The 230686-nt window shown below is 41.8% G+C and carries 145 protein-coding genes, 5 tRNA genes and 6 pseudogenes (2 of these 156 only partly in view); 91 read left to right on the forward strand and 65 right to left on the reverse strand.

Annotated elements, in window-relative coordinates; translation table 11 throughout:
* The 3 genes from cmk to PMEL_RS08235 all read left to right on the forward strand — a co-directional run.
* On the forward strand, positions 1-597 hold the 3' portion of the coding sequence (gene cmk, locus PMEL_RS08225) for a (d)CMP kinase (RefSeq protein WP_120174877.1). 96 nt of this gene lie to the left of the window's left edge; only the last 597 of its 693 coding nucleotides appear in the window; its start codon lies off the left edge, out of view; its stop codon occupies positions 595-597.
* A 599-nt stretch (positions 598-1196) separates the two neighbouring features.
* Positions 1197-1904 carry a glycoside hydrolase family 25 protein gene (locus tag PMEL_RS08230; RefSeq protein ID WP_120174878.1) on the forward strand — a complete coding sequence of 236 codons (708 nt, stop codon included), beginning with the start codon at positions 1197-1199 and terminating at the stop codon, positions 1902-1904.
* Between the two features lie 63 nt (positions 1905-1967).
* On the forward strand, positions 1968-3377 hold the full coding sequence (locus tag PMEL_RS08235; RefSeq protein ID WP_120174879.1) for a zinc ribbon domain-containing protein: 1410 nt from the start codon (positions 1968-1970) through the stop codon (positions 3375-3377).
* A gap of 421 nt (positions 3378-3798) precedes the next feature.
* Here PMEL_RS08235 and PMEL_RS08240 read toward each other — a convergent pair whose 3' ends face one another.
* From PMEL_RS08240 to PMEL_RS08270, 7 genes are all read right to left on the reverse strand, one after another.
* Positions 3799-4182, reverse strand: a complete 384-nt coding sequence (locus PMEL_RS08240) for a hypothetical protein (protein WP_120174880.1) — start codon at positions 4180-4182, stop codon at positions 3799-3801.
* A gap of 41 nt (positions 4183-4223) precedes the next feature.
* Complete coding sequence (locus PMEL_RS08245) at positions 4224-4706, reverse strand: hypothetical protein (RefSeq protein ID WP_120174881.1); 483 nt, start codon at positions 4704-4706, stop codon at positions 4224-4226.
* Between the two features lie 318 nt (positions 4707-5024).
* Positions 5025-5540 (reverse strand): MarR family winged helix-turn-helix transcriptional regulator, encoded by a 516-nt coding sequence (locus tag PMEL_RS08250; RefSeq protein ID WP_120174882.1) that lies wholly within the window; start codon positions 5538-5540, stop codon positions 5025-5027.
* 252 nt (positions 5541-5792) lie between these two features.
* Positions 5793-6257: a MaoC family dehydratase gene (locus PMEL_RS08255; RefSeq protein WP_120174883.1), complete on the reverse strand. Its 465-nt coding sequence runs from the start codon at positions 6255-6257 to the stop codon at positions 5793-5795.
* Positions 6258-6410: 153 nt separating this feature from the next.
* On the reverse strand, positions 6411-7772 hold the full coding sequence (locus PMEL_RS08260) for a hypothetical protein (RefSeq protein ID WP_120174884.1): 1362 nt from the start codon (positions 7770-7772) through the stop codon (positions 6411-6413).
* A 720-nt stretch (positions 7773-8492) separates the two neighbouring features.
* Positions 8493-8565: transfer RNA gene (locus PMEL_RS08265), tRNA-Met, on the reverse strand.
* A 154-nt stretch (positions 8566-8719) separates the two neighbouring features.
* Entirely contained in the window at positions 8720-9610 is an 891-nt protein-coding gene (locus tag PMEL_RS08270; protein ID WP_231999450.1) for an HAD-IA family hydrolase, read from the reverse strand.
* A gap of 185 nt (positions 9611-9795) precedes the next feature.
* Between PMEL_RS08270 and PMEL_RS08275 the strand changes: the two genes are divergently transcribed.
* From PMEL_RS08275 to PMEL_RS08290, 4 genes are all read left to right on the forward strand, one after another.
* Positions 9796-10860, forward strand: a complete 1065-nt coding sequence (locus PMEL_RS08275) for a substrate-binding domain-containing protein (RefSeq protein WP_120174885.1) — start codon at positions 9796-9798, stop codon at positions 10858-10860.
* 350 nt (positions 10861-11210) lie between these two features.
* A complete protein-coding gene (locus PMEL_RS08280) occupies positions 11211-12494 on the forward strand; it encodes a Na+/H+ antiporter NhaC family protein (protein WP_120174886.1) in 1284 nt (427 codons plus the stop codon).
* A 68-nt stretch (positions 12495-12562) separates the two neighbouring features.
* A complete protein-coding gene (locus PMEL_RS08285) occupies positions 12563-13378 on the forward strand; it encodes a hypothetical protein (protein ID WP_120174887.1) in 816 nt (271 codons plus the stop codon).
* Positions 13379-13565: 187 nt separating this feature from the next.
* Positions 13566-15176, forward strand: coding sequence for a beta-N-acetylhexosaminidase (locus tag PMEL_RS08290; RefSeq protein ID WP_120174888.1), 1611 nt, complete (start codon positions 13566-13568; stop codon positions 15174-15176).
* Between the two features lie 755 nt (positions 15177-15931).
* Here PMEL_RS08290 and PMEL_RS08295 read toward each other — a convergent pair.
* Positions 15932-17662, reverse strand: a complete 1731-nt coding sequence (locus PMEL_RS08295) for a GH25 family lysozyme (RefSeq protein WP_120174889.1) — start codon at positions 17660-17662, stop codon at positions 15932-15934.
* Between the two features lie 61 nt (positions 17663-17723).
* Here PMEL_RS08295 and PMEL_RS08300 point away from each other — a divergent pair, with 61 nt between their 5' ends.
* From PMEL_RS08300 to PMEL_RS08310, 3 genes are all read left to right on the forward strand, one after another.
* Positions 17724-18104: a hypothetical protein gene (locus PMEL_RS08300; protein ID WP_231999451.1), complete on the forward strand. Its 381-nt coding sequence runs from the start codon at positions 17724-17726 to the stop codon at positions 18102-18104.
* A gap of 157 nt (positions 18105-18261) precedes the next feature.
* Positions 18262-20310: a TonB-dependent receptor plug domain-containing protein gene (locus PMEL_RS08305; protein WP_120174890.1), complete on the forward strand. Its 2049-nt coding sequence runs from the start codon at positions 18262-18264 to the stop codon at positions 20308-20310.
* A gap of 95 nt (positions 20311-20405) precedes the next feature.
* Positions 20406-20735 carry a heavy-metal-associated domain-containing protein gene (locus PMEL_RS08310; RefSeq protein ID WP_120174891.1) on the forward strand — a complete coding sequence of 110 codons (330 nt, stop codon included), beginning with the start codon at positions 20406-20408 and terminating at the stop codon, positions 20733-20735.
* A gap of 277 nt (positions 20736-21012) precedes the next feature.
* Here PMEL_RS08310 and PMEL_RS08315 read toward each other — a convergent pair whose 3' ends face one another.
* Both PMEL_RS08315 and PMEL_RS08320 read right to left on the reverse strand, forming a co-directional pair.
* Positions 21013-21840 carry a CPBP family intramembrane glutamic endopeptidase gene (locus PMEL_RS08315; RefSeq protein ID WP_120174892.1) on the reverse strand — a complete coding sequence of 276 codons (828 nt, stop codon included), beginning with the start codon at positions 21838-21840 and terminating at the stop codon, positions 21013-21015.
* Positions 21841-21851: 11 nt separating this feature from the next.
* Positions 21852-22823, reverse strand: coding sequence for a bifunctional riboflavin kinase/FAD synthetase (locus tag PMEL_RS08320; RefSeq protein WP_120174893.1), 972 nt, complete (start codon positions 22821-22823; stop codon positions 21852-21854).
* 251 nt (positions 22824-23074) lie between these two features.
* Between PMEL_RS08320 and PMEL_RS08325 the strand changes: the two genes are divergently transcribed.
* From PMEL_RS08325 to PMEL_RS08445, 24 genes and pseudogenes are all read left to right on the forward strand, one after another.
* A tRNA-Ile gene (locus PMEL_RS08325) sits at positions 23075-23148 on the forward strand.
* Between the two features lie 308 nt (positions 23149-23456).
* Positions 23457-23606 (forward strand): annotated as a pseudogene (locus PMEL_RS08330) (site-specific integrase); the annotation flags it as partial.
* A gap of 43 nt (positions 23607-23649) precedes the next feature.
* Positions 23650-24384: pseudogene (locus PMEL_RS12370) on the forward strand (DUF6377 domain-containing protein).
* 498 nt (positions 24385-24882) lie between these two features.
* Positions 24883-27120, forward strand: coding sequence for a TonB-dependent receptor family protein (locus PMEL_RS08345; protein ID WP_120174896.1), 2238 nt, complete (start codon positions 24883-24885; stop codon positions 27118-27120).
* Positions 27121-27187: 67 nt separating this feature from the next.
* A complete protein-coding gene (locus PMEL_RS08350) occupies positions 27188-27964 on the forward strand; it encodes a class I SAM-dependent methyltransferase (RefSeq protein ID WP_120174897.1) in 777 nt (258 codons plus the stop codon).
* Between the two features lie 21 nt (positions 27965-27985).
* Positions 27986-28594, forward strand: a complete 609-nt coding sequence (locus PMEL_RS08355; protein WP_120174898.1) for a hypothetical protein — start codon at positions 27986-27988, stop codon at positions 28592-28594.
* A 138-nt stretch (positions 28595-28732) separates the two neighbouring features.
* Entirely contained in the window at positions 28733-29251 is a 519-nt protein-coding gene (locus PMEL_RS08360) for a hypothetical protein (RefSeq protein ID WP_231999452.1), read from the forward strand.
* A gap of 78 nt (positions 29252-29329) precedes the next feature.
* A complete protein-coding gene (locus tag PMEL_RS08365) occupies positions 29330-30379 on the forward strand; it encodes a hypothetical protein (RefSeq protein WP_120174900.1) in 1050 nt (349 codons plus the stop codon).
* A complete protein-coding gene (locus PMEL_RS08370) occupies positions 30376-30969 on the forward strand; it encodes a hypothetical protein (RefSeq protein WP_120174901.1) in 594 nt (197 codons plus the stop codon). The genes PMEL_RS08365 and PMEL_RS08370 overlap by 4 nt, the downstream gene beginning before the upstream one ends.
* A gap of 5 nt (positions 30970-30974) precedes the next feature.
* Complete coding sequence (locus PMEL_RS08375) at positions 30975-33416, forward strand: TonB-dependent hemoglobin/transferrin/lactoferrin family receptor (protein WP_231999453.1); 2442 nt, start codon at positions 30975-30977, stop codon at positions 33414-33416.
* Positions 33417-33432: 16 nt separating this feature from the next.
* The gene (locus PMEL_RS08380) at positions 33433-34629 is read left to right on the forward strand and encodes a hypothetical protein (protein WP_120175509.1); all 1197 of its coding nucleotides are present in this window, start codon (positions 33433-33435) and stop codon (positions 34627-34629) included.
* Positions 34630-34651: 22 nt separating this feature from the next.
* Complete coding sequence (locus PMEL_RS08385) at positions 34652-36346, forward strand: hypothetical protein (protein ID WP_120175510.1); 1695 nt, start codon at positions 34652-34654, stop codon at positions 36344-36346.
* 40 nt (positions 36347-36386) lie between these two features.
* Positions 36387-37127, forward strand: coding sequence for a hypothetical protein (locus tag PMEL_RS08390; RefSeq protein WP_120174903.1), 741 nt, complete (start codon positions 36387-36389; stop codon positions 37125-37127).
* Between the two features lie 142 nt (positions 37128-37269).
* Positions 37270-37953 carry a Crp/Fnr family transcriptional regulator gene (locus PMEL_RS08395; protein ID WP_120174904.1) on the forward strand — a complete coding sequence of 228 codons (684 nt, stop codon included), beginning with the start codon at positions 37270-37272 and terminating at the stop codon, positions 37951-37953.
* A 941-nt stretch (positions 37954-38894) separates the two neighbouring features.
* Complete coding sequence (locus PMEL_RS08400) at positions 38895-39068, forward strand: hypothetical protein (protein WP_172586777.1); 174 nt, start codon at positions 38895-38897, stop codon at positions 39066-39068.
* 50 nt (positions 39069-39118) lie between these two features.
* Positions 39119-41971: a hypothetical protein gene (locus PMEL_RS08405; protein WP_120174906.1), complete on the forward strand. Its 2853-nt coding sequence runs from the start codon at positions 39119-39121 to the stop codon at positions 41969-41971.
* 757 nt (positions 41972-42728) lie between these two features.
* A complete protein-coding gene (locus tag PMEL_RS08410; RefSeq protein ID WP_172586778.1) occupies positions 42729-45152 on the forward strand; it encodes a TonB-dependent receptor plug domain-containing protein in 2424 nt (807 codons plus the stop codon).
* A gap of 16 nt (positions 45153-45168) precedes the next feature.
* Positions 45169-46626, forward strand: coding sequence for a hypothetical protein (locus PMEL_RS08415; RefSeq protein ID WP_120174907.1), 1458 nt, complete (start codon positions 45169-45171; stop codon positions 46624-46626).
* Positions 46627-46641: 15 nt separating this feature from the next.
* Positions 46642-48048, forward strand: coding sequence for a hypothetical protein (locus PMEL_RS08420; RefSeq protein WP_120174908.1), 1407 nt, complete (start codon positions 46642-46644; stop codon positions 48046-48048).
* A 132-nt stretch (positions 48049-48180) separates the two neighbouring features.
* Positions 48181-49260, forward strand: coding sequence for a DUF4876 domain-containing protein (locus PMEL_RS08425; protein ID WP_120174909.1), 1080 nt, complete (start codon positions 48181-48183; stop codon positions 49258-49260).
* A gap of 844 nt (positions 49261-50104) precedes the next feature.
* Entirely contained in the window at positions 50105-51631 is a 1527-nt protein-coding gene (locus tag PMEL_RS08430; protein ID WP_120174910.1) for an alpha-L-fucosidase, read from the forward strand.
* A 21-nt stretch (positions 51632-51652) separates the two neighbouring features.
* The gene (locus PMEL_RS08435) at positions 51653-53959 is read left to right on the forward strand and encodes a GEVED domain-containing protein (protein ID WP_120174911.1); all 2307 of its coding nucleotides are present in this window, start codon (positions 51653-51655) and stop codon (positions 53957-53959) included.
* A gap of 1264 nt (positions 53960-55223) precedes the next feature.
* On the forward strand, positions 55224-57725 hold the full coding sequence (locus PMEL_RS08440; protein ID WP_120174912.1) for a TonB-dependent receptor: 2502 nt from the start codon (positions 55224-55226) through the stop codon (positions 57723-57725).
* Positions 57726-57734: 9 nt separating this feature from the next.
* Positions 57735-58805, forward strand: coding sequence for a DUF4249 domain-containing protein (locus PMEL_RS08445; RefSeq protein WP_120174913.1), 1071 nt, complete (start codon positions 57735-57737; stop codon positions 58803-58805).
* Positions 58806-59451: 646 nt separating this feature from the next.
* Here PMEL_RS08445 and PMEL_RS08450 read toward each other — a convergent pair.
* A complete protein-coding gene (locus PMEL_RS08450) occupies positions 59452-60129 on the reverse strand; it encodes an OmpA family protein (protein WP_120174914.1) in 678 nt (225 codons plus the stop codon).
* 376 nt (positions 60130-60505) lie between these two features.
* Between PMEL_RS08450 and proS the strand changes: the two genes are divergently transcribed.
* The 4 genes from proS to PMEL_RS08470 all read left to right on the forward strand — a co-directional run bounded on the left by proS (position 60506) and on the right by PMEL_RS08470 (position 65389).
* Complete coding sequence (proS, locus tag PMEL_RS08455; protein WP_120174915.1) at positions 60506-61987, forward strand: proline--tRNA ligase; 1482 nt, start codon at positions 60506-60508, stop codon at positions 61985-61987.
* Between the two features lie 136 nt (positions 61988-62123).
* Positions 62124-63059, forward strand: a complete 936-nt coding sequence (locus PMEL_RS08460) for a hypothetical protein (protein ID WP_120174916.1) — start codon at positions 62124-62126, stop codon at positions 63057-63059.
* 13 nt (positions 63060-63072) lie between these two features.
* Entirely contained in the window at positions 63073-64014 is a 942-nt protein-coding gene (locus PMEL_RS08465; protein ID WP_120174917.1) for a hypothetical protein, read from the forward strand.
* 502 nt (positions 64015-64516) lie between these two features.
* The gene (locus PMEL_RS08470) at positions 64517-65389 is read left to right on the forward strand and encodes an RNA polymerase sigma factor RpoD/SigA (RefSeq protein ID WP_004352439.1); all 873 of its coding nucleotides are present in this window, start codon (positions 64517-64519) and stop codon (positions 65387-65389) included.
* Positions 65390-65566: 177 nt separating this feature from the next.
* Here the strand turns inward: PMEL_RS08470 and PMEL_RS08475 are convergent, their stop codons facing one another.
* A complete protein-coding gene (locus tag PMEL_RS08475) occupies positions 65567-66823 on the reverse strand; it encodes a S41 family peptidase (RefSeq protein ID WP_120174918.1) in 1257 nt (418 codons plus the stop codon).
* 196 nt (positions 66824-67019) lie between these two features.
* On the opposite strand from PMEL_RS08475, the gene PMEL_RS08480 reads away from it, so the two are divergent.
* Positions 67020-69407 (forward strand): TonB-dependent receptor, encoded by a 2388-nt coding sequence (locus tag PMEL_RS08480; RefSeq protein ID WP_120174919.1) that lies wholly within the window; start codon positions 67020-67022, stop codon positions 69405-69407.
* 612 nt (positions 69408-70019) lie between these two features.
* On the opposite strand, the gene PMEL_RS08485 is transcribed toward PMEL_RS08480, so the two are convergent.
* From PMEL_RS08485 to PMEL_RS08515, 7 genes are all read right to left on the reverse strand, one after another.
* Entirely contained in the window at positions 70020-71579 is a 1560-nt protein-coding gene (locus PMEL_RS08485; protein ID WP_120174920.1) for a sulfatase, read from the reverse strand.
* Between the two features lie 24 nt (positions 71580-71603).
* Positions 71604-73412, reverse strand: a complete 1809-nt coding sequence (locus tag PMEL_RS08490; RefSeq protein WP_120174921.1) for a RagB/SusD family nutrient uptake outer membrane protein — start codon at positions 73410-73412, stop codon at positions 71604-71606.
* Positions 73413-73432: 20 nt separating this feature from the next.
* On the reverse strand, positions 73433-76729 hold the full coding sequence (locus PMEL_RS08495; protein ID WP_172586779.1) for a SusC/RagA family TonB-linked outer membrane protein: 3297 nt from the start codon (positions 76727-76729) through the stop codon (positions 73433-73435).
* 1886 nt (positions 76730-78615) lie between these two features.
* On the reverse strand, positions 78616-80283 hold the full coding sequence (locus tag PMEL_RS08500; protein ID WP_231999454.1) for a fimbrillin family protein: 1668 nt from the start codon (positions 80281-80283) through the stop codon (positions 78616-78618).
* A gap of 110 nt (positions 80284-80393) precedes the next feature.
* Positions 80394-80633, reverse strand: coding sequence for a hypothetical protein (locus tag PMEL_RS08505; RefSeq protein ID WP_120174923.1), 240 nt, complete (start codon positions 80631-80633; stop codon positions 80394-80396).
* A gap of 1677 nt (positions 80634-82310) precedes the next feature.
* Entirely contained in the window at positions 82311-82805 is a 495-nt protein-coding gene (locus PMEL_RS08510) for an S-ribosylhomocysteine lyase (RefSeq protein ID WP_120174924.1), read from the reverse strand.
* Between the two features lie 344 nt (positions 82806-83149).
* Positions 83150-83857 carry a 5'-methylthioadenosine/adenosylhomocysteine nucleosidase gene (locus PMEL_RS08515; RefSeq protein WP_120174925.1) on the reverse strand — a complete coding sequence of 236 codons (708 nt, stop codon included), beginning with the start codon at positions 83855-83857 and terminating at the stop codon, positions 83150-83152.
* A gap of 106 nt (positions 83858-83963) precedes the next feature.
* On the opposite strand from PMEL_RS08515, the gene PMEL_RS08520 reads away from it, so the two are divergent.
* A complete protein-coding gene (locus PMEL_RS08520) occupies positions 83964-86462 on the forward strand; it encodes a YfhO family protein (RefSeq protein ID WP_120174926.1) in 2499 nt (832 codons plus the stop codon).
* A 309-nt stretch (positions 86463-86771) separates the two neighbouring features.
* Positions 86772-88097 (forward strand): Na+/H+ antiporter NhaA, encoded by a 1326-nt coding sequence (nhaA, locus tag PMEL_RS08525; RefSeq protein WP_120174927.1) that lies wholly within the window; start codon positions 86772-86774, stop codon positions 88095-88097.
* A gap of 1389 nt (positions 88098-89486) precedes the next feature.
* Here the strand turns inward: nhaA and ettA are convergent.
* From ettA to PMEL_RS08590, 13 genes are all read right to left on the reverse strand, one after another.
* On the reverse strand, positions 89487-91184 hold the full coding sequence (ettA, locus tag PMEL_RS08530; protein ID WP_013265323.1) for an energy-dependent translational throttle protein EttA: 1698 nt from the start codon (positions 91182-91184) through the stop codon (positions 89487-89489).
* 316 nt (positions 91185-91500) lie between these two features.
* Positions 91501-92256, reverse strand: a complete 756-nt coding sequence (locus tag PMEL_RS08535; RefSeq protein ID WP_120174928.1) for a nuclease-related domain-containing protein — start codon at positions 92254-92256, stop codon at positions 91501-91503.
* A gap of 1484 nt (positions 92257-93740) precedes the next feature.
* Entirely contained in the window at positions 93741-94808 is a 1068-nt protein-coding gene (locus tag PMEL_RS08540) for a BACON domain-containing protein (protein ID WP_120174929.1), read from the reverse strand.
* A 2-nt stretch (positions 94809-94810) separates the two neighbouring features.
* Complete coding sequence (locus PMEL_RS08545; RefSeq protein WP_120174930.1) at positions 94811-96088, reverse strand: DUF4302 domain-containing protein; 1278 nt, start codon at positions 96086-96088, stop codon at positions 94811-94813.
* A 115-nt stretch (positions 96089-96203) separates the two neighbouring features.
* Positions 96204-97091 (reverse strand): putative zinc-binding metallopeptidase, encoded by an 888-nt coding sequence (locus tag PMEL_RS08550; RefSeq protein WP_120174931.1) that lies wholly within the window; start codon positions 97089-97091, stop codon positions 96204-96206.
* An 11-nt stretch (positions 97092-97102) separates the two neighbouring features.
* Complete coding sequence (locus PMEL_RS08555; protein ID WP_120174932.1) at positions 97103-98674, reverse strand: RagB/SusD family nutrient uptake outer membrane protein; 1572 nt, start codon at positions 98672-98674, stop codon at positions 97103-97105.
* Between the two features lie 11 nt (positions 98675-98685).
* Complete coding sequence (locus PMEL_RS08560) at positions 98686-102000, reverse strand: SusC/RagA family TonB-linked outer membrane protein (protein ID WP_120174933.1); 3315 nt, start codon at positions 101998-102000, stop codon at positions 98686-98688.
* 1337 nt (positions 102001-103337) lie between these two features.
* On the reverse strand, positions 103338-103937 hold the full coding sequence (locus PMEL_RS08565; RefSeq protein WP_120174934.1) for a hypothetical protein: 600 nt from the start codon (positions 103935-103937) through the stop codon (positions 103338-103340).
* Between the two features lie 1465 nt (positions 103938-105402).
* Entirely contained in the window at positions 105403-105732 is a 330-nt protein-coding gene (locus PMEL_RS08570; protein WP_120175513.1) for a DMT family transporter, read from the reverse strand.
* A gap of 116 nt (positions 105733-105848) precedes the next feature.
* Entirely contained in the window at positions 105849-106340 is a 492-nt protein-coding gene (locus PMEL_RS08575; protein ID WP_120174935.1) for a hypothetical protein, read from the reverse strand.
* Between the two features lie 269 nt (positions 106341-106609).
* Entirely contained in the window at positions 106610-107119 is a 510-nt protein-coding gene (locus tag PMEL_RS08580) for a hypothetical protein (RefSeq protein ID WP_120174936.1), read from the reverse strand.
* A gap of 302 nt (positions 107120-107421) precedes the next feature.
* Positions 107422-107910 (reverse strand): hypothetical protein, encoded by a 489-nt coding sequence (locus PMEL_RS08585; RefSeq protein ID WP_120174937.1) that lies wholly within the window; start codon positions 107908-107910, stop codon positions 107422-107424.
* Positions 107911-108330: 420 nt separating this feature from the next.
* Positions 108331-108792, reverse strand: a complete 462-nt coding sequence (locus PMEL_RS08590) for a hypothetical protein (protein WP_120174938.1) — start codon at positions 108790-108792, stop codon at positions 108331-108333.
* 998 nt (positions 108793-109790) lie between these two features.
* Here PMEL_RS08590 and PMEL_RS08595 point away from each other — a divergent pair.
* Entirely contained in the window at positions 109791-110417 is a 627-nt protein-coding gene (locus PMEL_RS08595) for a tetratricopeptide repeat protein (protein ID WP_231999455.1), read from the forward strand.
* Between the two features lie 913 nt (positions 110418-111330).
* On the opposite strand, the gene PMEL_RS08600 is transcribed toward PMEL_RS08595, so the two are convergent.
* Positions 111331-113034 carry a glycoside hydrolase family 10 protein gene (locus tag PMEL_RS08600; protein WP_120174940.1) on the reverse strand — a complete coding sequence of 568 codons (1704 nt, stop codon included), beginning with the start codon at positions 113032-113034 and terminating at the stop codon, positions 111331-111333.
* Between the two features lie 1014 nt (positions 113035-114048).
* Between PMEL_RS08600 and PMEL_RS08605 the strand changes: the two genes are divergently transcribed.
* The 13 genes and pseudogenes from PMEL_RS08605 to PMEL_RS08665 all read left to right on the forward strand — a co-directional run bounded on the left by PMEL_RS08605 (position 114049) and on the right by PMEL_RS08665 (position 120775).
* Positions 114049-114318, forward strand: a complete 270-nt coding sequence (locus PMEL_RS08605; protein ID WP_227950369.1) for a peptidase — start codon at positions 114049-114051, stop codon at positions 114316-114318.
* A gap of 55 nt (positions 114319-114373) precedes the next feature.
* Positions 114374-114631, forward strand: a complete 258-nt coding sequence (locus PMEL_RS08610; RefSeq protein WP_120174941.1) for an acyl-phosphate glycerol 3-phosphate acyltransferase — start codon at positions 114374-114376, stop codon at positions 114629-114631.
* A 127-nt stretch (positions 114632-114758) separates the two neighbouring features.
* Positions 114759-114908 (forward strand): annotated as a pseudogene (locus PMEL_RS12545) (IS30 family transposase); the annotation flags it as partial.
* A 138-nt stretch (positions 114909-115046) separates the two neighbouring features.
* On the forward strand, positions 115047-115526 hold the full coding sequence (locus tag PMEL_RS08620; RefSeq protein ID WP_120174942.1) for an outer membrane beta-barrel protein: 480 nt from the start codon (positions 115047-115049) through the stop codon (positions 115524-115526).
* 182 nt (positions 115527-115708) lie between these two features.
* Positions 115709-116317 (forward strand): recombination mediator RecR, encoded by a 609-nt coding sequence (gene recR, locus PMEL_RS08625; protein WP_120174943.1) that lies wholly within the window; start codon positions 115709-115711, stop codon positions 116315-116317.
* An 8-nt stretch (positions 116318-116325) separates the two neighbouring features.
* Positions 116326-116778, forward strand: a complete 453-nt coding sequence (locus PMEL_RS08630; RefSeq protein ID WP_120175514.1) for a hypothetical protein — start codon at positions 116326-116328, stop codon at positions 116776-116778.
* Positions 116779-117981 (forward strand): glycosyltransferase family 2 protein, encoded by a 1203-nt coding sequence (locus PMEL_RS08635; RefSeq protein ID WP_120174944.1) that lies wholly within the window; start codon positions 116779-116781, stop codon positions 117979-117981. It begins immediately after the preceding gene.
* A gap of 3 nt (positions 117982-117984) precedes the next feature.
* Positions 117985-118503 (forward strand): GNAT family N-acetyltransferase, encoded by a 519-nt coding sequence (locus PMEL_RS08640; RefSeq protein WP_120174945.1) that lies wholly within the window; start codon positions 117985-117987, stop codon positions 118501-118503.
* 86 nt (positions 118504-118589) lie between these two features.
* Positions 118590-118663, forward strand: a tRNA-Asp gene (locus tag PMEL_RS08645).
* A 26-nt stretch (positions 118664-118689) separates the two neighbouring features.
* Positions 118690-118763, forward strand: a tRNA-Asp gene (locus PMEL_RS08650).
* 417 nt (positions 118764-119180) lie between these two features.
* The gene (locus tag PMEL_RS08655; RefSeq protein ID WP_120174946.1) at positions 119181-119369 is read left to right on the forward strand and encodes a hypothetical protein; all 189 of its coding nucleotides are present in this window, start codon (positions 119181-119183) and stop codon (positions 119367-119369) included.
* 78 nt (positions 119370-119447) lie between these two features.
* Complete coding sequence (locus PMEL_RS08660) at positions 119448-120278, forward strand: Fic family protein (RefSeq protein WP_120174947.1); 831 nt, start codon at positions 119448-119450, stop codon at positions 120276-120278.
* Positions 120279-120325: 47 nt separating this feature from the next.
* Positions 120326-120775 (forward strand): hypothetical protein, encoded by a 450-nt coding sequence (locus PMEL_RS08665; protein WP_145985362.1) that lies wholly within the window; start codon positions 120326-120328, stop codon positions 120773-120775.
* 599 nt (positions 120776-121374) lie between these two features.
* On the opposite strand, the gene PMEL_RS08670 is transcribed toward PMEL_RS08665, so the two are convergent.
* Both PMEL_RS08670 and PMEL_RS08675 read right to left on the reverse strand, forming a co-directional pair.
* Positions 121375-123171, reverse strand: a complete 1797-nt coding sequence (locus tag PMEL_RS08670) for a M6 family metalloprotease domain-containing protein (protein WP_120174949.1) — start codon at positions 123169-123171, stop codon at positions 121375-121377.
* A 331-nt stretch (positions 123172-123502) separates the two neighbouring features.
* Positions 123503-124441, reverse strand: a complete 939-nt coding sequence (locus PMEL_RS08675; RefSeq protein ID WP_120173978.1) for an IS30 family transposase — start codon at positions 124439-124441, stop codon at positions 123503-123505.
* A 473-nt stretch (positions 124442-124914) separates the two neighbouring features.
* Between PMEL_RS08675 and rbr the strand changes: the two genes are divergently transcribed.
* On the forward strand, positions 124915-125568 hold the full coding sequence (rbr, locus tag PMEL_RS08680) for a rubrerythrin (RefSeq protein WP_120174950.1): 654 nt from the start codon (positions 124915-124917) through the stop codon (positions 125566-125568).
* An 891-nt stretch (positions 125569-126459) separates the two neighbouring features.
* On the opposite strand, the gene PMEL_RS12245 is transcribed toward rbr, so the two are convergent.
* On the reverse strand, positions 126460-126552 hold the full coding sequence (locus PMEL_RS12245) for a smalltalk protein (protein WP_172586781.1): 93 nt from the start codon (positions 126550-126552) through the stop codon (positions 126460-126462).
* A gap of 489 nt (positions 126553-127041) precedes the next feature.
* On the opposite strand from PMEL_RS12245, the gene PMEL_RS08690 reads away from it, so the two are divergent.
* Positions 127042-127980, forward strand: a complete 939-nt coding sequence (locus tag PMEL_RS08690; RefSeq protein WP_120173978.1) for an IS30 family transposase — start codon at positions 127042-127044, stop codon at positions 127978-127980.
* Here the strand turns inward: PMEL_RS08690 and PMEL_RS08695 are convergent.
* Together PMEL_RS08695 and PMEL_RS08700 are read right to left on the reverse strand one after the other, a co-directional pair.
* Positions 127933-128427 carry an HU family DNA-binding protein gene (locus PMEL_RS08695; protein WP_120174951.1) on the reverse strand — a complete coding sequence of 165 codons (495 nt, stop codon included), beginning with the start codon at positions 128425-128427 and terminating at the stop codon, positions 127933-127935. The two genes, PMEL_RS08690 and PMEL_RS08695, sit on opposite strands and share 48 nt — an antisense overlap.
* 463 nt (positions 128428-128890) lie before the next feature.
* Positions 128891-129376, reverse strand: a complete 486-nt coding sequence (locus tag PMEL_RS08700; protein WP_120174952.1) for a D-Ala-D-Ala carboxypeptidase family metallohydrolase — start codon at positions 129374-129376, stop codon at positions 128891-128893.
* A gap of 1017 nt (positions 129377-130393) precedes the next feature.
* Here PMEL_RS08700 and PMEL_RS08705 point away from each other — a divergent pair.
* Positions 130394-130855: a hypothetical protein gene (locus tag PMEL_RS08705; RefSeq protein ID WP_231999456.1), complete on the forward strand. Its 462-nt coding sequence runs from the start codon at positions 130394-130396 to the stop codon at positions 130853-130855.
* An 11-nt stretch (positions 130856-130866) separates the two neighbouring features.
* Positions 130867-131155 (forward strand): annotated as a pseudogene (locus tag PMEL_RS08710) (mobilization protein); the annotation flags it as partial.
* Here PMEL_RS08710 and PMEL_RS08715 read toward each other — a convergent pair.
* The 3 genes from PMEL_RS08715 to PMEL_RS08725 are packed head-to-tail and all read right to left on the reverse strand — an operon-like array spanning position 131145 to position 134406.
* Complete coding sequence (locus PMEL_RS08715; RefSeq protein WP_120174954.1) at positions 131145-131999, reverse strand: hypothetical protein; 855 nt, start codon at positions 131997-131999, stop codon at positions 131145-131147. The pseudogene PMEL_RS08710 and the gene PMEL_RS08715 overlap by 11 nt on opposite strands.
* Entirely contained in the window at positions 131974-133935 is a 1962-nt protein-coding gene (locus PMEL_RS08720; protein WP_120174955.1) for an AAA family ATPase, read from the reverse strand. Before PMEL_RS08720 ends, PMEL_RS08715 begins: the two co-directional genes overlap by 26 nt.
* Before the next feature lie 3 nt (positions 133936-133938).
* Positions 133939-134406, reverse strand: coding sequence for a hypothetical protein (locus PMEL_RS08725; protein WP_197715123.1), 468 nt, complete (start codon positions 134404-134406; stop codon positions 133939-133941).
* A 138-nt stretch (positions 134407-134544) separates the two neighbouring features.
* On the opposite strand from PMEL_RS08725, the pseudogene PMEL_RS08730 reads away from it, so the two are divergent.
* A pseudogene (locus PMEL_RS08730) lies at positions 134545-135995 on the forward strand (transposase).
* A gap of 92 nt (positions 135996-136087) precedes the next feature.
* Here the strand turns inward: PMEL_RS08730 and PMEL_RS08735 are convergent.
* Entirely contained in the window at positions 136088-136852 is a 765-nt protein-coding gene (locus tag PMEL_RS08735) for a hypothetical protein (protein ID WP_120174956.1), read from the reverse strand.
* A 722-nt stretch (positions 136853-137574) separates the two neighbouring features.
* Between PMEL_RS08735 and PMEL_RS08745 the strand changes: the two genes are divergently transcribed.
* Positions 137575-138189 carry a master DNA invertase Mpi family serine-type recombinase gene (locus tag PMEL_RS08745; protein WP_120174958.1) on the forward strand — a complete coding sequence of 205 codons (615 nt, stop codon included), beginning with the start codon at positions 137575-137577 and terminating at the stop codon, positions 138187-138189.
* A gap of 8 nt (positions 138190-138197) precedes the next feature.
* Positions 138198-139115 carry a TaqI-like C-terminal specificity domain-containing protein gene (locus PMEL_RS08750; RefSeq protein WP_120175516.1) on the forward strand — a complete coding sequence of 306 codons (918 nt, stop codon included), beginning with the start codon at positions 138198-138200 and terminating at the stop codon, positions 139113-139115.
* On the opposite strand, the gene PMEL_RS08755 is transcribed toward PMEL_RS08750, so the two are convergent.
* The 8 genes from PMEL_RS08755 to PMEL_RS08790 all read right to left on the reverse strand — a co-directional run bounded on the left by PMEL_RS08755 (position 139108) and on the right by PMEL_RS08790 (position 154091).
* The gene (locus PMEL_RS08755) at positions 139108-142476 is read right to left on the reverse strand and encodes an Eco57I restriction-modification methylase domain-containing protein (protein WP_197715124.1); all 3369 of its coding nucleotides are present in this window, start codon (positions 142474-142476) and stop codon (positions 139108-139110) included. The genes PMEL_RS08750 and PMEL_RS08755 overlap by 8 nt on opposite strands.
* Positions 142477-142486: 10 nt before the next feature.
* Complete coding sequence (locus tag PMEL_RS08760; RefSeq protein WP_120175518.1) at positions 142487-145963, reverse strand: helicase-related protein; 3477 nt, start codon at positions 145961-145963, stop codon at positions 142487-142489.
* A gap of 106 nt (positions 145964-146069) precedes the next feature.
* The gene (locus tag PMEL_RS08765) at positions 146070-148373 is read right to left on the reverse strand and encodes a DUF2357 domain-containing protein (protein ID WP_120174959.1); all 2304 of its coding nucleotides are present in this window, start codon (positions 148371-148373) and stop codon (positions 146070-146072) included.
* 13 nt (positions 148374-148386) lie between these two features.
* The gene (locus PMEL_RS08770) at positions 148387-150393 is read right to left on the reverse strand and encodes an McrB family protein (protein ID WP_120174960.1); all 2007 of its coding nucleotides are present in this window, start codon (positions 150391-150393) and stop codon (positions 148387-148389) included.
* Entirely contained in the window at positions 150380-151504 is a 1125-nt protein-coding gene (locus PMEL_RS08775) for a DNA cytosine methyltransferase (RefSeq protein ID WP_120174961.1), read from the reverse strand. Before PMEL_RS08775 ends, PMEL_RS08770 begins: the two co-directional genes overlap by 14 nt.
* On the reverse strand, positions 151501-153381 hold the full coding sequence (locus PMEL_RS08780; RefSeq protein WP_120174962.1) for an Eco57I restriction-modification methylase domain-containing protein: 1881 nt from the start codon (positions 153379-153381) through the stop codon (positions 151501-151503). Before PMEL_RS08780 ends, PMEL_RS08775 begins: the two co-directional genes overlap by 4 nt.
* A 5-nt stretch (positions 153382-153386) precedes the next feature.
* Positions 153387-153584 carry a helix-turn-helix transcriptional regulator gene (locus tag PMEL_RS08785; RefSeq protein ID WP_120174963.1) on the reverse strand — a complete coding sequence of 66 codons (198 nt, stop codon included), beginning with the start codon at positions 153582-153584 and terminating at the stop codon, positions 153387-153389.
* Between the two features lie 252 nt (positions 153585-153836).
* Positions 153837-154091: a hypothetical protein gene (locus tag PMEL_RS08790; RefSeq protein WP_231999458.1), complete on the reverse strand. Its 255-nt coding sequence runs from the start codon at positions 154089-154091 to the stop codon at positions 153837-153839.
* A gap of 2373 nt (positions 154092-156464) precedes the next feature.
* Between PMEL_RS08790 and PMEL_RS08795 the strand changes: the two genes are divergently transcribed.
* Positions 156465-157349 (forward strand): hypothetical protein, encoded by an 885-nt coding sequence (locus PMEL_RS08795; protein WP_120174964.1) that lies wholly within the window; start codon positions 156465-156467, stop codon positions 157347-157349.
* Between the two features lie 1057 nt (positions 157350-158406).
* A pseudogene (locus tag PMEL_RS12375) lies at positions 158407-158634 on the forward strand (hypothetical protein).
* On the opposite strand, the gene PMEL_RS08810 reads toward PMEL_RS12375, so the two are convergent.
* Positions 158576-159859, reverse strand: a complete 1284-nt coding sequence (locus PMEL_RS08810; protein ID WP_120174966.1) for a hypothetical protein — start codon at positions 159857-159859, stop codon at positions 158576-158578. The pseudogene PMEL_RS12375 and the gene PMEL_RS08810 overlap by 59 nt on opposite strands.
* Before the next feature lie 147 nt (positions 159860-160006).
* Between PMEL_RS08810 and PMEL_RS08820 the strand changes: the two genes are divergently transcribed.
* Positions 160007-160258 carry a hypothetical protein gene (locus tag PMEL_RS08820; protein ID WP_231999459.1) on the forward strand — a complete coding sequence of 84 codons (252 nt, stop codon included), beginning with the start codon at positions 160007-160009 and terminating at the stop codon, positions 160256-160258.
* A 162-nt stretch (positions 160259-160420) separates the two neighbouring features.
* Here PMEL_RS08820 and PMEL_RS08825 read toward each other — a convergent pair whose 3' ends face one another.
* From PMEL_RS08825 to PMEL_RS08835, 3 genes are all read right to left on the reverse strand, one after another.
* A complete protein-coding gene (locus PMEL_RS08825; RefSeq protein ID WP_120174968.1) occupies positions 160421-161953 on the reverse strand; it encodes a T6SS phospholipase effector Tle1-like catalytic domain-containing protein in 1533 nt (510 codons plus the stop codon).
* Between the two features lie 3 nt (positions 161954-161956).
* Positions 161957-163090 (reverse strand): DUF2931 family protein, encoded by a 1134-nt coding sequence (locus tag PMEL_RS08830; protein ID WP_120174969.1) that lies wholly within the window; start codon positions 163088-163090, stop codon positions 161957-161959.
* A gap of 80 nt (positions 163091-163170) precedes the next feature.
* Positions 163171-164292 carry a DUF2931 family protein gene (locus PMEL_RS08835; protein WP_120174970.1) on the reverse strand — a complete coding sequence of 374 codons (1122 nt, stop codon included), beginning with the start codon at positions 164290-164292 and terminating at the stop codon, positions 163171-163173.
* A 157-nt stretch (positions 164293-164449) separates the two neighbouring features.
* On the opposite strand from PMEL_RS08835, the gene PMEL_RS08845 reads away from it, so the two are divergent.
* The 5 genes from PMEL_RS08845 to PMEL_RS08870 all read left to right on the forward strand — a co-directional run bounded on the left by PMEL_RS08845 (position 164450) and on the right by PMEL_RS08870 (position 170597).
* The gene (locus PMEL_RS08845; RefSeq protein WP_231999460.1) at positions 164450-164701 is read left to right on the forward strand and encodes a hypothetical protein; all 252 of its coding nucleotides are present in this window, start codon (positions 164450-164452) and stop codon (positions 164699-164701) included.
* A 2019-nt stretch (positions 164702-166720) separates the two neighbouring features.
* On the forward strand, positions 166721-167410 hold the full coding sequence (locus tag PMEL_RS08855; protein WP_231999461.1) for a hypothetical protein: 690 nt from the start codon (positions 166721-166723) through the stop codon (positions 167408-167410).
* A gap of 582 nt (positions 167411-167992) precedes the next feature.
* A complete protein-coding gene (locus PMEL_RS08860; protein WP_004359131.1) occupies positions 167993-168655 on the forward strand; it encodes a ParA family protein in 663 nt (220 codons plus the stop codon).
* Positions 168656-168897: 242 nt separating this feature from the next.
* Complete coding sequence (locus tag PMEL_RS08865) at positions 168898-169536, forward strand: hypothetical protein (protein WP_172586782.1); 639 nt, start codon at positions 168898-168900, stop codon at positions 169534-169536.
* A gap of 410 nt (positions 169537-169946) precedes the next feature.
* Positions 169947-170597 carry a hypothetical protein gene (locus PMEL_RS08870; RefSeq protein WP_120174973.1) on the forward strand — a complete coding sequence of 217 codons (651 nt, stop codon included), beginning with the start codon at positions 169947-169949 and terminating at the stop codon, positions 170595-170597.
* Positions 170598-171032: 435 nt separating this feature from the next.
* Here PMEL_RS08870 and PMEL_RS08875 read toward each other — a convergent pair whose 3' ends face one another.
* The 5 genes from PMEL_RS08875 to PMEL_RS08895 all read right to left on the reverse strand — a co-directional run bounded on the left by PMEL_RS08875 (position 171033) and on the right by PMEL_RS08895 (position 176136).
* Positions 171033-171485 carry a hypothetical protein gene (locus PMEL_RS08875; RefSeq protein WP_120174974.1) on the reverse strand — a complete coding sequence of 151 codons (453 nt, stop codon included), beginning with the start codon at positions 171483-171485 and terminating at the stop codon, positions 171033-171035.
* 189 nt (positions 171486-171674) lie between these two features.
* The gene (locus tag PMEL_RS08880) at positions 171675-172241 is read right to left on the reverse strand and encodes a hypothetical protein (protein ID WP_120174975.1); all 567 of its coding nucleotides are present in this window, start codon (positions 172239-172241) and stop codon (positions 171675-171677) included.
* 236 nt (positions 172242-172477) lie between these two features.
* Positions 172478-173047, reverse strand: a complete 570-nt coding sequence (locus PMEL_RS08885; protein ID WP_120174976.1) for a hypothetical protein — start codon at positions 173045-173047, stop codon at positions 172478-172480.
* Positions 173048-173674: 627 nt separating this feature from the next.
* Complete coding sequence (locus tag PMEL_RS12380; protein WP_231999462.1) at positions 173675-173962, reverse strand: hypothetical protein; 288 nt, start codon at positions 173960-173962, stop codon at positions 173675-173677.
* Positions 173963-175029: 1067 nt separating this feature from the next.
* Positions 175030-176136 carry a Fic family protein gene (locus PMEL_RS08895; RefSeq protein ID WP_120174977.1) on the reverse strand — a complete coding sequence of 369 codons (1107 nt, stop codon included), beginning with the start codon at positions 176134-176136 and terminating at the stop codon, positions 175030-175032.
* Between the two features lie 1190 nt (positions 176137-177326).
* Here PMEL_RS08895 and PMEL_RS08900 point away from each other — a divergent pair.
* The 13 genes from PMEL_RS08900 (at position 177327) to PMEL_RS08960 (ending at position 209219) form a co-directional block, all read left to right on the forward strand.
* Positions 177327-181121, forward strand: a complete 3795-nt coding sequence (locus tag PMEL_RS08900) for a TIM-barrel domain-containing protein (RefSeq protein ID WP_120174978.1) — start codon at positions 177327-177329, stop codon at positions 181119-181121.
* Between the two features lie 646 nt (positions 181122-181767).
* Complete coding sequence (locus tag PMEL_RS08905) at positions 181768-183264, forward strand: IPT/TIG domain-containing protein (protein ID WP_172586783.1); 1497 nt, start codon at positions 181768-181770, stop codon at positions 183262-183264.
* Between the two features lie 32 nt (positions 183265-183296).
* Positions 183297-186407 (forward strand): SusC/RagA family TonB-linked outer membrane protein, encoded by a 3111-nt coding sequence (locus PMEL_RS08910; RefSeq protein WP_120174979.1) that lies wholly within the window; start codon positions 183297-183299, stop codon positions 186405-186407.
* 29 nt (positions 186408-186436) lie between these two features.
* Complete coding sequence (locus PMEL_RS08915; RefSeq protein WP_120174980.1) at positions 186437-188467, forward strand: RagB/SusD family nutrient uptake outer membrane protein; 2031 nt, start codon at positions 186437-186439, stop codon at positions 188465-188467.
* Positions 188468-188490: 23 nt separating this feature from the next.
* Positions 188491-189549: a DUF1735 domain-containing protein gene (locus PMEL_RS08920; protein ID WP_120174981.1), complete on the forward strand. Its 1059-nt coding sequence runs from the start codon at positions 188491-188493 to the stop codon at positions 189547-189549.
* Positions 189550-189568: 19 nt separating this feature from the next.
* Positions 189569-191374, forward strand: coding sequence for a BACON domain-containing protein (locus PMEL_RS08925; RefSeq protein WP_120174982.1), 1806 nt, complete (start codon positions 189569-189571; stop codon positions 191372-191374).
* A 414-nt stretch (positions 191375-191788) separates the two neighbouring features.
* A complete protein-coding gene (locus PMEL_RS08930) occupies positions 191789-194974 on the forward strand; it encodes a M60 family metallopeptidase (RefSeq protein ID WP_120174983.1) in 3186 nt (1061 codons plus the stop codon).
* 696 nt (positions 194975-195670) lie between these two features.
* The gene (locus PMEL_RS08935; RefSeq protein WP_120174984.1) at positions 195671-196984 is read left to right on the forward strand and encodes a Fic family protein; all 1314 of its coding nucleotides are present in this window, start codon (positions 195671-195673) and stop codon (positions 196982-196984) included.
* Positions 196985-197147: 163 nt separating this feature from the next.
* Complete coding sequence (locus tag PMEL_RS08940) at positions 197148-197813, forward strand: WG repeat-containing protein (protein WP_120174985.1); 666 nt, start codon at positions 197148-197150, stop codon at positions 197811-197813.
* 948 nt (positions 197814-198761) lie between these two features.
* Positions 198762-200060 carry a hypothetical protein gene (locus PMEL_RS08945; protein ID WP_120174986.1) on the forward strand — a complete coding sequence of 433 codons (1299 nt, stop codon included), beginning with the start codon at positions 198762-198764 and terminating at the stop codon, positions 200058-200060.
* Positions 200061-200258: 198 nt separating this feature from the next.
* Positions 200259-203750 carry a glycosyl hydrolase family 95 catalytic domain-containing protein gene (locus PMEL_RS08950; protein ID WP_120174987.1) on the forward strand — a complete coding sequence of 1164 codons (3492 nt, stop codon included), beginning with the start codon at positions 200259-200261 and terminating at the stop codon, positions 203748-203750.
* A gap of 81 nt (positions 203751-203831) precedes the next feature.
* The gene (locus PMEL_RS08955; protein WP_231999463.1) at positions 203832-207650 is read left to right on the forward strand and encodes a glycoside hydrolase family 2 TIM barrel-domain containing protein; all 3819 of its coding nucleotides are present in this window, start codon (positions 203832-203834) and stop codon (positions 207648-207650) included.
* Between the two features lie 351 nt (positions 207651-208001).
* The gene (locus tag PMEL_RS08960; RefSeq protein WP_410524637.1) at positions 208002-209219 is read left to right on the forward strand and encodes an MFS transporter; all 1218 of its coding nucleotides are present in this window, start codon (positions 208002-208004) and stop codon (positions 209217-209219) included.
* 20 nt (positions 209220-209239) lie between these two features.
* Here the strand turns inward: PMEL_RS08960 and PMEL_RS12250 are convergent, their stop codons facing one another.
* Positions 209240-209401 (reverse strand): hypothetical protein, encoded by a 162-nt coding sequence (locus PMEL_RS12250; RefSeq protein WP_172586784.1) that lies wholly within the window; start codon positions 209399-209401, stop codon positions 209240-209242.
* A gap of 809 nt (positions 209402-210210) precedes the next feature.
* On the opposite strand from PMEL_RS12250, the gene PMEL_RS08965 reads away from it, so the two are divergent.
* Together PMEL_RS08965 and PMEL_RS08970 are read left to right on the forward strand one after the other, a co-directional pair.
* On the forward strand, positions 210211-213339 hold the full coding sequence (locus tag PMEL_RS08965; RefSeq protein WP_120174989.1) for a SusC/RagA family TonB-linked outer membrane protein: 3129 nt from the start codon (positions 210211-210213) through the stop codon (positions 213337-213339).
* Between the two features lie 22 nt (positions 213340-213361).
* Positions 213362-214975 carry a RagB/SusD family nutrient uptake outer membrane protein gene (locus PMEL_RS08970; RefSeq protein WP_120174990.1) on the forward strand — a complete coding sequence of 538 codons (1614 nt, stop codon included), beginning with the start codon at positions 213362-213364 and terminating at the stop codon, positions 214973-214975.
* 287 nt (positions 214976-215262) lie between these two features.
* Here the strand turns inward: PMEL_RS08970 and PMEL_RS08975 are convergent, their stop codons facing one another.
* Positions 215263-215952, reverse strand: a complete 690-nt coding sequence (locus PMEL_RS08975; protein WP_120174991.1) for a hypothetical protein — start codon at positions 215950-215952, stop codon at positions 215263-215265.
* 54 nt (positions 215953-216006) lie between these two features.
* Positions 216007-216750, reverse strand: a complete 744-nt coding sequence (locus tag PMEL_RS08980) for a hypothetical protein (RefSeq protein ID WP_120174992.1) — start codon at positions 216748-216750, stop codon at positions 216007-216009.
* A 348-nt stretch (positions 216751-217098) separates the two neighbouring features.
* Here PMEL_RS08980 and PMEL_RS08985 point away from each other — a divergent pair, with 348 nt between their 5' ends.
* From PMEL_RS08985 to PMEL_RS09000, 4 genes are all read left to right on the forward strand, one after another.
* Positions 217099-218313 (forward strand): replication-associated recombination protein A, encoded by a 1215-nt coding sequence (locus PMEL_RS08985; RefSeq protein WP_120174993.1) that lies wholly within the window; start codon positions 217099-217101, stop codon positions 218311-218313.
* Between the two features lie 231 nt (positions 218314-218544).
* Positions 218545-219495 carry a D-2-hydroxyacid dehydrogenase gene (locus PMEL_RS08990; RefSeq protein WP_120174994.1) on the forward strand — a complete coding sequence of 317 codons (951 nt, stop codon included), beginning with the start codon at positions 218545-218547 and terminating at the stop codon, positions 219493-219495.
* Between the two features lie 365 nt (positions 219496-219860).
* Complete coding sequence (locus PMEL_RS08995) at positions 219861-220496, forward strand: trimeric intracellular cation channel family protein (protein ID WP_120174995.1); 636 nt, start codon at positions 219861-219863, stop codon at positions 220494-220496.
* 115 nt (positions 220497-220611) lie between these two features.
* Positions 220612-220685: transfer RNA gene (locus tag PMEL_RS09000), tRNA-Arg, on the forward strand.
* An 841-nt stretch (positions 220686-221526) separates the two neighbouring features.
* Here PMEL_RS09000 and PMEL_RS09005 read toward each other — a convergent pair.
* The 3 genes from PMEL_RS09005 to PMEL_RS09015 form a co-directional block, all read right to left on the reverse strand.
* Complete coding sequence (locus PMEL_RS09005; RefSeq protein ID WP_120174996.1) at positions 221527-221943, reverse strand: hypothetical protein; 417 nt, start codon at positions 221941-221943, stop codon at positions 221527-221529.
* A gap of 372 nt (positions 221944-222315) precedes the next feature.
* Complete coding sequence (locus PMEL_RS09010; RefSeq protein WP_145985363.1) at positions 222316-224316, reverse strand: hypothetical protein; 2001 nt, start codon at positions 224314-224316, stop codon at positions 222316-222318.
* A 22-nt stretch (positions 224317-224338) separates the two neighbouring features.
* A complete protein-coding gene (locus PMEL_RS09015; protein ID WP_120174998.1) occupies positions 224339-224524 on the reverse strand; it encodes a hypothetical protein in 186 nt (61 codons plus the stop codon).
* Positions 224525-225925: 1401 nt separating this feature from the next.
* Here PMEL_RS09015 and PMEL_RS09020 point away from each other — a divergent pair.
* Together PMEL_RS09020 and PMEL_RS09025 are read left to right on the forward strand one after the other, a co-directional pair.
* Positions 225926-229303: a SusC/RagA family TonB-linked outer membrane protein gene (locus PMEL_RS09020; RefSeq protein WP_120174999.1), complete on the forward strand. Its 3378-nt coding sequence runs from the start codon at positions 225926-225928 to the stop codon at positions 229301-229303.
* Positions 229304-229452: 149 nt separating this feature from the next.
* Positions 229453-230686: the 5' portion of a SusD/RagB family nutrient-binding outer membrane lipoprotein gene (locus PMEL_RS09025; protein ID WP_120175000.1), read on the forward strand. Its footprint extends 599 nt past the window's final position; 1234 of the gene's 1833 nt are visible here — the first part of the coding sequence; its start codon is at positions 229453-229455; its stop codon lies off the right edge, out of view.

Here is a 230686-nt window from a genome sequence, read left to right on the forward strand (position 1 = left end):
GATACAGGTGCGATGTATCGTTCTGTAACACTCTATGCCCTGCGTAACAACCTCTTCAATGCTGACGGAAGCATCCGTGAACAGGAGTTGCAGAAGCAGATGAAGAACATCAACATCAGTTTCCAATTCAATAAGGAGACTGGTCGTCCTGACACCTATCTCAATGGTGAGAAAGTTGAAAACGACATCCGTACGATGGAGGTGTCGTCACACGTAAGCCCTATTGCCACACTCGCTTTTGTGCGAAAGGCTCTTGTAGAACAGCAGCAGCGTATGGGTGCAGAGAAAGGTATCGTTATGGACGGACGCGATATTGGTACGGTCGTCTTCCCTGATGCCGAATTAAAGATATTCGTTACCGCATCTGCCGAGGTTCGTGCGCAACGTCGCTACGACGAGTTGAAGGCGAAAGGCATGGAAGCAGACTTTGCCGACATCCTCAAGAACGTACAAGAGCGCGACTATATCGACTCGCATCGTGAGACGTCACCCCTCCGCAAGGCTGATGACGCCCTCGAACTCGACAACAGTCAGCTAACAATTGCCGAGCAAAAGCAGTGGCTTTACGACCAGTATTGTAAGGCTGCTGAGGTATAACGAGCTAATAAAAAGTTATCCTTTTAGGTCCTTTCGTTAAAAGCGGTGTGACAAACGTATACGCAATTAACGAAAGGACCTATCTTTTTTATTCTTCAAAGCAGTCCTAAACACTATCAACAAGCTATCTCGCCTCATCCTTTCACACTGAAAACGACACATTCATAACATCGTTAAAACGACAACAAGGCTTTGAAAAATCATTACATAATTGCGATTAAAACCACGTATAAAAAGGCGAAAAACACCCGGAAAAACTAAGTCTGCAATCATCAGTAAATCAATTAGTTACCAAGTTACACAAGAAAAGGTGCTTAATAAGACTTCAAAAGGGCGTTAGTAAGGGTCTTAAAGGGCATCTTTTGCAAGTCAATTGGGCGTCTTTTAGAAGCTAAAAGAGCATGTATTGATTTCGAAGTGATAGAAAATAATTTACAAATACACGTTAAAAAGCAAGTCGTCATGATAGTAGCAAGCGAGAAAATGAACTAACGCAAGAAGCAATAAATCTATGATTTATGAATTAAGAAATACTAAAATCAACAGAATTATACAGTCTTCGGACCGCTATCTCAACTTAAAATGTTATCTTTGCATCTATGAAGTTTAAAAAGATAATACTGCTCATTGCCTGCATATTCTCTTTTGCAGGCTTAAAGGCACAATATACGATTCAATGTGAAGACACCTGCAGCCACGTTCATGGACTTGATATGAGCCATTATCAGGGTGATGTTTGGTGGGAAACAGTGGCTGAAAACAGCAATCATAAGCTCAATTATGTCTACTTAAAAGCCACTGAAGGCGGATCACGCATTGACCAACGCTACCTTGAGAATATCGAGGCTGCACGACGATGTGGTATGAACGTGGGGTCTTACCACTTCTATCGTCCTGCTGTTCCACAAGAGGAGCAGTTGCGCAACTTCCGCATGCAGTGTCGTCCACAAGACCAAGACCTCATTCCGATGGTAGACATTGAGACTACTGGAGGACTGAGCACGGAGGCATTACGCGATAGTTTAGACAAATTCCTTGTGCTTATGACAAAGGAGTATGGTGTCAAACCATTGGTTTACACCTATACAAACTTCTATAATAAACACCTTAGCGGTGCGCTTGACGGCTATTTGCTCTTCATTGCACAGTATAATGGACGTGAACCAGAACTGAATGATGGAAGAGATATCTTTGCTTGGCAGTACACAGGAAAGGGACGTATCAACGGCGTGAAAGGATATGTTGATAAGTCAAGACTGATGGGCAAACACAGTATGCGTGAACTACGATACCGACGAAGACGTTAGCTTCAACTCAAAGAGACAAGGAATAGATATTTATCCACACTACTATAATCTTACGTTAGACAAATGATTATCAAATGCCCTGAATGTGGCCATCAAGTGAGCGACAAAGCTCCTGTATGCCCAAGCTGCGGTGTAGAGATTGCCGGACATATCGTTAAATGTTCTAATTGCAGTGAATTATACCTCAAAGAGGAATCATCATGTCCGAATTGTCATCATACGGAAAGCCATACAGAGCCTTCCGCAGCTGCTGCTGAGCACCACACTAACGAGGCGACTAACGAAAATAAGATACAGGAACCAGTTGTTCTCATGTCTGTTGACACGGAGGAAACAACGGAGAATGATGATGTTATTATCCCAGTAGAGGAAACAGAGGAACACGTAACGGATAATTACAACGACAAGACACCAGATTCTTTTATTGAACCAGAGATGAAGGAAGAGGCGGTTGATGCCGATTTCATCATGGATGATGATGCTGACGAAGAAGTGATAGCCAATGCCGAAGCAGTAGCTGAGGACGAAGAGGAAAGTACTCCTGATAAAAACAATCATCTTTCATTGGCTGTATCTCTGCTCATCGCTGCTATCACTGCTGCCGTTTTGCTATTCCTCTATAACCAAGGAGTGGGCATCAGCAAGGCAAACAACGAGCAGGAGGCGTTCGCACAAGCAATTAGTAGTAGCGAACCAACTGTACTGACGAATTATCTGAAGGAGAATCCAACTGCTTCTAAGGCACATCGTGATAGTGTATCAGCTCGATTAAAGGAGTTGACAACTGCCACAGAGAGTATGCAACAAGCCAATAACGACTTGTCGGTAGCATTAGCAAGCAACTCAAAGGAAGTGTTACAGCAGTTCATTGCTAAATATCCAGACTCAAAGCATCGTGGTGAGTTTGAGGCTAAGATTGACGAGATGGATTGGGCACAGGCTGTAGCTAAGAATGATGAGAATGCTTATCTTGGCTATAAAGCACAGCACCCTAATGGTGTTCATAGCAAGGAGGCTGATGAGAAACTGAAGAAACTCTTAGCCCCTACAACTGCCGAACCAAAGGAAAAGACTGAGCCAAAACCTGCCCCAGTAGAGCCAAAGGTATCGGAGGGTGAACGCTCAAGAGCTGTCGCTGCCGTACGCCAACTCTTACAAGGTATTAATAGCAAGAGCAGCGACAAGATTGCAGGTGCTGTTGCTCCATCATTGAACTTCCTTGGTGCAGGTGGTTCTACATCAAAGGATATTCGTCGTTACATGACTGACAAACTTTATCAGGCTGATGTAAAGACTCTTAACTGGCACCTTGGTCCACCTGCTGAGGTAAGCAAGAAGAGCAATGATGCTGCAGAGGTTCGTATAAAGATTCCTGCAACACTGGATATCGAACGAAAAGGCGGTAAGTCTAAGCGTAGTTATGTCATCTCTGCAACTGTCAAAGATGGTAGAATAACCCAGATTAATTGGTAAATAGATTCAGGACTTACCCTTTAAGACAAATAAGTCATTAGCACTTAACAAGTTTTGTTTTATTGTCGAACAGATTAATTGCCTTTATTTCTAAGGAGTAATGATTTACTCCAAGACAGAAAGGCTTACAAAATAGCGACAATAAAACAAGACACTTAGGAAACAACGCAAAAACAAGAATTCTTGAAACATTGTGGTCTAATGACCGATTTAGGTTAAAACTTGCTGTCACTCCTGTCACTCATAGCAAGCTGATAAATGCCTACATTTCATTCATTTACACGAAATGTTAAAAGTGACAGCAACTCTTTTATAAAATTATCAAGTGATTTCTCTTAGTCTTTATATGAGAGATGTTAAATAGGACAGCAGCTCATTTTACAAACTATCAACACCCAACATTTAACACCCAACACCCACGTTAATTCTCAATCTGGTCAATTGTAGGCTTCTTAATCTCAGGCACTGGAGCCTTTACAACAGGTTCTGTCTGTCCTTCTGGAACGTTAGGAACAATGACAGGGTTCTCTGGATCAGTCGTTTCCTCCGACTCAGAAGATTCTGTCTTAGGAACTTCAGTCTTCTTATCTTCCTTTACCTCAACTTCCTTCTCCTCTTCCTTTGTCAATACAGGAATCTTCGGACCATTATCAATACCGATAACTTCACCCGACATATCGACCTCATACTTACGAGGAGGAGCCATCTCGCGTGTTTCCATGAGGATGGTAAGTATTACTGCACCCAACACCAGCACAATAGCACAGATGGACACAGGCACTTTATAGGTTGGTTTCTTTTTCATTATCTACGTTTTCTATCCGTTATTTTAATTCCTTTTTAGCCTTACTCCGTAATCTGCACACAATAAGGAAGTGGCTGCTGGAGCGTCAGGAAACTAATCGTTGGCTGATTATCCTTCGTGCAAATTAGCGTACTTTTGTCGCCTTTCACCGCATTACCCATGTCATAACCCATCGCCTTTACCTGCGCTTGCAAGCCCGCAAAGGCTGTACGATTGAAGACATAGATATAAACCGTCTTGCCATCTTGCGCCAAGAGTACCATACTGGAGTTACCACGTCCCATCGCAGTAGGTAGGAAGTCGCTGGTTAAGTTCATATTCTTCACCCAGTTATAATCCTTTCCAAACTCATCAGACGACACACCTTTATAGATATAGCCTTGCTTTTCAAGCACCTGCTTACCAACTTGTAACGTCTTAGCTTGGAAGATCTTAATCGCATCTGCCACTGAAACAATATCTTTTTGCGCACGCACTCCTATTGTAAAGAGTAGAGCAGTGAGTAAAAGTAGTATTTTTCTCATTTGTTTTCGTTCCTTTATACTATGCTTGCAGTTGCTCCCATTGCTTTGACACAACCGCATTATGACACGTTACAAAAGTATGAAAAATATAGAGAATGCGCAAGAAAAGAAAGAAAAAAGACAATTGGCCGTGTCAACAAGTTGACAAGTGAACAAGTTGACAAGTAACCGAGTTAACAAGTTATTTGTATCAATAAACACTGTTAACAATGGTAATCATAATTATGAATTATGAATTATGAATTAACAAAGGTGCACCCTAATAGTCGTCCTATTATTGATACACCTTTGTTACTTTATACTATAAAGCAATTGAAATTACTTTCTATTTCTTTTAGAAGCCAAACGCTCTTCGCGTATCTTAGCCAAAGCTTCCTCCTTCTCCTTAGAACGCTGTCCTGAAAGACGAGCAATGAGACGGTCAAGATCTGTAGCTATCTCCTTGAATTGAACGAACTCATCTTCGTTCTCAAACAGCTTTCCTACCATGCAAGATGGGATATCCTTTGCCTTCTCCTGCAAAGCTTTTCCATGCTCAGTAAGTGACACATAGGTTTCTCTTCCATCTTTCTCACCTTTTACACGTTCAACCAATCCAAGTTGAGCCATACGCTGAACAAGTGGAGTCATGGTGTTTGAGTCAAGATAAAGACGATGAGCAAGTTCCATCACCTTTTGGTTGTCTTCCTCCCAGAGAGCCATCAGTACAAGATACTGAGGATAGGTAATACCTAAATTCTCAAGCAATGGATAATAAGTTTGAGTAACTAGTCGGCTCACTGTGTACAATCTGAAGCAGAGTTGATTCTGCAATTTTAGTTGGTCGTATACCATACTTTTCTTCCTTAAATGTTTTGATTACTTCAAAATTATGAAGCAACTTTGATCTCTTTGTTACCTGAAATAAATCTATTTGTTCTGCAAAGGTACAACAATTTATATTTTTCGTTAATGATATAAGCCTATTTTTAACATTAATTGTATAGTAGAAACCGTGTTTTGATAACATAAATCAATAATAGGCGGTCATAAACGATACAAATCGTCTATGCCCGCCTATGTCTATTTATAAGAGTTTACCTCTACTTATTCGAAGTAATAAAGGAAGGTAGCAACACCCTCAAGTGCTGGCTTACGTTCGCCTTCAATCTCAATCTGGAACTTGATACCAGCCTTACAGATACCACGGATATTCTCAATGCTATCGAGTGTGGCAACAAGACGAATGCGTGAGTTCACGAGGACTGGACGGCCGAATCGCATCTTGTCCATACCATAGTTGACCATCATCTTGATATTATGCACCTCCATAATCTCCTGCCACATGTGTGGGAGTAGTGAAAGTGTCAGATAGCCATGAGCAATTGTACTCTTAAATTGGCTTTCTACAGCTGCACGCTCTGTGTCAACATGAATCCACTGATGGTCGAGGGTAGCATCAGCAAAGAGGTTAATTCTCTCTTGGTCAACGAGTAACCACTCGCTCTCACCAAGCTTCTCACCCAGTCGGGCAGCAAGCTCATCGTAATTGTTTACTGTTAATTTTGCCATAGTTATTGTTTCATGTAATTTCTACATTACTGCGAACGATAGCTTTTCTTTGTCCTCCCTCCCCTTATATATATTAAGGTATGAAGGGATGCACTATCATTCAGTGTACAAAAATACAAAAAACTTTCCAATTGCCCAAATCATCTTACGTTACTAAGATGCTGGGAACTGTACACGCAAAGTTTGTTCCTTACCCGTTACAGCCACCTCGTTTACATAGACAAGCTTATACTTAACATCAAGGAAATTGCCAGATTTCACAGCACTTAACACCTCAACACGTGGATCTAAGAGATAGATATCCATGTATTTTGCCATACCACTACCTGGTACCCATGCTGTAAGAAGATTGTTTCCATTACCTGCTTGTACCTCGTTTGGATATAAAACAATGACTTCACCATCACGATTCAACGACATCTGAACATTCTTAAACCATACTCTTGGGTCAAACGCCTTCACTGCTGCCGAATAATCACCATCTGCCTTGTTTCTAAAATACTTACCGAAGAACTTTCCAACCTCCGCGCTGTTAGCTATATGAAGTTCATTATTCAGTGCAGAAAGAGGCTTAAAACCAGTAACTTCCACTTCAAAGTCGGCCAACTCTGTATCGTGACCATCCTTTGCAACAAGATTGATTGAGAGTCGTAACGAATTAGCACCATTATCTTTGTGCTTTCCCTTGAGATAAGGTACAAACTTATCACTATCAAACTTCAACAAAGAAGTGTAGAAAACATCCGCATGCTCGTACACACCACGCATATACAACTTACTTGCTCGCTCGCTGTTTGTAGTAACCAAAGTAGCGTAATACGTGTTCTTATCAAAAGGAACATTAGGCGAACTATTGCCCGTGTTACCCTTTCTGCCCTTGTAAGTAATCGTAAACGCAATACGTCCTGAATAGCTTCCGCCAATATAGCGCACATCGCTAATCGTCGTATTAGCCCAATCTTCTGGTGTAAAAGTGTAATGCTTATTGCCTTCAACGCTTGAAGAAGACAGGTCTACAAACTGCTGCAAATACGCCGCAGTAAACTTACTATTATCTTTCAGACGATAAAGTGTATCGAAATCAAAGTATTTCAGATAGTTAACGTCTGCTTTCCACGAAGCAACAGCACGTGAAACCATCTCGTAATCAGTAGGTTTCTGAGCGAAACCAGTATATTCTACGTCCTTAGTGAAGGCTTTATCAACACTATTACCGATAACTCTCAACGTAAACGTACCCCTTTCTTCATCTTTATTCAGCACGTTCACAGCGATAACACTCACCAACTTACCGTTGACAGTCTTATTTCCTAAACTTGCCTTTACTTTTTCTAAAGCCTGATAAACATTCAGTTGCTTATCAAGATTGAAATACTCAACGATATCATTCGTCGTTACTTCAGAAACATTCTGCTCAGTAGATGGGGTTGGTAGTATTGGATCCGACGAATTTCCGTCGCTTCCACAAGCGGCAAAAAGTAATGCTATAAATGCCGCAATAATAGCTTTTCTCATTTAATTATCCTCTCTCTAATTTGTAATTGGTATGCCTTACTTCCCACTTTTTAGTCGTTACGATAATGATATAATGGTTTCGTATATTTATAGCATACAAAAAATCGAACACAAAGATACTTTAAAAAGTTGAAATGTCAGTAACGACACATAAAATTAACACAATGATATAGCATAAAACATCCCGCACAATCTATCACCTAACACGCTGACTACAAAGCATGAATCTACATAAGTCTACTCTACTCCCTATTTTCTTGGTCCTAATCACACGCTCCGTCTTTACATGATTCGCTCAATACAAGACAGCCATAATATCCTAACACAAATTATTAAAAACAACAACCCAAGTCTTCCTACTGCATAACTTGTAACAAATTTTCAAACCCTGCAAATCCAACTCATGCTCCTTTGCCTTTCAATTAACGCCCTTTTGGCTTGCAAAAGATGCCCTTTAAGCCTCTTACTAACGCCCTTTTGAACCCTTACTAAGCACCTTTTGAAACCCACTCATGCAAACACTTGACTACAAGACATTTACAAAGATACTTAAATCACTTGTTTTTAACTCTGTTCTAAGCCTTTTTACACAAAAGTTTGTAAGTGTTTTTCAGAAGACTAAACAAGTTTTTTCTCATAGATAGTAAGGTTAAAAAGATCTTCAAACACGAAATAAAAAAAGCTTAGAAAACTTATTACTAAGTATTTCTAAGCTAAAAGTTGCGGGTGCAGGACTCGAACATGCGACCTCCAGGTTATGAGCCTGGCGAGCTACCAACTGCTCCAACCCGCGATATTAATTAAAATCAATTCGTCTATGAACCGAGGTGCATTTCTGAATTGCGAGTGCAAAGGTAGTGGTTTATTACGAAACCGCCAAAGAATTATACATTATTTAACAAACTATCCACTCTGCTCCTGCCGCTTCCAAACTCTCTTTACTACCATTACCGATAGGTAACTCCGCAGGTATGTGTGCCTGCATTTCGTCCCATAAGGATGTCAAATTCAGTATCACCTACCACAAGCGTTTCATGCGCTTCGACGTTGAAATGACTTAAAGTCTTGAGCACTGATTCAGCTGCTGGTTTCTTATCGACAACATCATCGGCAGCAATCAGATAAGTGATATACTTCGAGAGGTCTAATTCGTCCATCAGTTTTGCGAGCGTTCTATGGCTACGACTACTTGCAATAGACATCAGAATGTCTTGCGAAGAAAGTCTTTCCAACGTTTCTACCACACCCGGAAAGGCTTTTACAACACCCGGAACATTCTTCACATTGAATATTTCGCTATACACTTTAGCACACTCCTCAGCCTGCTCATCGCTCATCGGGATGATTGATGAGAAACATTCCTTCAATGGTAAACCAATCGTTCGGGCGCACTCCTCACGACTTCGCTTTGGAAGGTTCAACCTCTCTATCGTTGCAAGCATCGTATCGGTAATCAACTTTTGGGAATCGCCAAGCGTTCCGTCAAAGTCGAAGATGACAAGACGAATACCAGAGAGAATCTCAGGATTAGTAAAAAGGTCGGGACAATAGCGAGGGTTTGTATCGCCATCATCCTTCGCAGCCTCAGCTTTCGCCTGCTTCTTCCGTTTAAAATAGCCCTTCACACGTTTGTAGCCTTCCTTTCCAAGGATAGCAATACCGCCATATTGAAAGCTTTTTGCCAGTCCGAAGAATATGGTAAACAGTACGCCTTTCGTCGTTGTTGACACTGGGAAAAACACTTGAACAAATGAGAGGATATAAAAAGGGATGCACATTAGGAGTACGATAACTCCCGTGCGAAAAGACAGTTGTTGAAGTTTACTTTTAATAGACATATCTGCACGCAGCATTATTTCAGAACGCAAATTTAGTTAAAAACTTCCTATTACACGACATTCTAAACCTAATTAAATGATAAAAAGAAGCATATAGCATAAAATCTAACGCTGTGCTTTCGCACATTCCAACAATTATTAGTAAATTTGCAGCGCAAAAATATTATATTCACTTCCCATAATTTATGGCAGAAAAGATTAGAATCAAAGACATTGCAGAACGTGCAGGCGTAAGCGTTGGAACAGTTGACAGAGTATTGCATAAACGTCCGAACGTGTCGGAGGCTGCTCTAAAACGCGTCGAGAAGGTGTTAAAGGAGATGAATTATCAGCCAAATGTCTACGCAAGTGCACTGGCTTATAACAAGAGTTACACGTTCTATTGTTTAATTCCAAAGCATAGTAGCGAGGCTTATTGGGAAGAGATTGAGATTGGTGCAATGAAGGCTGTAGAGGCACGTAGAGACTTTTATATCGACTTGGAAATCATGTATTACAGCCGATTAGACCCTCACTCTTTTATCGAGACCTACCAGAAATGCCTTAGGAAGAATCCGGATGGCGTTATCCTTGTCCCTACAACATTAGAGGTGACACGCCAGTTTACCGACGAATTGCATGATCGCAACATCCCTTTCATTCTCCTCGACTCTTACATGCCATCGCTGCAACCGCTGTCGTTCTACGGACAAGACTCTATCCAGAGTGGTCGTTTTGCTGCGCGAATGTTGATGCTCATTGCACAAAAAGAGGAAAGCATCATGCTTATGAAGCAGACAAAGGATGGAAAGATGGCGAGTCGTCAGCAAGAGAATCGTGAGGTAGGCTTCCGTCATTATATGGAAGAGAACTTCCCTAACATTAAGATTTTAGAAGTAAACCTGCCATTAGATGAGGAGCGAAAGCGTTACGATCATATCTTAGAAAAGTTCTTCAGCGAGCATCCAGAGGTGCATCATTGTATCACCCTTAACTCAAAAGCACATATCGTGGGTAAGTTCTTGCTGAAAACCCACCGACATAACGTCCAGATTATGGGCTATGACGTGGTGCATAAGAATGCTGACTGTCTGCGAGAAGGGAGTATATCGTTCCTCATCGCACAGCATGCTTACCAACAAGGCTACTTCAGTGTTGACTCTCTCTTCCGTGCTATCGTCCTGAAGAAGAAGGTGGAACCAGTCAATTATATGCCTATCGACTTGCTCACACCAGAGAATATCGACTTCTATCATAGGGCTTGGGGGTAAAGCCCCACCCCGACCCACACGAAAGGAAAGGTTAGAGAGAAAGCCCCACCCCAACCCTCCCCGAAAGGGGAGGGAGGCAAAATTGCTAAAAGAAGATGAAAGAGAGGATGTAAAAGGGGGATAAAATTAGATAATAAGGAGGACAAAATTAGATAAAAGAAGGCGTTGATAAAAATGGTACTGACACTCAACACAAGATGTGCTAACGCTTAACACATAATGTGCGAAGGCTTAACACAAAATGTGCGAAGGCTCAAAATAAGATTTGATAAGTAAGAAGAGGGAATGAACAATAGGTTAATAGAAATCATCAACACTCAACATTTAACACCCAACATCCAACACAACACATGACAGAAAATAAAAAAGGACTCCTCGCGTTGAGTCCACTACTTGTATTCATCGTTCTATATCTGGTCACCTCAATCGTATCGGGCGACTTCTATAAGGTACCGATTACCGTGGCATTCATGGCATCAAGTATCTTTGCTATCGCCATATCAGGAGGCTATCCACTCGCAAAACGAATTCAGATATATAGCAAGGGAGCCAGCACAGAAAACATGATGATGATGCTGTGGATATTCGTACTTGCTGGAGCATTCGCTAACTCGGCTAAGGACATGGGCAGTATTGATGCTACGGTCAACCTAACTCTCTCCATCCTACCAGATAATATGCTGCTACCGGGACTCTTCCTCGCTGCTTGTTTCATTTCAATCAGTATTGGAACGAGCGTCGGAACCATCGTTGCTCTCACCCCTATCGCAGCAGGTATTGCCACTTCTACGGGGAGTTCGCTTCCTTTCGTCGTCGCAGTCGTCGTCGGTGGTTCGTTCTTTGGAGATAACCTTTCGTTCATCAGCGACACAACCGTTGTAGCAACGAGAACACAAGAGTGTAAGATGGCAGATAAGTTTAGGGTAAACTTCTTCATCGTTGCCCCTGCAGCAGTTCTGATTCTGCTTATCTATATCTTCATGGGAAGAGACATACACACAACCGGACAGACCGCAATCGTTGACATCCACAGAGTCATTCCTTACATGGCAGTACTGATTTGCGCGCTCTTTGGCATGAACGTCATGGCTGTATTGACCATTGGAATCGTCCTCACAGGTGCTATTGGCATCATTGATGGTAGCTACGATGTCTATGGTTGGTTTGGAAGTATGGGCGCAGGTATCACTGGTATGGGCGAACTGATTATCATCACGATGATGGCAGGTGGTATGTTGGAGATTATCCGTGAGAATGGTGGTATCGACTATCTCATTAAGATGATTACCCGACACGTCAACAGTAAGCGCGGAGCAGAGCTAACAATAGCCTTCCTCGTCAGTTTGGTGGATATCTGTACAGCCAATAATACGGTGGCAATCCTCACCGTGGGCGGTATTGCAAAGCAGATTGGCGACCGATACGGTGTAGACAAACGTAAGGCAGCCAGCATCCTCGACACCTTCTCATGCTGTGCACAAGGTCTGATTCCATACGGTGCACAGATATTGATGGCAGCAGGATTGGCAAAGGTAAACCCTGTGAGTATCATCCCATTCCTCTACTATCCAATCCTTTTGGGCGTCACAGCCTTCCTCGCTATCCTCTTCCATTATCCACGCCGCTACTCATAACATAGTCATCAACTCCCAACATTCATCACCTAACACCCAACACCATGCAACCAATAGAATCATCTGGAATGGACATCATTCAGCGCAACTTCTTCCGTATCCTATGTTCGGGCGCATTCGGCACACAGTCGAACCTTGAACCGATGTCGCCTTTCAAGTGGCGAAGACTCATACAGATGGTTGACGCACAACAGGTGATGCCCATCTTCATCAATGGTATCGCAAGACACTCGATGGATGAAGGACTTAACCTGCCAGAGAGTATCATCACAGACATCAAAGCAAAGCAGGAAGAACGCAAGACATTAACTGCAAGAATACCCAAGACGGTTAAACTTAGCAATGCGTTACTGAACCGAAGACTAAAGAATCTCATTTACAACGAACTGCACAGTATTGACACTTCGATTGAGGCACTTGACCTATTGAAGTTGATTGTCAACAACTCTGAAACCATGTTTACACGTGGCATGAACTTAGGAGGAATCATCACGATGGGCGAATACCTAAGAACTCGTGGACACAAAGTTGACTTCGTAAAGTTGGAGAACTGGCTCAACACACTGCAACTGCGTGCTATGGCTGAGCTACAAGGCAACGTCCTCATCTCCGTCTTTGGCTTTGAAGAAGACGAAATCCCCTTCGTTAGCAAGAGTGACCCAAATGCCTATCGCCTCACATTACGCAGTATTTCAGACTTAGCTAAGGACACTGCTCACGAATGGCACTTCAAACAAACCTCTACAGGATTCGTACAAAACAATGGAACCGTACTTCGTCGCAACCTCCGTCGAAGCATACGCTACGTTAGATATGCACCCATTGAGACAACGAGCAACTTCTTTAGCAACTTTGTCAAAAGTCTCTCTGAGATTGAAGAGTAAGCCTACTAAAATATAGATAATGCCTTGCCCCACGTGGGTAAGGCATTATTCTTTATTCAATGATAAGTAGTTTTTCTACACTTTTTCCCTCCATTAAGTGTTTAATCACTTTTTTTTCGTATCTTTGCCTTTGGATACTTGAAATCCGTTATTAAAACCTAAATACAAAATATTCATATTAATCAGAATGAAGAAAATCTTACTTTCAGTGGCATTGATGATTGCGAGCATCTCGCTTCATGCCACAGATGCGAACTATCAAGTAGTTCCGCTCCCACAGAGCATTACTGCTGAGAAGGGTGCAGCATTCGTTTTGGATGCTAACACTGTTGTCAACGTAGCAAGCAATGACGAGGCTATGCTCCGTAATGGTGAGTTCTTGAAGCAGTATATCCAAGAGAAAACGGGTATTGTGCTCAATGGTATGAACAAGAAGGGCAATACCATCACCTTGAAACTCAATGCAAAGGTTGAGAATGAGGAGGGCTATGTTATCACCGTAAAGGGTAAGAATATTACAGTTGAGGGCAAGACTCCACGTGGTGTATTCTATGGTGTACAGACTCTTCGCAAGTCATTGCCATTGGAGAAGGCTGAGAATGTAACCTTCCCAGCAACTCGCATCGTAGACTATCCACGCTTCGGCTATCGTGGTACGATGCTCGATTGCGCTCGTCACTACTTCAAGATGAGCTTCATTAAGGAGTTTATTGATATGTTGGCACTTCACAATGTCAACACCTTCCACTGGCACCTCACTGAGGATCAGGGCTGGCGTGCACAGATCGACCGCTATCCTAAGCTTACAGAGGTTGGTTCAAAGCGTGCGCAGACAGTTATCGGTCGTATGACAGACCTCTATGATGAGACTCCATACGGTGGTTACTATACAAAGGATGAGATGCGTGAAGTTGTGAAGTATGCAGCTGATCGTTACATCACCGTTATCCCTGAGATTGATATGCCGGGCCACATGCTCGGCGCATTGGCTGCTTATCCAGAGCTCGGTTGTACTGGTGGTCCTTATAAAGTAGCTGAGACTTGGGGCGTATTCCCAGACATCCTCTGTGCAGGTAACCCTAAGACCTACGAGTTCGTAAACAATGTTCTCGACGAGATTATTGACATCTTCCCATCTAAGTATATCCACCTTGGTGGCGACGAGGCTCCACGTGCTCGTTGGAAGACCTGTCCACGCTGTCAGGCTGAAATCAAACGTCTCGGTTTGAAGGGCTCTAACGGCTTTCCAGCAGAGGCTCAGTTGCAGGCTCACTTCATGAATCAGGCAGCTAAGCACTTGGCAGAAAAGGGTCGTAACATCATCGGTTGGGACGAGATTCTTGAGGGTGATGTAGATAAGGGTACAACTGTCATGAGCTGGCGTGGTGTGAATGGTGGTATCGAGGCAGCTAAGCGTGGCTTGGATGCAATCATGACTCCAGTAAACTACTACTATCTCGACTACTATCAGAGAAAGGATAACACGATGATCCTCATCGGTGGTTTCCTCCCAGTTGAGACCACTTACGGCTACAACCCAGTGCCAGACGACGCTGCACCAGAGTTAAAGAAGCACGTTAAGGGTGTACAGGCAAACCTCTGGACAGAGTATGTTATCGGTCGCGACCTCGCTTTCTTCCAGCTCCTCCCACGTGTTGCTGCAATGGCAGAGACTGGTTGGACAGAGAACGACAAGAAGGACTTCGCTTCTTTCAAGGAGCGTGAGACACGCCTTAACGAGCTCTACAAGCACTTCGGTTGGAAGACTTGCCAGGACCTCTACAAGGAGAAGAAGTAACATCAAAGCGTATTAGCACGGTCTAATACAGGCTTTAAATATATTCAGCTGATAAGGCGTGAGGACTCTCCCCACAACTTATCAGCTGTTTTTCGTCATTCACAATTCGCAATTTCTCATCAGTATGCCATAATTATGGTTACTATCGTAAACTGTGGTTTATTGCTACAAACACCTTGTCAACTTGTTAACTCCTCTACAAAATCATGTTTTTATGTTACTTTGTCTACTATACAAGTAACTTGTTAACTCGTCTACTAAAATTCTGTGCAATCTATGACCTTTAGGTCTCTGAGCGTTTCAGCAAGCAAAAAAGGCTCTGTTCTTTCTGTTTATCTGTGAGTTCTGTGAGAGAATGCACCGCAACTTTAAGATTGAAATTTTGAACCTCTTTCTTTGAAATATTATTACAATTTATTCAAAAAAAAGCAGAGAAAAGGACTAAAAAACAAGCAATTTTAGCATCGCTGTAAGTAACTCGTTATCAAACAGTTGTGAGAGTGCGTTTCAAAAGGTGCTTACTTGGACTTCAAAAGGGCGTTAGTAAGAGGCTTAAAGGGCATCTTTTGCAAGCCAAAAGGGCGTTAATTGAAAGCCAATTAACGCCCTTTTTATTTTCAAGATATGAAGTTTCTTTACAAAACGGAGCAATATTGATAAGAGAAAACTTACTCTTTACCCTTAATTGATTAGTACGCACGACAACCAACAACTACTCATCAAATTTGGGTTTCTTACTTTCCAAACCCCTCCCCTTAGAAGCAATGGCGTTTAAGGAAGTCCTCATACTGATTGCGATAGCCATTGAAGACGTTGATATCGACATCGCCACGGATGCCACGCACCTTGCCATCAGGACTCAACTGCCAGTAAGCCAATTTGAAGTTGGGCTTATATTCGCCATAACGGGCTATCCACACGTGGTAGTTATCGCCCAAATCGGGTGCCAAAGGCATGTAGGTATTGGCAAACATCTGACTGATATAAAGGATTGGACGCTTACCCGTTTGCTTCTGCACACGGCTCATCCACGCACGAATATTGCGGAACATCACCTCTGCTCCACCCATCGCAACAATCTGTGCATCGGTTGGCTCAACGTCTAATACTGGGGGTAGGTCGCCCTTATTAAACTTACTACATTTAAGGAAATACTCCGCCTGCGCTGCTCCTGCTGATGTAGTCGAAAAGAAATGATAGGTACCTGTTCGAATACCATGCGCACGTGCCGCCTTATAATCAGCTTCATAATAAGCATTCAGCACCGTACAACCCTCCGTAGACTTCACGTATGCGAAGGAAACGGGATAGTCCACCTTACCCTTTATAGTCTTCGTACTCAGCGTACCGAGGTCGGTGATGCGCAGTTTATCCCAATAGATGTTATAGACCTTATTGTTCTGCTCATGCTGATGACGTGAGAGGTCGATGCCATAGATGCGGTCAGCGGTGTAGGTAAGGCGTTCACCTTTGAATACATCCGCCTTCCATTCGCCCACTTGAAGATACTCGTGTGGTGCGACATAGATACCAAATCCGTCGCGTTTGCCGTCCTTCCAATGTCCGTCATAGAAACTACCATCGTCGCCATAGAGCTTACCATAACCATTCGGAATGCCCTTCTGGCTCTCACCCTCATATCGTCCACCAGCAATACGAATACCCTTTGCAAGGCTGCCGATAGTTGCCACGTGGGTTTTATAATATGCGTTCAGTGCGTCTATCGCCCCACCCTTTTGCAAACGAGTAATCAAACGAATAGGAGTTCTTTTGCTTTCGGTTTGCAGGAGTACGCAATTATTCTCTTTATCTATCTCCAAGCGGTTGCAATAAGTAGGCTTTCCCTTCTTAGAAGAGGGCTGAATAGCATAGCGATTCTGCTGTCGGATACGCAGCTGAGCAGAAGAAGTTGAAAGCGAATCCAACACCTTTATCATCCGACGAAGCGAATCCATCTGATGCACCACCTCGGTATGATACTCCGCAATCTTATTATATCCGTAATCCTGAACACTGTGTACACGAAGATAATAGCCCATCTCGTTGCGCTTCGTTTGCAGTCCATCCAACTCCGAATCCATCTGAGCAATCGTCTGACGAACAACGTTTTGCACGCCTTTACCCCTTAGATTGACGATTGTAGACGGTTTATAATCCCACCGAATGAGAATACGTCCATGACAAGAAGGCACAACGGGCAATCGATTCACCCAATAACCGCGCTGCGTGATACTGCGTGTATGAATTGAATCCTTATTGACGGAGCCACCCACAAAGGCTGAGTCGGTATAATCGGCAAAGTATGCAAAGGGCTTACCATCAGCCTCTAAGGTGTAATACGCCTCCTGACGAATGGTCACAGCACTCTTATCTACCTCCTCTTGCGAAGGGGGTAGACAACGAAAGACAATATATATGAGTAGAAGGACAAGCAAAATGCCTCCTCCTACATACAGGGTTCGCCTTGAAGGGCGGTAGTTGAACATTAAAATAAATTTAAAATATTTGCAAAGTTACAAATAATTATCTAACTTTGCAGCCAAGTTTATGAGAAAAACGACAGACATATTACTATCCCTTCTATTGTCAACGATGATAGTATGGATTGGTTCGGGCATCATGACAGTGGTGTGCGCACATACTGGCAATGTGTCTGTTGCTAAGATGGAAGATAAAGGTCATTGCAATGATAACGATGTTAAGGATTGCATGAAGATTGAGGTAAAAAGCTTGTCGCCCACAGACATGGCGCACAATGACTTTTATCACATTCAGCCTATACAGCTTTCGCTGCTCCCACAATTCATAAGCAATTGTCAATTATTGCCTTTGCCCGTTCTGACAAAGGCTCCAGAGAGGATGTTGTCGTTGCTCTGGCATAGTCCGCCACGCCAATACCTCCAATTACTTACGACACTTATCATTTGATTTTTTGTTGTTTTCTGTTCCTCATGTTATGGGCTACAGAAGGTTTATCGTACCTGTTACACAAGTGTGTTCGGGTAAAAAAGCGTATCAGTATGTTTCCCATTCTGATACCACACAGGCTTTATAAATTTTAAATAACAACTGAAAATCAAACAAAATGAATAAAATCATATATTTAGCAGGACTGACCTTGCTGTCTGTCCTACCTGCTACCGCACAGGAAACTGCTGTCGACACGACCGCAACCATGAAAGATCAGACATTGGATAACGTGACCGTTACAACACGAAGAGCCTCTGTGCGCTCGTTGGCTGGAGCCATCAACGGCAAAGACATCCTACGTGACGAACTCTTCAAGGCTGCTTGCTGTAACCTTGGTGAGAGCTTTGTCAACAATGCTTCGGTAGATGTAAACTACTCAGATGCGACAACGGGAGCCAAACAAATCAAACTCCTTGGTCTTAGTGGTACGTATGTTCAGATGCTGACCGAGAACCTTCCTAACTTTCGTGGTGCTGCCCTCCCTTACGGTTTAGGCTATGTTCCAGGCAGTTGGATGAAGAGTATGCAGGTGAGTAAGGGTAATACATCCGTCAAGAATGGCTACGAAGCGATGACAGGTCAGATTAATGTAGAATACGTTAAACCTGAAGATCCAACAGGAATGAGTGTCAACCTCTATGGCAGTACGATGGGTAAATTCGAGGCAAATGCGGATGGTAACATTCATATCAATGGCAACAAGAACCTCAGTACGGAAATTCTTGCTCACTTTGAGAACAACTGGCGACACCATGATGGCAATAGCGACGGCTTCCAAGATGCCCCAAAGGTGAGACAATACAACCTGCAGAACCGTTGGTTTTGGAAGCAGGGCGATTATATCTTACATGCTGGTTTGTCGCTGTTGAAGGAAGACCGCGTGAGTGGTCAGACTCCTCATGCTGCTGCAACGAATCCTTATCGCATTGATATCGGCACCGACCGCTACGAGGCTTATATGAAACATGCCTTTGTTCTCAATAAGGAACACGCCACAAACATCGCTTTGATGGGTAATGTATCTATGCACAAGCAGCAGGCGCAATATGGTATTAAGCAGTATGATGTCAACGAGAAGAATGCTTATGCATCACTTATGTTTGAGACAAACTTCACCGATAAGCACAATCTCTCTGCTGGTTTGAGCCTCAACCACGATTATTTGCATCAGAGTCTGACACTCCCAGCAACGGCTGTACCTTCTGATTACGGTAATATCTACCCGCTCACGCGTGGCATTGAGAGTGAGACGACACCGGGCGCATACGTTCAGTACACCTATAATCTGCATAGTCGATTCATCGCTATGGCAGGATTGCGCATCGACCATAGCAACGTCTATGGCACCTTCTTCACTCCTCGCTTCCACTTGAAATGGGTGCCAGCTGACTTCCTGACCCTCCGCCTCTCGGCAGGTAAGGGCTATCGCAGTCCGCACGCATTAGCTGAGAACAACTACCTAATGGCTTCGGGCCGTCGATTCATCATCGACAAGCTCGATCAAGAGGCTGCATGGAACTATGGTGCGAGTCTTAACTTCAACATTCCAATAGGAAGTAAGCTACTGAAAATCAATACTGATTACTATTACACGCACTTCCTTTCACAGATGTTGATTGACTATGATAGCAACCCAGAGGAGCTGCATATCACTAATCTCAATGGTAAAAGCTTCTCGCACACCTTCCAAATCGATGCTTCCTACCCTCTTTTCAAGGGCTTTGAACTGACGGCAGCCTACCGATACAACCTCGTGAAGGCTACTTACGGTGGTCAGCTGAGATGGAAACCATTGCAGAGTCGTTACAAAGGACTCTTAACACTCAGCTATAAAACGCCTTTAGGACTCTGGCAGTTTGATGCTACTGCAGCCTTGAACGGAGGCGGCAGAATGCCTGAAAGCTATGCACTGCCATCGGGCGAACGCTCATGGTCGGGCAGCTATAAGGCTTACGGACAGCTTAGCGGGCAGGTGACACGCTACTTCCGCCACTTCTCTCTTTACATTGGTGGGGAAAACCTTACCAATTACAAGCAGAAGAACCCTATCATCGGCTATCAAAATCCGTGGGCTAACGGCTTCGAACCAACAATGACCTATGGTCCTATTGAGGGCGCAATGGCATACGTTGGTATCCGTCTGAACCTCGGTAAACGACAGTAAACATTGATTCATTCACAACAGAATAACATAAACGACAACACAGAGAGACGTCTTGAAACACGCTTTCGGACGTCTCCCACAAACAAACAACAATTATGAAAAAAGCTATTTTCACAATGCTGATGCTCATGGTAGCCATGATTGCAACAGCCAAAGACATCAAAACAGTTATCTTCACCACTACTCCACAGATGCACTGTGCTAACTGTGAGAACACTATCAAGGGTAACCTTCGCTTTGAAAAGGGTGTGAAGGAGATTAAGACAAGTGTTGAAGAACAGAAGGTATATGTAACCTACGATGCCCAAAAGACCAATGAAGAAAAGCTTCAGAAGGCTTTTGAGAAGTTTGGTTATAAGGCAGAAAAGACTACAAAGGAGGCAAAAATCCCTGTTCATGAGAACGAGGAGTGCGAGAATATGTAATCGCTAACTGTAAAGTCTATAAGTAAGTAATCGACCATTACATGGCTCTCTGTAGCCTATGTGATGGTCGATTCTTCTTTAACCCATATCCTTTACAAAATAAAGAAATGGTATCATAGATTGATACGGAGGTTCCGCACGTTTGGTGCTAAGCGTCCGCACATTTGGTGTTAAGCCTTAGCACGCCTGTAAGAGAGTGTTGAGAGGTGAGAGGATAGGTATTAGCCTCCCTTTTCCTATGCGTTTATACTATTAAACGTCTTTATAGGGAAGCTGCTTATTTCTTCCCCTTTGACATCCTTACCCACAACTGGAACAGTGCAGGAACAAAGATGCAGAGCGAGAAGAACAGACCTCCGTACATCATGCGGTCGTTGCCGTGGAAGAAGTCGATGAGTTTTCCGTCGTTCATCTGTGGCATGAGGTTGAACATAAGATAAGCCACCGTATTATTCACCCAATGAAATACGAAGCCCGGCAGAATACTACCCGTTTTCGAATAGAGCCAACCCAATAGCAGACCTACCAAAAAGGCGTGTAAACCTTGTGCTAAATTGAAATGGATAATACCGAAGATGAGGGCTGAAACGACAATGGCTATCCATCGATTTCGCTCGCCTAATGCGTTTTGTAGTACACGTTGAATAGCTCCACGGAAGACTATCTCTTCGGCTATTGGCACCATGATTCCCAAGGCGACATAACCCCAAGACACCTTCATGATACTTTTAAACATCTCTTCTGTTCCCTCTGGCATCGTTAGGTTAATCTTCTCGGCAAGGAATTCCATAGGGAGTATCGAACCTAAAGCTATGAGGGCTGACCACGTGAGTACTCCCCAAGGACGCGTCTTCAAATAGTTGCCAGATACGGGTGCCCACTTTGTACTGATGAAGAGGATAAAGGTTGCAAGACTACTGATGACTGCTGTTATTGCAAGAATCTCACCATTTTTCGTCAGATAGTCACCATCAGCAGCCCCTACCCCTCCAAGTAGACTTACAAGCTGCTTACCTCCCTCGAAAGAAAGACTTTGTATCAAGATGAAAAGTGAAACAAATAAGATGACATAGAGCGTTGCGCTCAAAGCGTTTTTACTGTTCATTTCTGCAAATCTTAGGGTGTATTAATAATATTCTCTTGTATGTTATAAGCCTCATCAAACAAGCGGTTGATATTGTCCTTGTCTTGCTTCAGCTGTTGCGCTAAGGCTTCTAAAGAATCGAACTTATGCTCGTCTCTTATCTTACTAATGAAGCTTACAAGGAGTTCCTGCCCATAGAGATTGCCTGTGAAATTAAAAAGATTCACCTCCATGGAGGTGGTTGTGCCATTGAAAGTAGGCCGATGCCCAATGTTCATCATCCCTCGCTTCCATCCAACAGAGTCCTTCAAGCGAACCAAAACGGCATAGACGCCAGATGCAGGGAGCAGCTGCTGACAGCTGTTCACATCGAGATTGGCTGTTGGGAAACCCATCTTGCGCCCATTCTGATAGCCGTTGACAATCCGACTCTCAATCGTATAGTCATAGCCCAAAAGTCGATTGGCTGCCTCTATCTTGCCCTCACGCAGATAATTCCTGATAATCGACGAACTCACCTTCTCGTCATTTGGCAGGAAGGCATCGGCACGAATGACCTCAATACCCATCTCCTTGCCATACTGAACATAGTCTTCAAAAGTCTCAGAGCGGTTGTGTCCGAAGCGGTTATCATAACCAATGATGAGTTTCTTTACGTTCAACTGCTTACACAACACCTCTTGCATGAAGTCATGGGCTGAGAGCGCAGCCAGCGAAGCATCAAAATTCAACACGAAACTATTGTCAATACGTGTCTTAGAAAGCAACAGCAGTTTCTCATCAAGTGTTGACAACAGTTGTGGCTGATAGTCAGCCTGCAGCACCTGACGTGGATGTCGGTCGAAGGTAATGACTGCCGACGCCATCCCCGACCGTTCAGCCTCATCAATGACACGACTAATCAAGAACTGATGTCCACGATGCACCCCATCAAAGAACCCGATAGTTGCAACCTGTTCCACCAGTTCATGCGTATCTCCCTGCTTGATATATATTGTATTCAATCCTCTTGTCTTATAGTTCGTTTACTTTCTTGCAAAGGTATTTTCATTTCTCTGCAAAGCGGTATTTACTTCCCTGCAAAGATATGTCACCTCACAACAAGGTAGTGTTTACTTTCTTGCAAAGGTACTCCAAATCACCCACAAACCCACGCTCGTGCAAACAAAATGTGTTAAAACATTAAATTTCCTTACTATCCTTTCTCTTTTCCCAATTTATTTCATTATCTTTGCACCCGAATTTATAAAATTCAGGACTTGTAGCTCAGTTGGTTAGAGCAACAGACTCATAATCTGGAGGTCCCTGGTTCAAGCCCAGGCTGGTCCACAAATAGGTTTCAAAAGGATGTCAAACAATACGTCATTTTAGCCTTCAAAACAAGGATAATCGCTGTAAAATCAAGGTTTTACAGCGATTTTTTGTTTTTATCCATATCCGTTTGACTGCCAAACTATACCTTTTGATAGTCATCATTCGGTCATTTTCTGCTACAGAAATTGCTACACAAAAGCAGAGTCTCAAAAAATGTAGCAATGAATGGAAAATGACTATTAAATTGACGGCATGCAAAACTTTCATTTTCAAGAACTTATGTCGAGCTTTGTAGCCAAAAAGCTACACTAAAATGATGCGTTATGAAAACGACTTTTAAAGTATCCTACTACCTACGTTCCAACTATGAGAACAAAGAAGGAAAATCACCTGTAATGCTCCGAATATATCTCGGTGGCGAAAAGGCAAATCTTGGATTCACTAAAAACACCGCTCTTAGGGTCTTAGGGAGGCTTTTTTTACACTCGAGGAGAGATTAATAAAGCCATTGATTATGTGCAACTCTCGCTCGAAGATGCCAACTTTTACGATACACGTCAGCGCAAAATAGAAATTGGAAACATTCTTCCCATCATCGAACAAGAACACTTAACCATGCTACAACAGCAGCGAAACAGCATGGCTATTGCCGCTTTCGTAGTCATTTGCCTTCTTCTTGGCTTGATATATGGCGTTTGGGTGATTAAAAAGCAAATGAAAAAGCTGCACAAAGCGCAAGAAATTATCGAAGAATAGAATAACAGCTTGGTGCAATCGAATATGAAGTTGAACGAGGCAAACAAGATAAAAGACGAGTATATAGGGTGCTCTTTCTATCTAAATGCAGAGTATATTTCGAAACTCAAAAAGCTTTATAAAGGCATTGAGCGCAAGATTATAAGTAGACAATTCGACTCTTTGCGTCAAAGTGTAAACGAATCGGTGCTCGAAAGCGAGCGAAAGAGTATGTATTCAGACTTCGATGAAACCTTTTTAAAGCTCTTTTCGCACTTTATAGACAGCTATGAGCAACTCTTTGAGCCCACAACTCAACGTCGTTCGATGCTGAATGAGCATCTAACAACAGAGATGCGCATCTTCGCTCTCATTCGTTTAGGCATACAAGACAGCAAAAGAATTGCTAAATTCTTAAACTATTCGGTTCACACCATCAACACTTATAAAACCCGAGTGAAGAACAAGTTGTGGATAGAAAACGATTTGTTTGAACAGAAAATCATGGAGATTTAGTTCTCATTCCAAGCTTTTGCCGTTTCAATTCCTTGGAATAGCTTTCCTCCTTGCCACTATCTTATCCCTTTTTGCTTGCCTGTTGGTGTGCAAAAGGGTAGAGTGTGTGGCCTATTTTTAGAACTTTAAGTAGGTAAAAGCACCGTCCTCATCTATCTTTCTTTCCCCTTTTTCTCTTCAAGTCGTAGCCGTTCCATTGCAATAGATTGGGCATAGCAAAACAATTACATTGCTTTTGCCCTCCAAAAGCAATGCAATTGCACCCTAAAAGCATAACTATTGCAATGTAAAAGCAATGCTTTTATTTTTTAGTTTCATTTAGAACGTATCTCGAAAGCAAAATAACATAGATGCAGTTTCGTATAATCTCTTTGCGTATCTCACAACTATTGGGTATTTGTTTTTATCGGTCGCATTTGTTACCTCAATATCTTTTTCATTTTTTTAATTTTGCATTCGAAATGAATATCAAGGCGTTCATTCTCTCAAATACTATAAATGAAGAATTATCTCTTGAACTTACATAAAGCAATATTTGCCTTTTTAAGTCTTATCTGTTCTTTTGTTGCAGTGCATGCTCAACAAAAAAGCAATTTAAACGACACCGTTATATTATTGGAAGAAGTGTCGGTTAAGCCCAAATTCAGTCTTACTTCACCCGATATGATGCAGGCTTTAGCCTATCAAAGGCGCATTGCAGGCAGCACATCTCTTGTAGAAATACGCCCAGATAATCAGCGAATAGCCACGATAAAAGATGCCTTAAAGATGCAACCAGGCGTTATGATACAAGAATTCTTTGGCTCAAACGATCAGCCCCGCTTAAATATTAGGGGCTCAGGAATACAGAGTAATCCTCAAAGACGAGGTGTTTATCTGCTTCAAGATGGTATTCCTGTGAACTTTTCAGATGGCTCTTATGTGGTAGGTATAATGGATGCGATGACCGCTCGCTATGTAGAAGTATTTAAAGGAGCGAATGCTTTGCGGTTTGGAGCAGGCACATTGGGTGGCGCATTGAACTTTGTTAGTAGAACAGCGCAAACAGATAGCACCACAAGTGTAAAGCTCGAAGGAGGCTCTTACGGCACAATAGGCTTAACATTCACCACAGGAAAGCGTATGGGTGCATGGGATATGTTTGTTGCTTCTACCTATAATGCTCAAAAAGGATACCGTATTTATAACGAAAACAATCGTCTAACCGCTTCTATTAACGTAGGGTGGAAAAACCAAAAGCACACTATCGAGAACCGAACCTTTATGCATTTCACACATCTTTACTTTCAAATGCCAGGTCCATTAACCCTCGATCAGCTTTTAACCAACCCCAAACAAGTGAGCGTAGGCGTTGACCTTCCCTTCTCAATGGGTCCTAATATCTTGAGAGATAAGCCTCATCGCAATGTCGATATGTTTCGAATTTCCAATCAAACAGGTATTGTTCTCAATGCAAAAAGCAATCTTTTAGCATCGGTCTACTATCAATATGCCGACGATAGGTTTGCCTTTCCCATCACCATCTCAATACCTCATTCTTTTAATAACGATCTTGGTGCAACCCTTTATTATAACTATTCCACCTCAAAACTACAGCTTTCGGCAGGCGCTTTAGCCTCTTTAGGTTGGATGAATCGACGCCATTACATCAACAAAGATGGTAAAGAGTCGTTTATGTTTGCATGGGATAAGTTACATTCTGCCAACTTTACCGCCTTTATTGAAGCCGATTATGCCTTGAATAAACAGCTACATGTGGTGTTAGATGTGCATGGAGTGCATAATATTCGCAATAGTAAAGACGTGTTTAGTGATCCAACTCTTCGCCCATGGTACAGCCATATGTCGAGAAAATATCGCTATTTCTATTCAGAAAACAGTACACTAAATCAGCAATTCACTGCCTTTAATCCTCGAATAGGTGTGGTTTACAATCCTATTCAACAAAAAGATATCCAGCTATTTGCCAATATTAGTAATAGTTATGAGCCTCCAACGTTCGACGAATTGGTAGGAACAGAGGTGACATCGAATATCAATACCAGTCCAAAGAAACTCTTTTCTATCGCTTTAAAGAAACAAACAGCCACCACATTTGAGGTTGGTAGCAAGGGACGTTTAACGCAATTGTCTTGGAATGTGGCTTTTTATAATTCGTGGGTAACCAACGAAATACTCGAAATAAAAGACTATGTGCGAGGCTTAAAGCGTACAGAAAACTACCCAAAGACCCTTCATCAGGGCTTAGAAGTAGGGCTTCAGGTGGCAAGTAAGCCCCATGTTTTAGGGCATAATATCGGTAGTTTCACCTTAGGAGCAGTGTATAATTATAGTCGTTTCATCTTTAAAGGTGGCAAATATGATGGAAAGTATCTAGCAGGAGTTCCACAACATTACATCAATAGCTCGCTCGATTATCAACATTCTTGTGGTTTTAATGGTTCTATATCATTAGAACTGAAACCAGGAAACACTCCAATCGACCACACAAACACCATGTTTCAGCCTGCTTATCATGTGTGGAACGCCCGTTTGGGCTATCAGTTCAACTCAAAATGGCATATCTATGTCGAGATGAAAAATATCGCAAATAAACGCTATTCATCAAGTTATGTCATCAGTGATGAGATACATAACCCCGCAATACCATTCCCAAACTTCACCGCAAAGCAACTAACTTTCTTCATTCCAGGGCAACCTCGAAGTGTATTTGCAGGCTTAACGTGGCGTTGGTAGAGGGCAATTTCATAGCAACTAATCAATAAAAACAAGCAACAATAATCGAAACTAAAACGAAAAAACAATGGTAGAGAAACGCATGAACATGGAACAAGGTCACTGGGTACTAGCAAAATTAGGTAAGAAAGTGTTGCGACCAGGTGGCCAAGAGTTAACTCACGAAATGCTAAAAGCAATGAACATCACTTCAAATGATGATGTAATAGAGTTCGCTCCGGGCTTAGGTTACACCGCAAAGCTTGCTCTTTCTCATCAACCTCATAGCTATGTGGCAGTAGAACTTAATGCAGAAGCAGCCAAACGAGTTGAAAATAACGTGCAAAACGATAAAATGCAGATCGTAATAGGAAACGCTTCAGAAACAGGTTTACCTGCAAATAGCGCCTCAAAGGTGTATGGAGAAGCCATGTTAACAATGCAAAGTAAACCACAAAAGCAAGCTATTATAGCCGAAGCAGCACGTTTATTGCGTCCAGGAGGGCTTTATGGCATTCATGAAATAGGTATATATCCCGACAATACATCACAAGAAGTGCGCAAAGAGATAGAGAGTGATCTTGCAAAAGGAATCAAAACCAATGTTCGTCCCTTAACTCTTGTAGAGTGGAAGGACATCTTAGAGGACAATGGTTTCGACATTTCGTATGTCGAAAGCAGACCAATGCACTTGTTAGAGCAGGCTCGTATGATTGCAGATGAAGGCTTTTGGAATTTCATTCGCATTGTATTTAGAATGTTAAAGAATAGCCATGCTCGTAAAAGAGTATTAGAAATGCGACGCATTTTCCGTAAACATGGCAACCACATCAATGCTATTTGCATTGTAGCACGTAAGCGATAGAACCACAAAACAGGCATTATAATGATAAAGAATAACGTTTTTAAGGCAATAACCTCATGGCAGTTAGTAGCAAAAAGCATTTTTATTGGCTTGGTGTTGCTATTGATATCGTGTGAAAAAGAATCGTTTCTATCAGACGATTACGCACGTTATAAAGAGCTATTGCCAAACAAAAAAGAGTATGTTGATGACGATTTAGGCACTCAAGCGTTAGCAAAAGCCATCGAAGGACATTACTCTTCGAAGTTATCTATGATTTATTATGATGCCGAACGCATCAAACCGCTTCTTTATTTCACTGCAGGTAAACATCAAGTGCATTGCACCACTAATGCAAATGGATCGTTACACCTCAGCATAAATAAGTTTCATACCAACTTTATGCCGCTTTATGTGAGTGTAGAAATGGACGTATTATTATCTGAAGGAGTAGGAGATACCATTCGATTGCAAGGTCGTGACGGCATAGTTCGTACGTCGGACGAAGGCAAACAGATTGGACTTGAATTGCCAGAGAGCGATGATGCTGAGCTAGAAGGATATTTCTTGCGTTCTAAAAACGAAGTTTCTGCCCTCATAGATCTTATGTTACCCGTTGCAATGAAGATGCAATGGCAAGGCACTAAGTAATGACTTGAAGACAAATAACATTACAATTAGCATTCAATAACCCCAAAAATAAACCATAACTTAAAGATAAACAATATGTATTTAAAGACAATTCAACAATTAAAAAGTAGCGTTTTATTACTCCTTTTCATGGCTTTTATGGCTGCATCGTGTAGTAATAACAATGAAGAAACAGCCGGTTCGTCTACCGTTGGCGTTGTTACTGGAACCTATCAAGCCACAATAACCCCCACAATGGGCACCAAACAGATGGCTCAAGGACCTCATATCGTTGTTTTAGAAGCCCTTAATAACAATCAACAAGTCCGCTTTCATTTCGAAAAGTTCAATGCTCCTATGTTCGATTCAGATGGAAAATTGAGTGCAACAGCACGCATGCCCTTTGCCGTTTCGGGTGACTTTGTGATGGATGTAAAGCGTCAAAAAGATGGAAGTGTTCAGCTTCAATCAGTAAAAGGCACATTTAAAGCAGAGCCATACGGCGCAAATGAGGTCGATCCTAATAAGATTCCAGAGGGCGTTTTGCCTCCTAATCTAAAAGGATTCGATACAGATAGAGCGCAAGCAAGTGGTGTTTTCAAAGACGGAAAGCTTGACTTAAAGGTGTCACCAAACATCCTTCCTGTTACAATTGTTATCGAAGCCGTTCGCAAGTAAATAGGTATTGAAAGGCGAAAAGTGCAGAATAACAGTGTTTTAACTTAACAACTTATTCAGATTTACTTTATTAATAACATGAATTTTAATATAAAAAGACAACTAAAAAAAACATCTATTGCAACGAATACTATGCTTGTTGCCTTGTGTTTTGTTGCAGTAAGCTGCACAAAAGCAGAGTTAGATGAAAAAGAAAGAGGATTGGTGGCTAAACAAGAATTGGCTGATCGCTTCGACAAACTCTTCTATGAAGGTTTTGAAAACCCTGATGAGACGGAGAAAAAGCTAAGAGAATTTGAACTCAATGATTTGGTTTCAAACGATAAAAACCTGCTGACCGACCAAGATATTCGTGTCGATAAGTCGATGATTGAAATGACTATTCGGTTAAGAAGAATACAAAACACGTTGGAAACTGAGCTTAACAAGGGCACAATCTTCGACGGATTTATTCAGAAAAACAGGGTGTTGCTCAACTGCAAGAGCGTGCTTCAGGAGCTGCCTTATCGTGCAAGGAAGGGCAAAAAGTATGAATATTTGGAAACGAAAGTGGCCGATATAGAACGTCTAATCAATGAAACATTGACCAAGAAAGAAAGAAGTTTAGGGCCAATTCCTAACGAGTTGTTGGGAAAACAATGGAAATGGAAGATAGATTTCGACCCCTATCAGTTCAATTCTGCCGACCTTTATTCGGATATTTTCAAGAAATTGAAAGACTTTAGCTTTGATTTTCATTTCAATAACGACAATACCATCACGGCAAAACGTTTCTTCTTAGCCCCTGTTATCATGGAAGGTTCAGAGAGTTTTGATGCAGCCGGCGACTGGACTCCAGCGTTAATGGGAGATAAAAAGATAGAATGCTATGCATACAATCATAAGCTATTCTTCTATGTTCCGATGATAGACAACGCCGATTTCAATACAGGTCGGGGCAATGTTGCACATGCTTGGTACTATGAATACGATTATAAGGTTGAGGGAAATGAATTGATACTCACGATGAATCGTGTGGGGCTGTACACCATGGTCAATCAGTTTATCACCACAAAGAATGACAATGAAATGGAATATAGTTATGATGCGGCTTTCAAGTCATTCACTTTATCGAGTAATTCGCTATGAATCACGCAGTAAAATCAATGCTATCGTTGTGTGTTTTCATGCTAACGGTTTTTGCAAGTTGCATCAATCGTGAGTTTGATAGTAACGATGAGTTTAAGCATAGCAAATCCATTGCGCTCAATGCAGACAATGATCGGCTGCTCTCTCGCATCTTTATTATCAATGAAAACAAGTCTTATTTGTGGTTTGACCTCAATAATGAGGTGGCAAACTTCTCTAAACCTCAGTTCACTTTGCCTATCATTGAAGGCGGAAAAAATAGTTTTCGCAATTTTCCCTTGCGTGGATTGCTTTATGAATACAAGGCTTCGGAGAATGAACTCACATTTAAGAATGTGCCCGAACAATTCGTTCAGATGGGCAACGACCAACTTTCGTTGACGTTTAAGCTGTCAATGACCGATGGAAAAGAGGTGGTTCTACCCAATAAGAAAGTGGTAGAGACCTCGAAAAAGCAATATCTTCTGACCTTGGTTCGCCTTCAGTTTGCCTCTGATAATGCCACTTTCAATGTGGGAGAGAAGATAAAACGAGGGGGGAGAACCTATGAATTTCTTCCGTTTAAGACCGAACTCACGCTGATAAATTAATGAAAATGAACCATAAACTATATAGATTGATACCATTGTTGTTGTTGATTGGCGTGATTAAAGGTCATGCACAGCAAACACGATTGGACACAACGAAGACGCAACAGATAAAGGAAGTCGTTGTGACGGCCGACAAACACAACAAGAATGTGGGCGAAATCAAACGCACAGCCGAGCAACTTCGGGTGGAGATGCCTGTCGATATGAACGACTTAGTGCGTTATATTCCGTCGGTAGGAGTGTCGGTTTCGAGTTCAAGAGGAGGTATGCGAGGCTTCGCTATACGTGGAGTTGAGGCCAACAGAGTGGCAATTTCCATCGATGGAGTATTGCAACCAGAGATACAAGACAATATAGTTTTTAGCTCGTATGGGCTTTCTAACGCCTCAAGAATAGACTTCGACCCTTATTTTGCATCGTCGGTTGAAATTCAAAAGGGCGCTAACTCGTTTGTAAGTGGAACGGGAGCTTTGGGCGGAACGGTGAACTATTCTACCAAAGAAGCACGTGACTTGATTGAAGGAAACAAGCAATGGGGACTCTTAACTACCATCAATTACAATGGAAAAGAGAACCTTCGAACCTATCTTTTGGGTGGTGCTGTACGCTTAAAGCATTTCGATGCTCTGTTAATGGCGACACATAGAGATGGTAATGAATTGCGAAATTTCTCGCATGGAAAGCTCACTCGCAACATCACTTCTACGCAAATAGACCCTATGGACTTTCATCAGAACACGTGGTTAGGTAAACTTTCCTATGCACCTAACGACAATCATAAGTTTGTTTTGTCGTTTTATGCGATGAATCGCAAGACAAATGCCGATATCTGGACCCTCGAACCGATAGATGCTTTCACTGCCGATGGAAAACCTTATTACTATTCTCATGACCAATCGCTTTGTCGTTCACTCTCGTTTTCCTATCGATACTTGAACGAAAAAGGCTTTGTTCGTAAGCTAATGGCAAAGGCTCATCTGCAAAATTCCTATTTGGATGCTACCACATGGACCGACTTTTATCGTCCAAACTTCGACCTTGTGAACAGTGATATGACTCTCATCTACGAGGGAAAGCACACGAAGTATCGCGGACAAGCTACAAAAGACAAGCTCATTCAATTGAATATAGACAGCAAACGCTTTGATTTGGGCAACTTAGGAAGCCATATTTTTAACCTCTCTACATTGATAATGCAGCGTAACAGCGATGCAAGGAACGTGGATATTGAAACTCCTTTGGCCTCAGATCCAGTCACTGGATACACGGTTAGAATGGGAAAGGTTTATAAATATGGTGAAGCCATGGGGGTGTTTGCTCAAACTTATTCGTTCTTAAACCCCATAACACGATTCAATTGCGGCCTTTCTTTGATGGATGATATAGCGTTTGGTAAGAAGTTCACAATGAAATTGGGTGTGAGATACGACTATTTCTTGACGAAAGACAAGGCAGACGAGGGCGAACAAAACATGGGATATATTCGCTATCTCTTGCAAAACATGCAGGGAGTAGCCATGAATTTCGCCCCCATTCACGACAAAGAATCGGGCTTTTCGTTTTTAACGTCGGTGTCTTATGCCTTCCATCCGCTGCTGAACATATCCTATCGGTTCTCTACAGGCTTTCGAGTTCCGAACACAGAAGAGAAGTATTTCCAATTCTATAGCCTTTGGCCATCGTTTGTTGTGTTATCAAATAGGGGCTTAAAAGCCGAGAAATCTTTCAATCATGAAGTCGAATTAAATGGTCGGGGCAAAGGTTTTGGCTATTTGTTGAGCCTGTATTATAACCAATATTCAGACTTTATAGAGCTGAAACAAGGCACATTGACGATTGAAGAGCCTTTAATGCAGCGGTCAAAAAGCATTTCTTATGCCAAGAATGTCAATCAATCGTCGGCCCATCTGATGGGATTTGATGCCGCCTTGCAGGTATATCCCGGTGAGTGGATAGACAGATTACAAGGCTTTATGCTTTCATCGGCCTTTAGTTATGCCGAAGGAGAGTCGTCATCGGGAATGAGTATGCTTGGCATTCAGCCTTTAACGGGAAACGTCGGCATTGAATATACGTCGCCAAATGGGCGTTGGCAGGCCAATGTTAAAGCCAATTTGTTCTTTGCAAAGCCTGTATCTCAAACTACTTTCTGGGATAAAGACGCCGCAGGAAAAGAGCTTATACGCCGTTATCCGGCTTCATTCATGAGCAATGCCTATACATTTGATGTCTACGGCTATTACAAACTGACACGCAATCTCACGCTAAGGGCAGGCATATATAACCTGTTAAACAATGAGTATCTACGTTGGGATGACTTGCGACAACTAACAAATCCCGCGCTGCTTTCAAACATAAACTACTTCTTTCAGGATGGAAAGAAGTCATTGAGTAGGTTTACTCGTCCTAAGAGATATATCTCTATAGCTCTTGAATACAAACTTTAAACGAAATAAAACAGATATGAAAAGAACATTAATCATTGTCAGTCTGCTCGCAACCCTACTCTTTTCGGCTTGTGATCAGCGCAATACGATAGACGTATATGAAACAAACAGTACGCCAGACCTAAGTAATCCTGTCATACAAAAGCTGACAAATGTCAGTTGGTATAAGGGAGGTAGCTTAGAAAACACAACAGTTTGGACCACCACTAAGTTCAAAGATAAAGCTTCTTCGCCTTTTGAGAGCATGCTTTATTCTATGGCTTGGATAGGAATGGAACTTCATCGGGACGGCACTTCCACGCTATTGTTCCGCCCACCCTTTGGAGAAAGCACTTACATCTTTTGCCAAGGGAAGTGGAAAGTGTCTGAAACCGAGAAGAATACTGTTATCATCGACACGAAGATTCCAGTGGGATATACCAATATTAAGCTTAAAGTGAAGAACATAGAAGCTAAAGATAACGTCAGCATTCTTACCGCTTCATTGGACTTTGGCGACCGAATCTTGATGTTAGACTTTTATAATAACACTTCGATTTATGGCGATGAACCTGATAACTACTATCCCGGTATCGGCAAATCTACAAGTCAAGATTGGTTCTCTACAATGAAAGTGCAGCACGATAAGCTTGCAGAGAGCGACTTTCTCAACACTTCTTGGGAGACCATAGGCTATAAAACAGAGAATAAAGACGAGGTAGATGATAAGTCGGAACTATCTATGCGCACGCTGCATATAGACGATTTGCTGACTAAAACGCCTGCTTTCTTCTTTGGTTTGAAGTTCTCTTTCGCTGAGAATCATAAGGCTTTTATTCAATCTCCAACGCTAATGAAAGACTTATATCATAAGAATTGGAGTGAGATTGAAGAGGAAAAATATCCTGTTGTGACGGCAAATTGGAGAATAGATGGTAGCCGTCTCATCGTTGAAACAGACGAATTGCCTTATACAAGCTTTGGAGAAACGATGTTTAACCTTATCACTGACAAGACACAGGCTGTCTTTTGGCCTTCTAAAACGCCAGATAAGGGAGTGTATTTATGGCGACATTTCTACTATATCTTTGAGGTTATAAAGCATACCGACAAAGGAAACTGGTATCGAATCACGTCACCTGAGGAGACACACTACGTGTTTATGTTGAAGACTTCGATGCCCGATGTCTCTAAATTTGTAGGAGTTAAGAACGCGGTTAGTAAATTAAATTAAGATAATGAAAGGCATATTGAAAATGAAAAAGTATCTATATACGTTGTTGTCCCTATTGTTTGTGGCTACAATTTCATCGTGTGAGAAGGGTGATTTGCTAAACATCATCACGCAAGATATTGACTTAAACGAGAACTCTCAAGAGTATCAACAATATTTAAAGGAGCGAATTGAGTCGTATTTGAAGACTTATCGTTTTGAAGAAGCAAAGAAATTAGTGCCTAAACTCACTGAAGAGGAGGCGCAAAAGCGGTTTTGGGTCTTATATAATAAGTATCATCAAGAAGCTCTAACGCAAGGATGTGGCTATATCTTAGCGTCAGGTGACACGCTGTTTCTAAAGGTAATGAACAAAGACGAGATAGCCCCGAGTCAGTTAAAAGCGTTGACTTCGTTTTATGATTATGTCGAATTGAAGGGCACAAACCAAGAAACAACGCTGTGGGGCTTAGGAAATTATCCTGCATTGGAAACGCTTTCGTTCCCTTCTTGCTTTGTTTCTAAGGTGAAAGATCTTGATAAACTCAAGCAACTTAGAGTCTTTTCGCTCACTGCCGACAAAGAGAAATATGAGTGGTGGTTTACTTCTAAGGCTTTCAAACCTATTGATATGGCGGGTTATGACCTATCAAAGAATGATAAGTTAGATTCACTTCTGTTCGATGGTGTAGACATTTCGAATCTCAAAGTGACTTCAAACACGATGCGGTTATTGTCATTGAAGCACGGCATTTATACTAATGCGAGCCTCAATAACATTCATGTAAGGAACATAGATATAGAGAATTCGGACGCAGCCGATGACGAATTGATTATCAATAACAAGGCCATTCAGCGCCTATCTATTGTGACTAATGCCGACAATAATAAGCCGTTTAAGCTTATAAACGTAGCAAACTCGTCGTTACATAAGCTTTATGTGGTGGAAACTTCAATGGAACAGCGCACACTAAAGAAGGTAATCTTGAACGAAAATATAGATACTTTGACTATCGGTGGCTATATTTCGCGCGGCGATGTGCCACAACAAAGCGTGGAACTCGTTGGACTTTCAAGGCTCAATCGACTCAAACGTTTATCTTACAACCCTGCTTTCAGCCCCATAGCCACTAAGGATATGCCGAAGAACATAGAGGAATTGTATATTGGTGGCTCTGGAAATGTGCCCTATAATGACGGAGATTCGTTTGACTATAGCCACCTTTCAAAGCTTAAAGTCTATTCAAACGGAAAGTTTATTTCGGCAAATATGAAGCTATCTACAGCCATAGATTCGATTTATTTGTTTCCTTCTCAGGTATTTGGTGACTTAAAAGAGCTTGACTTTTCAAGCTTAAAATTCACTAAAGCCGATATTTATATAGGCAGTTTAACGCGAAATGATGTGGAGTTGCCTATGTTTAAGCGCTTCGTTTTCCCTGCAACACTGAAACAACTCAAGTTGAGTAATGCCAAAGCGGAGGTCGTAGATTTGAGTCGTTGCACGCATTTGAAAGACCTTTATGTCCATGATTCAGGTACAGGAGAGAGGGCAATCAAGAAACTGATACTGCCAAAGAATCTCAAGAAGAGTGACTTTAAGCGACAGCATAAGAGCGAGTTTGAAGACGATTATGCCTTTAAGTTGGCGGACATCAATAAGGAAACAGTGATTGAAAATAAACCTTCTTGGTTGGTAAGTGATGGCAATGGCAACTATGTTGTGAGTGAAGATTAAACCCAATTAAACTATAAATTAACATTAAACCATTTTGATTATGAAGAAAATTACATGTAACTTTTTTGTTGTCCTATATCTACTTATAGGCGCAATAAGCATTGTTTCGTGTTCAAAAAACGAAGATTTTCCTGTTGATAAGAAAGAACCTGCAGTGCAGATGACTCTTAATGAGCAGACAAAAACTGCCACTATTAAGGTGAGTGGACTTGCTGCTAAAACCCATTTGCAATTGGTTTATGCCACAGCTCGTGGTCAAGTGTTGGGCGAGGCCTTAGTGAATGCCGACGGAACTCAGCAATTTGAGGTGGATCAGCTTGTGGGATTTGAACAGAATTTGAAGGTGGTTGTGAAAGAGAACGAAACCAAAACGACTTTAAAAGAGTTGAAAGTGCCTGCTGCAACACAAACACTTACACAGCAACAATTGGTGAATATGCTTACAAAACATGCATGGAATTCGGTTGTTCGCACCTCTCGTGTGCTTGTTGCAAATAGCGATAACAAGCCATACGCAATGTTTGTGACTGTGGCACAGAAAACTTTTAAGTTCGAACCCAATAACAAATTCATCTTTACAGTAACCAGTCCACTAAACTATACCTACGAAAATGGCTCATGGACCATCAACAATTCGGTGCTAAACATCAGCACAAGAATACCTATTGGACCATTAGAAATGAAGAATTTGCGTGTTACTAAGATTACAGATAGCGAGCTTTCGCTCTTAGTTGAGATATCAGATGGCTTGTTCTTAATAAGTTTCGAAGCACAAAAATAATCGATAATAAAGGAAGTAGAGAGCGTTTTTCTACTTCCTTTTCTTCTTTTTATACCTCAAAAGGGTAAAAAAATACCTAAAAATAGGTATGGCAAAGAATTGAGAAAGTGTGTATTTTTGCAGACGAAAGTTGGTGGTACACATGAAAAAAACTATTTTTTCGCAACTCGAATCGTCTGCTCTTTTTTCTGGATTAGATGCTAACGACATCGAAAGACACTTGAACACGCTTCGATATAGCGTGAAAAAGGTGCCTGCTAAAACTGTTTTTATATCAGAAAACGACTCTCTTTGCGAAATAATTGTGGTGGTTGAAGGACTTGTTTCAGCTGAAATGAGCACGGCAAAAGGCAAACATTTAATGGTAGATTATTTGAAAGCAGGCACCATGTTGGCTCCTGCTTTTGTGTATTCTGATGAGTGTGAGGTTCCTGTTGAAGTGAAAACGATAGAGAAGAGCGTATTATTTTGTATGTCGAAAGACGACTTTTCACTTCTAATTGGCTTCTGCGAGCCTGTTCGAAACAACTTTATTCATATTCTATCGCATATTAATTTCTTTTTAATTAGCAAGATTCGTATGGTGTATATGAGCTCTATTAAAGAGAAGATTGCCACTTTTTTACTTCGAAAGGCCACCATAATGCATTGCGATTCGGTACCTCTTAGTCTGTCGAGAAGGCAACTTGCCGATGTGTTTGGTATTCAAAAAAGCTCGTTAATACGCACTCTTAACGAACTGGAACACGACAATTTAATTTTTGTTCGAGAGAAAGAGATTGTCATTCTCGACGCACATGGCTTGCAAGAGATATTGAAAGGCTAATCCATCTCATTGCTTTTGCACTCTAATCTCAATGCAATTGCACCCTAAAAGCATAGCTATTGCAATGTAAAAGCAATGCTTTTTTAAGGTTTCTTTTATTTGCTTTGATTACCAACTCATTACAACTCTCACTCTCACCGAAATGTTCTTCTTTATTATAATGTAAGAATGAGGAGGTGAAAAGGAAAAAAATCCGCTCTTAAAAGCAAGGTGGAGGAGGCATGTTGCTCTACATTTTCGTTCAAGCTTCTATCGTAGATCATAAAAAAAGAGGTTCAGTTGAGGCTCTTTTCAATTCTTATTCCCAATAAAATAATTTGCTTTTGGGCTTTTAAACATTCTAAGAATGATATACTATTAGTATAAAATAGATTTATTCTGAAAAACTACTACCCTATAAGCATTCTCCATATAAGTTTGCAATTAATGCCTTGCTGTATCTTTTATAATAATGATTAGGAATTCTTCTTATCATTTACTACTGATGTGTTAATGCTTAGCACGTGTGGTGCTATTGGTAAACACCAATCGTGTTAGGCACTAATAAGATCACAATCTATTACTAAAAGGAAAGTAACATATTGTTAAAAAAAGACTCTTTTACCAAAGGAAATAAATATAAAAGTAATAAAAAGAACCGCTCTTTTTCCTTTACCAAACATCTGAATAACTGCTACTTATAGGCTACTACCATTGACAATATAAGGAAAAGATGTTAAATATATAAGATAAAATAGTGTTAATTCAAATATTATTTATAATTTTGCAACAATTATAGAATTAAAAGGTAAAAAGATTGAATTGCCCAGAGTAACAAAGTGTTGATTCTTGTCATACCAAGAATAAGATTATAAACACATAACCACTCTTTTCTGTCTTATTTTTCACAGCCCACATTAATGCGGGCGAAGCCCATTTTGTCGAAAATGAGAACTGTAAAAATGAAAAAACAAAACTATCTTAGACCGAATATATCGGTTTGTAGTATCATTGAAGAAAGCTTTATTTTAGTAGCAAGTCCTAATGTTCGCCCTGGTGGTGACAATGGTGGAAATGTCCAAGTTATAGACTTAATACCAGATGTTGGTGACAACGATGACGAGTTGGTTGGATAATTAAATTTTGTTAGATAATTAGAAAAGGTAAAAGATAAAACTAAAGAATAATGAAGAAGACATTTTTCTATCAAGCACTTTCTGCTTTGTTCGTAGGCGGTATGGCATTCTCTGCTGTATCTTGTGCGGATGACGAGTTGGGTGAGAACACCAACAATGGCGACACTGAAGCTGTTGTTCGCTTTGACGTAAGCGATTCACAGGAAGACGCACAGACTCGTGGTGCGTTGACACGTGGTGCAATTACTCCAGGTTTGACAGACAAGGACCTTGATGGTCAGAAGTTAGCCGTACAGAGTTCAGAGAATCTCGACGTATGTTTGATTGAAACAACCATCGAAGGTGTTAACCCTGTAAAGCTCGAACCAGGTACACGTGCGAATATCGTTACAACACAAAAGCTTACCGAATTCTCATCAACTGGTGTTCGTGGTACTGCTGCAAATACTATTGACAAAGAGTGGTTCAACGAGGAGAAGACAAGTAGAGATGGTACACTCCATAATACAAGACGTTGGTCATGGTTGCAGCCTCACGGCCGTTTCTATGCTGTCTACCCAGAGAGTACTAACGGCAGTAATGGTATTAAGTTTACTAAGCCAAACGGAACAGCTGCGCCAAGTCTTGAGTTTACTGTAAATCCTGACGTGAGAAAGCAGGTAGACCTTATGACTGCTTGCTCTGACAACGTGCATTATGCTACACGTTTCCAGGCACCAATAACTAATCTTCAGTTCCGTCACGCTTTGACCGCCATTCGTTTTGCTGTTGGTCAGAACCTTTCATTCAATAAGACAATCAAGGACATCACACTCAAGAACGTATTGCTGAAGAGTAAGTACACACTCTCTAACAAGCTTGATGGTACGGGTGCTGCATGGAATCATAGCGGATACAACACACGTGGAAATGTAACGCTCAGCAACGTGAATTATAACACCAATGAGAATGCTAACAGCATTGTAAGAGATAGAAGTAAGTATAGTAATTCAAACGAAACCAACCTTACAAAGTTGGATGACAACTATACATTCTATATGATTCCACAGGACCTTGATGGCAAGGTTGAAGCTGAGATTATCTTTACTGATAACAGCCGCATAAAAGTACCTCTCAAAGGCTCTTGGAAGGAAGGTACAACACGTACTTATAAGTTGAGCGAGAAGAATTCTACATGGACTTATACTATCAATGCGATAGATCCTGCTGCTGTTGCCTACAACGGCACACAGGCTACCTATGGAATTGAGAGCTACCGTCAGGTAAATGGTACCAAGCAGCCTGTTGCTTGGAAGGTTGTTGGATATAGTGTTGACAACGGTGCTTCATGGACTACCACCAAACCATCATGGTTGAAGAGCCTTAGCAAGGAGCAGAGCAATGGTAGTACAATACCAGAACAGCTTACAGCAACCTTGGGTACAGACATTGTAGACCTTGTAGCAGAGCGCAATAAGGGACTTCAGAACGCTGCACCATTGGGTACAGCCGCTGCACCTTACAACCTCTCAAATGAAACTGGTGCTGCAGCCGTACAGAACACAGCTAACAGCTATCTTATCTCTGCACCAGGACATTATATGATTCCATTGGTATATGGTAATGCTATTAAGAATGGTCAGACAAATAGTAGTGCATATCAAAAGGGAAGCGATGCTAATAATACGCTTAGAAATTTTGTTGACCAAGATGGTAATGCAATTACAGACCCTTGGTTAGAAAAGACTAACAATAGAGCTTGCCAGAAAATTGAAGCAGCATCTATCGTATGGTCTGATGAGAAAGACCTTGTTAAATTAGGTGCTAACAATGGTATCTATCGTGATGCTAATGGCAACGCCTATATAAAGTTTGAGGTAACAAAGGAGAATATCAAGAGTGGTAACGCTGTTGTAGCTGTTAAAGGTATTTATCAAATAAAGAGAATTGTAGTAGAAAGAAATCATCGAGGACAAATAATAAGAACTTATGAAGTTCCTGAAAATGTAAACCGCAACCTTTGGTCTTGGCATTTATGGTTTGCACCAAAGAACGCACTCGACAAGATTACAGTTACCAATAAGCAAGGCAACAAGTATGACTTTACCAATGAGGCATTGGGTTGGAAACCTACTGCATGGAAGGGTACACCTTATTCTACTCCACGTACTGTAAAGGTAAAGGTTGAGCAGACACTGGGTAATAACGGTGATAAGCAGTATGCAGTAATTACCATTACACAGAAACCAGCTACTACCACAAGAACTGGTTATACAACATTGTATCAGTGGGGTCGCAAGGATGCTTTCCCTGGTACAACTGCTACACTTGCTGTCAACACTATCAACTGGAATGCAGGAAGCGAAATGTATATGCAAACTATCCTCCAGAACCCACAAAACTATTATACAGCAGGATATAAAGGCAACGTTCTGGATGCTGGAACAGGATTTGCAAAGTACTATACATTCTATAACTTGTGGTCAATGAATAATACTTCAGCGTATGCCGAAAACCAAGCAAACAGCCAGACTGTTGTAAAGACTATTTACGACCCATCTCCTGTTGGCTTCAGTGTGCCAGCTAATGATGCATTCACAGGTTTCACAGAGAACGGTTTGAATGGTGGAAGAATGAATGTGGATGGTACGGATAATGCACAGACATTTAATAATAACTTCGGTCATAACTTCTGGACCAATAGTAGCAAGACAGAAACCATCTTCTTCCCTGCTGCAGGATTTAGAGAAGCAGGAAACGGAAGTTCTTTGAGCTATTATAGTAAGTTTGGTGATTACTGGACAGCTACCCCTAACGACAACCACAACGGTAATGTTATGGGCTTCGATGTCAACTCAGTTTACCCACTTTACCGTAATATCCGTGCGTACGGATTCTCAGTTCGCCCAGTTGCAGAGAAGTAACACAAAGGCTAAATAGCAAGCAGCGCAACGCTGTATTTACTATAGTTTACTTGAGTAGGCTGTATCAAAGTAGGAGCAATCCTATTTTGATACAGCCTTTTTCGTTGTGTGTAATAGTTCATTAGTAATGAATTTTTATGATAAAGACTACTATTTATCCGTATATTCTGTAAGATAGAATTAAACTCACTACCCTTTAACCTTAGATTTTTAGTGTTTATATTTTGATACTTACGCTTTGAAATATCATTACAAAAATATCATGAAAAGACTTAAAAAACAGACTAAAAATAAGCATTTTCACCAGCATCGTAAGTCTTTCGTTATCAATTAGTTGTGGATATGCTTTTTAAAAGATGCTTAATTGGACTTCAAAAGGGCGTTAGTAAGGGTCTTAAAGGGCATCTTTTGCAAGCCTAAAGGGCGTTAATTCGAAGGTTAAAGAGCATCTTTGAAATTTTAGGCGTGACTTTATTCTTACAAAATAGATTGTTAAGATAGAAAGAAGAACCCATATTACGACTACCAAAAAATAATGATTAGACAAATCACCAAAATTAAGTATTGTGCGACCTATATCTTTTATCTACTTTTGTAGTCGTAAATCTTAAAAAATAAAAGTGTAAGGCTGACTTTATTTGTAGACACCTGCATCTTGGTCTTATGCCTGAATAAACCCTTATAGACTCGTTTCCTCCGCTATGAAGGTAGGGGGGAATTGCGTCTATTCATTAAAAACCATTTGTAATCTGAGTATATGAACAAATCAAAAGTGAACTATGAAAGACGGGTAAGATACTACCTATCCGCCATTCTCTTAAGTTCTTTGTTCTTATTCCCACCCACCTACGTTCATGCTACGTCTGCGCATGGGCAGGAGACAGTGGAGGATGAGGACAAAGATGTCAAAACATCCGTAACCGTTCGGGTTGTTTCCGAACTGTCACAAGAGCCGCTCATCGGTGCTGTCGTACGCTGCGAAGGCGTTTCAAATCCTTCGGTGACGGACATCGATGGTAGGTGTACGATTAAACTCAAGCGCACTGCCGACCGCATGAAACTGACGGTTTCCTACGTAGGTTATAAGACGGTGACACGTGTTGTCAGCATCCCCGACAGCCGCATGATAACTTTACAGCTGAAGGATGATTCTAAACAATTAGATAATGTCACTGTCACGGCACTGAAACGACACACGAGTGTCTTGCAACAGTCCTCCGCTATCAGTCAGGAAGCATTGGAAAAAGGTGGTGCTACATCCTTGGCAAAACTCCTTGAAACCATCCCCGGCGTTAGTTCTATCAGTACTGGAAACACGATTGCAAAGCCTGTTATTCAAGGTATGCACAGTAGTCGCATTCTCTTGATGAACAATGGAGTACGATTAGAAAGCCAGAGTTGGGGTGCCGACCACGCACCAGAACTCGACTATACAGGCTCAAGTATGGTTGAAGTGGTGAAAGGTGCCGAGTGTATTCGCTATGGCTTCGGTGCAATGGGTGGTGTGGTACTCTTGAATGATGCACCCCTACCCTACGAAAACAAGAAGATTAAGCTGAATGGAAACGTCAACATGGGTTACGATACCAATGCGCGTGGCTTCAGTGGATCGGGTACTATCGAGACGGGTTATAAGCAGTTTGGTTTGCGCCTGCATGGAATGTACACCAAAGGAGGCGACTATCATACAGCCGACTACGTACTGAACAACACAGGATATAACACCATCAGCTTCTCAGCCTTAGCTGGTTGGCAAGGAAAGAAGCTTACGGCAACCCTCTTCTCAAGTATCTACTATCAGCGAAGTGGAATCTATTACGCCAGTAAGATATCCGACCTATCACAGTTGATAAAGCGATTTGAATACGGACGTCCTGATCCAGAGACCGTTAAACCCTTCTCATACGAAATCAAACCGCCGTTCCAGCAGTCGCAACACGTGACGTTAAAAGGAGAACTGAAATGGGAACTTAATCCTAACCATCACCTCAATTTCACGCTATCCTTCCAAGAGAATCTCCGTCAAGAGTTCGAAAACCGAAAGAAGACACAATGGAGTTGGATTCCAATGCAGGACTTGATGCTGAAAACCTATAAGTTCGACGCACTTTGGCAAGCGAAATGGAAACTATGGAAGATGACGACTGACGCTGGTCTTTCTAATACCTATCAAACGAACTTCAACTATCCGGGTACTAAACAGCCAGCTTTCGTTCCTAACTTTGCAGCCCTGTCGATGGGTGGATATTTCCTTCATAAGGCAGAGTTTGGCAAGTTGCAGTGTGCCCTCGGTATGCGTTACGACTTCCGTGTGTTGTCGGTCAATGGCTATAGCAGCCTCAGCAATTACACCTACTACGACGACTTCAAACTTTATAGTAACTTCACGATGAGTCTTGCCACCCACTATCAGTTTAGTGACAAGTGGGATGCACGTGCGAATATTGGTTGGTCATGGCGTCCACCAGATATCAACGAGCTCTATGCCATTGGCTTGCAAGACGGTTCCTATTGGGTAGTAGGCAACAAGAATCTTGCCAGTGAGCGTGGTTATAAACTTGTGTTAGGTACGAAGTATAGAAACACATGGTTCTCAATAGAGCCAAGTTTCTTCTTCCAGCGTATCAATAGCTATATCTACGACCACATCGGAACAGGTAAGGACCGCTTCCACAACCATCCAAGTGGTAAGTATCCGAAGTTTATCTACGACCAAGACGATGTGAAACTCTATGGTGGTGACATCGAAGCAACCGTGAAGCCACTGCAAGGACTGACCTTTGTCGGCAAGGGAGAATGGATGTTTGCACGCAACTTGACCCATAACGACTGGCTACCTTTCATGCCATCAGATCGTTACGGACTCTCTGCCACCTACGACCTACCGCTCACGAAGAATCATAAATATCATTCATCATTATCACTCTCAGGTATCTATGTGACCAAGCAGACCCGCTTCGATCCCGATAAAGACCTTGTTCCCGACTCGCCACCAGCCTATTTCCTACTGAATGGTACGGCTGAGTTCCGCATCGGACTGCCACAGAATAGAGAGTTGAAGTTTATGATTGTCGGTGATAACATCCTCAACGCACTCTATAAGGAGTACACCGACCGCTTCAGATACTACGCCCATGAGCGCGGATCAAACTTCTCTTTACGCACATTGTTTAAGTTCTAATTAGCTGAAAAAGAATATGAAACTATATAAAGACATACGCCTCATACTTGCCACGGCAGCAGTGGGACTTCTCCTCGGAAGTTGCTCTAACGACCAAGTTGACGATTTCTTCAAAAAGATTATACAAGCCCCTCCTTCCTCTATTGAGCGAGATGTGAAGGGACATGAGCAGATTTATGCCGTTCATGCCATCTTGAGAATGGGCTATAAGGGGGGAATGATTGGTGTTGGACCAGACGGAAACGACTCTATTCGAGCGTATAACACCTATCATCTCGTCAGTGGTTCGACCTCTATCCCAGTCATGCAGGAGATTGATATCGCTAAGGATGACGACGGACAGATGACGATTACGACAGAGCGCGACTGCTTTGATGTGATTGCTTCAGACGATATCTACTATGGATTAGAACTGAAATACTATGACCAAAACGGTATGCTCATCAATCATCAGTTCTCAGGTTATCCCTTCATGAAGGACAAGGACGGCTATAACGTTCCTGATGAAGACAATGCAACACTGCTGGTTCACCAACATTTCTTCGGTATTGGTAATGCATCATTGAACAAAGCGGTGGCAGATAGTAGCTCTGCAGGGCGTGGACAGGAGGTACGTGGATTGCAAATGGCATACCCACGATTGTTGGCTTCACTACCTACTTATTATGACCGATACACCTTCAAGGAGAAAGGTGGAGCACTGGAAGCTGCCACAAAGTTCTCAACTTCTAACATCTATGTGCCTGATGGCTACACATTGGGACAGAATTTAGTGCCGTTCGATAGTGAGTTGGCATGGAAGTCGATTGAGGTATCGGGAAAACCAGAGGCTTTGCAGCCTTATAACTTCGGTGGAAAGACCTATCACCTCTACAAAACTATTGATCCAATGGAGCTAAATAAGATTACTCCAGAGGTCTTTACATACGAGTATCGTGACACGGATCCAGTGGAAGAAGAACTCGGAAAACTTTTTACAGAAGCTTATAACGATGACTTCACCGACCCAGATACTGAGTCGCCACGCCAGCGTTATGGTCATACTGTGGGATTACTGCGTCAGAAACGCAGCTTAGACTTCGGCTCAGACATGGACCGTTTGGGCTTTAAGGGTATCATGCAGTTCCACAAATCAGACATTGCTTTCCAGCTACAAGTGCGTATCTGCCACATTCTTAACAAAGGACAGCAGCACGTGGGAGAGTCGGAAAAGCCTGCAAAGTATTGCAATACGAACAATAGTGAGAATAGCTTCCTATGGGATTTCAACCAGTTACAACCCGGTTGGGATAGCTTTGATATCGACTATCCGCTGTCTGTTCGTGTGATAGCCAATACCAAGGACGGTGAAGACAAGTGTTTTGAGGATGTTAAGCGATTCTATCCTGCTGCCAACAAGGCACAGCTCTGGCGTATGCTGACACAACCACAAGACTTCTTCACACAGTACAGACATAACGTAGTATTGATGTAAAAACGAATTGGGAAGATGAATAAGATATTCAAGAACATTCTTTTATTATCATGCGTTGCCGCACTCTTCGCCTCATGCGACGACTTTGTGTTTGGCAATGTACATGTTGATTATAACGAAAATCCCTTAGAAAGCAAGGGATTAGCACGTAGTGGCGCAGACCGTTATGTAGATAGTCTGTCGAAAGTTAAGGTCTCTGAGCAGGTGAATAACCCCGACCCAGACGGAGCCTTCAATGGTTGGGCTACCTGCTTAGCTATGTTTAAGGAGGGACACTCCCACGGTGACGGTATGATGCATGGTAACTTCGTCTATCATAACGCCCCTTGGAAGCAGGAGGAGTTTGTCATTATCCGCAACAATACGGCAAAATGGCCTACGGTTGAGGTGCAACGCCAGAGTACGGTGACGTATCTTGAACAGAGCGATGGTAAGACTGGACCCGATTACATCCGTATCATCGGTGGGAAACTGAAGCGTTGGGGACTCTGTCTCTACTTCTTCGATAAGGAAGGTAAGCTGATGAACGACAATATTCTCGACCACTCTGATGAGTACCAGATATTCTTCACGGTGAGCGAGGTCGACGATAAGGGTAATCCTTACGAGGTGATGGACTGCCGTGGTACGTGGAAACCTAAGAAGAACAAGTTTGGTGACTGGAAGAAGGGCGGTACAGTCGACACGACACCAGTTCCTTCTCCGCTCTTTGCGAATAAGACGACGTGGAAGGAACGTGCCGAACTGACCCCAAAGATATTTGAATATACCTATCGTGACACGTGGATTCATAACGCAATGGCTGACGGAGCGCGTGAGTTGTTCAACCAACGTCTTCTCCCACCGTTGACCCGTGAGGATGCTGACTGGGCTGTTGCACCTTACGACCAAGACCGTGTAGGACTGAAGGGACACTTCAATTTCGACATTGATGCCGATGAAAACGATGAATTACATCAAGAGTGGCCATTAGAGATTACACGTCGTTTGGACCCAGCAACAGGCGAGGCTGGCCGTTATACACGTCCGTCTTACCTCTTACCAAAGTTCTATCTGTCTGTAAGAGTGATGAAATGCCCGAAAGGAAAGAAGGCATTGATACCGAAGGACGAGTATCTTAATCGCCATTCAACCTATGTCTTCCGCAGTCCGTTCATCTGTTCAGAGGCTTACAACCCTGACGAACCAAAGGAGTATGGGGCTGATTCAGAATGGAAGGAGCTTTTCCGCTTTAATATCCCTATCAAAGTGTTCTGCAGTAGCTTTGATACTGACCCAACAACCATCGACCCGAACGACCCACTCTATTTCTACTTAGGTCACGAAATAGGCTTGTCATCATTAGATGCGTTGGAAGCTTCGCAGAATGTACAGACCCACGGCATTGGTGGTGGCTCTGGTTTCGGAAACTGGTTCTTGTAACATGGACAGAGGGAGAGGACTGTGTCGTCGCTAAGGAAGTATCTATACGTCTGTAACTCACAATCTATTCCTCTCGTGGCAATAGTCCCTCCCACTGCTCACAATGATATAAACATAAATAGAAGAAAACAAATGATGAAAAAGAAGATAACTGCGTACCTGCTTTTTAGCCTTATGCTTTTAGGGCTAAACAGCTGTACGCGTAATGAAATGCCTGTGAAGCAATCCACTTCTAAGACAAAGTTAGACCACTTGATTATCAAGGAAGTGTTCTATGTTGGGCATTATTGGTATCGTGATGTACGTGCTTGGGGTATGAAGAATTTGAACCAGATGTACAATGACGATCAGTATATCGCCATCTTTAACCCTACGGACGAGGTGAAATATCTTGACGGATTAGCGTTGTGTGTCAATGCCATTGAACCAAGCAAAGCCATCCAGTTCGCACCGAAAGACGATTTCGTCAATCGTTATTATGGTGCATCGGGTATCTCTTATTTCCCCGGTAAGGGCAATGACTACCCTGTGAAGCCGGGTCAGACTATCATTGTTGCAAAGTATGCCATCGACCACAAGGCTAAATTTGAGGCTGAGTTAGAGGGCGAGGACCTGAGTATGTATGGCGGATTGAATGCCTTTTTAGACCTGAGTAAGGCTGATTTCGAATGGACAAACAGCAACTACGACCCCGGACGGAAGAACAATCCGAACGTTCCAGACATGAATGCCATCCTAACATCTACCGATGCCAGCGGCAATATTGGTCCTGCTTACGAGTTCTCTCATATCTCTGAGAGCAACGGTATTGCCTTGATAAAATTGCCTTGGACACCAGAGGAATTCAAGAAGAACTATGCTGAGACAAAGGATAGCAAGGGTTATCTGCATTACATCACCGTGACCAGTAGTGCCTTCGGTGACTTCTATGCCATCGAAATACCATTCGAGTGTGTCATCGACTGCATCACCATCTGTCCTCGTCGTATGTTCCAGATGCGACCAAGTAAGTTAGACAGAGGCTACAATGCCGTTACCGACATCTCTTTCTCAGGTTTAAAGCAAAGCGACTACCCCATATCTTCTGGCCTTGCACTGGTAAGAAAGTGGGATGGTAAGAAATTCGTGGATGACAACAACACAACCGCCGACTTTGAAGTAAAAGTCGCATCACTATCAAGAAAGGATGAGAAAGGAAACGCAATAAAGTAACAAATAAGAAACGGCTGTAAGGTATTAGAAGCGACTAAAGGTAAAAAGATGAAAAGGATAATAAGGCTGTGTCAAAGTAGGAGTAATCTATTTTGATGCAGCCTTTTGCATTGTGTATAAGAAGCAAGTTCTATATTCAAAGGTCAAACATCAAGTTCAAGGTTAATTCTTCAAACCTCAAAGGTCAAAGTTAACAGATCAAACCTCAAAGGTCAAAGTTCAAACATCAAAAGTCAAAGTTAACAGATCAAACCTCAAAGGTCAAAATTCAAACATCAAAAGTCAAAGTTCAAAGTTAAAGGCTTTCCTTTTTGTAAATAAAATTCAAAGACTGAAAATTAAAAGGGCGTTAATTGGCTTTCAGTTAACGCCCTTTTGGCTTGCAAAAGATGCCCTTTAAGACCCTTACTAACGCCCTTTTGAAGTCTAAGTAAGCACCTTTTCGAAGACAAGGCTGCAAGTGTTTGATAACATGTTAGTTACAAATGCGAGTGAAAAGGCGTTTTTTCGCTCTTTTAAGGCATAAAACACGAAAGGAAATGTAAAGGAATTTCGAAACGAAAGGGCAGCAATAAGCAAGCGAGATGGGGAGAGAGGGAACAGATAATTATCTGATGATTGGTCGATATTTTATGTTATCTTAAATAAATTATAGTCCAAATTACACGGATATCCAAATTAATTCGTATATTTGCGACCATCTTTTGAGTGACTTGCTGCCTTGATATAGCAGCACAGAGGTAAACAAGTTGCTCGCAATGACAAAAAACCTAAACTAAACATTGTCAATCAAATATTTATAAAATGTTACGTCTAAAAGTGCTGCTGAACTAAAAAACCTAATATGAACAACCGATTTCTACACGGTGTGCTTACTGCACTTGCCTTAACGGCATCGGCTACGAGCTTTGCTCAGACCAATACCGTTATGACCCTTAAGACGCAAATCGCTCCCAATGCGGAGAACGAACCACGTCCAGTGTTCCCTGTACCCACTGACCGTCAGTGGAAATGGCAGCAGACAGAGTTCTATGCCTTCTTCCATTATGGTATGAATACCTATACAGGTAAGGAATGGGGTAATGGTGATGAAGATGTAAACCGCTTCGCTCCAACCGCAAAGCCAGACCCACGACAGTGGTTAGAGGCTGTGAAAGAGGCTGGTATGACGGGCGGTATTGCTGTTGTGAAGCATCACGATGGTTTCTGCTTGTGGCCTACGGAGACTACGGATCATAAAAGTTCGAACTCATCAAGCCCTAATGCACAGGTGAACATCGCTGAGCTCTTTGCTAAGGCAGCACAGGATTTGAAGATGAAATATGGCTTCTACGTGTCTCCTTGGGACCGAAATAGTGGTCTTTACGGTACGGACAGCTATGTGAAGGACGTCTTCTTGAAGCAGTGTGCGGAGCTTGCAAAGTATGGCTCTGACCAGTTTGAGATGTGGTTTGACGGTGCAAATGGTGGCGATGGCTACTATGGTGGTAAGTACACAAAAATCAATATTGACCGTGCAACCTACTACGACGTACCTAACCTCCGCGATTCTATCCATAAGCTCAGCCCAAATATCATCCTTTGGGGTGTCGGTGGTGAGGCACGTTGGATTGGTAACGAGGACGGTTGGGCAGGCGAAACCAACTGGTGTAATGAGAATCGTGGTACTGCTCCAGAGCGCAATGGTATGTATGGCACAGAGAATGGTTGGTTCTGGCTCCCTGGAGAGAGCGATGCTAAGTTTACAGACAAAGGTTGGTTCTGGCATCCCGGTTGTCAACCAATGTCGGCAGAACGTACCTTCCAGATGTACTTAGAGACCGTTGGTCGCAATGCAACACTCATCCTTAACTGCCCTCCAGACCAAAGTGGTAAGATTCCAGAGAACCAAGTAAAACGTTTGAAGGAGTTTGGTACTATGTTGAAAGAGCGTTTCAAGACCAATCTTGCCAAGACTGCTACTGTTGAAGCTACCAGCACACGCAGCAACGGAGCGACACGTACTTACGTTGTTAACAACCTCATTGATGAGAATCCAGATACTTATTGGGCAGCAGAGGACGACGTAAAGGATGTTACCCTTACTTTCAAATGGAACAGCCCACAGACTGTTCGCTACGTAACCTTGCAGGAGTATGTAAGACTTGGACAGCGTGTAAAGGGTTTCTCAATCGAATATACCACTGATGGCAGCACATGGAAGCCACTGGCTAACAAAGTAAAGCAAACCACTATTGGCTATAAGCGTATCATTCCGCTCAACGGAAGTACCGCTAACAGCTATGGTTCAGGCTTTGATGCTAAGGCTATCCGCGTTCATATCAAGGACGCTAAGGCTTGTCCTGTAATGAGTGAGATTGCAATTTATTAATCGTTTGACTTGAGAAACAATATGAAAAAGAATATATTAGCTACCTGTGGTTTGTTGTTCTGCACCTCTTTGCTTCATGCACAGACCACAGAAGAGGTTAGAATAGATTTTGAAAATCAGAACTATAAGTCGTTAGGTGTCTACGACACTTGGCATAAGTCGCCTTTCCGCAGCCAAAACAAACAAGCTGCTGTATTGGAAGGAAACGTGCAAGTAGTAAGCAATATCGATAAAAACTACGATGAGATACTGAAGGCTACACCAAATGCTTCTGACAATGTGTTGGGCTTCCAGCGTTCACGCTTTGGCTCAAACACTTTCGGTGCACGCATCGATCTTAAGCAACCATTCGCTTTAACCAAAGAGACAAAGTATGTACACGTGATGATTCACAAGCCAAAGGCGGGTCGTACGATGCTTATCGGACTCGGAAAGCGTACGGATCGTAAGGGTCAGAGCGTTGACACAGAGCAGTTCTGGGAGCTTTCAACACGAGAGGTTGAGCCAAACAAGTGGGTAGATGCCGTTTTCCCAGTTAAGGGAGCAGGTGGCATCGAAATCCATAGTCTTGTAGTTGTTGTCGATTGTGAGGACACCAACGGTATGAAAGATGACTTCCTTGCTTATATCGACAATATCGTCGTAAACAACGAGGCTTTCACAACAACCAATCGTGAGGACTATCCGATGAATTATAGCAAGGATGCAAAGTGCTCACGCAGTGATCGTGGACTCAAGGGTATCAGCCTTGGCGACCAGACATTCAACCTCTATAGCGACATTACCACATCAACTCCAGCTTACACTTACCTCAGCAAGCAGTCGTTCTTAGCTAAACCGGGCGAGACACTCAACCCAGCTGTTCAGTACAAGGGCGTATGGATGCACAGCTATGTTTATCTTGACTTGAACAACAATGGCCGTTTTGAGCCAAAGGTAGAGGGCGGTCAGATTGTTCCAAACGCTGGCAACGAGTTGTTGGCTTACTCTTTCCTCGGTGGAGAGGATGAAAACTCTGGCTTTAACAGTGCAGGAACAGAGATTACTGGTAATGGTCGTAACACCCTCGTTATGCCTGAATTTACCCTTCCAAGTGACCTTCAGCACGGTTTCTATCGTATGCGTTACAAGGTAGATTGGAACTCTGCAGACGCAGGAGGTAGCATCGAGAACAACAACCACATCCTTAACAATGGTGGTGGTGCCATCGATGTGCGCCTGAATGTTCATGGCGACAATGTGAAGATTTATCAAGGTGCACTCAATGGTAAGGTTGTTGCAGAAGATGGTACTGAGCTGAACGGTATCTCTATCCCATTCGGTAAGCCTTACACAGTCAAGATGAAGCCTGAACATGGCTTTAACTTCAGCGGTCTGAAGGTGCGCCACGGCTACAACCTCACTGGCGATAGCATCAGCCACGGCACCTATCAGTATGTTGACGAGCTGATTCCACGCGAGCGTTTCAATGCTGATGGAACCTTCACCCTCCCTGCTGAGATGATTGATGGTGACGTTTCACTTGAGGGTATCTTCATTGATGCAAAGACATCTTTGACCTACGAGGTTTATTTCAACAATGAGTTTGTCTATTCAACCGTTGTCAATGGTGCCAAGACTGGTGCTGTGACGATTCCTGAAGGACTTGCAAGAGATTACGTTGAACTGACAGCTGACAAGCAGACAATCACAAGTCTCCCTGCTACAGTACGTATTAATGCTACATGGACAGCCCCAATGAAGGTGGCTACACCAGCCGACACTACTTGGTATAACCTCAAGGTGAGCAACCAGCCAAGATGGGTTTCGTCAGGAAACTATACACCTAACGTTTACTTCATTGACGAGACTTACATCACTACTGATTATGCGCTTTGGGCATTGACAGGTAATCCTTACAGCGGTTTCCGCCTCATCAACAAGGCAATGGGCCCTACAATGGTCCTCGCTTCGGCTTCTCCAAAGGGCTCAGCTAAGGCTGGTGGTAACACTTACGCTACCCTTCTGCCTGCTGATAACCTACCTGCTGGATACACCAGTGATTGGACTGTGACAATAAGTCCAAATGATGAAGAGGGCTTCTATATCTGTAATCCAGAGGGCTTCGGCTTGAACTATCGTGCTGACGGCAACCTTGCTTACTGGACAGGTGGTAAGGATGCTGGCTCAACCTTTGTTCCTACAGAGGTTAAGAAGACTTCTACTGGCATCCACGCGCTTATCTTCCAGAACGATTCAGCTACTACTTACGACCTCGCTGGCAAGACTGTTAGCAAGAGCCATAAGGGTGTTGTTATCCGCAATGGCAAGAAGATGCTCGTGAAGTGATTGCAAGTTGACGAGTGGACAGGTTAACGAGTGGATAGGTTAACAAGTTGCTTGTGAAAAAGACAAAGTAACAGAGGAACATGTTTTAGGTAACAAGTTGACAAGTTAACGAGTTGCTTGTAAAGAAGACAAAGTAACAGAGGAACATGTTTTAGGTAACAAGTGGACGAGTGAACAAGTTGCTTGTAAAGAAGACAAAGTAACATAAGAACAAAAAAGGCAGAGTAACAGGGAAAACTTGTTACTCTGTCTTTTTTTATGCTTCTTACTTATTCGCTCTCTTTGTTCCTCTATTACGCTGTCACTCTGTACTTTCTCCCTCTGTCATTGTATACATTATGCCCTCTTCCACCATTCAGTCCCTTTTGTCTTTTTGTCATTCTGTCTTCTTCCGACATTCTGCATTGTAAAGATAATTCAAAGATTAAAAAATAAAAGGGCGTTAATTGGCTTTCAATTAACGCCCTTTTGGCTTGCAAAAGGTGCCTTTTTGAGGTCTTACTAACGCCCTTTTGAAGTCCAATTAAGCACCTTTTGAGATTGGCTCTCACAACTATTTGATAATAAACTACTTATGTTGACATTAAAAATACTTGTTTTTAGCTCTTTTTCTCGCCTTTTTATCGGATGATTTGTAATAATATTTCAAATCTCGGTATTCAAAGTTTTAAGCTTAAAGTTGCGGTGCATTCTCTCACAGAACTCACAGATAAACAGATGACACAGAAACCTCCCCCAACCCCTCCAAAGGAGGGGGCTGCCTAACGGATAGTGGGTAAACTAAATCAACTAACCTGCAATAGCTTTACACTTCATATCATAATTATGACGTACTGATGAGAACTCAGTTCGAATAATTTTGACTTATGAATTCTGAATTACAATAGTAATCATGAGTATGGATTATGAACTCTGAATTACAATAGTAATCATAATCATGAATTATGAACTCTGAATTACAATAGTAATCATAATTATGAATTATGGATTATGAATTTTGAATTACAATAGTAATCATAATCATGAATTATGAACTCTGAATTACAATAGTAATCATAATTATGAATTGTGAATTATGAATTGTGAATTACAATAGTAATCATAATTATGAATTATGGATTATGAATTTTGAATTACAATAGTAATCATAATTATGAATTGTGAATTATGAATTATGAATTACCTCCAATCATAATTATGAATTGTGAATTATAAATTATGAATTAAAAGTATTATCTTTGCACCTGCTAAAAATTATATATTAATGAACAAACATTTCTTATTGGCTACCTTATGCCTATGCCCTTTGGGTTTATACGCGCATAAGGCCACTGATTCTAAGGCTACTACTTTGAGAAGTAACACGCCTGTACAAAGAGTAATTCGGGGTATTGATGAGGACAAAACACGACAGCGTTTTACACTCAGTGGATATGTGAAAGACCGCAATGGTGAACCCCTTATCAATGCAACAATCTACGATCTCACTACACGACAAGGTACCATGACCAATGCCTACGGACATTTCTCGCTCACATTAGGTGAGGGACGGCACGAAATTAGATGTAGCTACGTAGGTTATAAGACGCTTGTCGAAACCATAGAACTTACTGCCAATCAAAATCATGACATCATCTTGCAGAACGAAGCACAGTTGGATGAGGTAGTGATAACGACCGACCTTAACTCGCCTTTGCTGAAAACACAGACTGGTAAAATTTCTCTCTCACCAAAGGATATTAAAACGGAATACGCATTGTTGAGTAGTCCGGACGTTATCAAGACCTTGCAGCGCACGAGTGGTGTGTCAGACGGTATGGAACTTGCCAGCGGACTCTATGTACATGGTGGAAACAGCGACGAAAACCTCTTCCTCCTCGATGGTACACCGCTCTATCATACCAACCACACCTTAGGTCTTTTCTCCTCGTTCAATGCGGACGTTGTGAAGAATGTCGACTTCTATAAGAGTGGATTCCCAGCACGCTATGGCGGTCGTTTGTCGAGTGTCATCGACGTGCGTACGGCTGATGGCGACCTTTATAACACCCATGGCAGCTATCGTATCGGTCTGCTCGATGGTGCCTTCCATATCGAAGGACCAATCAGAAAGGGCAAGACATCCTATAACTTCGGCTTGCGTCGTAGCTGGTTAGACCTCTTGACACGTCCTGCCTTTGCGCTAATGAACAGTGGAAACAATAATGACGAAAAGATAAATATGTCTTATTTCTTCCACGACTTGAACTTTAAGCTGACCAATATCTTCAACGACCGCTCACGTATGTCGCTGAGTGTTTATTCAGGTGAAGACCGATTAGATGCAAAAGACGAGTCGTATTACAAAAGTAGTAGCAGCTATGAAGATAAAGACATCTATACAAATCGATTCCATTGGGGCAACTTCAATGCTGCACTCGACTGGAATTACCAGTTCTCACCAAAGCTCTTTGCTAACTTCACAGCCGTTTATACGCACAATCGTTCAACGGTATCGAGCTCAGATGAATGGAAGGTGATGAAAGATGGACAGGTAGACCGATTGGCGATTACCTCACATGGCTATCGTTCTTCTATCGATGACCTTGGCTATCGAGCAGCTTTCGACTTCCGTCCAAACCCACGTCATCACATTCGCTTCGGTCATGACTATACTTATCACCGCTTCCAGCCACAGACCAACAGCCGTTTTGACAGCTATCAGGGCGAAGGTATGGCAAAGACTGACACCATTGCGAGCCACAGTCATAACAAGAATGTGGCGCATCAACTGACCTTCTATGCCGAAGACGAAATGATGCTAAACGAGAAGTGGAGCCTCAACGGCGGTGTGAATGCAGATATCTTCAGTATCAGCGGTAAGACCTTCTCAACGCTGAGTCCACGTCTGGCAATGAAGTTCCAGCCTAACGACCGTCTTTCTTTCAAGGCAAGCTACACGTTGATGAGCCAGTTTGTACATAAGATTGCCAACTCGTTCCTCGATCTTCCAACCGACTATTGGGTGCCAACGACAGCTCGTCTACATCCAATGCGCTCTTGGCAGGTGGCAGCAGGTGCCTATATGAAACCAAACAAACACTGGTTGCTCTCATTAGAAGCCTATTACAAGCATTCAAGCCATATCCTGCAATATTCAAGTTGGGTAGGACTGGAGCCACCAGCAGCCAATTGGGACTATTTCGTTATGGAGGGCGAAGGCCGCTCGTATGGTGTTGAGTTGGATGCTGATTACAACATTGCCAACCTCAACCTGCATGGTTCTTACACGCTGTCGTGGACAGAGAAGAAGTTTGATGACTTCTACGATGGATGGTACTATGATAAGTTTGACAACCGTCATAAGTTCACCTTCACTGGTCGTTGGAACATCACGAAGAAGATTGCAGCCTTTGCCGCATGGACCTTCCGCACCGGTAACCGCATGACCATCCCAACACAGTATATCGGATTGCCAAATGTACCAGACCAGTCTGCCGAAGCCTTGAACTTCACTTGGAATAGTGACGGTGGCTTGAACTTTGCTTACGAAAAGCCAAACAACATCATCTTGCCAGCTTATCATCGTCTTGACATCGGCTTCGACTTCCGTCATACGACCAAGAAGGGCAATGAGCGCATCTGGAACCTCAGTTTCTATAATGCTTATTGCCACCTGAACTCTATGTGGGTACGTGTGAAAATCGACGATAAAAAACAGATGAAGATAAAGAACATGGCGTTCATCCCTGTTATTCCATCGTTCAGTTATACATTTAAATTCTAAGCTTCGAGTATGAAAAAGATATTATTTTTCCTCTTCCTTGCCCTGTCGGTAATGAGTTGCAAGGATGAATTCAACGTCAGCAACCTGCCTGAGGCAAAGGCAAAGTTGGTTGTCTATTGTATGCCTTCTACTGCTGACACCACTTATATCACAGTGTCACGTAGCATACCTTTGAAACAATATAACGCAACACAGAAGAATGTGCTAATTGACGATGCAACTATCAGCTATCAGTTGAACGGACAAACCATGCCGGTGACAGCCTTAGGCAATGGTCGCTATCGTGTTGTGGGAAAGCAGAAAGCAGGCGATAAAGTGCAGTTGCGTGTTGAAGCACAAGGCTTAGAGGCTGTTGAGGCATCTACAGAGATTCCACAAGCCATTGGTATAAGCCACCTTGCGACGCGCATGGTGCGTATGAAGGAAGACCCTTCGTCAAGTGTAAAAGACTTCCTACAGCTGCAAGCAACCTTCACCGACCCTACTGAGACACACGACTACTATGCTGTATGTGTGAGAAGGAAGATGTTGCGCAATTTTCATGTGGCTTGCTACCGTAATATGGGAGGAGAAATGCAGGTAGTAAGAGTCTACTACGATTACGACGAATATTTAGAGACGAGCAAATATCAACAATGGGATAGCACCTCTATCGAATATCAGTACGATAACTTCTATGTGCCTATTACTACGGCAAGTGAACCATTGCTGAATCCACTGTCTGATATAGACGACGATTTCGACTTTAGTAGTGACTTCTATCAGAACTTCTATATCTTTGATGATGCTACCATCAACGGCAAGACCTATACCCTTCATCTGAACATTGAGCCGTTTGTACGTGCCGCAAATATGTCTGATAAGGCAGCGAAGGAGTTAAAGAGATTGTATAATATTGAGGAAGGTGTGGAGGTAGAACTCTATCATATCACCCCTGCTTACTATCGTTTCTTGCAGGCGTTGAACGATGTTTCAAACAACTCTCTTGCCCAAGCAGGTCTCTCCAATATCCGTACTACTTACAGCAACGTGCGGAATGGTATGGGTATTTGTGCTGGGTTTAATGTGCAAAAGAGGTAATAAAAAAGCAAACTAACAAACTAACAACTGGCCCCTCCCCCTTACCCCTCCCCCAAAGGGAGGGGAGTGATTAGCGAGGTTCCCCTTGTGAGAAGTTGATGAGTTGCGTGTATATCGCTTCTTCACTTTGTTTCTCCTATCGCATCCGCTACTTTATTTTGTAAAGAAAAATCAAAGACTGAAAAATAAAAGGGCGTTAATTGGCTTTCAATTAACGCCCTTTTCGCTTGCAAAAGATGCCCTTTAAGACCCTTACTAACGCCCTTTTGAAGTCTTATTAAGCACCTTTTGAAAAGCACCCTTGCAACTATTTGATAACAAACGACTTACCACGATATTGAAAACACTCGTTTTTAGCTCTTTGCCTCGCCTTTTTGTTAGGAGAAATGTAATAATATTTCAAAAGCCAAACATCAAAAATCAAAGGTTAAACGTCAAAGGTCAAACCACGTTCTTCTGTTACTTTGTCTTCTAATACTCTGTCTCTGTTTCCCCCTATCGCTATTAACTCGTTAACTTGTCCACTCGTTAACTCGTCAACACGAAAAAAGGATACTGCCGAAGCAATACCCTTTTTCTTTTGAGAATTTATTTAGCAAAGTTTGTGGGACACACGAGGCGTGCGTCCCAGATGTTCTCAATTTGATTACAATGAACCGTTGTTTGCCTGACGAATCATCTCTGATGAAGCATAGAGGTAAACCTCTACACGGCGGTTAGCCTGACTAACAGTCTTGTTCTCGATAGGGTTTGCACTACCAAAACCCTGTACTGAACGAATCTGACGGCTGCTTACGCCACGGCCCTTGAGATAAGATGATACAGCCTCTGCACGACGCTGTGACAATGGCAGATTGATGTTATCATTACCAGAAGCATCGGTGTAACCCTGTATAGCAACGTCACAGTCAGAGTTGCGCTGCATCAAAGAAGCGAACTTTGTGAGGTCGTTCTTAGCAGCTGCGCTGAGGTTTGAACCGTTCAATGGGAAGAGAATACCAGAGTCGAAGGTTACCTTCACACAGTCTAAACCATTAGCATCTGTCACCTTATCGACACGTGCGTTAGGCAACTGCTGTGCAGCCTCACGTGCTACCTTGTCCATGTGACGACCAATGAGGGCACCAGCACCAGCACCAACAGCACCACCAATAGCTGCACCGATAGCTGTACTCTTACCATTACGACCTATAATCTGACCAACGATGCCGCCCAATGCTGCACCAGCACCGCCACCGATTAATGCACCTGTACCTTGCTTTGTCTGACAACTTACAACAGTGAGGAAACACATTCCTGCTGCTATCATTTTCATATTCTTCATAATCAAACGTATTAATTGATTAATATCTTTTACCTTTCGGCTTGGCTTTCAGCCGCACCTTAATTCATTTTAATTCGTGCAAAGTTAAACAAATATATGCCATTGGGCACACATTGCCAACATTTTTTTGTATTTTTGCAAAAAATAAAGCCAACTCGGCAAATCGAAGCAAGTTTCATTTGCACTCATTTGCATTCTTTTTTGCAAAAGATAGGCTGGTATTAGCAAGTAGGAATTAGATTCTTTCCGTCTTCGCTTCTCAGCTGTATCTGTGTGCAAAGTTAGTGTTTCGGAATATAACCGCAAAGGGGAAATACCTACAACAACATGGGAAATCCCCTAAACATGCAAAATAAGAAAACAGAATAATATATTTATGGCAAAAGAACTGAAAGAAATGACCAAGAGAGCAGACAACTACTCTCAGTGGTACAATGACTTGGTAATAAAGGCAGACTTAATTGAGCAGTCTGCTGTTCGTGGTTGTATGGTTATCAAGCCATACGGCTATGCTATCTGGGAGAAGATTCAGGCACAGCTTGACAAGATGTTTAAGGAGACGGGTGTACAGAATGCTTACTTCCCAATGCTGATTCCTAAGAGCTTCCTCTCTCGTGAGGCTGAGCACGTAAAGGGATTTGCCAAGGAGTGTGCCGTGGTTACTCACTACCGCTTGAAGGCTACAGAAGATGGTAATGCTGTTGAGGTTGACCCTAATGCAAGACTGGAGGAGGAGCTTATTATCCGTCCTACCAGTGAGACAATCATCTGGAACACTTATAAAAACTGGATTCACTCTTGGCGCGATCTGCCATTGATGTGCAACCAGTGGTGTAACGTTATGCGTTGGGAGATGCGTACTCGTCCTTTCCTCCGCACATCTGAGTTCCTCTGGCAGGAGGGTCACACTGCTCACGCTACACGTGAGGAAGCAGAGAAGGAGGCACAGACCATGTTGCGTGTTTACGCTGACTTCGCTGAGAAGTGGCTCGCTGTACCAGTCGTACAGGGTGTAAAGAGTGAGACTGAACGTTTCGCTGGTGCGTTGGATACCTATACGATTGAGGCAATGATGCAGGACGGTAAGGCTCTTCAGAGCGGTACATCTCACTTCTTAGGTCAGAACTTTGCAAAGTCATTCGACGTTACCTTCCTTAACAAGGAGAACAAGCCAGAGTATGTATGGGCTACCTCTTGGGGTGTTAGTACTCGTCTTATCGGTGCGCTCATCATGACCCACTCTGACGATAACGGTCTTGTTCTTCCTCCAAAGATTGCCCCTATTCAGGTGGTTATCGTACCAATCTTCAAGGGTGAGGAGCAGTTGAAGGAACTCACAGACAAGTTGCAGCCAGTTATCGATCAGCTTCGTGCGTTGGGAATCACCGTTAAGTATGACGATGCCGACAACAAGCGTCCGGGCTTTAAGTTCGCTGACTACGAGTTGAAGGGTGTGCCAGTACGCCTCGCTATGGGTGGTCGTGACTTGGAGAACAACACTATCGAGGTGATGCGTCGTGACACCTTGGAGAAGGAGAGCGTAAGTTTCGACGGTATTGTTGAGCGCATCAAGAACCTTCTCGACGAGATTCAGGACAACATCTTCAAGAAGGCTAAGGACTTCCGTGATGCTCATATCTACGAGTGTGAGAACTATGAGGAGTTCAAGGAGAAGGTGAAGGACGGTGGTTTCTTCCTCTGCCACTGGGATGGAACAGAGGAGACTGAGGCGAAGATTAAGGAAGACACGCAGGCAACCATCCGTTGTGTCCCTTATATGTTCGAGCAGACACCGGGCGTTGACATGGTAAGCGGCAAACCTGCTAAGTATCGTGTCCTCATCGCAAGATCATACTAATAGTTAACAATACTCACAGATTTAACGGCTTCAGGATATTTATAAAGGCAGGACTAACAACGAATGCTTATAAATTCTGGAGCCGTTAATCTTTTTATTCTTAAGCCTAAAATACTAATTAAATAATATTTGCCTTATGAAAAAATCACTTCTTTCTTTCGTTTTACTCCTCGCTGTAACAGCGTTGAACGCCCAGACCTTAATCAAGGCTAACTTCCAAAAAGGCGACCAAGTTACCTATGAGAGCGTAGCTGATATTAAAGTCAGTGTTCCCATGGCTGGAAACTCTGAAAGCATAAAGACAAACAGCCAAACAAAGATTACCGTAAAAGATGCTACTGCAGATGGTTACGTCATTGAAATGATGACAACCAATATCAAGATGGAAGGCAGTCAGGAGGTTGCACAGCAGACAGGAAACATGCTGAACCAATACCTCAGTAATGTACCAATGCTCCTAAAGACAGATGCTAACGGAAAGGTGAAGGACCTCTTGAACTATACTGAAGTTCAAACAAAGGTTAGCAAATTAGCAATGGTATCCATTGACTCGCTCTATAAAGCCAAACCTGAAATGGAGAAGACACTGCCTAAGTATAAGATGGCTATGTCTATCAACAGCCTACTCACCAAAGAAGCTTTCATCGAGTCTGCTGAAAACAATTCTTTCTTTATCCTTTTTGGTAAGACACTCAAGACGGGTTACAAAGAAGATATGAATATGCAAGGCATCAAAACCTCTGTAACCTATGAGGTAAACAAGGAACCAAACGCACTCAATATCATTGGTAAGATTAAGGGCAATATGACCGAAGACGATGTCAAAGCCTTCTTTATTGACAAGATGAAACAGATGGGTGCTGACGAAGCTATGGTTTCACAGCTCGATGCTAACTGGGGACAGATGCAGAAGATGGGTATGGCAAAAATGGATCTCGACGGTACTTCTACTACCAAACTCCTCAACACGGGTTGGGCTACGGAATACAGTACGAACGTGAAAACAAAGATGATGGGAATGGAAATGACCATCAACACTGTTACTAAATTAGTAGAACATAGCTGGAAATAATTGATATTTCGATATGAAGAAACTACTTCTTACCCTTGCTTTCGCCCTCACGGTAACAGCGTTGAACGCCCAAACCTTAATCAAAGCTAAGTTCCAAGAAGGCGAAAGGGCTGTTTATGAAACCGTGACAAACATTGAAGGAAAGTCTGCTGCGGCTGGTTCTGAAGCGGTAAAGATAACCAGACAGACGAAGATAACCGTACAAGAGATTCTCCGTGATGGGTATATTATCGAAATGCTTACTAAAGGCATAGCGGTAGATGGAAATCAAGCGTTTCTAAGACAGACGGGAGATATGATTATTCAAAGCCTTAACAATGTCCCTATGCTTCTAAGGACAGACGCAAACGGAAAGATTACTGACATCTTAAACTATGACGAGGTGCAGCGCAAAGCTTGGAAGTTTGCACTCACAGAACTCGACTCTCTCTACAATAATAATCCGAACGTAGAGAAAAGTATGCCGAAGATGAAGGCTATGATGAGCATAACAAAAGAGGTTGCTAAAGACGTTCTTATTGCGAATATCAATAATAACACCTTCTTTTATCTCTTCGGTAAATCCCTGAAGACTGGCTACACAGAGGATAGATATATAAAGGATATCAAGGCTGCCGTTACCTACACGCTTACCAAGAAGGGGATAACGACGAACATTGTTGAGAAGATTAGCAATAATATGACCGAAGCCGAGGTGAAAGCTTTCATCATTGACAAGATGAAGGGAGTCGGTGCTGACGAAAACCTTGAGCTGATGATAGCACAGCTTGAGGCCCACTGGGACAGAATGAAGGAAATTGGTATGGCAACAATGGATATTAACGGAACAACTAACTTTCAACTCCTCAAAAATGGTTGGCCTACCGAATACAGCTCGAAGATAAAAGCGAATAGGATGGGCGTGGATATAACCATCAACTCTGTGACGAAGTTAGTGCAGAAGAATTGGAAGTAATCTTAGCATATTTATAAGATATAAAGGTGGTGTAGGCAATCCTAACACCACCTTTTCTTTTCCTCCTCTCACGCAAAAAATCCCTTCTTACTTCCTTTTATATGCTTATGAATCCTATTGACAAGTATTGACAAAACAGAACACGCACCTATATTAACTTCGTGCGGATGCTTAGCACCATCTGTGCAAGGCATCCGCACCATCTGTGCGGAGCGTCCGCACATCAATTAAAGAGAGGGAAAAAAGAGTCTTTCGTTTATGTCATAATTCATTACAAGGCATTGTTTATTTACCCACAAGAGGACGGATTTAATGCACAACACATTAATTATATCTACAAAAACAGCCTCATGCAACGTGTAATCGTATAAAAAAACATAAAAATACACAATCAAACGCATCTAAATTTGGTTATTCACATAATTATATGTACCTTTGCAAGCCGTATCAATTTTGGATAACGGAAATTAGCTATATTTTAGGAGGAAATAGTAAACAATTCATGAGACAACTTAAGATTTCAAAAAGTATCACCAACCGATCAAGTGAGGCACTGGATAAGTATCTCGTTGAGATTGGTCGTGAGCCGATGATTACCGTTGACGAAGAGATTGAGCTGGCGCAGGAAATCCACAAAGGCGGTCGCAAGGGCGAGCGTGCGAAGGAGAAACTGATTAAGGCTAACCTCCGTTTCGTCGTTTCTGTGGCTAAACAGTATCAGCACCAAGGTCTCTCTCTGACCGACCTTATCGACGAGGGAAACATTGGTTTGGTAAAAGCAGCTGAGAAATTCGATGAGACTCGTGGTTTTAAGTTTATCTCATACGCCGTTTGGTGGATTCGTCAAAGTATTCTGCAAGCTATCGCTGAGCAGAGCCGTATCGTGCGTCTTCCACTGAATCAGGTGGGCGCTATCTCAAAGATTAATCAGGTAACGAACGAGTTTGTACAGAAGCACAACCGTCGTCCATCTATCCATGAGTTGGCAGAACTGACTGGTATCGATGAGGCTCGCATCCGTCAGAGCCAAAGTGCAGACAACCATCACATGAGTATCGACGCGCCATTTAGCGATGATGACGACAACTCAATGAGTGATATGCTGTCTTCAGGTGACGACTCACGTACCGACCGTGGCGTTGATTTCGAGTCAATGTCAGACGACCTTCGTGCTGTTCTTCAGAACACTTTGAAGGATCGTGAGATAAAGATTGTCACCGAGTGTTTCGGTATCGGTTGCCAAGAGAAGGGTTTGGAGGAGATTGGAACAGAGATGGGTCTTACCCGTGAGCGTGTTCGCCAGATTCGTGAGAAGGCTATCGAGAAGATTCGCGAGAGCGGAAATGCACGCGTACTCATGAAGTACTTGGGATAAGAAAGCAAGATTAAGATGATAAATAATAAAGAGGATGTGTAAGAAAACACATCCTCTTTTCTCTCTATAAAGTCCCAAAATCTTTTGTTGCAGGGCTTTTAGCTTTTGTTTCATACGACATTTGAAACCATAAGGTTTCACTTCATTGTCGCAAGTAAGTTCGTCTTGAAACGCTTATCACATTTTATGAGTAAGTTCTTCAGCATAAGATAGTTGAGTATCTTTCCCCGATAGGAAGTCATCAACCTTCATTGGTACAAGGTGGTGGGGCTTAATGCCTTCGCCTTCTAATGGGAATCCCTTCGGAGAATGAGTAAAAGAATGACCGATTGGAAACCAGTAGTACAATCCATGCGTGGTCTTAAACAAACGAGGATTACCACCAGTATCACCCGCAGAAGGCGTACCAACCACGACAGCATCACCACTCTCCTTCATCGTTATTAGGAAGCTCTCAGCGGCAGAAACCGTAACAGGTCCCGAAAGAACAATCACCTTTCCCTTATATCTATCTGGAGAAGGCGACAAAGTTGTGCCGTTCCAAATTGTTCGTTTGCCTTTTATCAGGTGCTGTGCTATAAAATCTCCGACACTACTATCCCCTCCTCCATTATTGCGAAGGTCCACTATAAGGAATGGCAGTTGTTTTAAAGACGTCAAAGCTTTGCTGAACTGCTTGTCAACTCCATCCAACATACTTCTCAAATCAATATATCCAACCTTTGAAGAGAGTTTCTTCCATGTCACATCTTGTTCTTTATTCTTTTCAGGGATATACTTAGATTGCAGATGAACGGTGAGCGTTAGAGGTTTGCCTTGTCGGATAATGTCCAACTTCTTCACCGAATCCGTATAGCTACATAATATACTCTTTGCTGCTCTAAAGTAACGATCGGCATCTGTAGAAGCCGAAACATACTTGGTATAATCAGTTACCCATTTATTCACTGGCACACCATCAACCGCGACAATCTCGTCTTTATCCAGCAAACCAGCCTTTACAGCGAAGTCAGAAGGTTTGTCAACAAACACCCGATCATCAATCACTGTGATATGAGCACCTTGTATAAACCAAGGTTCCTCTATGGATACATTATTTGCGTGAGCACATTTCAGGTTACTAAAAAGCTCCTTTATCAGCAATGAATAAGCCACCTTCGACCGCATTGTGTCAAGACGTTGAAGGCAGGCGGTATGAATTGAGTCGAGATTCAAATGCTTCGTATCTTTATATACATACTCATCTTTGATAACCTTAAACATCTCTTCAAAATCACTTTGAAAATCTTTTGGTTCAACAGGTATCTTATCAGCATTATACGCTTGTACATCTTCCCATTTTAAAGACGTACGCTCCTGATTCCAAACATAAAGAACAAAGGCTGTAAGTAACAGTCCTAAAAACACAAAGGTAAATAAAATAAGTTTCTTCATAATATCTTAATTGGTAATAAATTGTTCTTCGCAAAGATATAAAATATCCTTTACAAAACAAATAGAAATATATAAATTAGACCAATAATTGCAATTATTCCCTCGCTGAATGTGCGAGAACAGCTTTACAATAAGTCTTTCTATTCTAAGTAACTGGGAAAGACAATAAAACAGTATCACCAACGTTATATAATGTATGAAACGTAAGAATATTCAGAAATACATATTACTTCTATTGTTCATGCTGACAGCCCAGTTAGCATTTGCACAATCGTTCACCCTTCAAGGTAAGGTTTCCGACAAGGATGGCAACCCTATTGAATTGGCTTCTGTCATGGTGGTTACGCAAGGAAAACTGTCGATGACTAACCTAAAGGGCGAGTTCAATATGCAATTGCAGAGTGAAGACTCTGTGAAGGTGCGCTTTTCAATGATCGGCTATAAGACCAAGACGAGGGTTCTTGTGCGCCCAAAGGGAAAGCAGACACTGCTCATTCAGTTAGCTGACGACAACGCATTGGAGGAGGTTGTAGTGCAAGGTAAAGCCAAACAGCACGGAACAACAGAAGAATTGGATATTCAAAAAACCAAACAAGGACCATCGACTTCGGGCAATGCTGTCGAAGAAATGGTACAGACTCAGGCGGGTGTTTCAACCCACTCGGAGCTATCTTCACAATATAACGTTCGTGGTGGTACGTTCGATGAGAACTCTGTCTATATCAATAACATAGAAGTATTCCGCCCCTTCCTTGTGCGAAGCGGACAGCAAGAGGGTCTTTCGATTATCAATCCTGACATGGTTGAGGGCGTTGGTTTCTCAACCGGTGGATTCGAAGCGAAATATGGTGACAAGATGAGTTCGGCTTTGGACATCACCTATAAGCGTCCAAAGAAGACGGAAGCATCCATCTCAGCCTCTCTCTTAGGTGCCAGTGCCTACCTCGGATTAGCTACGAAGAAGTTGACATGGACCAATGGCGTGCGCTATAAAACCAATCGTTACCTCCTTGGTTCACTCCAAACAAAGGGCGAATATCGTCCGTCATTCCTTGATTATCAGACTTATCTCTCATGGCAACCCAACAAACGTTGGCAGGTAGATTTCATCGGTAACATCTCTGAAAACCGCTATAACTTCGAGCCAGAAGACCGTGAGACAAACTTCGGAACGCTGCAGAACGTGAAGAAGTTCCGTGTCTACTTCGATGGACAGGAGAAAGATCTCTTCCGTACCTTCTTCGGTTCGTTGGCTATCACACGCCATTTGAGTTCACGCACAGACCTCTCCCTCCTCGCATCGGCTTTCACAACGAAGGAGCAGGAGCGTTATGACATTCAAGGACAGTACTGGCTGACACAGACTGAGACGTCTGAAAACCTCGGTGTGGGTACGTTTATGCAACATTCTCGCGACTATCTCAACGCTAACGTGAAGAGTTTGAAGTTGATGATGCAGCATCGTGCTGGCAAACATAAGATTGAGGGTGCTGTGACCTATAAGCTTGAGAATATCAAGGAGAACTCTGCTGAATACGAATATCGTGATTCTGCGGGTTATAACGTGCCTCACACAGGGCGTGACTTGAAGATGATTTACTCGCTCCGTGCCCGCAATGAACTCAAGGCGAAACGCTTTGAAAGCTATTTGCAGGACACATGGAACTTCCAGACTCGTGACTCTGTGCCAACGCTTTTCACACTGAATTATGGCGTACGCTTCGCGCATTGGGACTTCAACGGTGAGAGCCTATTCTCCCCACGTGCATCGCTGACGATCACACCGGGCAGAAACCGCAACCTTAGTTTCCGCATCGCAGGTGGTATCTACTATCAGGCACCCTTCTATAAGGAGCTTCGCGACACGTCAATCGTCAATGGTGTCACCTATGCAACGCTCAATCAAAAGATTCGTGCACAGCAGTCTATCCACGCATTGGCAGGCATGACCTACCGCTTTGAGATGTTAGGTCGTCCGTTTAAGTTTACTGCGGAGGCTTATTACAAGGCTCTCTCACGCCTCGTTCCATACTCTGTTGACAATGTAAAGGTGACCTACTATGGTGAGAACACAGCCACAGGACACGCAACGGGTCTCGACCTTAAACTCTTCGGTGAGTTCGTTCCGGGTGCTGACTCATGGCTGACGCTGAGTGTGATGAACACGAGTATGAAGTTGAATGGTAAGAGTATTCCGCTCCCAACCGACCAGCGTTATGCGCTCAACCTCTATTTCACGGACTTCTTCCCCGGCACAACACGTTGGCGTATGTCGCTGAAGTTGGCATACGCAGACGGTTTGCCTTTCTCTGCTCCACATCAGGAATTAGAGAATAACACCTTCCGAGCACCCGCTTACAAGCGTGCCGACATCGGTATGAGCTACCGCCTATTAGACAACAATGACGGTCATCGCAATACTATCTTTAAGAACATCTGGCTCGGTCTTGACTGTTTAAACCTCTTTGGTATCAACAACGTCAACTCTTATTATTGGGTGACAGACATCGCCGGACAGCAGTATGCCGTTCCAAACTATCTCACTGGCCGACAAATTAATGGTAGGGTGACGGTGGAGTTTTAGACCTCACCCCCAGCCCCTCTCCGAATGGAGAGGGGAGTAGATAGCGAGATACCCCTATTGGTTAGGGAAAACTTTTAGTCATTTCTAAGCAAACGGTTCCCAGCACTCCCCCTCTCTGTAGGAGAGGGGGTTGGGGGGTGAGGCTTTTCTTTCCCATCAGAGGAGGATGAGGGGGGGACTTTTCTTTCCGTTTTTACAAACAACTTATTCTAATTCTAATTGATTTTTGTAAACTATTTTCGTGTGTATCAAAATCAATACATGCTCTTTAAGCTTTTAAAAGACGCCTAATTGACTTGCAAAAGATGCCCTTTAAGCCCCTTACTAACGCCCTTTTGAAGTCTTATTAAGCACCTTTTTATATGCAATGTTTCAAGTGTTTGATAACAAGTAACTTACACGAGGCGTGAAATTTGCTAATTTATCGTCATTTCTTAGCCTACAAACGGGATTATTTGTAATGAAATTTCAAAAATCAAAAGAGGATATATCAGACGAGCTGACATATCCTCCTTAGAGCTTATTACCCATATCGGCATTAGAACCTGAACAGATTTTAGAATATTGTGGTCTAATGGTCGATTAGGGTTTAATAGAAAGTATTGTTCGAACTTACTTCTTCAAGATGTTCTCCTTATTGCGGATAGGGTCATCATACTGCACCTGCAGCTGGAGGAGTTGCTTCTTCAAGTTCTTTGTGAGCTTCTCTGTGCCTGGCTTACCATAGATATTGTGCATCTGTTCTGGATCTTTCTTTAAGTCGTAAAGCTCCCAAGAGTCAATATCATTGTAGAAGTGCATGAGTGAATAACGCTTCGTACGGATACCATAGTGACGGCAAACAGAGTGCTCGGCTGGGTATTCGTGGTAGTGATAGTAGAGCGACTGACGCCAGTCAGCTGGCTTCTTACCCTCAAGGAGTGGGAGGAAAGAACGGCCCTGAATGTCAGAAGGAACCTTTGCTCCAGCTACCTCGAGGAAGGTTGGTGCATAGTCGATGTTCTGTACCATCTGACTAACAACGCCATGCTTACCACCCGGGAGATAAACCAAGAGTGGTGTGCGGAACGACTCCTCATACATGAAACGCTTATCGAACCATCCATGCTCACCCATATAGAAACCTTGGTCAGAGGTGTAGACAATCATTGTATTCTCAAGGAGTCCATGCTGGCGAAGATACTCAATGACACGGCCCACGTTGCGGTCGACAGAATGAATCACACGCATGTAGTCGTGCATGTAACGCTGGTACTTCCATTCAGCGAGAGCCTTACCAGAGAGTTTGTCTTCCTTAAACTTCTTGATGATTGGATCATAGTAGCTATCCCACTGTGCACGCTGTGAAGGCGTCATACGTTTGTAGTTACCACGTCCCCACTGCTCAAGACCAGTAGTGGTATGAATCTCATTCTCCTTGTCAGCCATCTTGTTGTCATAGATGAGGTCCATATCCTTCATGATATTCATTTCCTGCTTCTGAGCAGCAAGACGACCAGAGTAGTCATCATAGAAAGTCTTTGGCAATGGATAGGTTACGTCATCATAGAGGCGAAGATCGCAGGTATCAGGGTTCCACACACGGTGTGGCGCCTTGTTGTGCATCAACAAACAGAAAGGCTTGTCCTTGTCACGTTTGTTCTCCATCCAGTCTATCGCCATGTCGGCAATGATGTTAGTAACGTATCCCGGACGGCGCACCTTCTTACCATTACTGAGGAAGTCAGGGTTATAATAGTCGCCCTGTCCGATAAGGATGTCCCAATAGTTGAAGCCTGTTGGCAGTGAGGTAAGGTGCCACTTACCAATCATAGCCGTCTGATAGCCCTGCTTTTGGAGCAACTTAGGGAAGGTTTGCTGACCACCATCAAAGGTCTTAGAGTTATCCGTGAATCCATTTGCATGACTGTGCTTACCAGTAAGCATACAAGCACGTGATGGACCGCTGAGCGAGTTAGCAACGAAGCTCTCTTGGAACTTCACACCATTGTCTGCTAACCAGTCGATGTTTGGTGTGTTGATGAAACGCTTATCATAAGCACTGATAGTCTGGTAAGAGTGGTCATCGCTCATGATAAAGACGATATTCATCGGTTTCTTCTGCGCTTGGGCAGGAACGACTGCACCCATTGCAATCGCTCCTGTCAAGCCATATAATACTTTATTTTGCATATATAATAAATTGGTTTATCGCAATTATTTATCCCATCCAGGGTTCTGCTTCCACAGATTGTTAGTCAGTGTGAGCATACGTGTTTCGAAAGGAAGGAGATAATCGCGCTTTGGATTAAACTTCCAACCAGTCTCATAACCTGATGGATTCACTGGCAATACGTAACGCTGAGCGTCACCTGGCTTGCCAGAGAGGTAGATGTTGTTGCCTGATGGCTTGTCATAAACGAGGCTTGTACCATACTTTGCATGATGCTCAAGGTTGCTACCAATAAACAATGCACCGTGTGCACGCTTTCCAACGATCAGCTCATCGGCTGCTGCCCAACGGAAGATATCATCCAATCGACGGCCTTCACAAGCCTGTTCAACACGACGTTCGCGGCGAACAGCCTGCAAATACTTGTCGAGATTGCGGAAAGGATAGTCTGCCTCGGTGTTATACTCTCTGTCGAAGTCGACTGCTGGCATACCAACACGGTCGCGCAAAGGCTTCAAGATAGTAATAATCTGACTTGCGTTAGCAGCACCATCAAGCTCAGCCAAAGCCTCAGCATAGTTTAAGAGGATGTCAGCATAGCGATACTGAATAGCTGGTGTGCTGCCTTTTCCTTCCTGATCAAGGCTTCCCTTATAGTCAATCTGCACGTGCTTCAACATTGAATAACCTGTTTCATTCTTGTTGTAGCCTGAACCATTGAGTGGAGGAACTACATAACCGCCTTGGTCTGGACGAAGAATCTGGCCCGGCATACAAACTGTCTGACACAGACGTGGGTCGCGAACGGTTGGCTTCAGTTCGTCGCCAAAGGTAGCCTTTGCGGTCAACACGGCTGGTCCTACAAATGGTTTGCCATCGATGGTGAGGTAGTCATCCACCAACGATGCGGTAACACCACTACTACCACCACCTTGGTTGAGGTAACGATCAACGCTGTTACCAACGTTCACGCCGTCATAACGCTTGAACCATAACACCTCAGAGTTGTTGCTTAGGTCCTCTGTCTGGAAGATAACGCGGTAGTCATTCAGTGTGTTACCAGTCGTATAGATTTTCCAAACACCTCTGTCTACAACGTCCTTACAAGCCTCAACGCACTGATCTAAGTAAGACTTAATCTTCGCATCAGTAACGGTAGGGTCGAAGAAGGCGTCGTTCTTTGCCTTATGATACTTCTCCCATGTAGCCTCATAGAGTGCCACCTCGCTCTTGAAAGCACGTGCCACGTCCTTGTGGATACGCATTGTAGCACTACTGTTCTGCAAGTTAAGGTTGGCAATAGCCTTATCGAGGTCGGCAAGAATACTATCGGCAATTACCGTTCTTTCCTGCTGCGGCTGGTTCATCTCCTCCTCCTGTGGTTCGAGAGGGCGGTTCACCCAAGCGATTTTACCATAGTTCTTGAACAACTGGAAGTAGAACCATGCACGGAAATAGTAAGCCTCGCCCACGCATTGTTTGTAGGCAGCAGAGTTCTTATCCTTGAAGTTGAGATTATTCAAGAAGAAGTTGACGTTGCGAATATTGTAGTAATGAGAGAGTTTGCCTGCGTTAGCAAGGGTCAAACCACCATTAAGGCGGGTATTAACAGAGCCACTTGCCATGTTATCGCTGTTCATATCGATACCAGCAATACCACCGCTACCCCATGAGTTAAAGTCCTGAGCCTTCACACCAGTCTGATAGAACTGGTCGAGATAGCTGTTCATCTCACCCAAGGAGGTGAAAGGATTGACCGTTGAAAGCACTCCCTCAGGAGACTTATCTAAGTCAAAGCAACTTGTAAGTGTTGTTGCACTCAAGAGTGCTAAACATATATATTTAAGTTTCATAGTTTTATTCTTTTAAGTGATTAGAGATTAACCATAAGTCCAAATGACAGAACCTTGTTCATTGGATAGTTCTTACCGCCTTCACCAGTGTAGCCGTTTGCAGTGAAGATAACCTCTGGGTCGAGCATCTTCTTTAGCTTTGTGAAGGTAAGGAGGTTCTCACCAGAGAAGAACACCTTAACCTGCTGGAGTTTCATCTTCTGTGTCCATGTCTGTGGGAGGACGTAACTCAAGGTCAAGTTCTTCAAACGACAGTAAGCCGCACTCTGCAAATACTGGTCAGTAGGCTGGCTCTTTGTCTTCGCAGCGTATGGACGAACGCCACCTGCTGAGTTGATATAAGGCTTTGGATAGTAGGCATTAGGATTGCTCTCTGACCAATAGTCAAGATGCTCCTTGAAGATAGTTACCTGTGCGTAAGGACCTGTTCCCCAGAAGTAAACACTGTTTGTTGGGTCCCAATCACGCTTGCCTACGCCTTGGAACATGAAGCTCAAGCTAAGTCCCTTCCAGCTAACCATACCGTTGATAGTATATTGATAACGAGGAGAGGTGTTACCGATAATGGTCATATCGCCCATATCGTCGAGTTTATTCTTACCATTGTTCACATAGCCATCATTGTTAAGATCGCGGAAAGCAACGTCACCCGGAGTCCACTTTAAGGTAGAGAAGAAGGTGTTGTTGTGTGTAGCATTGTAGGCATCAGCCTGTTCCTGTGTCTGCAACAAGCCGTCAGTACGATAGCCCCAGATTTCTCCAACGCGTCTACCTCTATACCAGTTGCTTGCTGGAGCAGTACCAGTTGGGTTAGCATAGTCTGTTACGATAGAGGTATAGTCTGCCAAAGAACCACCGATGCTATAGTCGATATCCTTGCCAATCTTACCACGATAATTCAGCGTGAGTTCCCAACCACGATCGCGCAAAGAGGCGTTATTGGTCTGCGGAGCATTAGCACCGAAGAAGTCTGGGAAGTCCACACCAGGACCCAACATATCCTTTGTCTTACGCTCATAGACGTCAAGACTACCCGTAAGGGCATTGTTCATAAAGCCGAAGTCTAAACCGATATTCTTGCTGCTCACCTTCTCCCATGTTGTTGCTGGGTTTACAACGCCCGGCGCAAGGAGGTAAGCATGACGACCATCAGCAAAGATATAGCTTCCCAATCCACTGCTGAGATTCATCGTTGATGCGAAGGTATAGAGGCCTGCACCAGCCTGATTACCCAACTTACCGTATGACATACGCAACTTCAACTGCGATACCTTCTGGCTGAGTGGCTCCATAAACTTCTCACGGCTGATGTTCCAACCGAGTGATACTGATGGGAAGAAGCCCCAACGATGGTCGCGTGCAAAGCGTGAAGAACCGTCATAACGGCCGTTTACTTCGAGCAGATAACGACCCTGATAGTCGTAGTTGATACGGCCGAAGAAGCCACGTGTAGCCCATCCATTGCGGATATCATCTGGCTGTTTGTCGCCTGTTCCCATTGCAGTGTTTGGATTGTGCATTGAGTAAAGTCCAGAGATACCGTTCTTCAAGTAGTCTACCTTATTGTTTTCCTCCTGATAACCAGCCATCAAAACGATGTTATGATCCTCTGCAAGAGTCAATGAGTAGTTACCATAAAGACTAATATTCTGATAGTGGATGTTATAGTTTGAACGCTGATACTTGCCATCAGGACTTGCATCCAACTCACCACGAACACCCTTTGAAGTCGTCACACCATCAGCTGCATAGATGTCTGGCGCAACATTCAAAGCCTCGTAAGAGGTTGTGATAAACTTATTAGTATAATCGGCATTGATAATCAATCCCTTTACTGGATTAACCTCAAAGCCTAAGGTGATGTCATAATGATTGCGCTTTGTGCGGGTGAAAGTGCCACTCTGCAAGTAAGGAATCATTGACAACTCTGTGAAATGACCATGAGGATCAACCACTGAAATCGTTGGACGGAAGCGTGCTAATGAGTGATAGAAGCCTTCGCTCAAACCGCCTGCACCAAATGGAGTATTGTCGACAGAGTGAACATACTTCAAGTTAAGTTTCATCTTCATCCATGAGGTAAGACGAGAAGTGAGGTTTGAAGCGAGGTTCATACGCTCAAAGTTCATCTTCGCATAACGCAAGATACCGTCTTCCTTGAAGTAACCTCCTGATACATAATACTGTGCCTGCTTACCGCCACCGCTCAAACTAACGTTGTGCTGCTGCTTAAAGGCATAGTCCTTATAATGTAATTTGAAGTAATCAACGTTACCAATACCCTTCTCTGTATTCTCAAAGGCAGGGTTCATCGAAGCGTTGGCAGGGAGTTCTTGCCATGGATTCACACTTGATGGGTCGTTCATATACTGCTCTAAGAGCTTAATCTTTTCATCGCTGTAAAGACGAGAAGAGTTGGCATTCGTAACACCAGCATTCCACATCTTTGCAAACTCTACGGCATTTGCCATCTCAGGCAGTACGGTAGGACGGTTCCAACCCATACTTCCCTGATAGTTTACGTGCATCTTGCCTTCCTCACCACGTTTCGTTGTTACCAAGATAACACCGTATGCTGCGCGTGCACCATAGATAGAACAAGCAGAAGCATCTTTCAATACAGAGATTGACTCGATATCGTTCGGATTGACATCGGCAAGACTCATCTCGATACCATCTACCAAAACGTAAGGATGACCAGTACCAGAGAGGTTACCCTGACCACGTAATGACAAGGCTGCAGTAGCACCCGGACGACCAGAGCTACCATTTGATACCATCAAACCGGGTACCAAACCTTGAAGACTCTGCGACGCGTCGGTTACTGGGCGCATCTCAAGTGCATCGCCCTTAACAGATGATACAGAACCCGTGAGGTTCACCTTCTTTTGTACACCATAACCTACGACAACCACTTCGTTCAATGCTTGGTTGTCATCTTGCAGACTAACGGCATAATTAGTCATACCTGCCTTGACGGTTACGGACTGAGGCTTAAAGCCCACATAACTTACTTGTAGTACAGCACCCGGTGCTGCTGAAAGAGAGAAGTTACCATCAACATCAGTAACAGCCATTGCGACTCCATTAACCATAACAGAGGCACCGATAACTGGATCACCGTGGGTATCTTTCACAACACCCTTGATAGTTTGTTTTTGTTGTTGCGTACTTTCAAGTGTTTTTATATTTCCACTTGTAGAACTAAACGCAGGGGTAGCAGCCAATAAACTCAAACACAAAGAGAGTGCCACCCTACTCGTAGCGAATGGGGGGTGCTTCCTCATACCAAGGAAGACAGTAGTAGATTTAGACATAATTACATTGATTTAGGTTTACGGGTGCAAATATAACACTTTTTTTATGAATTCAAAATTAATAATCCATAATCCTCTATTAATTCATAATTCATAATTCAAAATGCATAATTATGATTACTATTGTAATTCATAATGCACAATTCATAATCCATAATTATGATTACTATTGTAATTCAGAGTTCATAATTCATGATTATGATTACTATTGTAATTCAAAATTCATAAGCCAAAATTATTCGAACTGAGTTCTCATCAGTACGTCATAATTATGATATGAAGTGTAAAGCTATTGCAGGTTAGTTGATTTAGTTTACCCACTATCCGTTAGGCAGCCCCCTCCTTTGGAGGGGTTGGGGGAGGTTTCTGTGTCATCTGTTTATCTGTGAGTTCTGTGAGAGAATGTACCGCAACTTTAAGCTTAAAACTTTGAATACCGAGATTTGAAATATTATTACAAATCATCCGATAAAAAGACGAGAAAAAGAGCTAAAAACAAGCATTTTTAATGTCAATATAAGTAGTTTATTATCAAATAGTTGTGAGAGTGCAATTCAAAAGGTGCTTACTTCGACTTCAAAAGGGCGTTAGTAAGAGCTCAAAAGGGCATCTTTTGCAAGCTAAAAGGGCGTTAATTGAAAGCCAATTAACGCCCTTTTATTTTTTAATCTTTGAATTATCTTTACAACACAGAGTGTCGGAAGAAGACGGAGTGACATAAAAAACAAAAGAGACAGAATAAAAAACAGACCCTACCCACAACCCCATTGGTCAGGGCTTACTTACCGATACATATCTATCGCTTAGTGAAAGCTTTTAAAGTGATTTACAATAGCCCCAAAAAACTCTCCATTCTTAGCTCTTTATCAGCCTTTTTATTTAATAATTTGTAAGGGATTTTCATAACGTTGGGTGCTGCATTTTCTCACAGATGACGCAGAGGAACTGAAAGAACAGATTTCCTTTTTACACACTAAAACACTCAGAGACCTAAAGGTCGAGGAAAGCACAGATTTATAGTGAACGAGTTGACGAGTTGCTTGTGCTGATTTTGTGTTTTAACGCTCTGTGTTATCAATAACCTTTAGGTTTCTGTGCGTCCTATGGACTCTGTTCTTCTGTGCTATCTGTGAGAAAATAAAGAAATAGCTACTCTATCACAGCATTCTCTCACAGATGACACAGATGAACAGAAAGAACAGATTTCCTTTTTGCACACTCAAACGCTCAGAGACCTAAAGGTCGGGGAACTCACAGAGTTATAGTGGACGAGTTACGAGTAAACGAGTTGACGAGTTGCTTGTGCTGAATTTTTGTTTTAACGCTCTGTGTTATCCATAACCTTTAGGTTTCTGTGCGTCCTATGGACTCTGTTCTTCTGTGCTATCTGTGAGAAAATAAAGAAATAGCTACTCTATCACAGCATTCTCTCACAGATGACACAGATGAACAGAAAGAACAGATTTCCTTTTTGCACACTCAAACGCTCAGAGACCTAAAGGTCGGGGAACTCACAGAGTTATAGTGGACGAGTTACGAGTAAACGAGTTGACGAGTTGCTTGTGCTGAATTTTTGTTTTAACGCTCTGTGTTATCCATAACCTTTAGGTTTCTGTGCGTCCTATGGACTCTGTTCTTCTGTGCTATCTGTGAGAAAATAAAGAAACAGCGACTCTATCACAGCATTCTCTCACAGATGACACAGAGGAACAGAAAGAACTGATTTTCTTTTTAGCACACTCAAACGCTCAGAGACCTAAAAGTCGGAGAAATCACAGAGAGTTACTTGTGCTGACGAACCCTCCTATCTTTCCATAAAAAAACAAGTTGATAAGTTTTTTACAACTCATCAACTTGCTATGATTTAATTTAACTTGTAAACTCGATTATTTACCCTTCTTGGTTTGCTGAGTATTTGCACTGCTGCTAACACAGATTGGGCGAATGCTATACATGATACACTTAGGATTGTTACCATTTGAATAGCCATTAACAGTACCTGGGTAGAGGCAGCCATTATTTTCGTAGTAAGCTGTGAATGCTGTTGCCTGTGTATAGTTACAAGGGTTCGCATTAGAAGTCCAGTAGAAAGCCTGACCGCCTGGACGCTGAAGACGTGGTGCACCATCATTGTACTCAGTGTAAGCACCAGCGAATGGGAAGAACACACCCTTATCAATATCCTCCTTAGAGAACTTCTTCATACGTGTGTTACGTTCGTAGTACTTACCCACATAGATAGCATTTGAGTGGTTTGTTCTGCCGATAATGTGACCGTTCTTGTCGAGTACCCTACCCTTCTTGCAAGCAGGAACGGTTGGGTCGAAGAGCACTCCAACGATGATGTTGCAGCCCTCTTGATAATAACCAACATACTCACCCGTCTTTGCCATCAGCTTATCAAAATCAGCCTTTGTAGGCAACATAAACTTACCATTAGAAGCATAGTAAGCAAGGTCGCCGTAGCATCTATTCTCAATCACACCCTGAAGATTGCCCATGTGGTATGAGTAATAACGTGAATAATCGTGGCTGTAATTGTTTGCTGCTGCAATGCTACCCCAACGGAAGTGGTCGAAAGCAGAGGTACTGAAAGCACGTGGGAGAAAGTCTGGATAGAGGTTGAATGGGTCTGAATTAGTATAGAAATAATCCCAAGCCTGCTTAGCAAGTCTATAACCTGGAGCCCAGCCCTCTAATTTAGTAGAAGGCTCATACTGCAAGTTATATCTACCCCACTTTGTTCCGTCGATGTCAATACATGGATTACAAGAAACTAAAACGTTCTCGAAATAGTATCTTGCACGCTGAAGGTCATAAGTAGTTCTATCACCAGAAGTATACTTCTCACCATCTACTGTTTCAACAATGAACTTTGGAGAAAAATGTGTATCAGGGAAAAGCAACACATAGAATGTATCCAATGGAACCTCAGCATTTATAGTCATCTCACCCTTTGGCTCATATTTCATTTTGCCTGTAGCGAGGTCAAACTCTGCCTTGGTATAGACATTCTGAAGTGTCAAACTCTTAATCTTCTTCAGAGGTTGACCTTTATACTGCATTGTCACTCCTAAAACAGAGTACTGCTTTTCAAAGGCAACATCAGCCAATGTATTAACACCTTCAGACGAAATATTCTTTACTTTATTCCAAGAGTAATCGAAGAATCTAAAGTTCTCAACGGTACCATTCTGATGCCCCTTTACAACTTCGCCATTATCATAAACTTTATTCTCATCCAATCCTAAATTAACAACACCCAGACGTGTATCAGCCGCATCATATCTGTAAGGATAGAAAACTGCTAACTCATCGCCATCTTTCCAATGAACATTACCTACAAACTTAGAGAAAAATCCGCTCTCTGCAATAGACAGATAATCGTAATCCTTACGTGGAGAGGTAATGTTGTAAGCAATGAGACGATCGCCTTTATTCCATGTGATAGCCTTTACAAGCGACACATTCGTACGTGTCATAGGTGCCTGCACCTCTCTAACAGTAAATGAACGAGTAGCCGAACCTGCCACACCAGATTGTTCATCAGTCACTTCAGTAGAACAAGAAGCAAGTATTAAAGTGGTTGCACTTAGTAATAATGTGTAAAAACTTTTAATGGTCATGATTTTAAGTTTTTAGTTATTTGTTAAATGTTAGAACGTTAATCTTCAAAATTGGTGAAGTAATCCTCTTTTGCTGCAGGAGAAGGAGTGCCTGCCTTTACAGAGCCCCAACTATCTTTAGTCTGACCAATAGGAGGGTTGTTAGGAGGACAAGGAGCTTTTCTGCCAGCTGGTGTAAGACCTCCATTATGTCCACCACCGGTTCCTGCTAACAAGTAACCTTCACTCTCAACTGTTGTACACGCTGTGTACGGTTTCAAATAACTTTTCATATTCATTCTTATTTTTGGGTTATTTCAATTTAATTTTAGGAATTATAGGTTCTATATATATGCATTTTTTTCGAGCCAAGTTTTACCTGAAAATGTAACCAGATTTTACAAGTTAACTTACGATAAATCTCTCCTTATATATAAGAGGTATTATACGCAAAATCCAGATATACTATACGCATTTTTTTAAGTGTAACATAAAGTTTGACGAAGCAAAGATATACAAAAAACATATACACAATTAGATTTCTATTGATAAAAATAACTAATAAAGTTTTACGAATCTGACATTCTTAAATTACGTAAATTTTCGTGTTAAAGAGGCTTTCAAAACTCCAAAATCTAACTAAAATAAACAATCAAAACACAACATAAGTTAAGCAAAAAAGTAAGACTTAACTCCTTTAATCCTAATAAGGTTACGTGATAAGTGTAAAAAATATACCTTTCGAGTACTTTTTAAGGTAAAAACCTGATTAAAAAAGAGATATAAAAAACTCACCTTTCAACTCTAAAAGATAGTATTAAAAAGGCGCAAGTATTACACATTATAAAAATACAGTTTTTGCAATTAGCATTAACTTATTTTCTTCTATCTTAAAATCTTAGTAACAGAATTAGACTAACAAATAAACAAGTCGACAAGTTGACACATTTCATGTTAAAAAGCATATAACTTACCTGCTTTTTTAGACACAACTCAAAAAACTTATTAATATCAAATATGTAAGTTTATGCATATAACTTGTATTTTTAATCTACAATCTAATTAAGACGTTTGAAACAGCTTTACTACTCAAACACCTTCATTACTTACTAATCACTCATCACATTACAAGCCCCTCACCAGCGACTCTATGACCAGATTAATCCTTGAATACGTCACAAACATTTCTTTGCTCTACCTTTATATTATATACAAGGTGATACTATCTTCATAGAATGAGTAAATAAAACATCGCATATTAAATTCGTAAATGCGAATACTCGCAGTAGGAAAGATATTGACAAAATGGTTAAAGAAAAGACAAGGAAAAGGGCTAAAAACAAACACTTTTAGCACCCTTATAAGTCTTTTGCTATCAAGTAGTTGCAAAGGTGGCTTTCAAAAGGTGCTTAATTGGACTTCAAAAGGGCGTTAGTAAGAGCTCAAAAGAGCATCTTTTGCAAGCTAAAAGGGCGTTAATTAGAAGCCAATTAACGCCCTTTTATTTCCCTTAATTTGAATTTCCTTTACAATACAGAGTAAGAACAAGAGACATAATGTAAACAATAAATAGAGGAAGAAAGTACATAAGACACAGCAACAGAGGAACAAAGTTCTTTCGAGTAACAAGTAGACATGTAGACAAGTTGACCTGTTGCTTGATTGATAGATAAAAAATAAACCAGTTGATAGAAAACAAATCATATAACTTGTTTACTTATCAACTGGTTTACTCGTCTACTAAAAACTTGTTAACTAAAAACTTGTTCTTATGTTACTCTGTCTTTACATACCCTGTCTACAAGCAACTTATCTACATGTCAACTTGTTACTCGAAAGAACTTTGTTCCTATGTTACTATGTCTACAATTACCCTGTCTACAAGCAACTTATCTACATGTCAACTTGTTACTCGAAAGAACTTTGTTCCTATGTTACTATGTCTACAATTACCCTGTCTACAAGCAACTTGTCAACTACTTCTCTGGGTAAATGAGGTTAGCGTCAGTGATGTTATTGAGCACCTCAGTGAGGAACTTACGTGACTCCCACTTCGCCATAGGCAGGTCGTGGAGCAGGTAGTTACCACAGTCGCGTGGAGCAGCACCAGGGATTTCACCCTCGAAGTCGGCAACGAATTGGAAGGTGCGGCGCATGAGATCGACAACATCTTTCGACTCAAGGTCGCCACGAAGGATAAGATAGTTACCTGTGAGGCAGCCCATTGGACCCCAATAGATAACACGATCTTTCCACTCCTCATCGTTACGAAGATAAGTAGCAGCCAAGTGTTCGATGGCGTGAATGGCACCCACGTGCAACACTGGCTCACGATTCGGTTCTTTCATACGGACATCGAAGGTGGTAACGGTCTCGCCACCCACTTCGTCCTTACGACTTACATAAATGCCACGCAGCAAACGCTCGTGGTCAATGGTAAAGGAAGGAATCTTGTTTAATTCAGAATTCATAATTCAAAATCCGTTATTAATTCATAATTCACAATTCACAATTCATAATTATGATTACTATTATAATTCAAAATTCAAAATTCATAATTCAAAATTCATAATTCAAAATTCATAATTATGATTACTATTATAATTCAAAATTCATAATTCAAAATTCATAATTCAAAATTCATAATTATGATTACCGCGGTTAGCTTCAGTTTTATCCATAACCTTTAAGCTTTTGTTAGCTAAAAAGAAATCTGTATATCTTTAGTTCCGTGATAGAATCAAGCGGACAAGTAAACAAATTATTTATTCTATAAACTCTGCCCACATCGGTAATCATAATTATGAATTCTGAATTATGAATTCTGAATTAAATTAATAAAGTGTTTCGTCACCTCAAAACTGCCGTTAGCAATGCGCTCCCAGAAGTCGTAGTACTGGCTGGCTTTGTTGTCTTTGAGTGGAACATCGCTGATGACACGGAAGGAAACGAAAGGCGTTTGATAGATATGGCAGACCTGCGCTATCGAACAACTCTCCATATCGACGGCTGTTGCCTCAGGGAAGTGGTTCATTATCTCTTGCATCTTCTCGCGTGAGTTGACAAACCATTCGCCACTGACGGTCAGTCCTGCCTTGACGTGTAAGTCCTTACAATCAGGCAAGTTGTTTAGTGACAGTGCCTTTTCAATCAACTCAGTAGGAGCCTTGAAGCGAGCAGGCATACCGATAATCTGACCGAAAGCCACCTCATCGCCACAGTAGGCATCGTGGTAAGCACACTCTGTTGCCACCACCACATCGGTAACCTCCAATGAAGTGTCAGCACCACCCGCACAACCACTTGAGATAACAAGGTCGGGATGGTAATGGTTTATCATCTCCACCGCACCGATAGTAGAGTTAACCTTACCGATACCGCACTGCTGCAAGATGATGTCCTTCTCTCCCAACTGTCCCGTAACGAAGTCTTTATGATTGAAATGCTCCGTCTCGGTATTGGAAAGAATTGCTTTAAGTTGCTCGAACTCTTTGTCCATTGCAACGATGATTCCTATTTTCATACTGCAAAGGTACGAAAAAGTTACAAGTTGGATATTGTAAGTTCTTAGTTTTTTGTAACTTTGCAGAGATTAATCCATAAGTCAGACAAAAGCAAAATAAATAATAATGAAAACTTGGAAAAGATTTCTACCCGATGTAGTGGTAGTCGTGTTGTTTGCGGTCATCTCGTTCGCTTACTTCTTCGTACCCGTCACTCAGGGTAAGATTCTCTATCGCCACGATGCCTCAGCAGGTGTCGGTTCGGCACAGGAAATGACAGAGTACCAGAACCGTACAGGTGAGGCAACACGCTGGACAAACGCCATCTTCGGTGGTATGCCTACCTATCAGATGTCGCCATCGTATCAGTCAACAGACGGACTTTCGCAGGTGATGAACGCTTATCACCTTTGGTTGCCTGAGAATGTATGGTTCCTTTTTGTCTATCTCTTAGGTTTCTATATTCTGCTGCGAGCCTTCGACTTCCGACAGTCGTTGGCAGCCTTGGGTAGTATCATGTGGGCGTTCTCGTCCTACTTCCTCATCATCATTGCTGCTGGTCACCTCTGGAAGGTAATGGCGTTGGCTTATCTTCCACCGATGATTGCCGGTGTTGTCTTGGCTTATCGTGGGCGTTATCTGTCCGGATTCATTGTGACAGCCATCTTCACAGCCTTTGAAGTAAAGGCCAACCACGTGCAGATGACCTATTACTATCTGTTTATCATCCTCTTTATGGTCATTGGCTATCTCGTGCAAGCCGTTCGTGAGAAGCAACTTGCAGGCTTCCTCAAGGCTACGGGCGTATTGGCTGTAGCGGCATTGATTGGTGTTTTAATCAATCTCTCAAGCCTTTACCACACATGGCAGTATCAGAAAGAGAGTATGCGTGGCAAGAGCGAGTTGCTGAAAGCTGATGGTGCAAACCAGACAAGTTCAGGACTTGATCGCGACTATATCACTCAGTGGAGTTATGGTATTGATGAGACAATGACCTTACTCGTGCCTGATGCAAAGGGTGGAGCGAGTGTTCCATTGAGCCAAAGCAGTACGGCTATGTCGAAGGTTGACCCACAGATACAGTCAATGATTCCACAGCTCTACGACGCTTTCCCACAGTATTTCGGCACACAGCCGGGTACGAGCGGGCCTGTTTACGTCGGTGCATTCGTTCTCTTCCTCTTCATCTTAGGCCTTTTCATCGTGAAGGGTACAACGAAGTGGGCATTGTTGGCAGCTACAATACTATCCATTCTCCTCTCATGGGGCCATAACTTCATGGGCTTCACCAACTTCTTCCTCGATTACATCCCAATGTATGCGAAGTTCCGAACGGTGGCAAGTATCCTTGTTATCGCTGAGTTCACCATCCCTCTCTTGGCTGCTCTGACCTTAAAGCGCCTTGTTGAGGAGCCAGAACTCTTAGGACAGAAGATGAAGTATGCTTATATCAGCCTCGCTTTGACAGCGGGTGTGGCAGTCTTAGTGGCTGTATTCCCAGACATGATGGGTCCGTTTGTCAACGATCAGGAACGCCAGATGATTAATAGCATTCAGGGCATGGACGGCAATACGGCTGGAACAATCCTCGCTAATATCTCCGCTATGCGTGCTGCAATGGTCAGCTCTGATGCTTGGCGTTCGGTTATCGTTATCCTCATCGGCTTCGCTCTACTCTTTGTTTACAAGATGAAGAAGTTGCGTGCCGACTATATGGTGGCTGGTCTTTTGGTACTTTGCCTTGTTGATATGTGGCAGGTGGACAAGCGTTACCTCAATGACGAGATGTTCGTACCAAAGAGTGAGCGTGATATGCCACAGCAACCAACGGCAGCCGACCTTGAGATTAATAAGGACAAGAGCCTCGACTATCGTGTATTGAACTTTGCTTCAAACACTTTCAACGAGAACGAGACTTCTTACTTCCATAAGAGTATTGGTGGTTATCACCCTGCTAAGCTCCGTCGTTATCAGGAGATGATCGATGCTTACATCGCTCCAGAAATGCAGAAGACGATGCAGGCGATTGCTGCTGCAGGTGGTAATATGCAGGCTGTGGATGGTGCTAAGACCTTCCCAGTGCTGAACATGCTTAACACGAAGTACTTTATCCTTCCACTGCAGGGTGGCACAACGGCACCAATACAGAACCCTTACGCACAGGGTAACGGCTGGTTTGTTAATAAACTCACCTATGTCAACGATGCCAACGCAGAGTATGCAGAGGTGGGTAAGATTGACGTGCGCCATGAAGCCGTAGCCGACAAGAAGTTTGAAGCTGCTTTGGGTCAGGCAAAGGCGAACGACTCAACAGCAACTGTGAAGCTCGACAAGTATGAGCCTAACAACCTGCAATACACCGTTAACTCAAAGAATGGTGGTGTGGTAGTCTTCTCTGAGGTCTACTATCCGGGTTGGACAGCCACTATCGATGGTCAGCCAGCAGAGCTTGGACGTGTGAACTACATCCTCCGTGCCGTAAGCGTGAAGCCGGGTAAGCACACGGTAGTACTCGACTTCCACCCAACAAGTATCTCTACTACTGAGACTATTGCTTACATCTCTATCGTTATCCTCCTCTTGGCGATTGCAGGAGCAGGGTATATGGAGTGGAAGAAGAAGTAGAAGCCCCACCCCATCCCTCCCCGAAAGGGGAGGGCGTAGAATGCGCGATACCCCTTAGTATTTCTGAACTTGTAGTAACTGCCAGAAGGGAAGTTAGGGGAAAGGACGAGGAAATTCCCCATAAAGGATGAAAGCTGGAAGATAAAAAAGGATAAGACTGAATCCCCCTCGCAAGTATATTGGCTTACGAGGGTATTCCGTTTAAATCGAAGAGTGTTTAGAACATAGGCTTTATATGCTTTTATTATACAAGGCTTATAGCGTTCCTCACCTTTTATATATATTGTAAAACAAGATAACAAGAAAATTATGAGACAACGAGTTGAAGAGAAACTGAATCAATATTTGATACTACCGATAAAGCTGTTTATGGGTAGGGAGAAGTCGGGAGGTATCGTTCTGCTTTTCAGTGTAGCCTTGGCAATGGTGTTGGCAAACACCAACTTAGCAACAAGCTACTATCATTTCTTTGAGCAGGAGGTAGGCTTTATCATCAACGGAGAGCCTTATCTGAATTATAGTTTACACCACTGGATTAACGATGGACTGATGGCGATGTTCTTCTTTGTAGTAGGCTTAGAACTAAAAAGGGAATTCATCGGTGGCGAACTCGCTGACATCAGAAACACAATTCTGCCCATAGGTGCAGCAATAGGCGGTATGATCGTACCTGCCGTGATATTTCTAAGTCTTAATATAGGAACGGCAGAAGCAAAGGGATGGGGTATACCAATGGCAACAGACATCGCCTTTGCCTTAGGAGTGATCTATCTCTTAGGAGATAAAGTACCTGCCTCGGCAAAGCTTTTCCTGACAACACTTGCCATAGTAGACGACCTTGGGGCCGTTCTCGTTATCGCCTTCTTCTATACCTCCGAACTCTCTATCGTGAGTTTGCTCTTTGGCTTCGCCTTCCTTGCCGTGATGTTTATAGGCAACAGACTCGGTATCAAGAGCCTATTCTTCTATGCCGTACTTGGTATCGGTGGTGTATGGGTAACCTTCTTGCTATCAGGAATCCACGCAACAATCGCAGCCGTACTCGCCGCCTTCATGATTCCAGCCGATGCAAAGATTAACGAGTCAGTCTATCTCAAGCGTATTAAGAGACTGACAAGACGTTTTGAGAAAGAGGAAGCAAACGAGGTTAGAACCTTGGAAGAGGGGCAGGTTGACGTGCTGACACATATACAGCATGACACTACTATTGCAATCCCCTTGTTGCAACAGCTTGAACATAAGATGGCACCTATCGTTACCTTCTTAATTATGCCTATCTTTGCGATTGCCAATGCAGGTATCAGTTTCACGGATTTAAGTCTATCTGACATCTTCTCTACCCACGTAGCACTCGGTGTGACACTCGGCTTGTTCTTAGGAAAACCAATTGGCATTGTCAGTGCAATCTTTTTAATGGTAAAAATGCGTTGGGCAACACTTCCAAGTGCCATCACTCCTCGCACACTGCTGGGCTTAGGTATGCTTGCCTCCATCGGCTTCACAATGTCGATGTTCATCTCTACCCTCGCTTTCACCGATGAGCTATTAATGACACAAGCAAAGTTGGGTATCTTCCTCGCCTCCATCTTAGGTGGAATAGGTGGGTATGTACTGCTGAATAAGAAAAGTAAGTAAAAACAAGCAGCCCCACCCCATCCCTCCCCGAAAGGGGAGGGCGTGAAATGTAATGAAGGCAACCAGCCCACCCCCAACCCCTCCCCAAAAGGGGAGGGGCGTAGAATGTAACGAAGGCAAACAGCCCCTCCCCCGTCCCCTCCCCCATAGGGAGGGGCGTGATTAGCGTGATACCCCTATGGTTGGAAAAGCTGTTTAGTCATTTTAAAGCAAACGGTGCGCTGCACTCCCCCTCTCCCTTCGGAGAGGGGGTTGGGGGGTGAGGTTTCTTTTGTCATAATTTTTCTCATTTCCTTTTTCAATAGATGCTCTTTTAGCTTTCAATTAACGCCCTTTTGGCTTGCAAAAGATGCCCTTTAAGGCTCTTACTAACGCCCTTTTGAAGTTCAACTAAGCACCTTTTGAAAACCACTTCTGCAACCATCTGATAATAAAAGATTTATGAGGATGTTCAAAATACTCTTTTTTAGCCCTTTTCTTCGCCTTTTCTTCGAATATTTTGTAATTATATTTCGTAATGTTAGGTGAATAAATTCTCTCACAGATGGCACAGATAAACAGAGTCCATAGGACGCACAGAAACCTAAAGGTTATGGATGACACAGAGCGTTAAAACAAAAATCCAACACAAGCGACTCATCCACTCGCTCACTCGTAACTCGTCCACTATAAATCTGTGAGTTCCCCGACCTTTAGGTCTCTGAGCCTTTCAGTGTGCAAAAAGGAAATCTGTTCTTTCTGTTCATCTGTGTCATCTGTGAGAGAATGCTTTGATAGAGTAGCTGTTTCTTTATTTTCTCACAGATAGCACAGATAAACAGAGTCCATAGGACGCACAGAAACCTAAAGGTTATTGATAACACAGAACATTAAAACACAAATCCAGCACAAGCAACTCATCCACTCGTTCACTATAAATCTGTGCTTTCCTCGACCTTTAGGTCTCTGAGCCTTTCAGTGTGCAAAAAGGAAATCTGTTCTTTCTGTTCATCTGTGTCATCTGTGAGAGAATGCTATGATAGAGTGGCTGTTTCTTTATTTTCTCACAGATAGCACAGAAGAACAGAAACAACAGATGCAATAGAGACCTAAAGGTCGGAGAATGCACAGATTCTTAGCTGATGAGGAAGACTAAAAGCAGAATAGAGATAAAAGACAAAAAGGACAAATGAGAGGAAACAAAAAGACAGAGTAACAAATAAACATGCTACTCTGTCTTTTAATTTCTTTATAGGGGTAGCCCGCTAATCCCTCCCCTCTCCATAATATCCTTTCTGTCAATGACCAATAGTTTGGAGAGAATTTAGGGTTATCTCGCATTTCACGCCCCTCCCTATGGGGGAGGGGTTGGGGGTGGGGCCAGTTGGTAGGCTGTTGGTTGTTTGTCCTTTACTCCTCCATCAACTTTCTATATCTACCCTTCTTAATCTCCTCATTGCCAAGACGGCGTGCCTTATTGATTTCGTAATCAGAGAAGCCACCTTCGAAGTAGACAACTTCACCATTACCCTCAAAGGCGAGGATGTGGGTACAGATACGATCGAGGAACCAACGGTCGTGGCTGATGACAACCGCACAACCTGCGAATGCCTCAAGACCTTCCTCCAATGCACGGAGTGTGTTTACGTCGATATCGTTGGTAGGCTCATCGAGGAGGAGGACGTTGCCTTCCTGCTTTAATGCCATAGCCAACTGAAGACGGTTACGCTCACCACCAGAGAGTACTGAACAGAGCTTACTCTGGTCGGTACCTGAGAAGTTGAAACGTGAGAGATAAGCACGTGAGTTGATGTCACGTCCACCCATACGAATCGTCTCGTTGCCCTGTGACACTACATCATATACTGTCTTATTAGGGTCGATATCCTTATGCTGCTGGTCAACGTAAGCGAGCTTAACGGTCTCACCCACCTCGAACGTACCGCCATCTGCCTGCTCCAAGCCCATGATAAGGCGGAAGAGCGTTGTCTTACCTGCTCCGTTAGGACCGATAACACCTACGATGCCGTTAGGAGGCAACATGAAGTTGAGGTCGTTGAAGAGTACCTTCTCGCCGAAAGCCTTCTTTACGTGCTGCGCTTCGATAACCTTATTACCCAAACGTGGACCGTTAGGAATAAAGATTTCGAGCTTCTCCTCACGCTGCTTCTGCTCCTCGTTGAGCATCTGCTCGTAAGAGTTCAGACGAGCCTTACCCTTTGCCTGACGAGCCTTCGGTGCCATACGTACCCACTCCAACTCACGCTCCAATGTCTTGCGACGCTTAGAAGCCGACTTCTCTTCCTGCTCCATGCGCTTTGTCTTCTGATCGAGCCATGAAGAGTAGTTGCCCTTCCATGGAATACCCTCACCACGGTCGAGTTCAAGAATCCACTCGCTCACATCGTCCAAGAAGTAACGGTCGTGGGTAACAGCGATGACCGTACCCTCATACTGCTGCAAGTGCTGCTCCAACCAGTCGATACTCTCAGCGTCAAGGTGGTTGGTAGGCTCATCGAGCAACAATACGTCTGGCTTCTGAAGGAGCAGACGGCAGAGTGCAACACGACGACGCTCACCTCCAGAGAGGTTGGTCACTGGCAAATCACCCTTAGGACAACGCAATGCATCCATCGCACGCTCCAAGCGTGAATCAATGTTCCAAGCGTCTGTTGCATCAATGATATCCTGCAACTCAGCCTGACGCTGCATCAACTTATCCATCTTGTCAGCATCAGAGTAATACTCCTCTAAGCCGAACTTTACGTTGATATCGTCATATTCCTTCAGTGCATCATAGATATGCTGCACACCCTCCATAACATTCTCCTTCACGGTCTTCGCCTCATCGAGTGGTGGATCCTGTGGGAGATAACCCACAGAGTAGCCCGGACTCCATACCACTTCGCCCTGTGTTGGTTCCACAAGACCAGCGATAATCTTCATCAGCGTAGACTTACCTGCGCCGTTGAGACCAATAATACCTATCTTTGCACCATAGAAGAACGAGAGGTAAATGTTCTTCAGAATCTGTTTCTGGTTCTGTGGGATAATCTTCGATACACCCACCATTGAGAAGATAATCTTCTTGTCGTCTACTGTTGCCATTAATTCTTTCGTTTGTTTTGTAGGCAAAGATAACGAAAATAATTCATATTGGCAAATAAAGACAGAAGGACGAGTGCCGTTATATGCTTAATGAAAAGACAGAATGACATAATGAACAGAAGACAAAATGTAAAAAGGAACAGAAGAAGAAGGAGAAGAAATAGACAAAGTAACAGGTTAATATTTAACCTTTTCTTTTTTCAATGATGTTACAGAGAAACAGATTGTGTATTAGCTGGTAAGAATCCTAAAACTCATTGGGATCAAAGAACGCTTATCCGCTTGTTGGGTAGTAAAACAAATGCTATGCAACTTTTCATTTTTTCAATGTGTAGTGACATTTTGGATAATTACTACAACCCCAGAATTTACCATATCTACCCACTCTGTAAACAAGAGAACCACCACAACGAGGACACTGCCCTCTCTGAATAGCCTTTTTCCATGATGTCATGTTAGCCGTTACCTGAGCTTTATGAAGTGACGATGTCTCACTTGTTTCAAAACTTGAATAGGTGAGTTTGTTAATTGCTGTTGCCAAAACGTCTTCTGTAAATACAACATTCTGATAGGCTTCAATCGTACTAATAAGTTCACTTACATTAATAACATTATGATTAGGATAATTACCCTTTATCTTGGCTGCATTTGTAAACACAACTATTGGAATGAAATATTGCGAAGGAAAGCCAAATAAAGATTGTAAGCCTTTGACATGACTATAGTTTTGTAATAAAGGATTATAGAACTGATACTTTGTTCCATACATGTTTTTAATCCAGTATTGATCTTTTTCATTACCATAAATCCAACCTCTGTAATTCTTTGTTTCAATAACAAAAATACCATGTAGAGATAAAACAACATGATCTATCTGTGAACTCTTACCATTTTCCAAAATATATACATCATTGAATATTGTATATCCATCTGGTAAGCGCATCAGTCTTTTTGCTACTTGTCTTTCACCATGTTTACCCTTAAGCTTTGCATAGTTATAACGTATGATTAAGCGAACAAGGTAAAGAATGACTACCGCAGTAAAGAAAATTATTATGTATATTATATTCATTTGTTTTATAGATGAGGTACAAAGATAACATAAAAACACGAGACAAAAAGCCTAAATAGCAAAAGATTGCGCTAAAACCTTAAAGATAATCACTGCCGTTATCAAATTATTTAGGTTCTTCCGTTAAATGGATAAATATATCCCATTAGGTATATAAAAGGGATAAACTACAAGATATAATGTAGAAAAGGCAAATAAAAATGTCTATCCATTAGCATGTCTTTCTGTCTTCTACAAACTGCTTATTCCCTTATTAATCGACACTTGTAAACTATTTTCACGCAACTCAAAACCAACACATGCTCTTTTGGCTTCTAAAAGACGCCTAATTGACTTGCAAAAGAGGCCCTTTGGGAGTGTTACTAACGCCCTTTTGAAGTCCAATTAAGCACCTTTTCTTGCACGACTTTATAACTAATTGATTTTCTGTTAGTTGTAAACTTGCTTTTTACACGTGTTTTTGCCTTCATTTATAGATATTTTATTCGAATTTATGTAATGATTTTTCGGGGTTTTATCTACATTTTTGAAGTATTAAAATGAAAAAAAATGATGACGTTAGAGGGTAATAATAGAATAGACTATTGACAGTCTTGACAATATTTTTATTTAATGAATAACCTCGGTTTTACCGTTAAAGCTATACGAAAAGCATCCACGCATTTAACGGAAGAACCAGAATAATAAGGTCCTTGTCTTGTCAGCTTACTTTATTCAGTGCATACTGGGCGGATATTATACATATTACTTATATTTTAGTTATAACCTAACAAAGACAGTTGAATAAGCTTTTCTGCTCAAACAATTTGTTTCTTCGTTAACTATACACTACGCTACAGACCCTTCTGATAGCAATGCTGTGGCCATATTAAGTCTTGAATAGTCTTACAAATATAGTGTCGTACAAATGAGTCTTTCAATATAAAGACAAAATAATAAGCTTCAAATTCTTTCCAATCTTGCAAATATTGGAAAGAATTTGCAAGATTTTAATCTTAAAATGGCTACTATTAGATAAGAACACAGCTAATCTTACAATACTGCTATCTGATAAGCCTTAGATAGCACACCCTCTTATACTATCAATCTTTTAAAGAGGTAACACATTATTTTATAAAGGAAAGAATGATGTTAACTACTCAGCACAATCAGTGCTTACCAACAACACAAGACGTGCTTACCAACAACACAAGACGTACGAAGCAACAACACGGTACAAGTTGACGAGTAGACAAGTGAACAAGTTGCTTGTAAAGAAGACAGAGTAACAAGGTTAACAAGTTGATAAGGTAATTGTGAGAAGAAATGGTTATTAGCTGAGTAAGGTAAAAAAAACGAGTGAACAAGTTAAAAACTTGTTCACTCGTCAGCTTGTTAGTTAACTTATCAACTAAAATATGTTCATCTGTTACTTTGTCTTTTATTTACTTTGTCTACAAGCAACTCGTTAACTTGTCTACTCGTTAACCTGTCTACTTAAAAAACTACTTGCGTGTAATTCTTGGCTGTACGTAGACCTCACCGATACCACGGTAGGCACCCATGACTGGTTTAGAGTCAGAGAAGCGGTTCCAGCCGTAAGAAGAGAAGGTTTGCTCAGAGGCAAGCTTCTGTGCTTCTTGGAAGACAAGGTTGCCAGCATCATCAATCGCCAGCATAATGCTCTCCTGCGTACCATTGATAGCCGTCTCGTGCTCCTTACTGAAGTCGTCGGCAACGACTACAGAGATAAGGTATTCGTAAACACCTGTCTGCACCTCGTTCTTCGCAACCACCTTACCGTTGGTCATCTTGAAGCCCTTACCGGGGATAAAGTCTACTGACCATGTGTACTTGTTGTCAACGATGAAGTTAGCCTTGTTAGTACCAGCTGCAGCCTCGATGCGGACATCAGAGGTTCTCTCAGACAATGTACGATCAGCGTTACGCATCTTTGCTGTCTGCTTGTATTCGCCAACGAAGTCAGCCAATGAAGCCTGAACCACCTTCAGTGAGTCAACCAAGCCCACCGCCTTAGCGATAACCCAACCAACACGTGCCTTACCCGTTGTGTTCTCAGCCACCTTTACGCCAACTTCGTTGCCGTTCTGCTCAACGGTAATCCAGTCGCCCGTAGTGACATAGGTAACAGGAACGTTAGCGGTAGCAATCAGCGTCTTCTGTACAGCCTTATCGTCGGTGAAGATGTCCTCACCAGCAGGCAAACCGAAGGTGATACCCTCCTGCTGAACGTTAAGGGTGATAGAGTCGCCCTGTTGGTTTTTGATAACGAGGAGCGTGTTACGTGACTGTGGGCTGGTATTAGTAGCAGCAGTCAACATAAGTGTCTCAGCCTTCTTCGTAACCGTCAGCCACGCGTCCTGCGCATAAGCCTGAGCAGGTTCAGAAGCCATCTTCACCTCGTTGGTACCACCGACTACGTTAAACGCTGTCTGCGCCTTTACGACGTTCAATCCCGCAGCGTATTCAGGCAGTTCGTTATCGTTGCTGCTGCATGCCGTTCCAAGAACGGCAGCTGCAACGAGCATGAATATTGAAATATACTTCTTCATAATTAATTAATTTTCTTCATGTACTGGATATTCGGCAATGTGAAGGCAAATACGTAGTTGCCATCAGCATCGGTAACAGGCTGCAAGTCTTCGCCGTATGCTACACCGAAGAAGGAGTCAACGGTGTGACCTGTAATCTGTCCACTGTCTTCAGCTGTAGCTTGCTCCATGTCATCATCCCATGTGAAGAACAAGCTACCCTGACCTTCACCGAAGAGTTTACCCTCCTTCTGAGATGCTGGAATCAACAAGATACCTGCTGGATACTTATAGGTTGGGTCGGTCACTGGCTGTCCTGGGAGTTCCAGACGTCCCGTTGCTGGGTCGTAAGTCAGGAGCAACTCATAGTTGACATTATTAATATTCAACTTACCCTTCAGTGTGTTGGCAACAGAACCCATCTCCAAGGTAAGCTTGATGCGCTTACGCAAGTTCGTCTTCAACTGCCATTCGCCAACCCAGAAGTCGATACTCTTATGAGTCTTTGGCAAGAACTGAATGATTTTAAGGTCGCCTTCTGTCAACGAGTGATCAGCATCATTCCATGTGAAGTGCTGATACTGCTTGTTACCGATGACGATAGGCTCACGGAGTACAATACCGGTATTGGTTGTACAATAAGGCATCTCCCACTTCTTATCGTCCAAGGTAACAGTAAGGCGTCTCACCTCTTGTGTGAGTGTTCCCTGTCCTAAGGTGTCATTACCCAAGACGAAGTCGTAGGTCTCAACATTCATACCTTCCATTACCGTCACAAGGCCGAGCATATACTCTTCCCAGTTAGTACCCTTTGGCAGACGAGTGAGCACCATCTCATTCTGCCACTTACGTCCTTTCAAGAAGATACTATCGTTAGTAGCACGGAGGATAGAGAACTCATAGTCGCCCTGCGCACCGTCAGGACTACCCAACCAAGTCTCAGCCAATGGGTGAATCACGGCGTTATACTCATTGAACGACAAGGTAGGACCCAAGTCTTTCACTACATCGTAGCCCGAAGTAGCCTTTGCCTCAACATCCTTCACGTCGCCCATAGCGGTAACATGACCGTTCTTGAACTTCAACAACAGTGTGTAACCACCGTAGCTATAGTTCTTTCCCGTATAATACTGCATTACCCAACCATCCTCTGACGACTCTAAAAGTGCCTTATAGTCAGCAACCTTCTTCTCTATTCGTTCAGCCGCAGGGAGGTCGAAAGTGGTCTTATCGTCATGCAGACACGATTGCAAAGAAAGTGTCAGTACGATAGACATGAATAGCAAATATACCTTTTTCATTTGCGTACTTATTTACTTTTATAAGGTTCTGAGCTTAGTACGTGAGTAATGCTCAGCCTAAGTCAAAAGCCCTTGTTTATTTTATTTATTGATAATATGCACACTCACGGCTCTGTTAGTTGAGCGTGTTCAAATCGAGTGTACCAATCTTTCCACCTCTTCTGAGGATTGCAGTGCGCAACACTTCGATATCAACATTCCAAGAGTTACGCATATATTCGCGAATCATCTTGAGCTTTCTGTTGATAATGCTACCGCCCTTGCTGCCTGCATTCTTCATGATTGTGTTCCAATCCTCTGGCGTACTGGTCACATAGATAGAATAAGCCTCAGCAAAGTCCTCAGCAGGATTCTCCATAGAGTAAGCCGAAACGAAACCCATGCTCTGTGCCTTCTTGTCTGGAGTAGAAGTCCAGTTACCACTTACGTAGTCAGAGCGTGAGATATTATCATACGACTCATCGTAAGGTTTCTTCTGATTAAGAATGTGCATGAACTCATGGTGCATCGTGTGGAAGTAGTAGTTATTCATACTGCCATAGTCCTTCAGCTGGTCATCGGTAAGGGCATTTACCTTACCTAATCTTACCTTATAGCCACCCTCAGCACTACCGATTACCTCCGTACGATAACGTGTGTAACCCGGAGTACCTGTCACTAAGATGATACGTGGGGCATTCTCCTTGATGAAGTCAAGTCCGACGGTCTCTGCATAAGCATCAAACCACATATACTTTGTGAGGATAGCAAGCTTAACCGTCTTTGCAGAGTCGGCAGGAACGAAGTTGTAAGCCTGCTCGGTCTCCTCTGTCTTCAGACGATACTGGAACTCTATATTATAAGGCATGGTGTAGTTCTTATACAACCACTGGTCGAAGGCATTGCGCTCCACAGCCTTTGTAGAGAATATAGAGTCACCGCTTATCTTGTCATCACTACATGAAGACAAGATTGCGCCACAGCTGACGATAGCGATTGCAACCAAATATAAATACTTTTTCATAACGTCTCGTTTTAATTATTACGTGGATTAGGTGTCACCCCGGCTGATATTACGTCCTGTGGCAACTGAATAGCTAAGCGTGGGTCGCCAACCTTCATAGAGTCAGTTACGGCAGTAACAGCCGACTGCACATCAACCTTTCTACGATACATTGTGATACCATAACGTTTAACATCCTGCAAACGGAAACCTTCATGGATGGTTACCAATCGCTTTAACTGTAAGAGACACTGCAAGAGAGGTTCCTGCGTAGTAGCCTCAACTGCAAACAATGGATTCAGCTTCTTCTTTGGTGTTGGCTTTGTTGATGTGTAGTAAGCCATCGAACCATAGAAGTCCTGAATGTCTGTCATTGTGAGTTGCTTTCTGTTCTTAGAGAAGACGGTCAACTCGGTGTTGATGTCTTTCAATGCCTTGTCATACTGACCTAAGAGGGCGTAAGCCTCAGCACGCTCAAGCAGTGTGATGTCTGTGCTGAACACAGCATACTCACCGTAAGGAATACCAATCTCTGCTGTTGCATCAATCACCTTAGGTACGTAAGGGAGTTTGCGCAAGCAGTACTTTGATACACCATTATTATAAAGGACGGTATAGTTAAGCGTTGAACCGCTGTCACCCCATGGACCCGGAGCCTGCAAGGTTTCGTTCTTGCTAATCAATTCGCCATGCGCATACTTGCTACCTGCCTGAATAGGAATACTGATAACACCCCACTGTGAAGGAACTGGCAACAACATGATGTTTGCCGTGTTGCTTGCATTCACAAAGGCATTTGGCTGTACATTACCACTTGGACCCAAGCGGTTCCATTCTGCCCAGTTGCGGAGGATGTCTGCTGGCTGATCGCCCAATACCATGTTAGCATACTTCACAGCCTTGTCATACTTCTGTGCATAGAGATAGAAGCGCGTTGCGAAAGCGTAAGCTGCCTGCTTGGTGAAGTGGAACTTTGGTTTTGCATACTTTGTACCGACAAGGGCAATACCCTTCAGCATATCTGCCTCAATCTTCTGATAAAGCTCAGCCAATGTGCCACGCTCCATCAATCGACCAACAACCTTCTCTGGCTCTGTTGGATAAGGCAACCCCAACTCTTTGGCAGCCGTAGTCTTGTCGTAAGCCTGACAGAAGACCGTTGACAACTGGAACATTGAGAACGCTCTGCAGAGCAAAGCCTCGCCCAACTGCTCTTCATACTCCTCTGGGTTAGAAACAGTATTCATGTAAGCAATCGCCTCATTACAAGCTGAGATAGCCGCATAATGCGCTGACCAAAGCTGATAAGGGGTTTCCGTATTGCTTACGTCGTCAATATCTTTCCACTGATAAGCCTGCTCTTGGAATCTGTCGAAGGCACTCCATGTACTATGGAGTTGCTCGTCAGTATTGTCCGAATACATTTCAGTGAGGTAAGCTGGGTGTGCTTGTGGATAAGCGCTTACCAACAACTGGCTCACCTCCGTAGGGTTCTTGAGGTCCATGCGGCTGTCCGGATACTTGTTAAGGAAATCGTTACACGAAGTAAGTGCAAGCGAAATCGCAGCCACTGGCAAGTATATAATATATTTTTTGACTTTCATCTTCGTATGTTTTAAAGTCCGAGTTTTACTGTTAGCGTAAATTGTTTTGGCATTGGCGATGCAACACCACCCACGTTATAGAACTCTGGGTCCTGACCATTGAGTCGCTTGTCAGCATAGAGAAGGAAGAGGTTGGTAGCCTGAAGCTTCAACGACGCATTCTTAATCATGCTTTTCTGGAACATCTGTGCAGGGAAGTCATAGCCCAAAGAAATCTCTTTGAGACGGATGAAGTCGCCCTTTGCTATACGTGTATCGCTGTAGTTATAGGCGTTGTAGCCCAAGCGAACATTGGTGTTTGCCATGTACTGGCTCTTAGAAAGAATACCGGGAACATTGGTTTCTTTCTCCTCACCTGCTGCCATCCAACGGTTCTTGAATGCGTTAGTCATTGAAACGAGGTCGTTATAACGTGCACGGAACTTAGGATCAAGGCGTACTACGTTGCCGAAGGCATAAGTGAAGAATACATTCAGACGGAAACCATGATAGCTAAACATATTGCCCACAGAACCCGTATGGGTTGGATCGGTAGGGCCTTCATACTTCAAGAAGTCGGTCTTTGTACGCTCTTGGAAGTTGATATCATCGGTTGTCACCTGTCCCTTCTCATTGAGAACCATTGGCATACCCTCGCTGTTCAAGCCTACGAATGGGATTGAGAACAAGGCACGAGCAGGATAACCCTTCTTTGCAAAACCATTACCGCTTACAAGACTCATCACGTTTCCTTGGTTGAAAAGCTTTGTAATCTCGGTTGTTGCGTATGAATAGATGAAGCTGGTGGTCCAAGAGAAGTTCTTCTTCTTGATGTTAACAGAAGAGATACTCAACTCAAGACCATTAGAATTCATCTCGGCAACATTGGCAGCACGGATAATCTCACCACCCAAACCAGCGGTAATCATCGGACCGATTTCGTCGAAGTTTCTACGTGTATAATAGTCGAAGGTAACACCTAAGCGATTATTCCACAATGAAGCATCGAAACCAAGGTTCAACTCGTTCTTCTTCTCGTAGGTAAGGGTTGAGTTTGCTAACTCGCTAAGCTCAAGCTGTGGCTCCTGATCTTCTGCAAAGAGACGGAAAGGAGTTGAAGCGGTGATGATAGCGGTTGAGTTGCTATAAGAAGCGTCTGGAGGTGTACCCGTAAGACTGTAAGAGGCGCGGAGTGTAAGCTTATTCAATGGAGAGAGCTTGTTAAACCAGTTCTCCTCATGCACGTTCCATGCACCAGACACGTTCCATGTTGGCATCCAGCGTGCGCTTGAGTTACGACCCATCTGGTTTGAACCCTCATAACGAAGTGTACCATTGAAGACGTAACGACCCTGATAGCTGTAAGTTGTATTACCATAGAAAGCTACACTGCGTGAGTTAGTTGGGTTAATGGTATAATAAGTATTACCCGACTCTACGGCACGCTTGAAATACTGATAGATATAGAATGGCACCATACCTGCATCATAACGCAGACCAGCTCCCTCAAAGGCATTGCGCTGACGCTCAATACTCTTCAACTCCATACCACCAAAGAGGTTCATAATATGCTTCTCGGCAAAGGTGCGACTATAGTTAGCGGTTGCACGAATATCGTAATCGCTCATGCGGTTGTCGCCCTTATGATACAAACCACCGTATGGTAACACGGTCATTGGCAATACGTAAGGGTTATTTGGGTCTTTATAAAGATACTTGTTGGCATCACGGATAATTCCGTTTGACATAGCACGATAAGCCAATGCCTGATTAGAATTGTCCTTTACAAAATGCTCCTGTGTAGAAGTCATATATTTGAATGCACCCAAGAGTGACAGTTCAAGACCCTTGATAGGCTTATACTTCAATTCCAATTGGAAACGAGCATCAAGCGTATTGAGGTCGATGTAGTTGTTATTCAACTCATTGAAGATGTTGAATGGTGCATAATTCGCTACGTAGGTTGCTGATGGATCCAACACACGTGAGGTGTTGCTTGCGTAAGAGTAAGGGTTGATATCGAAGTCACGCTTCACCTCACCACCTACTACGTCAACGTCCTGACCAAGTGTTCCCGGTGCACGCTGCTTACGATAAGCCGCACCACCAATGAGGTTCAACGACAGTTTGTCTGTCAAGTGCTGTGTGAGGTTTACGTTGAGGGTATAACGATTTACGTTACTCTGCTTATACCATCCCGGGTCTAACAATGCACTGAACGATGCATAGTAGTTTGACTTCTGTGTACCACCGCTCAAACTGATAGAGTGACTCTGCATAATATTAGATGAGAACAACTCCTTAAACCAGTTAGTATTGCGGAACTCTGCACGCTGGAGATAGCGGTTGCGTGCCTCTGTGGTGTTCTCCAAAGCAAACTGACCAGTGTTAGCATTGTACTTGTTTATCAACTCGTACATCTTACCATACACACCATACTCGCTACCATTAAGCACGTCAGAGAAGTTCAACCAGCCCTTATCTGCCAACTCTCTATAAATACCCATCTGTTCCTTTGAGTCGAGGATATCGAAGTTGCTGTAAGAGGGAACAAGACGAGTAGTGAACTCACCGGTATAGCTGATGTGTGCCTGTCCCTGCTTACCTTTCTTGGTAGTAACGACAATCACACCTGCCATCGCACGTGCACCATAGATAGAGGTTGCCGAACCGTCCTTCAAAATCTGAAAGCTCTCGATATCATCGGCATTAAGACCTGCAATTGCTGAAGATATAAGCGTTTCTGGATTACCCGATGCCAAGTCGTCTGCACCTACATTGGCTGCATCTTCCATGATGACACCATCGACAACCCAAAGCGGCTTACTGCTACCATAGATAGAGGTGGCACCACGAATACGAATCTTTGGTGACGTACCGAAGGTTCCGCTGACATTCTGAACAGACACACCCGCAGCCTGACCTTCAAGCGAACGGCTGATATCTGCCACACCACTCAGGCGTGCCTTCTCAGCATCAACCTTGTCCGTTGCACCCGTAAACAAACGACGGTCGGTGCGGGTAAGACCCGTCACAACAACCTCGTTCAGCGTCTGAGTGCTTGACTTTAGCACCACCTTCATGTCGGTAGTTCCCTTCAGTGTCTGCGACGCCATACCGATGTAACCAACGGTAATCAGAGGGTTAGCGACGTCAGTGGTAAGCGAAAACTTACCATCAACATCGGTTACTGCACCCGACTTGGTGCCCACTACCATAATGGTAGCACCGATAACGGGTTCGTTATCTTCGGCAGCCACTACGGTACCCGAGATTTTAGTTTGTGCCAATGCTGCGTTTATACACATAAACAGCATGGCAAAACACATTAGTAACTTTTTACTCATAAACTTTTTGTTATATTTAGTCTGATATTATTTAATGCGGTTATTAAAACTCTTTTCTATCCTATTAAAGGACAAACGAAAACGCTCTCTTGCGTCTTTCACTCTTAGCCATTATACAAAGTCATAGTATGAAACATCTATAATTTTAACAAACTTACAATACATACATATTATATTAAGTTGCAAATTTAGCAAAAAATATTCAAAAAACCAGTTATTACAACATTTATGACACATTTGCACATAATTAACAGTGGGGGGGGGGGAGAGTACGCCACACGGAGAAAAGGAGAGTACGAAGGCTGATTAATTTCTTTATCCTCTCACAGATAGCACAGATAAACGGAGTCCATAGGACACACAGAAACCTAAAGGTTATTGATAACACAGAACGTTAAAACACAAATTCAGCACAAGCAACTTGTAAACTCGTAACTCGTCAACTATAAATCTGTGAGTTCTCCGACCTTTAGGTCTCTGAGCCTTTCAGTGTGCAAAAAGGAAATCTGTTCTTTCTGTTCATCTGTGTCATCTGTGAGAGAATACTGTGAGAAAATGCTGTGAGAGAGTCGCTATTTCTTTATCTTCTCACAGATAGCACAGATAAACAGAGTCCATAGGACGCACAGAAACCTAAAGGTTATTGATAACACAGAACGTTAAAACACAAATCCAGCAGAAGCAACTTGTCAACTCGTTTACTCGTAACTCGTTCACTATAACTCTGTGAGTTCTCCGACCTTTAGGTCTCTGAGCCTTTCAGTGTGCAAAAAGGAAATCTGTCCTTTCTGTTCATCTGTGTCATCTGTGAGAGAATGCTGTGATAAAGTCCCTGTTTCTTTATTTTCTCACAGATAGCACAGATAGACAGAGTCCATAGGACGCACAGAAACCTAAAGGTTATGGATGACACAGAGCGTTAAAACACAAATCCAGCACACACCTCGTTTACTTGTTTACTCGTCCACTATAATTCTGTGCTTTCCTCGACCTTTAGATCTCTGAGCGTTTGAGTGTGCTAAAAAGGAAATCTGTTCTTTCTGTTCATCTGTGTCATCTGTGAGAGAATGCTGTGAGAGAATACTTTGATAGAATGCCGTGATAGAGTCGCTGTTTCTTTATCTTCTCACAGATAGCACAGATAAACAGAGTCCATAGGACGCACAGAAACCTAAAGGTTATGGATGACACAGAACGTTAAAACACAAATCCAGCACACACCTCGTTTACTTGCTAACTTGTTACTCAAAAGAACTTTGTTCATCTGTTACTTTGTCTTTCTATTATCCTGTCTTTCTTAGCAAGCAACTCGTTAACTCGTCAACTTAAAAGTTCACTTATCTACTAAATACGCTCATCAGTGGTATCAATATTCTTTCCTGCAAAGCTTTTCGGTCAATAGCGGGGCGCATCTCGTCGCCTATGATTTTAAATGATGGGGTAATACAAAGGGTATAGACTCTGCCGTTTATAAAATATGGAACAGCATACAAGGGTGCCTCGCATTCTTCTATCATGAAATACTCTTTATTGAAGGTAGTAAGACTCCATCCCACCTCTGCTGACTCCAAGGCAATGATTGTTACTACTTCTTTTCGTAGGCTGTCTTTAAGCAAGCTCACCTCCTTTGTTGTAATCGAAAGAGGATGCTTGAGCCATTTGGCATCCAAGCCTTTCACCACTGCCTTGATAAGCCATGTATTTGCTTTGTCTTTGTGGACACCTGTAAAAGCCTTACCCGTCCATCGTAGTTTATAAGTGTTCTCTACAGATATAATGCTGTAAGTTGGTGTAGCCTCCTGCCCTTTGGCGTTTTGTTGCAGTTGCTTATTCTGATTTTGTAGTGTATTATCTTTTACCAACGATGAAACTGTTTGCGCTGTACAATTACAAAGTATGCAAACCAGACCTGCGAAATATAATGCTAATCTCTTCATATTACTGTTATATTTTAACCCAAATCAGTCATTAGAGCCTAAACATAAGTACTTCATAAGTTATTGGTGTTAAATTATTATTTAAGCGTAAAGATAGTCTTTCTCCTGCATACAACATATTTTTGTGCATTAATTATTCTTAATTGTCTGTTTTCTTGAGGATTTGAAAAAGAATAAACCAGTTGATAGTAAACAAAGCATATAACAGGTTTACTTATCAACTGGTTTACTTGTTAACTAAAAACTTGTTCATCTGTTACTCTGTCTTTTATTTACCCCATCTACAAGCAACTCGTTTACTTGTCCACTTGTTAACTCGTCAACTATAAATCTGTGCTTTCCTCGACCTTTAGGTCTCTGAGCGTTTCAGTGTGCAAAAAGGAAATCTGTTCTTTCAGTTCATCTGTGTCATCTGTGAGAGAATGATGTGATAGAGTAGCTATTTATTTTCTCACAGATAGCACAGATAAACAGAGTCCATAGGACACACAGAAACCTAAAGGTTATTGATAACACAGAACGTTAAAACAGAAATTCAGCACACACCTCGTTTACTTGTTTACTCGTCCACTATAATTCTGTGATTTCTCCGACCTTTAGGTCTCTGAGCGTTTCAGTGTGCAAAAAGGAAATCTGTTCTTTCAGTTCATCTGTGTCATCTGTGAGAGAATGATGTGATAGAGTAGCTATTTATTTTCTCACAGATAGCACAGATAAACAGAGTCCATAGGACGCACAGAAACCTAAAGGTTATGGATGACACAGAACGTTAAAACACAAATCCAGCACACCTCCTCGTTTACTTGCTAACTTGTTACCCAAAAGAACTTTGTTCATCTGTTACTTTGTCTTTCTATTATCCTGTCTTCTACAAACAACTTATTCCCCCCATTAGTTGAAATTTGTAAACTATTTTCATGTGTTTCAAAACCAACACATGCTCTTTTGGCTTCTAAAAGACGCCCAATTGACTTGCAAAAGGTGCCCTTTAAGACCCTTACTAACGCCCTTTTGAAGTCCAATTAAGCACCTTTTATTTTACTACTTATTAACTACCTGATTCTCTGTCGATTGCATACCTACTTCTTATATGTGTTTTTGGCGTTATTTATAGATATTTTCTTTGAAATTATGTAATAATTTTTCAAGCTCTTGTCTACAAGTTTTCAAAGTCTTAAAATGAAAAGGTTTTCAATGAAAGAGGATGATAATAGGATAGAATATTGACTGTCTTAGCCATATTTTTGTTTAATGAGCAACCTCGGCTCTTACGTTAAAGCAATACGAAAAGCGTCCACACATTTAACGGAAGAGCCTTTTTTATCCCGTCCGACAACTCTCATAATTCACCTGTTTGGATAGATTGATGTAAAGACACCTCAAACAGAAAGAACTTGCCCCACTAATACGGAGCAAGTCCTTTTATACCTCACGACTTTTTCCTAAATACTCATGCCGCCTCTTCTCAATGCGCAGATGCCGCTGAAAAGAGATTGAGAACGACTACTCCTGCAACGATGAGTGCAACGCCGATGCCTGCCACAAAATCGAATTTTTGCCCGAAAAATACAACGGAAATAATATTACCCAATACAATTCCCAGCCCAGTCCACACTGCATAGGCAATTCCTAACGGAATAGTTTTCAAGGACAACGAGAGGAAATAGAAACAAGCAATATAAGCAAGGCAGGTCCCCACTACCGGTAGCGGCTTTGTGAAGCCATCAGAGAGTTTCATACACACCGTTCCTGCTGTTTCTAAAATAATGGCAAGTGCAAGAAATAAGTAAGCCATAGTAAAAATAATAAAGTAAGAGCCGAGTGTACGCCGTCGCCCTTCTGCGTTTTCGTCTGCAAAGGTACAATTTTTATTTGAGATTGCCAAAAAGTCTATGATTGCATACCATGAGGTTATTGTTCCTTCGGTTCTTTCAACCATACCCCATCTTTCTTAAGATAAACGATTGGCTCTACATCAAATTTGAAACCCTCAATGGGGGTACGTTCTTCCCAAATGTCAGTTATTTCACTTTCTTTTACATCCAAATGAGGATCATATCCATGCATAGCATGGTCTCCCGACATGGTTTGATATTCCATAGATGGATCTAATGTTATAATCCTGTCATCTGTAAGTCCTAAACACTGGCATTTATAACCTTTATAATTACAAAAACAACTTTTCCTATAGGCGGAATAATCATAATTGTCTCCGTAAGGTAAATATAAACCAAAATAATCATCCTCTTCTTTGTGAAAACCAAGATCTAAAAATTTAGTATTCTGAGTATAAAGATGCCAACATGGATTATTAAACATATAACTAACATTTATATTTATCCATTCATTAGCAATATATACATATTCACCAGTCTGAAAATAATCACACTTTTGCCTTTCCATATACTGTTATTTTATTATTACGATTTTACCACTTCTGTATATAGCTCTGACTTCTTCAGTACCATCATTAAATATTTCCTATATCTCAGTACCTTCTTGAATATCTATTCTACTTTGGAAATGCCATTCTGGAACACCTAATCTCCCATTATTACTTGATGTAAAACCATGTGCTGTAAATGGATAATCCGTATCTTCTGAAGTAGGGATGACAAGTATCTGTGAGGCATCTTCTTATTTAAATCGGATTACTATTATTCATTTGCGCTTTATTTGATGTTTCTCTTATACCATGCACCATGCAGATTCTCTTCAATATATGAATTATCTTTGAACAGATAGACTAATGGTTCTACATCAAAAACAAAATCAGAAATAGGTGTTCGCTCTTCCCAAATAATTGGAGATGAAGCTATGAATTCCTCATAAGGAACTTCTATTCGGCTATCATCACGATCATTTAACTTTAAGTATCTTCTCGTCTTACGTTCGTTTGGATATAGTATGAATAATCCATGCCATATATCCTCAACATCATACTTGTATCCCAAGTAAATGCAATACATGCGACTTTCATAGGCGGGATAAGGATATTTCCTTTTTTGAGGAAACGATAGGGTGTATAAACCTCCTTGCTCTTTAAAGCCCCTTTCTATTAAAAAAGGATTCTCTCCTATTATTTTCCAAAACCAGATATCGTTATCATCACAATATTCTGTTAAGAACATATCTTCTCCTTCAAAAAGAATGCGACTTCCACTTGGTGCTTTTATTTTCATTGATCAACTATTTTAAAAGTTTTATTTTCGAATACTGCATATAAAGTTTGTCTACCATCACGTGTGATTTTCCAAATTTCAGTTCCATCTTTAATAGAAACTCCAAGACCTCTTGGTATTGTAAATTCTGGCACCTCAATTCTTCCTTTTATTCCAGCTGTAAAACTATGTGAAGTGAAAGGATAATCCTAATCATCAAAAGTACCACCTTTGGGGATAACAATATTTTCAGGAATATCTTTTGATTTGAATCTTATGACCACACAACTATTTTTTGAAAGATGCAACTTAATGTCCTTGTTTTACTCCTCTACCAACCATACCCCATCTTTCTTAATATAAACAATTGGCTCTACATCAAATTTGAAGCCCTTTATTGGAGTACGTTCCTCCCAAATGTCAGTTACTTCATTCACAAAAAGTTCATAAGGTAAATGAATTCTTCTATCATCATAAAAATGTAATCCTATTTTTTTCTTTGTCTCTAATTCAGGAGATAATATAATGTCATTATTTTTTAAAATGATATTTTCTAAATAATACTTTCCATCCTGATAGTTACAATAATTCTCCCTCTGAAAAGCACTTTGTATCTGTTCAGCGGACAGAGTTATGAAAACTTTATCTGATAAAAACTCATTTGTTTTGCAATTTTCATATCTTTTGAATCCAATACTCAATAGACTTTCTTTAAAAGAGGTTTGAAGACGATATAAGTTTTCTTCTACTTTCCAAAACCGACATTCTATACCTTTAAAAAAGGCATAGTTATCATTTTTTATTTTCAACATAACACATCATTTTATGATAATAAGATTTTCATCTTCTTTACTGTTGATTGCCCTTAAAATTTCTTTGCCATCATTAGACACCTCTCAGGTAGATTCAAGTACCAAGTGCGAATTTACTTAATCTTTTTGTTAAAAACAAATTCTGGGGGTCTACATTTCAATTTTTATCTTTATCCTGTGATTTCGATACTTCAATTGAAATCGACAATATTAATAGAGTTTGCTCCTTCTGACCTTATCGCGACAAGCGTTTGGTGCTGTCCTTAAAAGTGAGTAAGCTATTTTTAAGTAGACGGGTGGACAGGTGAACAAGTTGTTTGTAGACAGGGTAAATAAAAGACAGAGTAACAAATGAACATGTTTTAAGTGGACGAGTTAGTCAGTTGCTTGTCCACTTGTTAACGAGGCTTTAGGTATTTTTTAAAGCTCTACCAACCATACGCCATCTTTCTTAAGATAAACAATTGGCTCTACATCAAATTCGAAACCCTCAATGGGGGTACGTTCTTCCCAAATGTCAGAAATTTCCTCTTCTATCGCCTCATATATTGGGTCATATCCGTGTCTTGGAAAATCTTTGAAATATTTCATTGCTTCTTCTAATGGACGAAGTATAAATTTGCCTTCTGAAGAATTTTCTACAAAGAAATTAAACCCCATATATTTAACAAAGGTTTTTGTATTAAAGGCGCTTGAAATCTCTTCTTTTGAAACATATTTATAGCTTATTATATTATTTTGTTGCAAGAAACCTATTTTGCTCAACTTTTCATATTGGCACTTTCTATCTATTAATTCAAACATATCAGGATTATCTGTTTTATAAAAATGATACTCTTGTGATAGATAGATAGCAAAATTTCCTCGTTTGTATGTTCTCATAAAATTACTTTATAGATATAAATTTATTTTCTTTCTCGCTAAATATTGCTTTTAATATCTCTCTGCCATCGCTAAAAACTTCGTATAACTCTACTCCGTCATATAGTTCGGCATAAAATTGGTTTCTAAATTTAAATTGGTAGATTCAAGTACCAAGTGCGAATTTACTTAATCTTTTTGTTAAAAACAAATTCTGGGGCTCTACATTTCAATTATTATCTTTATCCTGTGATTTCGATACTTCAATTGCTAACATGGTAAGTGGACAAGTCAACGAGTGGACAAGTGAACAAGTTGCTTGCGAAGATAGACAAAGTAACATAGGAACAAGTTTGTTTTTTATAACAAGTAACTTGTTCACTTGTCCACTCGTAAACTTGTTACTCGAAAGAACTTTGTTCCCATGTTACTTTGTCTTCAATTACCCTGTCTACAAGCAACTCGTTTACTTGTCCACTTGTTTACTCGTCCACTATAAATCTGTGCTTTCTCCGACCTTTAGGTCTCTGAGCGTTTCAGTGTGCAAAAAGGAAATCTGTTCTTTCTGTTCATCTGTGTCATCTGTGAGAGAATGCTGTGATAGAGTAGCTATTTATTTTCTCACAGATAGCACAGATGAACAGAGTCCATAGGACGCACAGAAACCTAAAGGTTATGGATAACACAGAACGTTAAAACACAAATCCAGCACACACCTCGTTCACTTGCTAACTTGTTACCAAAAAGAACTTTGTTCATCTGTTACTCTGTCTTTTATTTACCCTGTCTACAAGCAACTCGTTTACTTGTCAACTTACCATGTTACTCTGTCTTTTATTATTCTGTCTTTTTTTGTTTCAAATATGTTGTAAATCTAAAAAAAACATTATCTTTGTCACGGAAATAGTTTTAGTTTTATGCTGACACTAAGGCTGTAATGCTTTGTCTGGCAGGAAACAACTACTAAGCTTGACTATGAGTTATCTTATTTTCGAACCTAAATATTTATATTAAAAACTATGAATCGTTATTTTCTTTTGGCAGTATCGCTATTCATGTTTCTAACGTTGACACCTTGTAATGCGCAACGCAATGAGAAACTTTGCTGTGGTCATAAACCTGACCCAGCTGTAATCGAGTTACACAACCAGGCGGTAGACGCATATACATATCACTCGAACTCACCTGACTCTGTGAAGAAGGCGATGACCCTGCTTGATCGTGCTATCGAGAAGGACCCCGACTATCAGCTTGCTTACGCTCACAAGGCGGAATATCTCAAAAATCAAGGTGATTTGACACAGGCGTTAGAGACCCTAAATGCTTATCTCAAGCGTAACCCAACAGAGCCTTACACACTTCTTGGTGCTGGTATGTTCTATGAGAAGTTGGGAAACAAGAAGGAAGCAATGGACTACTACAAGCGTGCTGAAGAAAACTTCAAGAGACTCTATGAGAAAGATAATGATAGTGCACACGAGATAAACCGATATTTTGCCATCAGGTTAATGGAGGGACCTGAAAAGGCAAAGGCACTGTATGAGGCTGAGAGAGACCGACTTGCCTCAAACGAAGAGCGACGCAAAGTGAATGATGTCCTTGTGATGTCTATCCTTGAAACTCCACGTGAGCAGTTTTTAAAATGACAGAGTGAACGGGTAGACAGGTGACCGAGTTGCTTGTAGACAGGGTAAATAAAAGACAAAGTAACAGAGGAACAAAGTTCTTTTTGGTAACAAGTTAGCAAGTAAACGAGTCGCTTGTCTGAATTTGTGTTTTAACGTTCTGTGTTATCAATAACCTTTAGGTTTCTGTGTGTCCTATGGACTCTGTTCATCTGTGCTATCTGTGAGAAAATAAAGAAACAGCCACTCTATCAAAGCATTCTCTCACAGATGACACAGAGGAACAGAAAGAACAGATTCCCTTTTTGCACACTGAAAGGCTCAGAGACCTAAAGGTCGGAGAACTCACAGAGTTATAGTTGACGAGTTGCTTGTGCTGAATTTGTGTTTTAAGGTTCTGTGTCATCCATAACCTTTAGGTTTCTGTGTGTCCTATGGACTCTGTTTATCTGTGCTATCTGTGAGAAAATAAAGAGCTACTCTATCAAAGCATTCTCTCACAGATGACACAGAGGAACAGAAAGAACAGATTTCCTTTTTGCACACTCAAACGCTCAGAGACCTAAAGGTCGGAGAAAGCACAGATTTATAGTTAACGAGTAAACAAGTGGACGAGTAAACGAACTGCTTGTAGACAGGGTATGTAAAGACAGAGTAACAGAGGAACAAAGTTCTTTTGAGTAACAAATTTACAAGTGGACAAGTTGACACGTGAACAAGTAAACGAGTTGACATGTTACTTGATAGATAAATAAAATAAACCAGTTGATAGCAAACAAAGCATATAACTTGTTTACTTATCAACTGGTTTACTCGTTGACTAAAAACTTGTTAACTAAAAAACTTGTTAACTAAAAAACTTGTTCATCTGTTACTCTGTCTTTACATACCCTGTCTACAAGCAACTGGTTAACTCGTCCACCCGTTAACTCGTCTACTTCGAAGCCCTCTTGACCATGAATGAACCTAACATGAAGGACTTTTTCTTATGGTTGTAAACCTTGAGAGAATACATACCATCGGACAAGGAGCCAATATATAACTGATTGTTTCTTAAGGATTTAGCACTCACGATGCGGAGGATAACACCCTGCAAAGAGAGGATTACGTAATGATCGGCATCCGTAAGCTTTGCTGATGCAGGGAGTGTAAGGTTTTGACCATCATTCTGTAACAATACAGCATGAGTAGAAGGGAGGGTTGACGACTTCATATTCTCCTGCAAAGCAGGCGTCTCATGACCATAACGGTCCATACCCCTAACGGCAAAATAGAGGTTAGGATTGACGTTCTTCAGTCGGAGTGATTGACCAGTATAACGTGCGATGAGCAAGTTGCGAGCATCTTCTGTATCAACTGGATAGCTGTGACTGGCGTAAATATTATAATAAGGTGTGACTGCCTTCCATGCCAATGTCACCGACTTATCCTCTCGACGTTCTACCAACGAGGATTTGACTGGGTATGGAGTGGCTGCCGTTGACACAACACCCTGTATCGCAGGAGGGAGAGCAAGAACGGCATTAAATTGCTTCTCAAAGTCGTAAACACCCTGCTTATTAGCCGTGAGGAAGTAAGAACGGAAGTGAGCATGTCCCACTCCGAGGTCACGACTGACATACATCTGGCGAGTCAGTTCGCCCAACGTCCAATTACCCTCACGTGGATCGAGGAAGTAAGTACCTAAACCCGTCACAATCTCACGCTTATAAGCATTCTCCACCCAGTCGGCAACGAAGGGATAATAGTTATCGCCACGGAAGTATTGCATCGGATAGAGCTGGTCCATCAGTCCTAATCTCATCCACTCCTGCGCCTCTTGTGAAACACGGTCGTGCGCATTGAAATTCTTTGAACTATAACGACTGAGGTCGGCATGCTTACCGATTGGTGAGCACGACATCTTCACCCACGGTTTGATAGCTTTCACCTCGTCATGAATAGCACGAACAATGGCTGTGATATTGCTGCGACGCTCATCGGGCGTGTCGCCATCACGATAAGAAGGGCGTGGCCATCCGTCAGGGTAACGGATATAATCGAGGTTGATACCATCGACATCATACTTCCTTACAATCTCTCCACAGATAGAGGCAAGATAAGGTGCAACTCTCGAATCGGCAGGGTCGAGATAAGAACCCGTTGAGAAGTTTCTAATTCGGAAACCCTTTTGCATCAGTCTTCTACAGCCCAAAGAGCTCTTTGCACCCACCGGAATCGTCGCAATCCATGCGTGAATCTCCATGCCACGTTTGTGACACTCCTCCACGGCAAAGCTGAGTGGGTCGTAGCCATAGCCCGGTGCCCTACCCTCAACGCCAGTGATACACTGGTCCCATGGCTCAATATCCGACGGATAAATCGTTGCCGCACGCACACGCGCCTGCAAGAGTACGGTGTTGATATTTGCCTTCTGATATTTATCGAGGATATCAATGAGTTCCTGCTTTTGCTGCTCAATACTCTCCTCCGACCGTGCATAGATCTTTGGCCAGTCAAGACTGGCAAGTGTCGTCAGCCACACGGCACGCGTCTCTCGCTTCGGCATCCGCTTCGTGAGATAGTCAGAAAGATTCGTCTGTGCTTGTGCAGTAATCGTTATTACGCAAAGGAGCGTAAATAAAAAAAGCTTCTTCATATATGAATTAATAATGTACGTGAATTTGAGCGACTAACTAACCTGATTTTAATGGGGTATAAGTATCTGAAAATTCAGTGATTAATGCAATTCTACCCCTTATCATGTGCTCTCTAAAGAACTACAAACAGAAACCACAATAGTCACCGAGGACAAAATTACGAAATTATTTCGTATGGCAGACGACTTCTGTTCGTTTTTTAATATAATGTGACGAAATACACGTTAAAATTCACTCTAAAAAGAGGTTTATGAGAAATAAGGAGTCATAAAATCTGCTCTCTTCATTGAAATTACCCCTCTTTCGTTCCGATGAATATGCGGTTTTTCTCTCCTTGTGATCAAAGTCTCTTTGAAACTTTGCCACTTGAATTATTCGAATTTTCTTTACAAAACAAGCTGAAAAAAGTCCGATAACAAGGCTAAAAACGAGCCTCAGCAATACTCGCGTAAACTGTTCGTTATCAAGCGTTTGTGAAACTGCATTTCAAAAGGTGCTTAGTAAGGGTTCAAAAGGGCGTTAGTAAGAACCTTAAAGGGCATCTTTTGCAAGCCAAAAGAGCATCTTTTAGAACCTTAAAGAGCATGTACTGCGTTTGAAGTGCGCAAAAATAGTTTACAAATACAAATAAAGAAGAAAACAAAATCTACTATATTCATATTTCAATTTACCTTTTTCAATGATTTTCAAAGATTTACTCTAAAGACTTGCAAGATTAAAACAAAAGAACTATCTTTGTCGTGACAGTTTCCACCACGCCTCTTTTGAATGCGTACCAGGGTGGAACTTTTGCTTTTATTACCCTTATGAGTAAGCAAATAGCTTGATAAAAGAACCAATAAATAATACATGGACTAAGAAACTATAGACCCTTCAACACATTCGACTGAATCGCTTAAAATACGAAGCGGTAAGAAAGCAGGCGCAATTTATAATACAATCTAAAATTAAATTAACAAGAATGACAAATCTAAAAACAGGAGAAGTCATAACCTTCAAATAACACATGAGTTATGAAACGTAGTAGATTATTATTAATAATAATAAATTATATTTATCACGATAATATTTATTTGATGTCTCCAATTGTTGATTGGAATTTATTAGATGTGCTAAATAAAAATATTCGAAATAATTATGAAAGAATTAGACCCATTTTGTTAAAATGGCAGGAAAATGGATATATAAAATTAATAGAAGATAACGAGATTGCTTTTTCTTTTATTCCAGAGAAATTACCATCAAAAGAAAAACTAATAGAAGAGAGCCTGAATTTCAAATAATGATTGATGAGAATGGTGAACTTGAAAACAGGTAGAACAATAACATTAAAATAATATGAAGAGAATAAAAATTATTCGTGTATTGGCAACTTATATTTGTCATGATCCATTTGCATATAGCCCTATCTGGACATGGGATGGCTTTCCTCCAATTATATATACAGAAAGGGAAAGAATACTTCCTGTATTAAAAGAATGGGAACAAAAAGGATATTTAACTTTAATATATGATGAGAAAATAGCCTTTATCCTTAACGCAGAAAAATTACCATCAAAAGAAAAACTAATAGAAGAAAGTCGTAATATTAAATAAAGGATTGTAGAAGTAGAAAAGAAATTAACGAAGAAAGTATGGGACTTTGCCTATAGCTGCTTTATTTGTTCAAAGACAAATCATAGATAGAAGATAACCTGCATGTTGCATGGCATAATAGAATATCAAGGGGGAAAAGTGCAAAAAGCTGGCACGCACTGTAATACATTTGCCATCTCCATTCAAAGAGCATGTCAAGTCTATTACAACTGACAATGGAACTGAATTCGCTTGCTATGAAATGATAGGCAAAAGCCTTGGTGTCACCATCTATTTTATAAAGAATGTCAATTTTTTCCTCATTCCAAATATTATCCTTACCTTTGTCTTAAGTTTATTGACATAAACCTATGGTATTACTTGTCAATCCTAAATTATTATTTATATCGTAAATATTGCTATGATAAAAAGATTTATGCTGCTCGTTGCAGCAATGGTAGTGAGCATTGGTGCATTTGCACAGTTTCAGGAGGGTAAGGGCTATTTAGGTGCTTCCCTGACAGGACTCGACTTACACTATAATGGTCAGGACGGCATGAATATTGGTGTGCAGGCAAAGGCGGGTTACTTCCCTTGGGATAACCTCATGGTACTTGCTACATTCGATGCGGCACACAATGGTTCTGAGGCTGTTGCCGACCATATCAGCGTAGGTGTTGGTGGACGTTATTATATCACACAGAACGGACTCTACTTGGGTGCGGGTGTGAAGCTTCTCCATGCCAACCATAATTATAACGACCTGATGCCGGGGGTTGAGGTGGGTTATGCCTTCTTCATCAACCGCTCGGTGACGATTGAACCTGCTATTTACTATGATCAGTCATTCAAGACACATAACTATTCAACAGTGGGCTTGAAGGTTGGTCTCGGCATCTACCTCTTTGATGATTAATCGAAGAGAAAAGATATATTTTTTGTAAGGACTGGCTGTCTTAATATAGGGATGCACCAGTTGGTGTGTCCCTATATCTCTCAAATCAAGCAGCCGTTTCTATCGACTATTAAGAATAAAAAAAGAGGATTACAAGTGTAACCCTCCTTTCAATATCTCCAGCCTACGAGAATTAATTTTAAATGCAACAATACCCTTCTCAACTCTTAGAACGTGCCGTAGAGGCTTTCTCACAGTTGCCAGGTGTGGGGCGTAAAACTGCTCTGCGCCTTGTTTTGCATCTGCTACGCCAGTCAACAGAAGACGTGGATAGCTTTGCGGATGCTGTCATACGTGTAAAACACGATGTGAAGTATTGCAGGGTTTGCCATAATATTTCCGATAATGAGGTTTGTTCTATCTGTTCTGCCCCACGCCGTGACGCGTCGGTGGTCTGTGTGGTAGAGAACATTCAGGACGTGATGGCGATTGAGAATACGCAGCAGTTCCATGGACTTTACCACGTTTTGGGGGGGATCATCTCTCCGATGGATGGTATCGGACCGCACGACTTAGAAATTGAATCGCTCGTAGAGCGTGTGAAAGAGGGTACGGTGAAGGAAATCATCCTTGCTCTTGCCAGTACAATGGAGGGCGACACAACCAACTTTTATATTTCTCGAAAGCTGAAAGATGCTGACGTGAAGCTATCGGTTATCGCACGAGGTATCTCTGTTGGCGACGAACTTGAATATACTGATGAGGTGACGTTGGGCAGAAGTATTCTGAACCGCACACCTTTGGAATCTTAATCATGACTATGGATAAAACAAGAAAAGTACTTCTTACAGAGCTAATTAGCTCTTGCATTATTACACTGCTCATCATTGCGGTGTATGAACTTAACCTCATTTTGCCCGGTGGTTGGGCTGATGCAGAAAGCAGCAACATGGTGACTGTGCAGTTTCTTATGCAACTGTTGACCCTCGCTGCTATCCCACTTGCACTCTTCCTTTTCAAGATTGGCTACGTAAGCTCCGACCTACACACCGACGAAAGCCACGTCAGTCGTAAGCTTCTCTTCTGGGGTAGCGTACGAATGATGATACTTTGCGTTCCGATGATACTCAACACCTTCTTCTATTATGCCTTCGGCGATAGCGTAAGTTTCTTCTATCTTGCCGTCATCTTAGCGTTGAGCTTATTCTTCGTCTTCCCCTACAAGAAGCGTTGTGAGCATGAATGTTCTATGGATAATTCAGAACATGAGTAAATGAAACTGAGTGTTATCATCGTTAATTATAACGTAAAATATTATCTCCAACAGTGTCTTGAGAGTCTTCAGCGTGCTTTAAAAGGCGTTGAAGCAGAGGTATTTGTGGTTGACAACCATTCACATGATGGCTCCGTAGCCTATCTTCGTAGCCGTTTCCCTGACGTTCACTTCATTGCCAGTGCGCATAACTTAGGCTTTGCGCGTGGCAATAATATTGCAATTCGGCAGAGTAAGGGCGAATATGTCTTGCTATTAAATCCCGACACGGTTGTGGGCGAGGATGTTATCCGCTCGTCTATCGACTTTATGGATAGCCACCTAACGGCTGGAGGACATGGCGTACAGATGCTTACCCACCTCGGCGAACGGGCCTTAGAAAGCCGTCGTGGCTTGCCCTCTCCCGTGGTTTCGTTCTATAAGATGATAGGACTTTGCAAGCACTTCCCACAGAGTGACCGCTTTGCACATTATTATATGGGTAGTTTGTCGTGGGACGTTCCGGGCAAGATTGAGGTAATCAGCGGTGCTTATTGCTTCCTGCGCAAGTCTGCCTTAGACAAGGTAGGACTCTTAGACGAGGATTTCTTTATGTATGGCGAGGATGTCGACCTCAGCTATCGATTGCTAAAAGGCGGCTTCGAGAACTGGTATCTCCCCGTGCGCATCCTGCATTACAAGGGCGAGAGTACGCAGAAGTCGAGTTTCCGATATGTTCACGTCTTCTATGATGCCATGCTTATCTTCTTCCGCAAGCATTATGGCGGTATGAACGCATTGTGGCGACTACCGATTAAGACGGCTATCTACGTGAAAGCCTTTGGCTCACTGATAGGTACAACGATACGCGCAACGAAAAAGAAACTCGGATTCCGCACCTCAATAGCTAAATCATTCCCACATTATATATTTGTTGCTGGCGAAGACGTAATGGGAAAGTGTCAACGTCTGGCAACGGATAACGCCTTAGTGGCAGAGTATCGGGTTGCAGACAAAGATAACTTGAAGCGCACACATTCCGACCTGCTCAAGGAGTTTGGAGGCAAGAACAGACCTTTTTGCATCGTCTATGACACTGAACTATTCAGCTATCAAGATATCCTGAATGTCTTTGCCGAACAGCCACAGCAGAATATTCACATTGGTTTCTATCATAGAAAGGAGAACAGAGTCGTCACCATGATGGAAGTTATAGGAGATTAAAGCATGGAAAAGAAACAGCACGTAAGGGTTAGACTAAGAGCGATGGAGCCGGAAGACCTCGATATGCTCTATCACATTGAGAACGATCGCAGCCTATGGAACATCAGTGCAACAAACGTTCCTTACAGCCGTTATGCCCTGCATAACTACATTGCAGATGCAAAAAACGATATCTATATCGACGGACAACTGCGCTTGATGATTGAAAACCATGAGCAGGAACTTGTCGGGGTGATAGACCTTGTCAACTTCGACCCAAAGCATCAGCGGGCAGAAATGGGTATTATCATCATGAAACCATTTCGCCAACAAGGCTATGCCCACGCTGCTATCTCAGCCCTAATCGACTATACACGCGACGGTCTACATCTAAAACAAATCTACGCTGTGGTAGACGTTGATAACGAGGTGTCGCTCCACTGTCTTTCGTCCTTCGGTTTTACAAATGGTAGCATACTAAAAGAGTGGCTTTATTGTGATGGAAAGTATAAAGACGCAAGGATAATGCAACTTTTTATATAAAAAGAATAAATTAATTTTGGTGGAATAGATTTTTATTGTTACCTTTGCACACGCAAAACAGAAAAAGGGTTTAAAACATCCATTTTGGTGCGTTAGTTCAGTTGGTTAGAATGCCTGCCTGTCACGCAGGAGGTCACGAGTTCGAGTCTCGTACGCACCGCTGAAAACTCCAAATCTGTAATGCATGGTGCGTTAGTTCAGTTGGTTAGAATGCCTGCCTGTCACGCAGGAGGTCACGAGTTCGAGTCTCGTACGCACCGCTGAAACCTTGGCTTCCCGCCAAGGTTTTTTTGTTTTTGATAGGTTAACAATGCAGACAAGAGAACCGTCGCTTGTGAAAGGGAGACAGAGTAACAGATGAACTTTTTTTAGTTGACAAGTTGACGAGTTAACAAGTTATGTGCAACAAAGGATATAACTGGTTTACTTGTCAACCAATAAACGAGTGAATAGGACTTATTAGCCTTACTTTATCACTCCATATCTCGGAAAACCTTAATTGAAACTTTGTTCAAAAAAAGAAGAAAAACACTTTGACATATCAAAAGAAAATCCTAACTTTGTTACAAAATATTTAATCATTTATTCTATCAAAATAAACGTTCCTAACGCTTGAAATGTAAGACCTATCATAAAGAAACAAGAACTATTAACTAAATAAACGAAAGGGAATAATTATGGAACTAACAACATTATTCGCTGCAGCTGTAGCTGTTAAAGTAATTGACAGCTTGACTGGTGGCAATAAGAAAAAGAAAAATAAGAAAAACAAGAAGAAAAGCAGTTCAAGAAGTAGCTACAGAAGAAAAGACACGAATTATCGTGATGCCCCTGCTTGGTTCCATGATCATGGTCAGAACCTCTAATACTACGGGATTCATACCTTGCAATTAAACAGTTATAGACAAAAAACTCGTATAGTCCAACACCTGCAATAAAACGATATGTTGACAAATAAGAAAGACTTCTTAAACATACTTGAGGAGCATAACAAGTTAGGCTTCCAAGATCAAATAGACTATAACAAGTTTTATCTCTATTCTATCGTAACTCATTCGACTGCCATTGAAGGATCAACAATGACAGAGATTGATAATCAGCTGCTCTTTGACGAAGGACTTTCAGCCAAAGGAAAAAGTATCATAGAGCAAAATATGAACCTTGACTTAAAAGCTGCTTACGAGAGAAGTATGGAGTTAGCTAAAGCGCATACGCCGATTTCTGTTGGTGTACTTAAACATTTAGCTGCACTTGTTATGCGGAGAACAGGTGGAGAAGTAAATGGCTTTGGTGGTTCGTTTGACTCATCAAGAGGTGACTTACGCCTTGTGAATGTTACAGCTGGTGCTGGAGGTAAAACATATATGAATTACCTGAAAGTACCACAGAAGTTAGAAGAATTCTGCAAAGAGATTAATGAAAGACGGAAGGAACTGTTAGAAAGTCCTGATATATACGAACAGTATAAATTGAGTTTCTATGCTCACTTGAAACTTGTTACGATACATCCCTGGGTAGATGGCAATGGAAGAATGTCAAGATTGATTATGAATCATCTTCAATACGAATTCGGATTAGTCCCAAGTAAAGTTGTAAAAGATGATAAGGCAGAATATATAAAGGCATTAAAAATCTCACAAGAGGAAGAAAGCGAAGCTCCTTTCTTAGACTTCATGTTTGAGGAACACGCTAAGAACTTACAAGAAGAAATTGAAAACTACAAACTTTCTATGGGCGACGAAGAAGTCAAACCACATAGAGGTTTTCGTAGATAGCCTGTACTTTGGTCGACAAAATATAAACCAACAAAGCAATATAAGTTATGAGAAAGTTATTGTTAATAATAGCCATTGCTACAATGACAGTAGTAGCAAATGCACAGAATAAAGTGACAACTGCTAAGACTACGCCAGAAATGGTGTATTACTATACAGACTTTAGTATTACAAGAGTCAAAGATATCACAAGGGGAAAAGATGTTTATGTTCCTTATATTGGTAATAATATTACCCTCGGTTTAGAACCCATGAAAGACGGAGAAGGAAATATAATAAGTTTTGATGTACCACTCTCTGGTTTTAATTATATAACAAGTCAAGGATGGGAATTATGGTTACATGATGACAATTACAATATAATACAGAGGTGGTGTATAAGAAAGAAAGTTACTAAACAAGAGTTTGAACGATTGACAAAAGATGAGGTTAAATTAACAAAAACCATAGAAAGAATCCCATCAGCTGTAGAAGAACTACAGAGAATGGTAAAATAATAATATATCCACAAACAACACATAAGGTTCCAGATTACTTGGAGCCTTTTTTATTTATTTTTATTCAGTTATCAACTCAAAATAGCATTAGGCTCTCCTTACGTTTACGTCTCCCCCGTCTGTAACCATTGGCTAAACACGTTGAGGGAAATGTTCTGTGTGTTCCATGACCTTTAGGTCTCTGAGCATTTCCGTTCATCTAAAAAGAATCTGTAAAGCTGTGCTTTCCGTCTATCTGTGCTTTCTGTGAGAAAATGCTTTTACCCAAAAGACATAAAATATTTTTACAAACCAATAGGAAATTAACCTAAGAAAATCGCTAAAAATGAGCCTTCTTAATCCCCCTTATAATTACCTTATAATCACCTACTTGCAAAGTCATATAACAAAAGGTGCTTACTTGGACTTCAAAAGGGCATCTTTTGCAAGCTAATTAGGCATCTTTTGCAAGCTAATTAAGCGTCTTTTAGAAGCCAAAAGGGCATATATAATTTTCAAAGCACACAAAAAAAGTTTACAAGTTGACAAGTAAACTTGCAAACTTGTAAACTAATAAACTAATAAGCACATATACCTTGTAAACTTGTTTACTCGTAAACTCATTCACTTGCAACCTTGCTTACTTTCCCATTACGGTCCTTCACAATCACTACCTGCTTGTGAGCTTTCTGCTCGTTCGTAGTTCTTACGCCAGAGAGCGTGTAGGTCTCGACTGGCTGTTCGTGGTCGGCAGGGAGGGTATTGATGCCTGTCGCTGCCTTTAATGGCGTATAGCTAAAAGAGATTGTATTGTCATTATTCCGAACAATCTGCTTGACTCCTGCCTGACTGCTAACGTTATAATTCGTATAAAAACTTAGACGAGGATCAGTAGACTTCGTTAAGCTATTGTTCAATCCTGTTGGAAATGGGTCGCTGCTCTGTGTGTCATGATCGAGTCGAGCATCGGCAGGAACAATCGTGAAGCGTGGATGACGTTGCACCGAAGCAGCATTCACGTTGTTCATCATCCATGAATAAGCATCGAAATCAACGTGGAAAACCATCAGTCCGTGTCCCGGCAACTCAGTATCCCAGCGGTAAGGCGTACGGTTTTCAAAGATGTAATATTCATTCTTCGTGTCAGGATTATAGAGGAAGTAGGCATCGCCACCCTCAGCAAGTCCCTTCATATTCTTCACCTCGACAGCCTCATCGCCAAGTGTGATAGGCTTCAACCAACCCATATACGCTTTCTCGTAGGCGTCATAGCCAGCTGGCACCGTACCAATTCCCGTACCGCCGTATACGTTTATCAGACTCTCTGGACCGCCGTTATAACTGCCCGCACACATCAAGTCGTATCGCCCAGAACCAACGTTGTTACCGCCACGAGTATCATAAAAGTCGGGCAATCCAAGACAATGCGAGAACTCGTGACAGATGGTACCGATACCAGAATAGAACACACGCTCCTTGCCATTGAGCTGTGCACGGATAATCTCGTTGCTACAAGCGTAGGTGTTTATCGTTTGTCCGTTGAATTTCAGTGCGTCAAGTCCTGCATCAGTGAGCGAATACTTATGTGGCCAGATGGTGCTTGACTCACCACCTGTCGCCTCGCCCTCGCCAGCATAGATGACATAAACCTGCTCTACCTCGCCATCATTGTCCCAGTCGTATTTGCTAAAGTCAACCTGACCTTTGATAGCATTGCAGGCGTCGATAATCATCTGTGGCGCATTCGCATCATTCTGATTACCTGTTCGCTCACCATAAAACTTATAAGGATGCTTGAGCTTTACGGGTCCGACGACATCGAAAGTTAGGTCGAACTTGCCGTTACTCTGATCGAGGAAATAGTCGTGAACACTACCAATAGCCCCATTGTTATTGGTATATCCCACCTTGTTGAGCATATCCTCATAGAGCGTCTTGACATCATTCGCACGTGGTCGGAGTGTCAACACATTCTTCGGATCTTTGAAAGACATATCCTCAAACTCAACCAAGATAACAAGTCCTTTCTTCTTACCCTCCCATGTCATTCCCAATCCTTCTCCGAAAGACTTAGAACTAAGGTGTATCTCCTTCTGTCTTTGCAGTTTTCTTACCTGCTGAAGGGCAGCCACAACGAGTTCCTCTCTATCTTTGCGCAATCCCTTCTCATGTGCCAACACCGATGATGCCACTAACTGATTGTCCTCAATGCAGGCATAATAGTAACTACCATCATGCGGCAACACGGGTATGCCATCTTCCGTCAGCGCATAATTAAAATGCTCGTCGCCGACGGTCATAACCTTCAGGATTGTTCCGTCCGCTTGCTTAAAGCTGCGCCACATCCGCATGGCAGGGATAGCAAATGATGATGTTGCCAACAGTGCACTAACTAAGAGAGTTATAATTTTCTTCATACAACTGCTTTTGAATGATGATTCATTTGGTTTTTATTGGTACGAAATTATCTTTTGAAAGATGATGCAAAGATAAGGAAAAAAATAAAAGGTAAGCAAACAAAACGATAAAAATTAGTTGACGAGTAAACAAGAGAATGTTTTGTAATTCATAATTCATAATTCATAATTATGATTACTATATTAATTCATAATTCACAATTCATAATTCATAATTATGATTACTACCTAACCCTTAAAGTTCAAAGGTAATAGTTAATAGTTCTAATCATAAAGTTCAAAGTTCAAACCTCAAAGTTCAAAGGCGCAGAGTCAACCAGCAAGTGCAAAATTACAAAACGTGTTTAAAGAACTCGCACTTTGGATTAGAAAAGTTTAATTTTTCTCTTGGTCTTTCGTTCAATTTCTTTTGTATGGACATAATTCTCTTGTCCGTATATTTATCAAACGAATCCTTTTTAGGTATATACTGCCTGATTAATTTGTTTGTATTCTCAACAGTTCCCTTTTGCCATGAACAATATGGGTCAGCGAAGTACACGGGCACTCCTAAGTATTTTGTGATGTCCTTATGTGCTGCAAATTCAGGTCCGTTATCTGTTGTAATTGTCTTCAGGCTGTCTTTGTATGGCAGCAGTAGTTTCCTAACCACCTTTACCAGAGGCTTTGACATTTTTCCAAATGGCAGTTTCTGCATAAACAACATATTGGTGGATTTCTCCACTATTGTGAGTATGGCGTGCTGGGCAGGATCGACGATCAAGTCCATCTCAAAATCTCCGAATCTCTTCCCGTCAACTTCCTTACTTCTTTCATGGATACTCACCCTGTCCTTTATTGGAAGATGTCCGCCTTGGGGACGATGCCTGTATTTCATCTTATGCCTTGTGTGCTCTGCAAGCTTCCCTGTTGTGTCATTGTGGATAATGTTATAGATGGACTGGTGGGAGACCTCTATACTCTCATTTATGCGCAGATACCCTGATATTTGTCTTGGAGACCACTGGTCGTTGATAATATATTCTTTAATTCTCCAAACTAATTCGTCGGAGAGTTTGGCGTTAGTTACCGTGCTCTTTCTGCGCTGCATAGCCATATCATGCGCCTTCGTCCAGATATACTTTCCCGAAGGCGTACTGTTGCGTTTGATTTCACGTGAGAGTGTTGACTGACTAATACCGACGATCTCGGCAATTTCTTTTCTCGCTGTTTTCTTTTGGAGTAAGGCAAAAATTTGCGACCTTTGCTCCGAGATTAATTGATGATACATTTGCAATACAAAGTTAGTTAATCTTTGGGAGACTTCGGTCTCCTTTTTTATTTGTATTGCTGGTTGTTTCTTTTTCCTCTCCGAGAGATGCAGACAACCTCTCGCTACGCGTCGAGAACGTCTGCATCTCTCGGAGAGGGACACTCTTTTATTGCACTTCGTTTTGGAACTTGCAAAGGTGATAGTTAATAGTTAATGGTTCTAATCATAAAGTTCAAAGTTCAAACCTCAATGTTCAAAGATTAAGGTTAACCTTCTGTTTTAATTATCCATCGTCTAAATAGCCCCTTTCAACATAAAAAAAAAGCAAGTAAGGTTGACAGACTCGGAAATAATTAATACCTTTGCAAATGAAAAGTTGTAATTATTACAGGAGCAATATACAACGTTTATACATCTGATTATCAGTGGACATCAGACCTAAAATGTGCGTAATTAGCATTAAATACATATCATTATAATACAAGAACATTATGAAAAAGAAATTTATTTGCACCGTTTGTGGTTATATCCACGAGGGAACAGAGGCACCAGCAGAGTGCCCAGTATGCCACGTTAAGGCAGAGAAGTTTAAGGAGTTCAACCCAGCTGCATTGAAGGGTACAAAGACTGAGCAGAACCTCAAGGATGCTTTCGCAGGTGAGAGCCAGGCACATACTAAGTATCTCTACTATGCTTCTAAGGCTAAGAAGGACGGCTTCGAGCAGATTGCAGGCTTCTTCGAGGAGACAGCACGCAACGAGAAGGAGCACGCTAAGATCTGGTTCAAGTTCCTCCACGAGGGTGATATCCCTACAACTACTCAGAACCTCGCTGACGCAGCTGCTGGTGAGAACTACGAGTGGACTGATATGTACGAGCAGATGGCAAAGGACGCTATCGAAGAGGGCTTCCCAGAGTTGGCTGTTAAGTTCCGCAGCGTTGGTAAGGTTGAGAAGCACCACGAGGAGCGTTACCGCAAGCTCTTGAAGAATATCGAGGACAGCGTGGTATTCTCTCGCGATGGCGACTGCATCTGGCAGTGCCGCAACTGTGGTCACATCGTTATCGGTAAGAAGGCTCCAGCCGTTTGCCCTGTATGTAACCACCCACAGAGTTTCTTCCAGGTTGAGGAGTCAAACTATTAAATCAACGCAATAATAATTCCATAGCGTTAGTCACACAGTGCCAAGATCGAAAGGTCTTGGCACTTTTTTTATTTGACAAGTCAACGGCTTGCTTACGAAGACAGGGTAAGGGAAGACAAAGTAACAGAGGAACATATTTTTGGTTGACGAGTTAACGAGTTGATTGTAATAGAAGACATAGTAACAGAAGAACCCCTCCCTCTGTTACTCAAAAGAACTTTGTTCCCCTGTTACTATGTCTTCTATTACTCTGTCTTCGCAATCACCTTGTTCACTGGTCTACCCGTTCACTCGTCCACTAAATCATGTTCCTCTGTTACTATGTCTTCACAATTACCCTGTCTACAGCTAACTTGCCTCATGTCTAAACAAAAGAATATATATTTATATAATTCGGCGACAAAAAAGTGTAAAGTTTAATTATTTCAGCAATCTACCTATTTGTCGCAGATAAGCAAACAACCTCAACCGAAGAAAGTTACTAATTTGTCGCACTACTCCACAATCTATTGATTTATACATGATTACAAAGGCACAAAATCAAGCGATATAAAGCAGGAAACAAATTAGTAACAATGAAAAGAAAAGAAATAGAATACAAATACGCAATATTTGTAAAGAAAAGAGAAAGACGAAGACTTAAAGCTCCCTTTCTGTCTCTCCTCTCCTCCCTATCCGTCGAACTATCAAGAAAAAGACTCCCTTTTTGTCGCACAGAACCTACTTCGCTGTCGGGGACAACCTCCCTCGGAGTCGTGCGTAACCTACCTATACGTCGCTTATTTACAGCGTAAGCATCTGTAGTTCAATAAGATGAAAGTCCTTAACTAAGTCTTATAAGTGACTAACAATGACTGTCTAAGTTCAAGACGGAGTTTTATAAGAGGAGTTTTACATACAAGAACTAACGCCCAATGAGGTTGCCAGTGCTGTGAGTACGGTAACGAGAATATGCAAAATATTCTTCCAAATAGGTTTAATCATAATATTTCTATAAATTAAAAACTCTTAATCGGTCAACAGCCATGATTGCCTTTACATTGCTACTGAACCGATTTGAAGTAAGTGAATACTAAACCCAAAGCAGTCCTTCAACCACAATATGTTTAAGTTCTAATGAACAATTTGGGTTAAACAGAGAGCGGAGGGCGCAAGTTTAGCACTCCCCCACTCTCACCTCTCAAACCAATCTACTATGCGTGGCTCTCAGTAGTAGATGCGGCCTCACCCGGCTCTGGACTAACAGAAGGCTTATTCTCCTTCTTCTTGCCCTTCTTCTTCGACTTATCGGCAGCCTTTGCAAGTTCCAAAACGAAGTGCAATAAAAGAGTGTCCCTCTCCGAGAGATGCAGACGTTCTCGACGCGTAGCGAGAGGTTGTCTGCATCTCTCGGAGAGGAAAAAGAAACAACCAGCAATACAAATAAAAAAGGAGACCGAAGTCTCCCAAAGATTAACTAACTTTGTATTGCAAATGTATCATCAATTAATCTCGGAGCAAAGGTCGCAAATTTTTGCCTTACTCCAAAAGAAAACAGCGAGAAAAGAAATTGCCGAGATCGTCGGTATTAGTCAGTCAACACTCTCACGTGAAATCAAACGCAACAGTACGCCTTCGGGAAAGTATATCTGGACGAAGGCGCATGATATGGCTATGCAGCGCAGAAAGAGCACGGTAACTAACGCCAAACTCTCCGACGAATTAGTTTGGAGAATTAAAGAATATATTATCAACGACCAGTGGTCTCCAAGACAAATATCAGGGTATCTGCGCATAAATGAGAGTATAGAGGTCTCCCACCAGTCCATCTATAACATTATCCACAATGACACAACAGGGAAGCTTGCAGAGCACACAAGGCATAAGATGAAATACAGGCATCGTCCCCAAGGCGGACATCTTCCAATAAAGGACAGGGTGAGTATCCATGAAAGAAGTAAGGAAGTTGACGGGAAGAGATTCGGAGATTTTGAGATGGACTTGATCGTCGATCCTGCCCAGCACGCCATACTCACAATAGTGGAGAAATCCACCAATATGTTGTTTATGCAGAAACTGCCATTTGGAAAAATGTCAAAGCCTCTGGTAAAGGTGGTTAGGAAACTACTGCTGCCATACAAAGACAGCCTGAAGACAATTACAACAGATAACGGACCTGAATTTGCAGCACATAAGGACATCACAAAATACTTAGGAGTGCCCGTGTACTTCGCTGACCCATATTGTTCATGGCAAAAGGGAACTGTTGAGAATACAAACAAATTAATCAGGCAGTATATACCTAAAAAGGATTCGTTTGATAAATATACGGACAAGAGAATTATGTCCATACAAAAGAAATTGAACGAAAGACCAAGAGAAAAATTAAACTTTTCTAATCCAAAGTGCGAGTTCTTTAAACACGTTTTGTAATTTTGCACTTGCTGGTTGACTCTGCGCCTTAGGCGCATCATACTGCACAGCCTCCTGAACGCGCAAACCGCTGAGAAGGTTCTTCACACGACGGTGCATAGCATCAACGGTCACCGTTGGCGAAAAGAGAACGTGCGCACCATAGATGTCACGCTGCGCATTGAAGTCAGCAGCCTTCTCAACACCTAAAGAGTGAATACCTACACGGAAAGTTCCCAATCCGTCGAGCTTCACACGGTTACCATCCTTGAGAACCTGATTCATCTCGAACACCAACGCACTGATTACTGCCAAGATATCTGGCTCTGTTACGGTGCAACGCTCACTGATACGCTGAGCGAGATCCTTAACACCAACAAGGTCTGGACACACCGCACGGGCATACCAAAAACCCTTGCGCTTGCTGTTCTTACGATTGTCCTGATACATACGAAATTTGATTGACATAACTTGAAAAATTTAAAAAGTGAAACAAAGAAATTATTGAAATAAAAAACTAACGCTAATTAACCGCAAACGTCCAAAATTACCCTACCAATACCACTCCCTCGGTCGCCCGTCAGTCGCCCTCCCCATATATAGAAAAAGGTGGAGGGACAACTAACAAAAACACTGACTGCGACAAAAAAGTGTAAAATTATGTAAACGAGTAAATAAGTGAACACGTAAACAAATAAAAAGATAAACAAAGAAATAACTAAAAAAACAATAACCTAAAAACGTATAAAAATATAAAGGTAAAAGTTGGAAAACACAAAAACGTAAAAACATACTTCATCATAAATATAAACAACTAAAAATATGAAAAGATATTCACGTAAATAATTAAAATATTTACAGTCAGCAACTTAAAAAGTATTTCTCATACTTTCGGCGACAAAAAAGTGAAATTTTCCACCCCTTTTCTCCCCTATTTTGCCCCAAGAATCTGGTGTCTATTCTTCCCATTTCGCTTATAGCTGACGTGAATCCACCGCTTTTTTATCGACTCCTGCGGCTCAAGAATCATCTGATCGAAGTCTGTTTGAGAGAGAATTGCCGCATATTTCCGACACATTTCCAGTCCCGTCACATGAATATCAGCCGCCTCTCCTCGCAAATGTTGCGAATGTTCGGCTCCCATAACAGCCCTATTCACTACCTCACAGCGATAACCTCCCACGACTATCACACGCCCCACACGCCGTCTAAGCGGTTCTAAGACGCATTTACAAAGCTCCCGAAGATTCTCTATCACCTCCTCTCTCGAAGCCTCCCCAAACGCAGGATTCACCTCAGGCACATTCTTAACACCCATGCTCACCGCCTTTCCCGAACGCAGCATCTCGCCCACCGTAAAATGTGGAGAGAGTCGCTCCTCAAAGTCTATCTCAGTAGAATCAATATCCTTAATCATACACATTAATTATTATAGATTGTTTCCTTTACTAAAACTCAGTTCGTCATCCCTTCATTCCTGATGACGATGCAAAGGTACAACACTAAAAAACCGATTCCAAGGAAGATATATGTAGTAATGTGAGTAGACAAAGTCAACTTAATTCAGAATTCAGAATTCAAAATTCATAATTATGATTACTACTGTTAGCTGCGATTTATTGCTGCAAGCAACTTGTAAACTCGTAACTTGTCAACTCGTCAACAACAAATTATGATTACCGATATCAACTACCAATAAAGCACTACGAATGTCTCTAATTGCATGCATCCTTATTGTTAAATAATTCGTGTCATTCGAGAAATTCGTAGTTCATATCATAAAGTTCAAACTTCAATGCTCAAAGTTCAAAGGTAATAGTCCAAAACTAATACATGCTCTTTTGCCTTCGAGAAGATGCCTAATTGGCTTGTAAAAGATGCCCTTTTGAGGTCTTGTTAACGCCCTTTTGAACCCTTACTAACGCCCTTTAAAAATACAGCTTAGCAAGATACTGATAATCTGAGGGTTACAAAACTGCCGAAAAACCATCATTTATGTGCTTTTTCAGGGCAAGAACGTTAGTGGTAATGTAAACATATTTCCAAATCACCAAAGCGTATCAGCAATACTTACGCTACACCTCTGTCGCTCTTTGTGCCTTCGCCACCTCCGTTATATTGTCTTTATGCTTTTATCTCCGTGTTCTCCCTCTCTCTCTGTCTTTTATATGTAGTAGGCTTAATTTGTCAGAGTTTTTAAACACTTCTTTATCAGAAAATAAAGATTAATAGGTATTGCTTATATCATCCTTTATTCGTATTTTTGCAAAGAAATCATATTTGACAAATCTTAAACCCATAGAACATGAGAAAAGAAACTTAATATTACTATCTCTTAGTGTTATCTCCTCTTGCAATAACGAGGAATAGTAACAATAGCCAACATCGCAACCAAAAATACACTTAATATTCACACAACTAAACATTTACCGCAATGATGATTAAAAGATTTCTGCTATTTATAGCTGTTATTTTAATGGTTTCCTGCTCTAATGAAGATAACAGTAAAATACCAGGCATTACCCCAAGTGAGATAGAACTATCCACTGCACATCCAGAAGGCTTTTTCCAGTTTATAGAAGGTGATTATGCGATGTATGAGTTTAGGATTAATTATGGGAAGATTGACACTGAAGTATCAAAAAGAATAACCAAAGAGATTTTATCAAAGGAACAGACTGTCGTAGAACTTTCTGATGGGAATAAAGCCACAATTTATTGTAAAAATGGCATACTCCAGAAAATAGAATTTGACTTTATGACAATAAGCAAGGTACAGACAGGAAAATATAAAGTCCAATTGAACAAAAATAGTATCCAGCAAGTACCTGTAGCAATTTTCTTTGGATTTAGTGCTCCTGATGGAATGTCCAATATTGCAATAACGTTTAGATAGCAAAAGAGATAAAAGGGATGTTTGTTGGTACTGTGTCCGACAACTTTGACGAACGCATAGATAAGAAAACCTTCCATGCTGAAATTGTGGTCGATACAGTAAAGGTTTCCAGCGAGATGAAGACCTATCAGCCTATACCTGTGACAGTAGACTTTTCAAATGAAGATGGTTCCGATGTGCTCAAAGAAAACATCGAAGCCAACTATAAGCAGCTCTAAAAGGGAGTGCTACCCCCTTCTCTATACTGAGATAGAACGATTCAAGACCGACCCAATACTTTCTTATCTAATCAAGGAGTAGCATTCTGATTATTAAGAAAACCGAAAAACTCTTGACTTTTACAACATTCCAAGGTTAGAATTGCTTTCCAATAATTAAAACCGAAATCCTTCTGCTCTTGTTTCGCACGAGACTTTAACATTTCTATAAAGTTTTCAACAGTAATGCTGGCTTCCTTAGCTGCAATGTAGTCTCGAAGAATTTCACTAATAAAACTATCTGCTCTCTCTACAAATCTGTTACACAAATCCAGTTCTCCATAATGACTTTCTATCCGGCTGAATAAGGTAGGATCTATATTTGTTCGGTTATTTAAATAGAATTTAATTATCGGGACACCATTTTCGATAGAGATATCTACGAATAAATATTGTTCTTGCGGGAGGTCATCGAGATAAAGATTTAGGAAAATAGGTTGTTTCCCATTCAACCAGCGATCAAGTTTCTTTTGATTGCATATTGAACAACACTGCATCAAATTACGAGGGTTTGCAGAGAACTCTGGAAACTCAGTCTTTGGAATATAGTGATCGAGTTGACTGCAATCAGTGAGTGTACAGTTTGGACATAGCATATCACGCTTATTAGACTTAGTAGTTGTCAAACGAACGAATAGGTCATTAAACGATTTCGCTCTGAACCTATATAGTCCTTTTAACGCCTCTTGTTCATCAGGCTGTAAAGCTATTGGCTTTAAAGTGACCAATTGGTTATTGGTGAATTTTTCATTGTACACATTGTAACTTGTTTTAATATTTGTTTCCAAAGCTTCAACTATACTTTTTTGAGGGCCCTTATGTTTACTAGATACAACTTCCTTATGAAAGTCAAAAGGATCATCAAGGTAATATTTCACTTTCTTCATTTCGTTGAAAAATAGATTTGATAAATATTTGAAGTCCAATTGGTAAAGGAGTATTATCGGTACTTATAGCTTGGATTATATCATCTTCCGTTTTGCCGTTATCGGCAAGTTTAGAAATAATCTCTCTATAATACTGAGGAATATCCTTGTTTCCAAATATCTCATCAGTTAATATAGATATGTTTGCTCCCAATGTTTCTTGTTGTACTTTTCTAATTACAGATTTATTCTCAAACCGTTCCATTATACAAACATGGTTAGATTTAACCTCACGTATCACAAGCGGAGAATGTGTCATTACAATTGCATAGGAATCAAACTCCTCAAGTAATTTATATAGCGCAGAAATCAGAGTCGTTATGGCATTGGGATGTAGGTGTGTTTCTGGTTCATCAAACAATAATAATGTATCATATCGAAGGGTTGAAACAATGCATGTAAGTAGATATACTAAGGTAGATTCTCCAGAACTAAGTTTCTGTCTAACATCCGTTAGACTATTAATATCTAATTTGTATTTTTTACCAGATTCACGAAAAAGAGAGTCTATAACAGCAGAAGATAAAATTTTAGTTAATATATCCCTTAAACTGCGTGTCCTTCCTTTTGCATTAATAAACTTACAAGCTTCTTGTAACTTAAAGTTAATCTCATCACTGGTAATAATTCTTCTATTTCCTCCCTCCTTGACAGTAAGTCCAATATATTCATAATTAAAATCATTAGATTTTTCTGGATACTTACAATTGTCATACAGACTGGTTGATACACTTATTATTTTACTGAACAGAGGCAATTGTGGTTCGAATAATTCTTGTTTTTTTTGAGACAAGTCTATAGGAAGATTGGAAATCATCTGAGTTTTTCCAACCCCATTTTTTCCTACAACGGCAAACAGTCGGCTTGGAAGAATCGCTTTACTATTAAATGACACTTCCAATAAGGTCTCATCCTCTGAAAAAGGTGTTTGAAAATGATATGTAAAGTGTTCTCTATTTTGTACTTCTATTCCTTCTACTATAAACTTTGCATCTCTTAAAAGACGCTCCGCTTCATTTTCCCTTAATAAGCTTCTTTTAAATGAATAATCTTGTTCAAATTGATCTTCAATATCTGTAAATATTGCACAATCCTTCAGAGCCCAAAGAACACTTCTATAGCTATCTGGAAAATTCTGCTTAATTGTTTGGTAGTATTTAGAACTCTGTCCTAATGAACAAAAGTCATTATCCAATTCTGTAAAACTATCACTTAGGTAATTTTTTGTAATTGTTCTTGGCTCCTCTTCATTTGTTGTACAAGTAATAATTTTAACTTTCCCTATCTGTAATGACTCAGACTCATCATGATAGTAAAAGAGTCTGAATAACGAACTTACACCAAAATCATCCCAGGAGTCTGCTGCAAGAACAAATGAGGGAAATATACTGGGAGTTTCATGTACACCTTGTTTATTAGAATCCCTTTCAACAAAAAAGGGAATAGTATTACTTGGAATAACTTCATCAACCGCCTTACTATTTTTAACTTCATAAATAGTAAAGTCTTGTTGCCTTTTAGCAACTAATCTCTGATTATGAGGTATCAAATAGCTATTTATCAGTTGTACCAGAATCTCTATCAGCCTTTCATCATCTTGAAACTCATCAGAAGGAACTAACTCTATAACTTTTTGAAATTTATCAATATTTCTGTATATCCCTAATATTTCTGAGAATAAATATTCTTCATTCCAATCCGTATTATTGATATAATGCTGTTGAATATCTCCTCTCATTGTTTTGAAACGAGCATCTGTAGACGGCAATGAGTCAATATCCCATATTCGACCTATTAAATCCAATATACGGGCACTTTGCCTAAGGCTTTCAAAGGCACTTTTATCGACTAATGCCTTGAATAAACTTCTTTGTTGAACTAAGGGTAATAAAATCATATCCTATTCTTGCATAACGATGTTTTTAAGTTTGTCGTAACTCTTGACGACATCGAAGATAATTGTACTGTCTGAGATAGAACTGAAATGGCGTTTTGCACATTCTATCTTAGCTTTCTCAACTACTCGGAGCTGGCTGCTGTCCTCTGAACCTTTTGTTTCAGCAACAAAATAAATATGCTTCACCGCACCCTCACGGAAGACAATTGCCCAGTCGGGATTGTACTTGCCCACTGGTGTGTTGATATAGAAGCCACGTGGAAGTTTGGTGTACACTTCGACTACCTCTTGACGCTCCAAATCTTCGGCAAAGCGTTTCTCTACTCCCTGACTGTCCGCAACAACAAGGTCGTAGAGTGACTTCTCACTCCGTATGGCATCAATACCAATAGGTCCTCGGAGTTCATGGGCAGAGAAGATACTTGCATCGTAACGCTCGTCTAACTTATGATAGGCGATATGTTCTATCACGGCAATGGCTTTCTGCTCATTAATGACTAAAGTTTCCCACCCCAATAAATAGATAGAAAAATAACAGTTTGTCGAATTTTCTTTGTAAATTAGTAATCGCTAAAGAACTGATTTTAAAGACAAGACAACAAAACTGTTATGGAAACAAAAATAGAGAAAATAAGTGAGTTATCCAAACTTTTGAGTGTTAAAACTCGAATGAGTGATGATTTATTTCATTTTTTTGGCAAGTTTGTCATTGGACACCTGTTATCTCGCCTGTCATTGGAGAAACATGACGGGGTTTCGGCTTCGGAATTAATCCTTTCTCTTTGCCTCTTCCGCATTGTGGGTGAAAGTATTCACAGTATATGCAAACATAAGATATATGAGCTTTCAAATCATGGTAAGAACTGTTTCTATCGGATGATGATTCGCCCGCAGATGGATTGGAGACGTTTGATGAACCACTTTGCACTGCGTTATATGTGCCTATTGCGTAAGTATGGCGAAGCTCCTCAATCCAATACCACTACATGTTTCATTATAGATGACACTGTATTTGAGAAGAGTGGCGTGAGGATGGAGGGTATCAGTCGTGTTTACGACCATGTAAAAGGTAGGTGCGTATTGGGCTACAAACTGCTACTTTGTGCATTCTTTGACGGCAAGACAACCATACCCTTCGATTTTTCACTGCATCAGGAAAAAGGGAAACAAGGCGACTGCGGGCTGACAAAACAGCAACATAGAAAAGCGTATCATACCAAGAGGAATACTGGCAACCCTGATTATAAGCGCTTTCAAGAGTGTAAGATGTCTAAGATGGAAGTTGCCATGGATATGCTTCGCCGTGGATGGAAGATGGGCTTGCATGCGAAGTATGTGATTACCGATAGTTGGTTCACCTGCGAGCAACTTATGACATGTGTTAGAAGCATAGGTAAAGGAGCAATGCACTTTGTTGGACTTGCAAAAATGGGAAAGACAAAATACACCGTATCAGGCAGGAAGAAAAATGCTGCAGAACTCATTGCCACCTATGAACGTGAACGAGGAAATAACTGCCGTAAGTATAAAGATATATTCAGCTCAGCAGACACTTAGGAGATATACCTATTAGAATCTTCCTCATCAAGTATGGCAGGAACTCCGTATGGAACGTCATGCTCACCACGGATACTACGATGTCTTTCGTAAAAGCCTTTGAAGTATATCAGATTAGATGGAACATAGAAGTGATGAACAAGGAGACTAAGCAATATCTCGGATTAGGAGGTTATCAAGGTTGCGACTTTAATGGGCAGATAGCTGACGCAACGCTGTGTTACCTTACATATACTGTCATGACTTTGGAAAAGAGGTTCACAGAATATCAAACCAAGGGCGAACTCTTTTCGGATATGGAGGACGACCTCATGGCACTCACGTTATGGAAGCGAGTTCTTGCCTATATTGAACGCATTCTTCGTATTTTAGGAGAAACACTTGGGTTGATGCCCCAACATCTTATGGCTACGATCAGAGGCAACGACAAAGAGTTGAGCAAAATCCTTGTAATGGCTGAAGCATTGGAAAAATGGGATGAAGTATATGGGCACACTGCATAACTTCAGTTAGTCATATATTAAAAGTCAATGAATATGGGGAACGATAGGCAAAGGGAAATGAGAAAAGCCAGTGTTTGAAGGGGTGGGAAACTTTAGTTAAGTATATATAAGGAACGAAAACCAAGATAATAATCGTCATGAATATTGTACTGTTCTTCACGTTTATACGTGATAGAGTAACAAGTATCACCGCATAGAAATAAATTAAACTCTTGACAAAGTTTTCCAGTCTTATTGTCCAATTCAGGTTTTGAGTCAGTCATTTCAAAAGATTTCCCATTAACCTGTATATCAGAAATTTTTGAGGTAGGAGTATTGCCCTGACCCGCATGAAGCCATGACTTCATAGGATAGGTAAACTTTTCCTTTGAATCACATATCAAATCAAAATGGATCATATTTTCTACTTTTATAAGCCCCTTCTCTTTATCCACCCAGCTAACTGTTGTATGTGCGTTATAGTCATCATAATAGGACACTTCATTTGTTGGGAAGTAGCCTTTCATCACTTGAAGAAATTGTTTATGAATATTTGGAAACTTATATTTAAACATTTCTTTGGAGATACTATCCCACAACTCTGGCAAATCGTTTCTCTTGTTAACAAAATCCTTTGCATATATTATATCCTGCAAATCTTTTTTGAAAATACCAAGAAACTGGGCGGCATTAGTAAGAAACCCTACAACGACACCAATGATAAGAACATCTGCAACTTTTATAACTAACTCTCTTACTAAAGTATTAGGAAACAACACAAAAAAACCAATTACATAGGCAAAAATCCCTACAATAAGACATATCCATGGAGAACCAAATTTTAGCGACCTCCATGAGAAGAAGCTTTTTATACTCATAATATTAAAATTGTTTAGTTTGTTCTGATATTATTTTAGTCAATCCTCCCCTTTTCATCCATTTCTGAAATAAAAAGTGAGAACGCTTTTCACGAGCAGGTTTGTTATGTCTATCAAAAGTCACACAACTCTACAAAAAGTAGAGAGGTCCTTTATCTAATTGCAAAAGTAATATGTACAAAGCTAATAACCAAAAAAAATATGTTTTTTTTATGACATAAATCATTTTACTCTAATTTCTGGCTTATGTGACAAAAATGTGCTTAAAAAGTCTTGAATGAAGATTTTTCTTCTTTCCATACTAATCCCCTTGTGTAGGTTCAATTTTGATTCTTCAGGAATTTGGAGTGATAAAGTAGGCCTACTAAATATAAAAGGCACACAGAGAGGGGGAGAGCACGGAGGTGAAAGCATAAAAGACAATTTCACAGAGGTACCGAAGGCACAAAAAGCGACAGAGCCGTAGTGTACGTGTTACTGAAAGCACTGGTAATAAACGTCTTTAAAACTCGCATATCCTCTGATGCTCCACGTACCAACGGTGCCTCTGTGCTCTCCATTTCTCTGTGTGACGTTTCTTCAAAGTTCTAATCTCAAAAGATACTTGTCAACACGTTCACCCTTCACCTTTCTTAAAAAACTATCTTAACGACTAATTTTATGATGTTTGGCGCAAATCTCCGTTTGTAGATAAAGAATAACAAACCATCAAATAAACAAATATGATTTACGGATATATCAGAGTTAGCAGCGATAAACAAACGGTAGAGAATCAACGCTTTGAGATTAGCAATTTTTGTAAACATCAAAATCTTACTATTGACGACTGGATTGAGGAAACTATCAGTGGTACAAAGAACTATAGTAAACGAGAACTTGGCAGGCTACTCAAAAAAGTAGGAAAAGATGATATCATCATTTGCAGTGAATTGTCCCGTCTTGGTCGTAACTTATTTATGATTATGGAGATTCTGAATATCTGCATGACAAAGGAATGTCGGGTGTGGACCATTAAAGACAACTACCGACTTGGAGACGACATCCAAAGCAAAGTCCTCGCCTTCGCTTTCGGACTTTCAGCAGAGATAGAACGTAATCTTATCAGTCAGCGAACCAAGGAAGCATTGGCACGAAAGAAGGCAGAAGGAGTTATGCTTGGTCGTCCTAAAGGCAGCAAAAGTTCTCCCGACAAATACAAACTTTCGGGCAAAGAAATACTCATCTCCGAATTATTGAAGAATGGAACTTCTTGTCGTAAGATAGCGAAAATCTGTAAGGTTGATAGGAACACTCTTGCACGATTTATAAAGCTAAGAAGATTGGTTGCTAACAATTGAGCGATTTTGTGCGGCAACAAGATATCACTTGTGACTTCTCAACATCGGATAGTTGGGTCGTGCTTTCACCGATTGAGCAAAGCATTAAAAAGAAGATAGAAGCAGTAGGCACACCATTGAAAGATTGGGATATTAATATCTATCGTGGAGTACTTACAGGTTGTAATGAAGCTTTTATCATCGACACTGCAAAGCGTGATGAAATCATATCAAACTGTCAAACTGAGGACGAACGCAAAAGAACGGCTGAACTTATTCGACCGATTTTGCGTGGCAGGGATATTAAGAGATATAGCCATGAGTGGGCAAATTTATGGTTAATTTACATTCCTTGGCATTTTCCTTATCAATTTGATGAATCCATTCAAGGAGCATCAACGAAAGCTGAAGAAGCGTTTAAATTACAATACCCAGCTGTGTATTCACATATGCTCCAATACAAAGAATCTCTGCTAAAGCGTAATAAGGCAGAGACAGGTATTCGTTATGAATGGTATGCCATGCAAAGATGGGGTGCAAAGTATTGGGAGGATTTTAGTAAGCCAAAGATTATTTTCCAAGAAATAGTTCAGAATAGTCAATTCTTATATGATGAAACGATTCATTATATGTGTAATGATACTGGTAGGATAATTGTAGGAGCTCAGCTCCCTTTCATCTTAGGAGTTCTTAATAGCAAGTTGTTTTTTTATGCTGTTAAGAAGTTCTATAGTGGTGGTGTTCTCGGAGAACATGGTATTAGAATGAAACATACATTCTTTGGCAACTTTCCATGTTTATCATATAATAAACAAATAGAAAATGCTGCCAAAGAACTGTCTCAGAAATTTAATATAAATATTGCAGATAAGACAGACAAACTTATCTTTTCGGCTTATTCTTTAACGAAAGAAGAAATATCAGAAATTCAAGGAGAATTTAAGTAATCTCAACAAAACCAATGGTTTTTCTTTCTTCTTCTGTAAGTCTGTACAACTCAAAAAGCATGGCGTCTATCTCCATAGCCTTTTGGGTTGTATATTTTTCTTGAATATCATTTATTTTGGAAATGAAAGAATCATTTATCTCCTTTGTTACCTGTAATACAGGTATTTTGTCAAAGAATATCTTTCTCAATTCTCTGGTTCCACCTTGTAATTCTGGGAAATTATTTAAAAAGCAGAATTTAAATAATGATGAATTAAGGAATGCAGTTAAATATGCAACGAAATTACCTGTTATCATAAATGATTTATCATTCTGATAAAATCCTTTTTCATCATAATAAAATGGGATGTACTTTGTCATATTAGGATACATAATCTTTGGCTTACTAAAATCCTCCAAATAAGCGCAGTTACGGAGATTATATGGAGTATCTCCTTTATCTGCACGAGCAGATATTTTATCCCAATATCGGTCTAAATGTACCTTTACTGCAGGATAATCATTAATATCAATACGTGGCAACTTACCTCTGATTCCATTATGGGTGTTGATTAAGAACAATCCATTCTCTACATACCCGTACCTCTTAATATCCCTGCCACGCAAAATCGGTCGAATAAGTTCAGCCGTTCTTTTGCGTTCGTCCTCAGTTTGACAATTATCAAGGATTTCTTTCCTTTTCTCTGTTGATATTATAAAAGCCTCGTTACAGCCAGTCTTTATGCCATAGTTGATTTGGATATCCCAATCTTTTAATGGTGTTCCCACTGCCTCTATCTTGCGTTTGATACTTTGCTCGATAGGTGACAGGATTACCCAACTATCTGATGTGGAAAAATCGCACACTGTATGCTGCTGCTGTACAAAATCGCTCAAATTATTTACGCTATCTTTGTTCTGTTTATTGGTAATGGCGCAGGTTGTTTTATGCTGGTTATTAGACCTTGAGAAAAGTAAGATATTTGTGTCAACAGTAGCACTCTCAAAAATCTTCACTCCAGCAAAATCGATCAATAACATTGGGTTTGTTTTATTGGCAAAGAAACCTCTTGTCTTGTCACCATACCCTGCTCGCATCCATTTGTTTGATGTGATGTAGCACAGATAACCACCCTCTTTCAATAGTTGCCATCCTCGCTCATAGAACAAGCAATAGATGTCGCCAGTACGAGCAAAAGTAGAATATCCGCAGTCCTCGTACAACTTAGCTAATTCACCACTATTATTCTGAAGTTGAATATACGGCGGATTGCCAATGACGATATCAAAACCATCAGCCACTCCGAACATCCATTCAGGATCAAAGAACGGACTAACTGCATTTTGGTCGTATGGATTCCATTCTGCAAGTTGTTTGGCATCATCAGATGCAAAGTTATTCTCATCAGATAAAAGTTCTATTAGTTTTTCACGTAAGGCTAAATCCTTCTCTCTTAAGCGGTGTTTTGTAGAAGTCGACTTAGCAGAAAAATGTAGATGACGTATCTGATGTAATTCTTTCTTTATTGACTCTATCTCTTCACTTGTAAAGAAGTTTAACTGACGGTCTTTCTTTTTCTTTGCAATAAGCGTATTGGCAGACACAAACTTCGTTTCGAGGTTTGGAAGCGTTGGTATTCCAAAGTTGGGCTTTGACGGATCCTTCTCGCAATCACATATCAACGAAATAAAGAAGCGTAACTTTGTAATCTGTGCTGCTATGCTTTGTATGTCGCTACCATAAAGGCAATTTTCAATAAGCGATAGTTTCAAATCATATACATTTTCATCTGGCGAAATACGCTCCAGTATCTCAACTATTCTGTTGAGCAGTCCCATTGGGAACGCACCAGATCCACAGGCTGGGTCAAGTATCTTTACACGCTTTAATCGTTCTGCTGTTCTCTTATATTCTTCTGCCTCCGCCTCGTCAAAGCTGAAATCACTACTGAACAATGAACGCACAAAATCATTGTTGCCCAAGTAAGCAATAAGACTTTCGTCAACCATATAATTGACTATTTCACGAGGGGTATAGAATGACCCACTCTGATTACGTGCCGTTTCTCTCGTCTCAGGGTTGTAAGCTCCAAGAAGATTCTCGAACACCTTACCCAAGAGTTCAGGATCAAGAGCAACCTGCTGCTCTTCAGGAGAGTTCTCTTCAATGGTGAAGTTATAACGGCTTAGGATGGATATCAAACCTGTTTCAGGCGCAAAGAACAGGTTGTTAGGAACAACAGCGCGATGCTTGAAACGCCCATCAGCAAATCGCGCATCGTTTCTACTGAAACCATCGAAGTTATAGCACTGCTCCACTCCATCACTATAACGTGTCTTATCCAGGCACTCAAACAGCCCACCATTCAAGAATGGAACTTCTGCAAAAAGATTGATAACTTCCTGCTCACTGATAGAAAATAATTCCGCATAGCGATATAGCGTCTTGACATCACGCTTGCTTGAGGTGGCGAACTTACGAGTATTCCCGTTCTCATCCTTGATAGCACGGTTCAACGTACCAAAGAAAAGATTTTGCAGGATAGCATTGTAATAATTCCCCTCCGTTTTACTATACGGGTCAAAGTCTTTAAGAATGGTTGAGAGGAAATCAGCATCAAAGATACAATCGGGTACCAACTCTTTTTGTTTGATAAACCAAACAAACATAATACGCGTTATCATGCGGATTATCTTCTTCTCAATGTCGTCTCGGTCATCATCTTCTATAGCCGTGTCATTGGGAAAGGTTATATTTGACGCGTCACTAACAGCCCACTGATACCATTCAAACAAGTCTCTGTAGAATTGTTTAGTAAGAGCCTCGACAGAGAATGCATCCTCTATTTTCGACATATCCAATGTGTCTCTGTTCTCATATAGTTTATTAAAGTTATTTGCCGCAGTACGACAAGATTGTCCAGGACCCAACAAGAATGTGTATCGTTTACTGTCTGTGACTTCTTTCTGACCGCCCTTCTTATGGCAAAAAGTAAAACGCCAATCCCAACGAGTATCGTTCTCATAGTGAAAGAGCATAAAGGCACTGGAATAATTCTCCATAACCTTACGGATAAGTCGCTGAATGTTTACACGGTTTCGCTCCATCATCACACGATCACTAACCGTGACATCGAATATCTGTAGTGGCTGCACCCCAATGTCTATCTGCCCCACTTGCTTGATACTACATATTCCTGTTGCTTCAGCCAATGGTTTCTCTTCAGGACTATTCTCCAAGAGTTCTGTCTCAGAAAGAGATTCAAATTTATCTTCTCCAAAAATAGGGAAAATAATATTGTCTACGAATGAACTCCAGCCTTTATATTTACTGCTTAAATACCCCTTTAATGTCTCTACGCTTAATATTTCTTTTTTCATAAGTTTGTCTTTACTTGATGGTTCCTAAAACAATAGATGCTACGCCCTGCTTATTTTCTACCTGCGCAACAAGTTTACCAATCTCACGCTCCAAGATTTCATCAATATCCTGTTGCTTGATGGCAAAAAGGCTTTGGTTACGATGTTCTAATTCGTGCTCTATTGCCAACATCTTTTTAATAATGTCAAAGTTTCCTTTGTCAACAAGTTTTCGTGCACTCTCCAAAAGTCTCTTTGACTTTGCTGAAATAGTGTCGTTCTCATAGAGTTTTACAACGAATCCCTGTGCCAGCGTACGTTTATCTCCAGCCCTTGATCTTTTAATGCGGATAAAATATTGTGTATATGCCTTTAAGGCTTCAGCCGAAAGTTGCTGCCAGTTATCGGGCAATGGTATACGCTTAGCTTTCTCATCTACTCGCATTTCCTCAAGCAGCTCAAGTAAAGAGATTATCTGAGTACCCTTTCGTCCATCTTCCTCATTGCGTATTCTGATGGCCAGCCGTGCAGAGTGAGGAGCTTTCACAACAAAGTAAGCGGTGCCACTTGTTGCCTGTGCCATCTCCCATTCACCCTCAGTTTGCTCTATCTGCAGATAGCGTTCAGGATGTGCCTTCTTGTATTGTTTTAATTCAAAGATATACTTCTGCAAGGGTGACTCCTCACCATTAATCGCCTCAACAAGTTCATGATGCACAACCGTTTCCTCTTCCGAGAAAATCTTGCTGTCCTCACCAAAGAGTATATGGAATGACTGTAGCTTGGTGTATGCTTTGCGAACCAGCTGTATTTGAGCATCACCTTCTGCACTTGGCATAAAGTTATAAACATAGACGAACGGTTCTTTACTGCCAATACGATTTACACGTCCAATGCGCTGCATCAGGCGAGTGGAGTTCCAGGGCGTATCATAGTTCAGAATGACATTGGCACGATGGAGGTTTACACCTTCAGCTAAGACTTCTGTCGTAATAAGCACATCATAGTCATCCTTCCACTCACCATCATAATTGGCATCAAAATTTTCCTCAATGGTATGTTCCAGTTCATCACGGTTAGCAGCAGTAATGGCGAGCACTTTGTAGCCCTTTGCTCTAACAGCTCTAACAAGCGATTCAACCGTATCTATTGCTTCTGAGAAGATAACTAACTTTCCTGACGTATTCTTTTGAGGATTGAACAGTTCAGGCTTGATATTTTCTTTGAAAGCATCAAACTTTGGATCCTGTGAGTTACGTGCCCATCGATCATAGAGCTTAGAAATGAGTCGGAAGTCTTCTTTCAGTTGGGTATAATATTCCTCTTTAAAGTCCTTACGTGTATATTCTGCATTTTGTCCTTTCTCGTTGCGCCCTTGTTCTGTCAGTTTCTCTATTTTGCCCCTGATGTCTTCTACACAATCGCTAAATGATACTTTCTTTCCTCGTTTTTTAGTCTTTGCCTCGTAATCAAGCTCTTTGTTTACATCAATTTGTGGACATACAAAAATAGTATCATTCTCCCACATTCTAATCATGTTCTCGGTGTAATAGCGCAAATTCAATAGGGATTGCGTAAATGCCGAGAAGGAACTTTCAAGACGTTTCACAAGAAGATTCTGCATGATGGTGGCAAGCTGTTTAGCCACATCACTCACACCACGGTTGCCACGACCCGTATGTTTCTTTTCGTTAGCTGGATTGGTAAAGTTTTCTATGGCACGATAACGGAAATACTTCAGCCACTCATCTGTCTGCAACTTTTCTTCCTCCGTAGGAGCAATAATCGTCATTGTATCAGAGAAGAGCTGCGCCAACTCATCGTCCATAACATATTCAAGATTATTTGGTCCAACAATCTCAGGAAAGATCAGCCCTTCTGCCTTCATATCGTCGCCGTAATATTCTTTAACGTCAGTTCTTGTTCTGCGCTCAAGGATATCAATTAGAATGCAATCACGTATTTTCTTTGAGACAGCATTGAGCCGCACCCGGCGTTCGTCAGTTGGAATGTCATGGATAAGTAGCCCTGTTTCCTTGTCTACTTTTGGCTTACTAATAAGGAGGTCATACTCCCTATTTATGTCGGCAAAGAACTTTTCTATATTTCCTCCTTCAGACTTCTTTAGCGTACTATCATTATGGTTACGCTCAAAAAGATAAATTTGATTCTTCAAATCATTCGGACGATTATTTTGCGGTGTGGCAGACAGAAGTCCAATATAGGGGTATGTGCCCGTATTAGAGCCTATCTTCTGTATCAGTTGGTCAAGCGACTGATACATCAGTGTGTTGCTGTTGCGGAACTTATGACTTTCATCAATAATAATGAGTCCATAATTCTTATCTTGAAGTGTTCCCTCAAATTCACCAGTATCAGCACTGTCATCATCTTCCCAACTTTCATCCTCGGTAACATTTCCGATTCTTCCTGTTGTGATGAAGTCAATGTAGGGTGCAATCTTATCGTTAGAATCTTTGTCGAACATGGTAATAGCTTTCTTCCAACCCGACTGAATGGCAGGAGGAGTAATGACCAACACCTTATGTTCTCGACCATCATCATCTGGTACGGAAAGAAAACGCTTGATGATAAGCGTTCCAATAATTGTCTTACCAAGTCCAACCACGTCAGCCAACATAAAACCACCATGTTCGCGCATAATACCAAGACATCGCTTGACGGCTTCTATCTGATACTTCAGTTTGTGAATCTTTGATGGTAAATAGGCTTCTATCTGTTGTCCAAGTGATGCGTCTACAACATCCCCAAACTGAATTTGCAACAATTTGATATACTGCTCATAGGGGGTAAACTCTTGAACAGCATTTTTTTGTATATCAATGTAGATAGGCGACTTCTTGATAACCTGCTCCAAGAACTCCTGTGTCCAGTCTTCTGAGCATTCCCACTTCTCTTCAAACCAACAAATATGTCCTTTTGAATTTGATCCATGTATGGGTCGAGCTGCAATACGTGTGGGATCGGTCTCAAGATAATTCAATTCGGCATTTCCCAATAATCCTTTCTGCGTAAAGTTAGAACTGCCAATGATACCGTAAGAGAAAGTTGGGCAAGAGAAAATATAACATTTGGAATGTAAGAACTCTACTTCGTCATTGGCATTTTTTTTATAGATGCGTATCTGCATCTTACCATTACCACAATACTGAAGTAACAGATTGATAACACTCTTGTACTCATCTTTTATTTGAAGATCATGTATGTCAGTCCGTATAAAATCATAAGGATAACTTGCGTCCTTATACTTTGGGTTTGCAAGTAACGAGGTATAAACATAAGGGTCATTACCTATAAGAAGTTCAAGCGAGGTCCCATCACGTTCCAAAAAACTTGTAAGTTCATTGAGAACAAGCGCCATACCAGGTATGTCCCAATACCCAGTTGCAATCTGTATTTTATCAATACCCTCTGCCAAAATACACCTCTTGATGTAACTTTGCATAGAGAGTGCGTCAGAAGAATTATCTATCAGGTTATTATGCATCATTCTATTCCTTTCTGTGCTACATATTAGGCAAATAAATTACTTAGAAGATAACAGCAAAGTCGCATTACTTGCAGTTGCAAACAAAAGTATTAGAGATAACAATTTATACATCACCAAATAGCATATCCTTTGGCTTCTTCTCTTCCAACAACTCTGTAAGTGTCATGAAGTATGGGTCTTTAGCATATGGTGTCTTACTTTGTTTCACTTTGAACGTGCTGCCGTCTGGTTTATAAACATATATTATAGGCTCGGTGCTCTCCAAGTCGAAGGCAAGGTAGAACTCACGCCGTGCGTCAAAGCCTTTGGCTTGCAGTTGCGTACCCGACACGATGCGTGGACCGTTGGAAGACAACTTGTAAAGTTCCTGACTCTGCTTGTTATGGAGCAACACATAGTGGCAATGCTCAAAACCTGCTGTCAGGCGGAGCGAGCCTTGATCCATGCCAGCACGGACATAGTAGAGTTTGTTCTTCTTGATGGTTTCAAGTTGTCCACTCTTGTAGTAGCCCACAAGCACAAGGTTGCTCTCATCGGGAACAATGGTGTAGGTCAATCCCTTTTGCGGTATGCTGTCCTTGATTTGCTCATAGCGTTCTTCGGTGCGTAGTATCTGTACGAGGTGGTCGCGCAGCATCTTGCCCTCGTCCTCTGGCTGTTCGCCGTTAGGCAACAGGGGAAAAGCGCCGATGTTCACCTCCTTTATAGATTTAATGTAGTAAGGTGATTCTGAACCGTTTCCTTTGCGATAGCGTCCTGGGAAAAGGATGTAGCCACCGATAATCTCTTTCGCAGTGTACTTGAAATGGGTGCTGCCATAGTAGATAGCATCGCGGTAGCGGTGCATCTGGTTAAGCGCATCGGGTGGCGGATAGTCCGAGATATCATAGTCATCTTCAAGGTTATCAATATCCTTGTTCGTATCGTCAAGCACACGGTACTTGGCATCGTAGAGGTAGGTTAGTACAAAGCCGTCTGCCTTTTGAATGTTGAGCACAATGTCGGGCCGCTGCTCCGTGGTAGCGGTATGCACCTCGCCCGAACGGCGGTTGTAGGTGTGCTGATAGCACAGTTCCACAATGTCATCGTTGAAGCGGTTGTGGTAGGTAATCTTGTGCTCCACGGTGCTGTCGGTAAACGGTGTGAGCATCGTTTTGCGGTTCTCCTCCACAAGTGCCGCTTGGTCGGGGTCGGTAAGGTCTATCTCCAACACGTCCATCATCAGTTGCTTCATCTTTAGGAAGCACCACAACTCGTACAGTTCCCAAATAGGGCGCACACCAATCTCGTTGCTACCCTCGTAGAAACCGAGACCGCTTTGCAGGATGTACCACAAGCGGTAAATCTGCGAATAACCAGTGCGCTTTTGCAGCACACTACTCTCCTGACGAAAACCTTTGAACTCGCCAATCTGTCGCCAGATGCGGTGGTGTAAGATGTTCTGCAAGCGTTCTCCTTTGCCTTTCAGCCAGTCGAATTCCTCTCCCAAAAGCTGACCTTGATAGTTGCGCTGCAACTCTCCCAGCACGTCCACAAGTTTCTTACCAATCTGCTTGACGGTGTACTTCACAAAGCGGTTCTCCTTTGTGTCGATGGTCTTCTGCCTCTCGTCGTGACGGAATAGGTAGTGGTCAAGCGTCTTGGCAGCCTTTTGCTCCTCATATTGGTTGAGCATCTTGGGCGACCAACGCTTTATCTTATCCACACGGTCGTAATAGGTAATACGCTCGCCTCGGGTGTTAGGGCGGTTGGTCACAAACTCCAAAGCGGTGATGTACTCGTCTATCACACCCTTAAAGATAGAGAGCCAAATCATTTCATTGCTCTGACTGCTCGATAGGTTCAGCGACTGAAACGTCTTGGTAAGATACTTGAACACAAGGTTTTCATACTCGGCGTTAATCATGCTCATCATGTGCATGAGGTCACGCTTCGTGTCGAGTTTCGGTGATACCACACGAAACTCTATCCATGCCAAGCGTTCGGTCAGTCCTTTGGGCTTATAAGCATATTGCAGACGGAAGATGCCTGGCTCGTTGAGGAAATCAAGAGCCGCCATGAGGAACCCCCCATTGTCAGCGGCATACCACTGGAATGCCTCTGCCACGTCTTTGTTGATGTGGATGATGCGGGGCTCTCCCTCAATGTCAGTGAAGTGCAGCGTGATGTTGTACTGGCAAGTCTCGAACATCACAGGGGGAAGTGCCGCCCACTCCTTGCCCTCAGGCAGAGGCGGCACACCAACCAACTGCAACATGCCCTCGGCTGACGAGCGGTAGTCGCAGTAGTGCATGGCAGCATCCCCACCTACACGGCTTTTAAGTCGTCGGAGCGAGTTCTGTATGGAGCGTGTGGTGATAGTTATCTCCACATTCCCTGCCTTGTCTGCAAATTTCAGCGCATCCATGTTTTACTATCATTTATGGCCAGAAACTGGTGAAGTGAGATCGTTCGAGGCGTTCACGCATTTCTACAATCTTAGCGTTGGCTTTGGGGTATGCTACCTCCGTCCATGTTGCCAATTGTGCCAATGGCTCTTTCACCAAGTCTTCATTACCCTCAATGCGTGGCAGCACTTTCATCATCAGAATATTGTCAAGTGCCTTGTTGTAGAGTTCCTCAAACTCAGCGTCCTTGTCCTCCATGCGCAGAGCGTAGAAGTGGAGTATCAACTCGTTTACTACACGGTAAGCGATACGGAAAGGGGTCTTGCCGAGGATAGTTTCAAGGCTGCCGGGCGTTGTTGTGCCGTCGGCTTCGGTTTGTCCGATGGTTGCCTTAATCTTCTCTGCAAGCAGTTCACGCTCGTCGTTGTTCATTTGCTGCAGTGCGTTATTGCTCTGCGCAAATGGAGCGAAAAACCAACCCTTATCCACAACGTCTTCACGATAGCTGAGTGCGTCAGGCTTCTCTATGTCAAACATATCGTTTAGGTTCACCTCGTTCATCTCAATGGTCATGGCGCGGTCTATCACCTTACGGCTGAACTGGTAGGTGGTATCGTCCATGTTTACTGTGCCGATCACAATAAGATTGCGAGGAATGCGCAGACCTTCCTCTCTAAGAATTTCGTAAGTGGCATTGCTATATGGAGCTAACTCCTCATCGACAATAGGGTAGCCTGTGCCTTTCTCCTGTTTCTCTTTTGAAAGGAACAACTCTTTGAGCAACTTGTTGTCATACTTATTAAAGATAGCAGCAGGAATAAGTGGTTCGCTCTTGATAGTTCCGTCCACATCCTTGCGGCTTTCCAATATGCTCAGGAACTCGGCGAAGTACTGCTCAACAGCTGCAAGATTCATTTCATCAAGGCACACGAAGAATGGTACATTCTCGTGTTGCATGGCTCTAATGAGAAACTTCACGAACTTTGTCAGGTGGTAATTACCACCGTCAAGTACGGTTTCATAACCGAGCAGTTCAGTGGAGTCGTTCCAGTTTGGTTTCACCTCTACAAGGCAGTAGTTGCCAGGCGACGTCTTATCCTTGCGCAGGTCGCCCTCGTCGGGGCAGCTGGCGTATGCCATTTCCTTTACAATGCGGCTCTTGCCTGTACCTGAGATACCAGCGAGGAGCAAGAAAGGTTTCGTGCGGATGGCTGAAAGATATGAAACAACATCCTTGTTAAGAGTAGCATCTTTTCCATTCACATAATATGTCAATCCACTTCGTTCCGTTGTTGTGCCATTTATTTCGAAGTTTGCAACCAATTTACGAGCACGCATAACAAATTGATCGTGCAAAACCAACTCTTTGCCTTCTATCTCAATAAACTCATGGTTCGCTAAAAACTTTTGTATGCGAACGTCTTGAACCGACTGAGTTCGTGCGTTATCACATTCATTCTTATAAACGCTATCTTCTCTATATCTTAGAATAGAGTCTGTCACTTTGAAATAGTCTTTCCAAAGAGAAGTTGTCGCTACGAACAACTTAAATTCGTTTATAGTGATTTTGTATTCTCCTGTGGCATCTCCAACCTGAAGGAGTATTTTCAAAAGGAACAATAATGGATTCATATTGTTATTATTTACTCTTAATACAAATGATTGCAACTGATTATTGATGAGGTCTTGGTACGATTGCGTGTTAGCAAAATTTGCATTACATCTTTCTTTAATAGAATAATATAATGGAGTTAGATTGTCTGAATCATATGGGTCATTGGTTGTCAACAATCCCGCAGGAACACAATTAATTGTGGCTCTGTGCGGTGTATTTTCACTCAGAGAGCCATATTCTTGTTTTGTCTTGTTGCGATTAAAAAATGATTCGTAGTTTTCAAACTCATTGTTATTCCAATCTTCCAAAATGTGCGACATATAGCACAAATCAGCAAACAATTGATTCTGCTTGGTTATGTACCAAACATAATCCATCTTGTCAGCAGATGCTATTTCTACTTTTTTTATATCACTTATTCTCATTGACGTTATACTTACTATTTAAATATAATATAAAATGAGCAAGGAACTCAGCTAGTCTTGGTGGAACAGCATTTCCAATTTGTTTACAAATACTTGTCTTTGACCCCGAAAATATAAAATCATCAGGGAAAGTTTGTATTCGTGCAGCTTCTCTTGCTGTAAGTGTTCGGTCTAAATCGGGATGGGTAAAACGTCCTCCAGAAGGGGTGTCAAACCGTGTTGTTATTGTCATTGAAGGCTTATCCCAGTCCATTCGCCCATATGCTCCACTATGAACAGAGTGTATCTCTTCATCAAGGCTTTGCCAGTTTTCGTTAGCTATAATTTGTTTCATTCTTCTTAAAGCTATACCATTATGTTTTGAAGAAACATGATTAGGTACAGAACTGCTACCATCGGTAGCAATGTCTTTCAAATCAAAGATAGCATCTCTAATTGTTTCCCTTCTATTGAAAACACTTTGCAATTCTGTTGGCAAACTCTCCCGCATCAATTTTAATTCCCTATCAAGGTCAAAATCAAATTTTGTACCCAAGATAATAACACGACGACGTTGCTGAGGAACTCCATATTCCTCAGCCTTAAATACTTTTATATGTAAGTAGTATCGACCATTCTTGAAATTACTGTCATCTTCGAAGATACTCTTTATCGTTTCAAGAATCTCACCATTCTTGCTGCTCAGTATTCCAACAACATTTTCAAATACAAAATATTGAGGCTCAAATTTTTGTATTATCTTAAAGTAATAGCGGAAAAGGAAATTACGAGGGTCATCAATGAACTCTGATGTTTTCCTAATACGACTTCCTGCCATAGAAAAGCCTTGACATGGAGGACCACCAATAACCACATTGACATCATGAAGTTCTTGGTAAAGTTTTTCTTTACAGCTGGAATTAAGTCTTTCTGTTGCTTTTGATATACTGTCATCGAAATGGTCGACAAAAGAACGTATATCTTCGTTTACCATTATCGTGTGTGTATGGTTTTTTTTATAGGACTGTGCTATCTGTTCATCAATTTCATTAGCAAGAACTACATTAAATCCTGCCTTCTCGAAACCTACCGACAAGCCACCGACCCCAGAAAATATATCTACTACATTCATTTCCTTTCTGTATTTAATCTATACGCTAATTGGTAATTGATAATCTCGTTTATCTCATCATCATTCAAATCGAATAACCGACCAATGAGAATATCTATTTTATCAATGGTTGTCTTATGCAGTTTATGCTGATAGACATAGTCGGTTTGAACTGAACCAATATACTTTTTACTATTTTCTAATTCTTCTTCTAATTGCTTATACAGTTTAACTATTCTCTTTTTTGCTTTGCTATCTACCAAGGAAAAATCCAAATGTATCAAGTCAAGTTCTTTTTTTGTAATATGCCAACAATCAGAATATATCTCCCAAATGTAATAAAACAAGGAAGAGTTTAATATAGCTGAAAATAAACAAACATCATCCTCTTTTGAAAATGTGTATTTTTTATACTCGTTTGATTTCATTGCATGAGTAAAACACTTACACCAAAAAGTTGCTCTTTGATTCAACCATGCTGCATATTCTCCGTTTGCACAAACATTTTCAAGCAACGAAATCTGACTGTTGTTAATCACTTTGTCAGATATACTTTTTGAAAGTTCAGAGCAAAACTTTGGTTTACCTGATAATGCATCTTTATCCAGTTGAACAAACTGTATATCCTTGTATAACTCGTTCCATTCATCCTTATACCAATGCTTATATTTTGATACAAAAACACTCTGATTTGAGCGGTTTCTTGTACCAATTATGATTGTAAGTTTTTGGTGAACACCAAGAAACAATGAGCATGGTCTATCAGCAAAGTTTATAAAGAACAACTCAGTGAATTTATCTTGTAGCAATTTTCGTAAGGGTTCCATTCTTAGAGTTGAAACGATAGATATAGGGACGATAAATCCAATTGTTCCTCTTGATGATACTAAATTGCAAATAGAGCGTTCAATAACAGGAGCATACAGGTTTCCCACAGGAACTGTCTTAAAATATTCAGGTAACGAATAATTAAGTTTTGCAACGGTGTATTCCTTGTAAGGTGGGTTTCCTACAACACAGTCAAATCCTCCATTTTTTAAAACCATTCTAAACTCTTTTTCCCAAAGGAATGTATCATCGCAAATTGTGTTGCCCAACTTGAAGTTCTTTAAATCCTTCTTCGTAAGTTTGACAGAAAACTCATATAAAGCAGTTGAAAAGAGTCTATACCTCAATATCTCTAAAGTTTCTTCATCAATATCAACACCAAACACATTGTTTTTGATAATGTGCTGGATGTCAGATGCGCCTAATGGCATTCCAAGCAATTTGTAGATATTGCATAGAATGTTTATTGCTTTTATAACAAAAGAGCCTGTACCACATGTGGGATCAATTAGTTTAATTGTCGCTACATGATTCTTCATCAATGTAATCTCCTTGTCATCCAAAGTAGATATGAATTTACTCAAATCATTCAACGATAGCACATGATTTACTATACACTCTTTATCAAACAAAGAGTACAAAAATCCAACGACTGTACCCTCAACGATGTAAGTTGTTGTCAAATCGTCTGTGTAATATGAGGCGGTGTCTTTCTTTGTTAAATATTTTTCAAAAATAATTCTAAACAACGACTCATAATTAGACTTAGAGATACCCCACTTGGAGATTGTATTCAAAAAAACAAGGCTCTTTTCGCCACCTATATTATCAATGACTTTCTTTATGTCTTTACTATCTGTTTGTGAGATTGAATAAATATCTTTTATATATGATTCTCTGCGATTTGTTGCTGCAAACAAACCTTGCTCTTCTGATATACTAAGATGAATATAATATAGCAAGACAGACAAGGATACTACATTACCCTTGTCAACATTCAACTTTTCTGCATACTGTTTAATTTCATCATGTAGCTTGCAGAATGATTTAAATATAGCGTTGTTTGTCATTGCAATTATATCTTTGTAAGCAAATCTCCTGGTTGTACATTAAGAATTTCTGCTATTCTGTGAATGGTTTCCAGACTGGGTTGTGAAGTATTGGTGCACCATTTTGAAATAGTAACAGGGGCTTTCTCCAATTGGTCTGCCAACCATTTTCCAGTATGACCAGTATCTGCAAAGACACTTTTTATGCGGTTCATATTTTTCATTCAGCTTAATGTTTTTCGCAAAGTTATTAAATTATTGGAACATTCTATCATCAAGACTTTATTATTTGACTGCACCAAATAAAAAAACGGCAAGAAGGATAACTTTCTTGCCGAAATGGGAACAGACGATACAATGTTTGAACGAAAAGGAAACATTGTTTTGCTCACCAATAAGTATTCTTTTGCGCAGCAATTAGCATTGTTTTGTTAACGCAGAAACGTATGTTTTGCATGGCAATGTGCAACAGGCGGTTATAAGATGCCGCTCACTGGCACACTGACGGTGTCATGGACGGGGAATTTCTCGCAGCTGATGTAGAGGGTGTCGAATGCGTCGGTGCGGTGCTCGAGGAGGTCTTCCTCGGATTCGGCGAGTTTCTCGCCTGACTTGTCCTTACGGAAGCCGTTGCGACCTCGGCAGCCTCTTGCCGATTGGATAGCAAGGATAAGGTCGGGGTTGTTGGAGCGGTTGAAGAACGGCATGAGTCGCTCTGTATGACTTTCCATTTTAGCAATTTTGCCACCACTTATACCTGTTTTAACAACAAGATATGTGAAATATTAAAAGTGGCAGCAAACTGAAATAAAACCATTCTTGTGCTTTATATTATAATATCTTCCTTACTTGGCAATACTTATCATTCAAAATTTTAGAGGGCTTTTTATATTTAGCTTTTTGTTACTGAGTCCACCCCACTCTTCTGTTCATTTTGTTCATTTTGTCCATTCTTTCTTTATCATTCGTATAATTCGCGTCATTATGCCTTCCGTTCCTCTGTTACCATGTCTTTTACATACTCTGTCCCCTATGTCATTATGGCTTCTGCCTCTTTGTTACTTTATCTTTACATACTCAGCCCCTTATGTCTTTATGTCATTCTGTCTTCCGTTCCTCTGTTACTTTGTCTTTTACATACTCAGTCCCTTATGTCTTTATGTCATTCTGGCTTCTGTTCCTCTGTTACTATGTCTTTACATACTCTGTCCCTTATGTCTTTATGTCATTCTGGTTTCATAAATGTAAAGTATTTTTACAAACTTCCTATTTTGTCGGTAACTTGTGAGTGACAAGTTGAGCAATATCCTCCCTTTTTGTCTCGCACGTTTAGGGACAAATTCGTAAATATCAACAAAACAATAGTTTATAAGATAAAACAAAGAAGACAAAATTCGGAGAATCACAAGTTTATTTATGAAAGGCGCATAGGAAAAGAAATAAAAAAAAAGGAAGATTCGCTACAAAAAGAAAGGATTTGTTTATATTTTTCATAACAAAGGCTGATTCCCTCCCTATTCGTCGCACCTAACCTCCTAAGTTGTCGACCACCCCACCCTTATAGCTACTAAAATGTCGCACCATACTTACTAATTTGTCGCATCTTACTTACTAATTTGTCGCCGCTAACTTACTAATTTGTCGCTGATTAACGCTGTAAGTATTTAGTGTTCAATGGTTTGTAGGGCCTCTACTAATATCTAATAAAGATTATATAACGATATTCTAAGTTATGAAGAGGTGTTTTGTTTTAAGAAAATATATATTTTTTTGGTGGGGGAAGAAGACTTTAAACAAAGGTTTTGGGCGCAACCTCCCTTTTTGTCGCACATACGTTTTAGGGTGCTGGGGGCGGTTTTTGTTGCGCATTTCGGTTGGCGGCTGCACATTTGGGAGTTGGGTTTTGTATTTGTTTTATAGTTTTGTTGGCGAAGACGAGATGGTTGCGCGTCGCAGTTTTGTGTGAAAAACGATTCGGATGAGTAGCCTACTTTGTATCGATTTCTTCTTTTTGTTACCGTCAGTTTTGCGTTCGATTGCTTGGTTTTTACGTGTTTTAGCGTACTGTAAGTTAGCTGTAAATATATTTTTATATATTTGTGTTTCAATATATTATAGGCGGCTATGGGATTGATAATCAGCTTTCCCCCCACTCTTGCACAATGTTTTCTCTCTTGATGTCAGCTTAGGTTGGTTGTTCGTTTTTCTTTCTTATTATCTTGTCGGATATCGATTTGCTTTTGCTCTTTATTCTTTTCTTTTTGATAGCAGGTTTTCTCGAAATTTTGTGTTTGAATTTATCGCCTTTAATGGAGTAGAGTTTTCATTTTTTTCATAGCATTGTTGCGCTTATATTTTCGTTTTTTGTAGACTGAGTTTTTCTTCCTATTTTGTCGCACCTTTCCGTTTTTCATGTTTTGCCTGCCTGTAATAACGCAGTTTTGTAAGCAAAGAAAAGTGAGACAAATAGGGAAGCTATTTTCCTTAGTTTTTTGCTTTAATCATGCTATAAACATTTAGTAATAAGATAGTTATGCTTATTTTCTTCGTTTTTTAGCTTCAAAAAGTACAAAAACTTGTCACTTTTTTGTCGCACTTTACTTTTATCAATATTTGTTTTCAACTGATATTCAGTCTTTTATGACGCTTTCTTAAGTCAATTAAAAATATTCCCTTTTTGTCGTTTTATGCTCTCAAAGCATGGTAATGTTGATTTATTTTACAGCTATCGATAGTTTTTCTTCACCTATTAAATCTATAAGTAGTAAGAATGTTCCTATTTTGTCGACTCTCATAATTGCTCGTTATTCGGTTTTCTCTCCCTATTTGTCGCCCTTTTCATCATACGTTCGCCACGGTTTTTCCTGTTCTTGTAATGTTATATGCCCTTCGCACGTGTTGTGCTAAGCCTTCGCACCAAATGTGCGGAGCCTTCGCACGATATATTTGATTAGTTTGTGGTTTATTATATAAAGATTTAGTGCAGTGGTAAACTCATGTTTTACAGTCTTACCTTTTTTGAAATGTTATAATAGCTTTTTTATTCGTGAGTTTATTGTTTATTCCTTAACTTTGTGGACATAATAATTAAAAACTAATTCTTTATGAAGCATTTAGCAATTTTGCTATTAGGTTTACTTGCCTTTACGGCTTGTTCAAAAGATAATGAGGAGGGTATGAGTCCTACCCTATCCGAGAAGAAGAAAGATTATATTGCTAAAATAGAATTTTTCTATAAACCATTGGGTAATAATGTAAAAGATTATGAAAAAGCAGGTGAGTATACTTTTACGTATGATAAACAGAAACGGCTTGTAGACTGTACGTTTTATTATAATGAGTTTGACGATGGTCATAAGCGTAATTGTAAGATGTCATACTCTGAGAATCAGATAGAGTTTCATAAATTGGAATCTACTTATAAGGGTAAGCGTCGTTATCCCGAAGACTTTTTTATTATTTTAGACAAGCAGGGAAAGGCTTTACAGGTAAATACCTATCTTTATGGATCGTATCTTCATTTATCTAATAGGGAATACTTTAAATATATTGACGCTTTCTTTAAATATGATAGCTTAGGGCATTGCACATCATTCGCTCAGGAAGGTTTTCCAAGTATTATCCCTTTGGTATGGAAGAATGGCAATATTGAGTCGATACTTTACCATACTAAGGGGGGTGTATCGAAAATTAATCCGAAGCCTTCTGGGATTGACGAAAACTATATTTATACGAACATTCCAAATAGGAGCTACCCTGATCTCAACTTATTCTTTGCAGATTATCACACGTCTGGTCGCTGGTGGTCTCTTTGGTCAGATGTTGTTGGATTCCGTTCTGCACACATGCTAAGTAGGATTCTTTTAAAAGAAAGAGTGTATAGAACCTTTTCACATAAGTTGGATTCTAAAGGTAGAGTTTCTGAGACAATAGTAGATACTGGTATATCTCGTTTGACAAAATATATTATCACCTACGCAAACATTTAATAGTTCTCCGATTATCGTATTAGGGCGCATCATACTTTTTGGTTATGATGCGCCCTAAGCTTTATGTCAAATTTTTAATTTTGTAGGTTATAAGTAAATTTAGAGTTTCAGGTTTAAACTATATGTATACTTTTTTCTTATGCTTTTCTTTTTGAAACAGAGTATAACTTTTTTTGGTAGTATGATTTTTTTAATGACTTTGCAATACTATTTTTAATTATCTAAATATATGTGGTAAACCTTTTCACTTGAAAGTTCTGAAGAACTGTAAATTTTATTATGAAGAATTTATCGAAAATGATATTTAGCTGTCGGCGCATCAAACAACTTGTGTTTTGTATTTTCTTCTTGTTATCTCTTCTATCTTGTGATACGGGATTTACTCTTCCGTTAGATAACAACAAGTTTAGCCACGATATTCATTTATCAGAGAATCGTATGGTGAAGGTCAGTAGTGTGTACTTCGGTGGCTGGTATTACCTTCTCTTTAATTATAACCCCAATCGGTCATTAGACCACAATATGTTTAATTCTTATTACTGTGGTATTGTTTCCTAACATCTTTTATTTTCTTATCGGCATCTTGTGTGTCTTTGTAACTTGACGTAGCCCGCTACGCCTGCGTTCCAAAGCCAAACAATCTGCTCGATAATAAAACAAAATATGTTTAGGCTCTAATGACCGATTGGGGTTAAAAGGAGAATATGTAATGAATCCTGACGCTTTACGGTTGGACTTTTGTGATAAGAGTATAAAGGTGGGGAAATCTTTTCCGTTTTCTGGAATCAATACATATAAGAATAATTATACGCACGTAAAGAATAGAATCATCTCAGTCCAATTACGTTGTGAACGCCAAGACAAAAGGGTTGAAGATTCATTAGCCTTATCTATTCTACCATCAGATTTTCTTATGTGTAATGAGAAAAGAGTGCTCACTGATTCGCTGAGAATTGTGTTGAAGAAAGCAAAGAGGAAATAGTTCTTTTGTAACTCAGTCTGGCTTATTGTGTAATAGATTCAGATTATCACTCCCTATTGCTGATGAGCCCAACTTATGGGAATGATATTGCGTATTGCCTCAAGTCACATTGTGGGGTAAGGGGATATTGTAGGCAAAAGTGGGTGCTTCAAGTTCAAATTATCTGCAAATTCAGTAATGAGAGGATGTGTACACGCAAGAAGGACGTTGAAAGGCTTAGTTGCGGATTTGAGGCTATACTATATTAAAGTTTCATCTTCACCCCTATCTCTGCCACCTTCGCAGCATCATAATCGGCCTTGATGCGAGCATAATCTCTGCCGCCATACGAGCTTGAAACAAGATAATATAATGGCCCACACTTGTCCGGCACCACATCGATATATAATATCTCTCCTGTCAGCAGGCGCATCATGGGCAGATGGTCGTATCTGAAGCGTACCTCCATCACTCGACAGCTATACTGACGTGCCTCCTCCAAATGGTCAAACATGCTCAGATCCGTCGTAAAGTAGGCCTCGTCAATACCGCAAAACAAGTGGAATTTGCCCGCAATCAGGGTGAAGACTACGCCTTTGAACTTATGGTTTTTATACGCCATGTAAGAACCATGATACGCAAAAGGCAGGTGGGCGTAAGAGGAAAGTGCCTCTAAATACTCCGCCTCGCTGATGCGTTGGCAGTCTTGGAAGTCGTACAGTCGTGCCACAGCCATCGCCTCATCTTCATGGTACACACTTCTTGCCACACCCTCTTCTTCTCTGAAATCGTGCACCACCTGTCCACCTCTAAGATAGGCATATTCTGGCCAATCATAGCCGTGAATGAGCAAATACGAGTCTAACAGATGCAGATCCCGACGTATGATAATCTCGTGAAGTATATCTTGCGTGGGCTTCAACGCTTTCACGGCGTGGGCTACCGGCCCGCAAGCCTCTATCTTGAGCATCAGGCTGCTCTCTGACAACGCATGCGCCGTCTCAAAACCATAGTCTTGCCACAGACACCTCCATACCTCTGCGAGCCTTCTCTCTATCTCTTCCTGCTCCGTCTGCCAGTTGCTGCGACGCAGCGGAATCACCACCGAGAAGCGCATCTGCTCTCCGCTTCCCGTGAGCAATCCTACCTCCGTCAGCTCATAGGCGTACACCATCGAGTCTTCAAAAGCAAGCACTCTATTCTGCCCTGCGGCAATCTCCTGATGCGTCAGTGCCTCTATGGCTGTGGAAAAATTGTCTTCCCGTTCGATGCGATAGCTCTCGGTCGGTGCTTCCTCGCTCGCTGGCAATGCATCCGTGCCGTCCTCCGCCTTATCTGCCGACGTCTCCATCTCCAGCACGTCACGCTTCTCGGCCCGCTTCTTGGTGTAATGCTCTGCCCAGATGAGCGCCCCGCCGATGAGCAGACCTATCACTGTCGGCCCCTTACCGCCATCGGCAACGACCCCTAAGACCAATGCTCCGATTGCTGTCAAGACAATAGCAATGAGCAGCCATTGAAGTATAGAGTTGATAAAATGATGGTTCATATATGGTTTACCTTACCTTAATTCCGCAGCATAAACTCTTGTGAGAACTCCAAGTGCCTGAGAAACAAAGTTTTCAAAACACTTGGATATGTCAGAAATTTCACCTATCTTGATGCTGCAAACATAACAAGTAAGCAAAAATCTGACATGGCAAAGGTAGCAATTAAAAACATGAATATCACTTCTTTCGGTGGAATTTATCACATTATGGACGTTTTCTCAAAGTTGGGCTTTGAAAAACTTACCGAATCTGTATTGGGTAAACGTGGAAGTAGCGGCAATGCATTCTGTTATGGATGTATTTTTTGTGGTTATCATACTTCCCTATTGGTTTGGGTGGGGGCTTTTATGATTATGCAAGAACCACGAACCCCATATAACCCCCATATCAATGGATAAATCCCAAAAATGTCACTTCAATATATAAAAGTACCTCACAAGGAATAATGCTGCGGAATTGAGAGTATTATTGAATAACATCTATTTTTAAGTTGGAAAGGTCCGTTGTATAGAGGCATATATCGAATAGAAATAACATAGAGTTCTTTCTTTGGTTCATTGCTATCCTTTTATAAAGATTCGTTGATTATCTTTCGTTGCCTCATGAGGGTGTATAGGCCATGTAGAGCGATGGGCGGATAGATGGATATACTCTGCGCGAATAGAGTGTATCAATTTCTTTTCCTCCCCAGTTCCAACAAAGTAAAGACGTCCTTTGGGTTTTGCTCCCTTAGAGTCCCATTTTATTTCATACATATTATTATTATTATTAATTTTCCCCATTATCAAAGTTCTTACTTGTATCAACTTTTTGTCTCGAAGAGAGTATTCCTTATTCATAGCATTAGCTTTATATAGAAGCTTTGATTTCTTTATTGATAGGAACCACATCGCATAAAGAGGAATACGGGCATAGTAGTTAAAAACATGTCTCATGGTATCTTTATAATTTCTTACAGACCCATCAGGCATAAAAGTTGGGAGGGGCACATTCCATGTTGGAGGTAACCACCCTTCTCTTTTTAATTCTTCCAAAGACATATAGCCCCTATACTCTCTCTTACTATCGGTCCAACTTCCTTCTAATATTATTTTTTCTTTCTCATGTTCGTTATATCCTCCTCCAACATCGCTGTGTGCACCCGGTAAGACAACTTGCATTCCATTTGATGCGGAGTCGATTGTCGTTAAAGAAAAATTTTCACGATACTCATCTGCAGCCACGAAATGAACAATTTCTTCTACACTCGGCATAAAGTTAGGAATATTAAGAGCCAGTTCTTTGACATCGTTAGTAAAATCGGGAGAAATCGAAGAATTCGGAGCAAAAGAAGAAACGGTATCAAAGATACCCATAAAGCGAACTTTTATCTTGATTTTCTTAAATCGTTCAGGGAGTTTGTTTCTTAAACAAACCTTGTAATTTCTTATTTCATCGGAGGTGACTATTTTATAATAAGAAGCTCCCGAACTATTCATTGGAATTCTTTTACTAACATTTGCAATTTGCCGTTTGTCTTTCTCTATACAATTTACAAAGCATCTTGCTGCTGCTGCTCCACGACTAAAACCGAAGACATCAAGGGTTAAGGTGCCGAGAGAAATATTTGTTTGATTAACTAAAGAAGAAATTTTTTGGCAAATCAAGTCACATGCTCTTTCTACTTTTGCATTCACACCGGTTTGTCCATTTCCAAATGCCGAACCACCTGTAGTATCCCCTTCCTTGGAAGAAACAAATCCTTCTTCATCTTTAAATTTCGAGTTCCAATCTCTTTCTGGAGAAGATGTTCCCGGTCCCTCAATGTAGACCTTAGCTATAGAATCTGCATTTCCCTTATTATTCACATAATACATATCCCATAACTTTGCCACATTGCTATAACTACTTTCATAACTATCTGTAGTTTTAACTTTAGAAGTTAAGTACCTCCACCCCTTTTTGATATTATCTCCAAAATCAATATTATACTTATTGTTTTTGGTACCATCAAAAAAGACGCCCATGGTGATATTGACTTTTCGGATTTGATAAGTTTTTTTCTTTGGAGGCAAGCCAATACCACAAATTCTGTTTGTATATCCATGTACCATAACCTATTCTCCTATATACTCTTCAACATCGCTGTCCCAATAATTACAATAGAAAGGCTCGTCATCATCTTTCTTTTGAGGCGTATCTCTAAACACATGTATTTTAGTCTTCTCCAGTTTATATTTTTTATCTCCTACTTGTAGAAATATATCGAACCAATTGTTATATTTACTTACTTGCACGACCAATTCGCCTTTTAATTTACCTTCATTTCCAAATGCTTCGGGATAGACACGCAATATCTCATCTTCATCAAAATAAAAATGCCCATTATATATTGTGTCTTTGACTTGCCAGTTAAAAGATAAATATTTGGTAGAAGTCTGTATCTCTTTAGTTATACTGTCATCATCCCAATAGAAATCTCCATTTGTGAAATAGGAAAGAATATGTGGATTGATTTTTGTCTCTTTATTTTCAAATTCAATTTTAAGGGTGTATCTATACCATTCTTCGTATTTATCCCATAATCCCAAGGGCACACCATGCTTCTCTAAGTTGTCTGCTGCACCTTCAAAATCGCTTAGCAGGAATTTGCAGGAGTTGTCCAAAGTTTTAAAAGTGTAGAAAGCATCTTTGTCGAAATCTTCTAACTCCATATGCACCTCTTTGGCTTGCAAGGTATCGCAAACAATTGCCGTCCTCCCGATGCCGTTTAAGTGCAACCACACTTTACCACCGGGAAGCATCGTGATGATGAGATTGGAATATCTATAATGTTTTTTTTCAATAGAAATGTAATAAGGCTTACGAAACATTTCTAACATTCTCTCTTTGGTATTCTCAGAGAGTTCGGCATCCAATTGATAAAATTTCCTTTCTGCATAAGACAACCATAAAAGATGGACAGCAGTAGGCATATCCCGCCCTCCTTTCTCGTTAAAATCTACATAATCTACCTCACTACCGGGCTGACCGATGCCTCCCCCCACAGAACTCTCATAAACAGGAATGCGTCTGTCTTTTGTTCCATAATCGACAAAAGCATACTTTATCTGTACCGGATAATGTCTGGGGGCTGCAATAGAGGGAATCCATGGAAACTTTGTTCTTGTACTATCATCCGTTTTACAAGAACCGAAACTTAAAATCGAAGTCATTGTTATTATTATAAATAAAGGTAATCTGTTCATCATATATTTGTTATATTCTTTTTAGTTGAAGTTGGAGGTAACCCAATACCACAAATCCTGTTTGTATATCCATTTACCATAACCTATTCTCCTATATACTCTTCAACATCGCTGTCCCAAAAATTACAATAGAAAGGCTCATCATGTTTCTTTTGAGGCGTATCTCTAAACACATATATTTTAGTCTTCTCCAGTTTATATTTTTTATCTCCTACTTGTAGAAATATATCGAACCAATTGTTATATTTACTTACTTGCACGACCAATTCACCCTTTAACTTTCCTTCGTTTCCAAAAGCTTTAGGATAGACACGTAATATTTCATCTTCATCGAAGAAAAAATACCCAGTATACGTCCAATCTTTAACCTGCCAATCCATAGCAAGATATTTACAAGATGTTTGTATATTTTTAGGTATACTGTCATCATCCCAATATTTATCTCCGTTGGTAAACTTGTAAAGGATATGTGTTCCCAACTTTGTCTCTTTATTTTCAAACTCAATCTTAGTGGTATATCTATACCATTCCTTGTATTTATCCCACAATCCTAAGGGAACACCATGCTTCTCTAAGTTTTCTGCAGCACCTTCAAAGTCGCTCAACAATAATTTGCAGGAATTATCCAAGGTTTTAAAAGTGTAGAAAGCATCTTTGTCGAAATCCTCTAACTCCATGTGTACTTCTTTGGCTTGCAAGGTATCACAGACTATCGCCGTTCTTCCGATGCCGTTTAAATGCAACCACACTTTACCACCGGGAAGCATCGTAATGATGAGATTGGAATATCTATAATGCTTTTTTTCAATAGAAATGTAATAAGGCTTACGAAACATTTCTAACATTCTCTCTTTGGTATTCTCAGAGAGCTCGGCATCCAATTGATAAAACTTTCTTTCCGCATAAGACAACCACAGAAGATGGACAGCAGTAGGCATATCCCGCCCTCCTTTTTCGTTAAAATCTACATAATCTACCTCACTACCGGGCTGACCGATGCCTCCACCCACAGAACTCTCATAAACAGGAATGCGTCTGTCTTTTGTTCCAAAATCGACAAAAGCATACTTTATCTGTACCGGATAATGTCTGGGGGCTGCAATAGAGGGAATCCATGGAAACTTTGTTCTTGTACTATCATCCGTTTTACAAGAACTAAAAACAAACATTGGCATAATCATTAAAAATATAACAAATTTTCTCATTGAATGGTTATTCTTTTGAAATATTCTTTAACTCCGCAGCATAAATTCTTGTAAGAACTCCATGTGTCTGAGAAACAAAGTTCTCAATACACTTGGATATCTCAGAAATTTCACCTATCTTGATGCTGCAAACATAACAAGTAAGCAAAAATCTGACATGGCAAAGGTAGCAATTAAAAACGTGAATATCACTTTTTTCGATGGAATTTATCACATTATGGACGTTTTCTCAAAGTTGTGCTTTGAAAAACTTACCGAATCTGTATTGGGTAAACGTGGAAGTAGCGGCAAAGCATTCTGTTATGGAAGTGTTTTTTGTGGTTATCATACTTCCCCATTGGTTTGGGTGGGGGATTTTATGCTTAGAAAAGAGCCAAGAAACACCGAAGCACCTCATATCAACATATAGAGCCCCAAAATGACGTCTCAACATATATAATTTTTTCACAAGAAAAAATACTGCGGAATTAAGGATATAAGAGTTATGTTTTATTCCTCTATATTTCAGATGATCATTGTCTTTCCTTTCATTGTTTTGAAGTATATTTTATTTTGCTGTCACTCCTCTCACTCAGTTTTATGTTGTAACCGTTTGACTTATAGTTATTTTGTTTTAATTGTTAAAAGTGACAGCAACTTGAAACAAAACTATTTCTGTCAGTTCTCTTAGTTTTTTCAGTTTTATTTGTCATCTTTCTCAGTTCACAGTCTGTTTTTTCTCTTTCTTTATCACCTGACTTTTACTTCATATTGTTTTTCTTTTTCTTTATGTCATCCTTTCTTGTTATTTTGTCTTTATGTCATTCTGTCTTTTGTTTCTCTTTCTTTTCTTGTCATTCTGTCTTTTGTTTCTTTTTTTTCTTGCCATTCTGTCTCTTTTCATCTTTTTGTCGCACTTCTTCTTTCCTGTTTTTTTCTCATTTTTAGGCTTATTTTTTACCCTTTCATCTGTTTATTTTTTGATATTTCTACGTGAATATTTAAGTATATAAAAATGCTTTTACTCTTTTATTTCTTTGTTTGTTTACTTACTTTGTTTTTCTTTTTGTTGTTTATTTATGTAAGTGAATTTTTAGCTTAATGTGTTATAATATAATTCTATATTTATATAATTACGTAATATTATAATTGTGTGGTTATCGTTTATAAATATATAAATATGTTTGACGTATATAGATGCTTAAATAATTAAACATATAAATATATCTTGATTTTATTTTCTGTCTCTTTTTCCTCTTTGCATATATAATTATATAAAACTATATTATTACTTATGTGTTTTAATTTTCTTATATTATTGTTTAATTTTCTCTTTTTCTTTATTAGTGGTTTATTCTTATATTTATCTATTTCTTTTTACATGTTCTTCTTAAATCTCTTTTTTTATTGGTTGGTACTTTTGATATTTGGTCTATTTTTCTTTTTCTTATTTGTTTTCGTACTTTTCTTTCTTGACTCTTTGTTGTTTTATGTACTAAGGAAGCCTTTTTTTGTTTTCAATCTTATTTTGAGTTCTTATTCTCTATATAATTTACATTCGAGGCACTCTTTTTATGCTTTAAGTATTTGTATATTAATATTCTATATATTTATTGAAATCATTATTTATGTTTTTATTTTCTTTTTTATTTATCTGTTTCTTATTTGTTTTACTTTTGAGCTTTTTGTGTCAGCTTTCTATTAGCTTTTTTATTCCTTGTTTTCGATGAAATCATTGTTTTTTAGGGTTTTTCTTTTGCTTTTACTTAGTTTTTTCGTGTTGATTTCTCTTTCATCTTTCATCAATATCTGCAGTTACTCGTTGATTATTAGTATTCTGTATTTTTATATATTCATGTAATTATATTCTTGTGTTTTCCTCCATTTCATCGAGTCTTCTTTTATTACTGCGTTGTCTGATGTCATAATCACCTGCAGGTTTTTCTTATATGCTATTATCTTCAGCTTATAATATATTTGTTCTTTTTATCGTTATGATTTTCTTGGCTGCTGTTTTACGTTTTCTGCTTTTATTCTTCCTTTTCCTGACTTTGTGTAAGTGTTTACGTAGTTATTTGTTTATATAACACCTTAATAATATAAATATATAATCGTTTTTGTTCTTTTATTTATCTCAAAAGTATAGAAATATATAAAAACATAAAAGTGTTTTTGAATTTAGTCTTATCCTTTTCTATTTATGATGTTTATTTATTTGCATATTTGTTTATAAATAGTAGTGTATAAACAAATAAATATATAAAAAGATTAAAGCGTAAAAGAATAAATATTTTATTGCATTTTTGCTTTCTTATCTTTTTATTTTTCTCACTAAAAATGTTTAGATGTATTTGCTTGTTTCGATAAATAAGTGTATATTTGCAAGTATAAAAATATAACCACATCAATATGTGTGTATTTGTTTGATTCAACATTTATATAAATATATATGAAATTAAAGACTTTTTCTATTACACCTAAAGAGGGCCAGCTTCTAAATTGGAGCTTGGGCTTGTTCCTTGCTTTTAGTGTTTTCAATTTGATTGACGGATGGGTATCAGTGCCCAATGCTGGTCAAGGAGTTCTTACGAATGCTTTTGCATCAATACAGTCGAGTGGCTTTGTTCGTCTTATCGAGCATTCTGTCATTGTAGCAACAAAGTTGGCGATGCTGGAGGTATTTCGTAGATGCTTAAATAAGAATGGTGATAAGGCTGCACAGTTGACAGTCACTATCATGATGGCGCTTATCTTTTGCTTGTTAATTGTAGGCATTTTGCCAAAGTTTCTCTTTACTGATGAGGAGGAAATGATGGCAATTCTTCATGGTGGATTACCATCATATTTTACAAATTTCTCGAAAGTAGCTTTCCTTGTGCTTGCTATTACGAAGTTAGTTTTGTTTGTGCAGTTAGTGCGTACTTATGCTGGTAAGATTCGTTTGTTTGGTACATCTTTGTTTGGCTGTCAGGTTTTGATATGGTTGATAGAATCCGCATACTTTATTGTATATACATTTGTTGGCGGTGCTACGATGACAGACATTACGAATGTTTTTACCATTACCTCTTTGATAAACTTCGTTCTTGCTTTAATTCCATTCTGCGTGTTAAAGACGACAATGGTAGTTGAGGAATAGAGAAGGAGAATTAAGAGGCTAAGTTTAGTATCCGTTGCTTCCCTGCTCGACTCTACCTTATAGATATTAGAAGGATAAACTGCTCTGTTGAGAAGGAAGAAAAAGTGATTCATAACTTGAGAATTTGCGGGTAGAGGGGCGACGAATTTAAAATATCGCAGAAATGAAAAGTGATGGAGTGGGGGAGAGATGACATAAAGAAATCGTACTGAGTAGAATATATATTAAAAGGTAAGCGTTCATGCTGTCAAAGAAACAATAATGATAGGAATAAATATCAATATGATATTTTCAATACTGTCAGCGTTGTTGATGAAAGGAGATAAAATAGCGCACGAAAGGCGTAAAAAAACAATTTGAAAGGAGAAAAGTAATGAAAAGTCCTTTCTTCGCTCAAAAAAGTGAGAATCGTCACGAAGAGAGCAGTAGGAGAGAAGCAGCCAACTCGAAAGAGTCCAAAGGTGGACGAAGTAGAGAAGGCAAATACGTAAATAGATGAACGAATGAAAATATAAATATTCGAACACGCAAATACGTAAATAAAGAAATAGATAAGAAATTAAAAATATAAATATATAAACAATGAAGAATAAGAAAATTGTTTTCGCAAATCAGAAAGGTGGAGTAGGAAAGAGCACGCTGTGCATCCTCTTTGCCAACTATCTTGCTGCAAAGGGTAAGGACGTATGTATCATTGATACCGACTTGCAGAAGACGATTCTGATGCAGCGTCGAAAGGACAAGCTCATCTATGAGGGCGAGGAAGAACCATATAACGTTCAGGACTTTGACGTGACCGATGTCGAGACAATGCAGACACTCGTCGACTCAGCTTCGCAGGTAGAAGGCTTCGTATTGTTTGACTCACCGGGTAATATCAGTGAGGACGGTTTGGCACCGCTCTTCGTAGGTGCCGACTACATCGTTTGTCCTTACGAATACGAGGATAAGGCACTCGACTCAACGGGCGTCTTCGTGCAGGTGCTTAATGTGTTGCGTGAGCACAATCCACAGATGACCGCACAGCTCTTCTTTGTTCCAAATCGCATCGACCCACGTATCGGTACGGCTGAGGAGCAGGAGATGTGGCGCAGAACCGACGAGGTGTTTGGAAACTTTGGACGTGTCACACCAGTCGTAAACAGCCGTGCGACACTCAAGCGTACAAATACATTCGAACTGCTCGGAACGCAGCGTGATGCGGTGAAGAAGGCGTTTGATTATATGCTGAGGAGGATGAAATAAAAACCTCCCCCCAGCCCCCTCCGAAAGAGGGGGAGTGCCTAACGGGATGAAGTTGGATAAAACTGGACATAGTTGTTTAGATAAAAGTCAAGCAGATTGGGTTTATAAACGATGTTAGACAAGAAGACTTCAAGAGGGTGCGATAGGGGAGAGAGGATGACGAAGGGACACACCAAAGAAAGAGAAAGGATAAGATCCCACGTTTATATATAATAAAGTAAAAACAAAGAAACAAAGATACAATGGCTAAGAAGAAGAAAACAATGGTTATGATGCCTGGTGCAATGACCGACTTGGCACATAGCGTACAGAAGGGTGCAAGACCAGCTCCTACAACTAACGTAGAAGAAAATAATACGACTGACGAGCAGGCTGAGATAGAGGTTGAGTCTATCCAGTATGATACATCCGCTGTTGAACAGGAAACACGTACGCAGGTTGCGGAACAACAGCCAGCACAGTTTGCTGAGCCAGTAGTGCCTGTTTCAGAGCCAGTGGCACCAGCAGCCCCAACAAGTCAGTTCGGACGCGTAGAGCCAAAGCAAGAGGCCGTAGATTGTAAGGACCGCACCGCACCAGCTGCAAAGAAACTTCCAAAGGCAGAAGGCAGACAGTTAGCACGCGAGTATTCGCTTGCTAAGGACAGCGGTGAGGATAGCTGGCAGATCTTCCTCGATATGGCACGCGACTACAAGGCACGCGACTCTCGTCTGGCAACGGTTTATATCGACTCAGACCTCAAGGGTGTCCTCGATCGTCTGAAGTCTGCTACGAGCGTAAAGCTACCATCAACAGCCCTGCTCAGCGCCATTGTTGCCCGTTTTGTCTTCGAGCACGAGAAGGATATAAAGAACGCAATATTTGGAGAGAGCTTGTTGTAAGAACTAAAAAACAAAGCAACCCAACTGGCCCCTCCCCCGACCCCTCCCCCATAGGGAGGGGCGTGAAATGCGAGATACCCCTTTGGGTTTGTTGACGAGTTTACAAGTTGACGAGTTATTTGTAGCGATAAACCACAGTTAGCAACGGTAGTCATAAGTGTTACTTTTGAACTTCTTATCCTTTGAACTTCTTATCCTTTGAACTTTGAGGTTTGAAGTTTGAACTTTATGATTTGAGTTTAATCCTTGAGCTATTAACTTTGAACTTTGAGGTTTGAACTTTGAGCTTTATGATTTGAGTTTAATGATTTTTCCCAATTAAACATTTTACCAGCATTGGTAATCATAATTATGAATTGTGAATTATGAATTACCAATTTTGAATCTTATCGAATAAAGGAATATATAGAATGAAGTCATTGATTATAAGTAGTGTTTTTATTTTAGCAATATTAAGCGTAATATATGCGATAAATTATCTTTTCTATCGTTTCTCTCCTTTTCGTATGTTGCCAAGCATCAAGACCCTTCCTGCAAGGGGTATCTTTGGAGTAATTATAGCTATATTCGCCTACTTTGGTGCACTCATTTATTTTACCATTTTTAATAGAGAAATAAACCAGCTCTGTTCTGGGAATATGTACATATATCTACCTATAATTCTGACAGTTCTGTTGGTAGTTGCGATAGTAGGTATTTTTCGATACGAGAAACGTGTTTGGCTACGTCATAATCTCAAATATAGTAGATTGATGCTGCCCTCATGGAATAAAGGTTTAAAGAATTTATGTGTGTCAATAAATAAGATAGACGATATTGCTTATGGTCGTGGCGTAAGTTTCTCATGGTTTGATGGCTCTTTTATTTCCGCAGGAAGACACAGAGTGGTGTTTGAATTCTATGAGGATCATTTTCTTGCAAAACGCAATACGCGTAGCGTTATTTATAAAAAGGAGATTGGCTTTAATTTCCAACCAGATACGGTATATGTGATAGAGGTACTTCAAGAAAGACAGACCTTCCAAATCACGGCAGAAACGACACGGAATAATTACCTTTGAACTTTGAGTATTGAAGTTTGAACTTTATGATTTGAACATTGTTGGTACCTTATAAAAGATTCAGCATAGAGCTTGTCAGTACAAGCTTTATGCTGAAATCTTGTTTTAAAGGGATGACTATGTGGACGAGGTGACAAGTGGACGAGGTGACAAGTTAACAAGTAGACACGTTTTATTAAACGAGTGAATATGTTGTAGCCATTATTACATACAACTTGTCTACTCGTTTACTTGTTAACAATCCTCTGTGTACTCCATTTCTCTGTGTGACGTTTTTTAGTAGAGAAATAAACAAGTTAACGAGTAAAGAAGTCATATCCTTTATAACACATAACTTGTCTACTTGTCCACTTGCCACTAACTCCAAGGGGTATCTCGCTAATCACTCCCCTCCCTATGGGGGAGGGGTTGGGGGAGGGGCCAGTTGGTCCCTTTTTAATATTTAACCACTCCCTTTCCGATTGCTGCAGCGTAGCTACGCTGTAGGTTGTCGTCTATCCAACCACTCTTCCACGCTGCTCTTTTGAGGTTGTGAGCAGCTTTGGCTGTTTTCACGTTGCGAGGGATAGGATTCTTAAAGAGGTCTTTGTGTGCCACGTTGATAGTGAAGAAGATACTATCCTTTGTTACTCGGAGATTCTCCATTGGAGCTACAAAATGACCGGGGAGATAGCCTTCGCGGGCATCAATAAGATCGTCTGTGGTACCATAGAATCTACCAGAGATTTTACCATTTGCACCCTTCTCAAGTACGATGTTGTGGTCTTTCAAAACATTCTTACTTTCCTTTGTGTTAATGAGTTGATAAACTCCACACTTTGTTGTCTGAGCTTGAGAAATTGCGTTTGCTCCAAAGAGTACGCAACACAATAAGATTAACTTTTTCATATCGTTATGATTTGTTTAATTTGATATTTGATCTTTGACCTTTGATTTTTGACCTTTTACTTTTCACTTTTCCCACAGCGGTAATCATAGTTTATGACGTACTGATGAGAACTCCGTTCGAATAATTGTGAATTATAAATTATGAATTAACAAAGTTATGCCGTACTGATGAGAACTCTGTTCGAACTGTTATTTTATTCTTCTGAAATTTGCCCCTGTAATATAGTATTCTTTTTCTTTAAACGCTCCCACTACAGGGTGTACAGGTAACTCACACTTACTGTATAAATGGAGAATCTCATAAATCTGCTCTTGGGTTAAGTGTTTTGCTGTACTACTCATCATTTTTATCTTTACAAACCTCTTTTTGCTATTTATAAAGACATAGAACTCAGACCACATAATATTACTTTTCTTTCCAATGAGGTTTAAGAGTTTCTTTTGTTCTTCTGTAAGAACCGCACTTATGGACTCAGCAAAGCATTTTCTGATTAGAGGTAGTGACACATTATTGTAAGGCGTGTATCTTTTCTCATAGGCGGGCTTCCAGTTTCCTTCTTTGATAAAGCGTTCTGTACTATCCGCATCAGCAGCGATGTAATAGGTCATAAAGGTGTCGCGCTCCCAAGTTGAAGGGAGGGACTCCTGAATGAGTTTTCCCACCTTTGTAATCTTTACGTCATTCTGTGCACATGTAGGATTGCAGAATAGGAATGCTAAAAAGATAGCATAGAAAATGTTCTTAATTCTCTTCATATTCAAATTTAGATTAGAAATTAATAATTTAAAATCCAATTTGTTCCAATATTATGCCATCTACAACCAGCCTCTCCCCCAACCCCTCTCCGAATGGAGAGGGGAGTGAAATGCGAGATACCCCTTTTGGTTAGTTTATGAGTTCACAAGTTGACGTGTTTGCCTGTGCGTTCAGGTAAATCATAGCCAACACTGGTAATCATAATTATGACGTACTGATGAGAACTCTGTTCGAACTATTGTTTTATACTTTTGATATTTGCCCCTGTAATATAGTATTCTTTTTCTTTAAACGCTCCCACTACAGGATGTATTGGTAGCTCACACTTACTGTATAAACGGAGAATCTCATAAATCTGCTCTTGGGTTAAGTGTTTTGCGGTGCTACTCCTCATTTCGATCTTCACAAACCTCTTTTTGCTATTGATAAAGACATAGAACTCAGACCACATAATATTTCTTCGCTTTCCAATGAGGTTTAAGAGTTTCTTTTGTTCTTCTGTAAGAACCGCACTTATGGACTCAGCAAAGCATTCGTCGATTAAAGGTAGTGAGACATTGTTATAAGGTGTATATCGTTTCTCGTATGCGGGCTTCCAGTTTCCTTCTTTGATAAAGCGTTCCGTACTATCCGCATCTGCAGCAATGTAATAAGTCATGAAAGTGTCACGGCTCCAAGTCGAAGGGATGGACTCCTGAATGAGTTTCCCCACCTTTGTAATCTTTACGTCATTCTGTGCACATGTAGGATTGCAGAATAGGAATGCTAAAAAGATAGAATAAACAATGTTTTTAATTCTCTTCATATTCAAATTTAGATTAGAAATTAATAATTTAAAATCCAATTTGTTCCAATATTATGCCATCTACTAACAGCCTCTCCCCCAACCCCTCTCCGAATGGAGAGAGGGGAGTGAAATGCGGGATACCCCTTTTGGTTAGTTTACGAGCTCATAAGTTTATGAGTTTACATGTTTATAGTTCACGAGTTGACGTGTTCGCCTGTGCGTTCAGGTAAATCACAGTCAACAGCGGTTTATAATCAGTTTACATGTTTATGAGTTCACGAGTTGACGTGTTCGCCTGTGCGTTCAGGTAAATCACAACCAACAGCGGTTTATCAACAGTTTACGAGTTCACAAGTTTATGGGGTTACGAGTTGATGTGTTCGCCTGTGCGTTCAGGTAAATCACAATCAATAGCGGTAATCATAATTATGAATTATGAATTATGAATTCTGAATTATATTTTTGTCAGCTTTGGCTTCACGGTAGTAGCATCCTCGATGATAAATGAGTTGCCCTGCTCCTTCACCTTAACATAAACCACAGTATGCTTTGTAGGCACCTTTTTGTAGCTCGAAGTCCATAAGAACGAAACAGAGAGCCAATCATTGTTCAGCGGAACAACCTTCAGTGTACGTAGATTCTCCTCTATGCAGTCCTGTGCATCAAGAAGTACGTCAGCACCAGTCCTGCAGTCTTCTTCAAAACTTTTGGACTAACAAACTTCTTCGCAATCACCATGTTAAGGTCTGAGAGCTGATAGATAAGGCTGTTCATGTAGGTCTTGTAAAAACCATAAGCGAACTGTTGCTTTTCCTTCTGTGTTTCGTTCATCGTAACAGCAGCACTTTTAGCCTTTTTAGCTTGTGCATAGGTTGTAAGTGGTGCAGAAGCTAAGCATACCACCAAGCTCATTGCAAGATAATACTTTTTCATTGTTATGATTGTTTATAGCGTTAAATTCGGTAGATAGTTATTGATTTACTTTTTCAAAGTAGTATCGTGTCAAATTCTTTTTGGCATAGCGGCTTCAATGTTAGCATTTGCCTCTGGATAGCTGACTGTCGTTGAAATATGAAACTTTATTAGTTTATTTTCTTTTTATTTATTCATTCATTTCGGGAGCAAAGGTATGAAATAAAATGATTGCACCAAACATTTCTGCAATTATTTTCAAATAAAGACAAAAATAAGGTTGACGAGATAACGAGGAGACTGGTTAACGTGTTGCTTGTAGACAGGGTAAATAAAAGACAAAGTAACAGAGGAACATTTTTAAGTTGACGAGTAGACTGGTTAACGTGTTGCTTGTAGACAGGGTAAATAAAAGACAAAGTAACAGAGGAACATTTTTAAGTTGACGAGTAGACTGGTTAACGTGTTGCTTGTAGACAGGGTAAATAAAAGACAGAGTAACAGATGAACAAAGTTCTTTTAAGTAACAAGTTGACGAGTTAACGTGTTGCTTGTAGACAGTGTAAATAAAAGACAGAGTAACAGATGAACAAAGTTTTTTAAGTAACAAGTTGGCGAGTTAACGTGTTGCTTGTAGACAGTGTAAATAAAAGACAGAGTAACAGATGAACAAAGTTCTTTTAAGTAACAAGTTGACGAGTTAACGTGTTGCTTGTAGACAGTGTAAATAAAAGACAGAGTAACAGATGAACAAAGTTTTTTAAGTAACAAGTTGGCGAGTTAACGTGTTGCTTGTAGACAGTGTAAATAAAAGACAGAGTAACAGATGAACAAGGTTCTTTTAAGTAAAAAGTTGGCGAGTTAACAAGTTGCTTGTTGCCAGTGTTGTTTTAACCTCGTCAACTAACCACAAGGGGTATCTCACATTTTACTCCCCTCCCTATGGGGGAGGGGCTGGGGGTGGGGCTGCTATTTCTCCCGCATTTCACTCCCCTCCCCATGGGGTTGGGGGGTGGGGCTGCTATTTCTCCCGCATTTTACTCCCCTCCCTATGGGGGAGGGGTAAGGGGGAGGGGCTACTATTTCCTTTATCCAATCAGTTCGTATGCTGTGCTGCGTCCTCCCTCGCTACTTTTCTTCAATATATTCTTTTTGACAAGGTCGTTTAAGTCACGGGTAGCGGTGTCCTGCGAGCAGTGATTAATCTTATACCATTTAGAAGAAGTCAGTTTCCCCTCAAAACCATCGAGGAGCATATTGAGTACCTTCCTTTGTCGGTCGTTCAGTTGAAGGTCTTTATGTTCGTCCCAGAAGCGCACCTTTCTGATGATACGTTCTGTCTTTTCAAGTGCTGTGTTTAAAGCCCTACTAAGCGTTTCAATAAACCAGACAATCCATTCCGTTATATCCAATCCGCCGTGTTGTGCTTTCTCTAATTGGATGTAGTAATCCTTTCTATGCTTAAGGATTTCAGACGAAAGGCTGTAATATCGTTGTGAAGTATTGTCGGCTCTTGATAGTAGCATCTCTGTCACCGTACGGCAGAGTCGTCCGTTACCATCGTCGAATGGGTGAATCGTTACAAACCAAAGGTGAGCTACTGCCGCTTTTATCAGTGGGTCAATACCAAGTGTGTCATCATCAACCCATGCTAATAGCTGTGTCATCATCTCTGGCACGTCGCTACTTGGTGGTGCTTCATAATGCACTTTCTGCCGACCCATTGCGCCCGACACCACCTGCATAGCCTCTTCGCCTTTTCGCCAATCTCCTACGGTAATCTTATACATACCACTATATCCTGTTGGAAATAGTGCAGAATGCCAGCCAAAGAGCCTTTCTTTCGTAAGTGGTTCACGGAAGTGCTGGGTTGCATCGAGCATCACCTGCACCACACCCTCGATATAATGGTCGGTCTTAGGCAAACCTTCATGTTCCAGTCCTAACTGTCGTGCAACAGACGAACGCACGCTATCCCGATTAAGACTTTCTCCTTCTATCTCAGATGAATGAACAATTTCCTCCGTTAGCGAGTCTAACATAGAATCGCCCTGCTCTTTAAATCCGAACATAGAAAGCCTACCGAGTAAGTTTCCACGACGAAGACTGACCTCAGAGATAAGGGTGCTAAAAGCATTGTCTTGCCACGTCATCTTACGCAAATCTGCATTCTGCCATATATATTGATTATTCATACACCTCTTATTTATTGCAGCAAACTTACGACTTTTTTGCTATAAATCCAAGTCTTTGCGGAGAAAACAACGATTATTCTCCGCAAACTTGCGGAGAATATGAAGCGATATACGAGTTTATAATTCATAATTCATAATTCATAATTCATAATTATGATTACCTTTATTTGCTATGTTTATTGTTGTATATAACTTGTCACCTCGTTAGCAAACCTCTGTGTACTCCGCAGACCTTTAGGTCTCTCTGTGCGTTGATATCTTTTAATTCTCAGTGTACTCTGTGAACTCTGTGAGAGATTAATAAAGAATAACTGAGAAAATTATGAGCAAAAGACATCATAATTCTTAATTCATAATCCATAATTCACAATTATTCGAACAGAGTTCTCATCAGTACGTCATAATTATGATTACTTTTATTTGCTATGTTTGTTGTTGTATATAACTTGTTAACTCTTTCAAAAGTTGCACGCAGCTTGTCACCTCGTTAGCAAACCTCTGTGTACTCCGCAGACCTTTAGGTCTCTCTGTGACCTTGATATCTTTTAATTCTCCGTGTACTCTGTGAACTCTGTGAGAGATTAATAAAGAATAACTGAGAAAATTATGAGCAAAGGACATCATAATCCATAATTATGATTACTTTTATTTGCTATGTTTATTGTTGTATGTGATTTGTAAACTCTTTTCAAACAACTCAAAAGCAATACATGCTCTTTTAGCTTTGAAAAGACGCCTAATAAGCTTGCAAAAGATGCCCTTTAAGACGCTAACTAACGCCCTTTTGAAAGCTTACTAAGCACCTTTTGAAAAGCACATCCTCAACCTCTTAGTAGGCAACAACTTACGAGGGTGGCTGAAAGTACTCGTTTTTTAGGTTTTTCGCAATATCTTTCCTTGTTTTTTGTAATGTTATTTCATATAGTAAACCATCAAATTTCAAAGTTCAAACAGTTCTCTCGCAGCGCATATCTTAACGAATAGGGGTCAAGTATCAATGGTTAAAGCACAAACTTCAAAGTTCAAACATTCAAGTTCATAGTTCAAAAATATTAGCTTAAATCATTGTAATTTATAAAATATAGTGTATCTTTGCCACTCAGTTACAACAACAACAAATAGCTAAAAACCAAAAGTAGTTCGAAAACCAAGTAGACCTAAGCTTGGGAACGATAGACGAGATCTATAAAATGAAGAAGAAGAAAGCCAAGATTTTACTTGCTGCCTTGCTATTGGCAGTGGGAGAAACCGCATTTGCTGATGGAAAGGCTGTGAGCGGTATTCGACAAATCAATCCAACAACGGTAGAGATTACTTATAGTGATGGTGGCGTGATGACCGTAGACTTCTATGGTCAGAATGTCTTCCGCCTTTTCCGCGACCCAAAGGGTGGTATTGTTCGTGACCCTGCGAGCAATCCTCCAGCACGTATCCTCCTTGACAACCCACGCAAAAGCGCAGGCCGACTGAGCGTTGATGAGACCGATGCCGATGTGGCTGTCGCAACCGCTGAGGTACGTGTTCGCTTCGACCGCAGCACGGGTTTGATGAGCGTCACCGACCTTCGCAATGGCAAGGAGGTCGTTAAAGAGGTGAAGGGAGTAGACTTCCAGAAGAATCGCACCACTGTAACCCTCGCCAATGCAGCGGGAGAGTATTTCTATGGTGGCGGTGTGCAGAACGGTCGTTTCTCACATCGTGGCAAGCGCATCGAGATTGTCAATACGAATAGTTGGACCGATGGCGGTGTTGCTTCGCCAGCTCCGTTCTATTGGTCAACGGGCGGTTATGCAGCCATGCCTTACACCTTTGCGCCCGGAGCCTACGACTTTGGCAGTGTGGATAAGAACACGGTGACGATTAGTCACGACATGCCTTATCTCGACCTCTTCCTGATGGTCGACACGACTCCAGTTTCTTTGCTTCAAGATTATTATCAGCTCACTGGCAATCCCGTCTTGTTGCCAAAGTTTGCTTTCTATGAGGGCCACCTCAATGCCTACAACCGTGACTATTGGAAGGAGACAAGCGAAGAAGGCAAGGGCATCCTCTTTGAAGACGGCAAGCGATATGTAGAAAGTCAGAAAGACAATGGCGGCATCAAGGAAAGCCTCAATGGCGAGAAAGATAACTATCAGTTCTCTGCTCGTGCCGTTATCGATCGATATAAGAAAGACGATATGCCATTGGGTTGGATTCTCCCTAACGATGGTTACGGAGCTGGCTATGGTCAGACTTCGACCCTCGATGGGAATATTGCCAACCTCAAGAGCCTTGGCGACTATGCGCGTAAGAATGGCGTAGAGATTGGTTTGTGGACACAGTCAAACCTCCATCCAGTCGACAGCATCCCAGCTCTCTTGCAGCGTGACATCGTTAAAGAGGTGCGCGATGCAGGTGTACGTGTCTTGAAGACCGACGTGGCATGGGTCGGAGCAGGCTATTCCTTCGGACTCAATGGTATTGCCGACGTGGCTAACATCATGCCTTACTATGGCAGCGATGCGCGTCCGTTCATCATCACCCTCGATGGTTGGGCAGGCACACAGCGTTATGGTGGTGTGTGGAGTGGCGACCAGAGTGGTGGCGAGTGGGAATATATCCGTTTCCACATCCCAACCTATATCGGTGCAGGACTCTCTGGAATGGGTAATATTACGAGCGATATGGATGGTATCTTCGGTGGAAAGAACCTTCCTGTAAACATCCGCGACTTCCAGTGGAAGACCTTCACACCGATGCAGTTGAATATGGACGGATGGGGTAGCAACCCTAAGTATCCGCAAGCCTTGGGCGAACCAGCAACAAGTATCAACCGCTCTTACCTCAAACTCAAGTCAATGCTCCTGCCATATACCTACTCTTGTTCGTATGAGGCAGTGACCGGTAAGCCATTGATGCGTGCGATGTTCCTCGATGATAGCAATGATTACACGCTTGGCAGCGCAACACGCTATCAGTATATGTACGGTCCTTCGTTCCTCGTTGCGCCTGTTTATCAGAACACCGCAGCCGACAAGGAGGGCAACGACGTGCGCAATGGCATCTATCTGCCAAAGGGAACATGGTACGACTACTTCACTGGTGCTACCTATGAGGGTGGCTGTGTGCTTAATGATTATTTCGCACCTATCTGGAAGTTGCCAGTCTTGGTGAAGGCGGGTGCTATCATTCCGATGGTCAATCCGAATAACAACCCTTCAGAGATCGACAAGAGCCGTCGTGTCTTTGAGATTTATCCAGACGGAAAGAGCGAGTTCACCCTCTATGATGACGATGGCACAACACAGAAGTATCTCGCTAATGAGAAGGCTACAACGCTCATCACCTCCGAGCTTAACGACAAGCAGGTGCTGACGGTACGCATCGACAAGACCGAAGGTGCGTTTGAAGGTATGGTGAAGAATCAGTCAACAACCTTCTATCTGAATACCAACGCGAAGCCAAAGAAGCTCACAGCCGTTGTCGGTGGCAGGAAGATTCGACTCACAGAGGCAGAGCAGGGCGATAACACTTGGCAGTATGTTCAGGCTTCGAATATCAACCGTTTCTCAACCGCAGGCAGCGAGATGGAACGCCTACTGGTAACTAAAAATGCCCAAATCATTGTGCGTTTGGCTTCCTGCGACATCACAAAGGAGGCTGTAACGCTTCGCGTGGAGGGCTTCACACGTCTGAATAAGTCGAACGAAACCCTGCGTAAGAAGGGTGCTTTGACTGCTCCTGAACTCCTCGAGGCTGACGTTCAGCCTTATAGCGTTACGCCAAAGTGGAAGCCTGTGCAGAATGCTGACTACTATGAGATAGACTTCAATGGTCAGACCTATACCACTATCCGCCACAACTCACTTCTTTTCGAAGATCTCCAGCCAGCAACCGACTACGACTTTAAGGTGCGTGCGGTGAATAGCGATGGGGTAGGAGAGTGGACTCCGTTGCACGTGAAGACGGCTGTCAACCCATTGGAGTATGCTATCAAGGGACTCACCGCTACCTCAACCGCTCCAGACATGGACGGCTTTGGTATCTGGCATCTCTTCGACTTCAGTACGACAGGCGACATCTGGCATACACATTATTCTAAGAAGGTAGTGCCATTCGAGTTCACTGTCGACCTCCATAGCACCAACACACTCGACAAACTTCAGTATGTGCCACGTGCAAATGGCGGTAACGGTACGATTACGAAGTGTGACATCTCTGTCAGCAAGGACGGAAGAAACTGGATTGAGATTGGTCCACAGCAGTGGGCACGTGATGGCAGAACGAAGGAGGTGACACTGACCGAGCATCCAGTGGCTCGCTTTGTGAAGGTGAGTGTGAAGGAAGCCGTTGGCAACTTCGGTTCTGGTCGTGAGTTCTATGTCTTCAAGGTGCCGGGTACAAAGTCTGTTCTTCCGGGCGACATCAACCTCGATGGTAAGATTGACGAAAACGATTTCACCTCTTATATGAACTATACCGGACTCAGAAAGGGCGATGCTGACTTCGATGGCTATATCTCTGGTGGCGACCTCAACGGCAACGGACTCATTGATGCTTACGACATCTCGAATGTTGCCGTACAGCTTGAGGGTGGTTGCAACGATGATGAGGTAGCACCAGTTGGCGGTAAGGTTTACTACGAATACAATCGTAAGTCATACGCAGCAGGTGATGATGTCATCATCAAGGTGAAGGGTAAGGACTTGCAGGCTGTCAACGCCTTCAACCTCGTCTTCCCATACAGTCCGAAAGAGCTGCAGTTCGTTAAGGTTGAGACCGACCCATCAATGGTAATGCGCAACCTTACCTACGACCGCCGTCATAGCGATGGTTCGCAGGTGCTCTACCCAACCTTCGTGAATGTGGGCGACCACCATACTTTTAATGGTGATGCCGACTTGCTCGTCATCCGCATGAAGGCGCTCAAACCATTCACCGTTAAGAGCACAACAGCCAAGGGCTTGTTGGTGGATAAGCAGTTGAGAAGCCTCACCTTCTAAAGCCTCACCCCCAGCCCCTCTCCGAATGGAGAGGGGAGTGAAATGTGAGAGAGATAGCAGCCCCACCCCCAACCCCTCCCTATGGGGGTGGGGCTTCTTTTGTCATAATTTTTCCCATTTCCTTTTTCAATAGATGGTCTTTTAGCTTCAAATTAACGCCCAATTGGCTTCTTAAAGATGCTCTTTAAGCTTGCAAAAGGTGCCCTTTTGAAGTCCAAAAGGGCACCTTTTACTTTGCTACCTTATAACTGTTTGATTTAGTGATGGTTGCAGAGTCGCCTTTTAGGGGGCTTTTTACTTGTTTTTTCGGAGGTTTTAGAGGTAGAAATGTTGTGATTTTTCAAAAAGAGGAGTTGGCGTTGGGCTTTCGAATCGAAATGGGTTTTGGTGTCGAAAGGAAAGTGAAAAATGAATAATTTTTGGGCGTCAAATTAATACTTTTTGGTAGTGAAAAACGCTTTTCTTGACAAGTTTCAAGGCATTTAACACTTAAATCCTTAAAAATAGTTAATAAATGATTGTCCTCAATACATATCTTAAAATAAATATATAAATTTGCTGCCCCCTGATATAGGGTGTACTGACGATTTACCTAAAGAAATAAATATTAATTAAAAACTATAAATCATTTAACTAAGCCGTTTCTATGAAGAGACTTTTCAAATCTTATTTGTGGATGGTTCTTATGGGTTCGCTTGCATGGGTATCCTGCTCTGATAAAGAGGTAGGAGGCACAGCTGGTACTTCTTTTGACCCTTCACAACCGATTGTCATTAGTGACTTTTATCCAGACAGTGGTGGTATTGCTACCCCAATGATTATCACGGGTAAGAACTTTGGTACTGATACCACTGGTCTTGCTCTTTGGTATGTTGACGAGGATGGCAAGCGTCATCGTGGTGGACTTGTATCATCTAATGGCGAAAAGCTTTATTGCTATGTGCCAGCCGGTTTGACTTACAAGCGTAACATCAAACTTGAGGTGACACGTGCTAACGGTGCTGACACTATTAAGGGTGCTGGTAGCCGCGACTTTAAATATATCACACAGACTGCTGTTACAACAATTGTTGGAACACAGACAAGTGATGCGCACGCTACAAAGATTGACAAACTGTTGACATCAAACCTCTCAGCTCCGGGTTACCTTTGTGTTGACAATGAAAACAATATCTTTATTGTACAACATAGATTTGATGACTACTTTAATGAAAATGGAAGTAGTGCTTTTATCGAGTGTCGTAACGAGAAGAACGATAATGTCGGTGGTATGGTGTTGAAAGCTGACTTAAAGAAAGATCAGTTATCAGTTCTTCAGGTGAATAGTAATACAAAAGAAAAAATCAATGCACCAGCTTACTCTACACTTGATGGTTATGAGGGTGTGTATGTTCCAGATGATGCTGGACGTAAATACTACAGCCTGTTGAAGGATCAGGGCTATGCCCTTCATAAGCAGCAGTTCATCAATCCTAATGGTTATGCAAACCTTGACGAAAGCAACTGGAAGTTTTGCTTCGTGATTAATAAGAACGACCAGATGATTTACTCTGTGATGTTTAAGGGTCAGCTCATTCGTATCAATCCTAAGACACGTAAGGCAGAATTGCTCTTGAAGCGTGTGGGTAAGGATGGTCCTAAGAATAGTGGTTCAGATGCTTTCTGTACTTTCAGCCCTACACAGCCTAACCGTTTGTTTATCTCTTTCAGTGATGCACACCAGATTTGGTATGTTGACGTTGACCAGTTGTCAGACAAGGACTCTCTGACTTACGCAGGTGAGCCATACGCAGGTATTTCTTCTTTCGGTACTGTAAACGTAACTGAAGGTAAGGGATGGGAAGACGGAGCGTTGAAGAATGCTAAGTTCTGTTATCCACGTCAGATGACCTTCACCAAGGATGGTAAGCTTTATATTGCCGACTCTGGTAACCATTGTATCCGTATGATTGATACCACTCAGGGTAAGAACGCACGTGTAACCACACCTATTGGTGTACCACAGAGTGCAGGTTTCCACGATGGTGGTGTCGAGTTAGCCAAGTTTAATTGGCCGACGGGTGTCGCCGTGAGTGCAGACGGAAGTACGGTTTATGTCGCCGATTCGAAGAATCAGGTGATACGAGAGTTATCAATTAAATAGCTATTGCCTAATAAAACTACAAACATAAATCTATGAGAAGAACTTTATATGTCTTGTGTCTCATGGTAGCTCTGCTGACTCATGCAGGCTACGCCTATTCACAAGATAATGGTACAGCAAAGCAGTTCTCGGTAGCGGGTGTCATCCTCGATGATACAGGTGAGCCATGTATTGGTGCTACCGTTCGTGTAAAGAACGAACCGGGTGTAGGAACCATTTCCGACGTTGACGGTAAGTTTGCTATTAAGGTCAAGCCGGGTGCTACGCTTATGTTCGAGTACGTCGGTATGGAGACCATACAGCGCACTATCCTTAAGGACGAGCCTTCCCTTTCAGTTAAGTTCAAGGTAGCCAAGACAAATGCCATCGACGAGGTTGTCGTGACAGGTCTTGTCTCTCAGAAGAAGGTATCGGTGGTAGGTGCTGTGTCTACTATTAATATGGAAGAGTTGCGTACTCCGGGTACCTCACTCGTAAACATGATTGGTGGTCGTATGCCGGGTGTTATCACCATGCAGGTTTCAGGTGAGCCGGGTCAGAACCTTTCCAACTTCTGGGTGCGTGGTGTATCGACCTTCGGAGCAGGTGCAGGTGCGTTGGTCCTCATCGATGGTATTGAGGGTCGCCTCAATGATATTGACGTAGACGATGTTGAGAGCATCTCTGTATTGAAGGATGCTGCTGCAACAGCTGTTTATGGTGTTCGTGGTGCTAATGGTGTTGTATTGGTTACTACCAAGCGCGGTTCAAAGGAGAAGATTCAGATTACAGCTCGTGCGACAGTGAAGTTGTCACAGATCAAGCGTCTGCCAGAGTATCTCTCATCTTACGATTATGCAAGACTTGCTAATGAGGCACGTGCAATGTCAGGTGAGTCAGATCTCTATACGCCAATTCAGTTGGATATCATTAAGAACAATCTTGACCCAGAGCTTTATCCAAACGTAAACTGGATTGACCAGATTATGAAGAAGACCTCTTTGCAGGAGAACTACTATGCCAGTGCGCGTGGTGGTGGTGATGTTGCACAGTACTTCGTATCTTTAGGTTATCGCCATGAAGGTGCTGCCTATAAGCAGAAGGAGAACCAGTTCCATCGTCCATTGTCTTACGACCAGTTGACTTATCGTGCAAACATCAACATGAACCTTACAAAGCGTTCTGAGCTTTACTTCGGTGTTGATGGTAGCATCTCTAACCATACAACTCCGGGTGGTAAGAATACCAATCAGGTATGGTCGGATGTACTCCAGCTGAATCCATTGATGTTCCCTGTTACATACGCTGACGGAACATTGCCAACCTACGGTCAGAGCGACCTTATCTCTCCATTTGCAGCGCTTAACTATCAGGGTTACAACTCATCAGATTATAGCCGTAACATGATTACCTTGAAGTTTACACACCGCTTTGGTGGTATTCTTAAAGGACTTGTAGGTTCTGTTCAGGCTGTTAACGACCGTACAGCAGGTTTCAGTGAGCGTCGCTTCGTTAGTCCTGACTACTATCGTGCAACAGGTCGTACGGCTACGGGTGACCTTATCAAGACCTTGCGTTCTAAGCAGCAGGATATGAGATACTCTTCTAACAATGACTCATGGAGAAAGTACTACATGGAGGCTAAGTTAGACTATAACACAAGTTTCGGTGCTCATAACCTCGGTGCCCTCCTCTTCTATTATATGGAAGATGCAAAGGGTTCAGAGTGGGGTAATGGTGATGCCCTCGGTATCGCTGCAATCGCTAAGCGTCGTCAGAACGTATCTGGTCGTTTGTCTTGGGGTTATAACTCAACTTACTTCGTAGATGCTAACTTCGGTTACACTGGTTCAGACCTCTTCCCTAAGGGTGAGCGTTTCGGTTTCTTCCCATCAGTAGCTGTGGGTTGGGCTCCAACTTCATACAAGTGGGTACAGAAACACCTTCCATTCGTAAACTTCTTCAAGATTCGTGGTTCTTACGGTCTTGCAGGTAACGATAACATTGCAAACACTCGTTTCCCATACTTGACAATTATCAACAACCACGCTGGTACCACATGGGGTTATACTGGTCAGGGTATTGTTGAGAAGCAGCAGGGTGCTGACAACTTGAAGTGGGAGGTTGCTAAGAAGTTGAACGTCGGTGTTGATGCAAACTTCTTTAACGATGCTATCAAGGTGACAGTTGACTTCTTCCGTGACACACGTGACCACATCTTCCAGGACCGTGTTACATTGCCAGAGTTTGCTGGTATGGTTACTTATCCTAAGTCTAACGTGGGTCGTATGCACTCATTCGGTTCAGATGGTAACATCTCTTATTTCCACAAGATTAACAAGGAGATGAACTTTACCGTTCGTGCTAACTATACATGGTCACAGAATATTGTTGACTACTTCGAGGAGAACAAGCTTGCTTACGATTATCAGAGCGTGACGGGTATGCCTTACGGCGTATTGCGTGGTTATGTTTCTGAGGGTCTCTTCAAGGATGAGGCTGATATTCGTCAGAGCCCAGACCAGACAGCAGCCTTCGGTGTTGTTCGTCCTGGTGATATCAAGTATCGTGACGTGAATGGTGATGGTGTCATCAATAAGGACGACCGTGTGCCATTGTCATACGGTAACAACGTTCCTCGTGTAATGTTCGGTCTTGGTGGTGAGTTCAACTATAAGGACTTCACAGTAAGCTTGCTCTTCAAGGGTAATACAGGTGTAAACTACTACCGTGTAGGTATGGGTCACGACGCAGGTTGGATTCCATTCTACAATGGTGAGATGGGTAATGTATTGAAGATGGTGAACAATCCAAAGAATCGTTGGATTCCATCATGGTACTCTGGTGATCCATCAACAGAGAATCCTAACGCAATGTTCCCACGCCTCTCTTATGGTTCAAACAATAACAACTCACAGCTTTCTACCTTCTGGAAGCAGAATGGTTCTTTCCTCCGTTTCCAGGAGTTGAACTTCCGTTATGTCTTCCGTCATCGTAAGTGGCTGCGTGCAGCTGGTCTTAGTGCATTAGAGTGTGACTTCGTTATCAACAACCTCTTCACTATCGACAGCGCAAAGTACTTCGACCCAGAGCAGGCTTGGTTCAATGGTGCGGCTTATCCAATCCCAACCACCTATTCATTGCAGATGTACTTTAGATTCTAAGGTTTCACCTCTTAATTAAGATTGTAATAATGAAAAAACATATTTTAGCTTTGGGCGCTGTTGCAGCTCTGTTCTCAGGCATGACATTCACATCATGTAACTTCCTGGATCAGGACGACAACTTTAATGCTATCTTCAAGGAGGACTCTGTCTTCCACTCTGCCCAGAATGCAAATGGCTACCTCTATGCTACACCAACGATGTTCCCATCAGCTGGTAACATCTGGGGTAACTCATGGACTCCGGGTGAGACAGCGTCAGACGAGATCTGTGTACGCTGGCAGACTAACGAGTTCTGGGGTGCAAAGTTCTCTGTAGGTAATGTAAATGCAGAAAACGTTCCTAACTGGGGTTATTGGTACCAGATGTACAAGATCATCAGACGATGCAACCTCATGTTATCGAAGGTTGACAAGATTGGTGATATGTCTTCTAATGATAAGGCAGACTATAAGGCAATGGTTCACTTCATCCGTGGTTATGCTTACTACGTATTGTTGCAGAACTGGGGTCCTTGTCTCATTGTTGGTGACGAGGTTGTATCAACCAGTGAGCCAGCTGAGTACTATGATCGCGAGCGTGCAACAATGGATGAGTCAATCGACTATATCTGTAATGAGTTTGCACAGTCACTCCCGGGTTTGAAACGTCCAAGCGAGCAGTCAACTGCTTACTTCGGTCGTCCAACAAAGGGTACTGCGTTGGCACTTATCGCACGTCTTCGCCTTATTCAGGCTTCACCAACTTTCAATGGTGGTACTTATGCAAAGCGTTGCTTTGGTGAATGGAAGCGTAAGAGTGATGGTAAGTATTATGTAAATCAGGATTATGATGCTAAGCGTTGGGCTGTAGCTGCAGCTGCAGCTAAGCAGGTAATCGACCTCAACTACTATACACTCTTCACAGTTGATGCTGATAAGGATAATCCATATCCACTCGACGCATCGGTTCCAACAGCTAAGTTCCCTGATGGTGCAGGCGGTATCGACCCATATCACTCATTTGCTGATATGTTCAATGGTGAGGGTACAGCAAAGGTGAACAGAGAGCTTATCTGGGCTGATGAATACTCAGGTCCTGTAATGAACTATAGCCGCCACTCATTCCCTGTGAACTATGGTGGATGGGGTGGTATGTCAGTTCCACAGCGTGTAATCGACTGCTTCCTGATGAAGGATGGTAAGAAGCCAGCAGAGTCTCCACTCTATGAGGCTGACTTGACCAAGCATGTGACACAGAAGAAGTCTATCGGTGATTGTGATATGGCAAATGGTACACCATTGGCTTACATGAACCGTTCAGCTCGCTTCTATGCAAGTATCGGTTTCCCAGGTCGTATCTGGAAGATGAACTCTACTACCGATGGTAGTTTTAACAACCAGACATTCTGGTACTCTATTGATGATTCTAAGGCTGGTAAGAACGCAGCTGGTAACAACCCTAACGACTACTGTATCAGTGGTTACGTGCCATTCAAGTACATCCACCCAGATGATTCTTGGCATGGTAAGGATGGTGCTGCTGTTATTCCTAAGCCATTCCCAATCATCCGTTATGCTGAAATCTTGTTGGCTTATTGTGAGGCTGCTAACCATGTTCAGGGTGCTGAAACCGTGAAGACATGGGATGGTAGTGGTAGACTTGTTGATGTTGCCGTAACTCGTGATGAGGCTGCTATGGCACGTTACTTCAATATGATTCGTTATCGTGTTGGTCTTCCGGGCGTTGAAGCTGCAACACTCAGCTCAGAGAATGCTTTCGATGAGGTAATCAAGAACGAGCGTCAGGTTGAGCTCTTCAATGAAGGTCACCGCTACTTCGATACACGTCGTTGGGGTACTTACTTCACCGAGGACGCTAACAGCTCTAACTGGCGTGGCCTCGATGTTTACAGCGAGAAGAAGGGTAACAACGATGGTCCATTCTTCAACCTCGTAACCATCAACGAGCAGAATATTCGCGACCGTAAGGCTCTCCCACGTATGGTATTCCTCCCACTCCAGCATCGTGAGTTGGTGAAGAGTCCTAAGATGGATCAGAATCCGGGTTGGGATCGTTAATAACGTTAATATTGTAACTATTTATGAAAAAATACAAGTATATTTTAGGATGTGCCTTGGCTGCTGTAGCATTGTCATCATGTAACAATTATGACTTTGAGCAGAACTTCTATCCTCACAAGGTAGGATTGATGGCAGGTTCCAATCGTATCTATGATCGTACCACGGTAGAGCTTTCTGCCGTGGAGAACGGTACGGCTTCTATTAAGTTGGTAGCAAATCTGAGTGGTTCACAGATGGCTGACCGTGACTATCACGTGACTATTGCTCATGATGATTCACTCTTCAATGCTTATAACAAGTCTAACTTCGATATTGATAGCACAAAGTTTGCGCGTCTTCTTCCACAGAACTGCTATGAGGATCCTGCTATGGCGGGTACTATCCCATCTGGTTCAAACAAGTGCCTCTTTGATATCAAGTTGAAGAACCTCGGTACCTTGTCACCAGACAGTACTTATTTCCTCAACTACAAGATTGTTAGCCACGATGCAAGTGCACTCGCAACTGACAATAACAAGTTAGGTGTTAAGTTGGATCATGTCTTGATTAAGGTGACATGGAAGAACGCTTATGGTTCAACTGCTGAGGGTTGGAACTATCAGTTGGTATCTTCACAGGTTACTAACCTTGAGACAAAGTCAACTACTCGTCCAACCAATACGGTTCGTGCCTTCCCTATCGCCGCTAACGCTGTTCGTTTCCTTGCTGGTGACGAGAAGTGGGATAACTACGAAAAGGCACTCCATGACATCAATGTCAAGAGTATCGTTGCTACTATCGGTTCGCAGACTGTTACGAATCCTTCGGCTTACAACGTAACGCTGAAGCCTTTCAAGCAGGATTCACTTGAGGTAGAGATGCTGACTCCAGTTGGTGAGTATAACAATACATTCTTGCTTAACGAGTTAGGTGGTAGTGCATCTTCTAACGCTACTCATTTCAAGGAGTTCCGTCTTCACTATCGTTATCGCGTGATGAAGAACGCTAAGCAGAACGATGGTACTTGGAAGGCTGGTCCATGGAAGGAAGTGATGACCAAGATGCGTTATCAGTATAATCCAAGAGCAGATAAACTTTAACGATAAACAACTACGAATAATGAAACTTAAGATTAATTTCCTATTCATATTGTCAGTACTCTTCGTGGGTACCTTAGGACTCGCATCTTGTGCAGCTGACTATGACACCGACTTTACTGGCAAGGAACTTGAAGTTCCTCATTCTTCTCAGCGAATGATCTCATTCAATAAGGAGGGTGGCGAGCATCAGATTGTTGTTGAGACCAACGTTCCTCTCGATGAGTGGAAGGCTGTGAGCAATGCTGAATGGCTTACTATCACTAAGAATGCCGATGGTAAGGGTGTAACTGTTAAGGCACCAGCTTACGATGGCTTCAAGGCTCGTGAGGCTAAGATTACTATCTCTTATGGTGAGCGTGCTTCATACGATATCAAGGTGTCACAGATGGGTCTTGAGAGTGTGCTCCGTATTCCTGAGGAGAATCCATTCTTCAACCGTGAGGGTACTTTCTATTCGCTGCTTGAAAGCAACGTGACAAGTATCGACGTACCAGTTGAGACCAACCTCAACCTTGACAACATCGTTATCCCTGACACTGTGTCTTTCGTTCGTTTGGATGCAAGCAAGACAGTGAAGGACAATGGTATCGTTAAGCTCCACTTCGACATGGATGCTAACACAAGCGGTGAGACACGTTACTGTACAGTTCGTTTGAAGAGTTCTGACAACTGGGATGCTTCTATCGAGTATGTTATCGAGCAGTCGGCTAAGGGTTATAAGGTTCGTCCTATCTATCCAATGGCATCTAAGCAGGCTTCTGTTGAGATGGTCGACCTCGGTCGCACTTATCGTATCCCATTCCAGCGTGCAGCCTCTGATGGTAACTATGAGATTATTATCCCAGACGAAGCTAAGGACTGGTTGTCTACAACTAAGAAGTTCATCTCTGGTTCTGAGGTAGTCTTCACTGCAACCCTCAATACTACTGACAATGCTCGTTCTTGTGACGTGGTTTGCAAGCCTTCTAATGGAAACGCACAGCCATTCATTATCCACGTATCACAGCAGCCATTCCAGGATATCGTTCCTACGGGTGTGAACGACTTGAACGTAACTCCGGGTAAGGGTCAGTTCAATGTTACATGGAAGGCACCAGACGATGTGAACTATGAGAAGGTTATCGTTAGAGCAAAGAGCAATATGGCTGGCGTTCCTGAGTCAGTGAAGGAGGTTGCTGCAACTGAGACATCTTGTGTACTCAATGATGTATTCAACTTCGCAGGCAACTACACTATCACCGTAACAACTCAGGGTCTCAGAGGTAAGAACACTAATGCTCCAGCAACAGCAACAGCTCAGGCTAACGAGTGGTCAGAGGCTGTTGAGATTCCTCTCACTGCAAGCATGGTTTCTTCTAACTCAATGCAGGCAGGTCACGAGATTGGTTCTGCTGTTGATGGTAACAAGACAACCTACTTCCAGACAAAGAGTAATGGTAGCACAAGCGACCCACGTCCTTACATCGACATCACTTTGAACGAGGGTATCAACGGTACTTTCTATCTTGCATTCGATGAGAACAAGGTGACAACTAATGACCGCAACCCTAAGCGAGTTAATATCTATGCTTCTGCTGATGTTATCACAGCTGCTACTCCAGTAGCAACTCACGTAACTTATCGCTCTGCTAATGCAGTGAGTGAGCCACTTTCTTACACAAAGACAAATGGTGCAACAATCACTCATATCCGCTTTGAACCAACAGAGCGCAAGAACGCTACAAAGATCAACAATGGTGGCGGTTCTTATTACTGGTACCTCGCTGAACTTCACCTCTATGTTTACCACGATGAGGCTTGGAAGAAGGAGCAGTTAGGTCTCTAATTCCCTATATCCCAACCTGCTGGCATAGGTCGCCCCTATGCCAGTGGGTTGTCTTCGTTAAAGTCCTATCGGTTCGTTAAATTTTAAGCTTTTTTTGTATAATTATCAATTAGATTGATTATCTTTGCAACCTGAAAATAGTAGATTACGTCATGTTATGAAGACTAACACGATGCTGATAAGAAGATAAAAGGCGTTAGAAATCAATATAATTAATAAGACTTACGAGCATTGTAGTCTAATGACTGATTTAACTTTAATACGATATAAGTAATGTTCGAAGGCTTAGCACGGAGTGTGCGGAGGCTTAGCACCATTGGTGCGGGACGTCCACACGATCTTAAAAGGACATGAATAAGAACCTGAACATTACCGAAGAAAACTTAAGAAAACAATTATTTATTTTATACATTTATGTTATTCGAAAGAATTTTACGCAATAAGTCTCTGATAGCGGCAATGGCATTGAACGCTATCATGCCAAGTGTTGCGAAGGCTTCTGCAGCTCCAACGGCTGAAGGAGAGAACCAGCAACTCAAAGCAGGAGTTTATTACATTGTCAATGACAAGCGTCAGGCAGGCACAGACCTCCACGTCTATGTTGATGAGAATGGTTTGCACGGAAAGAATTACACTTCTCCTGCTGCAGACTTTGCCAATGTTTTTGTGCTTCATGCTAAGGGCGACAAGTACACCATTCAGAGTTTGAAGGATGGTAAGTATGTGCAGAATGTCACTGCCAACAGTGTTCCTTACAAGACAGGCAACGATGCACACAAGTTCCAAATCGTTTATCAGACACAGTCAAGTGGCACGGGTAAGTCTTACTTCAATATCTATAATGAGAGGGTAGGAGCAAACGATTTCTGCTGGCACCTTGATGGTCAGAGACACGTTGTACGTTGGTATCCTTTGAGAGACAACGGCAGGACAGCTCTCGGACCAAGTGAGTTCCGTCTCGACCCAGTGACCTCTCTCAGCAAGCAGCAGGTGCTCGATCGTCTGGCTCAGTTGACAAAGGTTGTTGACCCACGTAAGGACTTGAATAAGTACTATCAGATTGTATCTGAGCCTTACGGCAGATCAATGCGTGAGGACTATATTGTTGGTGAAGTGTCTACCGGCAGTTTCGTTGCAACTGACTATAGCTACTGTTGGAAGTTAGTGAAGTTGGGTAGCGGTCGTTATGCTTTCCAGAATGCTGTTACAGGTAAGTATATCGCCCAGCAGAATGGTCAGACAAGCCGTTATTATACAACTGCTGAGGAGCAGGGCAATGGTTTCCAGTTCGACCTTAATGAAAGCGACCCATACGCATTGGCTTTCGAGATGCTTGACGCTTACAACGTAGGTATTCACTGTGCTGAGAGTCAGGGCTATCATCCAGTAGGTTGGTACAACAATAACGATGCTAATAAGTGGATCTTCAAGGAGGCTACTATCGATCAGGCAAAGCTTAGAGAGCAGCAGGCTTCTTACAAGGCACGTGTTGACTTGACTAAGAATGTAGACAAATATGCTACAGCCGTTGCAAAGTATTTCACTAACAGCACAGCTACTGAGGTTACTGCTGATGTGAAGAATATGTCTGATGCTGAATTGAAGGCAAAGATGAATGACGATAAGCTTCCACAGGGTTTGCAGAATGTTGTATTGAAGATTAAGAACCAGAGTTGGACAAGCTATACAAGTGGTCGTAACTGGGAGAAAGAGTTCCGTATCGCTGCTTACAAGCCTTATAGCGAGAATAACTATGATGCTTGGGCACGCTCAATGGGTATCGGCTACAACTATGGTAGCATGACCAACCCAACTGGTATCACTGCTCGTGATGGTGAGGACCTCTTTGTATTCCTTGGCGATGACATCCCACAGAATGCAACCGTACAGATTGAGTTGGTACCATTAGGTACACGTAGTGCAGGTAAGTACTATGACTTGAAGAAGGGATTGAACATCATCCTCAATCAGGGTGAGAACAACGTCTTCGTAAACTATATCGGTCGTACCTACAACAATGGTAAGTTCCTCAGAGATTATAAGGATATGAACATCCACATTGAGGGTGGTAAGGTGAATGGTTACTTCGACCTCACCAAGGGTCACACCAATGAGGATTGGAAGAAGATGCAGGCTGACGGTCTTGTTTGGGCTAAGGCTTTCAACATGAAGGGCGAACTGATTGTTATGCACATGCCAAGTGATGCTTGCAAGCAGTACACTCCTAATAACATGAAGGAACTTGTTGAAATCTGGAACAGCATCGTACAGCGTGAGGACGACCTCATGGGCTTCCGTGTTTCTAAGAAGGATAAGTGCAACAATGTTCTCAATGCTACTGCTGTTGACCATGGTTATATGTATGCTACAACGGGTGGTACTTATTATAACTACAACACTTTGGGCGACGTACTCAACTACGACAAGATGAAGTGGGGTAATGGTACACTTTGGGGTCCTGCTCATGAATTCGGTCACAACCACCAGCAGCTGTTTAATACTGCAGGTATGACTGAGATCTCTGTGAATATGTTCTCTAACATGATTATGTTTACTTCTGGTCGTGTAACCAGCCGTTCAGAGAGATGTTCTTACGACGACGTTGACGGTAAGAGATATGACGGTGTTTGCGAGAGTGCAGTGTCAACTTACGCTGACCGCTTTGCTAAGAAGCAGATGTGGTTTGAATATGGTACATGGGGTACAACTCAGATGTATTACAAGCTCTATCTGATGTTCCACGCTTCTGGTCTTGATGATCAGTTCTGGCACAAGTGTCTTGATTATCTCCGTAAGAACCGCCTTGAGGGTCAGGGAACAGCCAACTGTCAGGGTCAGAAAGACTACTTGCTCTTTGCTAAGGCTTGTTCTTTTGCAGCTCAGCAGGACCTCTCAAGCTTCTTCGAGGCATGGGGCCACTTCTATAATGTGAACGGTTCTGTCATCGGTGACTACAGCAATACAACCATGTACACCACACAGGCACAGTGGATGGAGGCTAAGAGATTCATGCAGCAGTTCCCTAAGGGTCCTGCTAACAATATGATCTTCATCGACGACCATATCCGTCCTACTCCAGCTATCTATCCGGGTGCTGCTCCTGGCACAATGCGTGAGGACTTCAATGGTGCCGTACGTGTTGGTACTATGGGCGACTTCGGTTCATGGGATCAGTTCAAGAGAGACAGTCTCGGTCAGGGTTATGCTATCATCAAGTCTCAGACTGATGCTAATGGTAAGCGCACCTATACTATGGAGGCTAAGAACAGCCACGTTGTAGGTTTCAAGGTTTACAATAGCAAGGGTCAGCTTATCTACTTTGCTAACACCAAGACCTTCACTGTTCCTAAGAAGGTAATGGAGGAAGCACAGAACAATATCGTTATTAAGGTTTGCGGTTCAGATGGTTCTGAGGTTGATCCAGGCGTTGTTCCAACAGGTATCAAGACCTTCTCGGCTCAGGTTAACGATGGTAAGGTAGACGTTTATAGCATCTATGGTGTCCTCGTTCGCAGCAAGGTTGACGCTGAGACAGCCCTCAACGGCTTACCTAACGGCGTTTACGTTGTTGGTGGTAAGAAGGTGGTAGTGGGTAAGTAGTAGCCTCACCCCCAACCCCTCTCCGAATGGAGAGGGGCGTGAAATGTGAGATACCCCAATAGAAAAAAGACAGAGTAACAGTTTTGCTTGTTACTCTGTCTTTTTGTTTTGTGGTCTAATGACCGATTTGGGATGATTCATTTTATACCTTCTAACTATTCTTCTTTTTGCGTTTCAATGCAAAATAGAAATTGAAACCATCGAAATAAAATGTTACTCTCTTTGGCATAGTATGTAGATTAAATAAAAAAGCCACTCGGAAGTGGCTAAAACTCTGCAAGAAAGCAGAGCGATGCTTTTAATACTGCAAAAGTATAAAATTAAAAGGTTAATTCCAAGTTTTTTTGAAGTTATTTTTATAGGGTACGATAATTTGTTGAAACAAAGGGTTTAACTTGTTTACTAACCCAAAGGAAATCTCGTATATGCTCCCTTGGAAAGGATTGGAGGGAAGTTCTCTTTAATAAAATTTTCTCCAATGTTTGTAAGATTGGAAAGAATTGATGAAGTATGTTTTCTTGCTAATTAGTACATTTGTTCGTTTTCATTATGTGTGTTCTGTCTTTTCTCATTAGTTAAATATCTGTTTGCTCTGTGAGAAATTAAGGCATAAATCAAAGGCTTTTCTACAAAATTCTTTCCAATGTTTGCAAGATTGGAGAGAATTGTATAGATTTGCAGTTAAAACCCTAACGTATGGAAATAGAAAGACCTCCACATATTGATAAGAAAGAATTACTTTCTGTAATGCTTCGCTCTGAAAGTATTCAAATAGGTAATATGATTGATAAAATCAATGAGACCTTTGAATATTGGGATTCGGTAAAGTATAAGAAGTGCCCATCAGGTTGCACTCCTCAACAGCTATGGACCTATGTAAAAGCTGCAAGATTAAGAAGTTCTATAACGATATGGGATAAGTATGGTGTAAGTTTAAGCCTGACGAATTCGATGCAGAAGATATGCCACCAATTTGATATGTATTTGAGTGGTAGTAAGGGGAATAACTCACCTATCGACGCTAACAACAAGGAGCAGTACTTAGTAAGTTCGTTGATGGAAGAGGCTATCTTCTCAAGCCAAATGGAGGGAGCTACAACAACAAGAAAAGTAGCAAAGGAGATGCTTCGTAAGAAGATGACTCCAAGGGATAAGTCCCAGCAGATGATTCATAACAACTATCAGACCATACAATATATTGTAGAGCATAAGGACGAACCTTTGACAGAGGAACTATTGTTACAAGTACATCGCCTTATGACTGATAATACGATGGATAATCCCGAAGATGCAGGACATTTCAGGGGTAACGATGATGTTGTTGTGGAGAATGGTATCACTCACGAAACGGTACATACTCCTCCTTCTTATAAGGAGATTCCGCAATTCATAACAGACCTTTGTGTCTTTTTTAACGACGAGAATCCTCGCCAATTCATACATCCTATTATTCGTGGCATCGTTATCCACTTCATGATTTCATTTGTTCACCCTTTTGCTGATGGCAATGGGCGAACAGCAAGGGCAATGTTCTTTTGGTATATGTTAAGGCAGGAATACTGGTTGACAGAATATCTGTCGATATCAAGAGTCATAGCAAAGTCTAAGAAGTCATACGAAAAGGCTTTTCTTTATACTGAGGCTGACGGAATGGATATAGGCTACTTTGTTGCATACAATTTGAAAGTGTTGGAGCAGTCATTCCAGCAACTACAAGATTACATTACAAGGAAGCATGAAGAGATGAAAGCAGCAAGCCTATTCCTGCGTTTGGGTAACTTCAACGAGCGGCAGGCACAGATTATCAAGCTATTTGCTGATGATCCTAATGCGTTAGTAACAATTAAGGATTTGGAGATAAGGTTTGGAGTAAGTCCGACAACAGCAAAGACTGATATCATCGGTTTGTTAGAAAAGGAACTTGTTGCTGAAATTCCATTGAACAAAGTCAAAAGAGCCTATGTTAAAGGTAGTAAGCTGGTTGAGTTAGTTGACAAGTTGACAAGTTGACGAGTGAACAAGTTATATGTTTCGTAAGCACCTCGTTAACTTGTTAACCATTCAACGATATGTTATAGTAAATTAAAAGATTTGTAGCATATTTGCTTGTTATTTGTTATTTTATTACTTTTGAAAAGAAAAATGACTAATCCTAACTAACTATTATCTTACGATGAAGAAATTAAGGTTTATTGTTCCCATCTTAGCTTGCTGTTTGACAGTACCCTTTTTGTCATTTACTGATGATAAAGATTCATATTTAGTCTTACAAGTCGATACGACTCAAAAGTATGAGGAGTATAGTTACGTTAACCAAAAGGGTGAGATGGTAGTGCCTTATAAGCGTTACCCACTCTGTTATACTGATACAATCCGTACTATTGGCTTTGTGTTTAAGTCGGATGTGGGTTGTGTTGCTATCAATACTCAGGGGCAGGAGCTGTTTAGGGTCTACATGGCGGATAATGGTAATGACCGTCCTGTTGATGGGCTTTTCAGAATCTTAGATGAGAGCGGACAGAAGATGGGCATTGCGAATATGGAAGGCAAGGTTGTTGTCAGTCCGAAGTATGATGCAATCTTCCCATATCATGACGGTTTGGCAGCTGTGGCAGTGGGGAGTAAGGAAGTGCGACCAGCTGATGACCCAGAACATGAATATACTGTTGGAGGTAAGTGGGGCTTCATAGATAAGCAGGGCAACGAGGTTGTGCCATTGGAGTATGATAGCATTGCTAACCATCGCCGCGTTGTGAATGGCAAAGCTATGGTGTTGAAAGGGGGAAAGTGGAGCAGCCTCACCCCCAACCCCTCTCCGAAGGGAGAGGGGCGTGATTAGCGTGATACCCCTATCGTTTAGGGAAACCTTTTAGTCATTCTTTAGCAAATTGTTTCCAGCACTCCCCCTCTCTGTAGGAGAGGGGGGTGGGAGGTGAGGATTTTGAAATATTCTTACAAAAACGAGGATGAATATTGGTAAAAAGGCTAAAAATTAAGCGATTTTGGTGCTTTTGTAAGTTGTTAGCTATCAAGATGTTATAGAGAGGCATTCTAAAAGGTGCTTAGTTAGACTTCAAAAGGGCGTTAGTTAGATGCTTAAAGGGCATCTTTTGCAAGCTTATTAGGCGTTTATTTGAATGCTATTTATGCCCTTTTGTTTTTTAATGTTTGAATTATATTTACAATACAGCGTGTACGCATAAGGCGGCACGAGCATAAGACCGAATATACATAATGCATATCAGTCATCATGTACATAATGCGCACAAAAGGAAATGCGTATAAGACCGAATATACATAATGCATATCAGTCATCATGTACATAATGCACACAAAAAGAAAAATTCGTAAGCCAGAATATACATAATGACTGCTCTTTTATCATTTTGTTTCTTTGTTCTTCTGTTACTCTGTCTTTTTTACGAGCAACTTGTTTCTTTGTCCTTCTGTTACTCTGTCTTTTTTACAAGCAACTTGTTTCTTTGTCCTCCTGTTATTCTGTCTTTTTTACAAGCAATTTGTTTCTTTGTCCTCCTGTTATTCTGTCTTCTTTACAAACAACTTGTCAACTCGTTCACTCGTCAACGCGTCAACTTGTTACCCAATTGTTAAAAATATTAAATATTGTATTTGCAACAATGAATATTTGAAAGAATATGTTTATATTTGCTGCCGACTTTATGAAGTAAACGACTCCTTATTGATAGGACCTAAAAATAAAACCTAACGGTAGACAATAAACAACTATTTAAAAAATAAAACAAAAACCAATTATTTATTACAGATTATGAAGAAAATCTTTACTCTACTTTCATTGTGTATGGTCGCAATGACAACTTTCGCTCAGTGGGTTTCAGCTCCTGAGAGTGGAAAGAAGTACTACATCGCTGTTGGTACCAGCAAGGTCGGTTACATCACAGCCAATGGTGATGGCGAGAAGTTGACAGCTAAGGTAGCTTCTCAGGGTGACGTAGAAAAGCAGGCTTGGACTTGTACAAAGGGTGAGAACGATATTTGGTCATTCACTCTTTCAGTAGAAGGCGAAACTTGGACAATGTTTACCACAGAGGGTAATCGTCTTGCAGCTGGTACAAATCCAGGTGAGAACTTCAAGGATTACACTGTTGTAGCTCATGATGACGACCCTTCAGCTGCTTATGGTGCTATCAAGATGATTGCTGGTGAGGGTGCAAACTCTTACGTAAACATCTATGGTGGTCAGGAGTTAGGAAAAGAATATGGTCCTTGGGCTGATGGCGATAATGGTTCTAAGGTTTACTTTATCGAGGCTTCTGAGGTAGATATTCCACACTGGAACTATGATTTCACTATCTTCGACAAGAACAACAACGAGTCTCGTTACTTCATCCAGTTCAATAGAGTAGCAGCAAATAACCCAACATTTGGTCCTACTGGTTTGAATGGTCTTACTGGTAACAAGTTGATTCTCTCTGTAGATAACGATACATTGATCACAGACTCTCTCGTAGAGAACGACGTAAACTTCCGTCATAAGGTATGGCACGTAACAAGCTTCGATGCTGCTACCAATCAGATTGTTCTTGTTAACGAGGCTGGTCAGTACATCAAGTACACTGATTTAGCAGCAGAGATGCCTGGTGGTAACGATATGTATAAGAAGAACGATGCTGGCGAGTGGGTACGCAACGGTAAGAGCGGTGGTGGTAAGATGACAGGTGCTTTCATGGCTACTACTGAGCCACAGACTCTTTACATCTTCGACAGCAACAAGGGTAGCGAGGTTTACTCTATCGGTGTAAGCAGCGACAGAACACAAAGAGAGTTCCTCAACGCATGGGGTAACGTAGGATGGCACCACTTCATGGGTAAGTGGGAGGTTAACGATCCTAACAACGCCCTCAAGTTCATTCCAATCACTGATGTATTGACCGACGAGCAGATTGCAGCTATGGACGCAGCTACTGGTATCTCTAACGTTAAGGTACAGGAGAAGCAGGCTGACGGTTATGTTTACACCCTCGATGGCCGCATGGTAGCAAAGAGCCTCAATGGTCTTGCTAAGGGCTTGTATATCGTAAATGGTAAGAAGGTTGTTGTGAAGTAATTCGCAATAAATAAATTAAGGGGCTGTATCAAAAGCAAGGATGCACATGTGCGTGCGTCCGCCAGCAGGCTAAGGATAGATACACGACACGTGTTTTTCTACAACTTGCCACTGACACTATTTTGATACAACCCCTTTTTGTCTTATAATATAAATCTCTATAATTTAAACTATCTCAATATCTTTTCCTTTACTCCTATGAATATCTGTAAGAGTATTTGTGCTGCTTTCCTCTTGTCTGTCGTAAGTGTCGGACAAGTTTTTGCACAAGGTTACCCTCGCATCAGTACCAATGGCAATGAGCATTGGTATTACGTTAAGTATCTTCGTTCTAACAATGTGTTAGAAGAAAAGGGCAATAATGTAAATTGCCGTACTGCTGTTCCACAAGTCATGAGCAGTGACAAACAGTTGTGGAAGGTAGTTGCTGATGAAGGTTTCGCTACCAATAAGAAATATAAGTTGATAAGCAAGAGCGGTCGTACCCTTTATATCAATGGTACAAACCCTTATAGCTCACGCTTTATGGCAGCTACATCGCCAACGGATATCACTTCATTCCATATCTTCCAGAGCATGAATAATAGCTTTGGTATGGGTTCATTAGAGTTGGCACCAGACTCTACTAACAGTCATGCGATGAACCAAGTGGGTGAGATTAAGGCAGGACAGGAGATTGGATTGTGGGATAAGGGAGATATCAACAACGTGTTAACCTTTGTCAGCAAGGATGAGATGGTGTTCCCATATTATCTCCCTACGACTTCAACAGCTGCAAATCCTGTTTATTATTACATTCAGTTCCAGACTGGTAACTGGCTCTTGAGTGCTAAGGGCGAGAAGGCTACCTGCCAGACAGCATCGTTGCATACGGGTAATGTTGACGATATGCTTTGGCGTGTGTCTGAGAATAACGGTAAATATGCTTTTGTAAGCAAGAGCGGAAAGATACTTTATATCAACGATTCATACCTCAATGCATCAAAGGAGCGCAGCTCTAAGGATACGCTCTTTACGATGGTTGAATCAAAGAACGCCTTGGGTGGCTTCGAGATTGGTAAGTCTACCTATGGTCGTAACTTCTTTAATATGTACCAAGGAGCTGGTGAAGGCAAATATATCAGCTTCTGGGATTTAGGCGATGGTGGTAATGTGGTTCGCTTTGTGCCAGCAGAAGAGTTGGTGCCAGTAACAGGTATTGCTACATTCAACCCAGCCAACAAATATACGCTTTGGTACACAAAGCCTGCAACGAACTGGATGACCTCTTGTCTTCCTATCGGTAACGGTCAGTTTGGTGCCACTTTGATGGGCGATGTTGCCATTGACGACGTACAGTTTAACGATAAGACCCTTTGGAGTGGTAAGCTCGGTGGTCTGACAAGTACTTCTGCTTATGGCTATTACCTTAACTTTGGTAATCTTTATATTCGTAGTCGTGGTATGACAACGGTGACAGACTATGTTCGTTACCTTGATATCAACGATGCCGTAGCAGGTGTGAAATACACGATGGATGGCGTAGAGTACGATCGTACTTACTTCGCAAGCAATCCTGACAGTTGTGTGGTAGTTCGTTACACAGCCTCACAGAATGGTAAAATCAATACAACACTTACGTTGAGAAATCAGAACGGACGTAACGTAAGTTATACCGTTGATAATAACAATCAGGCAACAATCACCTTCGATGGTCAGGTAGGTCGTCAGAATGATTATGGTGCAACAACACCAGAGAGCTATTATTGTGCAGCGCGCATCGTGACAGATGGCGGTACAATCACTAAGAACGCAAAAGGCATTATTGAGGTGAATGGGGCTAACAGCATGACTGTTTACCTCCGTGGTTTGACCGACTTCGACCCAGAAGCACCAGAGTATGTGTCTGGAGCTAACCGCCTTCCAGCTCGTGCAACAGCAACTGTTAATGGCGCACAGACAAAGGGTTACGATGCATTGTTTGCAGCACATAAGACCGATTATAAGTCACTCTTCGAGCGTTGTCAGCTCACCCTCGGTGACATTAAGAATAATATTCCAACCCCACAGCTCATCAGCAACTATCGTAACAACCAGCATGACAACCTCTTCTTAGAGGAACTCTACTTCAATTATGGTCGTTACCTCCTTATCAGTTCAAGCCGTGGCGTATCGCTCCCAGCTAACTTGCAGGGTATTTGGAACGACAACAACACCCCAGCATGGCACGCTGATATCCATGCGAACATCAACGTACAGATGAACTATTGGCCTGCTGAGCCAACCAACCTCTCTGAACTTCACCGCCCATTCCTCGACTATATCTATCGTGAGGCGTGTGTGAAGCCTACATGGCGTCGCTTTGCACAGGACATGGGTCACGTGAATACAGGTTGGACTTTGCCAACAGAGAATAACATCTATGGCTCTGGTACTACCTTTGCCAATACCTATACCGTTGCTAATGCGTGGTATTGCCAGCACTTGTGGCAGCACTACACCTACACAATGGATAAGGACTTCCTTCGCACAAAGGCGTTCCCTGCAATGAAGTCGGCTGTTGAGTATTGGTTTAAGAAGCTCGTGAAGGCTGCTGATGGCACCTATGAGTGTCCTAATGAGTGGTCGCCAGAGCACGGACCAACAGAGAATGCTACTGCACACAGCCAGCAGTTGGTTTGGGACTTGTTCAATAACACACGCAAGGCAATCGATATCCTCGGTAATGACGTAGTGTCAAAGACATTCCGTGATGAGCTTGCAAAGTATTTTGAAAAGCTCGATAATGGTTGTCATACAGAGGTTAATCCAGCCGATGGCAAGACTTATCTCCGTGAGTGGAAGTACTCTTCACAGTTTAATAATCCAAGCAAGATTGGTGTAAACGAGTATAAGGCACATCGCCACATCTCACATCTTATGGGTCTTTATCCTTGCACACAGATCAATGAAGACGTTGATAACACAGTCTTTGAGGCTGCACGTGCTTCTCTGATTGCCCGTGGCGATGGTCACGGAACAGGTTGGTCGCTCGGTCATAAGATTAATCTCAATGCCCGTGCTTACGAAGGTCAGCACTGTCATAACCTTATCAAACGAGCTTTGCAGCAGACTTGGGACACTGGAACTAACGAGGCAGCGGGTGGTATCTATGAGAACCTTTGGGACGCTCATGCACCTTATCAGATTGATGGTAACTTCGGTTATACAGCGGGTGTAGCAGAGATGTTGCTCCAGAGTCATAATGATAAACTCGTTATCCTCCCAGCCTTGCCAACAATGTTCTGGCAGAAGGGTTCTGTAAAGGGCTTGAAGGCAGTGGGCAACTTCACTGTTGACATCGATTGGGATGCAACGAAGGCTACGAAGGTACAGATTGTTTCAAACATGGGTACCACTTGTGTGGTGAAGTATGCAGGTGTTGCAAAGGACTATAAGGTGACAACTACAGACGGCAATGCCGTGGCTGCGACACGCATCAGCGATGACGAAATCAGCTTCCCAACAGTGAAAGGCAGTGCATACCTTCTTGTTCCTAACACCGCAAACGCTATCTCAACTGTTCAGAGCAGTCAGGACGGAAAGGTTGTTTCGGTAGACTACTACAGCCTTGACGGTACAAAGGCAAGCTCATCACAGAAGCGTGGTGTACGTATCAAGCAGATGAAGTATAGCAACGGTGCAACAAGTACTAAAAAAGTAATCAATTAATTACGTTATATATTTAACCCACACTTCGACTTTGGTTGAGGTGTGGGTTCAACTCAGCATAAATATTTATCTCTCAATTATATGAAAACAATTAGAAACATTGGTCTTCTCGTATTCTTACTGACCTTAGCACCAACCGTGCTAAGGGCTGGCACATGGGGTGCGAAGCCTGAACACGGTAAGACCTATCTTATCTCTTTGGGGTATGATAACAATAGTGTGCTCACACCTTACAGGTATTCTTGGTTAAGAGACACGGGACTTGCGTTCCAGACTTACACTGAAGGCAACGACTCACAGAAGTGGAAACTCATTGCTGTTGCTGGTAAGTCTGACTGCTATCAGTTTGTGAATGCTGATGGTGAAGAAGCACTTGACATGGCACTCAACGACCCAAATAAAACATGGGGATGGCCTTGTTTGTGGCGTCAGACCATCACCAATCCTAATCAGCAGGTCTATATCACAAAGAACGGCAATGGTTATCGTCTCAGTGCGGTATCAGCAAAGAACGGTCAGACCTATTACATAACAACTGGTTCTATCTCTTCTGTCAACGGATATTACTGTGGTTATGAGAACGGTGAAGCCTCTGCCGCTACACTCCAGTTTAAGGAAGTGCCTGCGGTTGTTATCCCTGAGGGAGGCGACTGGGAGAATGCAAGGATCTATGAGCGCAACAAGGAGCGTGGACACGCAACCTATATGCCTTACCCATCAACAAAGGCAATGAAGGCAGATGGTCAGCGTTATGACAAGCCTTGGTTGGAGCCAACGGGTGCAAACTACCTTAGCTTGAATGGTACATGGAAGTTACGTTGGAGCGAGGGTCCTAAGCCTGTCTTGCTTGGTAAGGACGACTTCTGGGGCGATGGCGTTAGCACTGAGGGCTCAGTGTGGAACGATATCAATGTTCCTTCTTGTCTTGAGATGAATGGCTATGGTGAGCCAATGTATGTGAATGTAGAATATCCATTTGAGGATCGCCAGCCATACATTCGTATGAAGGCAGGTTTGAAGAACTCAGTGGGTTCTTATCGTCGCGATTTCAACTTGCCAGAGGGCTGGGAGAATAAGCGTGTCTTCCTTCATTTTGATGGTATCTACTCTGCTGCTTACGTTTATGTAAATGGCAATGAGGTGGGTTATACCGAGGGAGCAAACAATGTCAGCGAGTTTGATATTACTAAATACGTACGCACGGGTAAGAACAATGTTGCCGTACAGGTGATTCGTTGGAGTGATGGCTCTTATCTTGAGGGTCAGGATATGTGGCACATGAGTGGTATTCATCGTGATGTTTACCTTGTGGCTACACCAAAGACTTACTTGGCAGATCATTATATTAAGTCTACTGTTACACCGGGTGCTACAACCGTTGCAACGGGTAGCGCAGCTACATCCGTAGAGCTTACCGTATGCAATCGTGATAAGACAGCAGCGCAGAAGACCGTTACTGTTACGCTCTTCGACCCATCTGGCAAGGAATTAAAGAAGATGAAGTCTGACTTTGTCTTTGCTGCTGGCGACAGCTTGAAGACACAGACTGTTGACTTCGGAACGCTCTCTGGCGTAAAACTCTGGTCGGCTGAGACCCCAACCCTCTACACCTTCACCTTCAGCCAGTCGCAAGACGGCAAGGAAGAGGAGGCTTTCTCTACAAAGTATGGATTTAGAAAGATTGATCTTAGCAAGGGTTATCTTGAAGTGAACGGCCGTCGTACCTACCTCAAGGGTGCTAACACACAGGACACTGACCCATTGCATGGTCGCACCTTCGGTACTGATCTCATGTTAAAGGATATCACATTGATGAAGCAGTCTAACATGAATACCATCCGTACCAGCCACTATCCACGTCATGCGAAGATGATGGCAATGTTCGACCACTATGGTCTCTTCGTTGTTGATGAGGCTGACATGGAGCTTCACAAGAACTGGGATGGACCGAAGACTATTATCAACAACAGAGATTGGACTGGTGCTATCGTTGACCGTAACGTACGCAATACCCTCCGCGACCGCAACCACCCAAGTGTTGTCTTCTGGAGTTTGGGTAACGAGAGTGGCTCTGGTTTGAATATCATGGCGGCTTACAACGCTGTGAAAGAACTCGACAACCGCTATATCCACTATGAGGGTTCAACCCGTGACAAGGCTGAGGGCACTGATATTCACTCTGTCATGTACCCTGCAATGCACGACTGGCGTAGCGGAACAACGGGTCCTGTGACTTCTGATGTGAACCATCCAAACACTAATAAGCCTTACTTCATGTGCGAGTATGCACACGCTATGGGTAATGCTGTGGGCAACTTGCGCGAATATTGGGAGGCTATGGAAGGCTCTGCAATGGGCGTTGGTGGCTGTATCTGGGACTTTGTTGACCAGAGTATCTACTCTTACGATGCTATTCGCAACAACCAGTTGACACAGAATGGCTTCCCTGCTTATATCACTGGTTTCGACCGTCCGGGTCCTCATCAGCATAACTTCGTCAACAATGGTTTGGTGAATGCAGACCGTGCTTGGAGTGCTGAGTTAGACGAGGTGAAGCGTGTTTACCAGTGGGTAGCCTTCGATTTGAATACAACAAGCCGTCAGGTGAAGTTGACAAATAAGTATCTCGATCGCAACCTCGACCAGTTCTATCTCAAGTGGACCCTCCTCGTTGATGGTAAGCCAGTACAGGATGGTACCTTCAAGAAGCTCAACTGCGCTGCTGGTGCTACACAGACTGTTGATTTGAAGTATAACACTGCTGCCTATGCAGGTAAGGAAATCTTCCTCAACATCGGTCTTTATACAAAGGATGCAACACTCTGGTGCGATCGTGATTATCCTGTTGCTCAGTTCCAAAAGCAGTTAGCAGCTGGCGCAACAACCCTTGCTGAGGTTGATAATACTAAGGCGGATGCACTCCACGCAACCCATAATGCAGATGGTGGTTACACTTATGCAAACGGCAAGCAGAAGGTGACATTCGACAAGCAGGGTAATATCACTGAGTGGTCATACGATGGTAAGAACCTCTTTGTAACAAATGAAGGTCCACGTTTCGAGCGTTATCGTTGGATTGAGAATGATGGTCCGATGGAGGCTTATAACAATGGTCCTACCGATAATGGCGTAACTTCACAGACTGCAACCTTCCAGCTCTCTGGCGATGGTAAGACAGCAACAGTGAACGTTAACCAGAACGGCAACTATTGCAAGGCTACTTATAAGTACACTGTCAATGCTAACGGAACCATCGACCTCACCAGCTCGTATGAGGCACAGGGTAATGGCGCAAGACGTTTAGGCTTCAGCCTGAACTTCCCAGAGGAACTCTCTAAGGTAAGCTATTATGCACGTGGTCCATTGGCTAACTATGTTGACCGTCTCGACGGTTCAGACTTCGGTGTCTACGAGACTTCTGTAAAGGATATGTATGAGCCATTCGCACACCCACAGAGCAACGGCAACCGCGTTGGTCTTCGTTGGCTTACCCTCACAAACAACGAGGGTAATGGTGTGAAGGTTGAGACAGCAGGCGATGTAGCCTTCTCTCTGACTCCTTGGACAGAAAGAGAGATGCGCGATGCACGTCACGAATGGGAGTTGCCAGCAAGCAATCGCACCGTAGCTCACTTTGATGCTATCCAGCAGGGTGTCGGTAACGGCTCTTGTGGTCCTGGCCCATTGAATGAGTATAAGGTTCAGCAGGGCAAGAAATACACTAACACCGTGCGTTTCATCCCTTTTTCAGAAGCGGCAGATGATACCGCAAACGGAATCTCTGCCGTAGTAAATCCAACAGCAACAACAGCACAAGTCTACGACCTCTCGGGTCGTAGACTCCCTGAAGCTCCTGCCAAAGGACTCTATATTCAGGGCGGTAAAGTTATAGCAAACTAACGTACTACATGCCAAGTTCTATGGACTTGACAGTAGGGTAGGGGCGCACGAAGTATTCCTCTGTAATCATCATGTTGACGGATGTATGCCTTGTGCGTCTTTACATTTCAAAGCGGTAATTCCACTGGTTAACTAAAATATTCTAATAATAGGTTTGTCTTTCGCCTAAATCATGACAATAAAGCTGCGCTCTTTTCGTTCTCAACAATGGTGCTGACGGCAGGCACATGATGTGCGGATGGTATGCACCACTTGTGCTGACGGCAGGCACGCTTTCAAGAGGATACTCCGAAGGAGAGCGAAAACGCTTATGACTTTATCAGATAGAAATAAAATAAAAATATCTTTATTATGAAACAAAAAAGTAACTTTCTATTTCCTTTAGCCATTATTGGCTTATTCTTCTTCTCTATTGGCTTTGCCTTGGGTATCAACTCTTACCTGATGCCAGTATTGGAGAAATCAATGAATATCTCTGGTGCAGCATCAAGTTTGCTGCTCGCAGCAACCTTTATCCCGTTCCTCTTGTTCGGTATTCCTGCAACACATTGTATTAAGGCAATCGGCTATAAGCGTACAATGGCTTTGTCATTTGTCATCTTTGCTGCTGCCTTTGGTTTGTTCATCCTTGCTGCTAAGCAGAACTCTTTGACATGGTTCCTCATTGCGAGCTTCGTCAGTGGTGCTGCTAACGCTGTTTTGCAGGCTTCGGTCAATCCTTACGTGACCATTCTTGGCCCTATGGATTCAGCCGCACGTCGTATTTCTTGTATGGGTATCAGTAATAAGTTGGCTTGGCCTGTTACAACACTCTTCATCACTTTGGTGATTGGTAAGGGTATCGGCGATACACAGCTTAGCGACCTCTATATGCCATTCGGTATCATCATCGGTATCTTCTTGCTCTTGGGTGTTATCGCGTTGATGGCTCCACTACCTGACGTGAAGGCTGCAGGTGAGGACGATAGCGAGAGTAGCGACGAGACAGCAGCTAACTCATACGCTGACGGTAAGACAAGTATCATGCAGTTCCCACACTTGTTGTTGGGCTGTTTGGCTCTCTTCCTCTATGTGGGTGTAGAGACTATTTCGCTCGCAACGGCAACGGGTTATGCTCAGTCATTGGGCTTGGAAGGCGATAACTACGGATTTATCCCATCTATCGGTATGATCGTGGGCTATATCTGTGGTGTAATCTTCATCCCACGTTACCTCTCACAGGCTGCAGCAATGCGTATCTGTGCTATCGTAGCCCTCGTGGGTAGTGTGGCAGTAGCAGTCGTTCCAGATCCAGTAATCTCTGTTTATTGCATCTTCTTGATGGCGTTAGGCTGTTCACTCATGTGGCCAGCGTTGTGGCCTTTGGCAATGGCAGACCTTGGCAAGTTCACTAAGTCGGGTGCTTCCTTGCTGACAATGGCAATTGCTGGTGGTGCTGTTATGCCTTGGTTGCGTGGTTTGGTACAGGATGCAACGTCTTTCCAGACCTCTTATTGGGTGAGCGTTCCTTGTTTCCTCTTCATCCTTTACTACGGAATGGCAGGATATAAGATTCGTACAAAGAAGTAGGGGGTTGAGGAGTTAAGGAGTTAAATGCGAGGAGTTAAGGAGTTAAATGGAGTTAGAGGAGTTAAGACAACACCGTCTACACTTGTTTTTTTGCCTAATATAATATTCACTTCTTTCTTTTCTCCACCTCCGTATTGTAAATAAAAATCAAACCTTAAAAATAAAAAGGGCGTTAATTCCATTCGAATTAACGCCCTTTTAGCTTGCAAAAGATGCCCTTTTGAGGTCTTACTAACGCCCTTTTGAAGTCCAATTAAGCACCTTTCGAAATTGACTCTCACAACTGTTTGATAATAAACTACTTATATTGACATTAAAAATACATGTTTTTAGCTCTTTTTCTCGCCTTTTTATCGGATGATTTGTAATAATATTTCAAACCTCGGTATTCAAAGTTTTAAGCTTAAAGTTGCGGTGCATTCTCTCACAGAACTCACAGATAAACAGATGACACAGAAACCTCCCCCAACCCCTCCAAAGGAGGGGGGCTGCCTAACGGATAGTGGGTAAACTAAATCAACTAACCTGCAATAGCTTTACACTTCATATCATAATTATGACGTACTGATGAGAACTCAGTTCGAATAATTTTGACTTATGAATTCTGAATTACAATAGTAATCATGAGTATGGATTATGAACTCTGAATTACAATAGTAATCATAATCATGAATTATGAACTCTGAATTACAATAGTAATCATAATTATGAATTGTGAATTATGAATTGTGAATTATCACTAATCATAATTATGAATTATGGATTATGGATTATGAATTACAATAGTAATCATAATTATGAATTGTGAATTATGAATTATGAATTAATAGAGGATTATGAATTATGAATTAATAGAGGATTATGAATTTTGAATTCCGTTAACTACTTGTGTGCGTGAACAATACTTCATATTGAAAAAAAAGAAGTTTTCTTTTGGTGTTTATTGTATAAACGACTATATTTGTAGCATAAACCTAAATCAATAGAATATATGTCTAATTTTATGAAAGTAAGTCAGAACCGCAGAAAGCACCCACCATTTGTTAGTGGTCGCTTAGCTTTCTCTTTTGCACTTGGGTTGATGGCGTTTGCACCGTCCCCAGTATTAGCCAATGTGGATGCGAACACGAGTATGAGTGTTCAGCAGCAAAAGCAAAGTATTAATGGTGTGGTAAAAGATGCTAATGGCGACCCTGTCATTGGTGCTTCTGTACTGGCAAATGGTACTCCAGTAGGGGTGACCGACATGGATGGTCGCTTCTCAGTCTCTGTTGCTCCGGGTACGGAGTTGAAGATTAGTTATGTTGGTTTCGCCACTCAGAGCGTCATGGTGAGAAGTGGTGTGACGAACTATAACATTACCCTAAAGGATGAGAACAGCGCCTTGAGCGAGGTTGTTGTTGTCGGTTATGGTACACAGAAGAAGGCAAACCTCTCTGGTTCTGTTGCACAGCTTGATAGTAAGGCACTCGAAAACCGCCCTATCTCTAACGTGTCTTCAGGCTTGCAGGGCTTGCTTCCGGGTATCACGGTGACCGGAGCTGACGGTGCACCGGGTTTGGATAATGGTACGATTCTTGTGCGTGGTGTGGGAACATTGAACTCAGCTACGCCATATATCTTGATTGATGGTGTTGAAGCAGGAACATTGAACTCGCTCGACCCAGAGGATATAGCGAGTATTTCTGTCCTAAAAGATGCTTCTTCAGCAGCCATCTATGGTTCAAAAGCATCTAATGGTGTGATACTGGTAACTACAAAACGAGGACAGAATGGTGCGCCAAAGGTTAGTTATTCAGGTTATTTTGGTATTCAGAATGCAACAGCCTTGATGGAAAGGATGAACTCTGCCGATGCCGCTTACTATTATAATAAGGCATTGGAGCGTAGTGGTAAGGCTGCACGTTTCTCTGATGAAGCGATTCAGAAGTTCCGTGATGGTTCAGACCCTTACAACTATCCTAATACAGACTGGTACGATCTTGCATTCAAGACAGCTTGGCAGAACCGCCATAGCGTGAATGTTACAGGTGGTAACGAGTATGTGAAGTATCTTGCTTCTGCAGGTTATCTCAAGCAGAGCAGTATTCTTCCTAATGCAGGTCGTGAGCAGTTTAATGGTCGTGCAAATCTTGACATGGTGTTGTCAAAGCGCATCACTGCCCATCTTAACCTCTCTTATATCCAAAACAACTACCGCGATGCAAGTAGTGCATACGCTGGTGGTAGTAGCGATCAGATTATTCGTCAGCTGAATATCATCGCACCTTGGATTGTGTATAAGTACGAAGATGGTACATACGGTACTGTTTCTGATGGTAACCCAATGGCTTGGCTGGAGTCAGGTATGACCGTAAATCGCAACAACCGCAACTTTACGGGTATGTTGGGTATTGACTATCAGATTTTTAATGATTTGAAGTTGACGCTGCAGGGTGCATACGTTGATGCTTCTCAGCGTTATTCTTACTTCCAAAAGTTCATTCAGTATAACCCTAATAAGGCATCTGACCCTAACAAATTGGAGATTGCTCACTATGACTGGCACCGCACAACCTTCGATGCATTCCTGAACTATGACAAGTCATTTGCGAAGCATAACTTCAAGGCTATGCTCGGATGGCATACTGAACGCTATAAGTATCTGCCAGATTGGATGTATCGTAAGAACTTCCCTAATAATGAACTTACCGATTTGAACGCTGGTGATGCTTCGACACAACAGAATGCTGGTAACACTCGCGAGCTGGCGATGGTGTCATACTTCGGTCGTCTGAATTACGATTATGCAGGTCGTTACCTCTTTGAGGCAAACTTCCGTTCTGATGCTTCTTCACGCTTTGCGGAGGCTCATCGCTGGGGCTTCTTCCCATCATTCTCAGCTGCATGGCGTATCTCTGAGGAGCCATTCATGGAGAGTTCAAAGTCATGGTTGAATAACTTGAAGTTGCGTGCATCATGGGGTCAGTTGGGTAATCAGGATGCTTTGAACGATTACTATCCTTGGATGAATACTTACAACCTCAATGCGAAGTATCCATTTGGTGGTCAGCTCACTCCGGGTTACTATCAGGGTAGCTATCACCTTGAGACTATCTCTTGGGAACGTTCTACTACATGGGGCGTTGGTCTTGACTTTACCCTCTTCGGTGGTTTGACTGGTTCGTTGGATTACTACAACCGCAAGACGACTGGTATCATCATGGACGTATCTGCTCCAGCAGAGTTTGCACTCGGTGCTTACAAGGATAATATCGGTGCATTGCGTAATCAGGGTGTGGAACTCTCATTGGCTTACGCAAAGCAGTTGAACAAGGATTGGACAATCAATGTTGGTGCGAACTTCTCTTACAACAAGAATAAGATTCTCTACTTGGGTGAGGGAACCGAATATGTTGTAGATAAGGATAACCGCAACCGCCGTACAGCTATTGGTCAGCAGTACAAGAGCTATTATATGTACAAGGCAACGGGTAAGTTCTTCAACTCACAGCAGGAGGCTGACGACTACACAGCGAAGTATGGCAACCCATTCGGACGTAAGTTCATGGCGGGTGACCTTATCTATGAGGACACAAACGATGATGGTAAGCTCGATTCAAACGACCGTATCTACACCAAGCATACGGATATCCCTGCAATTACTTACGGCTTCAACCTTGGTGCAACATGGAAGAACGTAGACTTCTCTATGATTTGGCAGGGTGTTGGTGCTGTATCTCATATCTACAACCGTGAGGTTCTTGGTGAGTTCTCTGGTGATGCCAGCCACCCTTCAACACTGTGGAAAGACTCATGGACAGACGACAACCACAATGCTAAGTTGCCACGTGTATTCGAGACAGGAAACAGCCCAAGCGACATGACTCGTGCGATGTCAACCTTCTGGTTGTGGAACACAGCTTACTTGCGTTTGAAGACTTTGCAGTTGGGTTACACCCTTCCAAAGAGCGCACTCAAAGCAGTTGGTCTTGAGAAGGTACGTATCTACTATGCAGGTGAAAACCTCCTTACCTTCGATGCATTACCATTCAATATTGACCCAGAAGTGACCAGCGAGCGTGGATCATCTTATCCATTGCTGCGTTCACATTCTATCGGTATCAATATCACATTCTAACCGTAAATACCCGATATACATTATGAAAACTGTAAGAACATATATATTAGCAGGTGTGGCTGCTCTTGCGCTCACATCTTGTAATGACTACCTTACCACTGTGCCGAAGGATGCAATGTCGCCAGCTACAACATGGAAGACGGGCGACGATGCTGAGAAGTTCCTCGTGGGCTGTTATGATGGTTGGGAAGAAGGTGCAGCTCTGCTTTATTGGGACGCTGGCTCTGACTTTGCGTACAACAACTTCCCTTGGGAAGGCTTTACCAATATCGGTAATGGTTCGCTCTCACCATCGTCTCCGGGCTGGTCGTTCTACGATTATACCATCATTGGTAGATGTAACACCTTCCTTGAGAATGTTGATAAGTGTGTCTTCAGCAGCGATGCAGTGAAGAAAGACCTCGTTGCGCAAGTGAAGGCTATCCGTGCTTATAACTATTTCCGCATGGGTTTCCTCTATGGCGGTGTGCCAATCGTTAAGCCTTTCACCAGTGCTCAGGAGGCACGCGTGCCACGTAATACGGAGCAAGAGGTGAAGGATTTGGTTTTCAAAGACCTTGATGAGGCGATTGCTGACATCAATACGTCTCCTGCTGCACGTGGACGTATCGCAAAGGGTGCTGCCTTAGCAATGAAGATGCGTGCTGCCCTCTACTGGGGCGACTATCAGAAGGCGAAGGATGCTGCTCAGGCTATCATCGACTTGGGTAAGTATGAGCTTGATCCTGACTATACCAACCTCTTTAAGTTGGCTGGTGTTGACTCAAAAGAAATCATCCTTGCCGTACAGTATAAGAGCGGTACTCGCCCAATCGGTACCATCGGACAGCTCTATAACAATGGCGATGGAGGTTGGTCATCAGTGGTTCCAACACAGAACTGTGTCGACAACTATGAGATGAGTAATGGTATGACTATCACTGAGGCGGGCTCAGGCTATGATGCAACCCATCCTTTCCATGGTCGTGATCCACGTATGGCAATGACGATTCTCTATCCCGGTTGCGACTGGAATGGTGCGGTCTTCAATACCCTCGACGAGAATGTCAATGGTAAGAAGAATCCTAACTATCCAACCAATGCTGCTAACTCTTCTAAGACTGCCCTCACATGGCGTAAGTACTTAGACCCAATGAGTCAGTATGCTGATGTATGGGACACAGAGGCTTGCCCAATCGTCTTCCGTTATGCTGAGGTTCTTTTGACATGGGCTGAGGCTGAGAACGAGTTGAATGGTCCTTCTGCCAATGTCTATACAATGATTGACAAGGTACGTACCCGCGTTGGTATGCCTGCCGTTGACCAGACAAAGTATAACACTAAGGACAAGCTCCGTGAGCTGATTCGTCGCGAGCGTGGCTCAGAGTTCGCTGGTGAAGGTCTTCGTCGTGCTGATATCTTACGTTGGACAAGCAATGGTAAGATGGTCGCAGAGGCAGTATTGAACGGTCCATTGAACCGCATCACAGGTACTGTTAACACATCCGTTACCGACCCAACTATGCGTGCCGTAGTCAGTGGTAGCAGCAAGGTTGAGGATCGTACGTTCCAAACCTTCAACAGATACCTGCCAATCCCACAGTGGAATATCTCTGATAATCCTAAGTTGGAGCAGAATCCGGGGTATGCGAAGTAAGGGAAAGATGAGGTAACGACCCCTTACCCAAAAACCCTCCAGCCTCACCCCCAACCCCTCTCCGAGTGGAGAGGGGAGTGATTAGCGAGATACCCCATGTGAGAAGTTTACGAGTTGCGTGTATATACGCTTCTTCACTTTGTTTCTCCTATCGTTATCCGCTACTCTATTTTGTAAATAAAAATCAAAGAATGAAAAATAAAAGGGCGTTAATTCCATTCGAATTAACGCCCTTTTGATTTTTAGGTTATGAAATTATCTGACAAAAGAAGATGTGTCAGTACACCTTATTGAATCTTTGTGAATTCATAAATCAGATAACGTCCTGTGAGTGGAATTCTTGTTGTTTGAAAGGTATCATAATATGGTATTACGTATGCATTGTAAGGAAGAAGATAAATTTTGAACTTACTTGTTTTAACGTTATAATATCCGTAGCCATTAAAATAAGTTCTAAGTATCCTTGTTTTTTTTGTTTTGTGACCATAGTCTATAAAGGCAACTATCCCTCGTGATACTTCAAACCGATATACGCAACTGTCTTGTTGGTTGCGACTGCTGAAACGAATTCCCTCAAGTCCTAAATAATTCTTTTCGTCTCGTTTAGTAAATATCCCTGGTAGTGTATCGTTTATCCCATTTTTGCCAATATTGTGTAACTGCTCATACGTGTCGCGTGGCAATGTTAAAAAGCTATACATAATTCTGCGGTCATCGTATATGATTAGAGAGTCGAGGTCAAGCCTTGAATTGGAATAATAATTTTTCTTGGTTGAAGGGTCGTAAACATGCACATTACCTTTATACGTACCAGGTAAAGAATTCTGTATTTTAACTGCTTCTTCTCTACTGATAGGTACAAAAGTAGAGGTGTTGTCTGTCGTAGCGTCATCATCTTTCGTACATGAAACGGCAAAGCTGCCTATCAACAGCAGGAAAAGAGCGAAGAGTAGGTTGTATTTGTTCTTTTTATTCATAATCTATTCTTTAATCATAGTTTATTCTTTTTGTAAAAGGAAAATTAGTTTATCCTATGCTGTCTTCTTTAATTTACATATAAAATAAACGTCGTTGAATTCGGCTTTTATTTTATTGTTTATAAACATACCGTCATGAAACAAGGCACCCACAGGCTTTATGTAAACCGTCATTTCTTTCGTTGTATTGTTGATAGTTCCACAGATATAAAAAAACAATTCAGTCAAGTCATAACGATCTTGGTGGATATAGATTATACTTGAGAATAACATATATGGGTTATACAATTGGAATGCCACTTCTGAAGGATTCTTCTTGTTTCTTCCGATGAGTATTGTACGGTAATCGCGTATCTTTCCATTCTTCCACCAAGTTTTATTTTCGATTATTTTGTATAGTTTGACATAAGCATATTGATCCTTCTTTAAGGCATATAATGTAAAAGGATGGGGAACAGGAGTCAGGCTAAACTGGTTTAAGAATGATTCGAACTTGGCACTTACATGATTATCAAAATCAGAAGGAATTACCTGTTTGGTCTTAGGGTCATAAACGGTTAGCGTACCCTCGTAGGTGCCTACAGCCTTTAAAAATAAATCGTCAGGGTCGTTTCCTTGAATAGGAATTGAATAGTTAATATCAGGTTGCAGGATATCAGCTGTGAAATCATTTTGTTCGATAGGAACAAATGGCATGGGGTCGTTTGCGCTTTCTTCATCTTTTGAACATGAAGCAAACAAAAGTGGAAGGACTAAACATGCGACAGCAATAAGTAACTTTGATTTGGGATGTTTCATTGTAAAAAGTCATTTGGTTTTATGTGTACAAAGGTACAGAAACCTTTTCTTCTGTACTAAGAATTGCAGATTCGTTAACCTGCTTTGCTCTTTATTAAATTTATCTATAAAGTTAAACCCAAATCTCTAAGTTTGTAATTCATCTTGCAAACTTAGAGATTTGGGTTTAAGAAAGACATTAAAGCAGTAGTGTTATCAAAATACAAACTTATGGCTTGTATTTTTGTAATGTTAATTATTATGTAGTAGGCTTATTTTATCGCTCCATATTTCAGAAGAACTTTCTTTCATTCTTTGTTATTATGAGATAAATTCAGTACTTTTGTAACAACAAAGAAAGGAAAAGATATGGAACCATTGGCAGAACGATTGCGACCACGCACGCTCGACGATTATATCGGACAGGAACACCTCGTTGGTGAGGGGGCTGTGCTCCGACGTATGATTGACTCGGGGCGTATTGCGTCGTTTATCCTTTGGGGACCACCGGGAGTGGGCAAAACTACGTTAGCACAGATTATCGCTAATCGCTTAGAGACACCATTCTATACGCTTTCTGCTGTGACGAGTGGTGTGAAGGATGTGCGCGACGTTATCGAAAGGGCACAGAGTGGTCGTTTCTTTAATTCTGCTTCACCGATTCTCTTTATCGATGAGATCCATCGTTTCTCAAAGTCGCAGCAAGACTCGCTCTTGGGCGCAGTAGAGAAGGGAACGGTGACGCTTATTGGTGCGACAACAGAGAACCCATCCTTCGAAGTGATTCGTCCGTTGCTCTCTCGTTGTCAGCTCTATACGCTGAAGTCGTTGGAGAAAGAAGATTTGCTGAGGCTGTTGCACCGAGCAGTGACGGAGGATGTGGAACTGAAGAAACGGAATATCGAACTGCGTGAGACGAGTGCTCTCCTGCGGTATAGTGGGGGTGATGCTCGCAAGCTGTTGAATATACTCGACTTAATCATCGCAGCTGAAGCGGGCGATGATGTTGTGATAACCGATAAGATAGTGGAGGAACGACTGCAAGAGAATCCGTTGGCGTATGACAAGGATGGCGAGATGCACTATGATATTATCTCGGCATTTATCAAGTCGATTCGTGGCTCCGACCCTGATGCAGCACTCTACTGGATGGCACGCATGATAGAGGGAGGTGAAGACCCAAAGTTTATTGCGCGTCGTGTCGTAATCAGTGCCGCAGAGGATATCGGACTTGCTAATCCTAACGCCTTATTGTTAGCGAATGCAGCCTTTGACGCTGTGACAAAGATAGGTTGGCCCGAAGGTAGAATCCCATTGGCGGAAGCGGTGGTCTATCTGGCTCGGTCGAAGAAGGATAATTCTGCATACGTAGGCATCAATAAAGCGATAGAGTTAGTGCGACAGACGGGCAACCTCCCTGTTCCCCTTCATCTTCGCAATGCACCAACAAAACTGATGAAGGACCTCGGTTATAGCGATGGATATAAGTATCCACACGATTATCCGGGACATTATGTTGAGCAGCAGTATATGCCAGATGAGTTGGTACCTCCCCCAACCCCTCCAAAGGAGGGGAGCACCTAACGGAGTGTTATCTCCCTATGTTTCCTCTTATGATAGTAATAAGGAGTGCCTAACGGAGTGTTATCTCCCTATGTCTCCTCTTATGATAGTAATAATATGTAGCGAAAGCTCACTAAATTGTATCCCAAACCCAACCAAATTGTGCCTCAAACCTTACCAAACTGTACCCCGTTAGGTACTCCCCTCCCTTTTGGGGAGGGGTTGGGGGAGAGGTTCTAACACCAAAGAAATATGAAAATAGCAATTCTCGACTGCCATGCAGTCAACCCAGGTGACCTCTCATGGGAGCCGATAAAGGAAATAGCAGAGTGCGTTATCTATGAGCGCACAAGTCAGGAACAAGTTGTTGAACGAGCAAAGGATGCGGACGGTATCCTTATTAATAAGGTTAATATCACTCGTGAAGTGCTCGATCAATTGCCACAATTGAAGTATATCGGTGAGTTAGCAACAGGATATAACAATATCGATGTTGAGGCTGCACGTGAGCGAGGTATCGTCGTATGCAACATCCCTGCATATAGTACGGATAGCGTTGCACAGCACGTCTTTGCCCTTCTCTTGAACGCAACCACACATGTCGACCATTATGCTGAGGCTGTGCGCCGTGGCGAATGGAGCAAGCAGCAGGACTTCTGCTACTGGGACACACCACTCATGGAACTTGCTGGTAAGACACTCGGTATCGTAGGCTTGGGCAATATTGGTCAGAAGGTGGCAATGATTGCACATGCTCTGGGTATGGACATCTCAGCTTGCACCAGTAAGAATAGTAGCGATCTACCAGAGTGTATTCGCAAGACAACCCTTGAGGGCTTGCTCAGTACGTCTGACGTTATCAGCTTGCATTGTCCTTTAACAGCGGAGAACGCTGGTATGATTAACGCTGAGACTCTGAAGAGTGTACGTCGTGGTGCCATCCTTATCAATACCGGACGTGGCGGACTCATCGACGAGCAGGCTGTTGCCGATGCTCTTGAGAGTGGTCAGCTCGGTGCTTATTGTGCCGATGTGCTGACTGCGGAGCCTCCTCGCACAGACAATCCACTCTTCTGTCAGCCTAATGCGTTTATCACTCCACATATTGCGTGGGCAACACGTGAGGCACGCGAACGCCTAATGGCAATCTGCGTTGAGAATATTAAGCAGTTTATTGCAGGAGAGCCACAGAACGTAGTGTAAGAAAAAGCCCCACCCCGACCCTCCCCGAAGGGGGAGGGAGGCAAACAGGATAAGGTTCGCTGTATGTTCTTGGTGGAGTAATAAGACTATCTTCTCATTGTGGAGTAATAAAGAAATTTGATTTACATATTATAATTACTTATCCCTCCATGTAAGCTATGCTCATTAGCTGCATCAACTTAGAGTACTACCCAAAGTTATCTACACCCCCTTCCCATTACTTCCTTTCGCTCAGTGACCATTTGTTCGGAGGGACGGGGCGACATTTAGCTATCTGCACTCCCCTCCTTTCGGAGGGGTTGGGGGAGGCTTTTACTCCCTCCCCTTTCGGGGAGGGTCGGGGTGGGGCTATTTTAAATTCAAATATGATCTACACTGATCCTCATCTTGTCCGTACGCTTCAGGTGATACTGGAGTTTCTCGGAACGTTTGCGTTTGCCATATCGGGCATCCGCCATGCCGCACAGAAGCGCTTCGACTGGTTCGGAGGCTATGTCTGTGGCTTTGCCGTCGCTATTGGTGGCGGTACGATTCGTGACACTATGTTAGGAGTGCGACCATTCTGGACCGCAAACATCATGTACGTTCTCTGTACGGGGCTTGCGCTCTTCCTCGTCATCTTGTCGCGTAGGTGGATTCAACGCCTTAACAATGCATGGTTTGTCTTCGATACGCTCGGCTTAGCACTCTTTACCATTGCCGGTATTCAAAAGACTATCGCCTTAGGTCATCCCTTCTGGGTAGCCGTTATCATGGGCTGTATCACTGGTGTTGCAGGTGGTGTTATCCGTGATGTCTTATTGAACAATATACCCGTAATCTTCCACAAAGAGATTTACGCTGTGGCGAGTGTAGCAGGCGGACTCATCTACTGGGCACTCTTCTCACTTGGGTTGTCGCTTCCAATAACAGTTATTGTGACATTCCTTGCAATCTGTTTAATTCGTTTTATTGCAGTGGGTTATCACATCTCCCTTCCCACATTGCAAGATGATGAATAAAAAAAATAATAAAAAAGATTGCGAAACATTTGGTGGAACCAATAAAAAGCAATACCTTTGCACTCGCAATTCAGAAATGACAAATTACTTGTTATCTGTTTGCAACCATAACAATGGTTCCGTAGCTCAACTGAATAGAGCACTTGACTACGGATCAAGAGGTTACAGGTTTGAATCCTGTCGGAATCACAAAAGGAATACTCGCAAGAGTGTTCCTTTTTTTTATCCTTTGAAGTTTGAACATTGAGCTTTGAACTTTATGATTTGTATCTTTGAACTATTCCCTTTGAACTTTGAGCATTAAACTTTGACCTTTATGATGTGAGTATTAACCCTTGATTTACCAGTTGCTTGTAGCGATAAACTTCAGTTAACAGTAGTAATCATAATTATGAATTATGAATTGTGAATTATGAATTAACAGAGGATTGTGAATTATGAATTTTACTTGGGGTATATATAAAAAGAAACGGCAGAGCAATTGCTCTTCCGTTATCTCCGAATAACCACCGTCTCGCGACGACAATATTTCTACAATCTTTACCTAAAATATAACTAAAAACCTAAATCTATTACTAACCTAAACAAATCTTCTTTCTGAATAATAATCCTGAGCAATCTTAAATACCTGTAAAGCCTAAACCTTAGTAACCAGATATATTTCTCTTGAATTACAATGCAAAGATATAGATAATATTCATATTATCAAAATTAAACGACGAAAAATATCAATCTATCGGTCAATTCTTGATATATATCAAAGACGATGAAGGTTGGTCTCACCCCCCAACCCCCTCTCCGATGGGAGAAGAGGAGTGCTGGAAACAGCTTGCCATGGAGTATTGTTAATCGTTTTCAGTGTTTGGATTGATAAATGATATCCCTAATTAATATGTTAACCGCTTGCAGTATTGGGATAGCTAAATGTATTTCCTAATCAATAGGGGTATCTCGCATTTCACTCCCCTCCCTTTGGGGGAGGGGTTGGGGGGTGGGGCCAGTTGGGGTAAGGCCGTCGCTTATTGTTTTTTTATTTCCATCCCCTCCTTATCTCCAACCTCATTGGGTCTTGTATATTCGCCTTACTAATCAATTGCAAGTAGCGTTCACGGAGCGGACCGACCCTTACATTCTTTCGTGCGCGGACTGATGAGATAACCGATGAGGGGTTGCAAGGCTCGCGCACATGAAGTACCCTACAGATATGGCGAACAATTGTTTGGAAGTCCATCGGGCGACCACATCTATCTCTTAGCGCACCACTCTCCCAAACCATGTGAGCCAAGTCGATGAGGTCACACTTCAACCCCGTCCAATACAATCCTTCCTCCTCGCTTCTATTGATCAGGTCATAGAAGTTGTCAACAATCCTCTTTATCAGTCGGTCTTCCTCCTCTTGTGTCCAAAACTGAGCAGCCTTTATTACGATATTAACTTTCTTATCCATTGGTCTTAGTGTTTTTTGTTATAGAATAATGGTTTTAATCATCTACCACCTTATTTTATTCGTGACGCAGTGTAGGTCAGTAGGAGAAGTCGTCGGGTGGCATTCGCATCGTCCTCCATGGAAACAGTCTACTGGGGAGAAGACTGTTTCATGAGGTTGCTGCAAAGTTATAACTCAATAGTGCAGTATATGTTCAATGGCAAAACTTTTTTCTTTAAATAAAACTAACGAAAAGACAGTAAAACAGATTAGGAGGAATAAGTCCCATGTGTCACTTCAAATCTCTGCAATTAGTCTATAAAAAATCTGCTTACCCTCAATTGAGGATAAGCAGATTTAATGTATCTAATAAAATTCTATTCTCTTAGCCGTTTAGTATTTACGACCAGTAGCATCAATGATGTTGCTGAATGGTGCAAACTTAGCTGCATCAGTAACTGGTGGTGTGCCTGTAATGGCTGGACCATCATAAACTGGGCGGATTGCACAAGCCTGCTGCTTCTGTGGCAATGTCATTCCATAGTTAAGAGAACCGAAGAACAAGCCCTTACAAGTACTAAGTGCCGTTGCACGATCAGCATAATAGAAGCCCATGAAATTACTACCCTCAGCAACATGACGGTAAACGGTAGTGCTAACATTGTCATTACGACGTCCTGTTACAGGTAAGAACAAACCTCTATTAGCAAGTACAAGACCCGTTACGTCTTCATACTTCCAGAGCTTTTTACCTGTAGGGAACTTAGCATGCTGACCAGTCAGTACGTAATCGCTATAGTAAATACCATAAATCTTATTTCCCTTATCGGTATAACAGAATGCTGGTACCTTCGTGATACTATTCTGCAGGCCTTCGAGTTGAGCCAAGGTAGGATACTTGTAATAATAACTACGTCCTGTCTTTTCGGTATAATATTTTACGATATCACCAAACTTTGCTTCACTCTTATCTACTGGTCTGTTGAACCAGCCGCCAGGAGTTAATTTATTCTTATAGTAATTCCCATCCATAGTAAATCCTGTTCCACCGAGATAAGCATCGCTATTCAAATTCAAAGCCTCTGTAATATCTCCCCATCTAAAGAGGTCTAAGTCGTCAGAAGTCTGAGTGTAACGTCCATTATGGTTGTCAATATACCAGTGCTGTGATCCTAATCCATCCTTTACAATATCTTTGTTATCCACTCTGTTGTCAACTGATGGATTATCACCATAGTTACTAATCCACCACTGTGCTGGTGCAATACCCCAGTACTCCTGTGAACCCTTCTTATAGTGTATGAAGTTACCTGTAGCCCATCTTACGTTATTCACTGTAACGTATGGCTGAGGAGTAATCTTCTCAACGGTAATGTTTGAGCGGTAGTCGTAGCCAGTGTTAAAGAGCTTTGATGCAGTCTTTGTGTAGACTCCACTTTGTGTATAAACAGTTAGTGTGAAGTTGGTTGATGCATTCTCAGCCAAGAAAGCCACCCACACGTAGCCATTCTGCAACTTAATCTTTGACTGATCCTTGTTGGCTACAGTAATCATATACTCCTTCTCGTCAGAAGTACCAACGAAGGAGCCATCACTAAGATTAAGTACATCGTATGAACGAAGACCATTGATCTTTACGCTATCAATGTCCTCAATGAAACCAGTACTACTTGGATTGTTAACTATCTTGAACTTCAGACCCCATATAGTAACCTTACGATTCAGTGTTACCTCTGTCTTGACAATCTTTTGTCCGTTGTCGTTCTTAACCTCTGTAGGCTTAGCTTTACCCCAGTTGTAATCAAACTTCTGGTCGATAGTTGTTAATGTACCATCCTGCTTCTTCATGTCAAGAGAAACAGTACTGCGGATGTTATACTTCACATCGTTTGTTGGGTTCACTGAAGTATGATACTTTATGTCTATCCCCTTTGTAATATCTTTTTCGTGATGAGGTGTTGGATCTACCTGCTCAACAGTTTTCTCTCCCTCAACAGCTGTTCCTGGATAGAAGAAAGCAAGCTCATGGTTGGTATTCATAGCATTTACGCTTTTAACCTTACCGATGAAGTCAGCTTTCTTCTTGTTGCTGTTGTTAGCAGCCATTGTTACTAAGCTGTAGTTGGCTTCTTTGCTTTTATCTGCGTCATTAAGGTCATAGATAAACATCTTGTCACCATTTACCCAATCTGACACAATGTTGTTATTAGCATCAGGGGTAAGTGCGCGTGTTCCAGCCTGCGCAGCATCACCTGTAGCCGCTGTTACCTGAATTGTTGTGGTATAACCCTCTTGCTGTGTGTCATCACCTGCCACATCGTTTGTATCGCTGCAGGCTGCAAGTCCCATCATAGCGATTGCGCCATAAAGGAACTGTAAACTCTGTTTTTTCATTTTACGTTTAATTTCTTTAGTTTTAATCTTCCCATCCTTTCACTCCAGAATTCTCGTCATTGCCAAAAGGATTTGACTTAGAGAGATTATCCTCTCCACCATGCTTTGGATCATTCTTAGTTACTCCGTTATCACTTCCTGCGAGTAGCGACATCTCTACCATAGTCTTAACAATCCCACATGTGGGACGCTCATAACTTTTCTTCATAATCGTTAAATATTTATAGGCACAAACCAAGACTTCAACTCAGTTTTGAACAAGACTGTTATTGTCTACAAAGTAGATTCTTTTAACGACTTGTACCTTAATTAAACTTGATTTAGTTTACCTTTTGTTATCCAAATATCAAATATCTCAAATTGGATATAATTTTATCCGTTTGCAAAGTTAAACATTAATTTCGAAAGAAACAATAAATCTACAAAAAAGATTGAATGACATAAAGAAACATAAATAATATAAATTTTAGAACGATGAATTCCTCTAATTACACGAATCCTTTTATCCTTTGAACTTCTTGTCCTTTGTCCTTTTGAGATTAGAACATTGAAGAAACGGCATAGAGAGAAATGGAGAGTACAGAGGCTCCTTTGACGTGTGGAACATCAGAGGATATTAGCGAGTGTTATTAATTCTTTGTTCTATTTCATTACAAAATAATTGTTTGCAATATTTATAAAAACGTTTATTACCAAAGCTATCAGCAATACGGACATTACACCTCTGTCGCTCTTTGTGCCTTCGGCACCTCCGTGTTCTCCCCCTCTCTGTGTGCCTTTTATATGTAGTAGGCTTACTTTATCACTCCTTATTTCAGAAAGAGCCGTTTTTTTATATAAACCAACATTTTATTCCTTCCTCATCCGATAGTTGTAAACTATTTTCGTATCTCTCAAAACGAAAAGGGCATTAATTGTCTTTCAATTAACGCCCTTTTGGCTTGCAAAAGATGCCCTTTTGAGGTCTTAGTAACGCCCTTTTGAAGTCTTACTAAGCATCTTTTGAAAACCACTTCTGCAACTACTTGATAATAAAATGCTTACGAGAGTGTTTCTAATGCTTGTTTTTTGGTCTTTTTCCAACTTTTCTTTTCTATCTTTTTGTAAAGATTTTTAGCGTACTGGGAATAATTCGTTTAGAGTTGACTAAAAGACTTTCTCAACCAAAAGGGGTAACTCGCATTCTACTCCCCTCCCTTTACTTCCCTTCGGTCAGTGACCGTTAGTTGGGGGAGGGGCTGGGGGTGAGGCCGCTTTCTCTTCTTCTATATGTTTATAAATGTTAAATATCAATGTTAAAGTAAGTATTATTAGTAGCTTAGTTGTTTGGATTGTAGATGCCGTTTGACACAATCTTATTTACCGTGAACTGAATAGAGCATAATGAGCTGGTGTTCAGGAGTTTAGGGAAAACATAGTTTTTCTTAATAAACACCTGTGACTAAGTAGGTTAGAGCTTGAAAGGAAACAAAGAGACGTGAACAAGAAACCCCAATAGACTACACCTTATTATATATAAGTGTAAAAAGATGGAAGTTTTGGCATTACCCAATATCAGTTGAAACAAAATTAGGAAAATAAATAAATAAAAGTTTAAAACCTAAACCTGATGAGTATCTTTAAAGAAACAAAGCAGAAGCATCTGTACTTCTCGGCTGCCTTTGCTCTATCATTGGCATTGGCACCTACAGGTGTCTACGCAGGTACAAACACCAGCACTGCAGTACAGTCTGTACAGCAGAATGGTAATCACAAAGTGACCGGTCGTGTCGTTGACTCTGCCGGCGAACCGCTTATTGGTGCTACCGTCCTCGTTGAGGGTACCACTAATGGCACAGTAACGGATATTGATGGTAACTACACCCTCAATACAACCGCAAATGCGAAGCTTGTCTTCTCTTACATCGGTTATGCTGCACAGACCATCCCTGTTGGTGGTAAGGGCACAATCGATGTTACATTGAAGGAGGAAGCTAACACCATGAATGAGGTCGTTGTTACCGCCATGGGTATTATGCGTAAGGAGAAGTCTCTTACCTACGCTACCCAGCAGGTGAAGGCAGAGGACCTTATGAAGGTGCAGGATCCTAACGCTGCTAACTCTCTCGAGGGTAAGGTGGCTGGTATTACAATTACACCAAGTGCCGGTGGTGCTGGTGGTGCTTCAAAGATTGTTCTTCGTGGTAACCGCTCAATCCTCGGTAACAGTTCTCCACTTATCGTTGTTGACGGTGTGCCAATGAGTAATGGTATTCGTGGTCAGCAGGGTATGGACGCTTCGGGCTTCGGTTCAACGGGTACATCTGAGGGCTCTGACCCATTGTCATTGATCAACCCAGACGATATCGAGTCAATCAACGTCCTCAAGGGTGCTAACGCTGCTGCGCTTTACGGTTCACGTGCTGCCAATGGTGTTATCATGATTACAACAAAGAAGGGTCGTGAGGGTAAGGTTGATATCAACGTTACTTCAAACATCACCTTCGACTCTCCATTGTTGACTCCAAAGATTCAGAAGGTTTACGGTTCTACCGTTGACCCAACAACAGGTGCGTTGTCATTGAACAACTGGGGCGGTAAGATTGCAGATCGTTCAAGCAGCGACCTCATCTTGCGTTCACCATTGGATGAGCGTTGGGTAGGTTATGCAGAGGAGCAGATTGGTGTTGACGCACAGAAGAACCCAATTATGGCACGTCGTCATAACGTTTACCTCCGTAATTCAGCAGGTGACGATGTGGCTGACTTCTTCCGTACAGGTGTGACAACTAACAACTCTATCTCACTCTCTGGTGGTACTGAGATTGCACGTACATACGTTTCTTTGGCAAACAGCCACGCAACTGGTATGATGCGTAACAACTCTTACAACCGTAACTCTATCAGCTTCCGTCAGACTTATAACTTCTTCAAGCGTCTACACATTGATGCTTCGCTGAACTATACTGAGTCTAAGACAAAGAACCGTCCTGGTGGTGGTACTGTTGGTAACCCACTTTACCATCTCTACACCACACCTCAGAACATCAACATGGATTACTACCGTGATCATTACATGATTTCAGAGGGTCAGTGGCTTTCTAACCCAGGTTCTTACTATAAGTTGAATGGTTCAAACTTCGCTTGGACACAGGGTGCCCGTACTACTCTTACTGGTCCTCAGCAGGAGTGGGCGTTCCTCTCTCATCCAAACAACAACCCATATTGGTTGTTGAATATGGCTAACAGCCAGCAGAAGGAGAGCCGTCTCTTCGGTACATTGCAGGCAAACATTGACATCTATGATGGTTTGACCTTCCAGGCACGTGTTAACTATAGCCAGTTGCGTTACAAGAATCGTTCTTTGCGTTACGCTACTACCTTCCTTCCTGCTTCTATGGAGGATTACGGACGTTTCTGGGATTCAGACGAGAAGACAACTGAGTTCTATACTGACTACCTCTTGTCTTATAATAAGGCATTCGGTGACTACTCTGTATCTGCAACAGCAGGTTTCGTTGGTCACACCGTTAAGGGTGAGTCAAAGGGTACAGACGCTGTAGCTACATACTATGATCGCCTTATGCGTAAGCTGCCTACAATGGTTAACTACTTCGATACCAGTGCAGGTGGCTATGGTGTAACAAACACTGACAAGAGCTCTAACTGGGACCGCTCTTACCTCTTCACTGGTCAGGTAGGTTGGAAGGAGACAGTTTACCTCGATGCTTCTTATCGTCGTGACTGGTACCGTCCATTCCGTTACTTCAAGCAGCTCGGTAAGATTGACACTGATAACTATGGTTACTTCGGTGTTGGTGCCAACGCTATCGTTAGCCAGTTGGTTAAGTTGCCAGAGTGGTTTAACTTCTTGAAGTATCGTGTTTCTTACTCTTCTGTAGGTAACTCTATTCCTAACAAGGCATACGGTGCGATGAGCCGCAACCTCCAGACAGGTGCACTCTCTGGTAACAAGTACCTCGATTTCTCTCCAATTCCTGAGGAGACAGGTTCTTTCGAGACTGGTATCGAGTCATTGTTCTTGAACAACCGTTTGAGCTTCGACTTCACATTCTATAATACAATTGTGAAGAATCTCTACATGGAGTTGGGTTCTCTCGGTGGTAGCACTGAGTTGTTGAACTCTGCTAAGGTTCGCAACACTGGTTTCGAGACAACTATCGGTTACGACTTCAAGTTTGCTAACAAGCTTCGTTGGCGTACTTCTTACAATGTATCATACAACGATAACGAGATTCTTGAGACTGGTTATGACAAGGATGGTACATCACGTAAGTATCAGCAGACTGTAGGTGAGGCTAAGGTTATCTACCAGAAGGGTGGTTCTATTGGTGACATCTATGCAGGTGACTTCTTGCGCGATGCTAATGGTCATATCGTTCTCACTGCTAAGGGTGAGCCTACATTTGATAAGACTGGTTCTAACGACCGTTTCCTCGGTAACATGAACTCTAAGTGGCAGATGGGTTGGACCAATACCTTTAATTATAAGGAGTTCCAGCTTTCATTCCTCATCAATGGCCGTATCGGTGGTAAGGTACTCTCTTTGACAGAGGCTTACCTTGACTATATCGGTGCTTCTGAGCGTACTGCTGATGCTCGTTTGAACGCAGAGAAGAACAATATCGTAGCTACTAACTATGGTAACGTTCCAGGTATGGAACTCAACGATGGTAGCGGACGTATCGTTCCTGTTCAGACTTACTATCAGGCACTTGGTGCATCAAGCAACCCATCATCTTACCTCTACAACGGAACTAACTTCCGTCTCCGTGAGCTTTCATTGGGTTACACCTTCCGTGATGTCTTCGGTCAGAACCGTAACTTGACACTCTCATTCATCGCTCGTAACCTGTTCTTCATCTATAAGGATGCACCAACGGACCCAGACGTATCTCTGTCTACACAGAATGGTCTCGGAGCGTTTGAGAGCTTCAATATGCCATCTTCACGTTCATTCGGTTTCTCATTGAAGGCTAACTTCTAAACCAAATATCTATAGTGAAGGAAAATTAATAAAGGAAGGAAACTGAAGGGCAACGGTCCTGATGGGAATACCCACAAAACGAATGTCTTTCAGTTTCCACTCCAACATAATCAGAACTTCAATAATTAACAATCTAAAGAAATAAGACAATGAAAAGTAAGCATATAATCGTGCTCATGACGATGGCATTGCCGGCACTGGGACTTCAGTCCTGTCTCGACTATGACAACCCAGGTGATGAGTTCAACGCAACAACTAAGAATGTTGAGAAGGTGACCGCTCGTGGTGCTGTTGATAGCATTCCTTATCGTACAGCAACTGATGCTGCTGCAGCTGGCGATGCTATGACAGCTATGCAGGACCTCCTTGACGCTGGTGTTGGTGGTCAGTTCTCTATGCGTGGTGGTAAGAGAGGTGAGCACCCTGGTGCACATGCTTATCAGTACCAGTATTCTCTCGGTGTTGATAACTATGCAGAGTACACAGTTGTTCCTCACACTTTCTTCCAGTACTCTAAGATTCGTCTTGCATCTTCTTATGCAATCGACCAGAAGTGCTACGGTGGTGCTTGGGGTTCATTCACAGAGATGAAGACTGCAATGGTGCCAATCTTGAACCATTCTAAGGTAAACGCTATCCCTGAGATGAAGGCAGCTTACCTGACACTCTTCAATCAGCAGGCTGTTGAGGTAGCTGACGTTTATGGTCCTATGCCTTACCGCGAGTTGAAGACTAACCTTCAGGTAGGTCCTTATACATATAACAAGGTAGAGGATGTTTACAACGACGTTCTCGCTAACCTTGATACTGCAATCGCTTGTTTCCACTACTTCGATCAGAAGCCAGCTGCTTACAAGCAGAAGCTCGTTAACGAGTTTAAGACACGTTTCCTCGTGATGAATGAGGGTGGTGTTGCTGACGGTACAATGAAGAATTGGGCACGTTATGCAAACTCTCTTAAGCTTCGTCTTGCTATGCACCTCGTGAAGAGCGACCCTGCTCGCGCACAGAAGTTGGCTGAGGAGGCTGTTGCTGATGGCGTTATCGAGAGCGTAAGTCAGGAGGTTTCTATACGTCCAGGCGTACTCGGTTTCTCTAACCCATTGTGTGGTGTTGAGGATTGGGGTGATGCTCGTATGAGCGCAACTATGGAGATTGTTCTCAAGACCTTCGATCACCCTTGGTTGAAGTACCTCTTTGAGAAGAACTCTAACCAGATTAAGAACAACAAGACTGGTGAGATTACTAACACTGGCACACGTATCTGCGGTATTCGTACCGGTACACACCCAGGTGAGGGTCAGGGTTACGATGAGAACCAGTACATCGCTTTCAGTAAGTTGAGCGCACAGTATTTCAGCAATGCACCACTTCAGATTATGA

Source organism: Prevotella melaninogenica (genome assembly GCF_003609775.1).
GTDB classification, from domain to species: domain Bacteria; phylum Bacteroidota; class Bacteroidia; order Bacteroidales; family Bacteroidaceae; genus Prevotella; species Prevotella melaninogenica_A.

Bases quoted from the DNA above. Each gene is read 5' to 3' on its own strand.
- PMEL_RS08230 (WP_120174878.1), top strand. From the start codon at position 1,197: ATGAAGTTTAAAAAGATAATACTGCTCATTGCCTGCATATTCTCTTTT.
- PMEL_RS08235 (WP_120174879.1), top strand. From the start codon at position 1,968: ATGATTATCAAATGCCCTGAATGTGGCCATCAAGTGAGCGACAAAGCT.
- PMEL_RS08240 (WP_120174880.1), bottom strand. From the start codon at position 4,182: ATGAAAAAGAAACCAACCTATAAAGTGCCTGTGTCCATCTGTGCTATT.
- PMEL_RS08245 (WP_120174881.1), bottom strand. From the start codon at position 4,706: ATGAGAAAAATACTACTTTTACTCACTGCTCTACTCTTTACAATAGGA.
- PMEL_RS08250 (WP_120174882.1), bottom strand. From the start codon at position 5,540: ATGGTATACGACCAACTAAAATTGCAGAATCAACTCTGCTTCAGATTG.
- PMEL_RS08255 (WP_120174883.1), bottom strand. From the start codon at position 6,257: ATGGCAAAATTAACAGTAAACAATTACGATGAGCTTGCTGCCCGACTG.
- PMEL_RS08260 (WP_120174884.1), bottom strand. From the start codon at position 7,772: ATGAGAAAAGCTATTATTGCGGCATTTATAGCATTACTTTTTGCCGCT.
- PMEL_RS08270 (WP_231999450.1), bottom strand. From the start codon at position 9,610: ATGTCTATTAAAAGTAAACTTCAACAACTGTCTTTTCGCACGGGAGTT.
- PMEL_RS08275 (WP_120174885.1), top strand. From the start codon at position 9,796: ATGGCAGAAAAGATTAGAATCAAAGACATTGCAGAACGTGCAGGCGTA.
- PMEL_RS08280 (WP_120174886.1), top strand. From the start codon at position 11,211: ATGACAGAAAATAAAAAAGGACTCCTCGCGTTGAGTCCACTACTTGTA.
- PMEL_RS08285 (WP_120174887.1), top strand. From the start codon at position 12,563: ATGGACATCATTCAGCGCAACTTCTTCCGTATCCTATGTTCGGGCGCA.
- PMEL_RS08290 (WP_120174888.1), top strand. From the start codon at position 13,566: ATGAAGAAAATCTTACTTTCAGTGGCATTGATGATTGCGAGCATCTCG.
- PMEL_RS08295 (WP_120174889.1), bottom strand. From the start codon at position 17,662: ATGTTCAACTACCGCCCTTCAAGGCGAACCCTGTATGTAGGAGGAGGC.
- PMEL_RS08300 (WP_231999451.1), top strand. From the start codon at position 17,724: ATGAGAAAAACGACAGACATATTACTATCCCTTCTATTGTCAACGATG.
- PMEL_RS08305 (WP_120174890.1), top strand. From the start codon at position 18,262: ATGAATAAAATCATATATTTAGCAGGACTGACCTTGCTGTCTGTCCTA.
- PMEL_RS08310 (WP_120174891.1), top strand. From the start codon at position 20,406: ATGAAAAAAGCTATTTTCACAATGCTGATGCTCATGGTAGCCATGATT.
- PMEL_RS08315 (WP_120174892.1), bottom strand. From the start codon at position 21,840: ATGAACAGTAAAAACGCTTTGAGCGCAACGCTCTATGTCATCTTATTT.
- PMEL_RS08345 (WP_120174896.1), top strand. From the start codon at position 24,883: ATGAAGAATTATCTCTTGAACTTACATAAAGCAATATTTGCCTTTTTA.
- PMEL_RS08350 (WP_120174897.1), top strand. From the start codon at position 27,188: ATGGTAGAGAAACGCATGAACATGGAACAAGGTCACTGGGTACTAGCA.
- PMEL_RS08355 (WP_120174898.1), top strand. From the start codon at position 27,986: ATGATAAAGAATAACGTTTTTAAGGCAATAACCTCATGGCAGTTAGTA.
- PMEL_RS08360 (WP_231999452.1), top strand. From the start codon at position 28,733: ATGGCTGCATCGTGTAGTAATAACAATGAAGAAACAGCCGGTTCGTCT.
- PMEL_RS08365 (WP_120174900.1), top strand. From the start codon at position 29,330: ATGAATTTTAATATAAAAAGACAACTAAAAAAAACATCTATTGCAACG.
- PMEL_RS08370 (WP_120174901.1), top strand. From the start codon at position 30,376: ATGAATCACGCAGTAAAATCAATGCTATCGTTGTGTGTTTTCATGCTA.
- PMEL_RS08375 (WP_231999453.1), top strand. From the start codon at position 30,975: ATGAACCATAAACTATATAGATTGATACCATTGTTGTTGTTGATTGGC.
- PMEL_RS08380 (WP_120175509.1), top strand. From the start codon at position 33,433: ATGAAAAGAACATTAATCATTGTCAGTCTGCTCGCAACCCTACTCTTT.
- PMEL_RS08385 (WP_120175510.1), top strand. From the start codon at position 34,652: ATGAAAAAGTATCTATATACGTTGTTGTCCCTATTGTTTGTGGCTACA.
- PMEL_RS08390 (WP_120174903.1), top strand. From the start codon at position 36,387: ATGAAGAAAATTACATGTAACTTTTTTGTTGTCCTATATCTACTTATA.
- PMEL_RS08395 (WP_120174904.1), top strand. From the start codon at position 37,270: ATGAAAAAAACTATTTTTTCGCAACTCGAATCGTCTGCTCTTTTTTCT.
- PMEL_RS08400 (WP_172586777.1), top strand. From the start codon at position 38,895: ATGAAAAAACAAAACTATCTTAGACCGAATATATCGGTTTGTAGTATC.
- PMEL_RS08405 (WP_120174906.1), top strand. From the start codon at position 39,119: ATGAAGAAGACATTTTTCTATCAAGCACTTTCTGCTTTGTTCGTAGGC.
- PMEL_RS08410 (WP_172586778.1), top strand. From the start codon at position 42,729: ATGAACAAATCAAAAGTGAACTATGAAAGACGGGTAAGATACTACCTA.
- PMEL_RS08415 (WP_120174907.1), top strand. From the start codon at position 45,169: ATGAAACTATATAAAGACATACGCCTCATACTTGCCACGGCAGCAGTG.
- PMEL_RS08420 (WP_120174908.1), top strand. From the start codon at position 46,642: ATGAATAAGATATTCAAGAACATTCTTTTATTATCATGCGTTGCCGCA.
- PMEL_RS08425 (WP_120174909.1), top strand. From the start codon at position 48,181: ATGATGAAAAAGAAGATAACTGCGTACCTGCTTTTTAGCCTTATGCTT.
- PMEL_RS08430 (WP_120174910.1), top strand. From the start codon at position 50,105: ATGAACAACCGATTTCTACACGGTGTGCTTACTGCACTTGCCTTAACG.
- PMEL_RS08435 (WP_120174911.1), top strand. From the start codon at position 51,653: ATGAAAAAGAATATATTAGCTACCTGTGGTTTGTTGTTCTGCACCTCT.
- PMEL_RS08440 (WP_120174912.1), top strand. From the start codon at position 55,224: ATGAACAAACATTTCTTATTGGCTACCTTATGCCTATGCCCTTTGGGT.
- PMEL_RS08445 (WP_120174913.1), top strand. From the start codon at position 57,735: ATGAAAAAGATATTATTTTTCCTCTTCCTTGCCCTGTCGGTAATGAGT.
- PMEL_RS08450 (WP_120174914.1), bottom strand. From the start codon at position 60,129: ATGAAGAATATGAAAATGATAGCAGCAGGAATGTGTTTCCTCACTGTT.
- proS (WP_120174915.1), top strand. From the start codon at position 60,506: ATGGCAAAAGAACTGAAAGAAATGACCAAGAGAGCAGACAACTACTCT.
- PMEL_RS08460 (WP_120174916.1), top strand. From the start codon at position 62,124: ATGAAAAAATCACTTCTTTCTTTCGTTTTACTCCTCGCTGTAACAGCG.
- PMEL_RS08465 (WP_120174917.1), top strand. From the start codon at position 63,073: ATGAAGAAACTACTTCTTACCCTTGCTTTCGCCCTCACGGTAACAGCG.
- PMEL_RS08470 (WP_004352439.1), top strand. From the start codon at position 64,517: ATGAGACAACTTAAGATTTCAAAAAGTATCACCAACCGATCAAGTGAG.
- PMEL_RS08475 (WP_120174918.1), bottom strand. From the start codon at position 66,823: ATGAAGAAACTTATTTTATTTACCTTTGTGTTTTTAGGACTGTTACTT.
- PMEL_RS08480 (WP_120174919.1), top strand. From the start codon at position 67,020: ATGAAACGTAAGAATATTCAGAAATACATATTACTTCTATTGTTCATG.
- PMEL_RS08485 (WP_120174920.1), bottom strand. From the start codon at position 71,579: ATGCAAAATAAAGTATTATATGGCTTGACAGGAGCGATTGCAATGGGT.
- PMEL_RS08490 (WP_120174921.1), bottom strand. From the start codon at position 73,412: ATGAAACTTAAATATATATGTTTAGCACTCTTGAGTGCAACAACACTT.
- PMEL_RS08495 (WP_172586779.1), bottom strand. From the start codon at position 76,729: ATGTCTAAATCTACTACTGTCTTCCTTGGTATGAGGAAGCACCCCCCA.
- PMEL_RS08505 (WP_120174923.1), bottom strand. From the start codon at position 80,633: ATGAATATGAAAAGTTATTTGAAACCGTACACAGCGTGTACAACAGTT.
- PMEL_RS08510 (WP_120174924.1), bottom strand. From the start codon at position 82,805: ATGAATTCTGAATTAAACAAGATTCCTTCCTTTACCATTGACCACGAG.
- PMEL_RS08515 (WP_120174925.1), bottom strand. From the start codon at position 83,857: ATGAAAATAGGAATCATCGTTGCAATGGACAAAGAGTTCGAGCAACTT.
- PMEL_RS08520 (WP_120174926.1), top strand. From the start codon at position 83,964: ATGAAAACTTGGAAAAGATTTCTACCCGATGTAGTGGTAGTCGTGTTG.
- nhaA (WP_120174927.1), top strand. From the start codon at position 86,772: ATGAGACAACGAGTTGAAGAGAAACTGAATCAATATTTGATACTACCG.
- ettA (WP_013265323.1), bottom strand. From the start codon at position 91,184: ATGGCAACAGTAGACGACAAGAAGATTATCTTCTCAATGGTGGGTGTA.
- PMEL_RS08535 (WP_120174928.1), bottom strand. From the start codon at position 92,256: ATGAATATAATATACATAATAATTTTCTTTACTGCGGTAGTCATTCTT.
- PMEL_RS08540 (WP_120174929.1), bottom strand. From the start codon at position 94,808: ATGAAGAAGTATATTTCAATATTCATGCTCGTTGCAGCTGCCGTTCTT.
- PMEL_RS08545 (WP_120174930.1), bottom strand. From the start codon at position 96,088: ATGAAAAAGGTATATTTGCTATTCATGTCTATCGTACTGACACTTTCT.
- PMEL_RS08550 (WP_120174931.1), bottom strand. From the start codon at position 97,091: ATGAAAAAGTATTTATATTTGGTTGCAATCGCTATCGTCAGCTGTGGC.
- PMEL_RS08555 (WP_120174932.1), bottom strand. From the start codon at position 98,674: ATGAAAGTCAAAAAATATATTATATACTTGCCAGTGGCTGCGATTTCG.
- PMEL_RS08560 (WP_120174933.1), bottom strand. From the start codon at position 102,000: ATGAGTAAAAAGTTACTAATGTGTTTTGCCATGCTGTTTATGTGTATA.
- PMEL_RS08565 (WP_120174934.1), bottom strand. From the start codon at position 103,937: ATGAAGAGATTAGCATTATATTTCGCAGGTCTGGTTTGCATACTTTGT.
- PMEL_RS08570 (WP_120175513.1), bottom strand. From the start codon at position 105,732: ATGGCTTACTTATTTCTTGCACTTGCCATTATTTTAGAAACAGCAGGA.
- PMEL_RS08575 (WP_120174935.1), bottom strand. From the start codon at position 106,340: ATGGAAAGGCAAAAGTGTGATTATTTTCAGACTGGTGAATATGTATAT.
- PMEL_RS08580 (WP_120174936.1), bottom strand. From the start codon at position 107,119: ATGAAAATAAAAGCACCAAGTGGAAGTCGCATTCTTTTTGAAGGAGAA.
- PMEL_RS08585 (WP_120174937.1), bottom strand. From the start codon at position 107,910: ATGTTGAAAATAAAAAATGATAACTATGCCTTTTTTAAAGGTATAGAA.
- PMEL_RS08590 (WP_120174938.1), bottom strand. From the start codon at position 108,792: ATGAGAACATACAAACGAGGAAATTTTGCTATCTATCTATCACAAGAG.
- PMEL_RS08595 (WP_231999455.1), top strand. From the start codon at position 109,791: ATGAATCGTTATTTTCTTTTGGCAGTATCGCTATTCATGTTTCTAACG.
- PMEL_RS08600 (WP_120174940.1), bottom strand. From the start codon at position 113,034: ATGAAGAAGCTTTTTTTATTTACGCTCCTTTGCGTAATAACGATTACT.
- PMEL_RS08605 (WP_227950369.1), top strand. From the start codon at position 114,049: ATGAAACGTAGTAGATTATTATTAATAATAATAAATTATATTTATCAC.
- PMEL_RS08610 (WP_120174941.1), top strand. From the start codon at position 114,374: ATGAAGAGAATAAAAATTATTCGTGTATTGGCAACTTATATTTGTCAT.
- PMEL_RS08620 (WP_120174942.1), top strand. From the start codon at position 115,047: ATGCTGCTCGTTGCAGCAATGGTAGTGAGCATTGGTGCATTTGCACAG.
- recR (WP_120174943.1), top strand. From the start codon at position 115,709: ATGCAACAATACCCTTCTCAACTCTTAGAACGTGCCGTAGAGGCTTTC.
- PMEL_RS08630 (WP_120175514.1), top strand. From the start codon at position 116,326: ATGGATAAAACAAGAAAAGTACTTCTTACAGAGCTAATTAGCTCTTGC.
- PMEL_RS08635 (WP_120174944.1), top strand. From the start codon at position 116,779: ATGAAACTGAGTGTTATCATCGTTAATTATAACGTAAAATATTATCTC.
- PMEL_RS08640 (WP_120174945.1), top strand. From the start codon at position 117,985: ATGGAAAAGAAACAGCACGTAAGGGTTAGACTAAGAGCGATGGAGCCG.
- PMEL_RS08655 (WP_120174946.1), top strand. From the start codon at position 119,181: ATGGAACTAACAACATTATTCGCTGCAGCTGTAGCTGTTAAAGTAATT.
- PMEL_RS08660 (WP_120174947.1), top strand. From the start codon at position 119,448: ATGTTGACAAATAAGAAAGACTTCTTAAACATACTTGAGGAGCATAAC.
- PMEL_RS08665 (WP_145985362.1), top strand. From the start codon at position 120,326: ATGAGAAAGTTATTGTTAATAATAGCCATTGCTACAATGACAGTAGTA.
- PMEL_RS08670 (WP_120174949.1), bottom strand. From the start codon at position 123,171: ATGAAGAAAATTATAACTCTCTTAGTTAGTGCACTGTTGGCAACATCA.
- PMEL_RS08675 (WP_120173978.1), bottom strand. From the start codon at position 124,441: ATGTATCATCAATTAATCTCGGAGCAAAGGTCGCAAATTTTTGCCTTA.
- rbr (WP_120174950.1), top strand. From the start codon at position 124,915: ATGAAAAAGAAATTTATTTGCACCGTTTGTGGTTATATCCACGAGGGA.
- PMEL_RS12245 (WP_172586781.1), bottom strand. From the start codon at position 126,552: ATGATTAAACCTATTTGGAAGAATATTTTGCATATTCTCGTTACCGTA.
- PMEL_RS08690 (WP_120173978.1), top strand. From the start codon at position 127,042: ATGTATCATCAATTAATCTCGGAGCAAAGGTCGCAAATTTTTGCCTTA.
- PMEL_RS08695 (WP_120174951.1), bottom strand. From the start codon at position 128,427: ATGTCAATCAAATTTCGTATGTATCAGGACAATCGTAAGAACAGCAAG.
- PMEL_RS08700 (WP_120174952.1), bottom strand. From the start codon at position 129,376: ATGATTAAGGATATTGATTCTACTGAGATAGACTTTGAGGAGCGACTC.
- PMEL_RS08705 (WP_231999456.1), top strand. From the start codon at position 130,394: ATGATGATTAAAAGATTTCTGCTATTTATAGCTGTTATTTTAATGGTT.
- PMEL_RS08715 (WP_120174954.1), bottom strand. From the start codon at position 131,999: ATGAAGAAAGTGAAATATTACCTTGATGATCCTTTTGACTTTCATAAG.
- PMEL_RS08720 (WP_120174955.1), bottom strand. From the start codon at position 133,935: ATGATTTTATTACCCTTAGTTCAACAAAGAAGTTTATTCAAGGCATTA.
- PMEL_RS08735 (WP_120174956.1), bottom strand. From the start codon at position 136,852: ATGAGTATAAAAAGCTTCTTCTCATGGAGGTCGCTAAAATTTGGTTCT.
- PMEL_RS08745 (WP_120174958.1), top strand. From the start codon at position 137,575: ATGATTTACGGATATATCAGAGTTAGCAGCGATAAACAAACGGTAGAG.
- PMEL_RS08755 (WP_197715124.1), bottom strand. From the start codon at position 142,476: ATGAAAAAAGAAATATTAAGCGTAGAGACATTAAAGGGGTATTTAAGC.
- PMEL_RS08760 (WP_120175518.1), bottom strand. From the start codon at position 145,963: ATGCATAATAACCTGATAGATAATTCTTCTGACGCACTCTCTATGCAA.
- PMEL_RS08765 (WP_120174959.1), bottom strand. From the start codon at position 148,373: ATGGATGCGCTGAAATTTGCAGACAAGGCAGGGAATGTGGAGATAACT.
- PMEL_RS08770 (WP_120174960.1), bottom strand. From the start codon at position 150,393: ATGAGAATAAGTGATATAAAAAAAGTAGAAATAGCATCTGCTGACAAG.
- PMEL_RS08775 (WP_120174961.1), bottom strand. From the start codon at position 151,504: ATGAATGTAGTAGATATATTTTCTGGGGTCGGTGGCTTGTCGGTAGGT.
- PMEL_RS08780 (WP_120174962.1), bottom strand. From the start codon at position 153,381: ATGACAAACAACGCTATATTTAAATCATTCTGCAAGCTACATGATGAA.
- PMEL_RS08785 (WP_120174963.1), bottom strand. From the start codon at position 153,584: ATGAAAAATATGAACCGCATAAAAAGTGTCTTTGCAGATACTGGTCAT.
- PMEL_RS08790 (WP_231999458.1), bottom strand. From the start codon at position 154,091: ATGGAAAGTCATACAGAGCGACTCATGCCGTTCTTCAACCGCTCCAAC.
- PMEL_RS08795 (WP_120174964.1), top strand. From the start codon at position 156,465: ATGAAGCATTTAGCAATTTTGCTATTAGGTTTACTTGCCTTTACGGCT.
- PMEL_RS08810 (WP_120174966.1), bottom strand. From the start codon at position 159,859: ATGAACCATCATTTTATCAACTCTATACTTCAATGGCTGCTCATTGCT.
- PMEL_RS08820 (WP_231999459.1), top strand. From the start codon at position 160,007: ATGGCAAAGGTAGCAATTAAAAACATGAATATCACTTCTTTCGGTGGA.
- PMEL_RS08825 (WP_120174968.1), bottom strand. From the start codon at position 161,953: ATGGTACATGGATATACAAACAGAATTTGTGGTATTGGCTTGCCTCCA.
- PMEL_RS08830 (WP_120174969.1), bottom strand. From the start codon at position 163,090: ATGATGAACAGATTACCTTTATTTATAATAATAACAATGACTTCGATT.
- PMEL_RS08835 (WP_120174970.1), bottom strand. From the start codon at position 164,292: ATGAGAAAATTTGTTATATTTTTAATGATTATGCCAATGTTTGTTTTT.
- PMEL_RS08845 (WP_231999460.1), top strand. From the start codon at position 164,450: ATGGCAAAGGTAGCAATTAAAAACGTGAATATCACTTTTTTCGATGGA.
- PMEL_RS08855 (WP_231999461.1), top strand. From the start codon at position 166,721: ATGAAATTAAAGACTTTTTCTATTACACCTAAAGAGGGCCAGCTTCTA.
- PMEL_RS08860 (WP_004359131.1), top strand. From the start codon at position 167,993: ATGAAGAATAAGAAAATTGTTTTCGCAAATCAGAAAGGTGGAGTAGGA.
- PMEL_RS08865 (WP_172586782.1), top strand. From the start codon at position 168,898: ATGGCTAAGAAGAAGAAAACAATGGTTATGATGCCTGGTGCAATGACC.
- PMEL_RS08870 (WP_120174973.1), top strand. From the start codon at position 169,947: ATGAAGTCATTGATTATAAGTAGTGTTTTTATTTTAGCAATATTAAGC.
- PMEL_RS08875 (WP_120174974.1), bottom strand. From the start codon at position 171,485: ATGAAAAAGTTAATCTTATTGTGTTGCGTACTCTTTGGAGCAAACGCA.
- PMEL_RS08880 (WP_120174975.1), bottom strand. From the start codon at position 172,241: ATGAAGAGAATTAAGAACATTTTCTATGCTATCTTTTTAGCATTCCTA.
- PMEL_RS08885 (WP_120174976.1), bottom strand. From the start codon at position 173,047: ATGAAGAGAATTAAAAACATTGTTTATTCTATCTTTTTAGCATTCCTA.
- PMEL_RS12380 (WP_231999462.1), bottom strand. From the start codon at position 173,962: ATGAAAAAGTATTATCTTGCAATGAGCTTGGTGGTATGCTTAGCTTCT.
- PMEL_RS08895 (WP_120174977.1), bottom strand. From the start codon at position 176,136: ATGAATAATCAATATATATGGCAGAATGCAGATTTGCGTAAGATGACG.
- PMEL_RS08900 (WP_120174978.1), top strand. From the start codon at position 177,327: ATGAAGAAGAAGAAAGCCAAGATTTTACTTGCTGCCTTGCTATTGGCA.
- PMEL_RS08905 (WP_172586783.1), top strand. From the start codon at position 181,768: ATGAAGAGACTTTTCAAATCTTATTTGTGGATGGTTCTTATGGGTTCG.
- PMEL_RS08910 (WP_120174979.1), top strand. From the start codon at position 183,297: ATGAGAAGAACTTTATATGTCTTGTGTCTCATGGTAGCTCTGCTGACT.
- PMEL_RS08915 (WP_120174980.1), top strand. From the start codon at position 186,437: ATGAAAAAACATATTTTAGCTTTGGGCGCTGTTGCAGCTCTGTTCTCA.
- PMEL_RS08920 (WP_120174981.1), top strand. From the start codon at position 188,491: ATGAAAAAATACAAGTATATTTTAGGATGTGCCTTGGCTGCTGTAGCA.
- PMEL_RS08925 (WP_120174982.1), top strand. From the start codon at position 189,569: ATGAAACTTAAGATTAATTTCCTATTCATATTGTCAGTACTCTTCGTG.
- PMEL_RS08930 (WP_120174983.1), top strand. From the start codon at position 191,789: ATGTTATTCGAAAGAATTTTACGCAATAAGTCTCTGATAGCGGCAATG.
- PMEL_RS08935 (WP_120174984.1), top strand. From the start codon at position 195,671: ATGGAAATAGAAAGACCTCCACATATTGATAAGAAAGAATTACTTTCT.
- PMEL_RS08940 (WP_120174985.1), top strand. From the start codon at position 197,148: ATGAAGAAATTAAGGTTTATTGTTCCCATCTTAGCTTGCTGTTTGACA.
- PMEL_RS08945 (WP_120174986.1), top strand. From the start codon at position 198,762: ATGAAGAAAATCTTTACTCTACTTTCATTGTGTATGGTCGCAATGACA.
- PMEL_RS08950 (WP_120174987.1), top strand. From the start codon at position 200,259: ATGAATATCTGTAAGAGTATTTGTGCTGCTTTCCTCTTGTCTGTCGTA.
- PMEL_RS08955 (WP_231999463.1), top strand. From the start codon at position 203,832: ATGAAAACAATTAGAAACATTGGTCTTCTCGTATTCTTACTGACCTTA.
- PMEL_RS08960 (WP_410524637.1), top strand. From the start codon at position 208,002: ATGAAACAAAAAAGTAACTTTCTATTTCCTTTAGCCATTATTGGCTTA.
- PMEL_RS12250 (WP_172586784.1), bottom strand. From the start codon at position 209,401: ATGGAATTAACGCCCTTTTTATTTTTAAGGTTTGATTTTTATTTACAA.
- PMEL_RS08965 (WP_120174989.1), top strand. From the start codon at position 210,211: ATGTCTAATTTTATGAAAGTAAGTCAGAACCGCAGAAAGCACCCACCA.
- PMEL_RS08970 (WP_120174990.1), top strand. From the start codon at position 213,362: ATGAAAACTGTAAGAACATATATATTAGCAGGTGTGGCTGCTCTTGCG.
- PMEL_RS08975 (WP_120174991.1), bottom strand. From the start codon at position 215,952: ATGAATAAAAAGAACAAATACAACCTACTCTTCGCTCTTTTCCTGCTG.
- PMEL_RS08980 (WP_120174992.1), bottom strand. From the start codon at position 216,750: ATGAAACATCCCAAATCAAAGTTACTTATTGCTGTCGCATGTTTAGTC.
- PMEL_RS08985 (WP_120174993.1), top strand. From the start codon at position 217,099: ATGGAACCATTGGCAGAACGATTGCGACCACGCACGCTCGACGATTAT.
- PMEL_RS08990 (WP_120174994.1), top strand. From the start codon at position 218,545: ATGAAAATAGCAATTCTCGACTGCCATGCAGTCAACCCAGGTGACCTC.
- PMEL_RS08995 (WP_120174995.1), top strand. From the start codon at position 219,861: ATGATCTACACTGATCCTCATCTTGTCCGTACGCTTCAGGTGATACTG.
- PMEL_RS09005 (WP_120174996.1), bottom strand. From the start codon at position 221,943: ATGGATAAGAAAGTTAATATCGTAATAAAGGCTGCTCAGTTTTGGACA.
- PMEL_RS09010 (WP_145985363.1), bottom strand. From the start codon at position 224,316: ATGAAAAAACAGAGTTTACAGTTCCTTTATGGCGCAATCGCTATGATG.
- PMEL_RS09015 (WP_120174998.1), bottom strand. From the start codon at position 224,524: ATGAAGAAAAGTTATGAGCGTCCCACATGTGGGATTGTTAAGACTATG.
- PMEL_RS09020 (WP_120174999.1), top strand. From the start codon at position 225,926: ATGAGTATCTTTAAAGAAACAAAGCAGAAGCATCTGTACTTCTCGGCT.